Source organism: Shewanella woodyi ATCC 51908, assembly GCF_000019525.1.
Taxonomy (GTDB): Bacteria; Pseudomonadota; Gammaproteobacteria; order Enterobacterales; family Shewanellaceae; genus Shewanella; species Shewanella woodyi.
The window spans coordinates 4,498,381-4,729,066 of the sequence record NC_010506.1; the positions used below are offsets into that span (position 1 = coordinate 4,498,381).

The window sequence follows — 230,686 nt, forward strand, 5'->3', positions numbered from 1 at the left end:
AGCACACGTTCAGGGTTAACTATCTGAGCTAATGCATCCAAACGAGCATCAGGTACAGGCACAACACCAGTATTTGGTTCAATAGTACAAAACGGGAAGTTAGACGCTTCGATGCCCGCTTTAGTTAACGCATTGAATAATGTTGATTTACCTACGTTTGGCAAGCCTACAATGCCACATTTAAAACCCATATCGTTTACCTTTAATATCAATTACAAACTAACAGGGTCACTGCCAATTTGGGTATATACAAAGCCGCCATCGGCGACTTAATCAAATTCTTGCCGCCTTAATCTAATGATCAAGACGAGACTATTTTAAGCCTTATAAGCGTGCAACCGGTTCATGGCCTTGGCCATATCTTGGTTAAAGAGCACCTCAGTTGACCTAACTGCTTCATCAATCACATCTTCAATCGCAGCCTGCTCTGTCCCCGGTGCTTTACCTAAGACATAATTGCTCACTTGGCTTTTATCACCAGGGTGACCAATACCGATACGAAGGCGATAAAAGCCTTTATTGTTAGCGAGACTTGCGATGATATCTTTCAAACCATTATGGCCACCATGGCCACCACCAAGTTTAAACTTGGCAACACCTGGCTCCATATCCAGCTCATCATGAGCCACTAATATTTCATCAGCTTCAATACGAAAGAAGTTAGCCATAGCCCCTACTGACTTACCGCTAAGATTCATAAACGTACTTGGGATCAGCAAGCGCACATCTTTTCCATGTAGCGTCACTCTTGCCGTCAGACCAAAATATTTACTATCTGCCACTAAAGTTGCGCCGCATACTCTCGCTAACTCTTGTACGTACCAGGCCCCAGCATTATGTCTAGTCTGGGCGTATTTTTCACCCGGATTTGCGAGCCCAACTATTAGTTTTATATTACTCATTCAGCCTATTCTTTGGTTCGATGTGACTTAGCACTGCCAGCCTTTTTTCATTAGCGGTTCCGCCAAATAAAAGCACGATGCAGATAAAAACGCGGCATTTTAACACTCAATGACCCAGTCAACAAACTATTAGCAGTCACCGCATTATCAGCAGAGGAATTAAAAGTAAAAATGGGGAATGAATATGGGCTATAGAAAGGTTAAATCTAGCACGCGGCTTTTGCCACAGCAGACAAAAGCCAAATACTAATAAATATAAAAGCTAGCAGCGTTATTTAAGTCCCATCGCATACATAAGCACATGCTTTTTTATCGGGGAGTCGATGTTAGCAATCTTCAATGCGGCATTTCGCATCACTTTTAATGGCAGCAACTCATTACTAAAGCCTGCATAGAAAAGGTCCATTGCCGTCATCATCAACTGGTTATCCTGATAACGTAACTTCTCATAAGCCTTTAATGTCCCCTCTTCCCACCAAGCTTCGCCTTTACTCAAACTTGAGGATACCGATGAGATAATCGCCTCTACATCTTTAAAGCCAATATTGACTCCCTGACCAGCAAGCGGGTTAATGGTATGAGCCGCATCTCCCAAAATCACCACATTGTCTGAATAGTAAGTTTGCGCATGACGTCTGGTGAGTTTAAAACTTCCCTTCTGCAGGACCTCAAAATCTCTATCTAACCTTGCAGGAAAATGCCGCTTAATCTGTTCGCCTAACGCCTTTTCACTCATCAAAGACAGTTGCGCGATCCGATTTGCATCATCATACCAAACTAAAGAGGCGTGATTACCGGGCAGAGGAAGTAAAGATCTTGGACCATTGGGGGTAAACTGTTGCCAAGTAACATCTTGCTGTCCTTGCGCTGTTTTAATATTGATCAACATCGCCGATTGCGCATAATCCCAACCAGTCAATCCAATACCAGCCCACTGTCTTACTTGCGAATTAGCCCCGTCTGCGCCCACAAGCAACTTAGCCTCTATGCAAGTCGCATTATTAAGGTGCACCACAACGGCATCATCATGACGGCTAAAACGCTCAACCCTAACTGGCGACAAAAGCTCAATATTGTCATACTGCTTAAACTGCTCCCAAAGGGAAAGTTGAATAAGTCGGTTCTCTACAATATGACCAAGATGTGTCACACCAACCTGATCTGCGTGAAACTGGGTGATAAATCCCTCCAGCTCCCAAGTCTCAAGCCCTAAATAAGCAGCCCTTCGCATTTGACTTAACCCAGCAAGGGCTCCTAAGCGCTCTAATAAATTCTCAGATGCTACGCTCACTGCGGAAACACGAATATCTATCTCTTGCTTATCGTTATAGGGTTCTGGCTCAAAAGCCTCAATAACTGCGATATTAAGTCCCAGCTGCGCTAAACCAATAGCCGTTGCAGCTCCCACCATACCGCCGCCTAGAATAACAACATCTTTGCTAACTGGCTTAACTTGTGACTCACTCACGATTGAATTCCCATTCTATTATCTCTTTTGATCCAGTTAACAGTACTCAACTATGACTGGAACATTTAAAAAAGTATGTAAATGTTACTAGTACCATAAATATTCACACCCTCTTACAAACAGCCCCATCTGCACACATGAGCATGTCTTACACTCAATTCATCGAACAAATCTGACCTGATTATAAGTGAGCCAATTATGAAAATCATGACACCATTAGCCCTACTTGCAGCAAGCCTACTTCCACTGACTGCAAGCGCTGATTTAGTTAAACAACAAAACAAAGCCAAGCCAATGGAAACAATCACTGTAACCTATAGAGAACCAACAGATTATGCCCTATATCAATATACGACGGATATGTTAGTCAATTTTAGATTACAGATCCAAGCCGATATCTATCAGCAAGCCCGCACAAGTATCATGAAAATGGCCAATACAACCCCCTATATGTCAGCAATGCATCAAGCTCCTGAGCAGGAACAAAACAGCACTGAGTAGATAATTTTCAATTAAACAGTCCAAAAGCTGGTCAGTGCCCTGCTCAAGGGGTAAAATGTTGCGCTATTTTTCCCGTGGTACCAAGAGTGACATAAACTGATGAGCAAGAAACTCCATATTAAAACCTGGGGCTGTCAGATGAATGAGTATGACTCATCTAAGATGGCTGATCTAATGGATGAGTATAAAGGGTACACCTTAACAGAAGAGGCTGAAGAGGCTGATGTACTTCTGCTAAATACCTGTTCTATCCGTGAAAAAGCTCAGGAAAAGGTGTTCCATCAACTTGGGCGCTGGAAAAAACTAAAAGATAAAAACCCCAACCTTATTATTGGTGTTGGTGGCTGTGTCGCGTCACAAGAGGGCAAAGTGATTAAAGATCGCGCCCAGTGTGTCGATCTGATTTTCGGCCCTCAAACACTTCACCGCCTGCCAGAGATGATCGATCAGATCGAAGCAGGAGGTAAAGCCGTCATCGATGTGAGCTTCCCTGAAATCGAAAAGTTTGACCGTCTACCAGAACCTCGCGCTGATGGACCAAGTGCTTTTGTCTCAATTATGGAAGGTTGCAGCAAGTATTGCTCTTTCTGCGTTGTGCCTTATACACGCGGTGAAGAGGTCAGTCGCCCCCTTGATGACGTTATTCTAGAGATAGCCCAGTTAGCTGAACAGGGTGTGCGTGAAGTAAACCTTTTAGGTCAAAACGTTAACGCATATCGCGGCGCAACTCATGATGATGAGATCTGTACCTTTGCTGAGTTGCTTCGCTATGTTGCGGCAATTGATGGCATTGATAGACTGCGTTTTACCACCAGCCACCCAATTGAGTTTACTCAAGATATTATTGATGTTTACGAAGACACCCCTGAACTGGTTAGCTTCCTTCACCTGCCGGTTCAATCGGGTTCAGATAGAATTTTGACCCAGATGAAACGTGGTCATATGGCTATCGAGTACAAGTCTATTATTCGTCGTCTACGCAAGGCTCGCCCAGATATTCAGGTCAGTTCAGATTTCATCATCGGCTTCCCTGGTGAATCTAAGCAAGATTTCGAAGACACCATGAAGTTGATTGAAGATGTTCAATTTGATCATAGCTTTAGCTTTATCTACAGTGCACGCCCTGGTACCCCAGCATCGGATCTGCCCGATGATGTAACTCTTGATGAGAAGAAAGAGCGTTTAGCTATCTTACAAGACAGAATAACTCAACAAGCGATGCGCTATAGTCGTCAGATGCTTGGCACAGTTCAGCGTATTCTAGTCGAAGGTCCTTCGGTTAAAAATCCGATGGAGTTAAGAGGCCGTACAGAGACAAGTCGTGTAGTTAACTTCGAGGCCGATCCTAAGCATATTGGCAGTTTCGTCGATGTAGAGATTGTAGATGTCTATACAAACTCACTAAGAGGTAACTTTATTCGCGGCGAAGATGAGATGGATCTTAGACGTTCACTACGTCCGTCAGATATTCTTGCTAAACATAAGAAAGATGACGAACTAGGTGTAACTCAGTATATCCCTTAAAATCACACCGTAACAAAAAAGGCGGCATAGTTTATGCTGCCTTTTTCGTCTCTATTGTGCCGGTAAATACCATTAGCAATTGTCCTGTTTCGCTCGTAAACTGTGAGTATATGTCTATGCTCATCTGGAGTCATTTTTGTCTAACAAGTTAACCACGCTTAACCTATACCTTGAGCCAGCCGATACTCGCCGTTTATTGTCTCTATGCGGTCCATTTGATGACAATATTAAGCAGTTAGAGCGTCGAATTGGTGTTGAGATCAGCTACCGTGATAACCATTTTCAAATTGTAGGCCAAGCGAAGAACTGCTTAAGCGTCAATAACCTGCTTAAGTCTCTCTATGTTGAAACACAATCTGTTAAGGGCAGCACGCCTGATTTAGAGCCTGATACTGTCCACCTTGCCATTCAAGAAGCTGTGGCTCTGGAAGCTGAACTGCCAAGGGATGACAAAGAGCTCTATATAAAGACCAAACGTGGCGTGATTAAACCCCGCAATCCTAATCAAAGCGATTACGTTGCCAATATCGCGACCCATGACATCACATTTGGTATTGGTCCTGCCGGTACAGGTAAAACCTACCTTGCCGTTGCTGCCGCTGTTGATGCCTTAGAACGTCAAGAAGTTCGCCGCATATTACTGACTCGTCCAGCCGTTGAAGCGGGTGAGAAACTTGGCTTTTTGCCCGGTGACTTAAGTCAGAAGGTCGATCCATACCTTCGACCTCTTTACGATGCACTGTTTGAGATGATGGGCTTTGAAAAAGTAGAGCGTTTGATTGAACGTAATGTGATTGAGGTCGCTCCACTGGCTTATATGCGTGGACGCACCCTTAATGATGCCTTTATCATCCTCGATGAGAGCCAAAACACTACCGTTGAGCAGATGAAGATGTTTCTGACCCGTATCGGCTTTAACTCACGCGCCGTTATCACAGGGGATATTACTCAAATAGATCTGCCAAAACACCAAAAGTCTGGCTTACGCCATGCCATTGAAGTGCTCAGTGAAGTCGAAGAGATAAGCTTTAACTTTTTCCAAGCAAAAGACGTAGTTCGCCACCCCGTTGTGGCCAGAATCGTAGAAGCTTACGAAGAACACGACCAAAAAGCTCAAATTGCCAAAGCTAAACGTGAGAACCATTATAAGCTTCAGGAAGCCACAGAAAATGAGCACTAGCCACACCAAGCTTGAATTGGCACTCGATCTTCAGATAGCGACGGATAATAAACAGCTACCAACGCAACAAGATTTTGAACTTTGGGTGCGCACCGCACTCAGAAACACCATGACAGAGGCTGAATTGACGGTACGAGTTGTCGATGCAGAGGAAAGTCAGGCGCTTAATTCTACCTATAGAGGAAAAGATAAGCCCACAAATGTACTGTCATTCCCTTTTGAAGCACCCGCTGAAATTGAGCTCCCTTTGCTAGGTGATTTAATCATCTGTGCATCGGTGGTTGAACACGAAGCAATACAGCAAAACAAGCCCTTGCAAGCACATTGGGCTCACATGGTTGTACATGGTTGTCTTCATCTGCTAGGGTATGATCATATTAACGATATCGAAGCTGAAGAGATGGAGTCAATTGAGACTCAACTCATTGAAAGCTTAGGTTTTAACAATCCATACAAGGAACAATAATTGATCTGTGTTTGGCAATAGTTGCTAAATAGTTTAGATCAGGTAAACACTATGAGTGATGATATCCCACCGAGTACCAGCGCCCAAAAGAAGAGCTGGTTAGATAAAGTAAGCCAGTTGTTTCAGGGCGAGCCTCAAAGTCGCGATGATCTTGTTGAAGTAATACACGATGCCGAGCTTCGTGAAGTTATATCAGAAGATACGCGAGAGATGATTAAAGGTGTCTTAGAAGTATCCGATCTACGCGTAAGGGATATCATGATCCCAAGAGCGCAGATAGTCGCACTTCAAATAGATGATTCGGTAACAGAACTTCTCTCTACCGTCATAAGTTCTGCACATTCACGCTTTCCAGTGGTAAACGAAGATAAAGATCATATTGAAGGTATTTTGCTTGCAAAAGACCTGCTCCAATATGGATTTAAAAACAGTGATGAGCCTTTCTCTTTAAGCCAAGTTATCCGTCCAGCTGTTGTTGTTCCCGAGAGTAAACGTGTTGATGTTCTTCTCAAAGAGTTCCGCTCCCAGCGATACCATATGGCGATCGTCGTCGATGAGTATGGTGGAGTTTCAGGCTTGGTCACTATTGAAGATATTCTCGAAGAGATCGTTGGTGAAATTGAAGATGAGTTCGATCACGACTCAGCCGAAGAGACTGAGATCCGTAAAGTCAGTAAATTGGTCTATATGATCAAAGCACTGACTCCAATCGAAGACTTCAATGAAAGCTTTAATACCCAGTTCAGTGACGAAGAGTTCGACACCGTTGGAGGCTTAGTCTCTCACGCCTTTGGCCATCTGCCAGAGCGTAATGAAAAGGTCACCATCGATGGTATTGAATTTACCGTGATCAGTGCAGATACTCGCAGGTTACTACAACTTAGGGTCAAACTCCCCGACCCTAGCATCGAAGAGAAAAGCGAATAACGCCTTTTTTAACTCGATAAACTTTTCTATGATGAGGCTGGAATGCTGAATAAACTTCGGGCATCCGCCCATCATTCAAAAATACGTCTGGTGCTGGCATACTTTGCCGGTGCCAGTACCACACTCGCTTTTGCTCCCTACTCGATATGGCCAATCTACTTAGTCGCCATGGCATTTGCACTGCATTTAAGTCGCGCGCTATCCGCCAAACAGAGCTTTAACTTTTGGCTCAGCTTTGGATTTGGTTGTTTTTCAGTTGGAATAAGCTGGGTCCATGTCAGCATGGATAAATTTGGCGGCCTGCCATTGATTGCCTCTATCGGACTAATGGCACTATTAGCCCTTTATCTGGCACTCTACCCCGCTCTAAGCGGCTACCTACTGCAAAAACTGTCCCCTAAAAATCCGCTCACAAGAAATCTGCTGCTCTTCCCTATCCTATGGACACTGACCGAGTGGGCCAGAGGCTGGGTGTTAACGGGATTTCCTTGGTTATGGGCCGGATACTCCCAAACCGAAGGGCCAATAAAGGAGCTCGCCAGTGTCATTGGTGTACTGGGACTGAGCTACCTTATTGCTATGCTCGCAGGTTCCTTAGCCCTATGTCTGCAAAAACGCTGGCACAGCGCCGCAATCATCTTGCCGCTACTTATCACTGCAACTTACCTAAGCCCAATGCTCTCAAGCGTTGAAGCTAAAGGGGAGTCGGTTAAGGTGACACTGGTACAAGGTAATATTGCCCAAAGCATGAAGTGGGAGCCCGAGGCATTGTGGCCTACCATGCTAAAATACATGGATCTCTCACGACCTGAGCTTGCAGACACAGATATCTTTATCTGGCCAGAAGCTGCAATTCCAGCTCCTGAGTCCATGGTTGCTGATTTTCTGGATAACGCCAATAAGGTCGCAAATCTAAATAACAGCGCCATCATCACAGGCATCATCAGCCAGCAGCAAGATAATTTTTATAATTCACTTATCGTGCTTGGAAACCATGATAAGCCAGAGCAAGAACAAGCCGATTACACCATAGGCGGGGGCAATGAGTTTAAAAAACACCACCTTCTACCTATTGGTGAATTTGTTCCATTTGAATCGCTGCTCAGGCCGATAGCCCCATTTTTTAATCTGCCTATGTCTTCATTTTCCAGAGGCGAATATCAACAACCAAACTTAGAAGCAGTCGGCCACCAGATAGCCCCAGCCATATGTTATGAGATAGCTTTTCCTGAACTGTTAAGAGCCAACGTTAATGAAGATACTGAGTTACTGCTCACAGTGTCCAATGATGCCTGGTTTGGTAGCTCTAACGGTCCACTACAGCATATGGAGATAGCCCAGATGCGCTCCATTGAGCTTGGTCGTCCACTGGTCAGAGCCACCAACACTGGCGTCACGGCTGTCGTGGATGAATACGGCAATATTACCCATAAGTTGCCGCAATTTGAGGCTGGTGTATTAGTAGCTGATATCCCCTTAGTGAAAGGGAGCACAGCATTTTCTAAATGGGGAGAGTGGCCAATACTTCTCTGGTCATCATTGCTACTTGTACTGTTTCTATTTCGGTTTGTAAAACATCGCCTAGACTAAAATTTCAATATACTATCTCCAAAAAAATACCCGCTGATGCGGGTATTTTTTTGGATGATTCAAATCATCAAATCCATTGTTAAGGTGCGAGTGCTTCTCTAGTAAACTCACTCTCATCACATTCAGGACAATCAGGGATCACACCGGGGAATTCAATCTTCATCTCGTGGCCACAGTGAATACAAACCATGTTTCCCTGCCCGACGATTTCACCACTTTGGTAATGACCTTGATGCTTAAAGTCCTGTAACACCTCATGCCACTCAATCTGGCTTCGGTCTGTAATACCACTCAACCAATGCCAAACTGTGTTCTCCACAGTGATCATGGTAGGGCTATGACTTAAATCTGTATCATTTTTCTCCTGAAGGTAGCTTGCGATATCACGTTTTAAAAATTGTTCAACTAAAGCTAACTCATCTTCTTTAGCTTGCTCTTTAAGGGAGAGAAACTCTTTACCGTTAGTAACAACTGCAAATAACTCCTTTACAGTCATCGAGTTATCATTAAGGTAATCAGCTTTGACTTTCGCCAATAGAGCTTCATAAAGCGATAGTAACTCCGCACTTCTTGCACTCATATTCAATACTCCTTCATCCGAACCTTTTTAATGACTCACTTCTAGTTTATTCTATGCAGATCTAACTCGCGCGGAAAGTGCGCAAGATCAAATAATGGGCGGCATGGCCGGGAAATATTGATGCAAGAGCAATATCAACCTTCAGAAATTGAAGCTAAGGTGCAGCAGCACTGGCAAGACACGAAAACATTTGAAGTCACCGAAGATGAGAATAAGGAGAAGTTTTACTGCCTCTCTATGTTCCCATACCCGTCGGGCCGTCTACACATGGGTCATGTTCGTAACTACACCATAGGTGACGTTGTTGCCCGTTACCAGCGTTTGCAGGGAAAAAATGTCCTTCAGCCTATCGGTTGGGACTCTTTCGGCCTGCCAGCTGAGAATGCTGCGATTAAAAACAGCAGTGCACCGGCACCTTGGACTTATGAAAATATCGATTACATGAAAAACCAGCTAAAAATGCTGGGCTTTGGTTATGACTGGAGCCGTGAAATCGCAACTTGTACGCCAGAGTACTATCGTTGGGAACAGTGGTTCTTCACTAAGCTTTATGAGAAAGGTTTAGTTTATAAGAAAACCGCCTCTGTAAACTGGTGCCCGAACGATGAAACGGTACTTGCCAACGAACAGGTACAAGATGGCTGTTGCTGGCGTTGTGATACTGAAGTGGTCCAGAAAGAGATCCCTCAGTGGTTCATTAAAATCACCGACTACGCCGATGAGCTTCTCAGTGATATCGACCAGCTCGATGAGTGGCCAGAGCAAGTTAAGACCATGCAGCGCAACTGGATTGGCCGCAGTGAAGGCATTGAGATGACTTTCCAAGTTGCCGATAGCGATGAGTCTTTCGATATCTACACTACCCGTCCTGATACTGTAATGGGTGTGACCTATGTTGCGATAGCAGCAGGTCATCCTTTGGCAGAAAAAGCTGCGGCTAACAGCCCTGAGCTAGCTGCATTTATCGAAGAGTGCAAAAACGCCGATACCACCGAAGCTGCGATGGCAGCAATGGAGAAAAAAGGTGTCGCAACGGGTCTGTATGCCATCCACCCACTAACGGGTAAGCAAGTACCTATCTGGGCTGCAAACTTCGTGTTGATGAACTATGGCACAGGCGCTGTGATGTCAGTACCAGCTCATGATCAACGTGATTATGAGTTTGCGATTAAATATGGTTTAGCCATCGAGGGCGTCATTAAGCCTGAAGATGCTGAGCTAGACATCAGTGAGGAAGCTTACACAGAAAAAGGCGTACTATTTAACTCAGCTGAGTTTGATGGTCTGGACTTCCAAGCAGCCTTCGATGCTATCGATGCCAAGCTTACTGCTGAAGGTAAAGGTAAACGTCAGGTCAACTTCCGTCTTCGTGACTGGGGTGTCTCACGTCAACGTTACTGGGGGGCACCAATCCCTATGGTGACACTTGCCGATGGCACTGTAGTGCCTACGCCTGAAGATCAATTGCCAGTTATCTTGCCTGAAGATGTGGTGATGGATGGGATCCAAAGCCCGATCAAGGCCGACAAAGAGTGGGCAAAAACCCAGATCAATGGTGAAGACGCGCTAAGAGAAACTGATACCTTCGATACCTTTATGGAATCTTCATGGTACTACGCACGCTACTGTAGCCCGCACGCTGATGAGATGCTAGATCCAGCTAAAGCGAACTACTGGTTACCTGTTGATCAATACATAGGTGGTATCGAGCATGCTTGTATGCACTTACTTTACTTCCGCTTCTTCCACAAGTTATTGCGTGATATAGGCTTAGTTAACTCAGATGAGCCAGCCAAACGTCTACTGACTCAAGGTATGGTATTGGCAGATGCTTATTACTACACCAATGAGAAAGGTGCACGTGTATGGGTCTCGCCAGCTGATGTCACAGTGCAGGAAACTGACGATAAAGGCCGTACAGTTAAAGCAGTCGACAGTCATGGTAATGAGCTTGTCTATACCGGTATGAGTAAGATGTCTAAGTCTAAGAACAACGGCATCGATCCTCAAGAGATGGTCGACAAGTACGGCGCTGATACTGTTCGTCTGTTTATGATGTTTGCAGCACCACCAGAGTTAACACTTGAGTGGCAAGAGTCGAGCGTAGAGGGAGCACACCGCTTTATTAAACGTTTGTGGAAAGTCGCCCACGATCATGTAGCGAAAGGGACAACCGTATCATTAGACGTTAAATCTCTCGATGCTAAGCAGAAAGAGCTTCGCCGTGAGCTGCATAAGACTATCGCTAAAGTCGGTGATGATATTGAGCGTCGTCAGATGTTCAACACAGCTATCGCTTCAGTCATGGAGCTGATGAACCGTCTGCAAAAAGCACCTACTGAAACAGAGCAAGATAGAGCTCTGATGCAAGAAGCACTGTCAGCGGTTGTTCGCTTACTCTACCCTATCATTCCTCACACTAGCTTTAGTCTGTGGAAAGAACTTGGGAACGAAGAGAACATCGAAGATGTTCGTTGGCCTGAAGCCGATGAGTCAGCATTAGTTGAAGATAGCAAGCTGATCATCGTTCAAGTAAACGGTAAGCTTCGCGCTAAGATCACAGTGCCAGCTGATGCAACAAAAGAAGCTGTTGAAGCGCAAGGTTTTGCCGAGGAAGGTGTTATTAAGCACACCGAAGGTAAGACGGTACGCAAAGTGATCTATGTACCTGGTAAGCTACTTAATATCGTAGCGAACTAGTAAAACCTTGAAAGTAGATGCCAAGCCGATGCAATAAACTGCTAGGCTTGGCATTAATCAATGTGATATCAGCCAAAGGGATACCTGTCTCGCTTATGCTTATTAAACGCATATGTTTCGCCATCATGACACTGGCTATTTTGTTCAGTGCTGGTTGCGGCTTTAAACTTCAGGGAAGCTACTCCATCCCAGAACAGTTAAGAACTCTACACTTGAGCAGTCAAGATCAATACAGTGAGCTGACTCGTTTGGTGCGTGAGCGATTACGCCTACACAGCATTACACTCGCTGAGGATAGTGATAACGTTCCTACGCTACAGATATTGCATGACTCACTCGATAGATCGACTCTCTCACTATACCCAACGGGCAATGTGGCTGAGTATGAACTGACCTATCATGTCACCTTTGCAGTTGCATTCCCCGATAAAGAGTCTCAGCGATTCGATGTTGATATTCATCGTGATTATCTTGATGATCCCCGTACTGCTTTAGCAAAAAGCCGTGAGATGGAGATGCTACTCAAAGAGATGCGTATACAAGCCGCAGATCAGATGATTCAAACACTTGCTTCCATTGAGGTTAAGTAATGTTTAGGCATCACACCTCTTAATTGGCCGCTCTAGCCATCACTTTTTAAAGGTAATTTGATGCGGGTTTACCCAGATCAACTTTCACGTCAGCTCAAACCTTTACAACAATGCTATCTAGTCTTTGGCGATGACCCATGGCTATGTGAAACCAGTCGAGAGCTGATCTTTACCCAAGCAAAGAAAGAGGGGTTCGAAGAGAAGATACAGTTGACTCAAGAAGCGGGATTTAACTGGAATGATCTCGTCGATCAATGGCAGGCAATGAGCCTGTTTGCAAGTCGCCGGATCATAGAGCTCATCTTGCCACAAGCAAAGCCTGGCAGTGAAGGTGGTGCTATCTTCCAAACTCTCATGCAGATGCCAAACCCTGATGTGCTATTAATCATCTCAGGTCCTAAATTGGCTGCGGAGCAAACCAAGAGCAAGTGGTTTAAAACATTGGATGCCAAAGGCGTATATGTGCCCTGTGCCACGCCTGAAGGAAACCAGTTTCAACGCTGGCTCGATGAGCGAATAAATCATTTCAAGCTCACACTAACCCGTGATGCTAAAGAGATGCTTTTTGGTCTGTATGAAGGCAACCTACTGGCTGCTGATCAGTCACTGCAATTACTTCAGCTTTTAAGTCCCAACGAGCGAATCGATAGCAACCAGCTCAGCGCCTATTTTGAAGACCAATCTCGCTTTAGTGTTTTTCAGCTCACCGATGCCATGCTTAATAATCAGCAAGACAAAGCTCTGCATATTCTCTCCCAACTAAAAGCCGAAGGGGTGGCGATGCCGATCATCCTTTGGGGGGTATTTAAGGAGCTTGCTACTCTGCTGCAGCTCAGAACAGCACTGGATAACAATGAATCACTGCAATCTTTGTGGGGTAAATTAAGGATTTGGGATAAACGTAAGTCTCTATATCAAGCAGCCCTTAACAGACTCAGCCTAGCCCATATTGAGACCTTACTAGCAGGTGCATCAGCAATTGAGCTTAAGCTTAAGCAACAAGGCATTGAAGATTGGACAGGCATGAGCCACCTGAGTCTGCTTTTTGATCCCAAAGCACATGTACAACTTGCTCATATCCAGTTAAACGAAGAGAGATAATAGCTTATGCGTATCGGCATCCTAGGTGGCACATTCGATCCGATACACTTTGGTCATATTCGACCAGCACAGGAAGTGAAACAGACACTGAATTTAGACAAAGTCTGGTTGATGCCCAACCACATTCCTCCCCATAAAACCTCAACCTCAGTTAGCACAGAGCAGCGCTTGGAGATGACACAGTTAGTTTGCGATGAGTATTCAGAGTTTGAGCTCTGCGCTATTGAAGCGAAAAGAGAAGCCCCCTCCTATTTAGTGACCACCCTCAAGCAGATAACCAACAGCCATCCCAATGATGAGTTCTTTTTCATTATGGGAATGGACTCACTGTTATCTCTGGACACTTGGTTTGAGTGGCAATCTTTATTTGGCTTGTGCCATATCGTTGTTTGCCAACGTCCAGGCTGGAGCTTGTCTCCTGATAGCAGTATTTTTAGTCAATACCAGAGCAGAGTACGTTCACCAAACAAAATCACAGGGAAACAATCTGGGCTCATCATCCCTATTCCTGTCACGCCGCAGGCCATCTCGTCGACCCATATTCGCGAGCAACTCTCCGAAGGCATCACGCCAACTAATGCCCTTCCAGACAAGATCATCCAATATATTGAAGATAAAAACCTGTACCGAACATAGGGTTAATCGCTCACGTCGCCGCTTTAATCATCAAATTACATTTCTATACCAGCAATCACTTATGAGAATTGCCATAACCTGTTATACTACTGCGCTGTCAAAAAATTATTAAGGAATAACGCGTGGAAAGCGCCGAGTTAAAGCTGTTTGTAACCGACAAAGTCGAAGATTTAAAAGCAAAAGATATCGTAGTTTTAGATATTTCAGAACGTTCTAACCTAGCTGATTTTATGGTTGTTTGTTCAGGTACTTCAAAAACTCACGTAAAAGCGATCGCTGAAAACCTAGTGGTAGAAGCTAAGCGTGCTAACCTTCACATTAATGGTGTTGAAGGCCGTGAAAGCAGCGAGTGGGTACTCGTTGATCTTGGTGATGTGATCCTTCATGTTATGCAAGATAAGACTCGTGACTTCTACGAGCTTGAAAAGCTATGGACTGAAAAACCAGCTTAATGAAGATACAGCTAGTCGCAGTGGGCACACGTATGCCAGATTGGGTCACCACAGGTTTTAAGGAATATCAACGTCGATTTCCCAGAGACATGGCACTCGAACTGGTTGAGATCCCAGCTGGCAAAAGAGGAAAGAATGCTGATATAGCTCGAATTCTACATAAAGAAGGCGAGCAGATGTTAGCAGCAATCCCGAAAGGAAATCACATTGTCAGCTTAGATCTTCCGGGTAAAACATGGACAACCCCACAACTAGCGACTCAACTGAGCCGTTGGCAGTTGGATGGACGAGACGTCAGTTTACTCATTGGTGGTCCTGAAGGTCTAGCTCCCTCCTGTAAGCAAGCAGCAAGCCAGAGTTGGTGTTTATCCGCTTTGACCTTACCTCATCCATTAGTAAGGGTCGTTGTTGCAGAAAGTCTCTATCGAGCATGGAGCGTAAATACTAATCACCCTTACCACAGAGAGTAGTAAGGGGATTAAGTTAAGACCAGTCTCTGAATAGACACTGGCTGTATCTCGATACTTATACCAATGACATAAAATCTAGGCTGGAGAAAGTGTAAGTGGCGCCAAAAAAGCGGATAACGATGCATGACCATGCAGCAGAAGCCTCACTTTTCAAACGAAGAGCTCTATTTACTTTTGTATGCGTCGTCATTCTATTAGGGATATTGCTAAGCAACTTATACCACCTACAGATCGTCTCATACACCGATTATGAAACTCGCTCTAATGACAACCGTATTAGGGTCGTCCCTGTCCCGCCCAGTCGCGGCTTAATTTATGACAGGCACGGTAAACTGCTTGCCGAAAATCAGCCTTTCTTTGCGTTAGAGTTGATCCCAGAAAAAGTTAAAAATATTCAGGAAACATTGACTAGACTGAGTCAGATTATCCCTCTGAGCGCCGAAGAGCAGGAGAAATTTACTGAGTCACTCAAGTACCACAGACGCTTTAAACCGTTAATCCTAAAGACCTCACTCACCGAGGAGCAGGTCGCTCAGTTTAGTGTTAATCAACATGAGTTCCCAGGGATCTCAGTCGTTGCAGGCTTAAAACGTCACTATCCTCACCAAGGCTTATTAACTCATGCACTTGGGTATGTCGGACGGATTAACGACAGAGATAAACTAAGACTTCAACAAGCAGGTGAATGGAAAGATTACGCTGGTACCAAATACATTGGTAAACAGGGTATAGAGAAGTTCTATGAAACCTTACTTCACGGCAAGCCAGGTCACCTCGAAGAGGAGGTGAATAACCGTGGCAGGACTATTCGTACCCTAAAATCGGTACCGCCCGATCCGGGTCAAGATATCTACCTCACATTAGATCTTGAGTTACAGAAAAAAGCTTTTGAACTACTCGATGGACGTCGTGGCTCTGTTGTCGCTATCGATCCCCGTGACGGTGGGATCTTAGCCATGCTTTCGAGTCCAACCTACGACCCGAACCAATTTGTACACGGCATAAGCAGCAAAGCCTATGGTGAGTTACTCAATTCACGTTCGCGCCCTCTCATTAACCGTGCAACCCAAGGGCAATACGCGCCTGCATCAACCATTAAGCCACACCTTGCCCTATTGGGGTTAGATGAGAACACCATAACGGCTAAAACTCGGATCTGGGATCCTGGCTTCTGGCAGATCCCTGGTGTTGAACGAAAATACAGAGACTGGAAGCGCTGGGGACACGGTTGGGTGGACGTCAACACAGCTTTAATCGGCTCCTGTGATACCTATTTTTACGATCTGGCCTATAAAACAGGGGTCGATAAGATAGCCAGCTTTATGCAGCCATTTGGTTTTGGGGAGCGCACAGGTGTCGATATTTTCGAAGAGTCTGCTGGCATCATGCCCTCTAAAGATTGGAAACGTATGCGCTACAACCAACCTTGGTATATCGGCGATACTATCTCAGTCGGGATAGGACAAGGCTACTGGACAACCACCCCGCTCCAGTTGGCAAATGCGGCGGCAATTATGGCAAACAAGGGCAAACGATTCGTTCCGCACATGCTTAAGTCCATCAAGGATAACACCTCAAAAATTGACTCTCCGGTCGATGAGAAAGCGCCTATTGTGCTCAACGACCAGAAAAATTGGGATATTATCAATGAATCTATGATGAATACAGCCCATAAATCACGCTTTAAAGATGCGGGTTACACTGCTGCGATGAAAACCGGTACCGCCCAAGTATTCAGTGTCGCAGAAGATGAAAAGTATGATGCTGAGACCGTTGATGAATTTTTGAAAGATAACGCACTGATTATCGCTTATGCTCCCTATGAAAACCCAACAATTGTGTTAGCCGTTGTACTTGAAAATGCGGGTTGGGGCGGAGCAAATGCAGGCCCCGTGGCCAGAGCACTACTTGATGAATATATGTTACGGGACAGTCTGGAGTTTAACCAATGAGTCCGCAAAACCACCGGCCTAATATCTGGCAGCGAATGCATATCGATCTCCCTCTGCTGCTAGGAATTTTAGCGCTTATGAGCTTTGGGCTCTTTGTTATCTACTCTGCTGGCGGTGAAGATCTGGCTTTAATGGAGCGCCAACTGTTCCGCATGGGGTTATCTCTATTTATCATGTTTGTGGTGGCCCAGATAAATCCAGAGGTTCTTAGACGCTGGGCATTTCCCATCTACATCGCAGGGATTATACTGCTGCTAGGTGTGCACTTCTTTGGTGAGATCAACAAGGGCGCACAGCGCTGGCTAAACTTAGGCTTTATGGAGTTTCAACCATCAGAGCTGATAAAGTTAGCCTTCCCCATCACCATGGCTTGGTATATCAGTAAGTTTCCGCTACCGCCAAAGAAACGCTACCTCGCAGGTGCAGGTGTTATCTTACTTGTTCCAACACTCTTGATAGCAAAACAACCGGACTTAGGTACATCGATTTTGGTTGCTGCATCGGGGATCTTCGTGCTTTTCCTCTCTGGAATGAGTTGGCGGATCGTTGGCGGCTTTATCGGCAGTATCTTGGCCATGCTACCTGTACTCTGGTTTTTCCTAATGCATGACTATCAGCGTACCCGCGTTCTAACCTTACTCGATCCCGAGAAAGATCCACTCGGTGCTGGTTACCATATTATTCAATCGAAAATAGCCATCGGCTCCGGCGGTATGCTAGGCAAAGGTTGGCTCGATGGCACTCAGTCTCAACTAGAGTTCCTACCAGAGCGACATACCGACTTTATCTTTGCAGTCATAGGCGAAGAGTTCGGCCTTATAGGCAGCTTTCTGTTACTTGCCATCTACCTGTATGTCATTGGTCGCGGCTTAGTTATCGCCTCTCAGGCTCAAACCAGCTTTGCCCGCTTATTGGCTGGCAGTATTACCTTAACCTTCTTCGTCTATATTTTTGTCAACATAGGCATGGTATCGGGCCTGCTTCCTGTTGTCGGTGTTCCATTACCATTAATTAGTTATGGTGGAACATCCATGCTAACGTTGATGACTGGATTTGGTATCTTGATGAGTATCCACACTCATAGACGCTTTATCGATAGATAAGCTTCATGCCCATGAAGTGTAAAGCTTCATGGGCAATTAAGATAAGTCGGTTAGTATCGAACTTAACCTTTTGAGTCTCTTCTGGAGCGGTTTTACAGGCCGTCTACCGACTCAGTTAATTACATTTTATAGGGACCTGATAAGTGAAAATAATACCGACGCTTTTAGCAACACTCCTTATGGGCACGCTATGTGCTACAGCGCCAGTTTCTGCTCAGTCTGACGAGACGATTGAACAAGCAGCAGATCTATTAAAATCTGAATTTCATGATACCCAACGAGCTTCAGGCTTTAGCGATGCCGAGATAAACAGCTTTCTCTCTTCCGGTCAGTTTAACCAAAGCGTAATAGATGCCATGACCAAACCTTGGGAAGCTAAACCATGGCATCAGTATTACCCTATTTTCCTCACTGAAAAACGTCTTCAGGCTGGCTTAAAATTTTGGAAAGAACATGAAGCGACCGTTGAGCGAGCAGCTAAAGAGTTTGGTGTCGATCCACAAATCATCATCGCCATTATAGGTATTGAGACCTTTTATGGCGGTTATATGGGTAACTATCCAGTTGTCGATGCCCTCTATACACTAGGTTTCTACTATCCACCACGCGCTACCTTCTTCAGAAAAGAGCTGGGGAATCTACAGAGCCTAGCCAAAGAGGAGGGGTTAAATATACAAGAGCTTAAAGGCTCTTACGCTGGCGCCATGGGCTATGGCCAATTTATTCCCTCAAGTTACCGCCACTACGCCGTTGATTTTGATAATGACGGTCAGCGGGATCTGCTGAATAATCCAGTCGATGCCATCGGCAGTGTGGCAAACTATTTTCATCAGCATGGTTGGGTAGCCAAAGCACCTGTTGCCATTCCTTTAGCCGAAACAGATGGACTCCCAAAGCCGTTAAAAGTCTGGGCTGGTGAGCGCTTACATTATCAAGTCTTGGATATTCTATCTCCGTCCCTAGCCCTAGCAGAATCGATTGATCTCGATGTTTCTCAACCTGCGCTAATCATAGAGTTAGAGCAGGAAGCTAAGAGTGAGTATTGGCTCGGTCTCAAGAATTTTTACGTGATCACCCGTTATAATCGCAGCCCGCTTTATGCTATGGCCGTTTACCAATTCAGCCAGCAATTAAAGAAGGCTCACGATGCACAATAAACTCTCTAAAGCCATAACAATAGCCTCGCTCGTATTGCTCGTATCGGCTTGTTCAAGCTCAAATAACAGTCGCTATCAGATGGTCAATGACAAGGCCCCGACAAGCGCCCCCGATGTGACTAAGGTTGAAGACGCACACCCAAAATATGAGGCTTATAGTCGCGGTGGAAATAAGAAAAACTACACTGTATTAGGCAAGTCCTATCAGGTGATGGACACAGGAAAAGGTTATCGTAACAGTGGTACGGCATCTTGGTATGGAAGCAAGTTTCATGGCCATCTAACCTCAAATGGCGAGACCTATGATATGTACTCCATGTCAGCGGCCCATAAGACTCTACCACTGCCTAGCTATGTGAAGGTCACCAATCAGGCCAATAATAAACAAGTCATTGTTCGTGTTAATGACAGAGGCCCTTTTCATGAAGATAGGATAATCGATCTCTCCTACGCTGCCGCTCACAGATTAGACATGCTAAAGACTGGCACAGCAAAAGTGGATATTGAGGTTATCTACATTGAAAATCCCGAATCAATTGCACTCGCTGAGCTTAAGGAGACCAAACTGCATTATATTCAGATTTTGGCATCTTCAGACAAAACCAAGGTCGACAAGCTCGCAAAGCAACTGGAAGATAAATATCAAGTTAAAACCCGATTGCAGCAGAGTAATAATCTCTATAAATTACAGCTAGGCCCTATTGGTCGCCAACAGTTGGCAACTCAGCTTAATCTGGAATTAAAGTCCGATGGTTATCCCCAAAGCTATTTGATCTCTGAGTAGATTTGGAAAACAGCTAATAGTAAAAGATTAATGAACCTTCACTGAATAAGCTTGTCGACTAATGATATACTCTCGCAAGCTTACGATTCTGAATATAACCAAATAAGACGTGCCTTAATTGATATGAATTTTTTAAATCGACCATTAAAATCACTTATTCTTGCAACTAGCCTTGCATCCTCTTTTGTTTTCGCCGCTCCCGTTGTGACGCCAAATGCACCAACCGTGGCAGCGAAAGCCTTTGTCTTAATGGATTACAATACAGGACAGGTTATTGCAGAAGAGAACGCCTACGAAAGTTTAAATCCAGCCAGCTTGACTAAGATGATGACCAGTTATGTTATTGGTCATGAGATCAAAGTCGGCAATATCTCTCCCAATGATCAGGTGACCATCAGTAAAAAAGCATGGTCAAAGAACTTTCCAGACTCTTCTAAGATGTTTATTGAAGTCGGTAAGCAGGTCACTGTAGACGATCTTAACCACGGTATTATTATCCAGTCGGGTAACGATGCCTGTGTCGCCATGGCCGAGCATATTGCCGGCACCGAAGATGGCTTTGTTGATCTGATGAACTCATGGGCCAAGCAACTTGGAATGCAGGACAGTTACTTTGAGAACTCTCACGGACTGGATTCTGAAAACCACAAAACAACTGCTTATGATATGGCCATTTTAGGGGCTGCACTTATCCGCGACGTACCAGAAGAGTATGTTCTGTATAAGAAGAAATCGTTCACATACAACGGTATCAAGCAATATAACCGTAATGGATTGCTCTGGGATAAGAGTATGCATGTAGACGGTATTAAGACAGGTCATACTTCTGGTGCAGGCTACAACTTAGTGACCTCAGCAACCAAAGATGGCATGCGCTTAGTTGCTGTTGTGATGGGCACGAAGAGCGAAGCTGCTCGTAAAGCTGAAAGCAAAAAGATCTTAAATTATGGCTTCCGTTTCTTTGAAACCATCACGCCATACAAGGCTGGTGACAGTTTCGTTACTCAGAAAATCTGGTACGGCGACAAAGAATCTGTTGATTTAGGGGTTACCACAGATACACCTATCACAATCAATCGTGGCCAAGCTAAAAACCTAAAAGCCAACTTTGAGCTCACAAAAGAGCTTACTGCACCACTGGCAAAAGGAGAGACTGTCGGCCGTATCTACTTCCAACTAAACGGTAAAGATATCGCTCAATTCCCGCTTGTTACTTTGCAAGAGGTAAACGAAGGCAGTTGGTTCAGTAAGTTAATGGACTACTTCACCCAGATGTTCACAGGTTGGTTTAGCTAAACTTTACCTTATGTACAAAAAGCCACCTTAAGGTGGCTTTTTGCATTTTGCTCAATACACCTTGAATTAGGTATAATAGACACCATATAGGGTCAATTGGTCCCTTTGAAATAGTGAGATTGACGATGTTAGATACAAAATTTGATGAACTAATGGAGTTCCCCTGCTCTTTTCCATACAAGGTTGTTGGTGATGCAAGCGAGACACTGGCTGACAGAGTTGTTGCCGTTGTGCAAAAGCATGTACCAGGTGATTACGTACCAAGCAGTAAGGTTTCAAGCAAGGGCACTTATAACTCCATTACAATCAGAGTGACAGTGCAAAGCAAAGAGCAGGTCGAGTCTCTCTATATTGATCTTGCAGCTATCGAAGGCGTAAAGCGCGTTCTATAAGTTTATTTCTCTCCGATAACAGGTTTTAACCGCACAAGCTAACTTAATCAGTTATCTAAGCGTCATGTAAGTGTGATCTAGCTTACAATTATCAGTTAGAGGAGTATAATGCCGCCATTATTGTTTAGGGGAGAGGTTGCCCTTGTCAGAGAGCACGTTGCACGTAAGGTATCTTGGTCAACAAGATTACGAGTCTGTATGGCACGCGATGCAGGAATACACAGATAATCGAGATAGTTCCAGTCCAGATCAACTCTGGATAGTTGAACATCCTCCTGTGTTTACCCAAGGTCAGGCAGGGAAAAGTGAACATATCTTAAACCCCGGTGATATTCCTGTCATTCAGGTAGACCGAGGAGGTCAAGTCACGTATCACGGACCTGGCCAGCTTGTGGCTTACCCTCTTATCAATATTAAGCGGCTTAAAATCGGTGTTCGCCAACTGGTCACCGATATCGAAAATAGCATAGTGCAGATGCTTGAAAACTATCAAGTCAAAGCCTATGCAAAAGCTGATGCACCTGGCGTTTATGTCGATGAACGCAAAGTCGCATCATTAGGACTAAGGATCCGTAAGGGCTGCTCCTTTCATGGTTTAGCGCTTAATGTCGATATGGATATGAGCCCATTCCAGCGAATTAACCCATGTGGTTATGCTGGTTTAGAAATGGTGCAATGCAAACAATTAGGCGGACCTCAAACTGTCGAAGAGGCAGGCGAGCAGCTCGTTAAAACATTTAGCCACAACTTAGGCTATCAGAATCTAGTTCATCATCAAGGATTGTCACAGTCATATGAGTAGGCCAGAAAGATTACAACCAGGTGTCAAACTTAGAGATGCAGATAAAGTATCGCGCATCCCAGTTAAAGTCGTGCCCTCCGAACGCGAAACCATGTTACGAAAGCCTGACTGGTTAAGGGTAAAACTCCCCTCTTCAAGCCAACGTATTGATGAGATTAAGCAGGCTTTAAGAAGCAATGGCCTACATTCAGTGTGTGAAGAGGCATCATGCCCTAACCTAGCAGAATGTTTTAACCATGGCACAGCGACCTTCATGATCTTAGGTGCTATCTGTACCCGTCGCTGCCCCTTCTGCGATGTTGCCCATGGGCGACCATTAAAACCTGATGCGCAGGAGCCTAAAAAGCTAGCGCAAACAATCAAAGATATGAAGCTAAAGTATGTCGTGATCACCTCTGTCGATCGTGACGACCTTCGTGATGGTGGTGCCCAGCACTTTGCCGATTGTATTCGTGAGATCCGCTTATTAAATCCTGAAATAAAGATTGAGACCTTAGTTCCGGATTTCCGTGGTCGCATCGATGCCGCACTCGACATCTTAGCCACAGAGCCACCTGATGTCTTTAACCACAATTTAGAAACAGCGCCAATGCACTATCGTAAGGCCCGTCCTGGTGCAAATTACCAATGGTCACTGGATCTGCTTAAGAAGTTTAAAGAGCGTCACCCCGATGTACCTACTAAGTCAGGTCTGATGATGGGATTAGGTGAAACCAACGAAGAGATAGCACAGGTATTAAAAGATCTGCGCGCTCATAACGTTGAGATGCTCACTCTAGGCCAGTACCTTCAGCCTTCTAAGTTCCACCTGCCTGTTGAGCGTTATGTGCCGCCAGCAGAGTTTGATGAATTACGAGTGTTTGCAGAGGAGATTGGTTTTACCCATGCAGCATGCGGCCCTATGGTTCGCTCAAGCTACCATGCAGATCTTCAGGCTCAAGGTAAAGAAGTGAAATAACCACTTTATTTCAAATAGATTAAATGGCGTCGCTAATTTAATTAGCTGACGCCATTTTTTTACCTCTAAAAAGCTAGCTTCATCAAAATCGCATCTTCGTTGCCATCAGCTGTTTTATAATAACCTTTACGATGCCCAGTCTCCTTAAAGCCCTCTCTTTTATACAAACTTATTGCAGCAAGCCCAGACTTCCTCACTTCCAAAAAAAGTGTCTCAGCACCTTTCTCATTGGCGGATTCAATAACACTCTCTAGTAGCAGGCGTCCAAAGCCTCTCCCTTGAGATTTAGGGCTAATACAGATATCCATTAACGTCGCATCTTCAAAAACCTGATGCACTATAGCGAAGCCTTGAAGTTCATCTGCTAGGTAAATACCAAAAGATTGATACAAGTGGCCAAAGCAAGACTCGATTGTTGACAGGCTCATAGGGTGTGAGTGCGCTTGAGAGGCGATATATGCCATTTCAGGAGCGTTATCGATATTCAGAGTAACAATGTGAGGCTCAGTACTAAAACTCACTGACTCTTCTCCTGATGAGCCAAAATCATATTCCATAAATCCCGCTTACTCTCCGCCGTTTTCTCCAGCTCGCTTAAAGGCGCAGAAGTTAACACTGCATTCGATTTAGGTAGCTTCACTCTTCGCATATCCCAAACAACATTCGCTCCCTTAGCAAAAGAACTCGAAAACGTGCAGTGAGTAAAAGGGCAATCGATAAGAGATAATACCGTTGTGATAATAGGATGCTTCTCTAGCTCTGGAGATAGGCTATCCAGCAAAATAGTATACGAGTCTACCGCCCCTCCTCCTTGGCTCCACCTCGAAATTCCCATTGCGTCTAAGTATGCAGATTTTTCCACGGGGCTATCACTTAAAATAAAGAGTTCAATAGCCGCTAGGATACCAGTTTATCTAACACTAATACTAATTGCAGATTAGAGAGGTAACATTAAACTCATCTAACAAAGCGAAGCTAGAAGTCTAAGCGATATAAGCGAAAAGAAAGAGCGAATTTCAGATGCGAAAAAGCCGAGCTATTGCTCGGCTTTTTCTGTATTTGGCAGGGGTAGCAAGACTCGAACTCGCAACCATCGGTTTTGGAGACCGCTGTTCTACCAATTGGAACTATACCCCTGTTGACGAGACGCATTATGCTTAAACTCCCCTAAAAGGTAAAGTACTTTTTATCAAAAAACCGCTTAACTGCAGCATTTTCAATCAAGAAGTTCAGTTGTGATATAAAAACATACGACTTGGTTAAAAACTATCAGCGCTAGCTTAAAGCCATCAATAAAAGGTGGGCTTTGATATCACGACAGTTCCATAATCAATGGAATACTCGCGCTTCCACCTTAACGTGACTCAACCCCCATCATAAGAAAGCCTAACTCTAGGCTTTATACCGATTGGTATAAAAAGTGATTTCTTACCCATACCAAAGGTGCCTTCCAATGGTCCAACTGCGAACAAGTTCTCCGCGTTCAATAGGCGCAAAGCTACGCTTCGCCAACAACGCCTATATCACCCTACGACCCACATGGATGTGGGAAGTGTCGATTATGCACGACTGTATGGATATAAGAGGTAGAGTAACGCAGGAGCAGTTACCGAGGAGCATATAATCGCCCTCGGTTCGCGAAGCGAACAGATGGGGTGAGATTATGGCGCTATAAATACGAAGTATTTGGGCTTAATTGAACGCGGAGAATCTATGATTCGTAGCGGGAGAGCCTGCTTAGCAGTGGGCGACCGCCATGAATGGCGGAAGTGTCGATTATGCAGGATGCAATTATCGACCGACATCGGGAGTAAGCATTGCACGTACGTGCTTAAGTGGAACAGCCACCTGATATCAGCACTGGTAAATTCGAGACGTAAAGTTAATAATTTTACAAAGCCCCAAACGCAAATCCTCTCCTATGCCATCCATGGCAATCAAGGATAAATACTTCCTGTACAAAAAAGCCATCTACTCTTCTCATATACAGCGGGCTAGCTTCTTCACTTAAATAGGCGCCTGTCATGGTCAGCTTCGCGCTAACCCACATGGATGTGGGGAATGTTGAAAATTCATGGAGCTATTTTTAGCCATAAACACATCACTAGCGCGATATTCGCCCTACTCTCGACGTTCGCGAAGCGAACACATGGGGGCGGAGAAGTAGTGCCTTGAATGCGCAGCATTTAGCTACTTTGTAGCGAGAAGCGACGTAGTCGCTGAACTGGAGGCAAGGCACACGGATGTTCCGAATGTCAGAAACACATCGATGCAGTTCCTGACCAAGCTCAGCGGTGGGCGACCGCCATGGATGGCGGAAGTGTCGAAGTAGCTATTTTGTCATCTGCAACAAAGGCGCCTTTCAATGTCCAGCTACGCTAAAGCTTCGCGCTGAACCACATGGATGTGGTGAATGCAGAAAATGTCTGGAGCAGTTTTCTGCCATAAACACATCGCTAGCGCGATATTCGCCCTACTCCACATGGGTATTGAACCTCACTAAGTTCGGACTCTTCATTTCCCCATGTTCGAGTGGTCATCCTTCCAGGCTAAAAACGAAAAAAGCCCATTGCGTTAGCAATGGGCTTTATCGTTTATTAGGCGCCTGGAAATGACCTACTCTCACATGGGGAGACCCCACACTACCATCGGCGCGATTGCGTTTCACTTCTGAGTTCGAGATGGGATCAGGTGGGACCACAATGCTATTGTTTCCAGACTAATTGGGTAAATTTAGAAAGCTTAAATAATTGTCTCAAACTTAAATCAAGTTCGTATTCTTTTGTGCTTATGAAGTAATCACACTAGCTACTCATAAAACCCATCTGGGTTGTATGGTTAAGCCTCACGAGTCATTAGTATCAGTTAGCTCAACGCCTCACAACGCTTACACACCTGACCTATCAACGTCCTAGTCTCGAACGGCTCTTTAGAGGAATTTAATTCCTAGGGATGACTCATCTTAGGACTCGCTTCCCGCTTAGATGCTTTCAGCGGTTATCGATTCCGAACGTAGCTACCGGGCAATGCTATTGGCATAACAACCCGAACACCAGCGGTTCGTCCACTCCGGTCCTCTCGTACTAGGAGCAGCTTCCTTCAATCATCCAACGCCCACGGCAGATAGGGACCGAACTGTCTCACGACGTTCTGAACCCAGCTCGCGTACCACTTTAAATGGCGAACAGCCATACCCTTGGGACCGACTTCAGCCCCAGGATGTGATGAGCCGACATCGAGGTGCCAAACACCGCCGTCGATATGAACTCTTGGGCGGTATCAGCCTGTTATCCCCGGCGTACCTTTTATCCGTTGAGCGATGGCCCTTCCATTCAGAACCACCGGATCACTATGACCTACTTTCGTACCTGCTCGACGTGTATGTCTCGCAGTTAAGCTGGCTTATGCCATTGCACTAACCGTACGATGTCCGACCGTACTTAGCCAACCTTCGTGCTCCTCCGTTACTCTTTGGGAGGAGACCGCCCCAGTCAAACTACCCACCAGGCACTGTCCTCAACCCCGATTCAGGGGCCAGAGTTAGAACATCAAAGCTACAAGGGTGGTATTTCAAGGTCGACTCCACAAGAACTAGCGTTCCTGCTTCAAAGTCTCCCACCTATCCTACACATGTAGGTTCAATGTTCAGTGCCAAGCTATAGTAAAGGTGCACGGGGTCTTTCCGTCTAGCCGCGGGTATACGGCATCTTCACCGCAATTTCAACTTCACTGAGTCTCGGCTGGAGACAGCGTGGCCATCATTACGCCATTCGTGCAGGTCGGAACTTACCCGACAAGGAATTTCGCTACCTTAGGACCGTTATAGTTACGGCCGCCGTTTACCGGGGCTTCGATCATGAGCTTCTCCGAAGATAACCCAATCAATTAACCTTCCGGCACCGGGCAGGCGTCATACCGTATACTTCCTCTTGCGAGTTTGCACAGTACTGTGTTTTTGATAAACAGTTGCAGCCACCTGGTATCTGCGACTCCCAACAGCTTAGAGAGCAAGTCTCATCACCGTCGGGAGCGTACCTTCTCCCGAAGTTACGGTACCATTTTGCCTAGTTCCTTCAGCCGAGTTCTCTCAAGCGCCTTGGTATTCTCTACCCAACCACCTGTGTCGGTTTGGGGTACGATTCCTGCTAACCTGAAGCTTAGAAGATTTTCCTGGAAGCATGGCATCAACTACTTCAGTCCCTTAGGACCTCGTCATCAACTCTCAGCCTAATGTTCACCCGGATTTGCCTAAGTGAACAGCCTACAGCCTTAAACGCGGACAACCAACGCCGCGCTAGCCTAGCCTTCTCCGTCTCTCCATCGCAGTTAGCAGAAGTACGGGAATATTAACCCGTTTCCCATCGACTACGCCTTTCGGCCTCGCCTTAGGGGTCGACTCACCCTGCCCTGATTAACATTGGACAGGAACCCTTGGTCTTTCGGCGAGGGAGTTTTTCACTCCCTTTATCGTTACTCATGTCAGCATTCGCACTTCTGATACCTCCAGTGTGGGTTACCCCTTCACCTTCAACGGCTTACAGAACGCTCCTCTACCGCTTGCACCCAAAGGTGCAAACCCGTAGCTTCGGTGTATTGCTTAGCCCCGTTAAATCTTCCGCGCAGGCCGACTCGACTAGTGAGCTATTACGCTTTCTTTAAATGATGGCTGCTTCTAAGCCAACATCCTAGCTGTCTAAGCCTTCCCACATCGTTTCCCACTTAGCAATAACTTTGGGACCTTAGCTGACGGTCTGGGTTGTTTCCCTTTTCACGACGGACGTTAGCACCCGCCGTGTGTCTCCCGAGTAGTACTCATTGGTATTCGGAGTTTGCAAAGGGTTGGTAAGTCGGGATGACCCCCTAGCCTTAACAGTGCTCTACCCCCAATGGTATTCGCTCGAGGCGCTACCTAAATAGCTTTCGAGGAGAACCAGATATCTCCCGGTTTGATTGGCCTTTCACCCCCATCCACAAGTCATCCGCTCATTTTTCAACATAAGTCGGTTCGGTCCTCCAATTGATGTTACTCAATCTTCAACCTGCCCATGGATAGATCACCGGGTTTCGGGTCTACACCTTGCAACTAAACGCGCAGTTAACACTCGGTTTCCCTACGGCTCCGCTATTCGCTTAACCTCGCTACAAAATGTAAGTCGCTGACCCATTATACAAAAGGTACGCAGTCACGGTCTCAAGAACCGCTCCCACTGCTTGTACGTATACGGTTTCAGGTTCTATTTCACTCCCCTCACAGGGGTTCTTTTCGCCTTTCCCTCACGGTACTGGTTCACTATCGGTCAGTCAGGAGTATTTAGCCTTGGAGGATGGTCCCCCCATGTTCAGACAAGATGTCACGTGTCCCGTCCTACTCGTTTTCACGTAAAGTTAGTTTTCATGTACGGGGCTATCACCCTGTGCCGCTGAGCTTTCCAGCTCATTCCACTAACACCCTCTACGCTTAAGGGCTAATCCCCGTTCGCTCGCCGCTACTAGGGGAATCTCGGTTGATTTCTTTTCCTCCGGGTACTTAGATGTTTCAGTTCCCCGGGTTTGCCTCATTAACCTATGTATTCAGTTAATGATACTTACTTATGTAAGTGGGTTTCCCCATTCGGACATCGTTAGCTCAAATGCTTGTTACTAGCTCGCCAACGCTTTTCGCAAGTTACTACGTCCTTCATCGCCTCTGACTGCCAAGGCATCCACCGTATACGCTTAGTCACTTAACCATACAACCCAAATAAGTTTCACAAGGAAACAAACTCTACCAAGCGGGTAAGCTCAGTCGTTGTATCGCAACTAATGGTGTTTACTTTCGCCAAAAGAATACTCATGAACTCATTACCCTAAGGTAAATCCTTCGGCACTTGATTTAAGTGTTTGAGAACTCAATTATTTATTTCGCATTAATCGTTAAATTAATACTATCAGCTTTCCAAATTTTTAAAGAACAAGCATTACCGTTTAGGTATGCCACTCGCTCTAACAAGAACAAGTTATCTGTGTGAACACTCAGCAAACATCGAGTTAGTCGTATAGGTAAGGAGGTGATCCAGCCCCAGGTTCCCCTAGGGCTACCTTGTTACGACTTCACCCCAGTCATGAACCACACCGTGGTAAACGCCCTCCCGAAGGTTAAGCTATCTACTTCTGGTGCAGCCCACTCCCATGGTGTGACGGGCGGTGTGTACAAGGCCCGGGAACGTATTCACCGTGGCATTCTGATCCACGATTACTAGCGATTCCGACTTCATGGAGTCGAGTTGCAGACTCCAATCCGGACTACGACCGGCTTTCTGGGATTAGCTCCACCTCGCGGCTTCGCAACCCTCTGTACCGACCATTGTAGCACGTGTGTAGCCCTACTCGTAAGGGCCATGATGACTTGACGTCGTCCCCACCTTCCTCCGGTTTATCACCGGCAGTCTCCCTAAAGTTCCCGACATAACTCGCTGGCAAATAAGGATAAGGGTTGCGCTCGTTGCGGGACTTAACCCAACATTTCACAACACGAGCTGACGACAGCCATGCAGCACCTGTCTCACAGTTCCCGAAGGCACCAATCCATCTCTGGAAAGTTCTGTGGATGTCAAGAGTAGGTAAGGTTCTTCGCGTTGCATCGAATTAAACCACATGCTCCACCGCTTGTGCGGGCCCCCGTCAATTCATTTGAGTTTTAACCTTGCGGCCGTACTCCCCAGGCGGTCTACTTAATGCGTTAGCTTGGGAGCCCAGTAACTAAGTTACCAAACTCCGAGTAGACATCGTTTACGGCGTGGACTACCAGGGTATCTAATCCTGTTTGCTCCCCACGCTTTCGTACCTGAGCGTCAGTCTTTGTCCAGGGGGCCGCCTTCGCCACCGGTATTCCTTCAGATCTCTACGCATTTCACCGCTACACCTGAAATTCTACCCCCCTCTACAAGACTCTAGTTTGCCAGTTCCAAATGCAATTCCCAGGTTGAGCCCGGGGCTTTCACATCTGGCTTAACAAACCGCCTGCGTACGCTTTACGCCCAGTAATTCCGATTAACGCTTGCACCCCTCGTATTACCGCGGCTGCTGGCACGAAGTTAGCCGGTGCTTCTTCTGCGAGTAACGTCACAGCTAACGGTTATTAACCGTTAACCTTTCCTCCTCGCTGAAAGTGCTTTACAACCCGAAGGCCTTCTTCACACACGCGGCATGGCTGCATCAGGCTTTCGCCCATTGTGCAATATTCCCCACTGCTGCCTCCCGTAGGAGTCTGGGCCGTGTCTCAGTCCCAGTGTGGCTGATCATCCTCTCAGAACAGCTAGGGATCGTCGCCTAGGTGAGCCATTACCTCACCTACTAGCTAATCCCACCTAGACTCATCTAATCGCGAAAGGCCCGAAGGTCCCCTCCTTTCCCCCGTAGGGCGTATGCGGTATTAGCAGTCGTTTCCAACTGTTATCCCCCACGACTAGGCAGATATCTAGGCATTACTCACCCGTCCGCCGCTCGACAGCAAAGTAGCAAGCTACTTTCTGTTTCCGCTCGACTTGCATGTGTTAGGCCTGCCGCCAGCGTTCAATCTGAGCCATGATCAAACTCTTCAATTAAAGTTTTTTGTTCTCATCCGGTTAAGAATGAAGAACGGCTCAATGAATTATACTGTTTTATGAATCTTGCGATTCATAGTTTACATATTACTATGGTCACTCAGTGGTTCATTGAGAAAATTTTTGATTGCTTACATCCCGAAGGACAAGAAAGCAATTTCGAATAACTCAACACCTGTGAGTGTCCACACAGATTTCTTGTTTTGAATTGTTAAAGAACGTTCGCCGCTTTGGGCTAGGGATGCGTATTCTACGCTTTCCTTGCTCGACGTCAAGTGTTTATTTTAAGAAGTTTTAAACTTACTTAACTTGATGCCTTAACACGCTTTCATCTATCGCTTAGCGACGCTGTTTACCGTGTCAGTGGAGGCGCATTATAGGGAGGGAAAACATTTACGCAAGGGGTTTTCGCTAAAAAGAGTTCATTTGAGCAGTTTTAAAGCTTTACGAGCACAAAGTAGGCAAAAGTGGCTATTTACTCTTTTTTATCATTGAAAGTATTGGAGCTATGGCTAGCAATTAGCCAAGTAAAGCAATAAAGATAGAAAGGTCAGCTTAGCTGATTAAACGTTTTACTTTATACTGATGGTCCATTGTCTTTTTCATCACTTTTAGCAGTCACGCTAACGCTCCCTTTTAGTCTGCGTATACTATAGGTGGTTAAAATGGGTCCAGATAAAGCATAAAGGTAGAAGATAAGACAAAGAATAAAAGCGGGCTCAATAGAGATAAGCACAAACACACCAACCATTAGTAGTATTGTCAAAAAGTTAACCTTTCCTCGCCAGTTAACATCTTTAAATGAATAATATCGAAAGTTACTCACCATTAATAAACCTAACAAAGCAGTGATCAAAGCCACCAACCAGCTTATCTCATCTCCCTTTGTACCATTTTCACTACCAAGCCAAACGCTTCCAGCGATAACGGCAGCAGCGCCAGGGCTTGCTAGTCCTTGAAAATATTTTTTATCTTCAACACCAACTTGGGTATTGAATCTAGCCAACCTCAATGCTGCACCAGCACAAAAAATAAATGCAGCAAGCCAGCCTATTTTCCCTAACTCAAAAAGCCCCCAGTTATATGCGAGTAGAGCTGGCGCCACACCAAAAGAGACCATATCAGACATGCTGTCATACTCTGCACCGAAATCACTTTGAGTATTGGTCATTCTTGCGACCCTTCCATCAAGGCCATCCCATAACATGGCCACAAAAATGGCAATAGAAGCCTGTTCAAAGAAGCCATTCATTGAAGCTATAACAGCATAGAAGCCAGAAAATAGTCCTGCGGTGGTAAAGAGATTAGGTAAAAGGTAGATCCCTTTTTTTCTCACCACCTCTTTATTTAATTTTTGCATAAAATAAAACCACTAGTATCTTGTATGAAAAACTTACCATACATTAGTATAGATATTAGCAAGGGATCTCACTCCCTCTTTACAGGATTTGGAATTATTCTAAGCTAGCATCAAAAGTGTCACTTATATTTCGTTTGCATATCTATACTTATGGTTAACGGATTAATCTTATTACTTTTAATATAGGTTTACTGATAATGCTCATGTTCAAAAAACTCATTTTGCTCTCTTTATCATTAACACATACCTTTACTGTATCCGCGACAGTGATCCACAAATGGGTAGATAAAGATGGTGTCACTCATTACAGCCAACAACCACCTGAAAATACAGATTCTAGTAAACTCTACAGTGAAGATATAGAGCAGAAACCAATAGGCTTCATTCAGCCAAAAGTCAGAGAGAGTAATGCCGCAGTACAAACTGAAGATGAGAAAAATGCAGAGGCGATAAAGAAACAAAGCTCTGAGCAGGCAGCTGCTATTTGCGAAAATGCTAAGCAAAATTTAAACATTCTAACCTCACACTCTCGATTAAAGAACAAAGATGAAAAAACTGGAGAGATGGTTTCAATGAGAGAGGAGGATAGACAGGAGCAGATAAGCACTCAAAAAGAGCGTATAAAACTCTTTTGTAAAAAATAAGCCTTCCTCACTTAACAAAACAGGCTCCTAAGAGCCTGTTCTAATGTTCAGTGGACTAATGTTCAAAACATTAGTATTGAGAAGACTAACTTACTGCTTAAAGGAGAGTTCACCCTCTTCATTCTCAACGATAATCGGTTTACCCGGCACTAAACTACCGCTTAGTATCTTCTGAGCTAACGGGTTCTCCACCTCTTGCTGTAAAGCACGCTTTAACGGCCGCGCACCATAGACGGGGTCAAACCCAGCTCTAGCAATAAAGGAAAGCGCGTCATCACTGATATCTAGCTCGTAATCTTTTTCCGCTAGACGTCGCATCAAAGATTCAATTTGGATTGAAGCAATATGTTCAATATGCTTTTCGCCCAAAGGATGGAACACTACAGTCTCATCAACTCGGTTCAGAAACTCAGGTCTGAAACTATGAACAACAACATTCATCACCTCTGACTTCATCTCATCATAAGATAGGGTCGAAAAGCGCTCCTGAATGATATCTGAACCTAGATTCGAGGTCATGATCACAACAGTATTTCTAAAATCTACGGTTCTTCCTTGACCATCGGTTAAGCGACCATCATCAAGTACCTGCAACAAGATATTAAATACATCTGGGTGCGCCTTCTCAACTTCATCAAGTAAGATCACTGAGTAAGGTTTGCGTCTTACAGCCTCGGTTAGGTAGCCCCCCTCTTCATAGCCCACATATCCTGGAGGCGCCCCAAGCAGACGCGCAACAGAGTGTTTTTCCATAAACTCTGACATGTCGATACGCACTAATGCTGACTCAGTATCGAAGAGAAACTTAGCCAGTGACTTACATAGCTCAGTTTTCCCCACCCCTGTTGGACCTAAAAACAGAAACGAACCAATTGGACGATCGGGATCTGATAGACCAGCTCGACTACGTCTAATCGCATTCGAAACCGCATCCACAGCTTCATTCTGGCCTATCACTTGGGTATGCAGAGCATCCTCCATATGCAGAAGCTTTTCTCGCTCACCTTCAAGCATCTTAGAAACAGGAATACCAGTAGCACGAGATAGTACTTCAGCGATCTCCACATCCGTGACTTTATTTCTAAGTAAGGTCATCTCTTGCATCTCAGCTTGAGATGCTAAGTCCAGCTGTTTCTCTAGTTCAGGAATACGACCGTACTGCAGTTCAGACATACGAGTCAGATCACTAGCTCTGCGAGCAACATCGAGATCCAATCTTGCCTGCTCCAGATCCGACTTTATATGTTGGGTTCCAGCTAGTGCAGCCTTCTCTGTTCGCCACACCTCATTTAGCTCAGAGGCCTTCACTTCAACTTCTCTTAGCTCTTTTCGTATAGTCAGCAGGCGGCGAAGGCTAGCTTCATCAGCTTCTTTTGTCAGTGCTTGCTCCTCTAGCTTAAGCTGAATGGCACGGCGCTCCAATTTGTCCAGCGGCTCAGGTTTAGAGTCAATCTGGATTCGGATACTCGATGCAGCTTCATCGATAAGATCTATTGCTTTATCCGGTAGTTTCCTATCAGAAACATAACGATTTGACATGCTAGCGGCAGCAACAATCGCAGGATCAGTGATCTCAACATGATGATGAAGCTCATAACGCTCTTTTAGACCACGTAGAATAGCAACAGTATCCTCAACACTCGGCTCTTCAACCAAGACTTTTTGAAAGCGTCTTTCAAGTGCCGCATCTTTTTCAATATATTGACGATACTCATCTAAGGTCGTTGCACCCACACAGTGAAGGTCACCACGTGCTAATGCAGGTTTAAGCATATTGCCCGCATCCATAGCACCATCCCCTTTACCTGCGCCAACCATAGTATGCAGCTCATCGATAAAGAGGATCACTTGCCCCTCCTCTTGAGACAACTCATTGAGAACCGCCTTTAATCTTTCCTCAAATTCACCACGATATTTAGCCCCAGCAACTAACGAGCCCATGTCTAATGACAACACACGCTTGTTTTTTATCCCTTCGGGTACTTCACCATTAATGATCCGCTGAGCTAACCCCTCAACAATGGCGGTTTTACCCACACCTGGTTCACCAATCAATACAGGGTTGTTTTTACTTCTTCGCTGTAACACTTGAATTGTACGGCGGATCTCATCATCACGCCCAATAACAGGGTCAAGTTTCCCCTGCTCCGCACGCTCAGTCAGATCGACGGTAAACTTTTTAAGTGCTTGCCTTTGATCTTCCGCATTAGGATCGTCGATATTCTTTCCGGCGCGTACCTGTTTTATCGTTTCTTCCATCAACTCTTTCGTCGCGCCAGATTTTTTCAAGCTTTGAGCAAGCGTATCGTTTCCTTCAAGTGCTGCGAGTATAAATAACTCACTGGAGATATATTTATCTTTGCGTTTCTGAGAGAGTTTGTCACATAGGTTCAACAGACGGATCAGAGATTGTGATAGCTGAATATCTCCTCCGGTTCCCTCCACCTTTGGTAAACGCTCCAACTCTTGGCTAACCAAAGACCTCAACGAACTAACATTAATGCCAGCCTGAGTTAATAACGGGTGAATAGACCCATTATCTTGATTCAGTAAGGCCATCATAAGATGAATGGGTTCAATAAACTGATGATCACGACCTAGCGCGAGAGATTGCGCATCGGAAATTGCCGTTTGAAATTTATTGGTCATACGATCGAGTCGCATATAGCCTCCACAAACAAATGAAACATACCTGATTAACTAAAAGATGGGGGTTTTTAAGTATTTTTCAAGGTGTAGCGGATCTTTCTGTGTGGAAGTTGCTTGTACTAAGTCAGCCAGATATATGAAGCCATTCGGCCCGTGATCTGCTCTTTGCGATAGGAGAAATAGTCAGGATGATTAAAAGTGCAGATGTCAGACTGGTAGATGTCACTCACTCCTGCCAAGGTTAAACGTAACTTAGCAAGACCCTGCAGATCTGCTAAGTATTTATCCTCACTATGATGCTCTGTTTGACGCGCTGGAGTAGTGGTTGTCTTCTTAATAAAAAATGGATCTGCTTCTTTATGCTGGGAAAGAAAAAGCGCTCTCACTTCAGCCCCGACCTCAAACTGCAGTGGCCCTATAGCGGGACCAAGATAAGCGATAAGTTCATCGTTTGGACAATCAAATTTTTCCAACGCAGCTTCAATAATACCCTTACACAGACCTTTCCAACCTGCATGCACTGCAGCAACTTGAGTACCGGATTTATCACACAAGAGCACAGGTAAACAATCAGCCGTCATCACCACGCACACTTGAGAGCGAGAGCTGCTATAGCTCCCATCCGCATCTTGTACTGAACGATTGTCAGCATTAACGACATGGGTACTGTGGATTTGATTTAACCAGGCGGGTGAAACAGGAAGCTGTAAGCGCTCTTGAACGAGCGCTCGATTTGCTAACACATCCTCACTAACATCCCCCACATGCAAACCCAAATTCAAGCTTGCATAAGGAGCACGACTCACACCATTTTGGCGAGTAGTGAAGGCGATATTAACGTTAGCTGGGATATGCCAGCCTCTATCTTTCATCACATTTTTATCAATCATAAATAAGTGTTACTTATTCATAATCTTAATGAGAAATAAAATAGAGCACATTTAAACAGCCACAGGGTTTTCTTCAGTGTCTTTTCTTAACGCTCTTGTCAGGGTAACCATATCTTCAGGAACAGGTGCCTGCCAGCTCATAATCTCAAAGGTATATGGGTGCGCTAGCTCAAGTCTAATCGCGTGCAGAGCTTGACGCTTAAAGCCCATGTAAGTTTCAAAAAACTCAGGCGTCACACCTTTAGGAGGACGAGGGCGACCACCATAAACAGGATCGCCAACTAAGGTATGCCCAATATGAGACATATGCACACGAATTTGGTGAGTACGGCCAGACTCAAGACGCAGTCTTAAACGAGTATGAGCTCTGAATTTCTCAGCGACTCGGTAGTGTGTCATCGCAGGCTTGCCGTTGTGTACTACTGCCATGTGAGTACGTTTAGTTGGGTGACGATCGATTGGCTCATCGACAGTACCACCCGAGATCAACGTACCTAAAACAACCGCTTCATATTCACGAGTGATCTCACGAGCCTGCAACGCAGAAACCAGATGAGTCTGAGCTTCAACAGTTTTAGCTACAACCATCAAACCTGTCGTATCTTTATCCAAACGGTGGACAATACCCGCACGAGGCACCAGCTCTATTCCAGGACAATGATGAAGCAAAGCATTCATCAAAGTTCCATCTTGGTTACCGGCGCCAGGGTGAACAACCAGCCCAGCTTGCTTATTGATAACAATAATGTGGTCATCTTCATAAACAATGTCCAAATCTATCGCTTGCGCTTTAGCTGCGGTCTCTTCCTTGAGTGTCGCTTCAATGGCAATCTCTTGCCCTTCAAGCACTTTTTCTCTAGGTTTTGTTGAAACAACGCCATCAATGTAAACCCAACCTGCTTGGATCCACTCTTTGATGCGTGTACGGGAGTAATCAGGATACAATTCAGCCAAAGTTTGGTCTAATCTTTGGCCTGTTTGTGTTGCTGTTATCTCGCTTTTTAGATTAATCTCTAGTGTCATAGGAACCGTCCCCGCTTTTCGGGGTCATAAAAAGTGTGTAATCTGTTACAATCGAATTGTTTCTATTTTATCTTGAAATGAAAAAATTCCTAACTATAACTTTAAAAGAATCGAATTTAAGTATGCATACATTTGTTAAAGGTGCGGTAATAGGCCTGTTTTCACTGGCAATAACAGCCTGTAGTAGTAATCAAGAAGATCAGTTGAAGACTAGCAAATCCTCTCCTGATGTACTGTATTCACAAGCAAGAACCTCTATGGAGCTAGGTAACTACAGTAAAGCAGTGCGCTCATTAGAGGCATTAGACTCTCGTTATCCGTTCGGACCACATAAAACTCAAGTACAACTCGATCTTATCTACGCCTATTATAAGCTAGATGACCCTGCTTCGGGTATCGCTAATATAGATCGCTTTATTAGGCTCAATCCAACACACAAAAATATCGACTATGTCTACTATATGCGTGGCCTAGTTAATATGCAGTCAGATAACTATATGTTCCACGATATGCTTAATATTGACCGAACAGATAGAGATCCTAAAGTTGCTCAGGATGCATTTAAAGATTTTGATCGCTTGATTAAGTCATACCCAAACAGTAAATATGCGCCCGATGCAGCTAAACGCATGCAGCAGCTGAAAAACCGTTTGGCGAAATACTCAATCAACGTGGCTGAATACTACATTAAGATGAACGCTTGGAGTGCGGCAGCGACTCGAGCACAGTCGGTCATGGAAACTTTCCCAGGTACTCCGTCGACAGAACGTGCGTTAGAGATAATGTCTATCGCCTATGGTGAACTAGGACAAGCTAAGTTAAAAGAGAATGTATTGTCGGTAATGCAGGCAAACTTCCCAAATAACTCAGCACTTTCAAACTAAAATCCCATTAAGGTTGGCGACTAAGTTTAAAAGCTCCGTTTTCGGAGCTTTTTTGTTTTCGGCCTAAAACTGTATCATTTCACACCAGATAGCGCGAAAGATGCTCACTTGATAGAGAAATAACGAATTATTCAAAAAACTTGTTGACTCAAAAGCGCAAAAGCCTTTTAATGCACCCCGTTGCCCGAATAGCTCAGTCGGTAGAGCAGAGGATTGAAAATCCTCGTGTCCCTGGTTCGATTCCGGGTTCGGGCACCAATTTTCTCTTTAATCACTCCTCGATTAATACTCCGAACCAAATATCTTCTCTATTTCTACTAATCTCAAGTTTTATTTTTCACTGTCTATTTTACTAACTTTAGTTGCTGCTCTTTAGCATACTCAAGCTTAATCTGATTTCGCCCAGACATCTTTGCTTCATAAAGTTGTGCATCAGCTTGACCGACCATCATCTCCCAAGTCATATCTGAAAATGAGGGGGAATATCTTTCATATAGCGTTCCCCCAATACTTACAGTCACTCTTTTACCGTGAGAGGCTTCGGGGTGATAGAGGTTTAGCTCCCACACCTGCTTTAACATTCTTTTCGATAATAGCTCCATCTGAGCAATATTATCTCCATGGACCACCACACAAAACTCCTCTCCACCATAGCGAGTTAATAACTCACCTCTTCTTCGACACTCCAATAGAAGAGTTTGTGCAATGGTCAAAATAGCCTTATCTCCAGCTAAATGCCCTAGGGTATCGTTATAGGCTTTAAAATTATCAATATCTATCATCAAAAAACCTATCAGTCCTTTCCCTTCCGACCATTGTTCATGAGCCCTCTGAGCAAACACTTCTAAACTGCGACGATTTGCCACTCCGGTTAAAGGATCCTTATAGGATAAAGATTCAAGGTAGTTTTGATGCCGCTCTAACTTCTCAACAACTTGGTTAAATGAAAGGGAAAGCTTCACTATTTCATCAATATGCCAACCACTTTTCATTTTTATCAATTTGCCACTATCAACCATCTTCTTTAACACCTTATTCGCGGTTCGAAGTGGCTTTAAAATCATAATAGAGATAGGGATAATCGTGCCGAGTGAAACAAGCACAAGTGTAAAAAACAACACTGCTGATTCTGGGGTGAAAAGGGATGGAGACAAGCTTTTATCATGGGTAACAGAGATTTTCAGAGCGGGAATACCAAATACATCATTAAGTAACCACATATGTTTTTGGGCTAACGAGTCGATATAGGGAACAGCATCAAAGGTTTCGATACCATCATACTCTTTGGTTGGGTCAAGCATATCCAGACTAAAATTAACTAAACTTAGCTGCTGTATCTCCTCTGTTAACTCACTATTTATAGCTCGCACCATCAATAGACTTCCTACCACCTCCCCCTCTTCATCAGAGGGTAAAACAGAGGTATTACTGAAGTAGACAACACTTTGTCCAAGATTCATTAATCCATTTCGAGTTGTAGGAACTTGTTTCTCAATCTCCTTAAGATCAGGTAAAACAGAGCCTATCCAGGCTTTATTATTGTTAGGTAAGGTATCAGGAAGTAGCTTTTCACTGCTGCTGTAGTGCCATAGCAGATCTCCGTCGGTGTTAAATAAGTATGCACCATCAATATTCGCAGCTTCAAAAGCATTACTGCTCAAATTTGACCGACTAAAGGCTTCGTCCCTCACAGCAACAAAGCCAACCATCTCATCCCACACAGAATAGTCATAACACAGCACATCTAAATTGCGCTGCGCAAACTTAATTCCCATCTGTACGGCAAGTAACTCTCTGGCTTGTTGAGAGCGTACCTCAGATTCAATCGCAGGTAGATAAACAAGGTAATAGAGAACACTTGCCAGCGAAAATGACACTAACAGTAAAGCTAAGCCTAGAAAGCCTAAAAAATGGTTTAATTTCATTAATCTTACCCATTTAATTCCTCTACTAAGCTTAGTCTACTACTCAGAAATTAGACCTTAAATAGGCTTACCGCACTATGTAACAGATCTGCACGTCCCTTAACCTCTTCAGAAGCTTGTGCATTCTCGTTAGCTGTTGTTGCAGACTCTTGTGCAATATCACGAATAATCACCACGTTTTTGTTCACCTCAGAAGCGACCATACTCTGCTCCTCTATCGCAGCCGCAATCTGAGTACTCATATCCATAATATTAGTGACATCTAAGTTAATCTGCTCCAGTAAAGTGCCAGCAGAAGCGGCTTGATCAGCACTCTCGCCCCCTTGTTTCTCAGTCGCTGTCATTAACTCTACAATAGAGCGAGTTCTGGACTGTAAGGTCTCAATAATGCTTGCAATCTCCTCTGTCGACTCTTGCGTTCTCATCGCAAGACTACGTACCTCATCGGCCACAACAGCAAAACCTCTTCCCTGCTCACCAGCTCTAGCTGCTTCAATAGCCGCATTTAGTGCAAGTAGATTGGTTTGCTCGGCAATACCTCGGATAACGTCCAAAACACTGCCAATCGTTTTACTATCTTTCTCCAGTTCACCCACAACTTTCGAAGAGCTATTGAGCTGCTCTGCCAGAGATTGAATCTTCTCTATTGTTTGTTCAACTCCGCGTTGACCTTCAAGGGCATTCGTATGAGTATTTCCAGCGCGCTCTGCTGCTAACTCAGTATTCTTAGCAATCTCGTCTATCGTCGCTCCCATCTCTGTGATCGCAGTTGCTACCATGTCGGTTTCATTTAACTGCTGAGCCACCCCTTCGGAGGCTTTAACAGAGTTTAATGACAACTCAGAGCAAGAGTGAGTCATGCTCGCGACTGATTCATTCACCTCTTCAATTAAACGTTGAAAACTATCCAGCATACTATTGAAGTGCTTTGCAACTTGGCTGATTTCATCGTCGGCCGCAGCATCGCAGCGGATCGTCAAATCTTTATTTTTCTCAATATCAGAAATAGCAGTACTCAGTCGTGTTACTGGCTCCATGATGCTACGAATGACAAAAATAGTAAAAGCAATCAAAATGATAGCGATAACACAGAAAAGCACGAAGCCTAAAGTGATTGATGATTCTTCTGCGTCAGCAATGGCAGTAAGTGACTGCTCCTTTAATCTCACTAAGTTTGAGTCTGCGGCTTTAATAGCATCACGCAGCACCCCCATCTCGCCATCATTTTGGGTTAATCCCAGAGCCTGCTCTTTAGCAACCAGTAATGCAAAATCCCTTTGATAACTGGCCATCAACTCAGATACTTTCCCCTTACCAGTATTGTCGATGCTTGAATTATTAAGCTCACTTTCAAATAGCTGAATATTATTATTAAACTTGTCCACATACCCCATGCTTCTGCGAAGCATAAAATCTTTTTCATTGCGTCTTAACTGCAGCATGATCACCATCAGCTCAGCTTGTTTATACTCTTTGACTATGGTCTCAACATTGCGAACTGCTTCTCTTAATCCGCCGTATAAACCCGTTTTGGGTGTTAATCCTATCTCTTGCTGAAGTGCAACGACACTCTGAAATGAATCAAGATAAAACTCGACACTTTTTTCAAACCCATTTAACTCAGAGACGGGAATGCTATTGTCTTCGAAGATTGCTTTTAGATACTTAATGTCATTATTCATCTCGTCTGCATTAAGTTTATGTTTTTCCAAATAACTAACATCTAAACGGGCGAAAAAATCTTTCTCATCTTTACGAAGACCCAATACCTCTTTTTCTAGTTTTACCACTCCCTGAGCTGCATATGATAACTCCTGCTGAACGCCACTGGAGTACTGCTGTAATGAAAACATAGCCACCAAAGCAACAATTGAAACCACTGCGCTGAGCATTAATTTATGACGGATAAGCATATTGAGATCCCTAAAATCCAAGCACACCAACTAAAAGTTGGTGATGTAAAACAAATAAAGCCAAAAGGAAAATGTGACACATGTTAAACCCTGTGTTTATCTTGGTTATCGGCCACAAACCCAGCATCATTAACTTATTTTAATACAAAAACAACAGAAACAATCACCAACGTAGGAATAAGCTATACCTTCTACTGTTTAATTCCTTTTTAGTTGTAGCATTTATTCAAAAACACATTTGGTATACAATATCCCTCAAAAAGGAGAAGGTATGATTGTCATCAATGCAGAAGAAGTACATAACACACTTAACTTTCCAGTGCTCATTAACGAGCTTAGAGATACTTTCTCAAAGCCTGCTGGTATGCCCCAAAGACAAGTGTATTCACTAGATGAAGCCACTTCACACAACGATGCCTTCGCCTTACTCCCCTCATGGAATGAAAAAACCATTGCGGTAAAGGCTTTCACCTATTTTCCTGAAAATCCAAGAAAAAATCAGCAACTAAAAAGCCTACATTCAAAAATAATGATCTTTGACCGCAAAACCGGTGCTCCCCAAGCTTTAGTCGATGGTACTAGTGTCACCTATTGGCGCACAGCAGCGATTTCAGCATTAGGCAGTAGTTATTTATCCCGTAAGGACTCCAAAAAGTTACTCATTTTTGGTACAGGTAACCTCGCCTCATTTATGGCCCTCGCCCACGCCAGTGTACGCCCTATCACTCAAATTACGGTTTGGGGGCGAAATCAAGATAAGGCTCAGGCCACTATTGAGAAGATCCGTAATAAGCGGCCCGACATTGAAGTTATCCTCAGCAAGAGCGTAGAGCACAGTGTCCGAGAAGCAGATATCATTAGCTGTGCAACGGGCTCTCCGACCCCATTATTTGACAGTAACTGGGTAGCACCTGGCACCCACACAGATTTTGTCGGCAATCATAATCACGATAGACGTGAATGTGATAGCAAGCTTGTATTGAGATCAGCTGTATACGTTGATTCTAAAATTAATGTTTTTGCAGAAGCCGGAGAGTTACTGATCCCAGTATCAGAGGGAGAATATCAATTAGAGAGTGTAAAAGGAGAGCTTGCTCAACTCTGTAAAGATGAAATAAAGGGGCGAGAAGATGAACAACAGATAACCCTGTTCAAAACTGTGGGTACCGCTCTAGCCGATCTTGTGGGCGCACAACTGGTTTATTCACAGCTGAAACATCTCTTCTAACAACATAGTTTTTATATAATGAGGGAGTACTCCCTCATTCCCTAATAGCTCTCCCTTAATACTTTCCTACCTTACCAAGTGTAATAACATTGTAAAAAGTTTTAAACTTATTCAAACCTTTTCCCCTCTTGCCTATGTCTAATAGATATCTAAGAAAAATAAACACAAGGAATAGAGTTTGAGTGCACAGTTAGCGTTTATCAAACCTTGTGAAACCTCAGAAAAAAATCTGATTGAGCAAGCTCAACAAGGTAACAAGAAAGCATTTAAACAACTCTATGATCTACATCATAAGCGGGTATATGCACTTTGCTACAGACTGTCAGGGCAACACTATTTAGCTGAAGAAGCAACTCAAGAAACGTTTGTACGCTTATGGCAAAAGCTGCCTCAGTTTAGAGGCGACAGCCAGTTTTCAACTTGGTTGCATAGCATGACCGTTAACCAGGCGCTTAGCAGCATAAAAAAACACAAGAGTTTTTGGGCTAGATTCTCTCCAATCTATGAACAAGTAGAGCTTGGAGGCGATGAGATGGAGTACCAAGCACTGGACAAACACCTGCTTAAACTGCCTGAACGAGCCAGGATTGTTTTTGTGCTATTTGCTGTTGAGGGTTACCAGCATCATGAAATAGCACACAAGCTCAACATAGCTCAAGGCACCAGCAAGGCTCAGTATCACAGAGCAAGAAAATTACTTCAGGAGATGATCTGATGAGTAATAACCATGAACAACTTGATAATTTGGTATCAGAATTACCTAAGACTCTCTCGCCAAAAAACGACCTTTGGCCAGAGATAGAGAAGCGGTTAGATGTTCCTGTAGGCAATCATACAAATCATTGGCGTACTTTGGCTCTAGCTAGCATCATTATTATTGGCACTCTGTTAGGACTACAGCAGATAAACAAACCGTTCAATATCGACACTAATCAAGCCCTACTTGCCAGCATTGATAGCATTCAGATGCAGCACGCCACTCAAGTGGCAGAGTTACAGATGATAGGGAAAAAAGTTGATTGGCAATCTAGCCCTTTTAGCTCCCCTGTTGAAACAGGCATAAAACAATTAAGGCAAGCAGCAAAAGAGATATACGAATCACTCAAGCTTAACCCCACAGATCAACAACTATGGGAGCTGTGGTTATGGACGCAATCAAGAGAGATAGAGCTATTAACACAGGCTCAGTCTCTTCCTGTTTTACAAAATCAAAATGGAGATACCATATGATGATTAAACACCTTTCAAGATGCCTGTTACTCCCACTTGTTTTAGTAAGCCAGTTTGCACTGGCAAGCGAATCTATCGATAAACAGGTAAAGGTAGACGAGGGGCTAAACCTCAACATCAAAGTGTTAAGAGGCGATGTAACAATACAAAGCTGGGATAAGCAAGAGGTCAGCATTCAGGGCACTTTAGATGAACTCAGTGAGGGGTTTATCGTCGAACACCAAGGTAATGAGCTCACTCTTGAAGATAAGATGCCAAGACAGTTTAATGGCAAAAATAAAGAGGGATCATTGCTCACCTTTAAGGTTCCTCGCTCACTAAATCTAACAGTAAGTGGACTCTCTGCCGACTATAAAGTGACTCAAGTACAAGGAGGTATCTCTATCAACTCCATCAGCGGTAGCGTTCACCTTGATAGTTTAGATAAACAGGTATATATAAAAACGGTTTCCGGAGACATTAATGCCACAGCGCTCAAGGGAGAGATAAGTTTACAAACAGTATCTGGAGACATCATAGATAAGCAAAGTAAAGGAGAGGTTAGCTACAAGCTTGTCAGCGGAGAGCTCACCGCTGACTCCCTTGCTAAAGATGTCACAATTGAACAAGTTTCTGGTGATACCAACATTAAATTAGCAAGCCTCAACTCACTCGCAGTAAGGACAATTAGTGGGGAGGTTGAACTTACGGCTGAATCTATTTCAGATAAAGCCACCCTAAGTAGCGTCAGTGGTGACTTAGAGTTAACTTTAAATGGTGGCACTGATGCTAGGTTTAAGATAAATGGAGGTCCAGGTGGAAGAATCAATAACCAACTAACTTCAGATAAACCAAGCAAGGAGAAGTACTCCCCAACCTCATACCTTAAGTTTTCACTCGGCGATGCCCATGCCAATATTGATATATCAACGATCAGTGGTGAGATAACGCTAAAAAAACATTAAACATAAGATAAAGTGATGCCCTCTTTTGAGGGCTTCTTCAGTATTCATTAACGAACCGATTTTATCTCAGCTTCCGTTAAATAGCGCCACTCACCAGAAGCAAGAGATTCATCCAACTCTATCTCCCCTACACTTTCACGATGCAGTTGAGTAACACAGTTGCCTACAGCTGCCAGCATACGCTTAACTTGGTGGTACTTACCTTCAGTGATAGTTAGGCGTGCTTGATGAGAACCTAAAATCTCCAAAGTAGCAGGTTTAGTTAAGCCATCTTCATTATTCAATTGAAGACCTGCGGCAAACTCCTCCACCCACTCCTGTTTTAGTGGTTCAGCTGTTTCTAAAAGGTAGCGTTTACCGCACTCTTTCTTAGGAGAGGTTATCTTGTGGGACCATTGACCGTCATTGGTGATCAATACAAGCCCTGTGGTGTCCACATCCAAGCGACCTGCGATATGCAGTTCGTCAGCTTTAACCACATCGAGTAAACCTAAGACCGAAGGATACTCCTCATCTATGGTCGAGCAGATCGTATCAAGGGGTTTATTTAGCATAATAAAGCGTGGACCTATCACACTTAACGGCTCCCCCTCTAAACAGATCACCTGCTTATCGGTTACTTTAAACCCCGAATCTTTAATGACCTTACCATCACAGGTCACATCACCTCGATGTAGCGCTTTCTTCGCTAAAGAGCGGGTAAGTGAAGTCGACTCGCAGATATATTTGTCTAAACGCACAATGAATACTCAGGATAACTATCTTAATGGGCGACATTATGAAGCCCATGCTACAAAAAAGACAGAAGATCTCACGCTTATACCAATCAGCATAAGAAAATTAGCGACTTTAACAAACAAGAGTGCTGCAAAGCCAAATCCACAGCACATCTGATTAACTAATCATCTTAACCTAAGCGTCTTCTAAACACTTTAGTGGCTTGAAAAAAATTCTGCAGTGCAGGTTCAACCTCGTCCCAAGTGTGGATTTTAAGACCACAATCAGGGTTACCCCAACGCTGACGACTACATTCGCATATTGTATACTTTTAATTTAATATGAGCAAAATTCAGAGTGAACGCAACAAGTTGAACGAGTGAGATTGATGGGAATTGAGCACTAATATCAATAATTGAACGCTTGGGCGTCTGGACGTCTAGATGTATACTGTGGTAGTATAATCTGCGACAAGGGAATAGATTTCAAGCACAACATGAGTGAAACTCATGTAGGAATGAATAGAGAATATTATGATAGAGCTTAGACATTTACGTACACTTTTAGCCCTTAAAGAGAGTGGAAGCCTTGCCGGCGCGGCCAAGAAACGCTTTGTAACTCAATCCGCTCTATCTCACCAAATCAAAGAGTTGGAAACCAGAATCAACTCCTCTATTTTCATCAGAAAAAGTAAACCTCTCGCTTTTACCCAGGAGGGGGCAAGGCTGCTAAACCTGGCAGAGGAGATACTGCCTAAGGTGATAGAAACAGAATACGATCTTAAGCAGGGCTTAAATGAAGGGGGAAACCAACTTGGAGTTGGTATCGAATGTCATAGCTGCTTTCGCTGGTTAATGCCAGTCATGGAGCAATTCAGAACAACATTTCCCCAAGTCAATTTAGACCTCTCCAGCCGTCATCTGTTCGACTCACTCAATGCGCTGGAGATGGGCGAGCTGGATGTGGTATTAACTTCAGATCCCGTCCCTGGACAAGCCATTGCCTACCAACACCTATTTGACTTCGAAGTTAAACTCGTGGTTTCCAAAGACCACCCCCTTGCTAAACTTGAGTATGTCACCGCCCAGCAACTTGAAAAGCAAACAATCATCAGCTATCCAGTGCCCCTTGAGAGACTGGATCTATATCGTCACTTTATGGAACCTGCAGGAGTTGAAGCCGGAGAGCAACTACATTGTGATCTCACCATGATGTTACTACAGCGCATCGCTTGTAGAGATGGCGTTGCCGCATTGCCAACCTGGTCAATCAGTGAGTCTTATGGCCTCAATTTAACTTCAGTGAAATTAGGAGCTGAGGGGCTAAAACGCCCTCTTTTCGGCGCGTACAGAAAAGATGGACGCAATGTCAGAACAGCGCAAAATTGGCTAACACTAGTCGCAAATGAAGGTTTAGCTAAGCAGCATAAATTGAATTAAGTACAAGAGAGTCAGGAGCTCAAGATAGGGCTTGGAAAGTAGCGAGTTAAATCTTGTTGCTCGTAACTCGCGACTCGAATCTATTATACTGATTGGTATTATAACGGGTTAAGCAGCTGATTTCTCATCGATAGTACACGTCTTAACACTAATCCAGGAGAGTTAGGGTTACTGGTTTGGCGAAGGTTATGCGCAATCATAAACTCCTCTTGTAGTTCCTCATCTAACCCTAGAGAGTCGAAAGCTTCTATCGTTAAAGTTTGCTTTTGATTATCGATAAGCGACTTAATAATACTCAGAGGAAAAGACTCCTCAGACTCAGCATTAAGGTACGCAAATGCTGTCAATGCAATAATCTCACCAAACACACTAAAAAGCGCTAAGGTTTGTACCTCATCAGGATTGATCTCTACCCCTAACATCTGATGCAAACTATCGACAGCGTTACTCGCAATATTTTCAGTTAATGCCCAATACCCTTGTACCAATTTCTTATAGGGTTGTGGCAGCTCATCCAAACGCTCTTTAAGGTAAAAGGTAAACGCATAACGATAGATATTAACCTGACCTAATCTGACCAAGGCATCTTTTAATGAACGATTTTTCGAGCGATTAGCATCGGCATTCATAGCCGAGTTGCTACGCCACAACATATGTGCAGCGAGTGCAGGATCTGAGGAGACGATATCGATGACATTTCGAATATCACCATCTGCAATGATGGCTTTTTTAAGGGGGATCAAAATGCCACGACGACCAATGACTTGCTCTTCGTTGCTAATGATCGCTCGTACTTGAGTGAATACTTGATGCTCAAGATCTGTCATGGGAAATTTAACCTAATTTATTATTATACAAGTCGCTAACTCTTATCAGGGAATTTACCCATAAAAAGCCTGTCAGGGTCAAGCTCATTTCACGTAAATGGCGACTTTAGCTCTTTTTTCTACTCTTAACTGGGTCGAGTCCCAAATTAACCTGCTTTAGGGATATGCAAATAAAGTAACCGATACTATATAAGCATATACCACCAAACTCTCAATTTACACAGGTAGAGGTCTTATACCTTTCAAATTCAAGGTAAGTTATAGTGCGCCGCTCTCAATAAGTTTCAGATGAATCGCTTCAGCTAAAGCCCGATAACCTGCTTGGTTAAGATGAATAGTATCAGATTTCATCTTGGGGCTTTTGAGTAGTTCTGTCAGCTCATTGTTGAGCAAAACCAGCTTATAGGTTTCAGCAAGCTCTTCATAGATATCACTAGGAGAGAGAAAGATACTTTTCTCAGGAACAGCAATTAATAACAAAGGGATAGAGTAAGAATTTGCCAGCTCAATCATTTTTGCTAAATTCGCTTTGGCCACATCAGGTGGTGTATTACGTAAAAAATCATTTCCCCCTTCAAGCAGTATTAACAAATCAGGAGAATGCTCCATTAATTGAACACCTAACCTTATCAGCCCTTGAGCAGTTGTTTCCCCTGAAACTCCTGCATTGATCACATACCTTCCGGATAACTCAGCAAGCGCCGCTGGATAATCCTCACCACTGTTAACGCCTTTGCCGTAAGTTAGACTATCACCAAATGCTAAGATCTCAGCATCTGCAGCAAGCGGCTCAAGTTTAGGACCTGAGCAAGCTTGTAAGCATAATAGTGAAAAAATAATAGTTAACCGAGTAAATTGGCGATATATCGGTGAAGGGTGCATTTCAAAGTCTCTTTTATCTATTCCAATTAATAACGTAAAAAGCCAGATACAGGATCTGGCTTTAGTTTCAATTTCTCAACTCCAATCACACTACCTAGAACGCTTGGTAACTCACGCTAAAGAAAAACTCTCTTCCAGGGCTAAAGTAGTTTTGCGCTGAAATAATCTCTTCATCGAACAGGTTATTCGCTTTCAAGCGTAAGCTCCACGCATCATCTAGATGATAGCCAATGCTTAAATCTAGCTTATGATATGCTTCAAGATATAAATCATAACCAGCGTAACGCTTGCCTTGATAGTGATAGTTAGCAAGAAAATCGAAACTTTGCCATTGATAGCTTAAACTATAGTTCAGCTCTTCAACACTACGGCCAATTAGCATTTCACCAGTTTTCTTATTCTCTGGCTCTAAATAGGTATAGGCTAATTGATTGTCGAATCCAAATAGTCCAAATTTAGTAAATAATTCAACACCTGAAATTTCAGCTTGATTGATATTGGCAGGCTTCCAGATATCAAAACCATAGTCATCTTTTTCACCAGTAGGAACCCAGGCAATTAGGTTATCAATTGTGTTTTTGAACACACTGATGTAAGCGTGAATATCATTAGCTTGATAGTGCAAAGTTAGATCGTAACTTTTAGCTGTCTCTGAAATCAGATCTGGGTTACCAGAACCTGGCCAGTATAAGTCATTAAAGGTCGGCGCTTTAAAAGCAGTACCAGTTGATGCCGCCAAACGCCACTCTTCAGTAAGCTGGTAAGCGAGGCTGGCGTTGTAAGACACTTCACTGTCAATGTTTTCTACATCATCATAACGCACTGCAACTTCGGCAAGTAATTGGCTCCACTGCTTCTGCGCAAGTATATAGGCTCCAAAAATATCGCGTTCATCTTGAGCATAATCACCTTTAACCGCTTCATTTGACCAATCAATACCACCGATGAAGGTTAAATCATTAGCCGCTAGATATTGGTTACTCCAGTTAATTTGATCGCGCTTGGTTTCAAATACTGAAACCGGCACCGTGATATCGTCGCCACGGAAGTTTTCGTTCGCATCACTAGACTGGCTTAATGCCAGCTTACTGGTAAATTGCTCATTGCTATACTGCGCAGCAAGGTTCCAAAGGTAGTTATCAAAGTCTGACTCATCGGCAGAGCCAAATGCATAGATATCATCGTATTGAGTATTGCCTTTATCATACTGGCCATTCCAAAGTGCTTGCCAGTTTTGATTAATTTGCTGAGAACCTTTTAACGATAAAGAGGTGCGGTTATAACCGTCATCGTCATTTTCAACCGGTGCACCATTGTAGACATCGTATCCATCAGACTGTTCATGGTTAACAGCAAGCGTTGTGCTGCCCTTACCATGACTCATACCTGTGCCAAACGAGCCGCGAATGTAATCGTTGCTGCCGTATTCTGCACCAGCAAACCACTCACCATCTTTTAACTGACGAGTAAAAATTTGGATCACGCCGCCAATCGCGTCGCTGCCCCAAACTGATGCACGAGGTCCTTTTAACACTTCGATACGCTCAATATTTTCAGGTGAAAGCGTATTAAAGCTAACAGTGCCGAGTGTTGCCGAACCAACTTTTACGCCATCAATTAGCACTAATACATGATTTGAATTGCTGCCGCGAACACTAACAGATGTCGCCTGGCCCGCACCACCGTTACGTGAAATGCTAACTCCTGGTAATGTCTCTAGTACATCGGCAACAGACTTAGGATTGAGACGTGCTATCTCTTCACGTTCAATAGTATTGATAACAGTAAGCTGCTGATCGGCGGTTCTGTCAAAACGTGAACCCGTTACAGTGATCTTTTCATCAACGTCGACCGCATTGGCAGTAACGTCCTCAGCCATAGCCGAATATGAAGATAAGCTGATGATACTGCTCACTAACAGTGCAACTTGTGATAGTTTGATAGAGCCTTTATTAGACTCTTTAATAGATAGTGTACCCATTTTTCCTTTAACTCCTGAAGGGAAAACGGGGCAAAGATGTCACGAATAGAATTGATTGAGCCCAAATGATTAAAGCTTTCTACCGCATCTTGAGATCTGCCCGCCGAAATCTCAAAATCATCAAATGGGCCGGTCTCCGGACTTAGGTATTGCTGCATTTCCTAAAGAAAAACAGCACAAGTTTAGACTTTTTTAACACCCATTATCTTGTTGATAAAATAAGCGCGCCTAACTCTTACCATTCACCGTTGCGGGGGCAGTGCCAGATTTCCACAGGCTTCCCGATTATCCTTCCCTCTCCCATTAAAATCCGACTTAATAAAGCCTTAGGATAAGCTCAGGCACCACAAAAGATTGACTAAAACTTGTATAGAATATCACCAGCGCTAATACAGCGTAAAGTGAGCGCGGCATTATAGACGGCTACACGGATAAAAGTCTAACTTTTGATTGACAAGATCGTAACCTTATACCAATCAGTATAAGAAGTTGCTCTACTCAGAGTATCTTTTGGCAAACTAATTCAAGGCGAATGGATGATAGAATGGTTGCTCCCTTGTGAGTTCATTCAACGAAGAAGTAGGCAGCCAAAAGCATGCCTTTTATATCACTATCGACTGAGGCCATAGGGAGCGATTGTAGCCATAAACTCTCGGTAGTTAGCTGGCTCTAAAGGTGGTGTTTCTGCATTAAACACCTCTCCTCGCATAGATTGATGTAACAGATACATATCTTGCTCACCAGATATTGCCGTGTAATGCCCTATTTCACCTTTAGGATCGGATGAATATGATTTTGCATTAAACTGAGTTGCTTTATGAGTATTTGGCATATGAGAGCAACCGATAATGGCAGTAAACCCTGAATACCCATCGATATCACTTTCACCTAATTTTTGATAGGTGATCTCGCCCGTACAACTTTCCTCATAGGTAGCAGCAATCGAATCTAAAAAAGTTTCAGGCGAAAAACTATCAGCTAATCCCTTAAAACCTTGTACACAAAACAGCGATGACCAATCTCTCAGTTCATCAGAAACTGGCGTAAACTCAGCAGAAAACATGGTGTTTTGCTTCTCTGAAAAAGCTAATTTCCAATCTTCGGGAAGCGTAAAACTCAATTTTTGATCAAAGATTGAGAGTTTATGGTTGTGAGCTATGGAGCCTGTCAAACCAGCACTACTTCCACCTAATGCAGACGGAGTCACCATAGCGCTTATCAAAACAACAACAGCTAATAGCTCAATGCCCCCTTTGTTGCCGCTCTTCTTTGGCGGTTTATAGCAAAACATATAATACCTATCATCCTTGTTTAGGTGTGTTTAAGCATTATTTTACCCTGAGCTTAAAGTCGAGATAAAGCCTTCGGTTACAATTTATCGATATATGTTAAATAAAACACTTGACCATTATGATTACCAATGTAATCTTAATAGTCATGGATTACGCTTGTAATTATAAATAGAGATTCAACTTGTTTCAGGAGATGGCCATGAAAGAGATCAGTAATTCCGAACTAGCAGTGCTCAATCTACTCTGGCATTCATCCCCTATGAGTTCGTCGGAGGTCGTAGCTCAACTTAATAAGAGCAAGCAGTGGCATGAAAAAACGGTCAAAACCTTGCTCAATCGACTCGTAAAAAAAGAGGCAGTGGGGTTTGAAAAGCAGGGACGTTCATATCTCTATCATCCACTTATAGATCAAGGCGAGTTTCAGCTTAAAGAGAGTCAATCTTTTATAGAGAGAGTCTTTTCAGGCAAGTTAACCCCCTTGGTTGCTGGTTTCGCTAAGGAGAATAAGCTGAGTTCAGATGATATTGCTGAGCTAAAGCAACTTATCGATAACTGGGAAGAGGAGAAGTGATAATGCTTAATTGGTTAATGGAGCAAACCATACTCATCAGCTTAATCTGTGCCATTTTATTAGTCGGTCACAAACAGATTTTGAAACTCTTCGGTGCCCACCACACCTATGCACTCTGGCTAGCCATTCCAATGCTGCTACTTGGCTCTGCCATCATACATCTAGTGCCAAACTTGCTATCTAACTCTCGCATCACACAACTTGAACACTATCGGGTACTAGCAGATAGAACATTAGCCGACAGTGAACTGTTTTTATCCACTCCCACTCTATTAGCAATCTGGACTCTTGGGTTCGCTTTCATGTTAATGACCATTGCCGTTCATGCTGTCAGGCTAAAACAGCTAATCAACCATTGCTCTGCGTTTACTAGCATAGAGACTCATCTGACCGTTATTCAACATCAGAATATTCACTCCCCTATGCTAGTGGGACTACGTAAACCAAAAATCATCGTTCCCTATGGATTTGAACAACTCAGTATCGCCCAACAAACCGCCGTGATTGAACATGAACTGTATCACCATCGCCGAGGGGATATCGGTATGAATCTTATCGCCTTCTCTCTGCTCAGTATTTTCTGGTTTAACCCTATCTGTTGGCTCGCATACCGACGTTTTCGCGATGATCAAGAGTTAGCTTGTGATGCTCAAATAACCACATCTATGAATACAGATGAAAAGATTGCCTATAGCCGAGCCTTGCTCACATACTCCCAGCAAGCTCACATCGGCATGTTACACACCCACTATGGAAATAAAAATATACTAAAAGAGAGGATATTACAGATGAAAAAACAACATGAAAAAAGCACACTCGCAATTATTGGGCTTACACTAGGTTTAGGCTTTAGCGGCTTAATGCTGAATCAACAAGTCCAAGCTGGTGATAATCATGACTCTACTCATGCTGCAAAAAAACAGCAAATCTATCCATTAACACGTGTAGAACCTAAATACCCAAAGGCCGCGATTGAAGCAAAACAAAATGGCTTTGTGCAGCTTGAGTTTGATATCAAAAAATCTGGTGCTGTAGCAAATGTCTCTGTGATCAAATCCTCACCTAAAGACGTATTCGACAAGCAGGCGGTTAAAGCGCTTAAGCAGTGGACCTACAAAAAGTCTAAGCAAGGTGCTAAAGGTGTTCAGGTGCAGTTAGATTTTGTTATTGATGAACCCGCAGCAGATGTTGAACGTATAAAAGTGACCGCAAAATAAGTTCGGCTATATTACAGTCAGGTTTGGCTGGCATATAAAGTTGAAAAGGGGCCGCGATGCTCTTTTTCTGTATCAGTTGATAACCAAACACAGAACCATAAATCAATTGGACAATAAAAAGGAGGCCTAAGCCCCCTCTTAACGTATCACACTATTTTACGCTTCCACGCCCTTCGGGTTTGCACCGTATTCATTCTCACCAATACTGTCTTGTACGTAAAAGACAATTAGAACGATAGCCCCAATTAGCGGAATAAGGCCCAGTAACTGCCACCAGCCAGAACGACCCGTATCATGTAAGCGACGAGCTGCAATTGCGATTGTAGGTAAAAGTAGTCCTAAGCTCAAAATGGCAGTAAATATCATAGTCCCTAAGAGAGAATCGACAAAAGCAGCCAAAACATAAAAGATCAAATAAAACAGCGTATACATCCAAAACTCTTTACGGCGAGCTCGACCTGTAAAATCAGCATACTTTTTTAACCCGCCTACAAAATATTCCATATTATTCCCTTGTTATTACATCCAATGTTACTCATTGCATTTGCGTGAGCAGTTTTGAGACGTTGATCTTAATTGTTTTCTGCCGGAGTGAAAACCTTCTAAGGCAATATTTACTGGATCTATTGTAAATTCCCCCATAACTAAGATAGCAGCATCAAATCATCAACTTACAATTGTAAATTTTCAATAGATCAATAACCTCCACAAAAGAACGTAACCAACTGATAATATGAATATAAATATAGTCACCACTTTCCATGATCACTGCTTTATTGGTTAATCCACCACCTACAACATATGATAACAATTCTCATTAAGATTTAATTTAATTATGATATCGCCGTGTTTAACACACTTAATATAATCAAAAAGGATTTCAAAATGAAAATCTCAATCAATCGTCTAAAGACGATAAGCGCAGTGGGTTTACTCGGTTTTAGTGCACTTTGTTCTTTATCGTTCAGTGCAGCAGCCAACGCGAGTGAATGTGAATTAGCAATCAGCGCCAATGACGCGATGCAATTTAACACCAAAGAGCTAAGTGTTCCGGCAAGCTGTAAAGAGGTCACCTTAACCTTAACGCACGCAGGACAACTGCCTGCTACAGCTATGGGCCATAACTGGGTGCTAACTAAGGTTGCCGATATGTCAGCCGTAGCCAATGAAGGGATGGGAGCAGGTGCCGCCCTTAGCTATGTAAAAGACGGAGATAAGCGTGTTATTGCCCATACCGATATTGTCGGTGGTGGTGCTTCAACCAGCATTACGTTCAGCACAGAGGGTATGTCTCCTTCAGAGTCATATAAGTTCTTCTGCTCTTTCCCTGGGCACTGGGCAATCATGCAGGGTGACTTTATCATCAAAGCATAAGGTATAGACTATAAGCTGTAAGTACCATTTAGCTTATAACTTACAGCTTATTACCATTTCATAAGTAAACTTATAGCTCTACTTATTCTTATACACTTTACCGCCTTTCATCACAAAGTCGACATCCAATAGAGCCTCAATATCCTCAAGAGGGCTCGTATCGGTTGCAATGATATCAGCAAACTTGCCAACCTCCAGAGTCCCTAGTTCATCCGACATATCGATAAGATCGGCGCCATTGACTGTCGCTGACTTTAAGATGTCTGAACTCGACATCCCAGCTTGATGCATCAACACCGCTTCGCGAGCATTGGTACCATGTTGGGACACCCCGCTATCAGTTCCATAGGCTATCTTCACACCTGCCTGATGCACGGCGATAAAGTTTGCCGTCATATCAGCACCAACTCGTTCCGCTTTAGCCTTAATGTCCTCAGACATAAAATCGGATGTCTTAGCCATCCCGACCACAGTATCGCCCGCAAGCAGCGTCGGAACCAGATACGCCCCATTTTTCTTCAGCAGTTTAATACTCTCCTTGTCCGCATAACTGCCGTGCTCGATACTATCAACACCTGCGCGCAGAGCGGCATTAATCCCCTGAGTCGCATGGGCATGGCTCGCGACCTTACGCCCAAGCCCATGAGCAGTATCAACAATCTCTTTAAGCTCATCATCGGCCATCTGCTGACCTGTGCCTGTATTGGTATCAGACAGCACACCTCCCGTAGAGGTTATCTTAATCACATCGGCGCCAAACTTAATTGCACGTCTTGTAGCACTTCGACAATCATAAGGTCCGTCACAAATCGTTTTAGAGGTGTACTTCTCAAGTAGGTCTGGACTCATACCATCCACATCTCCATGCCCTCCAGTCACTGAAACGCCACCAGAGGCGATAATACGAGGCCCATCAACCCAGCCCCTCTCAATTCCATCTCTTAGAGCATAAATCTGTTCCGGCTTAGCCCCTAAATCGCGAACCGTAGTGAAACCCGCTATTAAGGTTTTTTTAGCAAAATAGGCGCTGCGAATCGCCACTTCAGCATCTGACATGCGTAGCTTCTCACTATCATTCTTAGGACTAAGCTCCCCTTGAAGATGAACATGCATGTCCATCAATCCAGGCATAACAAAATGCTCCTTAAGATCGATAACCTGAACATTATCACTAAAAGTTTTAGCAGCTAAATATCCCGGCTTAACATCCTTAATTGTCCCGTTTTCAATAACTAATGTCTGCTGCTTAAGCGGTTTATTACCTGGAGTCACTAGTAGTTCACCAGCATGTATCACAGTGATATTTGCTGCCATCGCGGGGGTAGCTAAAGCCAGTGTCGTTAATCCTGCTAACAGTAAAGAAGTTCTGCTCAATGGGGTAAGTTTTGCGGCTCTATTGTTATTGTTTTTCATAATCTATCCCGAAGTGGTCACGCCTTATGTTTTGTGAAGGTTGTGAAAGCAATTAGGCTTAAACTGCCAAAGCTAAGGTTAAATAACAAGCTTTAACCGTTTCAATGATTTGAGTTAAGAGATTTAACCCTAGAGCTAAAAGCTAAGTATTCACAATAGAACTGATAAGGAAAAGATTAAGCGTTAACGTCAAGCTGTTTGATGCGACGATAGAGAGTATGACGAGAGATCCCCAATTGCAATGCCGCTTTATTCCGATTGCCTTGATGTGCTAGCAAGACAGAACGAATATGCTCCGCCTCAGCCCTCTCAAGATGCTCTTTTAGTGATGAACCACTACCACTGGGCGTGCTGAACTGAATGTCCTTGGCATAGATAATATCTCCATCGACTAAGATAGCGGCTTGGGTGATCACATTGTGCAGCTCGCGGACATTTCCAGGCCAATAATGCAGACAAAGTTGTCGCTCAGCATCGGATGAGAGGCGCTTAGCAACATGATGATTTGATTCAAACTCCAGTAAAAAACGGCGAGCAAGTGGCAAAATATCATCTTGCCTCGCAGCCAACGGTGGTACCTCCAACGTAATAACATTGAGCCGATAGTAGAGATCTAACCTAAAGTGCCCCTCCTGCACAAGTTCAAACAGGTTTCTATGGCTAGCAGCTAAGATACGGGTATCAATGGGACGCAGTACACTGCTGCCTACTCGTTTTATATGCCGAGTTTCAAGGACCTGTAAGAAGTTACCCTGTAACTCCATTGGTAGATCGCCTATCTCATCAAGTAATAGCGTTCCCCCATTAGCCTGTTCAAAGGCACCAATATGTTGCTGATCCGCACCAGTAAACGCCCCTTTTTCATGACCAAAAAGCTCATCTTGAGCTAATGTCGCTTGTATTCCGGCACAATTTAAGCTGACAAAAGGTCCTGTATGACGAGCAGAGTTCTTGTGAATATAGCGCGCTAAGTACTCTTTGCCACTGCCGGACGGCCCCTGGAGCAGTAAAGTCACATCGGTTTTGGCCACTTTACAGGCCAGTTCATATAATAGATTAAGGGATTTCGTTGGCCCCTCAGTATGCACCTCAGGCTCAGATGTATTGAGCTGCTGCATACCGATGCAGTGGCCTATCATGGCGGAAAGAATATCGATATCCACGGGTCTGTGGTGATAGTCATAAACATTGCTCAAAGAGAGACGCTTAGCTATCTGCTTTAGCTCCTCCTGGGCTGTAATAACTATCCATTGGCAATGTTTCTCCTTCTCCAGTACAGCCCTAGATCGTTCCAAGGAGGCGAGATCAATAAAAGCCAATCCGACCGAAGCCGCACTGCTTTTCTTAAAAATGCTGGTCTGAAACTGCCAACCGATACTCGCTAAGCCCTCAATAAGCTGCTTATCTATATCGGTTTGTAACGACTCAGGCCACAGCATCACTGAACGATTTACAAGAGGAGTCGTCATGGCTGCTACCTTTTTTACTAATTAGTGTAGCAGCCGTGAAACAGTCTTGCTTTTTTAGCCAAGCTTTAATCGAATCATTAAAGACTCAAAAATTAAGTAATAAAAGAAGCCATCACTAGATTGTTGATAGCCTTAATTTTTTAAATGAATGTGCTATGTTATTAACCAATATCGACTCACCTAACTTACTTTTATCTGGAAGGGCTTACCATGCACAGCTTGTGGCAAAATGAGATAGCAGAACAACTCAATACCCCGTTAGCACTTAGGGTTTATACCTCTCGCCTTCTCGGACAAGAACCCGCACTTGTACTTCACGGTGGTGGTAATACTTCGGTCAAAACTCAAATCACTAACCTTTTCGGTGAAACAGAGGAGATTCTCTACGTTAAAGGCAGTGGTTGGGATCTCGAAACCATTGAAGCTGAAGGGTTTGCTCCAGTAAAAATGGATGTGCTACTTAAAATGGCTGGGCTAAATGATCTCAGTGATAGCGATATGGTGAAATACCAACGCGCAGCGATGACAGATCCCAGTGCACCTAACCCCTCTGTTGAAGCAATTCTTCACGCCATCATCCCCTTTGCTTATGTTGATCATACCCATGCCGATGCCATAGTGACTTTAACAAATACGCCAGACGGTGAAGGAATGATCCAAGAACTCTTTGGCAAACGGGTATTTGTTATCCCTTACGTCATGCCTGGATTTGCACTAGCCAAACTCGTACATGAGATGACACAAGAGCTTAAGTGGCAATCAATAGAGGGGTTAGTGCTGATGAACCATGGCCTATTTACCTTCAGTGATGATGCTAAGGTCGCTTACGAGAAAACCATCGACTTGGTCACAGAGGCAGAGCAGTTTATTGAAGCTAAGCTTTGTCTAAAATCGGAAGCTATTGAGGAAACCACTGGCCATGACCCCAGTGGATATCCTGAGCAGGAGATCAGTATCGATTTAATCGAACTAGCTCAGATCCGCAAATTGGTTTCAGCACAAAAGGGAGCACCACAAGTTGCCCTACTCAATAGCTCCCTGCCCTCTTGCCATATAGCCAGTCACCCAAAGCTTAGAGATATTGCCACACGTGGGCCTTTAACTCCGGATCACGTTATCCGTACTAAGCGGATACCTGTGATATTAGGTGAAGATTTTGAAACAGATTTAAGCGAATACGCCAGTCAATATATTGAGTATTTCGAGTCTTACCAACAGGGTCAAACCATGCTCAACTACGCCCCTAACTTTGCGATTTGGCGCGATAAGGCAGCAATCTCCTTCGGAAAAACAGTGAAAGAGGCACTCATCATAGAGGATATTACCAATCACACTTTTGATGCGATCCTGACGGCCCAGCAGATAAGTCGCTATCAGGCTCTCAGTGCACAGGAGATATTTGACGTTGAGTATTGGGAGCTTGAGCAAGCCAAGCTAAAAAAATCCACCAGCAATAACACACCTCTACTTGGTAAGGTCATCATGGTGGCCTCAGGCAGTGATGATGTGAGAGAAGCCCTAGCCGCTGAGCTCACCTCACAGGGAGCCAACGTCATCGAGCTTAATCATGAGCAAGATTTCGATACCCTAGATAAATGCCAGGAAGCCGCTGAAACAGCGGTTATTGACTTTGGTGGTTTAGATAACTTGATCTGTCTAGATGACAACTCGGCCAACCAACTATTAATCAATACCTGTGAAGCATTTTTAGAGCATGGCCTCTCCCCAACAGTCCTTTGTGTCAACCATAACACTCTACCAGTAATGAGCAGCGACACAATAAAAGTACTTGCCCTTAACTGCCAGTTATCGAATAAAAATGGGCAAAATAACAATCAAAAATCAGCAATATTTAATCTAACGAGCGCCATCAAGATGATGTTGTCTAAAGAGTACCTCCCAAGCGAGGAGGGAGTCACGGTTTAACCCTGAATCAAAGGAGAGGTTAGCAAGTATTCGTCTTTGCTACTTCAAAATAATAAGGAGATATCATGCAACTTTTTATAGGTCTCGTACTTTGTATTATAGGAATATTTTCCCTGATCAAACTTCATATTTTCGTAGGGATTATATTTCTTTTTCTTGGAGCAGGCGTACTGCAAGGGTTGAGAAGTGGCAAGAGTTTTGACCTCACCACTCGCACTGCTCATAAAAGAGGTGGAACAAGCTATGGTGACAGTGGTTTAGGAGGTGGCGATGGAGGCTTCGGAGGAGGAAGCGGTGATGGCGGTGGTAGTTGTGGTGGTGGAGGCGGTGATTAAGCCACAAAGCCATCTACCAAGTCAGCTAAATAGACTAACTTGATGTTTAAATAAAACCTAGATGTGAGAACAATGCTTTCTCCGCCCCTAAAATAGCGGAGAAAGCCCATACAAAGCAGCATAAGGAGATGAATATGGATAAATATCTGTTAGCCATCGATGCCGGAACAGGAAGCGGCAGAGCAGTGCTGTTTGACCTTAAAGGCCAGCAAATTTCGGTCGGTCAAGAGGAGTGGTCACACCTAGAAGAGGAAGGCGTTGAGCACTCTATGGGCTTCGATTGCCAGCAAAACTGGGCCCTCCTTTGTCGCTGTATTCAACATGTAATAGCAGATGCCAACATCACTCCCGAGCAGATAGTATCCATTTCAGCCACCAGCATGCGAGAAGGCATAGTACTCTTTGACAAAGAGGCTAACGAGATCTGGGCTGTAGCCAATGTCGATGCTAGAGCGGCTCAGCAGGTAAAAGCGCTAAAAAGCGCCATCTCAGATATTGAGATAGAGTATTACCGGCAATCAGGACAAACCTTTGCCCTAGGTGCATTACCAAGAATTTTATGGCTTAAGGAGCATCACCCAGAGATCTACGAGCAAATGCACACTGTGGCCATGCTCAGTGACTGGATCTTGGCAAAACTTAGTGGCGTTATCGCAACCGAGCCCTCAAATGCTGGCACAACGGGGATCTTCTCGCTATCAAAGCGCCAATGGCAACCTCAAATGGCCTTAGAGGTTGGCGTCATCGATACCATTTTCCCCACCGTACATGAAACAGGCACTCGAATTGGAGAGGTCACTCAATGCGCTGCTGAGCAAACAGGGCTCGCAGCAGGAACGGCAGTGGTAATGGGCGGCGGTGATGTACAACTCGGTGCGGCAGGTCTTGGAGTGGTCAATCTAGGCGATATGGCTGTGCTAGGCGGCAGCTTTTGGCAGCAGGTCGTCAATATTCCTGCCACCACAACGCCACCTAAGGATATGTCAATTCGCGTTAACCCTCATGTTATTCCTGGTTTGTCTCAAGCAGAGGGGATCACCTTCTTTAGCGGCCTAGTGATGCGCTGGTTTAGGGATACCTTTTGTAAACTTGAGCAGTTAGAAGCGCAGCGTCGTGGTATCGACACCTACGAGCTTCTTGAGGAGATGGCCCGCGACGTCCCTGTCGGCTCCCACGATATCATCCCAGTATTTTCCGATGCCATGAACTACGGCAACTGGTATCACGCGGCTCCCTCATTTATCAACCTCTCTCTGGATCCTGAAAAGAGCGGCCCCGCCTGCCTATTTCGAAGTCTTGAGGAGAACGCCTGTATCGTATCAGCCATCAACTTAGAGAAGATACATAACTTCACCGCCAATGAAATTAGTTCAAATAATGATACATTAGTGTTTGCTGGCGGCGCGAGTAAAGGCACACTCTGGCCACAGATTTTGGCAGATGTGACAGGAAAAAAGGTCAAAATCCCTAAAGTGAAAGAAGCTACCGCACTGGGAGCCGCTATGGCCGCAGGTGTGGGAATTGGTATCTACAAAGATATGAAGTCGGCGGCAAATGAGTTAGTGGCGTGGGAGAAAGAGTATCAACCCAATAGAGATAACTTCCAACAATACCAAGAGCTGAAACAGCGCTGGCTGGAAGTTTATCAACAGGAGTTAGGTTTAGTCGATAAAGGACTAACCACCTCCATGTGGCAAGCACCAGGATTGTAATACCAGCGAGTATAAGAAAGTTATCAACACAATATAAAACTTAACGTGAGTAGGAACAGCTATGTATTTAACGAATGAATCTGAGCACGACTATCGATTTGGCGAATATGGCCCTAAATATGTCACCAATGGTCCAAGAGTCGATTTCGGTATTGTGGTGATCACGCCAGGCGAAGCTCACCCTTGTCACAAACATGTCAAACAGGAGGAGTCTTTCTTGGTCCTCGAAGGCGAATGTGCCGTCTATGTTGATGGTGTTCGAGTCTTGATAAAAGAGGGAGATTACCTACGTTGTGAGCCAGGAGAGTCACACCTGTTCCGTAATGAAAGCGATAAAAACTTCAAATCTGTCTTCGTTAAAGCGCCTTACATGGAGGAGAAAGACAGCGTCTATATCGACTGGCAACCAGGACAAGAGTTTATTAAAGAGGATTAACCATCAAGCCCGTGATCAATCGCGTAACGCACTAGGCCCGCACTGGTTTTAATGGCTAACTTGTCTTTAATATTTCGCCTATGTGTCTCTATGGTGCGAACACTAATATCGAGCTCTCGAGCGAGCTCCTTATTATTCAATCCAGAAGCCAGCAAACGAAGCACAGTCTGCTCTCTGGTGGTTAATACCGTATTTTTATCCGGTTCCTGACTACTCTGGACTAAGAGATCTGAAATAGCTCGACTGTAATAGATACCACCATTATGAATAACCCGTAAGGCATAGAACATCTCAGCGGCACTGATATCTTTAAGGGCATAGCCTCTCACTCCACGATTAAGTACGCTCAACACATACTCCTTATCATCATGCATACTCAGGATTAATATTTTAATCTCGGGAAACTTATCTTTAAAAATCTCCGCAGCATCCATGCCATTCATCTCAGGCATACTGATGTCCATCAACACAATATCGGGCATTAGATTAGGCATCTTCTCAAGGGCTTCTTTACCATTTGCAGCTTGGCCAACAATGACAAAGTCATCATCCATAGATAAGCGGGCAATTAACCCCTCTCTAAAGATCGGATGATCGTCCACAATAAAAATTCGCATCGGCTACCTCTTCTCTGAATTACTGTATTTGAGTAGTTTTTTGGGTAGTTTGGCCACGACTTTAGTCCCCGATGACGCGCTGTAAATATCGAGCCTGCCATTAAAGTAGCTAATACGCTCCGCCATATTTCTCAGTCCAATTCCAACAAATGGAGATTTATTCCGGCTTAACTTCTGCGTATCAAAACCAGCTCCATTGTCAGAGATTGAGAGAATAAACCAGACGTCATTAACCTTAACTTTTACTGTGACTTTTGTAGCATGAGCATGGCGCTCAATATTAGTCAGTGCCTCTTGTGCAATACGGTACAGGGTCGTTCTTGCATCGCTGGGAAGTAATTTATTAATGGCAAGAGGCTCAAAAGCGATATCAATATTGAGTCTATTTCGATAGTCTTCAATTAACGCCGAGAGCGCAGCAGATAAACCATGATCCTCTAGTAAGTTTGGATGCAGATCCCTAGATATTCGACGCACATCATTAATCGTCGCATCTAAATACTGCTCACATTGGGTCAACTCCTTAGTGGCTACCTCCCCTTTATCCAATCTAAAAATAGCATTTTCAACCACGTACTTTGTCGAGACCAACATCTGAATAATGCCGTCATGTAGCTCTCTAGAGACCCGTTGACGCTCAACCTCCTGGGTATCGACAATACGGTTAGTCAGGGCTTTAAGCTTTACATCAGCCAATTTCCTCTCGCTTGCCTGCAGAAAAAGACCGGAAAAAAACACCACCACAACACCGGCAACCGTTAACACAAAAATAACTACAAATGTCTGATTAATATATCCATTAATCTCATTTTGTAGCGTCACGACATCTCGGTCTATATCATCAATATAGATCCCAGTTCCTACCATCCAACGCCATTTATCCAACATGACAGAGTAAGCAAGCTTCTTAGCCAGTAACCCCGTTGAAGGCTTCTCCCACAGATATTCATGAAACCGCCCCCTTGCTGCGCATTGGAGATCAAGATCTGAATTAAGGGATTACCGGACACATCAACCCAATCCCATAGATCTTTGCCGACACGATAAGGCTGACGAGGATGAACAATATTGACGCCTCTGTCGCTATAAACGAAAAAGTAGCCATCATCGCCGTGTTGCAAGGTATTAAGGATCTCAGCAACCTGCTTCTGGGCAAGCAAGTCCTCCTCACTGGCAGCCTGATAAATATGGCTAATCGCTCCCATCGCTAGCTCGATATTTGATTGCAGCTGCTGCTTTCTTAACTCAAGGATCTTCTCTCGATAAGATGCCCCACTCTGCTCCGATAAGAGTTCAGATTGATAATGTAACGCCAAAACAATAATCAGCATTGAGAGCACTAGCGGAAGAATACTGAGTGCAATAATCTTCTGTTTGAAGTCCAAAACTGGGTCCCATTGAAATATTTTTATTTTGTTATTGTCTTAATATTAGTGCACTAGCCAGAGTAAATTTCAACCTAACCCGATTTTACAGAGTGATATTTCAGCACTAACAAATACCGCAGAGCAATGTTACAGAAAGGTAAATTATTGTTTTAAAAAATGATAAGCCAGTTGAGTTTTATCTATAAAAAATTTGTCTTTTCTCTGCTCAATCCGATTAAAGAGGCTTAGACAGAGGGAACATTACGAGAAAAACTAAGAACAACTACGTAAAAACCCTTAGATGGCTCAGTAGTAAAACGAATATCTAGCCTTTAAAAAAATAACTAACTTGGCAGTTCACTAATTTGATTATGGGACACCAAGATGTTCAAACACCTATCTACGACACTCATTATCTCAACGCTACTTTTAGCATCTAGCAGCTCAATCGCTGATGAAAAGAAAACCTATCGCTGGCGATTAGCTGAAACCTGGCCAAAGGATTTTCCAGTATTTGGCGACACAGTGAAAAGCATGGCACAGCGGGTTAAAGAGATGTCTAACGGCCGCCTAATTATCTCTATTGATTCCAAAAATAAACACAAAGCCCCTCTAGGCATCTTCGATATGGTTCGAGCAGGGCAATATCAGATGGGCCACTCAGCTTCCTATTATTGGAAGGGGAAAGATCTCAAAACCATGTTCTTTACAACCAGACCCTTTGGCATGACCGCAACCGAACAGTACGCTTGGTTTTACTATGGCGGCGGCATGGAGCTAATGCAGGAGGTCTACGGGCCCTATGGACTCCTCTCCTTCCCGGGTGGCAATACTGGTAATCAAATGGGTGGCTGGTTTCGTAAAGAGATCAAGTCGGTAGATGATCTGCAAGGCCTTAAGATGCGGATCCCAGGTTTTGCCGGAGAGGTGATATCTAAACTAGGTGCAAGCCCAGTCAATATCCCAGCAGGCGAGCTATATACTGCACTTGAGCGAAATACTATCGATGCTTTGGAGTGGGTAGGACCATCACTGGACTTACGCATGGGCTTTCAAAAGGTTGCTCCCTTTTATTACACAGGCTGGCATGAACCCGCGACTGAGCTGCAGTTTCTAGTGAATGAGAAAGCCTTTAATACGCTGCCAAACGATTTGCAAGCTATCTTAACTATCGCCATGCGAGCTTCTGCCTATGACATGTATGCTCAATCGATGCATGAAAACGCCATCAACCTTGAAAAAATAGCGAAAGAGCACCCAGAGATCCAGATAAAGACCTTCCCAGCAAGCATCATGCTCAAGCTGCAACAAGCCAATAACGATTTAATAGAGCAGTTCAAACAGCAAGACCCACTTACAAAAGCGATCATCGAGTCACAGGAACGTTATCAAGAGATAACACGTCCATGGACACAAATATCTGATCAAACCTATCTGGAAATTAGCCAGTAACGACTGAAGGGCTTGATGCGTTTCAAGCCCATTTACTAAAGAGCTCTGACTTTACCTTAGCTCGGCATTCAGTGCCTACTCGGCCATAAATATAAGAAAAGTCGTATGAAAAAAACACATACTCTACTCGGTAAACTACTGGATAGCTTAGGTTATCTCTGCGCCATTTTAATGATTTTGATGTTATTTAATGTCTTTTATGACGTTGTGATGCGCTACCTATTCAATAACATCTCCATTGCGATGCAAGAGCTGGAGTGGCACCTATTCTCCGCCATGTTTATGTTCGGAATAGGTTACACACTGAAGGAGGATGGGCATGTAAGGGTAGATATCTTCTACGACAACCTAAGCCGAAAAACTCAAGCTATGATCAACATCTTAGGGGTACTCATCACGGTATTTCCCTTTAGCCTACTTATCATCTATTTCGGTGCCGCTTTTGTTGAGGATGCCTATCAACTCGGCGAGAAAAGCCCAGATCCCGGCGGACTCAGTTACTTCTGGATCATAAAGTCAGTCATTCCACTCTCCTTTGTCTTCGTGATCATCGCAGGGATATACCGATTAATCGGTGAAGTATCAGTCCTGCTTGGCTCACCAGTGGAGGCAAAATAATGACTGGTTTAGCGCTCTTTATTATCGCGATGATCGCCATCTTCTTTGGCTTCCCCATTGCATTTACCTTTGCTGGCGTCTCTATGGCTATCGGGATCTTAGTGCTCGGCATCGATCTATTCGCATTTATGCCATTTAGAATTATGAGCACGATGCAAAACACCATTTTGATGGCAGTTCCCCTGTTTATCTTTATGGGGATCGTATTGCAGAAGACTAATTTGGCTGAAGAGCTGCTTGAGTCCATGGGGAAACTTTTTGGAGGACTTAAAGGCGGTTTGGCAATATCGACCATCATTGTCGGCCTATTTTTAGCGGCATCTACGGGAGTGGTTGGCGCCAGTGTGGTTGCCATGGGGGTAATATCCCTGCCAGTGATGCTCAAGCATAGATATGATCCGAAATTAGCCACAGGCATTATTTGTGCAGCAGGCACTTTAGGTCAAATCGTTCCCCCTTCGATTATCTTAATCATCCTCGGAGATGTAATGGGACTGCCTGTTGGCGATCTGTTCACCGCAGCACTTCTGCCCTCCTTGATACTGGTGAGTGCTTATCTCATCTATATCTTAGCCATAGTCAACATCAAACCCAGTATTGCACCGCCCATAAAAAATGAGCTTGATGAGCCTAACCTGACCATGGTTATCAAGTGCTTGAAACTGATTATTCCACCGCTATTTCTCATCGTTGCGGTTTTGGGCTCTATCTATTCAGGACTGGCAACTCCCACAGAGTCTTCCGCTCTGGGTGGCGTTGGCGCCCTATTGCTGGCACTCATCTATAGCAAGTTCAAGTTCAAACTCCTTTTTGACAGCGCACTAGAAACCGTCAAGGTCTCCTCTATGGTGTTTGCCGTGCTTATCGGCGCCACAGCATTTTCTATGGTGTTTAGCTATAGCGGAGGAGAGTCCATCGTTGAGGAGTTTTTTGTCTCGTTGCCAAACGCCCAATGGACATTTGTACTTATCGCCATGCTCACCATTTTTATCTTAGGTTTCTTCATCGATTTCATTGAGATCGCCTTCATCATAGTGCCAATTTTGACCCCGATAGCCCTCTCGTTGGGACTCAATATGAACTGGCTCGCCATTCTTATCGCCATGAACCTACAAACCTCATTTTTAACGCCCCCCTTTGGCTTCAGTCTGTTTTACCTCAAGGGAGTCGCGCCACCACAAATTAAGACATTAGCGATCTACAAAGGGGTGCTGCCCTTTATCGCCATACAGATGTTAATTCTGGCTCTTCTCGTTTTCTTCCCAGAACTATTTGGCCTTAGTCGATTGAGTTAAAAAGCGAAACTAAAAATAAAATAAGGAGATAGATATGAAAACTTCAACATTAGCCCTCATCACATTAGGACTCTTTAGCAGTTCGAGTTACGCAGCTTTCGAGTTTGATCTCGGTGAAGACAATAAGCTCAAATTCGGAGGGTATCTTAAAGCTGATGTCCGCCACGTATCCGGCGAAGTGCCTTATCGCCCATTTTGGATAGCAACGGGCGCTACAGGTGAAGACTCATCACAAACTAACTTCACCATGCGAGAGTCAAGATTTAACGCCAGCTACACCCATGGCAAGGTGATGGGATTTGTGGAGATGGATTTTTACGGCTCCGATGGCAGCGAGGCGGTCGTCAATAACTACGACCCAAGATTACGTCACGCCTTTATCAAATATGACAACTGGCTTGTAGGTCAAACATGGTCAACCTTCATGCCACTGACAGCGATTCCTGAGACCTTAGATTTTGGTGGCCCCCATGTCGGTGAAGCCTTTATTCGTCAAACTCAGATCCGCTACACCTATGGTGGCTTTCAGTTCGCATTGGAAAATCCAGAAACCACTGGCGCCGACAACAAGAATGATGCTATTCCCGATATTGTTGGACGCTACATACATAAAGCCGATTGGGGAGAGCTTGGGGTTGCCGCATTAGTCCGTCAACTTGACAGCGATGGCATAGATAAAACCACTGCCGCATTTAACCTTTACGGTAAGTTGTTAATTGGAGAAAGGGATGATTTTCGTTTTCAGGTCAATGTTGGAGAGTCAGGCAGGTATGTGGCACCGGGGCTGACCACAGATATCATTCCTGATGGTGACAATAGCGTACCGGAAGAGACCACTGCCTATTACGCCGCCTACCGTCATTTCTGGAGTGAGAGTTATCGCAGCACCCTCTTTTACGGTCATGCAGAAACCGACATTCAAAATAGAGAGAGACAGATGTGGGGAGTAAACCTGATTAAACAGCTCACGCCACACCTGTGGACAGGGATAGAGATCGGTAATTATGAGGTCAGTGATGCCGATGCAGACTCAACTTACCTGCAGTTCTCAGTGAAATATGCTTTATAAATCTAGGCTTTACCCATTTGAAATGGGCTAGAGATTCCATCCAAGGTCTCCCAACCTTGCTTTTAACATGAAACTTCATGTTACCGCTTAGTTAACGCCTAAGCGGTTTTTTTCAACTTGATATGTAAATATTAAAGCTTATTCACCGCTTCATACAAAGCTTGCTTTAACTCTTCATTACGCAGTTTACCGGCTTCCATATCAAAGTTATCAAAGAAACTCGGGATAGATAAACTCGCTTTAACATCCCCAGCAAAGTGTGGCGCAGAACCTTTTGCAGCCGTTAATACGGTATTGGCGCCACCGGGTCCTGGGGAGGTCGAAAGTAGTACCATAGGTTTGTTTTGAAATACTTTTTGATCGATACGAGAGGTCCAATCGAACAGGTTCTTGTAAGCCGCCGTGTACGAGCCATTGTGCTCAGCAAATGAGATGATAATGCCATCAACTTCGCCTATTTTTGCAAAAAAACGCTGTGCCAACTCAGGGTGACCTAACTCATCTTCCCTATCTTGACTGAAAAGTGGCATCTCATAATCATTAATATCGAGTATCTCTACGTCGGCTCCTTCAACGAGTGAAGCTGCGTAGGTGGCAAGTTGCTTATTGATAGATTTTGAGCTGCTGCTGGCAGCAAGGGCTAATAGTTTCATGGGCTTCTCTCTTAATTAGTCATCATTCATTAAAAAGGCGAGCTGCTGTCACTGAACGACAACTAACAACTCAATGAGAAGCAGTGTATATTAACATTCAATTAAGATTAATAACCTCAATTTATAAAGACTATTTCCATATGACTATGAATAAGCTGTTTGATGGCGTAGTGATCTTCACCCAAGTGGTCAAAAGTGGTGGCTTTTCTGCGGCGGCTGAAGCCTTAGGCCATTCCACCTCTTACGTCAGCAAAGAGGTGAACAAGCTTGAAAGTCGCCTAGGGGTAAGACTGCTTAACCGAACAACACGCTCTATTGGATTAACCCCAGAGGGACAAGCCTACCATCAGCAATGCCTTCAACTTGTTCAGGACGCAGAACAAGCGGTTCAACTCATCACTCAACATGATGTCAGCCCAAAGGGGCACTTAAAAATCAGCAGTCCAGTGGGGTTTGCCAATAACTATCTGCGGCCTATATTGAGCCAATATATGCTGAATTATCCTAATGTAAATTTAGAGTTAGATCTTAATGATCGCCGTGTCGATGTGATAAGCGAAGGCTATGACTTAGTGATTCGAGCATCACAGAACTTAGATGAATCTAGCTTAATCTGCCGTAAAATATACTCTTGCAAAGCCTACACAGTAGCAACGCCAGAATACCTTTCCAAACATGGACGCCCCTATCACCCTCAGGAGTTAGCTAAACATAACTGCCTTTGTTACTCCAACCTAAAACTACCCACGCGTTGGCACTATAGCGACAAGCAAGGTAAGAGCTTTTTCGTCGATGTTAGACAAAAAGTTCTTTGTAATAGCGGTGAGATGGAGTTTGCAATGACCTTAGATGGTTTAGGGATCTGCCGCTTACCTGAGTTCTATCTGCAAGATACCCTAGAGACAGGCAAGCTTGAGATCCTCTTTCCCCAGTATCCAACGACAGACATAGATGTGTTTGTGGTTTACCCAAGTCGTAAGCACCTATCACCTAAGGTCAGGGCCTTTATCGATTTGGTCGTCGAGCGACTTCCAAACCGATGATATAGGTCAACCTCTTGCAGGAACGGTAACAAGTGGATCTTCTGAGTGAAGAAGCGCTACTTACTAGAATACAGTAACTCATCAAGTGTTGTTTCTGTTAACTCATAGACTCCATGAAGAAGTCCACTGAATTGCTGACTTTCGCTCTTACAGATAGAGAATACAACTTGAGAGTGTTTATCTGAATAGATTGTATATTCTCCTCCTATAATCTCAACGCCGGCTAGGTCGAGTCGACTACCTGATAATGAGATCGCTTTATCCCCCTTAATGACCCCATTAGTAATACGAATTACGGATTCATCTGCCTTCAGTGCAATACGATGACTCACCAATAAAAGGTTCTCAACTTCAACTAAGGAGTCATTCGCCTCTAGACTAGTTGCAGTCACCTCTTTCAACTTGATATTGGTACATTGATTTAAAATAATTGCATCAAAATTACCGCTATAGGTCATATTAGCTTTATTATCACAAACAAGATCTCCTTGGCTCTTATCTGTTTTACCTTTCTCCACAATTGACTCTTTAACAGTTTTTGAGGCAAGCGCGTGTTGCAATTCAACCATAAACTCTTGGGGATGACTTTTCATTGGTACATGAGAGGCATTTTCGATGATTACTAAGCGTGCACTTTCAATATTGGCAGACAGAACTTTTGCCGTTCTTATAGGCGCAACAGTATCCTTCGCTCCCCAGATAATCGATGTATCGACAGTTAAATTTCTTACTGCCGAGTTAAAATCCTCTTCAACCAAACTCAGTGCAGCATTGATATTAGGTGAGTTCGACAACAATGCATTCCAAGTCACATCATTACCGTGTAAGAAATCGGATGCAGGATCATGCAAGGTGCCTAACTCAACCAGAGATGAGCCAAAGTCATTAACCTGCGCTATGGTTTTTTTAAGCATATTCGGAACCAATGACTCATCAAAAGGAAGCTCGCTAATATGTTTAACAAAGGCCGTTTTTTCAAGCACTCCTGCAACGTCGATTAACACAAGCTTATCCACACTGTTTGGATACATGGATGCAAACCTGAGGCTTATCGCGCCTCCCATCGAATGGCCAACGAGAGTGATAGGCGAGTCTACATATTGGTTCAGAACAGCATTAAGCACTTTTGCATAATTTGTTGGCGTGTAACGCCCTTGGGGAACACCTGATAAACCAAAGCCTGGCAGATCAACTGCAATAACATGATATTGCTCAGCTAATTTAGGAATTAGATTAAACCAATCTTTCATTCCTAGCTCACCAAGGCCATGAACCAAAACTATGGTCTTTCTGTGTTGAACACCATCTTCTAAAATGACCATTTGGCTATTAAAAATTGGCTCATTGAAATAGGAGTAATGCCAGTTGGCAGGTACATCCAAAGGCAGAGGCTTAGCGAGTGCCAGCTCTTCCGTTTTGTCATCTAAAGAGAACTCAGTGGTGATTTTATTTTCGACCTCCTTATAACCTGATTTCACTTTATCCAGCCAAGAATCAGCAGAGAGAGTTTCTGTACTGGCAACAACCAGTAACATCAATAACATGTAACGATAAATAGTATCTATCCGCACTTCTTTTCCCTAAAGAGCAAACCAACAAAAACAATACAGAGTAATAATAAAAAAATAAACATACCCCTTTATCAGACAACTCATCTATCAGCACCTTTTTACAGCCCAATAAATAGACACGTAGCTTATCTAAACTAAAAAATACTCTACAAACACATGGTAGAATGTTGAATAGTTTGAGATCTCTTTGTTACTGTTTTCTTAAACTCGCGATTACGCAATTCCAAAATATGAGTGTTTCAGACAATTTTCTTTAGGACGTCTTAAAGTGATAAAAAAACTCTTTACCATGACTAGCTCATCTCAGATGTTAGTCGCCATGTTTATCGGTTTCGGCGTCGGGATCTTTTTCGGTGAATCTGTTGGTTGGTTAAGCACCGTAGGTAATGCCGTTATTTTATTGATGCAGATGACAGTACTTCCCTATATTTTAGTCTCACTCATCGGCGGCATAGGTAAGCTGAAAAAGAGTACCGCGACCCTTATTTTTAGTCGTGCCGGCCTTATTATGCTTCTGCTCTGGCTTTTGGCTTTAGTGACCATTGCACTGATGCCGCTCTCCTTTCCCTTTGTTGAATCCGCCTCATTCTTCAGTACCAGCAGCATAGAGCCTGCTACGGCCATAGACTACTTTAAGCTCTATATTCCCTCTAACCCGTTCGAGTCGATGGCAGCAGGATATGTCCCCGCTATGGTGGTGTTTAGCATCGCCATGGGCTTAGCGTTAATTGGCATGGAGGGGGAGCATAAACAGCAGATATTAACCTTTATGCACACCAGCGGTGAGATATTTTCCCGCATCACTAGAGGTTTGGTAAAGGTACTCCCTATCGGTATTTTTGCTATGTCAGCATCGGCAGCCGGTACCATGGGGGTGGATGAATTTGCCAGTATGCAGGTCTACCTTATCAGTTACTTCGTACTCTGTTTACTACTGACATTCTGGATCTTGCCTTGGATAGTTTCCTCCCTAACTCCCATCACCTTTCATCAAGCCCTTAGCATAGCGAAAGCAGGGATAGTAACAGCGTTCGCCACAGGTAATATCTTTATCGTTATCCCAGTGATTATAGAAGAGTGTAAGCAGATAATGGCGGAGCATAATCAGCTTACTGAAGATGGTGCGACTTTGATTGAAATCTTAGTACCTATCGCTTTCACTTTCCCCAATATAGGTAAGTTGACGGTTATCCTATTTGTATTTTTCGCAGGGTGGTTTAACGGAACTCCAATAGATATCACGGCTATTCCTTCGCTCTCTATCAGTGGGCTATTGTCGCTGTTTGGCAGTGTTTATGTGGCGATCCCATTTATGCTTGATCTGGTTCACCTTCCCTCAGATCTCTTCCAGTTATTTGTGATGTCAGGCTTTATTACCGGGAAGTTTAACTCTATTGCCGCAGTAATGAACCTGTTTACTCTAACACTACTGACAGCTGCGTTATTTCACGGTTGCCTCAAGCTATCTCCTCCTAGACTTATAAAAATGGGCCTAGGTATCGCGGCCGGCACCGCTATCACTATCGTGCTATTACGTGTTGGTATGGGGATGTTTATCCATAGTCCAGAGATCACCAGCGGCGTTATTGCCAATATGCAAGTTGCCGATAAAGTACCAACTACCGTTGAGAGGCAGTTCCCACAATTAGGTAAGACTCCCACCCACCCCATTGCCGATCTGCAGACTATCCGTGCAAGAGGCACTTTGAGAGTCGGCTATATTCCTAGTAACGTTCCCTTTAGCTACTACAACAACGCAGGGCAGTTAGTAGGCTTTGACAGTGCAATGGCAAGTAAACTCGCCGAAGATTTAGATCTAAAAATAGAATTTATCCCTTTTCAGAAAGATAAGCTGGCTGAATCACTTAAAGCGGGCTTTTTCGATATCGCCATGTCCGGTTTAGCTATGGATATCGAGCAGATGGATAAACTTAGCTATGCTGAGCCAGTACTTGAGCTAAACCTAGCCATCGCCACCCGCGATCATATGGTTAACCGCTTTAAAAGCACCGAGCGCATCTTGTCTTTAGAGGAGATGACCATAGCTTATGTTGAGCACAGCGATATTATTGAGGAGGCAAAGAGAAAGTACACTAACCTTAACTTTGTTAAAATTCCTGGTTATAAGAACTTTTTTAGACAGAAAAGTGATAAATATGATGCCGTAGTCATCAGTGCTCAAGCAGGCTCAGCCTGGACTCTCTTCTTTCCGGGCTATGGTATAGCAATACTTGAGAACAGTGTCCGCTACCCTGTTGCCTACGCCGTGGCTCAGAACAATCAATCCCTGCTTAACTATGTTAATAATTGGCAAAAACTACGTAAGGTCGATGGCCACCAAGATGCGATCTATAACTATTGGATGTTAGGACAAGGGGCTATTGAGGAGAAACCACGTTGGTCAGTGATACGTGATGTGCTGCACTGGGTGGATTAAACTCGTGATCCATCCATGGCGAGCAGCATAAGTGTTCTGACCTACAAGGTCTTAAGCGTTCCATACGCTAAAAAGACATTCCCCATATCCATATGGGTCAACGTAGGAAATGCCGATAAATGTCAGTAACTTACAAGGATGTAGAAAATGCCGATAAATGCCAGGAGCATTTACGGCCAGACACAAAAAAACGAGCTATTAAGCTCGCTTTTTTGGCACTAGCAACGGATATTACATTCCGTGACAGTCTGCACACTCAGCCATGGTCAATGTCGCTTCATGAAGCTCCATATCCATTTCGTGAGCATCAGAAAATCCATGACAATCATTACACGTACCAAGTGTTGCTTCAGCTTCAACGTGTGTTGCCTGATCGATAGGCTCATGACAATCAGTACAGTCAACTGCCGCAGCAGAACCAGCAAAAACAAGAGCAGCAGCAAGCAGAGTTAGATATTTCATAGTCGTTCCTCAAAGATGGGGTATATAACCCAGGCTACAGGGCTTTTGATACCTAACTTAGGTAAATAACCCCTAGCATTTTGGCAGCATAGAGTAAGTTTGCTCACAACTCCTGCTCCCCGTTTAGTATTAGTTTTATCCATAATACTTAATTAAATCTTAATAAAAATGGGAGGGGCTCATTATTGCCAACTAGATCATCACCTATAGTGCAAAGCTGTGAACTTCATCAAGAAATAAGGCTATTTTTCACGCTCAATGGCTTCCCCTAAAGGCTCAAAATAGCCGATAAGAGCAGCAAAAATCTGTTTTCTATGTTGAAGATCTGGATAACCACCAGCAGTCGCGAGTGAAGAGGTCAAGGTCTCATTGACTAAATAGGGATTACTAATATCAGGATATGATTCAATACACGCTTCAAATGCTCTTGCCATTAACTCTGTAGGCTTAGAAAAATATTGCCCTCCATATTGTTTATCGAGCGCTAGACCACGGGTGACAAAATCATTAGCGTCACCACCATCATCTGTCAGTAATGCAGTGGTAAATACCTGCTCTAGTCGCTGGTTTAACGGATGCGCTATTGGCCTAACATCCGCGAGCCAACAATGACTGGCAAAAGATATCCCTACTGGAGATATATGGTAAGACTTAGACGAGATGTAGTGATCAAACGCGTGCCAAAACTCATGAGCTAAAGCTCCTGCCCCAGCATTTTTTGCCAAAGCAAGTTCACGGTGCGCCGGAATATAATGGGCTTGTACCCCTTTTTGCCCCCCACTACCAAATGCTAAGTTAAGTGTCTGCCTTAAGCCTAATGCATGGGGAGGAAGTTTAAGAATAAAGGCAAGATCGGCTAAGGAGTCGAAAATAAGATTAGCCGCTTTATGCTTCTCATCCTCTTCGACCCAGCTACCAATACGGATATGGTTTAGATTAAAGGTTTGCTTTATATCGTTAAAGCTTACCTGCTCACCAAAGCGATAATCGGGCCCTTCCCTTCGATACTCTTTATGCTTTAACACTATCGCTCTGCTTATCTCTTGTTACTTTTAGATGGAAAAATAGTATATCTGTTATATGACAAGGATTTAATCACGTGCCCTAAAGTAATAATTCTTAACCACACAATCTAACAGTGGCTCACTCTTTACATAGCTAAATTTCAAAGGTTCAAGCAGATCACCAAACAGGGGCGAGCCACCGCCTAACAACACCGGGATCGTGGTGATGATCATCTCATCAATAAGGTCTGCTTTAAGGAAGTTTTGTATCGTAACTCCGCCGTCAATATAGAGATTGTTATATCCTAGAGCGTTAATCTTCGACATCACCTCTTTGGGAGTGCCATTAAGTAAAAAGGCCTTATCTTCGACCCCTTCAGGCAGTTGAGTTAACCTATTACTCAACACGAATACGGGTTTATTATAGGGCCAGTCGACACCAAAACTAAGTACCATCTCAAAGGTATTTCGTCCCATCACTAACCCATCAACACGCTCCATTAGTTCACCAAAGCCCATATCTGAACCTTCAGGGTTTGGCAGCTCATGCAGCCAATCTACACTGCCATTTTTATCGGCAATATATCCATCTAAGCTGGCTGCGATATACACGATATTACTCATAAATAGCTCTCCCACTGTTAGGCTCAAAAATTCAGGTATTAAACACCTCGCTCATTGGTTTAGGAGAGGCTGTCCTGTGCAGGTTGGGATTGTAGCAAAACAATAAACTCAGCTATCAAGAAAATTCAATTTCTGGCATAATATCGCGCACAAAATAGCTAGTTATGTCTTGCCGTAAACCCATAGGAACTATAGATGACGCAGATCACCCTACTTACTCCCGATGATTGGCACCTTCACTTCCGTGATGGTGATATGTTACAAGAAACCGTTCCGGCCACAGCTCGACTGTTTCAGCGTGCTATTGTTATGCCAAACCTACTGCCTCCTGTCACAGATGCTAAACTTGCATCAGCCTATCGTGAGCGTATTCTGGCGGCACGTCCTGAAGGCTCAAGCTTCGAACCTCTGATGACTATTTTCCTTACCAACGACACCAGTAAGCAAGATATTATCGATGCTAAAGCGGCTGGTGTTGTTGCTGCTAAACTCTATCCAGCAGGTGCAACCACCAACTCAGATGCGGCAGTAAAAGGCCTCGATGCTCTATTTCCTATATTTGAAACCATGGCAGAGATTGGCATGCTTCTCTTAGTACATGGTGAAGTGACTGAATCACATATCGATATTTTCGATCGTGAAGCGCTATTTATCGAGCGTAACTTGTCACGAATAGTTGATGCTTTCCCACAACTTAAAGTGGTTTTTGAGCATATCACCACCAAGGAAGCAGCTGAGTTCGTGACCTCTGCATCTGACAATGTAGCAGCGACTATCACTCCACAGCACCTATTACTAAACCGTAATGATTTACTAGTCGGCGGTGTTCGTCCACACAACTTCTGCCTACCAGTACTCAAACGCAATATACATCAAGAAGCCCTAAGAGCCGCAGTTGCAACTGGTTCAAGTAAATTCTTTCTAGGCACAGATTCAGCGCCTCACGAGAAACACCGTAAAGAGTCAGCTTGTGGCTGTGCAGGCTGTTACAGCGCATGGAGTGCACTGGAACTCTACGCTCAGGTATTTGATGATTTAGGTGTGATAGAGAAGCTTGAGGGCTTTGCTAGTACTCATGGTCCAGATTTTTATGGTTTACCAAGAAACACAGGTACGGTCACGCTAGTGAAAGAGAGCTGGACGGTTCCAAGTGAGATCATTTTGCCAAATGGCAATCCAATCGTGCCTTTCTTCGCCGGCGAAGAGGTCAATTGGAAAGTAAAAAGCTAGTATATATACTCAAACAACTTCAAGATGCAGTATTCAGCATGTCGAGAAGTGACAGAGTTCAAGGCATGAAATAGTAGCTACATTAGCCATGATGAATTAAAAAAGCCTGCAACTGCAGGCTTTTTTGACTTTAACTTTTACAGTGTTTTTACTGTTACTAATAAACAAAAAACCAGTAGCTTTTTGGGCTACTGGTTTTAAAAGTGTCAACGTCTAATCAGACATAGATAGAGGTATAAGCGCTAGCTTTATGCCTCTTCTAAGTTACCGCAGAAACGGTAACCTTCACCGTGAATAGTTGCGATAATTTCTGGCGTATCAGGCAAGCTTTCGAAGTGCTTACGGATACGACGGATTGTCACATCGACAGTACGGTCATGGGGCTTAAGCTCACGACCAGTCATCTTCATTAGCAGATCAGCACGGCTTAAGATCTTACCTGGGTTCTCAACAAAATGCAGCATAGCGCGGAATTCACTACGTGGCAGCTTGTATGATTCGCCTTGTGGGCTAACCAATGAACGGCTGTTGATCTCTAAGCTCCAACCGTTGAAACGGTAGAACTCGACAGCGCTTTTCTCTTCAGACTCAGCACCTGTGCTATTAACACGAGTTAATAGGTTACGGGCACGAATCGTCAATTCACGTGGGTTGAATGGCTTAGTGATATAATCATCAGCACCAATTTCAAGACCTAAGATCTTATCAACTTCGTTATCACGGCCTGTTAGGAAGATTAGACCGATGTTGTTGATTTCACGAAGTTCACGTGCTAACAAAAGACCATTTTTACCAGGAAGATTAATGTCCATAACAACTAAGTTAATCTTGTTTTCCTGCATGGCTTTATGCATCTCAGCGCCATCATTAGCTTCAGTTACCACATATCCTTCGGCCTCGAAAATACTTCTTAGCGTGTTCCGGGTAACGGCTTCATCTTCTACGATTAGAATGTGCGGGTTTTGCATATTAATTTACCTAATTTTGTTCAATTCTGTTCTAACCATGAGCGCACTAAATGCGTAACGCTCGAACTCGTCTTGATGACAATTTACCGATCTAGTAAGTGCTTTCAAATCTGGACTGAAACAGCAACACACTTCCATGATGGTAAAGTATGCGTATCTCATTTAATAGAAACGCGAACTGTATTCACTTCGATTAACAATAGGGGAGTTAAGTTCCCTATAAAATTAAATAAAATGAAGTAAAAATGTGAAATGCAGCCTAGCTCACATTTTGTACAGGAATTTGGCTAACTCTTGCTTCGATATTAAGTACCAATCTAACAAAATGCTTTCCATTTTTTATCAATGGTCATCGAACCAAGTGAAGCTATTGTACTCGTTTTAGGCATTTGTTAACAAATGAAATGTTAACAAATTTACTTGCGGATATGAGCTTGATCACACTTTAAAAACTAAGTAACTGATTTTATTGGAAGTGGCAAAAAAGAATTGTGTGACCTGCATCACGCCACTAGGAAGATTATTTCAATTAGGTATAATCTTTTGGATCTAATTGGAAGGTATGATGCAAATGAATCAGTCGAATAATCAGCTTTGGCAATGTTATCAAAATGCACGATTTCTATTTACTCAGCCCCTCTCTTGTGAAGTTTCCTTTGCCATCATTACCGCACATAATCCTAAAGGCGAGATCCTCTCTGCCTGCCAAAATCGACTTCTAGATAGACAACTGCAACATGAGATAGAGCAACTCAGACAACCATACCGTGCCATGGTCGGAACTTCAGTTGATCACAGTCATATGGAGAAAAGCTGGGCTGTTTCGACCACTAAAGATTCAGCCTTACATCTAGGCCGCATGTTTAATCAAAATGCTATCTACTATGTGGAACATGACAAATTGCAGCTTGTTCCCTGTCTTCTATCCCCTCTTCACCATAAAGAACAACTCATCGGCCACTTCTCATCCAGAGTTAGCTTAGTTAATGAGCTCCCCGATTATCTCTGACAAATTCTCACTATAAACCACTAAAATAAATACTTTCTAGGTGTTAAACGCTGTTTTTAACGGTTATTGGTTAATATCTGTTTTAGCCATTGACTTAATTGCTTAAAATTTGATAGTTTTTGCTTTCCTTACTCTACAGTTCACAATCGGTAGAAGCGAGGTACAGAAGAGGTGCGTTAACTAGGTAGTAAGTCTGAGAAGTCCAAACTTTGATGATGGCTTATGAGGGAGATTAACGCCGAGGTGTTGCAGTGTTTGGAATCACTCAATATCGGTCGAATGGGCTGAATCCCATAGATTGTCACCTTTTATTGGTGGAGAGCTTCTGGTGGTGATATCTGTTTCCCTTCTAAAGGGTGCGTAATCTTTGCACCAGGCTCTTCGAACGAAGTTAGTTCGGAGCGTGATCATGTTATTTTTCCAAAGTTGTTTTTCTTGCCTGTTTTCCTGTTCAGCGGGGGCAGCATAATGTCATTAATTGTAGCTAAATTTGGTGGGACCTCTGTTGCAGATTACTCAGCGATGAGTCGCTGTGCTGACATTATTATTGCCAACCCTAATACTCGAGTCGTCGTTGTCAGCGCTTCAAGCGGGGTAACTAACCTCTTAGTTGAATTAACTCAAGAGCAGACAACAGATGAGCGCAGAAAACAGCTCATTAAACAGATAGCACATATTCAATATCAAATTTTAGATGATCTTGGCAGACCTCAAGAGGTTGCCGCCCGTCTCGACAGTGTGCTGAGCCGTATTGCTGTACTCAGTGAGTCCCTAAGCAGTAATAGATGCAAAGCAACAATGGATGAACTATTAGCACAAGGGGAGCAGTGCTCATCAGCGCTCTTTGCGGCAGTGCTAAGAGAGAAAGGTGAAACCGCTAGCGCCTTTGATGTTAGACAAGTGATGCGTACCGATAGTCACTTTGGACGAGCAGAGCCTCAGATTGAGACCATTGCCAAACTTGCAAATGAGCAACTCTTCCCCTTATTAAGCTCACAACGAATTGTGACCCAAGGCTTTATTGGCGCCGATGAAGCAGGCTCTACTACCACCCTTGGCCGTGGTGGCAGCGACTATTCAGCAGCCCTGTTAGCGGAAGCCTTAAAGGCCTCAGCAGTTGAGATTTGGACTGATGTTGCAGGTATCTATACTACCGACCCTCGCCTTGCCCCTAACGCCTCTCCTATTGCAGAGATCAGCTTTAATGAAGCGGCAGAGATGGCTACTTTTGGTGCGAAGGTACTGCATCCAGCCACAATTTTACCCGCCGTTAGACAGAAAATTCAGGTGTTTGTAGGCTCCAGCCGTGAGCCAGAACGTGGTGGTACTTGGATCCGTCATCAGGTAGAAGAGGCGCCAGTATATCGCGCTGTTGCGGTGCGCCGCGATCAAACCTTACTCAACCTACACAGTTTGCAGATGCTCCATGCTCAAGGCTTCCTTGCCGAAACCTTTGCCACTCTTGCTAGGCACAAGATAAGTGTTGATTTGATCACCACCTCTGAGGTTAATGTCTCTTTAACCTTAGATAAAACAGGCTCGGATTCTGCTGGAAATGGTCTACTGAGTGAAGCCTTACTACAAGAGTTATCTCAACATTGCCGAGTTAGAGTCGAGGACAGCTTAGCGTTAGTTGCCATTGTGGGAAATAAAATCGCCTCGACGCCAGGTGTTTGCCGCCGGGTATTTGAAGTATTAGAACCCCATAACGTCAGGATGATCTGCCAAGGTGCCAGCCCCCATAATTTGTGTGTACTCGTAGCTGAATCTGAAGCGGCTCAAGTGGTCAGTGCATTGCACGAAAATCTATTCGAAGCTTAATGCTTTCTTTCTAGATTTTAGGTGCTAAGTTCCAGGTTTTAGGTTTTAGGTTTTAGGTTTTAGGTTTTAGGTAAAAAGGATAGATAATGCGTGTTTCCCAAACCTCATTAAAAGTTGGTGAGCTTGCCACAGGTCAGGACCTCACCATCCCCATATTCAGCCTTAAGGCTGAAAATGGCAGTGCACCGAATGTCTATATTCAGGCTAACGTGCATGGTGCTGAAGTTCAGGGCAACGCGGTTATCTATCAACTTATGCAGTTACTAGAGAGTTATACCCTGCGTGGCGATATCACACTGGTGCCTCTGGCAAACCCTTTAGGCATAAATCAAAAAAGCGGTGAGTTTACCCTAGGACGATTTGATCCCATAACAGGGGTGAACTGGAATAGAGAATACCTTGATCACAAATTAGATATTGCAGCTTGGTACAGTGAAAACCAAAGCCTCTCTAATGATGAGATAATCCATGCTTTTAGAGGTAACTTGCTTGAGTCTTGTCAAGCGCGACTAAATAGTGAATGGGGAGTCACAACAGGCCACCAGCAAGCAGTACTTTTACAATCAATGGCGCATAAGGCTGATATTGTACTCGACCTTCATACTGGGCCTAAGTCCTGTAAGCACCTCTACTGCCCTGAATATGACGCAAAAGCAGCGGCCTTTTTCTCTATCCCCTACACCTTAATGATCCCCAATGATTTCGGCGGTGCCATGGACGAGTCTGTTTTTTGTCCTTGGTGGCAACTGATTGAGTTTATGGGCACTAAAGGAAGAGAGATGGAGATCCCTGTATCAGCTTTTACACTGGAGCTAGGCTCTCAAGAAAATATTAACCTTGACGATGCACTCATCGATGCCAAGGGCATACTCGCTTATTTAAGCCACAGAGGGGTAATCACTGAAAAAGTAGAGCCTGCAATGATGGCACGCCATGCTTGCTACCTAAGAGATTACAAAAAATATCACTCCCCCCTAGGTGGCATAGTGGAGTACCAAGCTGAAGTTGGAAAACCACTAAAAGCTGGAGAGCCATTAGCCAATATACTTAGGTTAGATCTTTACGGCAGCGACAAGGTCCTCACCCCACTCAAGCTAGAGCAAGACTGCGTCCCAATACTCCACTTTGCCTCAGCATCGGTTTATCAAGGAACAGAGCTCTATAAAGTGATGACAAATCTGTTTGAGATTTAGCTGGGTCATTTAGCAACAAGACATTGGCTAGCTCCAGATGTTACGATTATGTTTACTGCAAAATATAAATATATCGGCCAACATAGGGATTATTATGAAAAAAGCCATGTTGAGTACCCTGTTAGTACTTTCTACTGCATGTTCAACGGATAAAATCGACAAAACTGAAACACCAAGTGCAATGCCAGTAGAAACGAGCACGTCAACAGTCATAACAAAAGATGAAACTGTTAATAAAAAGAAGCTACTTATCACTGAACAAGATAAGAAGACACAGGACAAAACGTATAGTTATCGATTAAATGACCAAAAATTCACTTCTAACGCTAAAGTTTTAGTGAAAGGAAGCTCTGTATCAAGCCCTATCATGTCAGAGTCAGGGGTTTTAAAAGGAAGCTTTGTCGTTATCACAACAGCCAAAACAGAAAGTTTATCTACCCATTACAAAGTGAATAAAATAGCTAAAAACACCTACCGATTAATTCCAATAAAAAATCAAACAGATCTATATAATCTTTATTCTAATTTACTCAAAAACAGTGAACTCTCTCGAGTCGAAATAGAGGTTGATTACAGTCGAGCCTCAACGGCACAAAGTTACTGATTTTTTTGACTGTTGATCATAAATTTTGACATAAAAAAGAGCCATAACCTATAGGTTATGGCTCTTTTATTTAAGTCTTAAATATTACTTACGACGAAGAAGCGCCAACGGTAGTAATAACAGAGTAAGTAGACCTGTAGAACCACCTGAACCTTTAGCTAAAGGCTCTTTTGGTGGTACAACCTCTGGTATATCCTTCACCTGAACGCTGACTGTAGAGACAACATCTCCAGTTCCATCATTTACGGTTACAGAAAACTCTAGAGTTTCATCACCACTGACGTCAGGAGCCGTAAAGCTCACCTGACTTGTATCGGCACCAGTTAATGTGGCAGAAGTTCCTGATGTCTGTGTCCATGCATATGTGTGGGTATCATTAGCATTTGGATCGACTGTCACAGAAGTTAATGTTACAGCTTGACCTTCGTTTACACTTTCAGCACTGGCACTTGTAGTCACACTAGGTAAGCGGTTATCACATGCAAAGGTGTCACCAGCAACAACATCAGAAAATAAGCTTGTCTGTGTATTGGTGAAGGTAATGTCATCAATATACCAACCTGAAGCAAAACCAGACACTGGATCAGGTACTACTGCTGAATCTGTCGCAATACGGAAACGGAATTGAACCTGATTACCATTTAAACTCTCACCAAAATTAATGGTTTCAGCACCGTAATTGAACCCTGAGAATGTAGAGCGACCAGCAATAGCCGCTTCCGTGTTATCAAGGCCAGTGTCAGTATAACCATCACCTGCAAAAGTCGCCCCCATGTCGGTAACATCAACCCAGTCACCACCATTCACACTAACCTCAACAACTGCTCCATCATAACCCGTTTCTAGATTATATAGATGCCAGAAGCTAACTGTAAACTCTCCATCGAAGCCAACAGATGTTGGGCGTGTTTCGTACCCGACATCTGATGTAAAGCTATTACCAGTTCCAGAGATCAACCCATCAGTGTCATCCCATTGATCTAGACCAAATGTTCCCTTGGCCATTTCACCGCCAACAATAACTGTTTCTGTGAAGTCATTCAGTCTAGAGAGCGTATTTAAATCCTCATACTGAGTGCTTCCAACTAACTCACGAGTTTCAAAGTCCACATTAACTATTGTAGAAAGCATATATTCATCGGCTTCCATACCTTCAGCAAGTTCTGGCACAAATTTAAGTACTAATTCATCACCAGTAGCAGCTTCATTAAGTGTAAATTCAATTGGGGAGCTAGTCGTTGAACCAAACAGAGCAACATCATCGAATGTAACCATACCGTCATTGGCAAAAGTAACATCATGATCGCTTTCCACAACAATTTCGCCAGTTAGGCCGGTTAACGCTTGATTACCACCATTTTGAATGGTGAAGCTAACAGTACCTGTTTCGCCTTTATCTAGAATGTTATCACTTGAGCAGTAACCAACTGTCATACCTTCATAATTAGTATCTAACTCATGCTCTGCCACCGTATAAGTCGCTAAATCAGTTTTATATGACTCAACAACATCTGCATGATCTGTTGAGAAGCGACTCGGTGATTTTGCACCTAGCCCCATACCACGACGTGCAAATGCGCCAAGAATAACTTTATAATCATCTTCATCATTTGCGTACGCTGCCGCTAATAACGCATCTCGACCTTCAGTAAAAGTTGGAGCCATAGGCATCATCTTATAACCAGCAACAAGATAATCTTTCATTAAGTCTTTAGCTTCATCAAACGTATGACGTTCATCATTAACTAAGCCAATAAACGCATCCCATAGCATAACTCCGTAAACCGAACCAGAGGCATGTACTTGAGGGTTACTTTCAACATAAGCAAATGTCGACGGATTAATATCCATATTAGTAGAGTATGGGAATTGGCGAATACCATTAACAAAACTAGCAACATAGGTGGTATCACCATAGCTTCCAGCATAGTTTTCATTACCAGTAACTAAATTATCCGCCTCTTCAGAACCAAAGAGTAAAGCATGGAAGTCACCAAAGCCTTCACCCATTGAACGAGCCTGGTTACTACTAAGCCCTGAACCATTACCTACTAAACGGTTACTGATGTAGTGGCCCCACTCATGAGCAACAATGGCGTTATCCCATGAACTATCTTTAAATACTCTCGATAAATCATTTTTGAACATATCTACAGTGACAGTTTCATCCGCATCTAAGAGTGCATAAATTGCAGCACCTTCATTTTGAGAAACCATCATGCTTGGGATAGTGATAGTGTCATCACTTCCCCCCATGGTTATTGTTGCATCACCATCCCTATTATTAGCAATAATCACTGCAATAGAGCCTGCATCTTGGGCATTCTTAACCTTTTGAGTAAAGTTACAAGCACCTCGGTCAATGATTGCAATCTTACCAGCAAGTTCAGCAGCATTTGTCGCAGCCTCACACCCATCGTTAACAGGGTCGGTAGCATCTACAAGTCGAACTAAATCACCAGAAACCTCAAATACATCAGGCCCGAAGCCTGCAAAACCTAAATCTTCTAACATACCAATTGATGCATGAGATGTCGCAGTTACGCCAAAATCAACACCATTTACCGCTTGAGTCGTTTCCCATAAATACATCTGCATACGTGGTGAGCCACCGTCGGCCGGTGTACTCATGTTCGCATTGTTAAAGCCTGAGTTATCTTGAACTTCAACATTAAGGGCATCGCCTTCTACACCACCACGATCATAGTTTAGTGTTTGCGCATTACCGGCAGCTTCATCGAAACCATGATCATAATAATCATCATGCAGATAGTTATTCATCAGGAACAAGTTAACAATCGCAGCCTTACGATTATTTACAGAGTACTCAGCCTCACTATCATCATATTTGTAATCAAAAGTATTACTGCTGGTTGTTTCAGCTAGATAATCACCATTAGTTAATCCCTGTGGTGCAATAGCGTCAACATATGCTGTCACATTATTACCCATAGTCGAAGTTGCATCATCAGCTAACCAAGGATCCATGGTACTAATTGGCCCATGAGTTAACGCTACCATAGGTGCATCTAAGTAAGGGGCAGTTAAGTAAGCATCAACATCACTTCCTTCGGGGGCTGGCATAACATTACCGTGAGGGCTATCCCATGGTTTACCATCTTCATCAGCATATATACGATAATTAAAATCAGCTGCGTGACTTGTTAGATTCTTCTTAAATAAAATTTCACCAGTTTTTGCAGAGATAACGTAGCTGAAATATTCCGATTCACGGCTATCACTGGCACCCGTTTCAATTTCAACATAATGCGCTGCAACCAGTTTATTTTTATGCTCGAAGAAAACTTTTTTAGCTCTAGGCTCACCGACCAGGATTTTATCCGTAGCCATATTTGTAACAGCAAACTTTTCATACTTACCGTTTAAAGGCTTGGCACTGAGTGTTACAGAGTTCTTATCTCCCCCCATAGCACCAAATGCTGCACTTATCGACTCAGATGCATCTCCAAATGCACCTTCGATATCTTTAATTGCTGAAGTAACAGTTGTAGCCGCTCTTTGGGAAGCAAAATAACCAGATGACGCAACCAGATTAAACTCCCTGTCCATCATGATATTAAACTCACGATTAAAGACTTCTACACCAGATACTTCTTGCTTGTATTTCGCAATAATTGAGCCACGGCCTAAATCATGAGTATTAACCAAAACAGATTGAGCAACACCGCCTTTAGATGATGAGAATCCTGTTAATTTTCCTAGATAATAATCTGCAGCATGGGAAACTTTATTCTCTAACGAGACAGCCCCTAAGCTTGGAACAGACTGGCTTTTACCCGCCCATCTAAAAGTCGTTTTACCTAATTGAGCATCATATTGATTACTCATTCCACTCGCTGTAGCTACATTGATTTGTTGGTTTTGTTTTTTTATAACTTGAGCATTATCAAATGATTTATAATTTGGAGCTGCTTTTAAATCACCACTTGTCGCACTTAATGTGACGCCTGCTAGCGCAGTGCCAATAACGGTGGCTATCACTGTTTTATTAAAGTTCATGTTTAGTCCTTATGTCCTCTATTTATTATTTTCACCTCTATTTATCCAAGAGGCGTGAACAACTTGTACCACAAAGTGAATGCAATGTTAAACAAGCAGAGCAAGTAACACAAAAAGACAACAAACCTTGGAGAGGTCCGAACTTTAGAAATGAAAAAATGTCAAGAAAAATATAAGGTGTTGGTTTAAAAAGGAGGGGATTAATACACGTATTCACTAGACACCAGAGACAAGAGACAAGAGACAAGTAAGATCTAAATAAAAATTTGAAATTCATTACTTAGCATCTGGCACTTCAAGTTTACAATATCTTTAAGTAGTGATTAATTTAAAGAGACTAAAAATACAAAATTGGCACATTACAGCTAACATAACGCAAAGAATATGAATGAAAAAGGCTAACATTCGTTAGCCTTTTATTAGATTACTTCATATTATCAACCATGAAACTTCCGTCTCATCCAAACAAGCGGAAGTAACAAGGTTGCAATCCACCCCATAGACCCGCCACCAAAATCAGGCGTTTCTCTTACAGTAACAGTCGTCATTGAGGTATCAGAATTTCCATTACCATCAGAAACGGTTAACTCAAATGATAAAACTGTACTTTGACCATTCACCTCAGGAGCATTAAAAGTGACACTCTGGCTATTGGCTCCTAGATCAACGTATGCACCACCAGTTTGTTTCCACTGATAGGTCAACTCATCATCATTCCCGTCATAAGATGCACTCCCGTCTAGCGTTATCATTGCGCTATCCGTAACACTAGTAGGGGCGTCAATCATGGCAACAGGTGCAACTTCCATCACACCAAACTTAATGGTCTCTTCAACAAGATCCGAGCCAAGTTCATTGGTTAACTTCAGTGCGTATGCATCACCTGCTTTCGTTGGAATTAAGTCAAAACCAACAGAAAGGCTTTCGCCAGAGGCAGCTGCTTGAGTCACACTCCAAGTGATGGTATTTCCTTCATGAGAACCCTCATTAGAGATATTATCAACCTTATGACCTGCTGACATCTGAGCTGTAAATGTATACTCCCTATCTTCATCTGAGAAGTTAGGCTCAACATCAAAACTAACTCGGCTCGCCTCACCTGCAGTCATAGCATCAGACAAATTAGTGATATGAGTGACATCATTCTTACGAACTAGACTATAAGGAACTTGCAACATAGCACTCTTATCGCCAGACTCAAGAATAAGAATACCTGAAGAACTCTTATCAGTATCCCAATCAAAAGTGAGGCTAAACTCTCCTTCATCTTCAGAGACTTTAACAGATACATCATCACTCAATGATGCTTCATCGGCCACGACAGAGGTTACTCGTACAGTTACAGCATCTGATCCACCAGGTGTTGAAGCTTTATAACCATCAACGACTATGTAGTATGTACCTGCTGGTAGATTAGTAAATGAAACTGACTCATCAGAATCAGGTCCACCACTGCTACCTATTTTAGCGAAAGAGCCATTAAGAATACGCAGATCTACATCTGGAGCTGTCTCAGAAGAGGTTGAAAATATGACATTAGGAACAACTTCATCAAACTCTACAACAACATAATCAAGGCTATCTTCTGGCACAGTAAGAGCAGCAGGTTCAATCAGATCCGTTGCTTTATCATAAACACCAGCAGTGATAGCCGATAGCTCACTTGCAACAAAGCCCGTATAAGTCATGCTGCCTTCAGTTCGACCAGCAGTAATGGACACACTCGCTGGTAAATTATTACCATTGCTCATTACAGCTACAGGTAACTTAACTTCTGGCATGCCAGAAGCTGCAAGCTTAATGTTAGCAAAATTCCAACCTGCGCTTGCTGCGGACACATCAGCTGTGATTGTTAGCTCTTGTGTTTCGCCTACTTCTAACTCAAAACTAGCAGGAAAGACACTAAGTGCTAAGCCATCGGTGACACCCAGAGTACTAGCGCTCCATGTTCCAGCTTTAGTAGCCTTAACAGTACGAGTCCAAGTACATTCACCCACACACTTAGCATTAGCCATAGTTGGTAAATTGATCTGTGAAGGTTGACCATTTAACCCTGGATCTGCTTTCACATAATTGACATAGGTCTCATCCATGACTAAACCAGATTTAGCCGCAGCCTCTATATCTGCATAACCTGCCCCCATATCAAAGAAATCAGATGGAGTTTCGCCATCTTCTTTAAATGTAGTTTGGTTTGCTGTCATCATTAACGCAGATTGAACTTCAGCAGGAGTCCATTCTGGATGAATACCTGCTAGCAAAGTTAACGCACCAGCAATATGTGGACTTGCCATTGAAGTTCCACTTAAGAAGCCATAATCATTCGGATCAGGAAACTGTTTGAAAGCATCTGACTGATCGTCAGCATAAGCGGCAAAAATACTAACACCTGGAGCTGCAATTGATGGTGCAATCACATCTGGTACTGACTTATTTGGACCACGAGAAGTAAAATCTGCTGCGATACGAGCAAGCTCTTCCTCATGAATGACTTCTGTACCTGTTATACTAGCTTGATGTCCAGTACCACTTGCTAACCAAGTGCGTAGCATATCACCGTCATCAGCATCAATATGAATGGCGGGTAATACATGAGCATCAGCAACAACGTTTGTAGCCTCATCTTCTCCATGTATGTTAGCCAAAACCAAGCCTGCAGCACCGCCCGCCTTCACATGACGGCCCTTATCAACACGAGCAATTTCACCACGATCACAGACAACTATAGTGTCGGCAGCAAATGTGTTTTCAGGAAATGGCTCCAAACACTGGGCAGGATCGTTATCAGGATCATTTGCATTATCAAAGTTTCCAGCATAGACGATTGAGCCAGTAACAGCTCCAGTCATCGCCTTACCAGTCAGCTCTTTAGGCGCCTCTGTATCACCACCAGTAAAGCTACCAACGGTTTTGTCAGAAAAATCTCTATCATGGGTATAAGCAGCAACGGTGGTCAACCAAGGTGCATCACCTGGCGAGCCTACAGTTTCTGGTCCTGGACCTGAGTTACCAGCAGAAGTGGCTACATGTATACCTGCTTTACGGGCAGATAAGAAAGCTAATGCATCAGCATCATTCCACGGGTTACTTGAACCACCACCAATAGAGTAGTTAAGTGCATCGACACCGTTTTCAATTGCATGCTCAACCGCAAGAACGGTTAATGAAGGTAAACAACCCGCAAATCCAATATCATCATCTTCACCAGGAAGACATACCTGATAGGAGACAATGTTTGCGTGCGGCGCAACACCTGACATAGATTCAAATACAACACCAGTCTCCCCACCATCAACATCTGGCACATTAACATCTTTAAGTACGTTACCAGCTGTTGTACCAGCGGTATGTGAGCCATGACCATTATGATCTTCACCATTTGGTGGAACATCCAGATCATAGTCTAAATACTCATCTGTTACGGCAGGCCAGCTATGTACACCAATCAACTTATCATTACAAAGCTCAGGGAAGTCTCCAGCACAGTCACCAGAGTAAGTACCTTGACCCCATGGGTTCGTGTGATCGTAATCATCACCACCAACATCAGCAAAAGATGGGTGATCTGCATTGATACCTGTATCTATGATACCAACAATCATCCCCTCACCTTGACTCGCAGTTCCCGTTGCTTCACCACTCCATACTGCAGGCGCTTTAATTATCGCAGGACCTGAATCTGTCATGGTTTTGCGCAGAACTTCTCTCTGAATATTCGCAATACCAGCAACTTTAGATAACTTAGCCGCTTGAGCTTGGGTCATCTCAACGACCATACCGTTATAAGCAAGTGTTGTTCTTTGCTTGATGTTCAGCTCACCTAGTAAAGAGGTTGCTCTAGCAATAACACTGTCTTGACGAGAGTTTAGAAAAGAGCGGTATGATTTAACACTTTTACTGTTTACATCTAGTTTTCTACTCTTACCTTTAACAACATCTGACGAGGTTGCTTCATATCCATCAACTCCTCCCTGATAGAGAGCAACTGGATTTTCAATTAAACGTACGAAGTATCTATGAGTACCTGAACCTAAGTTGGCCTCTGGAGTAAACACAGCATGGTTACGTACCACTTGATTCTGCGTCTCTGACTTAGAGTCTACAGTTGGGATCTGTGCTCTAACTTCAGCTGATTTAGATAACACAGCATTGATCTCACTGCCTGCATGTCCTGCAGCATTGACAGACATAGAGAGTAGCGCAGAAGATACTGCAATTGCGATTTGAGTTTTCACTTGTCAATTCCTTAACACTTTATAGTGTCTTGTTATATTCCATACTTACTACTACCAACTCAGCTCTCCTCTTATCCCGAAGAGATACTAAGCTAAAGGAAAATCCTTAGTAGAACACACCAAGGAACCAACGTTTTTAGCACAAAAAAAGGCAGGCAAACAAACAAAGATGAAACATTTACATTCCACTAGAACAACAAAAAAGCAAACAGTGTAAACTTTGGATTACTAATTATCAGTGGAGTCAGGTATTACAACCTTTAGGAAATAACGGAAGAAAAAAGTATTAGTTAGATGAATTAATTACTGGCATTGAGCTTTTTCTTAATTACACGCTAAAACGTCTTCCCCTCTGCAGACCTATTGTTTAAGCGATCTAAACCATGGATAACTCGCAACTACTTTACCTAAATGACGCAGATAGCACAGACTGTGCTGGACACCATTTAAGGAGTACAACTCATTACAACTCTTGAAGAGGTAACTCCAAGCACTCTGATACTTGGAGTTACCTATAAACTAAGAGGAGTCTAGCTAAGACTTTCAAACTAGCCTTTACTTCAACTCTCGCTCTAAAAAGTCGGCCAGTGAACGGTATAGGTGAGTTCTTACCTTCTCACCACGCATCGAGTGCTTGGAGCCTGGGTAATCGATCATCTGGAACAATTTGCCCTCATCCTGCAAGGCTTTATAGACCTTAGTACTGTTCTCAAACAGCACATTGTCATCGGCCATACCATGGTACATCAATAGGCCTGACTGATAGTTTTTCACATAGGGAAATACACTACTGGCTTCATAACCTTTGGCATTCTGTTCAGGATGCCCCAAGTAACGCTCAGTATAATGAGTGTCATACAAGGCCCAATCGGTGACTGGCGCGCCGGAGATCGCGGCTTTGAAATAATCAGGAGCTTTAAACAATCCCATCAGGGCCATATAACCACCGTAGCTGTGACCATAAAGTGCAATATTGTCACCATCGACATAAGGCAGCGTTCTTAGATAATCGACACCGGCTTTTTGGTCATTCACTTCCGCTTCACCAAGGTGCTGATAGATCACATGCTCAAATTGAGTGCCACGATGAGCCGAGCCGCGGTTATCCAGTTGGAACACCATAAAGCCCTGTTGCAGTAGGTATTGAGTAAAGTAGTCATGCTCACTCCAGCTATTCACCACGAGCTGAGCATGAGGGCCACCGTAAACTCGCACCACAACGGGGTACTTTTTATCTTTGTTAAAATCTGTTGGCTTAAATAACCGATATTGCAGATCTTGGCCATCTTCCGCCTTAATCAAGCCAAACTCCGGCACCTGCCACAAGCCTAAATACTCATTAAGCGGATGGTATTTATCTATTTTGTTCTGCTCCACCCAAGCCAGATGCTGACCTTTATCACCGTGCAGGCTCACCTGTGGCGGCTGAACTAAACTATTGAAGTAATCTAGATACACGGCCTGATTATCGGCAAAAACCACAGAGTGCATACCGCGGCGCTGACTCACACCTTCAACCTCACCTCCCGCTAATGGCACACGATAAAGGTGCTGTTCTACCGCCGTATCTTTACGGCCGGTAAAATAGATCCAGCCCGACTTCTCATCGACAAACTCTACCCCATCAACCACCCAATGGCCTGATGTCAGTTGTGTTTTTATCTTGCCATCTAAACCAAACAGATAGAGGTGATTAAAGCCGTCACGCTCAGAAGCCCAGATAAAGCTATCTTGCTCTTTTAAAAAGTGCAGGTCATCATTGAGGTTAATCCATGCTTCACTGCGCTCCTCGACCAAATTTTTAGCCCTGTCTCCCTTGTCGATATCGACAACTCTCAGCTCTAATGTCTGCTGATCTCGGCTCTGCCACTGGTAAGATAACCGCTTGCTATCGGGCAACCACTTAACTCGTGGAAGGTAGATATCTTGCTCTTTACCTAAGTCAACCCAAGTCACTTTTTGACTGCTTAGTTTGATCACACCTAAGGCAACCTTGACGTTATTTTTGCCCGCATAGGGATAACGCTGCTCGGTCAGCTTAATACCATCGGCATAGATCTCATTACGAGTAACCAACTCAACATCTGACTCATCGATACGGGTATAAGCAATCGCCGTTTCATCAGGAGACCACCAGTAACCGGTCATGCGACCCATCTCCTCTTGGGCGACAAACTCAGCCATGGCATTCTTAATCGCCCCGCCACCATCTGTGGTCAACGCCGTTACCTTCATATCGCTTAGGCTTAACACAAACAGGTTTTGATCTCGCACAAAAGAGACATAGTGACCTTTTGGTGAAAGGCGTGCATCGGTCGCAAAGCCCTCACCTGTGGGTAGCAGTGTCACCTTGTTATCGCTTAAAGAGTAATAATAGAGCACACCAGATGCAGGGATAAGCAAGGCCTTACTATCATCAGACCAGAAATACTCCATGATCCCTTGCCCATAGATACGTTGACGCTCACGCCTCGCCTTCTCCTCATCAGAGAGCTCGCCTATGGTCAGCTTATCGGCATTAAGCAAAATAGACTGCTTACCCGAAGCCACATCCATCTGCCACAGATCATAAAAGTGTTGATTGTCTTTACGCCCTGCCAGATAGGTCACACGCTTGCCATCTGGTGAGAGTTTCAAACCACGAGGACTCGTCCCCGCCAACGCAGGAGAGGCGTACATCCGCTCTATTGAGAGCGGTTTATTCCCTGCTGCCGATAACAAAGCTTGGGTATCACTGTCCACAATGCCTTGATTGACCTGAGCTTGGCTCAATTGATTATGGTGTGTTTGAGATGCGGATATGGGAGTTGAAAGTAGCATAGGTACCGCCATAAGGGCTGAGGTGATCCATCTTGTCGTCATTATTACTTCCTAACGCTGAATGTTTTAATTGTTATTATTTTTAATAGTTATCGTTCTAGCCAATCATCAATAACTCACTGAAAGAGTGTGACAACTGAACTGATACTCAAGTATAAGTAGCGAAGCTCATTGTGCCCTAGAGCGTGATAAAATAAAAACTAGTCCTAATAGCACTAAAATCAAGATCATCGACGCTGAAAAAAGGTTCAATCTCAGGTATGATGCGCGAAATAAAAATTTATACCCGACCTCACATATTGATAATGTCATAGGAAATAACATGCAAACCTTGGCTCAAAATCTGACATCACAAGGGGTAGACGCCTCTCTGACTCAGCTTATCCATACTTTAGCGAACACCTCAAAAGAGATAAGCCATGCCGTACGTCATGGTGCACTTGCCGGCGTACTTGGTGCAACTGAGCAGGAAAACGTTCAAGGTGAGACCCAGAAAAAGCTCGATGTTATCACCAACGACATGCTCAAAGACGCCTTAAAGGCTGACAATACCGTTCGCGGATTAGCATCGGAAGAGGAAGATTATATTGTTGAAGTTGGCGATAAAGGTGAGTACCTAGTCTGCTTCGACCCTCTTGATGGCTCATCAAATATCGACATCAACTCATTAGTGGGCACCATCTTCTCAGTACTTCCCGCTCCAACTGGCGAGCTAACCGAGTCAAGCTTCTTACAAGCAGGTCGCAAGCAAGTTGCAGCTGGTTATGTACTATACGGTCCATCGACTATGCTGGCACTGACCACAGGTAAAGGGGTACAGCTATTCACCCTTAATCCTGAAACCAATGAGTACCTGCTGACCACCGAAGCGATGAGCATCAGCAAAGACACTGGTGAGTTTGCCATCAATATGTCTAACCAGCGTTTCTGGGAAGCCCCGATGCAGACCTACATCAGCGATCTGCTCCTAGGCACTATTGGCCCACGTGAAAAAGCCTTCAACATGCGCTGGATTGCCGCCATGGTCGGTGATGTTCACCGCGTACTGTCTCGCGGCGGGATCTTTACTTACCCAACGGACAATAAAAACCCACAGAAGCCATACAAGTTAAGACTCATGTATGAAGCAAATCCAATGTCATTTTTGGTTGAGCAAGCAGGTGGTATCGCCTCTACCGGTTATGAGGCCATCATGGATATCGAGCCAAGCGAGATCCACCAGCGCGTAGCCGTGATCTTAGGCTCAGCCAACGAAGTTAAAGCTTGTCTTGAGTACCACAGTTTGGATTACAGCGAAGAACCAGCTTTATAAGCTTCAATCGCTAAGCTGCTAATCTCTTATTTTTAAGAAAGCGCAATCCTAGTCATTAGGATTGCGCTTTTTGTTTCTTTTTCGCAGGTTTTGCTGACTTGCCAGATAGCAAGTTTCAAATATCTTTTTCAATTAGGTTCATTGGGCGGAATTGGTATTTGATGGTTTTAGGTAAACATAGCTTTATTGTTATCTATAGCCTGCGGCGGTGCTGTATATGGATATACGAATGTCGTGATCACATGGATGTGAATGAACGACCTGAATGTGTAAACACTTCTGCGACACGCTGTAAATATGTCCCTATACGCTCTGCGACATCATCCTTGATATCGAAGGTCACAGCCGCGTTCACACTCGATTATTTATCTCTTCGAATTAAAATTTACTTGTAACTCGATTTTGGACAAAAGCTTGTTAAAGCTCTTGAAGTGATGAGTCTCATTAGGGAAAGTATGGCAATTGGGTATACGGTAACGCCTTGCTCTGCGGGAGGAGCTAAGCGACGATCCGCAGCAGAATTAAGTATGCCTGTCCACATTTATCTTTAAATTCGATGCTAAGAGATGGTGTGATGTGGGAAGCGCCAAAAGCTCAAATTTAGCTATTGACGCCATAGTCTCTTGTTATGAGTTGCTATCACTGCCGCTATTAAGGCCAAACTTAACTCCATTTATGCTCTCAAGCATACATTTATTCTCTGGTACAGGAACGGGGCTGGCTTCTGCCAGGACTTCAGGAATAGCAGAAGGCTTATCGCATGTAACGATTTCGTGGGCGACAATATTGCCAGCTTCGTCAATATTGATACGGACTGTGCATTCATGAGGAGAATCATCTCCTTCAACTTGCTCCCATCCATCGCCAAGTTTTGAGCCAACATCAGCAAGGGCTTTAGTGAAGCCTTCTAAGTCACCGCAAAAGAAAAGTTTCTCGAATTGCTCTGCTTCGGTTCCATCGGCGACAATAACTGGCGTCTGGCGCTGATTACCTGAACAGGCAACCAATAAGACTACTAGGATTAAAACTCCAAACTTCATTATTACTCCTGATTTACTCATAACGCCGGCCACTGCGGCTGGCAAAGCTGGTGTTTTTTTGTGCGAATGCACAAAAACTGACAGTTTTGACAGTCCGTTGCTGGCCCTTGTTAGGCGCGCTACCAAACATATTTACCGCTCTCATCTATATTTTTACTCTCAGCCATATTTTCGAGTATCTTCGATTGCTGAGAAGTTACCTTTAGTGGCGCAAAACTAAACTCGGCATTATTACCATCTCCATCAGAGAAATATCCGGTGTAAAACCATACTTCAGGAAACGCCAGTGAAGCACAGTATGCGTTTAACTCTTCTGCAGCCAAATAGAAATCATTGACTTCAAATAGGTAAGCTCGATTATCTATAATTAGGGTGGTTTGTTCCTTCTCTGAATGTTTCTTATTAGCTTTTTTATCAATAGCTTCTTTCAATATCTCAGATAGTGACACTTCGCTTTCAGGCATATTGCCAACAAACATGGTCATAGATTCACCATACATTGGGTTTTCGACCATATCCGTATTTTTGAAACCGTTCTTTTCAAGAGATTCAACTTCACGCAACAAAGAAGAACTTGAAAAAAGGCGGCTGAGCTTCTTCAGCTCATGGAAAGGTATCATCTTTTCATTTTTCCACTTCGTGTACCTTTCTTCGCTTTTGTGCGTCTTGAAATTCTGTGTCACATCTGTAATTGATGTAATTTCAATATTTGCCTGTTCTCCCGTGCTTAATTCCAAGCCAAAATCCCAAGGGGCGTCTCTTGAAGTTATATTAATCCCAACATCTTCAGCATAAAAATTTCTAACCACATGCCTCATATAGTGAAGACATATAATCAGTTCTCTTCTAGATGGATCAATAATGTCTAAAAAAACCTTATCGACTATCGATCCGTCCTTTTCAAGGATGAAATATTCTTTATAGTTTCTCTTGTTTTCCAAGGAACCAACAGGGTAAAAACTACTTTTTCTTCTTTTAATCATGTTCATTTGTGGGCTTTGCACCTAATGCCTCAAAAAAATATATCGAGCCAGCCATTATTAATCAATAACATAGAGGTTCTACTGTAGATGTCAATGTTCTAGCGACCATGAAAACTTGTCATATCTTCTGAAGCAGGCTTTGAGGCTGATATATAATTGAAAGTAGCGACTTTCAGTGGTGAAATGATGAAATTTGAATGTGAAGAACTACCCCACGCTATTTGTCATGGGTTATTTAATGGGTGAGGTTATTTTTAAGCGTTAGTCAGCTTGAAAGTGCAGACAACTTTTTGAGAAATGCCGTCGACGTTTTTGAAGATGCTCACAATAGCGAGTTAACGATTGTGTTTCCCCTACAGGGCCGTGAAACAATTCGCCAAACTCTGAGGTCAGTTTTATCCAGTTGTCTGATGAAATATTTAATCTCGTCAGTATCTTTGTGCAATTTCCAGCTATTGAGCCGCGCTTATCATCACGGATAACTCTGCCCGTTTCATCAACTAATTCAAGGTAATCCTTCAGAGCGAAGTTTATTCCCTTGGGCTGATTGAGCAGCTCATCTCCAATAAAAGGAAGTAACTTAGTGGGTTGCTCACCTTTCAACGCGGCACTCACTCTAAGCTGTATACTCGTGTGGTCTGAATTCTCAAGTGTATCAACCATTTTGGCTCTAATCGGATTGAGTTCGACATAAGCCATGCAAGCTAATACAGCGGCCTCATCAAGCAGGGCTTGGCTTTTAAAGCGCCCTTCCCAGAAATGGCCTGTGCAATTATCTTCAATATTGGCTTTTCTTGCTATCGGCTCATTAAGACATCGCATAAACCAACTAATATCACACAATCTTGAGCGGTAAATGGCAACAAGGTGTTTTAATTTAGCCACTTGATACTCTTCTATCACTTCACCCTTAGCAAACTTTTGTGTGATTTCAGTACCACTAAACAGCTTATGCCATTGCTCAACTACCGTTCTATCTGACCATCTATTCACTGTTTCTATGTCAATATACAGCACGACATGTAGATGATTGCTCATCACGGCATACGCAGCAACATCGATTGCAAACACCCCCGCTAATTTCAGTAACTGGGATTCGACCCAATCACGCCTGTGGTCATAGTTTTTACCTGTGAATTTATCATCCCCTAGCAGCATGGCACGTCTAGTCACTCTGGAGCAGCAATGGTACCAAGGCGTGTCTTCAATACTTATCTGGGTTCTTCTGGGACGAGGCATGGTTAACTCCTACTGACTACCGATAACTAAAGCTTAGTAGGAGGTGTGGAATTTACGCAATTAACTATGCCTGTCCATAATTAGTTCTTTTGCCTGTCCATAATTAGTTCTTTAACTATGCCTGTCCATAATTAGTTCTTTTTTTGCATAGTTGTCGCTATGCATCGAGCTTTAATCAGGCTACGCCTGATCTTATAGTTAGACTTCGGCAACTACGATGGGGAATTTGTGTATTCTGTAGGCTAGGTCGGAGTCATTATCTAAGTGATTTAATGTTTGCTATAAATCGGCATATCTCTCAGCCCCTATCTATCCAAGAAGCAGCATTTTATTTTGTGAAATGATTGATTTATAACGCTTGTATACATTTTATTGCAGAGGCATAAATCAACAGTTTAAAACTCTAACAAAACCTTATATTGTAAAAAAACAATCAAGGAGGAATGTTAATGTATAAGTTGTTAGTTTTAGTTTTATCTCTGTCAATATCGCATAATGTTTGTGCAGAACAGTATATTAAAAGCTTAAATGCCAAAGCGAAACATAAAACAGATGTCATGGTTTTGGGGAGCACACACCTCAATACAATTAAGGTGGAGCTAAACAAGGATGATTTTACTCCCGTCATCCAAATGCTAGAAACATTTAACCCTACCGCTGTCGCTATCGAATCACTAAGGGCGGAAGACATACTCACCATGCTCAATGGATCAGAAGAGCATCAAGCAGTTTTATCACAATTTGTCGGTGATACACTTTTGTCATTAGCTGAAAAAGAGCAGAAAGCTTTAGGCGTTTCAGCTAATGACGCGATTAACAAAATGAATAAATTGCTGGCTAAAAACCAGTTTAGCCAGCAGAAAAGAATAGAGCTTATCAAGCTAGCTATAGCAGGCTACAACCGTGATACAGCTGCACTGCACTGGAGCCTACTAGATGCTAGTATCCCTAATGATAGTCTTTCAAAAGAACTGCAAGCATTTCTTCATAAGCAAACAAATCGTAACAACGAAATAAATGTCATTGCAGTCGAATTAGCTGAAAGACTTGATCTAAATCGTTTATATCCTATTGACGATCATTTAGATAAAGACATGTTCGGTAACATTGCTAGCGAGTTAATGCCATCTTACCAAAAATCAACTTTTTGGGCTGAATTCCACTCAAGCGAATATATAACCAAACCTGAGAAATTAAAATCTCAAGCACTGGAGACAGGAGATTGGCTTCCTCTGTTTTACTGGTTCAATAGCGAAGAGTATCAATCTGACGTAATCAATAAGGAATGGTTAGGTTTTGTAGATAAAGATTTGGATCCTAAATCTGCACTGGCGAGGGTCGCCCTATGGGAGATACGGAACCTCAATATGGCTTCAAATATAATGCGGGTAGTCGCTGATCACATTGACGGTAGAGTTGTTATTATAATAGGAGCCAATCACAAGGTTTTCTTAGAGCAATACTTATCAAATATGGTCGGAGTCAATATCGTACAATTTGAAGATTACGCACCGATGAGTCATTAGGTTAGGCTCAATTAATATATCGTAATATATCGAGCCAGCCATTATTAATCAATAACATAGGTGGTGCACTTCTAGGTTGAACGTGGCCCTTTCTATAGCCAAAGCTTTACGTGTTAGCGATTTACCCAGATAAGCCAAATCAAAGGGATACTCTTGCCTTTAGAACAGTAGGTGTAGATGCAGCTGCGAGTTTTGGCAGCATGGAAGCTGCCGTAAAGCCCACAGGGCAGAAAATGTTCCAGACATTTTTCTGCATTTCCTACTATCCGTGTAGGTCAGACGTGCTAGTGGCACCTCGTAGAAGTATCTGCACATAAGGTCGTTCTTTCACATCCATGTGATCACGACATTGGTGCATCCATGCACGGCACCTGCGGCAGGCAATTGAGATAATGAAGGTACGACCTTCAATAACTCAGCCCAATACCAAAGCAGTCAAATAAACCAGATCAGAAAGTGTAATCAGCCTTCATTCGAAGGCTATCTAACTTTGGGGTAGAAGTGATTTACAAAGCCTTACCTAATACAGCTAAATCGAAGAGAAAAATAACCAAGTGCAGATGCGGCTGTGACCGTCCGTGACATGGACGTCACGGCCGAGACTATAGGGATATACTTGTGTCGTGTCACAGAAGTAACTGCACATTCCCCGCTGGGAAGCGATAGGTAACAATGGAGTTCAGACTTTCAACTACTCACCCAATACCAAAAATTCAAATGAACTAGATCAGAAAATGTATTCAGTCTTCATTCGAAGACTATTTCAACTTCGAGTGAGGAAACATTTATGAAAAAACCACACAAGTAAAGAATCCACCTTCTGAAGAAGGTGGCTTTGTATTAGCCCCCTAAAAGGGGGCGTTATCTACTTCAAATCTAATTGCGGCTGCTCCTGTTTTTCAACCTTTTCTTGATGCCTTACATATCTTCGAATCACTTCCTCATTAATCCCCACTGTGTCAACAAAGTAACCTCTTTGCCAAAAGTGATTTCCCCATAGCTTATTTTTCCGAAGATACGGATACTTGCTAAACATTTTCAAAGCAATTTTACCTTTTAAAGCACCCATCAACTTTGAAATCGATAGCTTCGGAGGAACTTTGATAACCAGATGTACATGGTCTATTTGTACATTCAACTCTACAACCACACACCCTAACTGCTCACTATAGACATGAATACATCGGTAAACATCTTTTCCTAACTTATTCTTTAAAATCCTAAACCTATACTTAGGTGTCCAAACTATGTGATATTGACATCGCCAATACACATGCGATGCTTTCTCATATCTACTCATGTTTTTTATCCTCTATTACTTCGCTAAAAGTTAGAGTTCAATTAACATGAGTAGATATTCAGGCAAAGCCTAATTGATGATAACCACCTACTGAAGTAGGTGGTTTAGGGCTGAAAACAAAAAAGCCTTCATCCGAAGATGAAGGCTTTCAATTTAAAGGTTAACTTATAAGATGAACTTAACACCTAACCCTTAGCAAACTAACACTCTAAGATTAGTGTTTCTTAGACTAATTCTTCTTAGAATAAGTCGCTGCTTCTTCACCTGCCACTCGACCGAAGGTGATGATATCAGAGATAGCATTACCACCCAGACGATTGGCACCGTGAACACCGCCAGTCACTTCACCCGCGCCATAAAGACCTGGGATCACTTGCTGCTTGGCATTCATGATCTCAGCTTTAGAGTCAATCTTAACGCCGCCCATGGTGTGATGAACACCAGGTGTCACTTCAATGGCGTAGTAGTTACCTTCATTAAGTGCACGAGGCAAGTTAGGACGTCCAAAGTCAGTATCTTTACCACTGGTCACTAAGGTGTTGTAACGAGCAACGGTTTCGGTCAAAGCTTTACCATCGATGTTCTCAAGTTTACCTAAGTTCACTAATGTGTCAGCCGTTGGTACTACACCAAGACCGATATACTTATCAATTTTCTTCAGTGATTTACGCACTGAGTCATCGAAAATCAGGTAAGCAGACTTACCAGTTTGCTCAAGAATCGCGGCAGAAGCTTTATCACGCGTGGTGATCTCATTAACGAATCGCTTACCTTCACGGTTTACCAAGATAGCGCCATTCCCACGTACCGCTTCAGTGACCATCACACCACCTTTAACTGATAGCGTTGGGTGAGCTTGAATATATTGAAGGTCTTGCATCGCGGCGCCAGCATTAGCTGCCACATCGATACCATCACCTGTTGCACCTGGTTGGTTCGTTGAGATAAAGCCTTTAAGCTTAGGATCTAACTTAGAGACGCGGTCATTATTCTTCGCAAAGCCACCGGTTGCCAAAATCACTGCATCGGCCTTAATCCAGTAATAGCCCTTGTACATACCTTTAACGAGTAGGCCTTTAACCTTACCTGAGTCATCTTTAAGGATCTCAATGCCGCGGGTATTCATGCGCATATCGATATCACGCTTAATCGCGTTATCGTAAAGCACCTGAATCACATGAGCACCAACACCTGCGCCCCCCGTTGGACGGTGAGAGCGGTTAGCAGATGCGCCGCCCATACGGCCAACATCATTAAGATCGGCACCCATGGCGGTCATCCAATCCACAGAGCCTTTAGAGTGAGTCACTAACACATCAACTAAAGCAGGATCGTTAAGCTCGCGGCCCCCTTTCATGGTGTCTTTTCTCATCGAATCAACACTGTCTTCAATGCCCTTGGCTTTTTGTTGATCCGTCCAAGCGGCGTTCATGCCACCAGCAGCTAACTTAGCGTTACCACCGATAACAGGCTCCTTCTCAATAAGGATGACAGACGCGCCCTTATCGTGAGCGGCAACAGATGCAGAGAAGCCAGCTCCGCCAGAGCCAACAACGACCACATCAACAGTATCTCGCGGCGCGGCGGCTAATGCTGCTTCACGCTCTGATTTATCTTTTGCAAGTTCAGCGATACTTGGCTCATGACGTTCCCACTTGCCCACATAAGGCATATCGAAATCAAAGCTGTGGCAAGAGTCACAGTAGACCATAGATTTTTCATGAGCACTGTGACAAGAGGTACAAGCAACTTCGCCAGGGAAGTGAGAATCATGAGCATTGTAATGTTCATGTTTGGTCTCTTGTGCTACCTCCGCCATGGAGCCGTGACAGGAAACACACTGGGCATTTTCATAGCTAAGGTTATCGTTAGATAACTCACCATCAGCTGTATGACAAGAATCACACTCTTGGTTTTCAGCATGGAAGTCAGCAAGGTTGTCTGCCGCAGTTGCGTTTGCAACTAGACCAGCAGTTCCCAATAGCGTTGCCAAGTAGATGGCACTTTTTAGCTTTTTCATCACGTCTCCTAGTGCTCGTTAAAACAGATTCTTTGCTTTAATCGAGCCGTCATCTCTATTATTTTTGCTAGAGTCTCGCCGTATCATGGGTTGATATCGTCGCTCCTCTATTTCACACCAATTTTCAATGTTCCAGCCTCCTCTCTCAAGTTGGAACAGCAAACATCACCCTAAAATCAAGCAGGTCTCACAGCTCACTTTTTTCATCATGCAAAGGTGCATAGTTAAATTGGAGAGTATGCATTTTTGCATACCCTCTAAAGAGGTAGATCACAAAAAGTGCAGCAGCGCGCCAAGTGGTCATTAAGCCTGTCTTGTTAAAGATTAGTGGGCAGCATAGATAGGGAGATAATTGAGAAAATAATAGTGAAAAAATCTAAATTCGAGCCTGATGCCACATTTACTCAGCACGTGCTTTGATAAAATGAACGCCATGAAATATTTACTGTTTTTACTCTCTTTTACGCTTTTTACTCCGCTGTTTTCCTATGCAGATACTCAGCCAAAGCAGAGCATAGTGTTCGGTGTTCACTCCAAGACAGCTCCGCTTGAGTGGCGAAATAACGGCGTTGATCAAGGCTTTAATATCGAGCTAATGAATCGTATTGGCCAAATGTGTAACGCAAGAATTCTGACAAGGCGTAAAACCTTCCAGCAACTGCTGAGCGATGTTCACTCACCCGAGAGTGATATCGATGTCATCGCCATTGTCAGCCCTGTCACTATCGACAGAGACCTGAGTCAATCCGATCCCATCTATGCTACCCATGCCAAAGCCTATACTCTGCAGGGGAAAGCGTTTATTAATGGCTGGCATGATCTGGTTGGTAAACGTGTTGCTATCAAAAAAGGCGCATTTGTCGACGTTTATCTCTCAGGTCAAGAACAAGAGTTTGAGCGCATAGATGTCGATCTTTATGAAACAGGCTTCCAACTGCTTATAAAAGGTCAAGTCGATGTCGTTCTTGCTGAAAACTTTGTCGCCAGACGACTCCTGCCCTTCTACCCCTCGATCAGAAGCTCCAGTGATCCACTGATATATGGTGCTTTTAATTTTGTCACCAACGGTAAAAATGCGCCTTTAATGGCAAAAATTAATGAAGCCCTAAGGCAGCTCAAGCTGTCTGGTGAATATGACAAACTCGTCAATAAGTGGTTCGGTACAGGCCGAGAAAAAGTTGATCTGACGACAACTCAACAGAAGATGTTATGGCTGGCAATCTTAGTTAGCATTATCTCAGCGTTTGGCATGATACTCACCGCCTACATCAGTGCAAGTCTGCGCAAACGGACCCTATCTCTAAAATCAGAGCTGGTGCAGCGCCGTAAAGCTGAGCAGCAGATATTAAGTCTGTCTCAGCAGTTTCAATCCGTTCTTAATGGTATTCCACATGGGGTCACCATATTTAATCGTAGATGCGAATGTCTATGGAGTAATGACAAAAATAACCTGCTGCTAAAAAGCCCAGAGTTCCACTTTACCCAAGGTCAGGTATTTCAGCTCGATGACTCGTTAATCGAAGTGTTAAATGAGCAAAAATCCCTCACGGCTGATATGAGTTATCATGCTCAATATTGGCAACTGCAGATCCACCCTATTGCCGAAGATCAAGCCGTGATCCTGCTTGAGGAGACCACAGAGCAGCAAGCCCTGAGGCAAGCTAATAATGAAGCAAGTAGGTTAGCCTCTTTAGGTGAGCTCTCAGCAGGTGTTGCCCATGAGATAAACAACCCTACTGGGCTTATCATTCACTCTATCGCCTTTTTAAACCACGCACTTTGCGATCTAAAACCCGCAGCCCACCACTATACTCAGCAAAATCCATTTTGGTCTGTTGCGGGATTAGATCCTAATCAAGCCATCGAAGAGTTGGAGATAAGCTGTGCAACGATAGATGAGGGAGCAAACCGGATAAGTAGAATTGTGAGCGATCTAAAGTGTTATGCAAGACCCAATATCGCCAACAAACATAGGCCAATGAAACTGAATGAGGTGGTCACAGTATCGCTACGTCTCACTGCAAATCAGATCAAGTTATTTAATCTAACGACTCATCTTCAGCTGCCCGAGCCAGAGTTGATGGGGGATGCCCAGCAGCTACAGCAGGTATTGATTAATCTGATACAAAACGCGTGTCATGCCTCAAAACCTATATCAGACAGTATACCTAGCCTTATCACTATCGAAACCTATACCCGAGATAGCGATCACTATTTAACGATAACTGACACAGGTGCGGGAATGGATGACGCCACACTAAAGCGGATCACTGAGCCTTTCTTTACCACCAGACGTTCCAGTGGCGGTACAGGCTTAGGCCTGTCTGTTTGTAGCCGAATAATTAAAGAGCATAACGCACAGATGCAGATAAATTCACGCCTAGGAAAAGGCACAAAAATTAGCATTCGATTCCCCTTGATCACAGCAATAACAAAGCAAATGCCAGAGCAACAATCAGAGCAAGAGAGAACAGTAAGTTTGGAGACAGAGAGATGAAGTTAGCCAGAAACATTTTACTAGTCGACGATGAAGCTTCATGGTTAAGAACCCTTGCTCTAACATTAAACCGCCTCGTGCCGGAAGCACAGGTCGATACCTGTATCGATAGCAGACAAGTTATTGACCGTTTATCGGTAGAGGAGTACGCCTTAGTCTTGCTCGATCTAACCATGCCGTTCCACTCTGGAGAGACACTGCTGGAGATGATCCGCACTAGCTTTCCTAAGACAAGAGTCATTATCGTCACTGGCGTAAATGAGGTCGATACCGCGGTTCGCTGCATCAAAAATGGCGCCTATGATTACTTTATCAAAACTGACAAAGTGGAAGACTTAGCAAGAACCGTGCGTCGTGCACTTGAGGTTGTTGGATTAGAGCGGAACTACCTACGTATTAAGGAGCGCTTTTTAAGCCGGACTCTTGCCCAGCCCGAAGCCTTCAATAATATCTTAACCTGTGAACCAGTCCTACTCGATCAGTTTCGCTACCTTGAGGCAGTCGCCCAGAGCCCAGAACCCATCCTTATTCAGGGTGAAAGTGGAACCGGTAAAGATGAATTTGCACAGTCTTGCCACCAACTCTGCTGCAGTAAGGCGCCCTTTATCAATATCAACTTGGCAGGTCTCAGCACTCAAGCATTTGAGCTGCAGCTATTTGGTCAGATACACACTCAAGAGGATGGCCAGATCTCAGCACAAGCTGGCGTTCTACATCAAGTGGGAGAAGGGATGCTCTACTTAAATGAGATAGCAGAACTCCCCCTTGAAGCCCAAGCAAAATTGGTCGATGTAATTGAGCATAAACAATACTACCCTATTGGCAGTGATCGCTCCTATCCAGTAAAGTGCAAAATCATCACCTCGACTCAAAATGATCTGATTGCTCTTAACAAGTTAGGGAAGTTTCGCAGTGATCTACTCTACCGACTCTGCTCACACAAGATTAAACTTCCTCCACTAAGGGAGCGCAAACTCGATCACTCTATGCTAATCAACCACTTTATTGATAGGGCAGCGAAAGAGATGGGGTTAGAGAGCCCACTTCAGCCCACGAATCTAGCACGACAGCTAGCAGACTATGACTTTCCTGGAAACCTACATGAATTAAAAGGCATGGTGTTCGACAGTGTCAGTCGCAGTGATGGTGTTCAGCTCAACATCACCCCCTTTATGGAAGCGATTAATGAACAAAGAGGAGGGGTGGGCACATCCGAGAGCAAAATAGTCTTTCCAAAAACACTGCCTACACTGGCCGAGATCAGTAACACGTTAATCCAAGAAGCGATGAGCCGCACAGCAAACAACCAAACAGCCGCAGCTCAGATGCTGGGAATAAGCCAAAGTGCATTAAGTCGAAGGCTTACCAAGGAGAATTAAGCAGTGAGTACAGATTAAGATTGCTCTTCAGTATCTATGGGGAAGGTGATGATAAATTCAGTACCTTGCCCTGGGATTGAGCTGACCTGAATATCACCACGAAGCTTATGTGTCACTATGTTATAAACAATACTCAAACCAAGTCCACTGCCTCCAGAGCCTCGACGAGTTGTAAAGAATGGTTCAAAAAGACAGGAAAGATGATCTTGCGAAACGCCTTTACCATTGTCAGCCACTGTAAGCACTAAGTTATATTGGCACTGGGAGGCACAGATGGTTAACCTCCCCTCCTTCATACCATCAAATGCATGGATCATCGCATTCAACACTAGATTAGTTAACAACTGATAAAAATCGCCCGCATAGGAGTTGATGATGATCTCACTAGGGATCTCATTGATTATCTCAACCGGATATTTTTTTGTCTCGGGAGTTAAGCTCTTTAACAGTGAATCCACTAAGTCACGGAGATCAAATTTCTCCTTATGCAGGTTTGTTTGCTCTACGGCCACCAATTTAAAATTACTCACAAGAGACGCCGTGCGCTTTAAATTCTTATCCAGCAGAAAACAGGTATCTTTGATTTCACTGAGGTACTGATCAAAAACGACTTCAGTTAATGTACTGTTTTTATAGCACTCCTCTAAGATAATTAACTCTCTAAGAAACAGCGAAGAAGCGGTAATAGCAACCCCAATGGGCGTATTAAGCTCATGAGCAAAACCTGCCACTAGCCCACCTAGTGAAGCCATCTTTTCGGTCTCAACCAACTGAGATTGCATAGACTGCAATCGCTCCATTGACTCATTGAGCTCCTTATAACTCTCAGTGAGCGCTCGCTCTTTACTCTCCCTCAAACTAATCTCATGCGTTAAATCCCGAGTCCGCTCCTCGACTTGCTGCTCTAACGTCTCCCTTGCCAACGCGAGAGAATGAGTCATCTGATTAAAACTTAACGCCAGAGCATAACTCTCCTTTGTTCCTTGAGGAAAAATAGTACTTTTCGTGGTACCTGAAGCGATCGCCTGTGTCATCTCTATCATGGACTCAAAAGGTTTAGCCAACCAGCGACCTAAAAATCCCGACAGTAACAAGACACAGAAGATCACGACCAGAAACATAAATATACTCAGCCTTAATAACTCATGATATGCCGACATCACATCATCGAGATCTTCCTTTAGCACTAACCCCCATTGAACAGATGGGATATAGCGGGTTGCCGCGATCACTTGCTCCCCTCTGTAATCCTCTGCAAATACAACCCCTCTGAGACCAGATATCGCATTAGAGAGCGGTTTAGGTAACTTAAATACAGGTTGTAAGCCACCAATTTTAACTTCAGAATCATACTTAAGCTGAGCTTGATAACTGAAGTAACTGCCTCGTTTTGCAGCCACGACCACCTCCCGACTAGAGAGGTTTCCACTCACATCTAAAGTCACTCTCTGAATAATTTGGCTATCGACTTGAAGCACTATCACCCCAAGCAATTTTCCATCTAGCAATATTGGTGCTCCGATATAAGCGGTAGCTTGCTTTAACAAAGGTGAGTATTCAAAGCTGGAGGAGGATGACTCAAGAAAATATTTCGCTTTCTGTATTACCCCATGCAGGCCATGGGAGAAAGCCTCGCCTGGAAGCTGTTCTTTATCAAACTTATGTTTATCCGTTAAGGAAAAAATCACCTCCTCTGATGGAGTTATAAAAAGGAGATCTAGATAGCCATAATCTGTGTATTGCTGATAAACCTCCTGATAATCTTGTAATATCTCTAAATAGTCACGCCCCTCTCTGTCAACCTGGTAATGGGTCAATAACAGACTAAATAACTCTATTACTTCCGCTGACTGGGATAACGTGAAAGCATCGGCTATCCGCTCACTGATATAATCCTCCACCTCCTTCACTTTTTTATCAGCAAATTGTGATAGATGCTCCTGCTCCTGCTCTAATAACGTCTCTTTAAAAGAGGAAAGATAGAGAGCAGAGAGTAGAAACGTCGGTACCATAACACTGATAAGTAACCAGAAGAAAAGGACACTTGATAAACCAAATCGATTCATTTCAGCTCTAACTCCCTAAGTCTTTTTAGCCACTCCTGCTTCTTATGATAGGTAGGAAAAGGGCTCGGCCTAATGGGAGAGTCACTGGACCATACAATATCAAACTGACCATCATCACGAACTTGCCCTATTCGAACCGTTTTCCATAGATGTTGAGATAGCGCCTCAACCGATACCACCCCATGAGGAGCATTCAAACTCTGATGAGCTAAAGTGCTTCGTATTCTTAACGGCTCGAAACTAGCGGCAGACTTGACAGCTTGGGCCCATAACTTAACCCCAATATAGGTGGCCTCCATGGGGTCGTTTACCACTCTTTCAGCTCCAAACTCCCTCTTGAAAGCATCAATAAAGCGTTTGTTTTCATCACTTTCAATGCTTTGAAAATAGTTCCAGGCGGCAAAATGCCCCACCATTAACTCCTCTCCTATCGCCCTCACTTCTGGCTCTCCGATGCTATAGGAGAGCACTTTAACTTTACTTAGTGTGCTGATCCCTCTAAAGAACGCGATATTGCTGTCACCATTGATTGTATTCACCACAACATCAGGCTTAAGCTCCCCAATCTCCCTTAACGCTTCTGTAAGGTCGTTCGAGCCTAAGGGAATATAGGTCTCACCGAGAGGGGTAATACCACGACTTTTTAGTTGATCTTTAATGATCATATTCGCAGCCCGAGGGAAGATATAATCAGAACCAATCAGATAAACACGCTCACCAATGTTCTCCAGCGCCCAATGAACACTGGGAATTATCTGCTGATTAGGGGTCGCTCCTGTATAGATGATATTAGGTGATAGCTCCAATCCCTCATATTGCAAAGGATAAAACATCAAGTGATGATGCTCCTCAATCACAGGCTTAACCGACTTGCGGCAACTCGATGTCCAGCAGCCAAAAATGACCGCGACCTTATCAGTGGTGATTAACTTCTCTGCCTTAGCTGCAAATATATTCCAATCCGAGGCACCGTCGGCTAAAACAGGTTCAATCTTTTTACCCAACAAGCCCCCATCTCGATTAATCTCCTTTACTGCCAATGAGATAACATCAACAAGATCCCGTTCACTAAAAGACATAGTGCCCGTAATTGAGTGTAAGACGCCAATTTTTACTTTGGTGTTTTGTTCCCTATTACATGCCTGTAATGCAACCAATAACCCGATAATAAATAAGCATATATAGAAAGATAAGCGGATTTTTTTTAACACACTGTCTCCAAAATACTTAAAAGCGATTAATCTGTTTTACTCGCTTATTAATTTTGGCAGATAAGTGGAATTTAGCCATTTTACAAATGTTTAAATATGGGGAAACGAAGAGGGTAAGCTAATTAAAATCCAAAGTAATAGGCAATAAAAAAGCCCGTAGAAGAGCTCTACGGGCTAATACTAATCAATATAAATCATCGCGGTTTAGGCTTTAGCTGAAACCCTAGCTCCTTCTGCCGCAGCCTCATCATGCTCTTTCTCAGTTGAATCAACGATAGTTAACACCGCAGTATCCCCAACAACATTGCATGAGGTTAACACCATGTCGATCAAGCGATCGAGTGCAGCAACGATAGCAAACGCTTCAACAGGTAATCCCATCTGATGAATAAGAACACCTATCATCACCATACCGCCGCCAGGTACACCACCGGCGCCAACAGAGAGTAGGAAAATACTAAAGAGCAGCGCAGGCAGTTGCTCCATCGCAATAGGTGCCCCAAATGCATTCGCCACAAAGAAGATGGCGATAGTAATATAGATAGAAACACCACCCATATTCATGGTTGCCCCTAGCGGAACACCAAAACCAGCAACAGCACGCTTCACACCTAACTTGTCAGTCAAGGTACGCATGGTCACTGGAATCGTGGCATTTGAGCTGGCAGTAGAGAGAGAAAACAAGATCTGTTCACGGGTCTTAGCGCGGAACTCTTTGGCCGACACAGAGGTAAAAGCGCCAACAGCGATAGGGTAAACAATAAAGATCCAAGCCAATAAGAGACCAAGAATCACAAACAGGTACTCAAGCACACTAACAAAAATCTCAGCTTCTAGGGTCGCACCTAACTTAAGCATAAGAGCAAAAACACCGAAAGGTGCCAGCTGCATCACTACAGTGATCAGCTTCATCATTAACTTATTGCCCTCCTGAAAACCCTGCACCAGCAAAGGGACCGCACCACCAAGAGACTTTATCACTCCCCCAACTAGCAAGGCCATAAAGATAACCTGCAGCATATTACCCGAAGTAAACGCTGACACAGGATTGTTAGGCACAATATTTACGATCAGCTGAACAAGGTTGGGTAACTCGGTAGCTGTGATCACCGCTCCCGTACCGCCAGACATATCAACACCGCGACCGGGCTCTAACAGCAGTGCCACTGCGAGTGCTGCAAAGATGGCAACTAAGGTATTTATAATATAAAAACCGAATGTTTTTCCGCCCAAGCGGCCAAAACTCTTCAAATCTTTAAGCTCTAACACTCCACACACAATACTGACAAATACCAAAGGGACGACTAACATCATGATCATATTAACGAACATGGTGCCGACACCAGATGAAATCTCGACAATTGTACCGGAGAAGAATCCAATATCACCAAGTAGATATTGAATGATGGAACCGAAAATTAATCCGGAAAACAGACCAATAAAGATCCGTGTTGAGAGTGACTTAATCATTTACCTGCCTTCAAATTAGCATGTCTTGTTGCACGCCTTAAAATTTGCATGTCTATTTTGCATGCTTGAATTGAACATCAAATTACAGATGTTTTTTTAGTGGGTTAACCCAACTTTGGCAACGATAGTGAATCATGCTGGAGAGAATTTCAATGGCAATTGCCCCTTGCGATAAAAATACAAAAGCGCAACATATTCAAAGATCCTGATATAACATGAGATTGAGGAGATTATAAAATTAAATCAAAAGCCTACTTTTTACATTTCAGCTACAAATACAACAAATGATGGCTATACAAGCACCAAAATCCAGATTATAAAACCTTAAAGGAAAATATTAACAAGTAAAAACACCAAGCAATAAGCTGGCAGCAGTTCAACACACTGGTCAGCTAGGTGATAATAGCAGCTATGTAGCTTTTTTTGGCGATAAAAAAACCGATACAGGGATCACCAATATCGGTTTTAAACAAACTGCTCTCTATCCATAACAGGCTTAACAAACAGGGCCTATTACGCACTCGTCATTAAGCGAAGCCTAACTCAACATCGCGGATGATAAAGTTACCTGTATAAACGGGATCCGACTCACCGATAGGTTCCAGCTCAAAATAGTCTTTGTGCTCTTGCGGTAAGCCTTCATAACCGCAAATAACCTGATAAAGCCAACTCTCTCTATCCCAAGGAAGTTCATTACTCTGCAGATACTCCAATGCCGACTGGCTTCGCCCTGAGTCAATCACAGAGCAGAAATAACCATCTACCGCTAACTTAAGCGGATTATCTGGAATAGCAAAATCTTCGCTCTGACTGAGTGAAACAGACACATCATGCTCACGAACGACTGGCTCATGTGAGGTGCGACTAATCGCTTTAATCCGTGACACAATATCCAGCAGTTCAGGCTCATAACTTGTGTTATGCACATCCACTGCTGCTGGCGCTAAAATGGCTTCGGCACGATTAAACAGAGTGGGCAGCTGTTTATGGCTGACATGATCTGCCGGCTTATAGTCAGGATGTAGATCGGTATAAAGCAACCACCCTTTCAACAGACGAGTTCGACCTCTTATTTGACGGAAACGCCCAAGCAACTCAAGTAAACGCCCCTGAACCACGCTCAGCTCCTGAGTACAATCGCTCAAGGTCTCCTGTAGTGTTGTGACTAAAAGCTTACGCAGCTCTCTAATATCACCTGCGATTTCGCCAAGCTCACTAAACTGGAACATCTCAAGACCGTTGAGTAGCTCTGTTACCTGACTCTGCGCGAGCTCATTTTCACGTATTTTGGCGTTAATGGTGCCGACATAACCAAACTCATTATTGATCCGGCTCCAAAGTACGCGAATTGAATACCTTAACCCTTCGGTAAAGCTGTAAACATGCTCATTGAGATCCGCAAGATAAGCTTCTGACGCACCAAAATCGACATTGTGACGCGCCTCTTTATAGTGATCCGCTAAGGTCTTAATACTTGCTAAGGATGAGCCAACATTGGAGTCAATTTGACGATTACGCTCATCACTGAGGGCCTCTTCGAGAAGCGCTCTCACTGAGCGTTTAAGGCGTAACTCTTGCTCAGGCTCAGGTCGCCAGAGGATCTCAGCCTTACGCAGCTTCTCTATCGCAGCCCCATTCTCGCCATCTTCAGAGACAGAGCCCGAGAGATACACATCCATAATAAGATCAGCGTGTCGGCCTAGCTGCTTTAACAGCTTAACCCCAGCCTGATGTAGGTTAGTGCTCATCTTAAACCAGATCCCTTTGGGTCGCAGTTTCAGCTTGAGCTTCCAAACTCAAACCCTCAGTCTCATCGATAAACCGGATCACCTCATAGAGATAATCTAATTTACCCGTTGCGATAAAGATCTGCTTCTCAGCATTGGGTCTGGCCAGATAGCCAAGCTCCACCAAACGCTTAAACACCAACTTAATCTGGGCATCGACATTCGTACTGGTCGAGCCAAATAGCCGATAGTGACTTATTTTAGCCAGTTGTTCGCGAAACGCTGGCGTGTCTTCAATCCGTGTTTGCAGCTCAGTTAAGCGCACCGCTGCACCTTCAGAAAGTGGCGCATCTTGCCCGCTGGCTTCCTGAACTAGGACCAGCCACTCCACTAACGGGATAAGCGCATTACAGATATCTTTAAACTGAGAGGAGATCACTTTACGTTCACTGTCGCCCAACTGCTGATAACCACAGAAAAAAACCTCCCCCTCGCCCGCGGAACCGATAGTACGATTAATCTGATTTAGGTAGGTCTCGACCCGCTCACGAGTACTGGGATTTTTTAACGCACGCCAGCTCTCTTCATCGGTAGTACGGCAGATAAACTCGCCTTTTAGCAACCGTTCAATAATCGCACCCGTACCCACAACAATCGTCTCATTAACCTCTGACATTACACCGCCTCCCTTGCATTACGCTGGCTGAGTTTGGCAGCGATTGGATTAATTTGTGGCTTCACCACTTGAAGTTTCTTGGTCTGTTTGTTGATGATGTAACGGTTAGCAAACAGATTAAGCACTTCAGACTCTGGGTTAGGGAAGGCACCTAAAACAGAGATATTGTTATTTTCACAGGCATCAAAAATCTTCTTCACGTTACCGTGGTGTAAGGTGCCAAGCTCATCGATAGGCCAATGAATAGTCACATCGGCGCGGCCGCGCAGCAGGCGAGTAAAGGCCAGCAGGAACTTACATAGGATCAGATAAGCCATACCATGACTCGAAGACTCATTAAGTTGCCTATCGGTACGAATGACCAAGTCACTGTTCCCCTCTTTAAGCCTTAACTCAATCTCAAGTAGCTTAGCGATACCGCCTGACAGGGCAGCACGGCCAATAATATCTAGCGCACGACGCATACTGTTGGTGTAGTTCTCATCGGGAAGCTCACTAAAGCCATCAGCTTTCCACTGATGGAAGGCCTTAACAAACGCCTCTAGTTCAGGCCAGAACTCTAGCTCGCTGATCCGTGAACGGATCTTAACCGCAGACTCAGAGACGCCATCAAGGAACAACTCCTCACCCACTTCACGGGTAATACGGGCACTTTGAGAGGCGATACGACGATCAATATCCACCAAGACATCATAAAAAGCGGTCAAATCGACACCAAAGATACGTCCCTGCTCGCGAAGTGCGGTCATCGACTGCGGTACCATCACATTGAGTAACTGCTCAAGTTGAGGCACTAGCTTGCGGTAATCGAGAATACGGATCCCTTTATCATTTAGGAAGCTCGACTCTTCACGGGCTCGCTCCCACGTCTCAGAGAGACTCGATCCTGACTTACTAGCAATCACAGAATCAAAATGTTCAACGTACTGCTTCACAGAGCTCAATAAGCTATCACGCTTAAGCAGCTGGTCCTCACCTTGACGCAGACGCTCACTCAAGCCGCCTTGGGCATCATCTTTGCTGTTTGGCAGTTTAAGCTCGCTTAACTTACGCATCACACTGCGTAGTTTAGTCAGGTTCTCCGACGCCTCGACCTGAATCCCATCGGACTGTTTACGTTGGCTATCCAGTACCTGGCGCTGAGATTTCACCTCATTAGCCTTAGACTTAAGCTGCTGATCTATTTCTGAAGTGGCAACCTTAACCTTGCCAAGCTCGGTCTGCAGCTTAGGCTTACGATTAAGCCAGGTATGCTGATACCAATCATCATAGCGCAGCACTTCACTGCGACGCTGCTCAGCCTTGCTGATACTCGTTTCCAGATCTCGTATCTCTTGTTTGAGGGCAACAATCTTATCTTCATCGATGCCACGAGATTTAAGCTCACTCTTATACCACTGTTCACAGGCTTTCTGCTCGCTCTTAGCGTGAGCACGTCTCTGTTCGATATTGGACTTGATCTGATTGAGCTGATTATCCAGTGCCCCAACCACCTCTTGCCAGTAGGCATTCTTCTCCATTCTAGCTTCAAGGGCCTGCTCTTTTTGCTCCTCAAGCCACTCTTGATGCTGCTGTTTTAGCTGCTTTAGGTCGCTGTCTAAACGACTCAAGCTCTTCTGAGCATCGGCTTTGCGCAAGCTCAATGACTGATTTATCTTCTCCTGCTCACTGCGCTTGTCATCAAACAGTCGGCGCAGATCATCACGGCTATTCTTATAAGCCGTACGAGCAAAGGTCAGTTCACGGGTCAAGCCATCGAGCTCAGCGTTAATGGCCACTAACTGATCTTCAGCCTCAACTTGTAGCTCCTTAGCACTCTGCAACAACTCTTCAGCCTTGGCATGACGAATACGCAACTCCTGCTCGGATGCGGCATATTCAGGGGCATCAATCGCCTTAAGATCCAGTGCGATACCATAAAGGGCATCCACCTTTTCAGAAAGTGCTGAGGGGTGAAGGTCACTGCGATGCAGCAACTCAGGGTTAATCACCTTACCTAATGTCTCCTCCCAGTTTTGGGTCTCTTTACGCAAAAACTCAAGCAAAGTATGGGATTGTGGGAAGAGAATATGGTGTATCTCATCGAGTTCACTCTGACGCTCTGTGACTCGAATACCAGAAACACGCAGGGCTTCGTTGGCTTGATCTCGTTTGGCTCTGAGCTTACGCTCCTCTATTGTCAGTCTGTCGACCTTAGCGTTGCAGCTCTCCTGCTCCTCATCGGCATGGGTTATCCGCTCATCAAAGATAGCTAACGCCAACTTTTCCTCTTCGGTGTAGGTAACGCTGTCGACACGTACCTTAAGCTCAGCGGCAGAAAGCTTAAGTTGATACTCATCCTCATGGAATTTAGTGCGGCCTGTTTCCATCTGCTCGCGCCACTGACCATCTAATGCCTCAAGCTCACCACGTCCAAGTTCTCTTTGCTTATCACGGCTCTCACGGTGGCTATCTTGCTCTTTATGCAGATTTTCCAGTTCGCGGTTGAGCCCTTCACCAATCTTACTGCGGCGAGCATTGTAAGCCGCCTCAACATCTTGATGTTTCTCAGTTTGAAGCTTATGACGCTCAGTTAAGTTCTCTAAACTGCCACGCCAGTTAGGTAACTGCTCCAGATCCATCTTGGCCTGTTCAATATCAGCATCCAAGAAGTTTGCATGCTGCTCTTCGATAGCATCGAGCTCATATTCATATTTGGCCACGTCACCTTTGGCGGCAGAGAGATCTAGGTTAAGCTCATCGCGCTGCTCCTTCCACTCCTCATCAAGTGCCCTAAGCTGCGCATTTAATGCCTTTGAAAGATCCTGATGATGCTCCTGACGCTCAACCTCAGCGGTTTCATCTTGGCTGTAGCCACGTTTTAGACTGGCAAGACGCTGCTCAGCACTCAATAACTGATTGAACTCCTGCTCTAGTTTTTCAAATTCGGGACGGATCTGCTCAAAACCTTGGATAAGTTGACTGTCTCTAATCCATGCTTCAACCCTTTGCGGGTTCAGGCGAGAGCTAGGCGGGTTAACTCCATCCTCCTCTAATATGGCAGCGATCATCGACTTGATCGTCTCCATCTTGCCCTCTTTCGAGTGCACCGCTTTTGCAAGTTTTTCGATGTGGCGTAGCGAGTGTTCTGACTCACATAACGAGAACTGACGAGCATAATTACGCAGTTCAGTGCGGTTGCTACCAGTGCTTAACAGTGCGCGATCGTTTTGAATAATGGCTCTGAATTCACGGGTATTAAGCAGGTTAGTCACTGCAACTCCCGCACGCTTCATCTCACGACCCAGCTCAGCCATAGTGTGACACTGAACCATGTCGCCTAGATTCGACTTTATATAATCTTCAAGCTCAAACCCTTTGCCAATAAAGCGGTAGTTCACCCCTTTACCATCTCCAGCCGATGCCAGAACAGCTTGGTTTAGCAGACCATCGCTTCGCTTGTATTCATAGATAATAAAGCTCGTATCATGGGGCAGATACCAACGCTCGAAACTGTCACGGGTCGAGGGAACCACACGGCTCGGGTATTCGCCATAAAAGACAGGCACCAAACGCTGTAACGTGGTTTTCCCTGAGGCGTTAGTACCACAAATATTGGTATGTCCATCTAGGGCGAGTTCCACAACGCCGGGGAGGTGCGTATCGATAAGCACTATTCGATTCAAGCTTGGCATTTCTTTCCTTATCCAAACATTGCCTCATTGGAGGCGATATAACATCAAACTCTGGAGATGAGTGAGTTTCATTATAATTTCGTGTGTCTAAAATAGATCAAAGCGACACACTTAGCAATCGAGGGGTCTGTGCAATCAGCACAGGACTTCAAAAGCGAGATCATACGCTATTTCACGACAGAGCGTCGCACAAGGAAAGAGCAGTTAAACTCGGTGTATAAAGTGGGATTGCCGAGAGCAGGGCAAAATTCTAACTCTCGAGTTAATACCAATCAGTATAAAGATTTGATCAATGTCTTATACTGATTGGTACATCATTTAACTCGGTAACACGTCAGAGGGAGTACCCTCTAAATCCTTTTTATCAAACCTAGTGAAATAGCTTAATGTTTCCAAATAGATAATATGACGCAAGCCGATAATCGCGATCAAATTAGGAATCGCCATTAAACCATTCACGGTATCGGCTAGCAGCCAGATCATATCCAGATGAATAAAGGAGCCAAGGGCAATTAAGCCAAGAAATACTCCCTGATAAGCACGCAATCCACGCTCTCCCATCAAGTAATACCAGCACCGCTCACCGTAATAATGCCAGCCTAAAATCGTGGTAAAGGCAAAACAAACGAGTGCCACAGTCACAAAATATTGACCTACAAGCACAGAGCCACCGCTAGCAAATGCTGCGCTGGTCATCGCCGCCCCTGCAGTATCGCCACTCCACACACCAGTGATAATTAACACCAACCCAGTCATGGTGCAGATGATAATAGTATCGAAGAAGGTGCCGGTCATGCTCACAAGACCTTGCTCCACAGGCTCGTTAGTCTTAGCTGCAGCAGCGGCAATAGGTGCACTACCAAGGCCTGACTCATTGGAGAATACACCGCGAGCGATACCAATTTGTAGCGCTTGAGCAACAGTAGCGCCAAGGAAACCACCAGCAGCCGAAATGGGAGTAAAGGCTGAATGAATCACCAACTCAAACGCTGGAAGGATCTGTTCTGAAAAAGTAATCAGCACCCAGAGACAAGCTAGTACATATCCCAGTGCCATAGTGGGTACTAACTTTTGCGCCACGTTAGCGATACGTTTTACCCCACCTAAGGTGACTGCGGCAACCAAGATGGTCAGTACCAATGAGGTAGCCCAAGCGGGCACATGAAAAGCGATGGTTAACGCATCGCTGATCGCATTAACTTGGGCAAAAGTGCCTATCCCAAAAAAGGCGACCCCAACGCCAAAAATAGCAAACAGCTTAGCTAGCCAAGATAATCCCAAACCGCGCTCAATATAGTACATGGGGCCACCGGCTATCTGTCCCCGAGCATCTGTGGTGCGATACTTAACTGCGAGCATACATTCTGCATACTTAGTTGCCATACCGAAAAAGGCTGCTAACCACATCCAAAATAGTGCCCCTGGGCCGCCAATTTTAATTGCAGTGGCCACACCAACAATATTGCCGGTACCGATTGTGGCTGACAGTGCAGTACACAGTGCAGCAAAAGAGGATAAGTCCCCCTTACCATTAGCTGGTTTAAACAGTAAGCCCAGTGCCATAGGCAGCTTAAAGACTTGGATAAGTTTCAGTCTAAGGGTGAGGTAAAGGCCGGTTCCAACCAATAAGCACAGGGTAACTGGTCCCCAGACAATGGCGTTGATATCGGCTAAAAGCGCGTGAAAATTCATGGTATTCCTCGAGTATTAAACAACAAGTCTCTTTTAATAAGAGTCATTAATAATCGGAGGAGGAAAAGAAATGGCTGTTGCTGACACTAGCCGGTTGCAACGAGCGATTAAGTCGACCTAACAATGAATGAGGTCAAAAAGACGCAGCGACAAACGACAGTGACTTTATGTAGTTATAACAATAACTAACACAGTCATCCTCTCCTCTGTCCTTTTGCCTGAGCGTTTCGCGTTTGCCATTTGGGCTAACACTTTCGCCTTCGGCGCTGTGTGACAGTTAAGTTGACGAACACTTAGCTGCTCACAGTCTCTCCAGAGGCTCGTCCAGTAACAGTCCACGCCAATCACAATTGGCACCTGAAAGAGTATTTAGACCAAATCAAACAGATCTAAAGTTGCCTCGTCGGTGTGGGGGCAATTCCCCACTCTCCTGCTACCTTCATCCGAACGGATCTCCCTATTCAATCAATAAGATTAAAATCGGGAAGGCGCACAGAATGCAGTAATAAGCTAGCTTGCTCAAGCCACTTAGATCACACTTTTGGTTTAAGGGAGCACGGATGCACTTTTTTTAAACAAAACAAGGTTGTTGAGGGGGTTGCAAGGTTAAAGTCTGGATGGAAAGACGTTGAAAGGTGTCACCCCGAGATAAGCTCAGAGTGACAAAGTATGAATATCAATCAGTAAAAAGCGGTGAATCAAAAGCTCGTTCTGCGCCCTTCATAGGTATCGCACATCTCTTGCACTTTATCCGCTTCATAGGGACGAAGTCCGCTCATAACTAATGTTTTCACACCTGTTCCCACTAAAGTATCGCCACTGTGCAGTTCAAACTTCAGGGTCACATTGCCGCGCTTACCCTCGACCACTAACTCCTGTTCAACCAAAGATAGCGTCACTTGAGTGAAATCGAGTGTCGTCAGATCGAAAGACATACTTTCATAGATAACCAAAGGACGAGCAGGGTTAATCATCACCTGATGTTGCTTCATCATAGGCACGAGCACATGGATAAAGTTCAATCCTGAAAAGGCCACATAACTACGGATAAACGACTCTATTTGGGTTCCACAGTTTCTGTTCTCACCCTGTCGCTCAACATTCAAATAAAGCTTATCTTTATCGTCATGGATATCAAATGCATCGCCAATCGAACCAGGAAACTGCAATTTCACACCATCACCAACCATACCTTGGAAGGTAAAGCTCATCTTTTGGCTTAGGCCATACTCACCTAAAACCAAAGAAAATAGCAGGTCGCCGGGTACACAAAAGCGCTTTGCGCCCACGTCATGAATTGGGTTGAAATCCTGAGCCACAACCTTTGCAAAATCGCTTGCCTGAGAAGGAGTTACTGTGACTGTTTGATTTTCTTTTTTAAAGTAAGGCGTTAGAAACATATTCACTCGATATAATTATAAATATTCCCAAGCTTATCCAAGACAAAAAATAGAGATTGCTTAGGTAGAGATAAAATAGTGGCACAGTGTATAGCAAAAGATTGAAAACACTCACCCGATGACTTACTCCTTAAAAAAATATCACCAACAATACCGACGTTAACAAATGTAAAGAATAACGCCGTTAAGTTAATTTTAATGAAGTGGGAATAGGATGTGCACACAAATGATAATCAATCCCATTAACATTAAGTGGGATGGTTCGACGTTCATACCTAATACGGAGCACCTAATGTCACACCGTACGACGCTATCTTTAAGTCTAATTTCAACGGCACTCTTTACAGCACTTTCACCTCAGGTCATAGCGCAAGAGATAGACTCTCAAGCGACCATTGAACAGATAAGTATCTTCGGTGAACGTAACCCACTTAATACCGTTCCTGGCAGTGCACATCAAATTGGCCAAGCCGAGTTAGATACCTTCAAATACACAGATATCATGCGCACCCTATCCAGCGTACCTGGTGTCTATATTCAAGAGGAAGATGGTTACGGTTTAAGACCCAATATAGGTATGCGTGGTACTGGCCAAAACCGTTCAGAAAAGATCACCATCATGGAAGATGGCGTACTGGCAGCACCAGCACCCTACGCCTCACCTGCCGCCTATTACTTTCCAACTCCAGGCAGAATGCAGTCTATTGAGATCCTAAAAGGTAGCTCTACCGTCAAATATGGTCCAAGAACCACAGGCGGTGTACTCAACATGATCTCTCGTCAGATCCCTGAAGAGGAGTTAGCTGGCCAGCTAGATATTGCGGCAGGTCAAGATGGCTTTGGCAAAATACACGCTTATGCTGGTGGTCAAGGTGAGCGTGTCGGCGCCGTAGTGGATCTCTACCGCTATCAAGCCGATGGGTTTAAAGATATCAATGGCGTTGGTGGTGACACAGGCTTTGAGAAAAATGATGCGCTGGCAAAAGTGAGCATTCGCTCAGCTGAGGGCGCTCAATATGAGCAGATAGTCGAGTTTAAACTTAAATATTCAGATGAAGTATCCAACGAAACCTACATGGGGCTAACCGATGCTGACTTTGATGCAACCCCCTATGCACGTTACTCTGCTTCGCAAAAAGATGTAATGAATACCGAGCATAAACAGCTGCAGATCAATCATATCATCGATTTCAGCGATAACCTCACCTTAGGCACAACCGCCTATTACAATGACTTTGCCCGTAACTGGTATAAAGCCGATAAAGTAGACGGCTTAAAACTGAGCAAAGGTGGTGTTGAGGCTGCATCAGCGTTTGATAAAAATCCAGCATCTGCTCCAATGGATGTGCGTGTTAAAGCAAACAACAGAAGCTACATCTCACAAGGTATTCAAACAGAGCTTAACTGGTACCTAGATAATCACGACCTTGCCTTTGGTGCACGTTACCATGAAGATGAGATGGACAGATTCCAGTGGGCCGATCATTATGCATTAGATGCTAATCAGGTAATGACTCGAACCGAAAGTGGCCTTCCAGGTAGCGACTCGAACCGCATCGACAGCGCAGAAGCTATTGCGCTCTACGTTCAAGATAAGATCCAGCTAGGCGATTTTAATATTACCGCAGGACTTCGCTATGAAGATGTGAAGACCAACCGTACCGACTGGGGTAAAGAGAACAGCGGACGTGATGGTGAGCCAAAGAAAGATATTGATAACAGTTTTTCAGCAACCTTGCCTTCACTTTCGGTAACCTACCAGATAAACAGCGATCTGCTGGTATTAGCTGGTGTTCAAAAGGGCTTTGCTCCGGCATCTCCAGGCAATGCTGATAAAGTAGAAGAGAAGAGCTGGAACTATGAAGCTGGTGCCCGCTATAACAGTGGCGAATTTAGTTCAGAGGCGATCTTTTTCTACAGTGACTACAGCAATATGCACGGCGAATGTACCGCTTCTAAAGGCTGTGATGATGAAAATATCGGTGACCAATACAATGGCGGTGAAGTCGATGTTAAAGGGTTGGAGCTAAGTCTTGGCTATAGCTTTAACACACAAAACGATATCAGCTTCCCAGTAAAACTTGCCTATACCTATACTGACGCTGAGTTTGCCAACAGCTTCGATTCAGATTTCGATCCTTGGGGCAACGTTGAGGAGGGTTATAAACTTCCCTATATAGCAGAAAACATGCTTTTTGCATCAGCTGGAGTTAAATCTGATAACTGGGAACTAACGTTAGCCGCACGTTACACCGATGATATTCGTACTAAAGCTGGCGAAGGTGAGATTGCTCAAGAGAACCTAATCGAAGCTAAAACTATCGTCGACCTATCGGGCCGTTACTTTATCAGTGAAGCACAGGAGCTTTACCTCACAGCTGAGAACCTTTTCGATAAAAAATATGTCACTTCGAGAGTATACGGTTCCAACTTTGTAGGTAAGCCTATGACAGTCTCTGTCGGCTATACGTATAAATTTTAATCAAAATTAACTGAGCATGAAGTAAATCTTAAAATTATATTAAATTTTTTTATTCCCTTAAAAAGGTGAGCATTATGCTCACCTTTTTCATTTCAAAAAGAATATCCCTCTACAAAACATAATCTTACTCGAACTAGCATCATCCACCTTTCCCCACAAACTGATTTACACTTGATTTACATTTGTTGATCTTAATCAAAAACTGAATGATAACAATTTGCATTATCGAATCCAGTTGTTAGAATTCAGCCAAATTTAATAACCCTTACATAACAACAGGGAAAAGAATGATGATGAAAAAAACATTACTTGCAACAGCCTTAGTTGGTCTTTTTGCCAGCCAAAGTGCTGTAGCCTCTGATGAAACAAAAGAGCTACGTAAAATTATTGAGCAGCAGCAGAAAGTACTTCAAGACCTAGAGCGTCGACTTGAAGCAACTGAAAATCGTGTCGAGAAAACTGCTGATGTAGTTGAAGAGGTTGCCGAGTCAAAAAGTGCAACAACTATTGGTGGTTACGGTGAGCTTCACTATAACAACATCACTAATAACGACTCAGGTGAAGATAATAAAGCTATCGATTTTCACCGTTTCGTACTTTTCTTTGGTCATGAGTTCACTGAAAGCACACGCTTCTTCTCAGAGCTTGAAGTTGAACACGCCCTTTCAGGCGATGGTAAGCCAGGTGAAGTCGAACTTGAGCAGGCTTATATCGAGCATGACTTCAACGAAATGTTCACTGGTAAAGCCGGTCTATTCTTAGTTCCAGTTGGTATCATCAACGAAACTCACGAGCCACCAACTTTCTATGGTGTTGAGCGTAACCCTGTTGAGAAAAATATCCTACCTGCAACTTGGTGGGAAGCCGGTGCAGCACTTAATGTTAAAGCTGCTCCTGGCCTAGCATTTGACGGTGCCGTCACCAGTGGTCTTGAAGTGGCTACTGAAGGCAGTAAAGCTTATAACATTCGTAGCGGTCGTCAGAAAGTTGCAAAAGCCAATGCTTCTGACCTTGCATACACAGCGCGTGTAAAATACACAGCAGTGCCGGGACTTGAGCTTGCAGCAACGGCGCAATATCAATCAGATATCACTCAAGGTGCAGCTGGTGTTGATACCGCTTCTGCAACCATGTTAACGGCACATGCTATCTACAGCATTAAAGGTTTTACCGTTAAAGCCCTTTATGCACAGTGGGATATCGATGGCGTTGAAGCTGAAGCACTAGGTCGTGATGATCAAAGCGGTTGGTACATAGAACCATCATACCGTTTCAACGACAGCTTCGGTCTATTTGCTCGTTATAACCGTTACGACAATGAAGCTGGAAGTGCTGAAGATACAGAGATCACTCAAACTAATCTGGGTGTGAACTACTGGTTACATGAAAATGTGGTATTTAAAGCTGACTATGAAAAAGTGGGTGGCGCTAAAGATGCCGACGGTTTCAACCTAGGTGTAGGTTACCAGTTCTAATCTGCTAAACGAGTTCCTAGGACCTAGGTTTAGGTTCTAGGTTCTAGGTCCTTTTCCCCAAACTCAAAGGCCTAGGAGCTAAACGTTTTTATTACTGAGCATGAGCATATGATGAAACCTCTCCAAACACTGATCTTCATTGCTGCGTCAATACTGAGTATTGCTGTTCTGGCTAAGAGCCAATACCAAGCCCCTCAAGACTTTATCAGCCAAGCCTTTAACGCTCCTGCTCCTAAAGCGAAAGTTTTCTGGCTCGATGATGAAGCCCAAAAGGTGATTGAAGAGATCTTATCTCACAAATTTAGAAAGATGCGGATCCGCTACTGGCAACAGGAAGGAGAAACAGTCTGGATACTAAATGAGATAGGTAAAGAAGCGCCAATCACAGTGGGGATTCATATCAAAGACCAACAGATAGCCCAGACAAAAGTGCTGATTTATCGAGAAAGTCGCGGTGACGAAGTGCGCCATGATTTCTTTACCGATCAATTTAAAGCCGCCAAGCTCAATGAAGATCTCAAGCTAGACAGGCATATCGATGGGATCACCGGAGCCACTTTATCTGTCAGAGCCTTAACTAAGCTTTCCCGCATTGCCCTTTGGCTAGACTCACGGATAAGAAGAGAGATCACCTGAGCAGAACTGATGCATTAAAGCATCCTTAGTAAAGAGGGGGATTAATAAAGAGTGGTTTCGTTAACTGCACATGCTTGTTATGATCTGTGCCAGACAGAGTTAAAACAAGAACAATAATGACCCGTAAGCATCATCTATCCGGTAGAAATAGCACAAGCTTAATGCTCAAAAGACAAGTCCGTCCCTGGCACAGATGGCTAGGAATATTCAGTGCGGTTTTTGTCTTACTGATCGCTATATCTGGCGTATTAATCAACCACAGTAACCAGCTATCTATCGACAGCGCCCATGTAAAACAGGCATGGTTACTGGACTATTACGGCATCAAGACACCATCTAATATCCACATTTACCAAACAAGTCCACTGCTTGCCAACTCGGACAATCTAGTATGGGTAGATAAACACCTTGCATTGGAAGCAGACTCCGCCATTCGTGGCATCGTTCCCTTCGACGACATGCTCATCGCTATCGACAATAGCAATCTATACCTTATCTCCAATGAAGGAGTGCTGCTTGAGAAACAAGATATCACCACAGGACTCCCCTCAGGACTTACCGCTATCGCCAATGATGGACAGATATGGTTAAACACTAACAGTGGTAGCTATATGGCTGATAGCGATCTTATTGAGTGGACTGCAGCTAAGCCATTCGCTCCACTCCCTTGGTCTACGCCATTAACTGAAGTTGGCAATGATTCTGTCAAATCAAGCGCTCAAATAGTCTCGCTTCAAGCCCGCTCCCATCACCTCACTTGGGAGCGGGTTTTACTCGATATCCACAGTGGCCGCTTCTTCGGTGCTCTAGGTCCCTGGTTTATGGATCTCGTCGCACTGGCCTTGATCATCATGTCCATCTCTGGAGTCTATTTATGGATACAGCACAAACCAAAGCGGGTTAAATCAAGGTAATACCTATTCATTATAAAAAGGTGACTGCTCTATTAATCGTTTAACGCTTTATACCGATTAGTATAAGAGCATCACCTTAAGCCTGTTTATTTAAGCGCAATACACTCAACTACCAACCTTCCCTTGTAAAAGTTTTACCTAGATCACAAATCGAACATTTTCCCCTCTCCCCCCTCGCATTGCTCATTATTTGAGCCTAGACTTGCCGCCCTTTTAATCTTGGACGTACGATTTAATGAAACAGCGCCTAATCGCCTGGGCACCTGTATTTTTACTGGCACTCACCGCTTTTGTTTTTGTCTCCACAGAGTTTGTTCCTGTGGGGCTTCTGGCCGCTCTTGGCCAGAGTTTTGGTATGAGCGCGATTGAAGTTGGCCCTATGCTAACGGCCTATGCCAGCGTTGTCGCACTTGCATCTTTACCTGCTGTACTGCTGTTTGCGCGATTTGAACGTAAAAAGTTACTACTTGGGTTAATGTCAGTCTTTATCGTCAGTCACGGCATCTGTGTCTGGGCCCCAAGTTATGAGATCCTTCTATCAGGTCGTGTCGGCATCGCTTTCACTCATGCACTGTTCTGGGCAATAGCCCCTGCCCTCGTCGTGCGACTCGCCCCTAATGGACAAGGTCCACAAGCCCTGAGCATCTTCGCAACAGGCTGTGTTTTGGCGCTTGTACTTGGTATTCCCCTAGGACGAGTGATTGGACAGTTAGTTGGATGGCGCACTATTTTTGCTTTAATCGGCTTACTCACATTAATCATGATGTTACTGCTTTGGCGCGGGCTGCCAACACTGCCTGCAACCCATGGCGGTAGCTGGCGTAGTCTGCCCGCTTTAGTACGTAATAAGGCACTGCTCTGGCTATACTTACTCACCATAGTGTTAGTAACAGCCCACTACAGTGTTTATACCTACTTAGAGCCTTTACTGCAGGAACACTTTGGGTATTCAGCGAATATCACTACCATGATTTTGCTTATCTTTGGTGCTGCAGGATTAATTGGTAGTGCGCTTTTTAGTCGCTACCAAGCACGTCATGCTCAACAGCTATTAACCCTAGCTATCCTCTCTTTAGGTAGCTGCATGGCAATCTTGCCATTTATTGCAAACCAGATCTGGTTACTGCTGCCTTTGTCTATTTTATGGGGAGCAGGCATGATGCTGATGTGCCTGTCACTGCAATCAAAAGCACTGAAGCTGGCGCCTAATGCTACCGATGTCGCCATGGCGATCTACTCAGGCTTATTTAATGTAGGAATTGGCGGTGGTGCGCTATTGGGCAGTATCATAGCAGCAAGATATGGCGTCGTAGAAAATGGTAACTGGGCAAGTATCTTAGTTCTCCTTGCTAGTGTGCCTCTGTTTTACCTGCTTAAAGCACGGCGACAAGAGATGGCTCATTAAACAATACGCCATATCAGTAAAATACTGCCGTTATTTATAGCTCTGAATTTATAGTTCTGAATTTATAGTCCTGAGACGAAAAGGGCTTGTTATCCAACAAGCCCTCCTAATACCAATCGGTATATGATTAACCTCCAGTCAACTTCTGCCACCAAGACAAAGGTTCACCGCAGTTTCTAGCGGGATGATAACTGGCTTCCAATGCAGGCAGTGCGATAGAGTTTTCACAGCCCGCCTCTTTAGCAACACCGGTTGTTTTGTCAAAGTGGCCATTGACCACCCCACTGATTAAAGGGCGTCTTAGACTGATTGGTGGTCGAGTACCGAGAAAGTCTTGATAGACAGCCATGGCGCCACTACTGCCATAAAGACCTGTTTTACCGTTGTCATCACGTCCAACCCAGATGGCAGCGACATTACGCTCATCAAATCCAGCAAACCAGGAGTCGCGGGAGTCATTACTGGTCCCAGTTTTACCTGCCAAGGTCACATAGGGGAAGGCCTTTCCAAGCCTGCTTGCCGTACCGGATTTAACCACTTGGGTCATGGCATATTGCACCAGATAGGTGGAGCTTGGATTCAATGCTTGATCCTGCTCAACACGCGCCACAGGCAGAGGGTTATTCTCCATATCCAGCACAGCCGTCACCGATGATAAACGGCGATAACGCCCGTTGTCCGCTATGGTTTGATAGACCTGAGCGACCATCAGCGGTGAGCCATTAACAGCACCTAACAGCATAGAGGGATATTCACTTATTTTATCTCTCCAGCCAGATTTATCGAGCGTGGTCGCCACACTGCTGACCCCCATCTCCATACCTAAATTGACCGTAGGTACGTTAATTGACCTCTTAAAGGCGGTCAATAGTGGTACTTCACCTCTAAACTTCTTATCCACATTCTTAGGTGACCAGGTCTTACCATGGCCGTTGTTCAGGGTAATAGGTTGATCCTTAAGTGGCGTCGCTAAAGTATATTTAGCAGGTTGATTCAACGCGGTCGCATAGACAAAAGGTTTGACTAGTGAGCCGATTGGACGCCTGATCTCTACAGCGCGGTTATAGCCTTTATAACTCGGCACTTTATCCCCCACCATGGCTGCTATACCTGCCGAATATTTATCGGTAACCACCATACCCACTTGCAATATCTTGTCATTTTTTCCTAGACGGGCCATGGTCTTTTTCACCGCTTTTTCAGCCGCTTCCTGCGCCATAGGATCCAGCGTTGTATAGACCTTAATACCCGACTGTTTTAACAAAGAGTCGCCAAAGCGTCTGTTAAGCTCATGCTGAACCACGGCGAAAAATGCAGGCAGCTTTTGATGGACAGGTTTGTCGGCACTTCGAAGACCTAAAGGCGACTCAACGGCAGCAGTATACTGCTGCACATTAAGCTTACCGTCCTCCATCAAGAGGCGTAGCACTAGATCGCGGCGGCTTGCAGCCCGCTCAGGATAGCGCCAAGGGTTGTAGTAAGAGGGGCCCTTTATCACAGCGACCAAGAATGCTTGCTGCGGCAAAGTTAACTCAGCAATGGGACGACCGAAATAGAACTGAGAGGCCAGTCCCATACCATGTACTCCACGGGCTTTATCTTGTCCCATGTACACTTCATTAAGATAAGCCTCTAATATTTCGTCCTTTTCATAGCGAAAATCGATGATTATCGCCATCAAGGCTTCCCGAATTTTCCGCACTAACGAGCGCTCACTGGAGAGGAAGAAGTTTTTCGCCAGCTGTTGCGTTAACGTTGAGCCCCCCTGCACTGTGCGCCCCGCACTGATATTCACCAGTGCGGCACGAATAATGGCAAACGGATTTACGCCATGATGTTCATAGAAGCTGCGATCTTCCACCAAGATCAGTGAGTCGATAATAGACTGAGGCATCTTAGTGGTCGGGACAAACAGACGATCTTCTCCATCGCCAGTAATAATACGGTCAAGCAGCACAGGTTCGAGATGAAAAACCGCTAACTGACGATTATCTGTGTTCCTTGCTACCGAACTTACCCCTTGTTGATCAAAAGTGATCATAACCCTCTGCTCAGCTTGGGCTCCTTGAGGATGCAGGAAGGGACGACGCCACAAATCTACCCGAGTTTTAGATGCAGAGAACTCACCCACTTGCCTTGGGTTAGCCACTTTGCGATAACCCAGCAATTTTAATTCAGCAATTAACTGACCGTGACTCACAGCTGCGCCAGGATAAAGGGCCATTGAGCGGCTAAACACTTGAGCAGGTAGGTGCCATTTCTGCCCCTCAAATTTTCGAGCTATTACTTGATCTAGGTAGATGCCGTAGCTCAACACGCCTACAAATAAGATCAGGCCTAGCTTCCAGCTGATAGACCAGATCCGTCTGCCTATACTTGGTGAGCCTTTACTGGCACTCTTTGCTTTGGCTGCACGCTTTTTGGCTGCTGGCTTTTTCGCTCCAGATTTAGGAGCCGCTTTTTTACGCGCAGGTTTCTTTGAAGTCTCTTTATCTGTCATCTTTATTCCGAAAATAGATCTTGTCGCTAAGGCTATTGGTGACAAACGGCCTTAAAAAATAATGCATAGTGCGTCCTTAAGTTATTTCAAAGAGCACTTATCAAACCTGAAAACGAATCACTTATCGCTTACCTTAAACACTACTCACAACTTGTTCTATCCCTTTACAAATTCTGATTTAAGGTCTTCTTTTTAGTAAAGCGCGTCGGCGTAGTATTAGCTGGGTCATCAGGCCAAAGGTGTTTCGGGTATCGCCCCTTCATCTCCTTTTTCACTTCAACATAGGGACCTTGCCAAAAACTGGCCAGATCCGCCGTCAAAGCAAGGGGTCTATGAGCAGGAGAAAGCAACTCCATGGTGACTGTTAGCTTACCATTGGCTAATACAGGGCTTTGAGCCATCCCTAATGCTTCCTGAAGACGCACACTGAGCAAGGCCCTTCCTGCATCATCATAGGTGATCCCTGCTCGAGTTCCTGTCGCCATAGGCCAGTGAGTAGGAAAAAGAGTCTCTAGCCGCTGTTGAGCACTCCACTCAAGCTGATTAAGCAGCAGAGTATAACAGTCAAGAGACCTCAATTGTGACAAGCTTTTGACATCATTGAGATAGGGGCCAAGCCAATCCGCTAATGTATCGATAAGCTGGCCATGACTGATATCTGGCCAAGCCTGGTCTGGGTCGAGTGTCGCCGCTAGCATCAACCTGTTCTGCAGCTGCAACGCCTTGTCATTCATATTCAGCAAACCTAAGCCTTTATTGCGAAGCTGCTCAAAAATAGCCAACTTTATCTGCTCAGGATCTGGCTTAGTTAATGCCGACTTACTCAACACTATCTGGCCAATACGCTGTTGAGATTCGGCATAAAAACGCCCTTTAACCTCATCCCAACCACAATATTCCTGCTTCTCAACTAGAAATTTAAGCCGACTTTTAAAGGAATCGACATCGATTTGAGCCGCTAAGTAGACCCGACCACTCGTGCGCCCCTCACTCTCTTGAAAGTCTGCCACCACCAACCAATCAGCCGAAGTAAGTGCATCATGCTCAGGCAAAGTAACACCGGTACCATTGGCCAATAGGTAACCGGAGACGCCGCGGCTTTTTGCCACTCGGTCAGGAAACGCCAAGGCAAGCAGGAAAGCGATATCTTCATTACAGGCATGGGTGATACAAGCTAGGAGATCTGTATTAACATTTAATCTCCTCATCCATTGGCGTATTTGCTTCCCAGACTCTCCTTGAACTGCCTCTCTTAGATAGCCACTAATATCTATACCGTGTCGACCACGGGTGCGGGACTCCAACACCCCAGCAAGAATACAGGCTAGCCCCACAAGCTCTAGATGCGTCCCCTTGGTCAGTGATTTAGCTTTAAGCAACATATGAGCTAATCTAGGGTGGCAACCCAGCTCATAGGCTTGCTGGCCATGGGGTGTTATTTTTCGCTGTTTATCTACGACATCAAGCTGTTCCAACAACTGCCAAGCCGCATTTTCATTTGGTTGGGAGGCGGTAGTTAGCATAGGTAACTCATCGAGTGCTTTGACTCCCCAGCAAGCGCCATCGAGCACCATAGGGATAAGATCTGAGTGTAAGATCTCAGGTTCATCAGCCTTAAGTAATCTTCCTTGCTCCTCTTGACTCCACAGACGCAAACAGTAACCGGGGGCCAAACGCCCCGCACGTCCCGCCCGCTGGGCAGCCGATGCCTGACTTATTCGCTTAAGAGATAAACGAGTGACCCCTGTTCTGGCATTAAAACTTGCCTGACGCTTATAACCTGAATCAACCACCATAGTGATCCCTTGGATGGTCAAACTCGACTCAGCAACGTTAGTTGAGAGCACCACTTTACGTTTGCCATCACTAGGCTCAGCAATCGCTTTATCCTGCACTTTAGGTGGCAAGCTGCCATAGAGGGGACAGATAGAGAACAGGTTAAGATCCAAGCGGCTAACCAGAAACTCTTGCAATTTAACAATCTCACCCTGTCCAGGAAGAAACGCCAACAAAGAGCCATGGGAATATATCCCCTTCTCATCTCCCAGTGTGAGTAGCTCAACAATCACTCTGCCCATATGCTCAATCCAATGATGGGTAGAGCGGCCTTGTTGGGACGAAGTGCTTGCACGGTAAGCCAGTTCTACGGGAAAGCTTCTCCCCTCACTTTTAAGTGAAATAGCGTTAGGCATAAGTTCAGTTAAAGGTAGGCCAGATAGCGTGGCTGACATCGCTAAGATCTTCAAATCTTCACGAAATGAGCCCTGTATCTCCAAGGCTAAGGCTAGGCCGAGGTCTGTGGTCAAGTGGCGCTCATGGATCTCATCGAAGATAATCATATCGATCCCATTTAATTCGGGATCTTGCTGGATCATACGGGTTAACACCCCCTCAGTGACGATCTCTAAACGGGTCGATGCTTGACTGCGAGACTCGCCACGAACCCGATATCCCACATCTTCTCCCACCTGACAGCCACGCTGTGAGGCGATAAAGTGAGCCACACTTCTTGCAGCCACACGTCTGGGTTCAAGCATAAGGATTTTCCCCTTCAGCTCATCCCAATCGAGCATGGCCAAAGGTAAGGCTGTGGACTTTCCTGCACCGGTAGGCGCCTCTAATATGACTTGGTGATGTTGGCTAAATGCCTCTCTCAACGGAGTAAGCAGGCTTAGAACGGGTAACTGATCCAATCGGGGGCGTATCTCAAAAACACTTTGCCCCAGTGTACTAACGATCGCCAGATAAGTGAATGAACATCTGCATAAGTTCACTTATCTGAAAATGATGTTATAACTGAAGAATTAGAACGATAAGTGCCCTGAATTATGAAACGATTATTTCTCGGTATTGCACCGACTCAAACTCAAAACAGACAGCTGTCGGCCCTACAGGCTGGGCTATCACTTGATGGTAAAAGCATCTCGCCGAAAAACTTTCATATGACTTTGGCCTTTCTTGGACAACTTGATATACACCAACAGTTCAAATTGCAGCATAAACTCGACATTCTCCATGCTTCAAAAGCGTTAAGCTGGCCAAGATTTACGGTCACCTTAGACACATTAACCCTTTGGCGAAAACCTCAGATACTCTGTCTATCTGGAAAAATACTCGATCCCAATCTGCAATATATCTTAGATGAGTGCCACTCACTTCTGCAGCAGGTAGGTATTAAGCTCCCTCATCATCAGCATATAAAAGCTACACAAAACTCCCTGCCACAAGAAGTTAATTTTGTTCCCCATATCAGCCTATTTAGGAAAGCAAAGCAGTTACCAATTATGCGTGAAGCTATCGCCCTTACTCTTTGCCCAAAGAAGATCCATCTCTATGTTTCCGTCAGTAAGCCCACAGGTGTCGAATATCAGATCTTACAATCTTGGCCATTCGCAGAGATAACAGGCAAAAAAAATGCTGCCGATTAGGGCAGCAAATTGAAGAATTTCTACTTGGTATTGAAACTCTCTGCTTACATGGGAACAAAATAGAGAACCAGTCACGGAACCAGCACTATCTCAACCCGCAGTGATTTTCAATATGCTATTGATATCATGAGATTAAATATATTGGCATAGCTAAACCTTGAAAGATGTTGAAAAGCTTTGAATTCGGCATAAAATCACATAAAAATAAGCATTTATTGATTTTTTATTTCACTCTCAAGCGTTTTAAAGTGGGGCATCACTAAATTAAATAGGCTCTCGGCATCAACAGCTACTCCCTGACCGCCACTTTTACTGACGGCTTCATGTAGCTGGGGTGTATCATTAAGGGTATAAATAATATAGGGGATCTCTGTACCACTCTCCCGCAGCACTCTTAACAGTTTCAGCCCAGCAAGAGGTTCTTCCCTCCTTCCCACATCAGAGATCACCATCTCATAGCCATAAATAGAGAGAAGCAGTAAAGCCTCATCGGTACTCGTTGTGCTATAGACACCGATATTTTGCTGACGAAATACCTCCCTCTCCTCAACATTATTATCGGGATGATCATCGACCCATAAAATACGTCCTATGGCATCGGGAGATTGGCTGTACACCACTTCTTGAGGATTGTTTTTTAACACGGGAGTTTGAGCTGATGTAAGCACAGAGGGGATTAGGTAGTGGTTGAGTGTAAAAGCCATAAAAATCAACAATAAAAAACCGACTATCAGATTGCCTTTTTGAGCGAGGGTTTTCTCAGTGAAAGATAATGACTCCTCTTGAGCTGGTATTTTAGCGCTCGGTTCCCTCCCAACTTGTTCAAAGCCACTAGGCAGCAGTTGAGATTCAGAACCCACGAGAGTATCCACACTGGAAAGCTGCTGGCCTAACTCTTTAGATAAACGGTATCCACGGCCATGGACCGTTTCAATAATAGGTGCTTGGCAACCAGCCTTTTTAAACAACTTGCGCGTATCTGAAACGAGTTTAGCCAGTGACATATCTGAAACGACGGTATTAGGCCAGATACGGTCCAAGCACCTCTGTTTACTACAGTGGGCGGGGTAATCTTCAATGAGTAACTTGAATAGTTGAAACACACGTTCATCGAGTTGAACAAGCTCTTTGGCGATCACCAACTCAAATGTCTCAGTGTTAATACTAAACTCTTCAAAATGGGTATACATAACCAGTCTCATTCCTTTGAGCTTGTGATGAAACGCAGCCAACAAGCAATATTTAAAAAACTGACCAACAAGCTGCGTTAACAATTATGCAACAAGACGCACGTTCGAACTATCAACAAAAAGTCTGATAGTCGCAGGCTTAACTATGAGCTCAAAGCATTAATTAGGGCCTAAATAGACCTTAAAATAGTACCTTTGAGCTAATTTTGGGTGAAAACTAAGGTTTTGAAGAAAATCGACTTGATCTATTTTTGGCGTTATTGATTTTGCCAAGGGAATAGCCATTACCTACAATCAATGCAATCACCATGGGTGGTGTGAATGTCTGTTATGCAGGAACATATTACTGACCTTGGCTAAAGTACATTAAATTCCCACTGAATCCTGCATTTCCAAGTAGCTTGGGTATATATAAATGAAGAAGCGAGCCTAAGGCTCGCTCTTTATGACAGGTAAACCAAATCAGTATAAGTAAAACCTTAGTCTTGCAGCAGAGCCGTTATGGTCAACATGCCATGACTTGTGCCGCCAGCCGCCCAAAGTGAATTTGGTGAATCAGCAAAAGCCGATGCCAGATCCATATGTAGCCAGTTCACCTCTGGCGACACAAAACGCCATAGGAAACCTGCAGCATTCGAGGCACCACCAGCTCCTCCGCCCTTCATTGGACGACTATTGGCCGTATCAGCATAGGGGGATGGACACATATCACGGTGCCATGGGTCTAACGGCAGTGGCCAAACTCGCTCACCAACCTCTGACGCCTTAGCCTGAGCCATTGCCAATACTTCGCTCTTAGGTGAGAAGATAGCGTTGTAGTTAGTACCAACAGCCATGACAGCAGCCCCTGTCAAGGTCGCAGCATCAATCACAAGAGGCGCCCCAGTTTCACAGGCAGCCTGCAGCCCATCAGCTAGCACTAAGCGCCCCTCAGCATCGGTATTGACTACCTCAACTGAAACCCCATTTTTATAGGTGATCACATCGCCCAACTTATAAGCGTGCCCACTAATAAGGTTTTCAGCACAGCAGAGGAACAACTTAACGCGTTTATTTAACCCCTGCTTCATAGCAAGACCTAAAGATGCAGTTACAGTCGCAGCCCCGCCCATATCGCACTTCATGCCTAACATGCCCTCAGAAGCCTTGATACTGTAACCGCCAGAATCGAAAGTGATCCCTTTTCCTACCAGCGCCACAGACACAGGAGCATCCTCACCTAGTGGATTATAATCAAGCTCCAACATAGCAGGTGGTCGCTCACTACCGCGGCCAACAGCATGGATCCCAACCCACTTCTCCTCTAACAGTTCAGCGCCTTCAATAACACGGTAACTGACCTTGTCACCACCGATCTCAGATAGCCAATGAGCGGCTAAAATTGCCAGCTTAACAGGTGCGAGATTTTCTGGTGTTTCATTGATCAGGTGACGCGCAAAGCTAGCACTTGTTAGGCGGTCTGTTAGTGCCTGTTGAGTATTCTCATCACCAGTCCAGCTAATTTCTGGCACTGACTTAGCGGTAGCGAAACCTTGAGCTAAGGCCCATTGAGTATGTAGATCCCATAGCTCTCCCTCTAATGCGAGTTTGGTGATCCCTTGGTTTCTTAGCTTACGAGCAGCCTGCTGGATTTGACGCAGTTCATCACCGCCCTGAAGATGTATAACTGACTGATTATTTTCAAAAGTCACATCTGCATTCCCCCAATGGGCTGCTGGTGCATCTTTCGTTAGGGTCACTGTCATTACGTCTGTCATACTGATTCCTTGTTCGAATTATTTTTATCAAAACTTAAACAGAAGTGTACTTGAACGGAACTAATATCTAAAGCTAGGTGGCCGAAGAGTCCTGCTATTTACATAGCAGGACACCAAGTAAAAGAGGATAAAACAAACCGTTTTAGATAGATGTCTTACCTGCTACTCTAGCCCTATTATTTTAACTCTTGGGTTTACCATGGAATTTACTCCCTCCTTTGAACAAGGCACTTTGATCAAACGCTACAAACGTTTTCTGACGGATATCCGCTTAGAGGATGGCAGCGAAGTGACTATACATTGTCCTAACACAGGCTCTATGCGTAACTGCCTTTTTGAAGGCAAGAAGGTGTGGTTTTCAATATCAGACAACCCTAAACGCAAATACTCAAGAACCTGGGAGCAGGCAGAATCTGACTGTGGAGATATTATTGGTATCAATACAGGACGTGCAAACCAGCTAGCCGAAGATGCCATCAAATCTGGTGTGATAACAGAGCTTCAGGATTACGACTTACTTAAGCGTGAGGTCAAATATGGCAGTGAGAATAGTCGCATAGATATACTACTAACAGACAATGACTCCCATAATGAGCCTAAACCTCACTGCTATATTGAGGTAAAAAGCTGCACCTTACTTGAAGATGGCCAAGGTTATTTTCCTGATGCCGTGACAACTCGAGGACAAAAACATCTACGAGAGTTGATGGAGATGGTCTCTATGGGTCACCGAGCAGTACTTCTTTTTGTCGTTCAACATACAGGTATAGAGTCGGTAATGGCGGCTAAACATATCGATCCTGACTACGCAGAACTGCTCAGCCAAGCTCATCAAGCTGGTGTCGAAATATTGGCCTATAATACTGAAATGTCCCCAAATCAGGCTTCCTTGCTTAAATCCTGCCCTGTCAAACTATAATTCGCCCCTAAAAGTTGAATTAATTGAGAATAGGGAACATAGTCAAGGAATATGGTTAAACGGAAACAAAAAGTTTGCTTGGTTTATCTCTTTCTGATATAGATATCGGCCTTAAAATACAAGCGCCCAAAAAAGCAAACGATTAACAGGAGATGGGTTATGCCAGAAGGCACTAAAAAACTTGGCGTGCTCGCTATCGCAGGTGTAGAACCTTATCAGGAAAAACCTGGTGAGGAGTATATGAACGCAGATCAGCTGGGCCATTTCAGAACGATTCTGGATGCTTGGCGTAATCAGTTGCGTGAAGAGGTCGACCGTACTCTTAATCATATGCAAGATGAAGCAGCAAACTTTCCAGACCCTGTGGACCGTGCCGCTCAAGAGGAGGAGTTCAGTCTAGAACTTCGTGCTCGTGATAGAGAGCGTAAGCTAATTAAGAAGATCGAAAAAACACTTCAGAAAATTGAAGAGGATGATTTCGGCTTCTGTGACTCATGCGGCATCGAAATTGGTATTCGTCGTCTCGAAGCTCGTCCAACAGCCGATCAATGTATCGATTGTAAGACGCTTGCAGAGATCAAAGAAAAGCAGATGGCTGGCTAATCTGACTTTTGTGTGATGCTACAGGTAAGCGGAGCTATCCAGCTCCGCTTTACTGACTCTGACGTTTACACTTCCCCTCTATTTTTACTCTCTTTTTCCATCTTCAATAACGTCTTCATCAGCATCAACCTAACTTGCTCTCACTTTATAGAAAGTACTATCATTCCCGCTAACTTCTGTCACAGGCACAGCCACTTTGAACCAAGACTCAGCCATTACGCCAACGAGAACTCAATCTGACTATATTGGCCGCTTCGCTCCCTCTCCATCAGGACCTTTACACTTTGGTTCTCTCGTTGCGGCACTGGGAAGTTATCTAAGGGCACGTTCATTGGGAGGAAAATGGCTAGTTCGTATCGAAGATATCGACCCACCACGAGAAGTGGCTGGCGCTGCAGACATGATATTGCAAACATTATCCGCCTATGGATTAAATTGGGATGGCGACATCTTGTATCAGAGTCAACGTCTCGATACCTATCAAGCAAAAATAGATAAGCTTCTATCACAAAATCAGGCCTACTACTGCCAGTGCACCCGTAAACAGATCCAAGCGATGGGTGGAAGTTATGACGGCCGCTGCGGACAACTCGAAATCCCCCATACCCATGGCGCTATCAGGATCCGCAATACTGCTGGCGTGAAACGTTTTCAGGATCTGCATATGGGTGATGTATGTTTAGATAGCGATTTTGCAACCGAGGACTTTATCATTAAGCGAAGCGATGGCCTTTACGCATATCAACTCGCTGTCGTGATGGATGATGCTTATCAAGGAGTCACTGAGGTCGTTCGTGGTTGCGATCTGCTTACCCCAACCTGCAGACAGATCAGTTTAAACCAGCAGTTTAGTTATCAAAGTCCACTCTGGCTCCACTTACCTCTGGTTTGTGATGCTCCAGGAATGAAACTCTCTAAGCAAAACCACGCTCAAGCGATCGACACAGACAAACCTCAAGCGAGCTTGAATGCCGCACTCACTTTCCTAGGACAGCAAGCTGTAACACCACAAAATGATATTCGTGCAATGCTTGCAGAAGCGGTAGCTCAATTTGATCTCAGTGAGATCCCAAAACAGGCTGAGATTGTCCTTTAAGTAGTATAAAAAACGGTAGAAAAAAGCACTCACAAGTCCAATATCTGCAACTGAGCAGGTGCATCTATATACTCATTACGTCGTATTTGAGTTATCATAGCCGCCTTATTGCAACCCATAACTAAGTTTTATGTTCGAGGTGTCCCATTTTTCGCCGTATAACCAAATTCTGTAAGCAGTTATTTGATAATAACCAAGCAACTGAAGAGACCACACAAACAGGCCTAAGCCTGTCGGTTGTCCCGAGACAAGATCACTCTATATCTCGTAGTCAGATGAGCGAAAATGCCATAAAGGTACTCTACCGACTGCATAAGTCAGGCTTTAAAGCTTATCTTGTGGGTGGCGGTGTGCGCGACATCTTACTTGGCTTGCAACCTAAAGATTTCGATGTAGTCACCAATGCCACACCTGAAGAGATTAAGCGTCTGTTCCGTAACTGTCGCTTAGTCGGTAGACGCTTTCGATTAGCTCATATTGTCTTTGGCCGTGATGTCATCGAAGTTGCCACTCTACGTGGACACCATGTCGATAACGAAGAGAAGATATCAAAGACCAATGCCGAAGGCAGACTGTTACGTGATAACGTCTACGGCACCATAGATGAAGATGCAGAGCGCCGTGACTTTACCGTTAACGCCCTCTATTACGACATCAGTGATTTCTCTATCCACAGCTATGGCGGTGGTTTAGAGGATCTGCACTCTCGAACTATCAGAATGATTGGCGATCCTAATACTCGCTACCGTGAAGATCCTGTTCGTATGTTAAGGGCTGTTCGCTTTGCAACTAAGCTTGGAATGACAGTGGATGAAGAGACGGCAGCACCTATCTATGAGTTAGCTCCCCTGCTAAAAGATATTCCTGCAGCTCGTATGTATGAAGAGGTACTTAAGCTTTTCTTCAACGGACAGGCGGAAAACAACTTTGCCATGATGCGTGACTTTGGCTTGTTTGCACCACTTTTCCCACTTGTAGAGACTTTACTCACCGAAGACGCTAAAGGACCTGCAACTAAGATGCTGCAGGTGATCATGAAGAACACCGATGCGCGGGTTCAAGCTGAAAAGACAGTCACGCCGGCCTTCTTCTATGCCGCTATCCTTTGGTACCCTCTGGCTCAAAAAGCCGATGATATCGCGCTGGAAAGTGGTTTAAGCCTCTACGATGCTTACTATGCTGCCATGGGTGATATTATGGAGCAGCAGTGCCGTACTATCAGTATTCCACGCCGCTTCAGTACACCAGCAAAAGATATCTGGCAATTGCAACTACGCTTCGATCGTAATCAAGGCACTCGCGCCTTTAAATTTATCGAGCATCCTAAGTTCCGTGCCGCCTATGATCTACTTCTACTTCGCGCTGACGCAGAGGGAGGCTCAGTGGCTAAATCTGCCGCTTGGTGGAAGAGCTTTGTTGAAGCGGGTGAAGAGCAGCGTAGTGTGATCGCTCGCTCAACCAATAAAGGTAGTCGTAACAGAAACTCAAATCAGCGTAAACGGCGTAAGCCTGCAAACAAAACGGCAAAACCTACAGAGTAATGGCCAAGGTTTTTGTGGCGCTAGGCGCCAACCTAACAGATCCTGTCGCTCAGCTAGATAGTGCCTCTATGGCACTATCTGAGTTAGCTGAAGTTAACCCTACAAACGGGTTAACTTCACTAACACTCTCCCCTTATTACCGCTCAGCACCTATGGGTGAAGTAGAACAACCAGACTATGTGAACGCCGTTGCATGTTTCGACACAAGCCTCTCCCCTATTGACCTACTCGATGCACTGCAAAAGATAGAGAATGAACAGGAGCGGGTAAGGTTAGAGCGGTGGGGACCACGCACCTTAGATCTCGATATCTTACTTTATGACGATCAGATCATAGACTCTCCTAGGTTAACAATCCCTCACTATGGCATGAAACAGCGTAGCTTTGTGTTAATCCCCTTAGAAGATATAGCACCGAACACAATACTTCCCTGTGGAACAGAGCTCAAAGGGCTTATAGATGCTAAATTACGCGCACAATTAGAACAAATAGTCAGATAAGATTGAACTCAGCCCTAAGTTAGCATATAAAAGCACACTACTAAGAGTAAAGACGATACCCAAACAGGCTCACCATGCAGGATTCAGTATTGTGACCGTGTTTCGGTATAATTTTTACGTTAATAAACTCGATTTAAGAAAGTCACTATGTCTAAGATAACTAGCTCTACCCTGCTAAAATTTAAGCAGGAAGGTAAAAAGTTCACCGCACTCACCGCCTATGACGCCAGCTTTGCCAGCGCTTTCGACAGTGAAGGAGTCGATGTACTGCTCGTCGGTGACTCTATGGGAATGGTGCTTCAAGGACATGATGATACTCTGCCTGTTTCCGTAGAGGATATCGCCTACCACACCCGCTGTGTTCGCCGCGGTATCAAGCGCTCATTGCTGATCTCTGATATGCCATTTATGAGTTACGCCACTCCAGAGCAAGCCATGAGAAATGCCACAGCTCTTATGCAAGCTGGTGCCAATATGGTTAAGGTAGAGGGAGGACATTGGCTACTCGAAACCGTGACTATGTTAACCGAGCGTGGTATTCCAGTCTGTGCTCACTTGGGGCTCACCCCTCAATCAGTTCACGTATTTGGTGGCTTTAAGGTCCAAGGTCGTGATGCTGATAATGCTCAGCGCATTCTCGATGAAGCCAAAGCATTAGAAGCCGCAGGTGCTCAACTGCTGGTTGTCGAGTGTATTCCAGCCGCTTTAGCTCAAACCATTAGTGAAGCATTGACGATTCCCGTTATCGGCATAGGCGCGGGTGCAGGTACTGATGGTCAGATTTTAGTGATGCACGATGTCCTTGGGATCTCCAGTGGCTATATTCCACGCTTCTCAAAAAACTACCTTAAGCAAACTGGCGAGATCCGTGAAGCTATCCGTGCTTATATCGATGAAGTCGAGAAGGGAGTCTTCCCAGGTAGCGACCATACATTTAGCTAAAACTAAGCCCTCAGCCACCAATTAAAAGGGCCGTTAAATCAGTTTTGCTCACTATGTTACAAAAATAGTGAGCAGCGATTAAGGTATTGCAGTAGTAAAATGATCACCACACAAGAGATCCAACAGATACGTGAACAGATCCGTACTTGGCGTACAAAAGGCGAAACCATCGCCTTTGTCCCTACTATGGGTAATCTACATTTAGGTCATATCACCTTGATTAAAGAGGCTGCAAAACGTGCTGATCACGTTGTTGCTTCAATTTTTGTCAACCCCATGCAGTTTGGTGCCAATGAAGATCTCGATGCCTACCCTAGAACGCTAGAGGCGGACAAGCTCGCCTTAAGTGATGCAGGCGCCGAGTTACTATTCACGCCTACACCTGACATTATCTACCCTAAAGGCATGGAGCAACAAACCTATGTGGAAGTGCCTAAAATAGGCGATCAGCTCTGTGGTGCGAGTCGTCCCGGTCATTTTCGTGGCGTCGCGACGGTAGTATGTAAGCTGTTTAATATTGTTCAGCCCGATATCGCCCTATTTGGTCGTAAAGATTTTCAGCAACTGATGATCATCAAGACCATGGTTGAGGATCTTTCACTCCCCATTGAAATAGTAGGCATCGACACCATACGTGAAACATCTGGACTGGCCATGAGCTCACGTAACGGTTACCTCAGCACAGCGCAAAAGAGCCAAGCGGCAGTGTTAAAACAGACCATGGATCAGATCTCAAGTGCTGTAAAACAGGGAGCTTCACTAGACCTTGCCATCGAAAATGGTAAACAAGCACTAATCGACTCAGGTTTTACGCCTGACTACTTAGAGCTGCGTAACGCAAAAGACCTCTCCTTAGTTACCGATGGACAAGATGAGCTAGTCATACTCGCTGCAGCCTATATGGGTAATACCCGCCTTATCGACAACCTCTGCTTTACCCGATAGCCTTTTCTTTACCCAATAACAGTTAAGGGGCATTAACGCCCCTCTCCTGTTACTCTCAGCTGACCACACAATTTATTGTTACTTTTCAATGATGCTTTTGTTAGCGTAAGGTTTCAAAAAACTGGTTTTATCGCCTAAGTTACGCCATAGTATTTAGAATTAACCTGTTTAATAACCCTTAGGCACTGACAATAATGCCTCCCTTAGGTATCTCTTACATACCTAAATAACGATTTAAAGAGCAATAGATAGGATGTGCGGCCAAATGGCAAAACCGAGTGTGATAGTCACCATCATCAGCCTTTTTATAGTGTATTCAGCACAAGCAAATGTGATCTATAAATGCATTAAAGGCGAGAAAATTGTATTCAGCCAAACTGTCTGTCCAAAAGAGTTCAACCAGCGAAAAATTGAATTTCAATTAGGGATCACTACCGAAACCGATTCTGATAAACGTGAAAAGATAGTCGATCCAATACATCAGCTCCTCACCGAAGACACTATGCCTAAGAAGCAACAACTTAAGCAGCTCAAGGCTGAGATCTATCGGCTAAATCAAGAAAATAGTTATTTTGAAATTTTAAGAGCCAATGCATTACAGAAAATAAAACGCAAAAACTATTGGCAAAAGAAAGATACTAAAGATCCCGAATATGTAGCAGAAACGGCAGAGGTAAACAGCTATTTTAACGATATGGTGGCAGATAATAATAAGATTATCTCTCTGCTCAACACCCGTAAAGATCAGATAATCATGGAGCAAGAAAACAAAGAAGCGCAATAATACCAAGCAGTATTAATTACGCTACTCTTCACTTTAACTATTGTTCACTTCATATTAACCACAATCATTACGTGGTGGTATTTCACAAAACTGATGACCAATACAGATCCCATCATCGGCCACACTACCGCCTGATACCGACTCCAATAATGCATCTTCAATAATAGTGACTCTATTATCTTGAGCTTTGTCAGATTTGGCAGAAGTTTGGCTTACTGTGCTTTCACTATTTATTACTGTTTTCATTTTTCTATCCTTAAATAATATCACTGCCCATTAGCAGTATTTTTTCCCTATAACACCCGGTTGATTGCTACCCATCACACTCTCAATGTGTTAACAATAGGTTAACCGCATACCGTTCGAGTCACCAATCTGATACATTTTGACATTATAAGTAAGGACGATTTGAGGGCTTTGTAAGGTTGATTATCTTAAAAAAATGGGGGTTGTTAGTAAAATAAACTATTAAAAAACAAGATAAAAAAATCAAAAGCAACCCATAAGAAAATGGAGAAAACTCAGTCAAAATTGTCCCTAAATAAAGCCTAAGATTGAACAAAAGTTCAACATGAGCCCTGATGACAGATGAAAAATTAACAAGGATAAGTCGGTATGTTCAAACATCTTCACTATAGCTTGGTCAGCTATTTAGTGTTTACGCTTGGTCTTCTCTTTAACTCGGAGGTCTATGGTGAAACCTGTCTAGCCAGTAATAATGAGATTAAAGATACCAGTCAAAAAATCTTAATTTGCCAACAGCAACTCAATGACATTGCCCATGATTCTGATGACTACTACACCCTCTCACTTTCCCTTGCAAAGCTATACCAACAAACTGGGGATCTCAACTCGGCTAGAAATATGCTCAGCCAAGTACTCAGTGAATATAGTAAAATTAGTGAAATCGAACAGATCAAAGTAAATAGACAGATGGGAGTTATCTATTTTCATCAGCGGGTATATGAGCAGGCCTTTAATGCTTTTGAGCAAGCACTCAGTTTATCGATAAAACTAAAGAACAGCTCATTTATTGCACTTGGCTATAATGATCTGGCCAATATTTACCATATCTATGGCGATCTTGAAACCAGCACCAGCTTGCTCTTAAAAAGCTATGACATCCATACAGCTGAAAATAATGAACTGGGCCAAGCCAGCGTTCTCAATAATTTAGGCTCTGTCTATAAAGATAAAGGCGATTACAATGAAGCTATCGTCTCCTACCGAAATGCTTATACCATCTACACTCGATTAGGCCGTGAGGTGCAAGCCGCCCTTACTCTTTCCAATTTAGGTGAAACCTTTCAGTTAAACGGTGATCCAGACAAAGCCATCGAACTGTTAACTCAATCCGTTGATAGCCTGAAACAGCTCAACTCTTTTAGGTTTTTAGCTGAGATCTATATTTTACTCGCTGAGATATCAGTCAACAGTGTGTCAACTGAGCAAGCACAATATTGGTTAAACCAATCCAGACTCACAACCAATTTGATTCAATCCTCAGAGAAGAACCCCAAGTACTGGTTCGTTCAAGGCCTAATATGGGAGAAGAGAGATCAACTCGATAAAGCCGCCGAAAACTATGAAAAGGCTTTCGAACAGGTCAATCAACACAAGGAATATCCATTTCAGAAGCAACTTTACACGGCGATGGCCGAGCTTAGTGAACAAGTTGAAGATTATGAAGCATCGAGTAAGTACTGGCGTATCTATGCCGATACTCTCAACTCACAACTGACATTGAAGAACACCATACATTCGAAGAATATCCGCAGCACCTTTACCTTTGAAGCTGGTGACTCATCGAACTTAGAAGTCGGTAAAATCTCTACTCTTATCTTAGTGACACTAATTATTTCAATCTCTTGCTATATCTTCATTATCAGACGAAATAGGGGCATTCACAGAGCAAGCAAAGAGAACATTGAGCAATCGGAGATAACATCCACAGTACCAGAGCTGGAGACTCCTGCCACTGAGTCAGTAACAAAGCAAAGATCACCAAGCTCTCCTCCTTCAACATCTAGCTTAAGTGAGAGTGAACAGGCGGAACAGATCAGACTTCAACTAGTAGAGTTAATGCACTTAGCCCTACAGATGTGGGAGGAGTCAACTCAAACAGGTAAGCTAGAACTCGCCCAACAGAGTAAAATTTGGAGTGTCGGTATTGATGATGGCCGTATAAGAGCTAGAGCCATGGAGCGTTATTTTGGCCTCAATACCCTACCACAAAAACCCAGATGGCGCTCAGTAGTGCGCACCTGTAACTACGTATTGCAAAAGTGCGAAGGGAAAAGTCTCTACCGAGAGGAGTTAGAGACTAATTTAAAAACCTTTCAGAATAATATTAAAAGAAAGGCGATCATTGACAGCAAAAACCCGAGCAGTGACGAAGATAGTTGTACAGAGCATTAACAGGTAGCCATGCTACCTGTTAATGCCGTACAGAGTATCGAACTAAAGCTTACCTTGCACTAGAGGCTACTGGCATCGTATGAGTGGGAAGGTTATCGACTCTTCTGGCTTTGCCATAATCCTCTTTGTTCACCTCGATACACTCACCTTTAACAAACTTAATAATGCGATCAGCTGACATGATTGTTTGCGGTCTGTGGGCAATCATCACCCGAGTGATATTCAGCTTACGTATCGAGTTATTCACGTGTTGCTCAGCATGAAGATCCAAACTCGATGTCGCTTCATCTAAAAAGAGGATCTTAGGACGTTTATAGAGCGCTCTAGCCAAGAGTAAGCGCTGAACTTGTCCTCCAGAAAGTGATGACCCCATATCGCCAATCAGTGAGCGGTAACCCATAGGTAGCATCAAAATATCTTTATGGATCCCAGCTAACTGCGCACACTCCTCCGCCCAACTTTTATCAGGGTCTTGACTGAAGAAGCTAATATTCTCCATGATAGTCCCCGATAAGAGCTGGTCATTTTGTAGCACGCTGGCAATCTGATTTCTGAAATTTAGCAAACCTGTCTTTCTGATATCTTGACCATCAACCATCACAGCACCTGAGGTAGGCTTCAGTAGTCCTAGCATCACTTTCATCAGGGTACTCTTGCCACAACCCGATGGCCCGACAATCGCCACGGACTCTCCTGGGCTAACAGTGAGATTAATCTCACTGAGTACATCGGGGTCTTCATCTGAGTAGCTAAAGCAGATCTTATTCATCTTCAAAGAGCCTGTTACTTCAAACTCCTCATCCAACTCACCTAGATCAGCCTCCTCTTTGGTCAAGGTAATATCACCAAGACGCTCCAGATGAAGAGAGCACATCTTAAATTCGATATACTTATCGATAAGGTTACTTATCTTCTGTTCAAACTGAGTCTTGTAGGAAACGAAGGCGAGTAACATACCTACCGTGAGCAGGTTCTCCATCACCATGGATGCACCAAAGTAGATAACCAGAATATTCTCCAAACCGAAGATCAGCATACTTGTCCAGCTAAAGAGCACTCGCAGACGCTCCACCTTTATCGAGGTATTGGCGGTGTCCACGTTATAGTTATCAAATAGATTGAGTCTATCGCTCTCCTTAGTAAACAGCTTAATACTCTGGATCCCTCTGACCGATTCCATAAAGTTACTGTCTTTCTTCGCAGTACAAACAATATTCTCTCGGCTAACGCTTCTGAGCTTCTTATAGGAGATAGAGCGAACAATCAGATATAGCGCAGAGGCCGATAGCACCAACAACATCAGATCGACACTGTAGATATACATCATCACCAAAAGTCCGATAACGATTAGCCCGTCGACTAGACTCTCAATTAATGTGGTCGTTAACAGATTTTTTAGGGAGTCTAAAGATCGAAAACGTGAAACAACATCCCCTATATGACGCTTCTCAAAAAAGTCCATTGGCAACTTAAACAGATGCCGCACTAAATTAGAGTTCATCTGCAGGGAGAGTTGATTACCTAATAGCATGATAACCAAAGAGCGCAACGCAGTAGAGAGGGCTTGCAACAGGAGTACGCCACCAAAACCGAAAGCTAAAATATTCATCAAACTGTAGTCGTTGGAGATAAGCACATCATCCACAGTTAGCTGCATATAGATGGGCGTAACTAAGATAAACGCCTGCAACAACATAGAAAATAGAAAAACAGTTAATAGGGAGCGCTTCCAACCCACAAGATTAGACCAGAAAGATGAGAGAGTGGCTTTAGGTGGCTCCTCCTGAGCCGTAAAGCTTCCCGAAGGGGTAAACTCCATCGCAACACCCGTAAAGCTCGATGAGAGCTCCTCTTTAGTGCAAATTCGCTCTCCCAAAGCAGGGTCATGAAGATGATAACGGTTACCCGACACCTTCTTTAACACAACGAAATGATCCATGTTCCAATGCAAAATACAGGGTGTTTTGAGCTGGTGAACGGAATCGATATCACACTTAAGCGCCCTGTGGGTTAAGCCAACTTTGGATGCAATCTCTGTCATCCCCTTTAGTGTCGAGCCCTTCATCGACACCCTATGAAGCTGGCGCAACTGAAACATGTCGGTATTGTGGCCATAGTAACTGGCAATCATCGCCATACAGGCCAAGCCACACTCTGCCGATTCAGTCTGCTGAATAACCGGTAATTGATTCCCGCCTGAAAAATTTATTCTATCGATAAGAGATGGCATCTATCTGTTCCTCAAGCTATAAATTGGTTCTAAGATCCATTGAACTAAGCTACGATTTTCCAGTTTCACACTGGCTTCAAGCTCCATACCGACGCCTAAAGTTAGCTCCTCACCTTGCGCGCTCACCGATTGTGAATCTAACCCTACGATCACCTTATAAACCGCCCCTGTTAGCTCAACACTGGTCTCTAACTCCTCTGGAAGGGAGATCACTTTAGAGACACTCAGCACTCTGCCGCTATGTAGACCAAAGTGCTGGTAGGGGAAAGCGCTATAGCGCATCGAAACCTCCTGTTCAGGCTTAATAAAACCTATCGAGGTTGCGGGTACATACAACTCAGCTTGTAGCTTAGAGCCCTCAGGGATCAGGCTTACCATAGTGTTTCCTGGACGCACAAATTCACCAACATGAGTCAGTTGGCTGCCTATCACCCCAGTTAATGGCGCATAGATCCGGTAATCGATATTGGATGAGACCTCTGTGATCCTCTGTTTATTTTCAATCAAATTACGTTTGAGGCGATTATGCTTCTCTTTGAATATTCCAGGCTTAAGCTCTAACTCGTTTGATAACTCTGCTAACAGAGATTGTGTTGAATTAAGCTTCATTAACAGATCATTACGCTTAGACTGAAGTGCTAGATGATCCTCAATCACTTTATCTAGCTGAGCCTGATTTGTATGACCTGCTTTTAACAGCTTTTCATTACGAGCCAAACCCGCCCCAGAAAGCTCCACCCTTTGATCGTATATCGCTAACTGCGCATTTATCTGCTCAATCTCTGTGGTTTTCGATAAGATTTTGCTTTTAATAAGCGCCAACTCAAGACCCGACGCCTCCTCAGCAATCTTAAGATCTCGTTCTAAAGAGGACTGAAGCTCCATCTGCTGAATCAAGATCGTTTGGTCTAAATTCTGATCAAATGAGCTGTGCCTATCAGTGGAGATAACATAAAGAAGGTCGCCTTTAGTGACGGAATCCCCCTGCTTTACCATCTGCTCAATAATCTGTCCTTCCCGTCTTGCACTTACCTTGACTAGCCCCTTGTCGACGGTGATCACACCAAATACATCTGCGTACTTGGTATAAGTTCCAACAAAGAGAAAAACCAATAAACCAGAGACAACCAAAAACATTAATATGGCTATCCATTGATATTCTTTAGGCTGTCTTAGAAAAACGGTCCCTAGAGAGTTGCTATCACCTCTCTCTAAAACCTCTTTTCTAAATAGCTGTTTAGATGGACTTGGCTCTTCCATGACAGGCCTCCTTTAATCCTATGTATAAATTAAGCCGCATCAGAGAGCTCGGCGCTGCGGCGAGCCAACTCCAGCTGTAATGACTCACTTCGTTTAAGCTCAGTATTTAATGCCATCTCACATAAGCTCTTAGAGGTATAAAGCTGCGGGTACTGCTTATACCAACGCATAAATACCTGCTCGCCTAACTGGTCGTAGATAAACTCATACTGCCAACGCTTCTTCTCCATCAATGCAGTTTTACGCTCAGCGACAGAGAGCCCTTTAAGTTCGCTCTCAGCCATGGCAATCTCATCAGCGGTCATTGGTGAATGATGGATATAGCCACCAAAATACTCCTTACAGAACTGACCATAGTCACGGGTAAACAGCATAAAGTTATGCCACATCTCATCGAGCACCACGAGTGCACTGTCTATCACAACGGCCTTATTCACTGACTTTTGAGTTTCTGACGCCATCCAAAGCCAACGCTTAACATCTTCAAATATCTCAACCGCTTCTGATTCTTTAACACCATATAGCTTGATAAATCTATCGGTCACATCAGTATTCTGATAAGCGAGTACCGCTTCTAAACTTGAATTATTCATATTGCCTCCAAATGAGTGAAATAGGATGAATTACACCGAAATACACAGATCTAATTCGGGATAACAAAAACCTGGTAAACAGGGTTCAGAGCAAAAAGAGGCGGAGCGACCACCAGCAACATTTATCAGTAGCTGCTCCTCAATTAATTCAAACTTTTCATCGTTTGCTTGCTGGTGATCTATCTTATTTTTGTCCATGATAATCTCCTTAATTGGAACAATGACTAACAGCCTTAAACCTAAACACCTTTCTGAGTGAATTGAGCCAGTTCAGGAATCAATACCACCTCTTTATTCACTAGTTTTTGATGCTCCAAAGCTAAATTTAATAGAGTATTCGGGGTATATTTCTTGGGGTACTCCTTATACCAGAGCAGAAACTCCTCTTTTCCTAACTGGTCATACACAAACTCATATTGCCAACGCTTCTTGGCCAACATCTCCTGAGCAAAGACTTGAGGCTCTTTCCCTTGCATAGAGTCTTTTAACTCTTTTTCCATCGCCTTTGTGGTTGGCATATGGTGAATATAGTGACCAAAAAATCGTTTACAAAAACTTAGATAGTCATTAGAGAAAAGAATAAAGTTGTGCCACATCTCATCGATCACTAAAAGAGGAGTGTCAATAGACAGCTTGACATCAAGCCCCAATTGGCGCCTTTGATAGCAGAGCCAAAGCCATTTCTTAGCACTATTAAAAATCACGCTTGTGGCCGCTTCATCAGTGCCATAGATATTCATAAAGCGTTTTTCAACCGCTGGATTACTGTAGGCAAGTACCTCACTTAGCGTTGTTTTATCCATGGTATATCTCCTTATCAGACTGGATGCCCGGAACAACAAACACTCCGGGCATTAGCCTTGGACTTTATTTAGTCATCGAAACAAATTGATAGACAAAACTCAAAGCAAAGCTCAACGCAAAATGCTTGCTCGCGTCCACCAGATACATTTTCTAACAGTGCTTCTTCAATTAGTTCAACTTTGTTATTTGTGTTCATGGATAAATCCTTTTTAAATTATTGTTTAAATGTGTTATTCGATTAAAAGCTAAGTTTTATTTAGTCGTCAAAACAGATAGACAGACAAAACTCAAAACAAAGCTCGAAACAAAATGCTTCTTCACGGCCACCAGATACGTTCTCTAACAGTGCTTCTTCAATTAGTTCAATCTTGTTATTTGTATTCATGGGTAAATCCTTTTTAATTTATTGATTAATTCAATTTATAACTTGGTATAAACTTAAGTGCTATTTAGTCGTCAAAACAGATAGATAAGCAAAACTCAAGACAAAGCTCGATACAAAAAGCCTCTTCACGACCACCAGATACGTTTTCTAACAGTGCTTCTTCAATTAGTTCAATCTTGTTATTTGTGTTCATGGTTAAATCCTCATTTCAATTTATATATGTTTAGTTTTTTAGTTATGCCGTAAAGTCACTCTCACTTTGTATTTTTAGATTGAACAACTTCGGGGCTGACTTCATTAAGCGACATTAGAACCATGATGGGTAGGAGCGTTAGGGGCTATTAAGAGGAATGAACAGGGATGTAACACTGGGAAGGTTAAACATAGAAAGCATTAATATATAAGAATATTTATATAAATCATTCCCATAACGTCCCACTTAAAATATCTCTTTTTTGCGCTGTTACTAACTCCATAAAAAGACTGTTTATTGATTTAATAAGTGAAAAAAGAAAATAATACGCCCTCAAAGGGAGAGATCTGAGTGATACTAAGCAGTATTAACCAATGCGGTGGCTAAATTTTAATGAAGAAAAGAAAAAATAGTGCCGAAATCAACTGGCCGGCAATCTTAATTCAACCTCAACAGAAGGAGTTAATCTATCTGGAGTCGAAATCGGCTTGGTTGATTGAGTCTCAACACACTATCGACATTGAAGCTCAACTGATAGATAGCCTAGGGAAAAGTTATCAGCTACGCGAAGATGCTGGAAGAGGCCCTGTGTGGAGTGAGGGTTCTCAAAACATCAGGTTAGAGAAGTTAATTGAGATGATAAAGGTACACGCTAGCCTGACAGGGCATTGCTGCAGTGCAAAGCTGGGGGCTAAAGACTTCCCCCAAGCTTTTGAGATAATCCATTATTTAGAAAATGAGCATTAAAACATCGCAAGTGCGAGTTACACTTCTTAAGCAGAAACTCGACACTCGCAACTTTCCTCCTTTAACTCCTCAACCCAATCCCACGGCTGATTAGGTAATAGGCCACGGCCCACAAACTAACGCAAAACCCCACCATCACGGCGATAGAGAGAGGTATGCTCATATCTGCATATCCTAAGAAGCCATAACGGAATACATTGATCATATAAACCACAGGATTGAGTTGTGACACCCCTTGCCAGAAATCAGGTAGCAGAGAGAGCGAATAAAATACGCCCCCCAAGTAGGTTAAAGGGGTCAACACAAAGGTGGGTACGATACTGATATCATCATAACTCTTGGCAAAAATTGCATTGATCAAGCCCCCCAGCGCAAACAAAATGGCAGTTAGCAGCACTGTGATCGCCACCAGCCCCACGTGCTGTATGCTGATATCCACAAAACACAGCGCCACTAAGGTCACTATGGTACCAACACATAATCCGCGAGCCACGCCACCACCTACGTAACCAGCAATAATCACATAATGGGGCACAGGAGCCACGATAAGTTCCTCTAGATTACGCTGGAACTTAGCACTAAAAAATGAGGAGGCCACATTAGAGTAAGATGCTGTGATCACCGACATCATAATAAGACCCGGCGCGATAAACTCCATATAGGATACTCCGCCCATCTCACCAATCCTCTTACCCACTAAGTTACCGAAGATAAGAAAATAAAGAGTCATACTGATTGCTGGCGGCACTAGTGTTTGCACCCAGATCCGAGTAAAACGGTTGATCTCTTTCGTTAAGATACTCTTAAATGCCGTGGCATAGAGGGCTTTCATATTCATGCGCTAGCCCCCTGGGTCGATATTGCTTTACTCTTTGTGCTCTCAGCTCCAAGTGAGCCGCGTTCTACCAGCTCCACAAACAGCTCCTCTAGGCGGTTTGCTTTATTTCGCATAGACAAAACCTCAATCCCCTGCTCACTTAACTGGGAAAATACACTATTAATACTCTGCTCTTTAGCCACATCAACCTCTAGAGTATGTTCATCGGTTAAGCGACTATTAAAGCCTTCAAATTTAGGCTCTTGAGTCAGGTCTGTGCCTAAATCTAAAATAAAGGTCTCCAGATTTAAACGGCTTAATAGAGATTTCATACTGGTACACTCAACCAATACTCCCTTATCTATGATACCGATGTTGCGACACAGCATCTCAGCTTCCTCAAGATAGTGAGTCGTCAAAATAATCGTCACACCTTGTTTATTAAGCTCAGTCAAAAAGGTCCACATTGAACGTCTCAGCTCAATATCGACACCAGCGGTTGGCTCATCCAAAATGAGTAACTTAGGCTCATGCATCAGAGCTCGAGCAATCATAAGGCGCCTTTTCATACCACCGGAAAGCTCACGGGCTGGAGTGTTACGCTTTTCCCACAGATCTAACTGTGTCAGATATTTCTCAGCACGCTCCATCGCAACAGAACGTGATACACCGTAATAGCCCGCTTGGTTAACCACTATCTGGAGCACTTTCTCAAACTGATTAAAGTTAAACTCTTGGGGCACTAATCCAATGCAGAGCTTAGCCAACTCAAGCTCACTATCGATATCATGCTCAAACACACAAACCTTACCCGATGTTTTCTGCACTAGGGAGCTAATGACACCAATTGTTGTGGACTTCCCAGCTCCATTTGGGCCTAAAAGAGCAAAAAAATCTCCCCTATTGACCTTTAAACTCACCCCTTTGACAGCCTCGACTCCACCCTTATAGGTTTTCTTAAGGGAGTCGATAACTAAGGCATACTCTCTGTTCGACATTATCTATCCTAATTCCAGCTTCAACTGATTTTTCTAATATATTGGGGCATTCGAATAAAAAAAAACCCGCATAAAGCGGGATTTTTAATAAATAATAAGTGACTTACTCTAATGGGATCACTTTAGCGATATAGGGCAAGTTACGGTACTGCTCAGCGTAATCGATACCATATCCAACGATAAACTCATCAGGAATAGTAAAACCGATAAAATCGACTGGCACATCGATTTCACGACGCTCAGGCTTATCAAGCAGAGTACACAATGCCAAACTCTTAGGTTCACGCAGAGTCAACATTTCACGGATCTTATTCAATGTGTTACCTGAATCGATAAGATCTTCAACGATTAAAACGTCACGCCCCTTGATATCAGATTGCACGTCTTTGAGAATTTTTACTTCACGAGTACTCGTCATAGCGTTGCCGTAGCTAGAAACAGACATAAAGTCGATCTCTACATGGCCTTTAATACGACGACAAAGATCCGCCATAAATACCACAGAACCCTTAAGCAGACCCACCATAAGAAGGCGTTCGCTATCGGCATAATGTGCATTGATCTGCTCAGCTAGCAGATCCAGTTTCTGGTCAATCTCTTCAACAGAGATCATCTCTTCAATCGTGTGTTTCATAGTGCTCTCAGCATAGCCTTATAAGATATCTTACTTGGTGCGATCACTGGAGGAGTTTTGCTCATAACCCCAGCGATTTGTTAATTCATGTTCCACGCCCAGATGGTCAAGGATCCGAGCGACCATGAAGTTTACCAGATCTTGAATCGATTTGGGATCATGATAAAAGCCAGGAGAAGCAGGCATGATAGTGACGCCTAAGCGAGACAGTGACAACATATGCTCTAAATGTATAGAACTAAAGGGAGTTTCTCTCGGAACAAGCAATAATTGTCCCCGCTCTTTTATCACTACATCAGCCGCACGTTCAAGCAAACTATTGCTCATTCCCGTAGCAACTGAGGCTAATGTTCCCGTACTACATGGACAAATCACCATCTGCTTTGGAGCGGCAGAGCCAGAAGCCGGAGGCGAAAACCACTCATCTTTACCAAGCAGATGAAGTTCACCAGTAAACTCCACACCAAGATTGGCAAAATAGCTCAAGATCTGCTCTTTCGCTTTGTCACTATTTGCGCTGAGCTTTACTCCCTGCTCAGTAGCAAGCACCACACGTGCGGCGCTGGAGATCATCAAGAACACCTGATAATCGGCCACTAACAAACATTCCAGTAGCTTGAGCCCATAAGGGGCACCAGAAGCACCAGTCCATGCCAAACTAATAGATTTGGTTTTTCTTGGGTAGTTCATAAAATCTCAATCTATCGTTATAAGTTCAAGGTAAAGCAAAAAGCGGCGAAACACGAGTTAAAGGCATGGCTAAGAAAGTGGCGAGCTAAAGCGAAGACAAGCGCTCAAGACTCCACAACTTTGGCTTAAACAGTTCATAACTCGTCACTGCTTTTACTGCTTAGCGTTTAACTTCTTCAATAACTTCTGATGCAGGCCACCAAAGCCACCGTTACTCATCACTACAATGGTATCCCCAGACTCTGCTTTCTCAGCTACAGTTTCAACTATCTCATCTATCTCATATAGCACTTTCACTGGTAGCTCGGCTTTGTTCATCGCCGAAGCTAAATCCCAGTCGATATTATCAGCTTGGTAAAGATATGCTTCATTAGCCAGTGCCATTGAACCTGCTAAGGTATCCTTGTGAACACCGCTCTTCATGGTGTTTGATCTAGGCTCTAAAATAATGGTGATCTTGCCTTCGCCCACTTTAGCACGGGTGCCCTGTAGGGTTGTCGCAATCGCAGTAGGGTGATGAGCAAAATCATCATAAACCTCTATGCCATTCACTGTACCAATCAGCTCCATTCGGCGTTTTGGTGGTTGAAACTTAACAAGTGCTTCTATAGCCGCTTGAGGTTTTACCCCAACATGGCGTGCAGCGGCTACTGCCATAGTGGCATTTTCAACATTGTGTTGACCAATAAGCTGCCAATCTAAGGTTCCTTGAGACACTCCATCAAAGAATAACTCAAACTGATGGCCATCATCGGCAATCAACTTTGTCGACCAACCCGCTTGGCCAGTATCTGCTGAGCTTGAATAGAACTCCTGTTCACTCCAGCAGCCCATCTTAATCACCTCAGTAACCGCTTGGCTCTCCTTCGGCCAAATGATCTTTCCTTCACCGGGAACCGTACGTATGACATGATTAAACTGGCGTTGAATTGCTTTGAGATCATCGAAAATATCTGCATGATCAAACTCAAGATTATTGATCACTAAGGTACGCGGCTGATAATGGACAAACTTAGATCGCTTATCAAAAAAGGCACTGTCATATTCATCGGCTTCCACCACAAAAAAGGGCGAATTTCCCGTACGTGCTGATACACCAAAGTTTTGTGGAACACCGCCAATTAAGAATCCAGGTTCGTAGCCACAATATTCTAATATCCAAGCCAACATGCTTGACGTCGAGGTCTTTCCATGTGTACCCGATACAGCTAACACCCAGCGGTTTTTCAAAATATGCTCAGCTAAAAACTGTGGTCCTGAGGTGTAACTAATACCACGGTTCAGTACCGCTTCCACACAGGTATTGCCGCGACTCATGGCATTGCCTATCACCACTAAATCAGGAGCATCATCTTCACTCTCCCCAAGTTGAGACGGGTCGAATCCTTGAATCAACTCGATACCTTGCTCCTCGAGTTGAGTGCTCATCGGTGGATAAACATTGGTATCGCTACCGGTAACCTTGTGCCCTTCAGCTCGTGCTAATAACGCGAGTCCGCCCATAAAGGTGCCACAGATCCCAAGAATATGTACATGCATCGGGTAAGTGCTCTGATGAAAAATAGTTTGATTGGTATTCTAACGGGAAGGAGCACCATTGTCAGTTAACTATGGTTTAAATAACTTTGCTGTGGGCCACTTGCATTATCAGAGGGTTATCATTGAAGCCTAAGTCGAATGTAAATGTATCAGTGTTATCTATTACCTGCGGTAAGCTTTATGCCCAATACTTCTGCGAGACGTCGCAAGCACAGTCCCTGTGGACTCTACGACAACGTCCCTGTTGTCGAAGCTCTCAGCCGTATCAGGCTTGGAATAAATACTTAGTAGTTCTAACTGGAGCTCTAAATAACTTTGCTGTGGGCCACTTGCATTATCAGAGGGTTATCATTGGAGTCTAAGTCGAATATCGACAGAGCAGTGTTATCGATTACCTGCGGTAAGCTTTATGCCCAATACTTCTGCGAGACATCGCAAGCACAGTCCCTGTGGACTCTACGACAACATCCCTGTTGTCGAAGCTCTCTGCCGTATCAGGCTTGGAATAAGTACTTAGTAGTTCTAACTGGAACTCTAAATAACTTTTGCTGTGGGCCACCTGCATTATCAGAGGGTTATCATTGGAGTCTAAGTCGAATATCTATGTAGCAATGTTATCGATTACCTGCGGTAAGCTCGCAGTGACTTAGCAGCCATCGGTGTCTATGGTAAAACTTTGAGTGGTGGCAGTGTGATTATAGCTGGCATAGCATTTATCAGCGATGAGAGTTCCTGTGCCATAACCTATTCGTGAATTACCATTATCTTCATAGACGCTCAAATCACCGTAGGAAACAATACGTCTAGTATTGGTTTTATCTTCTGAAATGGCCCCTGTTAGACCAAAGAAAGCTTCGAGAAAATAGAGGTTAGGGTTAGTGGCTTCACTTTTATTTTCTGGATATCCGCGCCAAAACTCATAAACACCATAGTCAGTCTCTACCCTATCCTGATCTCCAAGCTTACCTTGTATCTGAGCTTTCGCATGCAGTAGCTTAATCATTGACTTCATGTCGCCTAAAAAACTCTCAACGCTACTCACTTTTGCATCTCGGCTCAAATTAATAAACTTGGGAGCAGCCACAACAGATAAAACCCCTAAGATAATAATAACAACCACCAACTCTATTAGAGTAAAACCACTGCTTTTTCGCAGAAAATCAGACATATCAGCAACTCTTTTTTATTTTTTTGTTATTTTATACTATTAAAACGACATTACAGCTTAAAGTCAATGCCATCAAACGGCACAGAAAAACAATAAGCAGCTGATAATAAATAGAATTTAAATCATATAAAAGGGATTGAATGTAAAGTTATGAAACTAGGATAAAACAGCGTTATACAAAAGAGAGGGAGTGACTCACAGCACTAACAATCTTCTGTGACGAACTCATAGGTGACACTACCGCCAGCAGTATCTGGATAATAGACTGATAGAAAACATTGAGTCACTGCAGAAGCAGGATTATCGGTAAAGGAGATAAGGAAATAAGGGAGAGTAGGACCTGAGCCACCATAATGCTTGCTAATTGTTAAGTCCTCATCTAAACCAGCGTACTCTTTAGCTGAGATAACAAACTTAATTAAGCCATAATAACCAATTAAATCCGCAGTCCCATCACTGTCCATATCGATATTTGCTGAGCTAGCATCCACCAACTCTTGACCTTGCAATGCAGCCTTAGAGTAACTAAAGCTATTCGCAGTCGACAGCGCTCCTCTGGCTCCCTCAAGAACAGCCACTTTGGCATCTTTATTTAAAGAGATAAATTTAGGCGCAGCAATAACACTTAAAACCCCTAATATGATGATAACTACCACAAGCTCGATTAAGGTAAACCCATTGTCATGCCGTAACAAACTGCAACTCCCTTATCTGTTTTGTTTATAACAATAACTTGTGAGCAACGATCAATCAAATATCAATCACCTCTTAATCAGCTATCAATGGAATGTCACTTTAAATTAGTCATCTTTATACTCCTCCTGAATCGCCTTAATTTCAGGAATACTACCCACAAAAAGTTCTACCAATTGAGGGTCAAAATGGCTACCTGCCTGCTCTTTTAAATAATTAATAGACTCATCAAAACTCCAAGCTGGCTTATAGGGTCGCTTAGTGGTTAGCGCATCAAAAACATCCGCAATACATACAATTCTCCCCTCTATCGGGATAGATTGCCCTGTAAGCCCCTTGCTATAGCCTGAACCATCCCACTTTTCATGATGGTGTATGGCAATAGATTGGGCCATCTGGATCATCATAGAGGGGTGGTCATCAAACAGTACATTAACCTTATCGACATGTTGCTGCATGTGCAGAAACTCTTCATTACTGAGCTTATCGGGTTTAACCAGAACCTCATGTGAGATCATCAGCTTACCTATGTCATGCATAGGAGCTGCCTTCTCAATCATATAAACAATCTGTTCGTTTAAGCCTAATTTTCGCGCTAACAGGCCAGAATACTTACCCACCCTAATAATATGCTTACCAGTGGTTTCATCATGCAGCTCAGCAACGATAGCTAATTTGTTGATAAGAAACTCTGTGGCCTGATCAAGCTCAAAAGTGCGTTGCAGAACTCTGCTTTCAAGCTCTTGATTCAAATGAGTCTGTAACCGTAAAGTTTGTATGATATTAAGCTGATTCATCACACGCAGTTTAAGCTCATACTCATTAAAAGGTTTACAAACAAAATCATTTGCTCCCCCTTTTAACGCCTTAATATGAGATTTTTGATCACTAAGGCCACTCACCACGATAACAGGCAGCTCCTCTGAGTTATAGCGTGCACGGATCTGCTCCAATACCTGATAGCCGCTAAGATGAGGCATCTCCAAGTCAAGGATCACTAACATCACATCAAACTCGAGTTCAGCCATCACCTTACGAGGGTCGGTAATACTGGTGATGCTTAAGTTCATATCGATTGTCTTAAGCATCTCATTCATTACAAGCACATTAGTTATCGAATCATCACAGATGACGACATTAACCTTACCTAAAGCACCGCCACTAAAAGCCATTAATATATCCCTACAAGCTACACACTTTCACACTCAAAGTGCCTGACACGTTAAATAAACATAGTTTTAACATTAGATAACTACAAACTTTCAAAACACTTTATTGTGTATCAATGTTTGTATACTTGGCTAAAAAGGATACAATATGCGCAGTTTGTTATGACTCAATTAGGCAATGAGCCTTAGATATACTCTTTGACTTTCCTACCAGCTCCACAAGGCAAAATAATGCGTCTCTTGCTCCTAATATTATTTCTCTTCAGTACCTTTGGTCTCGCCGCACAACCTAACTCTACTTTTTCACGAAACTTAAATAGCATAGAAGAGCAACTCTACTCTCTACCTTTTAGGGCTCAAGCCCGCTTGATAGAGATGGAAGAGGTTGACTTAAAAGAGAAGCAACCTATACCACTACTTGTTCGCTACTTTACTCTCAGGGCCAGTGCCGCCCTACAGCTCAATGAAGCTGAGCAGGCTATCAAGGCCGCAGAAAAAGGACTTAAGTATGTAAAAGGTAAGCCTGAATTTAAAGCGGAACAATTTCAGCTCCAACTCAGATTCATTCAAGCTCTGTTGATGCAAGGTAAAAACCAATTGGTTTTGTCACAACTGAACAGCCTGCTTGAAGCTACCGAGTCTTTTAACGATCCGGCCACCACAGCTGAGATCCTATTAGTAAAAGCTCAGGCATATAGAGATAACGGGGAGTATGACATCTCCATGGCTGCCATGATGAGTTCATTAGAAACGGCAAAGCAAGCCGATGATCAGGTATTACTTAAGCGTATCTCATCAAATTTAGGTGCAGTCTTACTGAGTCTCAATGGCTTCGATAAAGCAGAATTACTACTGGAGCAGTCTTATCTCTTTTTCAAGCAACGAAAAATGTCCTTTAACCAGTTACTGGTAAAAATGGATATCGCAGAGCTAGCCAAGAAGCGGGGACAAGATAAAAAAGCGATACATGAGTACCTTAAAGCACTGAATTTAGCTCAGGTATTAGGGGATGGTTTTCACCGCTTTCGCATCAATCTATTAATAGCAGAACTCCTGTTCGACAGGGGAGAAACTGAGCGAATGAAACAATACTTACAGGCTAGTGAAGTCTTAAGTGAGCGAGAAAACACCCGCTACTTCATCAGCAAATTCAACCTACTTAAGGTTAACGAAAAACTTATAAATAACAACTACCAAGAGGCATTAGATCTCCTCTCTACACTGCTTCCCAAACTCAATAAATATAGCTCCCTCTATCGTTCAGAGCTGCAACTGCATTTGGCGGCCTCCAAAACGTATTATGGCTTAGGGGACTTTGAAAATGCTTACCTTACCCTACTCAATTACCAAGAAAGCTTTAATCAATTTAGTGCTGATGAGCAGCTTGAAAATCTAGAAAGACAGAAACTACTCTATAAATTGGAGCGACTAAAAGCTGAAAATCAGCAACTGAGCTGGAACAATGTGCTGCACACTTTAGAGCTGGAAAACAGTGAAGATGAGATTGAATACCTCAATATACTAATATTCTTTGCTATTGTTTCCGTAAGCTTAACCTCATTAGCGGCACTCTGGATCAATCGTCGCCGGATCCGCTGGGGCAAAATAGCCAATACAGACAGTCTTACCAACCTCTACAACCGACGCTATCTATCCCATAAATTACTGAGTCTTAATAAGCCAGATAACGACGCCCCTCTATCATGCATATTGTTAGATATTGACCTTTTTAAAGTGGTTAATGATTCATATGGCCACATAGTCGGTGACGAAGTACTGGTTAAAGTCGCTACGCTATTTATCAATAATGTCAGAGAGAAAGATATCTGTGCCCGAATTGGCGGTGAAGAGTTTATGATCTTACTCCCCAATACAAACTTACAGCAAGCATCAGATATCGCAGAAGATCTTCGGCTAAAGATAGAAAGCTTACACTTTGCCTCTCTCAAAGGTGAGCCTTTCACTATCACATCTAGCTTTGGAGTCGTTGAGGCAGGTAAAGAGCAAAGTTTCTCCGAACTATCCAATGCGGTGGATCTGTTACTTTATACCGCTAAACAAAATGGTCGCAATCGTGTCGAAACAGGAACGCCTAAATTTACAAACTCCCAGGAGATGGAACAGGGACATAGTAAAATGGCACAACAACTTGCGAACTTAAAACGTAAAGCGCAACGACTACTCTTTATGCTAACTCAACTTATCAAGTAACATTTAGCTTAAATGAGCTGACTCTGCTTCTTACTTTGATGCATTTTTAGCTCAACGGTTTCAATCAGCTTTTCGGCATCGGTTTCAGAGATCATGCCGTCATGGGTCAAGGTTTGGATCATTTTACGCTCAGTGTTGAGCAATATTCTTAATGCAAGATAGGACTCGACACGCTCCACTAAATGGGGAGATTGTTCTCGAAAATCAGCTAAGGTAGTTTTAGCGAAATGATTGACCTGCTCAACCTGCTCCAGTGCCAATTTAAGCTGCTCTGGCGCTAATGACAGACTAGGAGCCAAATCTTTAATATATTCACTGGCTTCAAACAGTCCCCGTGCACTCTCAAATATAATCATGTGTTGCTTATAGTTAGCGGCGCGGGCATAAGCACCAATAACAGGGAAAGTACGGCACCGAGTTGACCACTTTGGGATCTTCCAATGCCTTACGATTGAGGTTCTTGGCCACACTTGAGGCGTTCCATCCAAAGCTTTCTCGATGGCATCGACCAATATATGCGTAGCATCTTTACTCAACAACCCTTTCGCAAATTGATTCCAATAAAACTGCCGCTCAGATTCCAGAAGCTTTCGCAAATACTCAACTTGAGTGTCTATCTTCTCCTCTTCATATCCCTCTCCTACTGACACAATATTTTGGTCAACAAGCGACCAGTTGACGGACTTAAGATACTCATCACTCTGAAGCTTGCTCCTCATCGAAACCATCTCATTAGAGATCTTATGCTGTACCTTAGCAAAGGTTTGCTGCTTGGCTTTAGGCAGTTTATCTAGACCCAGTTTCGCCATCACAAACCGCATACTCGAGCCGTTCACCACTATGGTTAATACCACTATTCCAGCGGTTAAAAAAAGTACCTGATCCCTAAGTTGAATATCTAAAGATTCATTAGTTGCCACAATTAAGGCCAGAGCCAGCGACACCGCTCCCCTTAATCCGCCCCAGATCAATACAACTGACTTCTCCTTAGTAAGCCCAATCCCTATGCGGGCTAAAATAGGCATTAGGCCTAAAATAACGCCCCCTCTGATAACCAATATGCCTAAGAAGATAACAGCCAAATACTCCCAGTTTGCCAGATCCGCTAAACCTAACCGCGTCGACACGACTAAGCCAACTAAGATGAATATTAGGGTATTAAACAGAAAAGAGAGGGTATGCCAGAAGTGATGTAGATGCTCCATCACTTCTGGTGAAAATCGTGTCCTTCCGGGACCTGCGTAGATCAATGCCAAGGTAACCACACTCACCACACCTGATGCATGAAAAATGTGTTCAGAAACGTAGAAAACCAGATAGGGTAAAACCAGTGTCAGTGCGATCTCAATTAAGCTGTCGTTAAATAGAGAGCCGATAAACATCAAACTTATCACCGCAACCACAGTCCCAATAACCACACCTATCGAGACGACACGAACAAACTCAATAATCACCTCGCTGGCTTCAAACTCGGGCTGTATCTGGGTAGCAAGGGAGAGAAACAGTGTAAAGAGTACAATAGCTGTGCCGTCATTGAGTAGAGACTCCCCCTCAATAAGGGTTTGCAATCGAGCTCGTGAACACATCTCTTTCAGCAAAGAGACCACAGCTACGGGGTCGGTCGCACTCACTATCGCACCGAACATCAGGGCCGCACCAATAGACCAGTTCCAGGGTAATACTGTCAAACACAAAAGGGCGGTGATTAAGGTACAGATCACCATACCAGGAATAGCCAACACAGCAATTTGTGAAAACATACGTTTAAAGAGGTGAACCTCAAGAGAGAAGGCAGACTCAAACACTAAAGCAGGTAAAAAGATAAACATAATCAGGTTGGCATCTAACTGACTAGCAAGCACAAATGATGCTTTTAGCTCATTAACCACAGGCAGCTGAGTTTCAAAACTTAAACTCCCTCCTATCAGCATCCCCAAAGTTAGCAGCGCAACCGAATAGGGAATGGCGGTATTTTTTAAAAGTTTACGCAGCATAATTCCGAGCAATATCGCAACAACAAAAAACACCAATAATAGTAAAGTTGTCTGCATATCTGCTCCTTAAGGTTCCCCTACTCTATTAAAAATAGCCCTTAGTCCACATTTATCCAATGACACCTAAATAGAAAGCCAACCACTCGACTTAAATAAAAAATAAAAGATTAACCCTTTCTCTATCTTTCACCGTTTATACCTTCAACAAACGGCCAGAATAAGCTCTACAACTGAAGCTGATGCAAGCAAAAGCCGTTAAACACATGATTAAATATGATTATTTTGGAGTTCCTATGAAGCGTTCACTTTTATCAAATCTACTGACAAGTACATTTCTCAGCGCAAGCATCTTGGCCGCTCCACTGCTGCAGGCCAGTGAAATTAGCTTTCCCCATCTTGAAACTGTCGGAGTCAGCAAGCTGGCTGTTGAAGCTGATATGGCCGAAATTAATGTTCAGGTAGCCATTAAAGATAAAACAGCCAAGGGAGCCAAGACGCTTTCTGATACCGCTGTAGCTAAATTTATCGAGCGTTTAAAAGCGACAGGAGTCGAACGAGCAGATATCCAAAGTGCAAATCTGAATCTTCAGCCTCAATACCACTACCAAAAAGATAAGCCTGCCGAACTGGTTGGCTACAACGCAAGCAGGCAGATAACAGTCAAGGTCAGGGAGTTAGCTCGTCTAAACAATATCTTAGACTCAGCCCTTGAGGAGGGAATAAATCGCATTAACAATATCGCCCTTAAAACCAGTAAAGAGGCTGATTATGTTGAAAAGGCTCGTCAAGCTGCGATTGTTGATGCCAAAAATAAGGCGAGATCCTTAGCTAAAGGCTTTGGTGAAAAGCTAGATGGTGTATGGGAGATCCGTTATTTCGAGCAACACCCGGTTCAGCCAGTCATGCTAAGAATGAATGCAGCTAGTCCTAAGTTCGATGCCGCTGAGAGTTATCAGCAGGGACAAGTTACGATCACTGACAGAGTTGAGGTGGTATTCAAGCTAAAATAACTCTTAACTCTATGTCCCATCCTGAAATAGGTTGACGGTTTTAATTAGACCAGTTGCTCTTGCTGCTGGTCTTTTTTATGCACTTGATTTGGTGTTCTCATACCTAAACTCAAGTGCGGCCTCATTTCATTGTATATAAAAACTGACTCTTCAACGAGTCGCTTTAACTCATCAAGATTGCTGCACGGATATAACAAAAACTCTTGCTTCAAAATACCATTTACTCGCTCCGCTAATGCGTTTTGATAGCAATCATACCCATCCGTCATTGATGCTCGGATACCATTTTTCTGTAATGCTGACTGATAGACTGCTGAACAATACTGTAACCCTCTGTCTGAATGATGAACTGCATGGCCTTGATATTGGCGATTATTCACTGTCATTTTTAAGGCTTTAACTACATCAGTTGCTTTCATCTCATCACTAAGTTCATAACCCATAATCTTACGACTAAACGCATCCGTCACCAGTGACAAGTAGTGAACACCTTGCTCTGATTGAACATAAGTTATGTCACTCACAAAGACCTCTTCAGGCGATAAAGGCGTAAACTCTTTGAGTAAATTCGGGTGTTTCTTCATCCAGTGTTTACTGTGGGTTGTCTTGGTATAGTTATGCTTAGGTTTTACCAATAACCCTTCACGTTTCAAGTAACTAAAGAAGTTATCTCGCCCAAGTTTAATTCCTTTCTCGATGAACTTGGGTTTCAGTAAAAAGTAGAGTTTCCTGCCACCCACACGTGGCATAAAGCGACGGATATCAAGCACCATTGCTTTTACTGGGGCCAGTTCTATAGCTCGGCAGAGTTCTCTCGTTTCTCTTTGGTAGATAGCTTGTCTTGTTATGCCAAGAAGCTCGCAAGCACGATTTAAGCTTGTTACTTTCTGTTTTTGAAGACTTCTCGCTCCCTGGCTAAGTACTTTTTTCTTAGGCCTGCGCCATACTCAGCATCAATGATATCAACGGCTTCATTGAGTAATAGATTACGTAAATGTTCATCCTCAAGCTCTTTTTCAAGGCGCTTTATTTTTTGAGCTGGCGTTTCTTTAGCTTTGGTGGTCTTAGGCATGGTTATTCTCACTGGTTGAGTCCAATCCATCTTACCGTGCTTTCTGAGCCAAGTAAGTACGGTTGAACGACCTTGGATACCATAAATGCTTTGAGCTTGCTTATAAGTCATGTCGCCTTTTTCAACGGCTGCTACAACTTGTAATTTAAAGCCTAACGAATAATCTCGTTGTGTTCGCTTAACGTGGGTGGGGATTTGAGTTGTCATAATAAAGTCCTAAATGTGTAAACACATTTCAGGACAAGACACTATCCAATAAAAAGCCCTTGGTAATCACTACCAAGGGCTTTTTCGAAAGTCACACAAGTACTAATATCAATCAGTACAATTAATTTTCCATCTAGTAAGAGCTTAATCGATCACATTATTTAAAGAAGCTTACTGAGTTTTGCCCTTGCGCTCCATTAAGCACAGCAAACTCGCCGTTCACTAAAGCCAAACCTTGAGGATTACTCACGCCATCGAAGCTGTACGCAGCATCAATACTATTGGTTGCCATCGTCATCTCTAAAACTTGTTTAGCGCTATGATTTAACAGGTAAGCCTTATCTTGCTCGATAGCTAAACCAGTCACCATAGGGAAGGTCTCTGCAGGGTTGATAATTTTAGCTTCACTGTTGAGCTCAAAATCTTGGTTGCTGAAACGAGAGATCACAAAGTTATTACGCACTTTAGCTGGAAGAGTCACAGTAACGTACTCTTGAGTCGCCGCATCCCAGCCTAAACTACCGATATAGTTGTATTTAGCACGAACAGTGGAGAAACGACTACGTTTCAACTCCTTCACGCCATCTGTGCCATCCATAAACAAGTAGTAACTGTCGGAAATTTTTGCTAATGGATCGTATTCAAGACGCACATAGCTCTTATGATCTGCGGTCACTAACACACTATTATCGCCATCAAAGGCAACACCTGTAAGGTTAGATATCTCAACAGAGAAAGCACCATCGATCATCACAGAAGCCAACACTTTATCCAATTTACCGTTGAGAAAGTGTACCCAGTTATCACTGGTCACCACGGCATAGATATCACTGTTAGCGCTGTAACTTATTCCAGTCGCCACGCCAGTGATCTCAGTTGGTAGCTTCTGTGTTCTCAAAGCGTTCAAGCTCGGCTGATTACTCACCTCACTTCCCTCAACCTCTGCCATATTGGCAAAATCTGGACGCTCAATGGCGTAGCTGCCACGCGCAGATAGGGAGGAGAGTTTAGGCCAATTAGCCGTAGACCAAACAATCTTGTCACTGTCGAAAGTCATACGATATGGATCGCTCTGACCGATAAATGGAAAAGGCCCCGTTTGGCTAAACGCCTGCACGATATTGAAACCAATCACCACAAGGAACACCATCACAGTCGACCTGTTTAACAAAGTCCAGCTGTTCTTATCCTCTTTCTCACTTAGCTTATCGCCCTGTAACATCAGCAATACCGCAGCAAACAGCAGGATAACGAGGAACACAACCATCACCCACACATAGGTGTGCACGCCAAAAATAGCTGGGCCAAAGCCTTGGCCAATATCTTTCAAGATGTGGTTCGAACTATGACGATAACCAGCCCACAGACCGTAAACTGAGGCCAAAATCAGTGCACCAAGGTATTTTGGCTTTAATCCATAACGAGTAATGAAGATAGCAATCAGAGCTACCAACACCATCGCAGTACGCTCTTGCCAACATAAAATACAGGGAGTATCACCCAATCCATAACCTAAAATGATGCAGGCGATCCCCACTGGCAATGCAATCAGTGCCATAGCAGCAAGGGAAACGATTTGGTTTACAGTTGATTCTTTCATTTTCATATTCTTATAGGTTCCCTGCCGGTACTAACATGCCCCAGGTAGCAATCACCCAGATAAGAATGCTCATGCCAATGCTGGCACACAGACAGATATCAGCCATGCGCTGCTTATGTGGCTTAAAAGCCACCAAATAAGCGGTAAAGAAGATGAGACAGAAGAGTAAAAATTCCATAGTTTAATCCAGTTATAATAATAAACGGCCGTCGAAATCAAACACCCAATCTAAAGTGAGTCTCGCTCAAAAAAGCCTCCACTCACCCTGTTCCCCAACGAAGATCGTTAACGGTATTTGATCAAACGAACTCACAATGAAAACCTGCTCGATAACTCAAGTTCACCGATAGTTTTCGCTGGACAAAGTAACAATTCAGACAGGAAATTGATGAGAGGTAACTCATAGGAAACCCCAATAAAATCAATCCTAATTTTAATTTTGAGCGTGAGGTTTCACTGTATAACAATCTGTGATCACACCTATTTTTAGGTATCTACTTAGTGTGAACTGAATTTGATTGCTAACAGCTCATTTCATTCTCAACATCAGAGCAACAGACTGCTGAATTAGGCGACAAAAAAGTGACAAAACACGCTTTTGGCTCCTCCTAGTTGATAGCTTGAAAATCGATTTGAACCTATTTGAGATAGATCAAACAACTAGATTGTTAACTCAAAAATATGGCGACAGAGATAGCGATTTACTATATAAGCTGGCTGTCATGATTTAACCAGCATTAAAAACTTATTTAGGTGAGCAAGACTTACCAAGTATATAGAGAAGTAAGCATGAAAAAATCCGTCTCTTTCAGAACCTTTATCACAGGGATCTCCACCTCGATAATCCTACTATTGAGTGTTGTTCTGATTAAGGTGAGCATCGAACATTCACGAGAGGTCACCACTAGCCTTTCGAGAGATATCATCGATAGTCATGCACAAGTGCTTAAAGCTAAAATAGAGCTCTTAGAAACGCCGTTAACCACCATTCTTGATACATTGGCGTTCACGGATTTCGTCAATGCCAAACTGGAGATTAACAATCCAGAGTGGTTAGGTACCTTGGCAAAAATTTTGGCCAATAGTCCACATCTATCAACCCTCTATTTTGGTCATAAAAATGGCAACTCGTTTGTGGTTAGGCCTATCTATGACCGCAGCGACAGCATTAAACTCAACGCCCCAGACAACACCGCCATCATGGTGGACTTAAATCAATTCAATGGTCTGCAAAAACGCATATTCTTCAACAAAGAGATGCAAGTTATCAGCGCATTTCCTTATGACAATCAAAATTATGATCCCCGAGTCAGACCTTGGTTTATCGAAACCAAAAATGGCGGTGAAATCAATGTCACCGAGCCTTACTATTTCTATTTTTTCAAGCATTTTGGCATCACATTTTCACGGCGTACCTTAGATAACAGCAGTGTGATCGCCGCAGACTTCACCTTAGACTCACTCAATGAAGCCCTGCGAGATCTCACCTACTCAACCAACTCACAAACCTTTCTCTTTACTGAGAAGGAGGGGTTACTCGCCAGCAATCAAACAATTAAAGTTGATGACCCAACCAAAAAGGTTACCTTAAAAGATCTAGAGATCAGCCAATTTGTCCCAGCGCTAAAAAGCGTCAATATTAAAGGGGAAAGCCACAGCATTGAGTGGCAAGGCCATCCTTGGCAACTGATTATCACCCCTATGGTGATTGGTAAAAATGAGACCCTCTACCTTGTGAACCTGATCTCGTTAAACGATCTTCTTGCCAACTCTAATGAGTTTCGCACCGAGCTCATCATGTTATCTATAGTGATCGTGACCTTGTCACTGCTCATCGTTTTTGCAGCCACCAGCCGCGTAGTCAGGCCGCTCACCTTTCTGGTCGAGTCACTGGATAACATTCAACACTTTGTCTTCAAGCATCGCCCCTATCGTAGTTCAGGTATTACTGAGATAGATAAAGTGAATGAGAACATGCTGATAATGGAAAAGGTGCTGCGCGACTTTATCAGTAACTTAAAAAGTGTAGCCCGCTCAACAGAGCCTAAAGAGGTCTCCCGCTCTTTGGTATCTCAAGTACAAGAGATTTTAAATTCCGACACTTGCTTACTCTTTATCAATTCACGTCAATCCCGTGCTGAACTTTCGCTGTCAGCAGGAATAGGTAATAAACAAAACATTGAGCTGCAGGCACTATTCGATATCAACCCAGCAGCTTTCAAACAGCCAATTTATGAGTTAACCAAAGAGGAATCTGAACTCATCGCAGAGAAACATCACACCTGTTTCTTGATGTCCTTAATGAATCGAAATAACCAAAATACCGGTGCACTGCTTATCTGCTTCGAATATAAAATAACAGCCGATATCCGCAGTAGACTCGAATTTATTCAGGAGTTTATTGGTTTTAATGAGCTAGTGTTAGAGCACCTAGAAGCGATGGAGGAGCAGACAAATCTATTCCATGCTTTTGTAATGATGACCGCCAGTGCCGTCGATGTGAAGTCGGCTTACACAGGTGAACACTGTAAGCGCGTTCCAGAGCTAACTAAGATGTTAGTCGAAAAGGTCGTGCTAGATAGCGAGCATTTCGTCAATTTTCACATGGACAATAAACAGTGGGAGGAGCTATGGCTCGCCGCTTGGTTACATGACTGCGGAAAGGTCTCCACCCCAGATTTCATCATGGATAAATCTACAAAATTAGAAACAGTGTATGACCGAATTCATGAAATAAGAATGCGTTATGAAGTACTAAAACGTGATGCAGATATCGACTACTTGCAGGCCCTTATCGCAGGCCAAGATGAGCAACAGGCCAAGAGCCATTGTGAACAACAAAAACAGACTCTGGAAGAAGAGTTTGCCTTTATTGCCGAATGCAATTTAGGGACTGAGTTTATGGAGGAGGATAAGCTTAACCGCTTAGAGAACATAGCCAAAAGACACTGGCTCAGAACCTTGCCTGATAATATCGGCATCTCTCACCAAGAGCAGGTAAGAAAAACCTCACAAACACTCCCCATTAGCGAGCCTGTACTGGCGGATAAAGCTGAGCACCTTTACTGCTGGGATGATAAAAAAAGGCTGCCTACTAACGGACTACGCGACTTCAAGATAAAGCAGCCTGAGTATCAATACAACCGAGGAGAGTTGTACAATTTAGGCGTAAAAGCTGGCACGTTAACTGTGGAAGATCGCTACAATATCAATGAACATATTGTGCAAACCTATCTAATGTTAGATCAGCTGCCCTACCCTGAGCACCTAAAGAATGTACCACTTATTGCTGGCAGCCATCACGAGCGTATCGACGGTAAGGGCTACCCTCTACAGCTAGCAGGCGAGGAGATCCCATTGCAAGGTCGCATCTTGGCCATTGCCGATGTATTTGAAGCATTAACGGCATCTGACAGACCCTACAAAATTGCTAAACCGATCAGCCAAGCCTTAACCATCATGGCTAATATGGTCAAAGACCAACATCTAGATAGGGAACTATTTGATCTCTTCATCCAAACCGATGTTTACAACAAGTACGCAAGCCAATACCTGACAGAGCAACAGACTGATAGCATAGATATCGACAAAATCCGCAGTATATACCTCTAGCTTACTCATCCATTAAAGTAAGCAGGCAAGCTTGCAGCTGCCGTTAACACTAAGATAACGGCAGATAAAACCCTTATAATCTAGATACTTTTTGCATAGCATCGCTATAGAAAAATGCCGAAAGCTTATCTGGATCCACCTCAACAAAGTCCTCAGGTACCAACTCTAAGTTAAACTGAAGCCTTAATGCCTGATAAACCTGACTCGCTCTTTCATGTAGCCCGAGATCAATCAGATTATTTAAGTAGATAGCGTAGGCTATCGCATCATTAGGTTGAGCCTTGATATAGTGGCTAAACTGCTCAAAAGCATAATCATAATCCTGTTGCTGCAATGAGTACAAAACGCCAACTAACGCATAGTTAGTCTGTATATAACCTAAGTTTGCCATCGCCATACTACGCACATATTTAAACTGTTCTAAATCATCTTGTAGCATATAGAGGTATCCCCAAAACGCGCTATTTTCAGGGGTCAAACTAGGTACATATGGATAAGTTTGTCTAAAGAACTCAGCAGATGGGTTAGGGACAACTTCAAGACTCGCCCAGAGAAAATCATTTAACAAGGTGGGATCTTTCTTAAGTGCTTCTGGCAAGCTATCAAACAGCTCGCTCACCTCTCTCTCCGTTTTTTTAATCCCATTCACAGCAGACTGAATCAGATCAAAATACCCACTCTGGTTCAATACCTCTGAGTTATGCAGGTATGAAGAGTAAGCATCTAATCCCGAAGTTAGGTGATGCAGCATTCTCCAATTTACAACGACTAACTCCCTCTGGCCAATATTTTGAAGATATTTATACTCAATGAGCACAGTGATAGGCAGCTCAGTGAGGTAGGCACTAAACACTAAGTTATCTCCCTGTACCCCCTCAAAGCGCCACATCTCGGTACCATTAATCTGATTGCTAAATTTAGTACGAACAGTCCGGTAAAAAGACTCCTCTTCGGAAAGCGTGAGCTCAGGATATCTATCATGGGCATAGCTCAATAAGTGTTCGCGATCCCACCAGTCATAAAAAGCATTCTCTTTATCCTGATTAAAGGTTTCTGCCATCAAGGCACCTTGCCGATGGATAAATGAGAGCGAAGAGAGTCGGCCACTGTCAGCTCTATTGTCAGCTTGATAGAGATTATTAGAAACATTTGAGTTCTGAGTAGACTGACATCCACTAAGTGCAAAAACCATCAAAAACAATGCTGTGATAGTGTAATTCATGGCTACTTCTCCTTCACAGAAATGGACTGCTGTAGAATAAACTCGACTCCAGGGTTAACCGGAGCTGAAAAGTCGCCGTTGATAGAACCTGTATAATAAAGCTGTTTATCAACCTCTCTTAAGGCGTTGATATAATCGAGACTCTCATCTGTATTCAACACTCTCCTATCGATCTCAAACTGGTGACGCTGAACAAACTGCCCATTATAATAAGCTTCAGAAACATGGTATTTAACGCCATTACTAGTGATATTTTTATCCGTATCTCTGACTTGATAATCAACGCCATCGGGCATAATAAGCTTCAGCGTCTGATTAATTGACACAATACTCGGCAGTGATAACGGCTGGGTCCGATTAATCACTTTAGGCAACTCTACATAGTTTTTGATATAACTAGCGAATAGCCCAAAATCCATAGCATTGCTATTGTTTAGCCAAAAATCACCAATACGATAATGCTCCGTTATCAATATCTCATTACCGCCCTCAGTTGTGTCGATCAATAAAGCGGGTGACTCAAGCTTAATATCTCGATAAAACTTAGCGTAATAGTTTAAATAGTGCTGCTCAATTTCAGACAGCGAAACACTGGATAACCGGTAACGCATATAATCAGCTTCATGACCTAAATATCGAGTCGTAATATAAAGATCGACAGGCTCTGTATAACTGGATGAAACATAAAGTTGCTCTACTGAAACTCTGTCTAGCCCAGTATTCCCCGAAGGCATGGCAACCAATGAATCTGTTCCTTTATCTAGCACCAACCCATAACCAAAGTCTGGCTGAGTAATGAAATCAAGGCCTTTAGCCTGATAGTTATTGGTCGCATCAATAAAGTATCGCTTCCCATCAAAGTTAACCTCATTAATCACATGATTAAATAAGATGGCAGAGGGAGCACGATCATTGAGAGTTAACCCAATCCCAGTGTTCACTAAAACCGGCGAGCTAGGTACATCAATTGCTCCTAACAGGGCAATAAGCAGACTGGCTTTATCTTTACAGTCACCATAACGACGTTCAAAAACAGTATTGGGGCTGTGGGGGATATGACTATTCTGACCAATCTCAATACCAAAATAACGTATATCTTGTTGGACAAAACGAATCATCTCAGCCACTTGCTCCTCTTTGCTCAAGTAGTTTGTGGTGACCTCTTTAATATACTCATTCAATGACCGAGAGGGAGACTCATCAAATTGATAGTGAGAAATGGCCCAATTGCTGACTTCTGACCATGAAGGAGTGCTACTAACAAAAACGGTCGGAGACCATAAATAGCCAGCAGGAACCCCCTCTTCGAAGTTATATTTAGCCACATTAGCAAGTTGCCATTCATACTCTTTGCCAAATCGACTCTGCGTAATTGTCGCAGGAGGATTATCATTACTTTGAATATTGAGTGGCTGACCGCTTGCGTTAATAAACCTGACATGAACTTTATCTATCGCAACTTCCCAGCCCATTGCATAGCTACTACCGAACTCTTTACCATAAACGGGATTGCGGCCCTTAATACTGTACTGATAGCGGATCGTGTCCCCTACCCTGACATCTTTTAAAACAATAACAGCGGTCGCTAGGCCATTAAATAGGTCATTACTTAGCTCCTGCTCTTGATTAATAACATTAATTCTGGCGGTTTTTAACCTGTCGGACCAAATATCCCTGCGCTCGATCTCTACAGTGTGCAAAGTAAGCTTTTCAAATTCAGGATTAAAGGTTAGCTCAATTTTAGAGAGCTCTTTTACCCCTTCCTGATTCAGTGCTGTGGCAGCAAAATCTTGGTAATACTCATTACTCTTATCAGTAAACCTGTCTTGTCGACCTACAAGTCTGTAATGAACAGGAGCTTTCTCTTTATTGATTTTTTGCGGTGATAAAGCTTGAGTGACAACCCAATCACTGGGCTCTCCTAGGGTGATTTCATACTCCCCAGACTTAATCTGCTTTGCTTGAATCACAGACGAGAATAGTACAAAAAATATAACGCTTAATCTTATTATAGTTTTCACAGGTAGTGCTCCTCCCTTAGACAAGTTCAGAGTATCACAACCCATTAACATAGGTAGCAAATAATATCCGCACTGTAATTTCTAAACCTGATCAAGAGCTAACCACCGCTTCTCTTTCCTTTTTATACTCTTCATAACTTGGTTTATTTGCAGACTTACAGTCATTGATCTGAGACTCCGACACAGCCTCACTTATACATTGACTCTCTTGCTGCTCTTGACCAAATTGATATAGCTCTTTGTTAGTGCAACCTGTTATCGCTACTGTTAATGCCAGTGGCAGTGCCATCCCTAATAATGTTCTCATCACGGCCTCTCCTTTCATCATCACCTTGGCTAATACCTGTTCATCCTAAACAAAAAACGGTGGTGTCACCATGGTTAATTAACGACCAACCTCTCGGCTTGCTTCACACCATGGCGGCAAGAACTCCCACCATTAAGCAGGCCAAAGCCATGCGGCACCTCGGACACCCGATGAGCCACCAAAGCGGTTCTTCACCACAGGGGTCATACACTCACCGCCAAGCACATATTGAGATAACAGCCGAGGTAATCTAGGGTAGATGGCATCGACATTAGACATGCCGCCACCCAATACGATGATATCGGGGTCGACTGCATTGATGATATGAGCTAACGCGCGCGCTAACCTATCCATATAGCGCTCAAAAGCCTGTGTAGCAACACTATCTCCCGCTTTCACCAAGGCCATAATCTGGCAACCAGAGCTAACAGGTTCGCCGCCTCCTTGTTGATAGTCTCGTATAAAACCTGTGCCAGAGATAAAAGTCTCGATGCAATCATGTTGGCCACAAAAGCACTGGGTACTCCTATGTTCATCAGCCATCATCCAAGGAAGTGGATTATGGCCCCACTCACCACTTAGCCCATTGCCACCTTCATGGACTCGGCCCACCACAGCTAAACCGCCACCACAGCCAGTTCCGATAATTACGCCAAACACTAAAGCCTTGCCCTCTCCTGCACCGTCTACAGCTTCTGATACTGCAAAACAGTTTGCATCATTGGCCACTTTAACCTCTCGCCCTAACCGTGCTCCTAAATCCTTATCTAACTGATGGCCATTAATCCAAGTGGCATTGGCATTTTTAACTAGCCCAGTTTTAGGTGAGATAATTCCTGGGATCCCAACACCTACTGTGGCTCGCTTGCCTAACTGCACCTCCACCTCCTCCACTAAACTGACGATGGCATCCAGAGTTAACTCGTACTCTCTGGGAGTCGCGATCCGCTTTTTAAATAACTCGTTGCCCAACTCATCTAAACAAACAGCTTCAATCTTAGTACCACCCAAATCAACGCCAATCCGTAACATCTATCTAGTCCCGTTAATCAATCAAACATGGATCTGAAGAGCGCCCTCTAGGCACCTGATAGGCATAAAACCCATAGGAGTAGCAAAATTAAAGTGCGGCCAGAGTACGTTCGATTATTTTATGAAAGAGGAGGTTTCTATCACGCAAACCTCCTCTCATTGAATAGCTGTAAAGCCCATCTGTAGGGGATTAACCATCATAGTTAAGCTTGATATTATTGCGGCTCAACTTTTCATGGCTAACATTAAAGTTTTGATCCAGGATATTAAGCAGCCCATTCACGTCACCCGTCTTAAACATACCGGCCACTTTAATCTTTTTAAGGTTTTCATCATCGGCAAGTTCAAAATGAATGTCGGTATATCGACTAATTTCAGCCATGGCCTCTTCGAGAGACTCACCTCTGAAGATCAAATTTCCAGTGCGCCATGAGAGTTTAGTGGCTATCTCACCTGGGGCCACTTTAGAAGCAACGCTTGGCAGAGGCTCCCTATTATTGAGCATCACTCGCTCATCTTTGGCCACCGCCAGTGCTGTGCCCATCAACTTAGGTTGATCGGCATGACTCTCTTTTAAAAATGCCTCGGCACTCTTTTTAACCACCAGCACCTTACCGTCAGTCACAATCAGCTCAACACCGCTTGGACGCACATCGACATTAAATGCAGTTCCTACCGCTCGGATAACCTTGCCACCCGCAAGCACGCTTAACGGACGAGATTTATCGTGGGCAACTTCAATATTTATCTCACCACGTTGCAGCTCAATAATTCGTTCATTTGCCGTGTACTTCACCTGAACAAAACTGTTGGTATTCAAAACCAAAATGCTGTCATCGGGTAGATTAATGGTATTACTCTCCCCAACCGCCGTTTGATAACTGCTTTGCATCGCAATGACGCCTGTGACTTGGGCGTTAGGCTCAACATCTTGAGCAAATTGGTACAGACCAATACTCAAAAAAAGCAGTATGGAAGCTGCAATTCCCCCCATCCATACCGGTGTTTTTTTACGAGTAGGCTTAGCTTTAGGAAAGATATCGGAGAGCCTTCCCAGCTCATCCATTTTGTCCCACATCTGGGCGATTTCGAGCAGAACATGGAGATTTTCAACATCACAGTGCAGCCACTGGGCTAATGCTTCACGCTCCTCAGCGGTCAGCTCCCTATCCATCTTGGCGATCCAATCACTGGCGATATCCAAACGCTGCTCATCATCGATGGCACCGGGATGTAGTTGATGAACATTACTCATGAGCACCTCCACGTTTGCCTGATGTTGTCGCACTCACCTGAGTCTTGCCCTTTTGTGCTTGTCGCATAAAAACTGTACACCGTTTAATCCCCTGAGAGATATGCTTCTCAACTGTACTCTCACTCAATTCGAGCTCCTCGGCAATCTCTCGCTGAGAGTAGCCATACACCTTTTTTAGCACAAATACTTTACGACACTGCAGCGGTAACAATCGCACCGCTTCACAGAAGTTATCGAACTCAAGGCTGGTAATTGCCTTGTCATACACTTCATCATGTCGGTCACACAGCGCCTTCTCAAACTCATGCCAATCATCAACGCTGTCCACTAATCTCACATTTGCCCGCTTTTGATGATCAAGAGCCAAGTTTCTCGCCATCTTATACATAAATGACTTGGCAGAATTAATGCTTTCTTTATTCTCTACCTGACATAAACGTACATAGGTCTCCTGCACAATATCCTCAATCTCATGGGGAGGAACAATGCGGGAAACCACCCGAGCAATTCCCTCTCTTGAGGCTAGGTAGGTCTTGTATATCAAGGTCTCTTTTAACATATCGTCTTATCTATACCAGCCAAAAACATCATCAATCCTATTAAGACGAATCAGCAGTAAAAATCCGCCATAGGGTCAATTTCATTGTCAGTAAAAAGCGACTAAGAACCCCACTCTGCAGTAGCTTAAACTAGAATAAGGCTTTTACACCAAGCATACAACTGGATAACCTAGCAAGAACAGTGGAATTAAAAACAAACAAAACAACAATTTCAAACCACTGTTTTATAAAAAGTTATTCTAGAAAAAAAGAGTAGAACAATAAGACTGCAATGAGTGCATAAACACACAACAGGCAGCTAAAAGTGAGTGGGTGGCTAGATAAATGTTTCACAAAAAAATAAAAATAATAAATTTTTTATGGAGGAAAAATTTCTATCAATCGTCTTCCTTTGGTGCGTGGCAAAAAACCATGCATTTGCGGGATCGAAAACTGATCAGTCAGCTTTTTTTCTTATGTTTAGTCTCAAGTTTTACACCTGGGCTAATCGCTAAAGAGGCCGTCGACAGTGTTGCTTTCAATATCCCTCAACAAAGGGCCTATTTGTCACTCATCTATCTGGCTGAGCAGGCGGATATTACCCTGCTCTTTTCATTCGAAAAGGTGGAGGGGATAGACGTAAATGCGGTACATGGCGAATACAACACCATGGATGCGCTGAAGTTAATGCTCGAAAATACCGGGCTTGTTGCACAGATGAACGACAGTGGGCAGATCTCAATCTTATATAATAAAAATCATAAGAGACAAGACGATATGACCACCTACAACAAGAATCAAGTAGCAAGTGCAGTGTTAGCTGCAATGGGAACTTTAGCCTCACCGCAGCTATTGGCCGCAGAGGCAGATACCAGTGCCGATACCAAAATGGAAGTGATTGAGGTCAGTGGGATCAGAGGCTCTCTAAGCCGCTCCATGGATGTAAAACGCAGTGCTGAAGGGGTTGTTGACTCAATCTCCTCTGAAGATATAGGTAAGTTTCCCGACACCAACCTCGCCGAGTCTCTGCAACGAATTACTGGTGTTTCCATCGACCGCTCGGGGGGAGAGGGGCAGTCGATCACCGTCAGAGGATTTGGCCCTCAATTCAATACCGTACTGGTCAATGGCCGCCAGATAGCCAGTGAAAGTGATACCCGCGGCTTTAGTTTCGACACCATTGCCGCAGAGCTGGTCAGCAGCTTAGATGTCCATAAAACCTCATCGGCCACCATGCAATCGGGTGGGATCGGTTCGACCGTGAACATCAATACAGCAAAGCCTTTCGCCATCAATGGCTTTAAAGCCGCTGGTAGTATCAAGGGGATCTACGATGAGAATAGCGAAGAGACCACGCCTCAGATCTCAGGTTTAATCAGTAACACCTTTTTAGATGACAGCTTTGGTGTGCTGCTCGGAGTCTCACATCAGGAGCGAAAAACACGCCTAAATCAGGCTCAAATTGATGGTTGGTTAGAGAATGTCGGGATCCCAGATCCTAAAACAGCCTCAGGAGAAGCCTACACAGGCAATATCTTCTCCGCTCGTAACTATGATCACAAGGTCACCTTTGAAGATCGCACCAGAACCAATGCCAACTTAGTGCTGCAATACGCACCAACCGATAACTTAGTGCTCACCGCCGATGCACTCTACTCAGATTTTGATGTGGAAACCAATGCCACCTCATACGGTCACTGGTTCACAGCGCCTAACGTCACAGGTGTCGATGGCGGTAGTCCCATTGTCGACGCGAATGGTACTGTCGTCGACATGTATCAAGAGGTTGGTTTAGCAACGGATTTTCACGCCAAGAAATTTGATCGTATTACAGATTCAAAATCCTTCGGCCTGAGTGCCGATTGGGACGTGAATGATAACCTCAATATGAGTTTCGACTACAGTCACTCAGAGGCCAGTCGTGAAGCCAATAATGGTCGTGGTAATCAGTTATCACTTATCGGTTACGCCAATCGCGTCCGCTTTCAAGTCAATGACGATATCCTCCCCAACGCCTCAATGTTTGAATCAGCCAACCCAAACATCTATAGCGGTCAACAGGAGCTCGACGGCACAGCTTACGATCCCTCAGTCACACCAGCAGGTGTACAAGACTACCTGAGTACAGATAATAGCCGAGCCCATGTGATGCTACGTCGAGGCTGGGAAGTTCAAGATGAGCTAGACCAATTTAGATGGGACAACACTTGGCTTGCCGACGGCGACACAGGCTTTAGCGCGGCTCGATTTGGTATGATGTACTCAACCGAGACTAAAAGCCTCAACCGATGGGATAACGAGGGAGAGGGGCTTCACTGTGCATACTGTGGCTATCCCGACAGTCCCACAATCAGTCCTGATGCGCAGTATATCTTCGATGCTGGCAGTGACTTCCTCAGTGGTGTTAGTGGTAGCGGCCAGATGCCTACCTCTTGGCTCGCCCATGACGGTGAAGCCAACTTTGCCTTTCTTGAGCAGTATTACGCCAGTACAAACAGTGACACTATCAGTTTCGATGCAGTGCTCAGAGATAAGTCATACAGTGTGCAAGAGGATATCTTTGCCGCCTACTTCGAGGTCGATTTTGTCGGCGAGATCGCAGGCATGCTCATTTCAAGCACCGCAGGTGTGAGATATGAAACCACAGACACAGATGTTAAAGGTCGTGATAAGCCAATAGCTCAGCTCAACATCTTAGATAAAACAGAGATGTTACCCGCCTATGGCAGTGTTGAAGCGATCAGCCAAGCCAATAGCTATGATGCTATCTTGCCAAGCTTTAGCGTTAAATTAGAGATAACCGACGACTTAGTGGCACGACTGGCAGCATCGAAAACCATGACCCGTCCAACACTCAACAGCATGTCGCCAATCACGGTGATCAACACCACCCGTCCCGGTGGCGATCTCACCTCCAGCCAAGGTAACCCTAAGCTCAAGCCATTTAGCTCTGAGAACTTAGATCTCTCCCTTGAGTGGTATTACGATGAGGTCAGCTACGTCTCAGCGGGTTACTTTAGAAAGAACGTTGAAAACTTCATCGTTAATACCCAAGAGGATCTCACTTTCACCTTAAGTGATGGCAGCTTACTGACCGATCCCTCGACCGGTGATGACACAGATAACCCCGACAGCAATGACGGCGTCGCACACTTCACCAATACTCGTCCCAATAACGGAGAGTCGGCCATAGTCGACGGTTGGGAACTTGCCGTGCAGCACAGCTTTGGCGAGTCAGGCTTTGGCGTAATGGCTAATGCAACACTTGTCAGCAGCAACGCCGAACTCGACGCCGCTGATATCACTCAAGTGTTTGCGCTTACAGGCTTAAGTGACTCAGTGAACCTGGTTGCCTTCTATGAAAGTGGTCCTATCCAGACACGTCTTGCCTGGAACTGGCGTGACTCATTTGTGCAGTCTCTGACACAAACCAATGGCGATGGTCCCACAATCGTTGAGAGTTACGCACAACTCGATTTAAGCGGTAGCTATGATCTCACCGAGAACCTAGCAGTCTTCTTTGAAGGGGTGAACTTAACTGAAGAGTACGTCCATAAACGCGGACGCTTCGAAAACCAACTACTCTCAGTTGAAGACAGTGGCCGTCGATTCGCGTTAGGTATACGCGGCTCATTCTAAGCCACTGACATCTGGTTGTTTAGCCTACATCACCTTAGATGTAGGCTAATTTCTGTCTTTAATTGTGAGTAGCATTATGGATAAACCAACACAAAAAATCGTGATTGTCGGCGGTGGAACCGCAGGCTGGATCACAGCAGGTTGGCTAGCGGCCCATCACAAAGTCACCTCGGGTAGCCCCGTTGAGGTGATCTTGGTTGAATCACCTGATACTCCCTCCATTGGCGTAGGGGAAGGCACTTGGCCTACCATGCGCAATAGCTTGATAAAAATGGGCATTAGTGAAACAGACTTTATTCGCGAGTGTGACGCCACTTTCAAGCAAGGAGCCAAATTTGCCAAGTGGGTCGATGGCTCAGATGATGATTTCTACTACCACCCTCTCGTGCTCCCCCAAGGCTTTACTCAGCACGACCTCGCCCCCTACTGGGCATCGCTACACGCAGAATCAAATGAGGAAAGTAAACACTCTTTCTCCAACGCAGTTTGCTTTCAAGAGAGCGTCTGTGAGCAGGGCTTAGCCCCTAAAACCATACGCACCGCTGAATACTCAGATGTAGCCAACTACGCTTATCATCTCGATGCAGGTAAATTCTCTCAATTTCTCCAGCGTCACTGCACCGAAAAGTTGGGTGTCACCTATCTCAGCGCTCATGTCACTGCCATCAATGAACACTCTAACGGTGACATCGCCTCATTAACCACGCAAACAACGGACAAACTTGAAAAAGAGATAGAGGGCGATCTGTTTGTCGATTGCTCAGGCTTCAAATCCCTACTCTTAGGTCAGCACTACCAAATACCCTTTATCGATTGTAGCAACGTGCTCTTTATCGACACAGCCTTAGCGGTGCACGTGCCCTATGACGAAGAGAATAGCCCCATCGCCTCCCATACCATCTCCACTGCACAAGAGGCGGGTTGGATCTGGGATATCGGCTTGCAGCATCGACGAGGCGTCGGTCATGTCTACTCCAGTAGATACACAGATGAGGCTACAGCCATGCAGGCATTGGCCGATTATATCGGTCCCAAATTTGACTCACTCACAGTGCGAAAAATCCCCATTAAGAGTGGCCACCGTAAGACTTTCTGGCACAAAAACTGTGTCGCCGTGGGTCTATCAGCAGGTTTTCTTGAACCGCTAGAAGCCTCGGCGATTGTCCTTGTTGAACTTTCAGCACAGATGATTAGCGAACAGCTACCCGCCAACCGTGAGGTGATGGATATCGTCGCAAAACGTTTTAATCAAACCTTCAACTACCGATGGGAGCGCATCATCGACTTTCTCAAGCTGCACTACATTCTAAGTCGACGCTGTGACAGCGACTTTTGGAAAGATAACCGCGACCCTAAAACGATCCCTGATAGCCTACAAGATCTGATGAAAGTATGGCAGCACAGAGCACCGGCGGACATGGACTTCACCAGTAATAATGAAGTTTTCCCGGCTGCAAGCTACCAATATGTACTCTATGGAATGGGTTTTGATACCGATTATTCAGTCACGCCTCATCTACTCAATGACTGGCAATATGCTCATCGACAGTTCGCTAAAAATCAGTATTTGATTGAGCGGGCTACCGTACAATTACCGAGCAATAGAGAGCTTATCAATAAGATAAAACAATATGGCTTTAGCCAAATTTAACGCTGCTGCGTTAACGAATAAAAAGAGAGCCTTAACATGAGCAATTTAGTCCAGCTAACTGCCTGCGAGCACCAATCTTTACATCTAGATCCACATAAGTGTGGCCAGCACGGCTCTAAACTCAATATGATCCCTGTGGTGCTGTCTGAGTTTCGCCAACTGATCACCCAGTATCCTATTGTGCTGACTAAAAATGGCGACACTGGTGCATTTACCTTTGTCGCCCTACTGGGTTTTGGCGAAGGGGAAAACCTTTTCTGGCACGATGATGAATGGCGCAGCATCTATCTACCACTGCAGATCCGCAGACAGCCTTTCTTCGTCGGCCCTAAAGAGAGTCAAACCGGTGAGCACCCACTGTGTATCGATATCGATAGCCCAACATTAAGCAAAGAGCCAAAAGGGATCCCACTTTACGGGAAGCAAGGAGAGGAGTCCGAGCATCTACAGGAGGCCAAGCAACACTTAGCTCAACTACTGCGAGGAGAGGCAGATAACCAAGCTTTTCTGCAACTACTTCAAGAGCTAAAGCTGCTGCAACCTCTGTCAGTTGAGATCGCCTTTGAACATGCCAACCCCACCCGCCTCAATGGACTCTACACAATAGATGAGAAACAGTTTAACAACCTCAGCGATGCACAACTGCTAAGGCTACATCGTACCCAGTTTTTCGAGCCAATCTACATGATGATCGCCTCATTAGGTCAGATCTACAGTCTGATAGAGATGAAGAACAGGCGCGATAGCCCTGATCAGAATAGCTAATATGGAGATGAGCATGGCAGCAGATCTACTCAGCGATCGCTCGGTGATATTCAATCCTGACGCTAAGCCAGTCTTGCATACGGTGGGAGAGGAGAGAACCCCGTTGTTGATCATCGACGACCTGCTGTTAAATCCAGATGCGATGGTAAAACAGGCCTGTCGGCCACCTGAATTTAGCACCAACAATCAAGATTTCTATCCAGGTAAGCGTAAAGCAGCACCTTTAGACTATGACGAACAACTTATACAAAGATATAGCGCGCTTATCCGTTCAAGTTATGGCATTGGCCAAAGCAAACAGCCTAATACCTTACTGTCAGCCTTCTCATTGACCATGACAAAAGCTAAAGCGCTGCGGCCTATTCAGATGTTGCCCCATTTTGACAGCCCCTCAAGTGATCAGTTTGCTGTGGTGCACTACCTGTTTAGCGCTCCTCTAGGTGGCACCTCTCTGTATCGCCACAGAGAGAGTCGATTCGAGTCCATCACCCATGAGCGGCTCCCACTATATGGAAAAAGATTGAAACAGCAAGCTTACGGCATGCAGCTCCATCAAAACCCCGCTTACACCAACGGCAGTAGCCCGCTATTTGAGCAGGTACACTCGGTAGACCCAAAGTTCAACAGAGCCATTATCTACCCCAGTAACTGCTTGCATTCAGCGGATATCAGAGCCGATAGCAAGCTCACAGATAACCCAGCAACAGGACGGCTCACCCTCAACAGTTTCATCCTGTTTAAGTAATAGATAAGACCTTATAACTACATAATAAAGAGAACACTATGCAGCAACTTTCAACATTGGATGTCGGTATTTTTATCGTCTACGTACTTGGGCTCATTGCCATCGCCTACTTTGTGTCACGGGAAAAAATGGGCCACAAAAAAGATGCCAGTGATTACTTCCTTGCGGGCAATAGCCTACCTTGGTGGGCTATCGGAGCCTCGCTTATCGCAGCGAATATCTCAGCCGAACAGATAATCGGGATGTCAGGCTCAGGTTATGCCATGGGATTAGCGATCGCCTCCTATGAGTGGATGGCGGCAATCACCTTGATCATAGTCGGTAAATACTTCCTGCCTATCTTCTTAAAAAACAAGATATTCACTATGCCTCAGTTCCTTGAGCAGAGATTCAATCACAATGTTCGTATGGTGATGGCGTTTTTCTGGCTTGGGGTCTACATCTTAGTTAACCTCACCGCCATCCTTTGGCTTGGCGCACTGGCCATCAACACAGTCACTGGCGTGGATATCACAGTGGCCATGGCATTCCTTGGTCTCTTCTCCCTCGCCTACTCTCTCTATGGTGGCCTAAAAGCGGTCGCCTACACCGACATTATTCAGGTGGTACTCTTGGTGTTTGGTGGACTCTTCCTCAGCTACACCACCCTCAATATGATCAGTAATGACAACGGAGTGTTCCAAGGTTTTGCGCTTCTTCTTGAACAGGCACCACAGAAGTTCGACATGATCTTAAGCCCAGAGCATGAGCACTATATGAGCCTACCTGGACTCTCAGTTCTGCTTGGCGGCATGTGGATCATGAATATCTCCTACTGGGGCTTTAACCAATACATTATTCAGCGGGCACTGGCCGCAAAGAGTTTAGGAGAGGCGCAAAAAGGGATCGTATTTGCTGCATTTTTAAAGGTCTTAATGCCGGTTATCGTGGTACTGCCAGGCATAGCCGCTTACCTGTTGATGCCAGACTTAGAACCAGCAGATAAAGCCTACCCTATGCTAATGAGCTTGATGCCATCGGGCATTAAAGGTCTGGTCTTTGCTGCACTGGTGGCTGCCATTGTCTCCTCACTGGGTTCGATGACCAACAGTATCTCCACCATCTTCACCATGGATATCTACAGCCACTATCGCAAAGAGAGATCCCAGCAGCACTACGTGAAAGTGGGCCGCTTCGTCAGCTTAGGCGCCATGATCATCGCCCTATTGACCACCCGCCCTCTATTAGGCGAGTTAGATCAAGCCTTCCAATACATTCAAGAGTTTACCGGCTTCTTCACACCGGGGATCGTGGTGATCTTCGTGATGGGCATGTTCTGGAAGCGCACCACCTCTAAAGGAGCACTCACCGCCGCCTTAGGTTCAGCCGTGCTCTCACTCACCTTCAAACTCGCGTTGCCAGACCTGCCTTTCATGGACAGAGTCGGCCTAGTCTTCGTGGCTTGTTTGCTACTAGCAGCTGTGGTGTCTCATTTTGATAAAGGAGCTGCGCAAGAGCAGAATCAGTCAGTGGATATCGACAGCGTAGAGTTTGCCACAAGCCGCTCCTATAACGTCTCAGCCATGGCAGTTATTTTGATTGTCGGCGCGTTTTATGTGTGTTGGTGGTAGATTTGGCGCTATGGGGATGACCATAGCGGGAGTCATTTTTTAGGTTAGTTTGCCAACTGGGTTAGGTTGTTCCTAAGTCCTCTTGAGTAACTGAACACTGTTATAAACTGATGCCTGCGAGCGAATATCTTCATGATACTTGTTGGCATCAGGTGTTTTTTGTATCTATTGCCTGCCGCAGTCTTATGCACTGTTACCTCAATAGAACGCCGCCTTTTGATTTAACAAGAGTCATCCGTGATGGGCTCGACGATGACATCTGATGTGAACGGATTCACAAATGCCGTGTTGACATGGATGTAATTGAACGGCCATGCCATCAACGCTTACAGTTGCAACAGTGCTCGATATTTACCAAGCCTCATTGACTTAAAGATATTGTAATTATCTCTGAGAACCATCTTCTACTTTAAGGAAGGGAGATAACTCAAAAGATATGGCTATCAAGTCTTATCTTTTGGTTAAAGGGGAAGTTAAGCGATAGGAAAAGTATTGATAGCTCACTGTTGAATCATTATGTTATTGATTAATAGCTCATTTAATATTTTTCAGTCTAAACTGGTTCAAGTTCAGTCACAAGAATTAATAAATAATAGGTAATTCAATGAAATACTTTTTCTTCTTATTTTTAATTGTAGCTTTTGATGTGCTGGCAATATCTGATTACTGTAAGGCTATATCTAATAGTTATTGTAATGTATCTTTAGTTGCTATGGTCTCCTCACCAGATGATTATAATGAAAGAAAAATCATTGTTAGTGGTACATTTAAACAAAATGGTGATAAATACTATTTATTTATAGACTCAGAAAAAGCAAAAAATAATTTGTTCGTGGATTCAATTCGCATTGATATAAGTGAAGGGCTCGCAGGAGAAATTCTGAAGAGTTCTGCAGAAGTGAACTTTGTAACTTTTAAAGGAACTTTTTATACAAATAATTTTGATGGAAGCTTCGGCACATTAAAAAACGTTGTGATGTGGTTTGATGGTTCAAGATAGCTCAAAAAACAAAAGATATACCTGTCCTGTCTTTTTTCTTTATATGTCACTCAGCTCACCATGCCTTAAGAAGAGTAGATGCTCCCCTGAGCCTATTCTCCAATGAATACTACTATTACGTTCAATTGATTCTTCAAGTTGAATATTGCTTGGACAGTCAGCTAGGAGTTCAGTTAAAACAACGCTAGCACACTCAAGATGCTCATCAGTAGCATCATCAGTAAATACGGCGCGATAGTGTAATGTACCAGAAGAAATATGAGCATAGAGAAACCTGAGTGTTGCAGGGACCTCACCGAGTAATGCTTTCTGTACGCTTTGTGGAATATTCACGATTTCCATAATTCCCCCTAACGGCTGAATAGAATCTCAAATGGGATAGTATTTTCCCATCACTTGTCCGCTTTTTCCACAACGTAAGATTATGGGAACCATAGAGCCAAGTAAAATATAGAGCTTTTACTATCACAAAAGACAAAACAGCCACTACTTTTACACCATCAAACTCCTTTGATTTTCTCCAGCTCTTCTCCGTGAACTCTGTGCAGCGTAGCGCTCTGTGGTGAGGTGGCTCTTTTGCCTAAGGCTTTCACTCGTAGCTCGCCTCTGTCTAGAAGAGCGCAAGATAAAAGCTACTCACCACGGAGGACACGAAGAACGCGGAGAGAAGCGACAAGCTAAGAGCAGATATTTCACTGTAAGCGAAGCGCTCCTGTAGCCAAAGGCTATTCCGTAAGCAACGCGTTCCGTACTCAAGTAAGATTTTATCTCAGCATTTTCTCGCAGCGCAGCGTTCTAGCAGTGAGCTTGCGAACGACCTCGTAGGCACGCAGTGCCGTCCTAGCAGGGCAAAGCCCGTCCTTCTCAGCTTTACTAACCACCCTTCTCAGTTTCAAAAGAATTTGGACAACAAGGAGAGGAACACCTGCATATGGGGTGCGTAGTGATAAATATCAAAAGAATACAGATTGATTCATCGCCCCAAATACAAGTGTCCGCCGAAGACCATGAAGGTATTGGGGCTCATCCTTGTTGGCCATGAATATAACGGCATGTATACAATATGTCTATCAGTAATTTTACTGATTAGCTCCACACGACCAATTAAATTAATACATAAATTACAACTACTTAAGAGAGTGCTAAACTAATGATTCCTTCGAAGAATAGCGGGTAAACAGAGCTTCATACCTTAAAGCAGGTTTTTATAAAGGAATTAACCAACATCCCCAAATAAAACAGTGTTATAGATTACGTCTATTTCTATAATGTCTGCTTTATTACTCACAGAATAAAGCTCTCCGTTCCAGCTTAGAGATCACGAGAGAAACGACCCATCACTGAGTCTATTTTCCTCACTATCCCATAGGACAGTTGTTCAGCAATCACTTATTTAGCATTCTGGAAGAGTAGTAAGTATCCCTTAACACTTACTGTTATGCGTAAAAGCGAGTCCTTGCCGCTAGGTTTACTATCCCAACTTAGCGGCTTTTTTTCTTTGGAGGCCAAGAAAAGCAATTCACCACAGCGAATATGGCAAAGCCATGTGCTAATGAGCGAGAGGCAGGAGCTGAACTAGCCGTTAAACAGGGACGTTGTTGGACACGAAGACCACGGAGAGAAGCGACAAGCTAAGAGTAAATATTTCACTCGAAGCGAAGCGTCCTAGCAGTGAGTTTGCGAACGACCTCGAAGCAAAGCGTCCTAGCAGTGAGCTTGCGAACGTCCTCGAAGCAAAGCGCCCTAGGAGTGAGCTTGCGAACGCCCTCGAAGCAAAGCGCCCTAGCAGTGAGCTTGCGAACGCCCTTGAAGCAAAGCGCCCTAGCAGTGAGCTTGCGAACTTCCTCGAAGCAAAGCGCCCTAGGAGTGAGCTTGCGAACGCCCTCGAAGCGAAGCGCCCTAGCAGGGCGAAGCCCGCCCTTCTCAGCCCTCACTCTTATTGGCCAATAGTGGCGCTAGCTTGACGAGTTCAGCTAAGTTACTAACACCCAGTTTTGTCATCAGTTTCGCCCTGTGTACCTCGATAGTACGAATGGCGACACAGAGCTCATTTGCCAACGGCTCCTTAGACCAGTTGTTGAAACTGAGCTAATTTCGCATTCTAGCCAGGAAACAAACATCTTCTTATGCTTGCTTTACTCCAAGTTAATCGTGGTATTTTTTGCCGCTAGGTAGCCAAGATACTTATGTCACTTAATATGGCCAGTTTTGAGCACGCAAGCCATCAGTGATCAACTCAAAGTGCCTGTTACTTTTCATCACTTTACTCATCAATAACCCCCCTTCTAAACTAGCAATGATAAAATTTGCATGGGCTTTAGCTTGAGGATGTTCAGGAAATAGTGCCGTTGCCAACCACTCAATATTTACGTCAAAAAAGTGCTTAGCTTCCAGCTGCAACTCTTCGGGTAATACATCACTTTCACTCGCTAATACCCCACATAAACACATTTTTTTATCCACTTTTAAAGCATGACTAAAGAGTGCGATATAAGGGTCAAGTCGCTCTAGTGGTTCTGTAGTGCTCGCTATGATGTTTGCCAAATGCTCCTCAAACCTTGCGGTATAGCGATTCGCAATTGCCACCCCAAGATCCGCCTTGGTCGGAAAATGATAGTGAATGCTGGCACTTTTAATGCCTATCTCCTTAGATATCTCTCTAAAGCTAAAGGAGTTGTATCCTCCTGCCCGCACTTGTGATTCCGCTATATCAATAATTTTATCTACGGTGGAAATTGTCATATCTGCTCTCGTGATCCCCTGCTTCTTGATGAGTGAGTATAACATTTATTTCTACCTACCTGAAGATAGGTATTGACAAATAAAATAGAGATCTTTAATGTACACAATATCAACCTACCTACTGATAGGTAAAATTGATAACTGAATGGATAATCATATAAACAAGACAACAATATTGAGGAATATCTAATGAAAAACACAGTTGCGTTAATCGTAGGCGGTTCAAGCGGAATGGGGAAAGAGATTGCAGAGCGTTTACTACGTCAAGGCCACTCGGTGATGATATTGTCCCATGACCCTATCGGTCTAGCGGAAGCTAAAGCTGATTTAGAAAAGAAAACAGGTGGTAAAGTCGATACAGCCGAAGTGGATTTGTACAACTCAGAAGCCGTTGCGCAATTTATCGCTCGAATAAAAAAAGAGCCTCGCCACATTAATTACTTAGTCAACGCAGCTGGTTTCTTCAAGCCTGTGACTTTTTTAGAGCACTCTGAAAAAGATTACGATTTACAGTTAGATATCAATAAATCTTTCTTCTTTATAACCCAAGCCGTTGCTAAAAACATGCAGCAACATGAAGGTGGCTCTATCGTCAATATTGGCTCTATGTGGGCTCATCAAGCGGTTAAGGCTACTCCCTCATCAGCCTATTCAATGCAAAAAGCCGGATTACACGCATTGACCAGAAACCTAGCCATGGAGTTGGCGGATTACGGTGTGCGCGTTAATGCCGTCGCCCCGTCAGTGGTTTTGTCGACCATTTACAAATCGTTCATTGCTGAAGATGAGATTAAAGAAACACTGCAAGGTTTCAACGATTTTCACCCAATCGGCCGTATTGGTACCACGACAGATATTGCTGATGCGATTGAGTTTTTACTATCAGATAAAGCCAGCTGGATCACTGGCACTGTGATGAATATTGATGGTGGCGTCATGGCTGGACGCAACTAATTTTTTGGTAAATATGAGCCATATTTCATGGCGTTAAATTAACGATAATATCGGAGTATTAACATGAAAAATCTATTTAAAACTATTTCTGTCTTGCTATTTGTAGCATCCAGCCTCTTTGGCGCCTCTTCTGTATATGCGGAAGGTCCAAAACGTGTACTCATAGTCATGTCATCAGAGAGCGCAATGGGTATAAGCGGTAAACTCACAGGAACTTGGTTTGAAGAGGTAGCGACACCTTATTACACATTACGTAAAGAGGGCTATGAGGTCGTTATGGCATCTCTTGAAGGAGGTGATGCTCCAATAGATCTATTGTCTATGCAAGCACCATTCACTACCCCTAATACAGATAAATTCTTAAATGACATTGTTGCAATGCATGCCCTGGAGAACACCAATAAGTTGAGTGAAATCAATCCTGATGACTTTGATGCTCTATTTTTCCCTGGTGGCTACGGCTTACTTTGGGATTTAGCAAGCGACTCAATGACAATCAAAATGATTGAAGATTTCTACGCTGCAAATAAGCCAATTGCAATGGTATGTCATGCGCCTGCAATTCTTAGAGATGCCAAAAAAGCCAATGGTGAGCCCTTAGTAAAAGGTTTAACTGTGACTGGCTTTATGAATGCTGAAGATGATGAGCTGGACCTTTCTCGCCACCTATTATTCTCTCTTGAGGATATGCTGAAAGCAAACGGCGGAAACTATAAGAAAACAAAGAAAAACTGGGTTGCTCACATAGAAATTGATGGACCTCTAATGACTGGACAAAACCCAGCTAGTGCTCCTGTATTAGCAAAAGCCCTTGCAAAACGCTTGAAATAAACAAATAGAAAGCTCCTGTTACGTTCAGGAGCTAAACTCTAACTCTTAAAGTAAGGTGAAATGATGAATAACTTACCTCTAAACGGAATCAAACTCGATGATCTGGCAGCCTACACGCAAGTGATCACAGATAATCCAGCCGAAGCGATCTCTGAATACGGTATTGTAGCGCAATGGAAAGGCGGCGTTCATAGCGAAATTCGCACTTTAAATCAGAAAGTGGGCGGTAAAGAGATCGTCAAAGATTTTCGTTTTCAAGTTGGTGAGCCTGAAGAGCTTCTTGGCAATAATGCTTACCCTACTCCGCAAGACTATCTGCTAGGTGGTATGGCTGGCTGCATGATGGTGGGATTTGTCGCTGGCGCCAGTGCCCGTGGCATTAAACTCGACGAAGTGAGCTTGACCATTAAAGGTGCACTCAATCTACGCGGTTTCTTAAATGTCGATCCCGATGCGCCAGTGGGCTTTGCCGAGGTTAAATTTCACTTTGAAGTGAAAGGCGACTCAACTCAAGCTGTATATGATGAAGTGATTGCTGGTGTGCAACAGTTCTCACCCAATTACCGCACCATTAGTGACGCCGTTAAAGTGTCAGCGACAGCTGTGTAACCAAACACCTCTCATGTTCGGCTTTAATAAAGGTGACTGGTACTAAGTGCCAGCCACCATATACTGTAAAAAATTAACATAAAAGACAAATGACGGGAGAGCACGAATTATGAGACTGTGTAAGGAACAATTAAAAAACTCGAAGTAAGTCACTTACCTATACAGATATTAAAAACAATGAGTTAAACAATTATCTCTCCTTTGCCAACTGCTCCTTAGACCAGTTGTAGAAACTGAGCTAATTTCGCATTCTAGCCGGGAAGCAAACATCTTCTTATGCTTGCTTTACTCCAAGTTAATCGTGGTATTTTTTGCCGCTAGGTAGCCAACCTACTTAGCGGCTTTTTTTGTCATTCAAGATTTATAAAGTAAAAATTATTTACTTTATGAGTAAATTACACCAATAAAAAACCGCCCTGTAGGTGGGCGGTTGGTAACTAAAGCTGAAGCTATAGGATAATGCCACTGCTTTTTTTCACAACAGGCGCCTCGGCAGCTTTTGGCTTAGCTTTGACACTAGCCTTACTCTTAGCCATTTTACGCACAATAGGCAGTTCATAGAGCGCATCTCGGCTGCCCTCAACCAATTCAACATAAGCCATTTTTGGTAATACCTTAATGACCTTGATGATACCTATCTTACTTTCGGTAAATCCTAAGCTCTCTTTGGTAATAGGGTCGATGATCTTCTCACCAGCGGCAAACACCTCAAAACGCTCTCCCAGCTCAACAGTGCTGCCACCTGAATTTAGCACCAAAGAGCCATCCTCAGCAGCGATCAACAGCATAGGGTAGATATTCTCCTTCAACTGTTCAAACACCTTACGAGAGGAGAGTTCTAACAGATAGGATAGATTATTCCGTCCCGAGGTCGTAGGTACCTTAGCACTCCATTTTATCTGGTTATTAACCAGATCAATCAACTGGTACTCAACCACAACTTTGCTGTCATAAAACACCTGAACATCGTCAATATGTTCGCCAGTAAGCTCGACAGTACGGGAGTTGTCTACGACTCTTTTTGTTGTCCTAGCCTCTACCACTCGTCCTTTGAGTACGTAGTCGACACCAGGTTGCTTGCGATCTGAGATAACCCTGAACTTCCTGTCCTGCACCAAACGCGCCTCAATGGCACGAGAGAACTCTTTCGAGTGCGCGCCGACAAACGGTTCAACCGCTATGGTTCGACGGTTTTTGTTCATCCCTTTGAGCTTCTTTTGGCGCTCTAGGTCATCGTTGGTTTCGATATTGGCCAACAGACGCACTTTACACTTTTCACCCCCACAGTTTTCAGACAAGATACGGTAAGTCGCACGACCTGCGGTACCAAAATTCATCTCACCTGTACGTTGGCGTAAAAAGCTCGTTCCTTCACCCGATTTTCTCGAGGAGCTATCCAATGACTGACGTTGACTGCTTACAGTCACCCCTGAGACCTGCTCAACAGCGCTGACAAGTGCAGCATCGATAGCTAAAGGCAATGTTTTACCTGTACCAGTCACTTCAATAGATTCGATCCCAGCCAAAGCGGAGGATGATGCAAACAGGGCGACCAGCAAAACTGAAAATTTCCCCATATCAGAAGTCCTCGGGATCGAATCTATCTACTGATTTTCGTCCCTGAACCTTACCACCGTTTTGCGGGGAATTTGGCTCGTTGGGCGCCATGATAGCTTCTATCTCAGCAGCGCTTTTACCACTTTGCATCAGCTCTGCGTTTTGTACCGTAACTGGGTGCCATACCACCACAACACCTGACATCTCCTTGCCCGTAATAGGGTGCTTCTTACGCCACTTGTGATGTACGCTAACACCGGTTAACCCCTGAATCGATGCCGTCATCGATGACAGGGCTTCTGACTCACGCATAATCGCTTTTCTTACCGCACCACTATTTTTGCGCACAGAGCCATCTTTAATCAGATCAAAGGTCTCACTCTTAGTTTTGCTCGACTTTTGAATGGATTCACGAACATGATCACCATTCATGTTATAGGTCGCTGCCAGTGCACCATAGGCATTATCGATTGCAAATTGGTGGGCATCTTCACGCTCAAGATCTCGCTCATCTGGATCTCTGGTGTAACGCACTCCCGACTGACCAAATGAGACGAGCATCGGATAGCCTTTGTCGTCATAAAAGACTTTAGTACCAAACTCGAGGTAGATCTCAGGAATGGCTGCCAGTCCAGCACTCACATTAGCAAACTCAGGGTTAGCTCTGGCTGGGATTGGCTCAACTCTGCCATCAGACTCAACTAAGGCGCGAATATGCTCACGCTTTTTAGCGGATAGCGCCATCACAACACCAATATGACCTGTACCATCTTCACGAATAAACTCGTAAACCTGCTGCACTGTCATACCCGATAGATCGCCATAAGCTTTGCTTAACGTCTTAGTTCCTATGGCATCCCTAAACAGATCTCGCTTGATCTGAGGTGTCGCTTTCTTAAACGTCGCAGGTTCGATCCCCTGCTCTACCAGCTCTTTATCCAGCATGGTTTCAGCCAGTAAAATGGCTTTATCCAATAGAGAGGTTACCCCAGCTTCACTCTGAAAATCTGACGCAGTTGGCTCAGGCTTACCTTTACTGGAGAAAAACTCCCGGAACTGTTCCTGCACGACATCACGATTTAGCGTTGTCAGATAGCTCTCTCTCGCCTTAATCACGGCCTCTTGAATCGCTTGCTCTCGGAAGATCGCCCAGTCGGGATCATTTCTATTGATATTTAAGCTAGCTTGACCACTAAAAAACTGTATTGAATGTGATTTTCCTGCTTTAGCCACTCGAGCCTGCACATCTGACATATAGTCATTAATCGCATTTTCAGTGAGATCTGCCGGATCGCTTTGTGCCTGCTGGACATTATCAGCAGATTGAGAGGGAAGTACCACCTCAGCCTCAGCAGCATTTGCTACTGGTACAGCCTGATCCGCATAGGAGTTAAAACTGAAGACAATTGCCAACGCCAACATATGATATTTCATATCGCTTCTCTGTTCTTTGAACTCAAAAAGTGGGGGAAGAGGGTGCTAGCTGAATAACTAGCACCATTTTAAGATCGAGCTATTACCAAGAAACGCTGTCACCGTCGGCAACTTTACCGACCACACGTTCACCTTCCCAATAGGCTAAACCATTTTCGATATTGGTCATTGAGAGTTGGAAGTAGTACTCAATTCTGGTATCGCCGCTGTCTAGCGATGCATTTCGTTGCATGATCTTTCCAGAAAGGCTGAAATCAGGGGCATAAACCTGACCGTCACCCTTAACGCTTGCTTGATTGACCATTTTAGAGTCTTTCAACTTACGCATTTCACGGGTAGAGGAGTCCTCTCCATTAAATGCTGTAGTGACCAGAAACTTGCCCGAATTAAGCATTTTCACACGCATAGACTTCACCAGCTGATCGGTGTCAATTCGCTGCATGGTGTCGTTAGTCACATCACTGATATGGATGATGTATCTTCCCCTAGGTTCAGGGTGCACCATCAAAGGACTGGCTATTAACTCAGTGGCCATAGAGTCCGCAGCTTCTTTAAAGTCGGCATAAGATAATGCCGCAACAACATTCGTTGCTTTATCCTGTGCATCGATATAGCTGGTTGTAGTTTGACAAGCTGTAAGCGGCAATAATGCCAAGGCAACGACAAGTGACTTTTTAAACATGGTGTAATCCTTAAATATTGATCACGCGAACAGTAGGAGCGACTAGCGGAGAGATAGCTTTAACGTAAACAATATGACGCTTTGCATTAGTATCTAGCTCAACCAAAATCTCATGTGTTCCCGCCTTCAACTTCACACTGTTACCGCTTTTTTTAAGTCTGGTAGTTTGGAACTCTTTAGGCAGAGAGCTAAAACTACGGGTGTCGGCATTGGTCGTAGCCACTTGAGCAACGGCTAACAGGTTGCCAAGGATCTCGTTGGAATCCATAGCCTGCTTCTGAGCGACCGTTTTCAACACAGTACGTGTAATTTCACGAGTCAGGATCATCGGATACTGCTTTTCAAATTCAGCCCCAATAATTTTATCCATATCTGCGATAGTTTCAGTCTTCACACCATCAATCTGAATGTGCTTGTGTGCTAACTCACGCTCTTTCAGTCTTGGCAAAGCGATACCTGTATAAGAGACATCGTCACTTAACAGGAACACAGGCAGGTCTATGCGAAACTCCTCTTTGACAACTGACTGGCCGTTTTCGAAAATCACCCAAACCATGCCATCAGCCGCATTTTTCTTACCTTGGCGAAGTGAGGTAGCAAGTTTAATATCTTCAGCGACCGACTTAGACTGACTCAAACCATAAACACGTTTAAATGCGTCTTCAGCTTTCTGGAAATCAGACTTAGACTTACCGTTAACCAATAGGTTTAAACCGTAACTATAAGTAGTATAAGGATTTACATAACCTTTATAGGGCTGCCACTGTTCCAAGGTCACACCATTTTTGGCCAGAAGCTTTTTGGTCTCTTCACTCTGTACTGACTTAGCAACATACTCAGAGGTCTCTTCACCTTCCTCTGCATCTTTTTGCTCTTTAATCTGCTTAGCGAAGTACTCAGCAGCACGTCTTTGGCGCTCTTCGGCTCGGTTCCACTCAACTCTGGCATCACCATGCTCATTATTAAATGCAAAGCTCCAAGCCTTAATGCTATTGGCCATCACGCCATCATACTGGGTTTGCTCATAAGCCATCATGGCATCGTTACCTAACATGGATAGGCCAACTTCTGAGGCATCATTAACTAAGCTTTCCTGATCTTCTTTCTTCATCATGCTTTCTGAAGCATCTAGTAAGCTAATAGATTTTTCAAACTGACCTGCATAACTCAAAGTTGCACCTGCTTCGATAGCCCACAGCAGATCATCTACTGTCTTCTCTTCCGGGTTATAACCCGACTTTTCTAAAGCAAATTGAGAGGCACCAGCAAAGTCACCAGCTGACATATAGGTATTAAATTTTTCAGTATCTTGACCATGCATTAAACCAGCACAGCCTGATAGCATAGTTACAGCAATAACAATAGAAAGAGAACGTAATTTCACTTATTAACCCCTTAAACAATAATTTTAACTTCTACTAAATTAAAAAGCATAAAAGTTAAAATTAAGAACACATGACAAAAATAGGATGTATATTCCGACAAAACACCAAAAGTTAGATAAAAATAGTATTAACCAGCTATAAAGTTGACTTTTATCGACTAATGATTAATTAACTTCAAGATTTAAACAAAGCTCCGCCACTGTTATGAATTAGCAATAAAAACATTTAAAACGCCAGAAAACAGACAGTTAAACAAAAACCTTCAATAACAAATGAAGGAGCCAGCAGAAAGTAGAACCATCAGAACACATAATAACAAGGGGATTATACAGGAGTACACAAAGGTTATTTGTCACATAAACATCAATATTACAAATTGATACAAGATGTATTAATATAGTAGACATATATATATAAGTCGTGACTACTATATATTTATACTTATTTACACAAAAGACATTTAATTAATACAAAACAACAAACAAAGTAATTACAATCAAGACTACACAGATGAATATCCAGCTGTGAAAATGTAATTTTACTTATAAGTAGAACTTAAATGACGAGGAACAGGTAACTATTTCTGCTCATCCTATAAGACTAGAAGCTCATTCACTCTATTGTAATCCAATGGGCTAGGCTCTATACCAGACTTTGAGCTAAGTCCTGAATAGGCATTGAGAAAGCTTGCTGGCCCCACGCTGAAACGAGTTATCCCAGATTTAAACAGTGTATCAACAGTGGAAAGGTTGGCATCGACCATCAAATTCAGTGGCATTTGGATTTCGTTGGCAAGTTCGCTAGCCACTTGCTCACAACTAAGTCCAGGAATAAAGCCACAATTAACCCCCGCATTTTGATAACTAAGTAAGCGCCTTCTAGTCATCTCAACGGCGGCTCTATCTGATGCAAGCGCCCTTAAATACACATCAGTTCGGGCATTAATAAACAGAGTACGGCAACTCTTTGTGGCACGAATAGCCTCAATTTTAGCAACTAAAAGCTCAGGCTCTTGTGCCCCATCCTCTAAATTGACGCCAACCACACCTAAGTTAACAAGCTTAGCGACCAAAGAGGCGACCTCAGAGGGGTCATCACTGTAGCCCGCTTCAATATCCACGCTAAGAGGAAGCTCACTGACACGTATAATTCGAGCGACAGCATCGAGTAACTCCTGCTGGGGGAGCGCTTCGCCATCTGGATAACCCAAAGACCAAGCCAATGATGCACTACTTGTAGCTAATGCTTTGGCCCCCGATGCTTGAACGACTGCAGCACTGGCCGCGTCCCAAATATTAATAAAGACTAACGGCGCTGAAACTTGGGTCGCAGTATTAGGCTTGGCTATTTTAGTATGTAACTCTGTGAAGGCTTGTAAACGGGATTCAAACATAATTGCTCCATAGTGAATTGAATACTCATGCGCTATGCATGCGATTGGTATTCCCCACTGTAGCAATCGAGTTCCATTTAACCTCGCGCTAAACGGAACTCAATGTTAAAAACCTATTTAGGAACTAGCTTTGCTTAAATAATTGTTTTTCGAGTTCTCAATAGAAGGTTACTGTCCTGGCTATAACGCTCTTTGACCTCTTTTAACCCCTCATAACTACAGCTAAAGTAATCGGCAGTTGTAACCGATGCGTCCTTAAAACTAATAAAGGCACCACTCGTATGAGGGATATCATAGTTACGGCACCGCTCAATCCAATCTTCAGTCCGGTTAATATATTGCCGATTTTCAATACCGTGGACCACGGCCTCGCTGGGATGTAACGTCATCAAGCCATCAACATCTAAAAACTCATCCCACCAAGCCTGGTATTGCAGGGTAAATAAGCGATCTTTATAGGGAAATGAACTACCGATATCATCTTTACCCTCCCGATAGTTCCGATAAAAATCACCAGTGATGGCTCCAATAGTGATGTAAGCATGGATACCATATCGGTTATCACACTTACATACGAGGGGATCGAGTAGTGGTGATTGCAATGAGCAGATAAGCGCTTCTCTGCTCTGTTTATTCCAACCACAGTCAGCTAAACGCGAAGTTATCTTGTGGGGCGCAGGTCCATCGGCGTCTAATGTAAGATCATGAAAGGTTCTGTCCCAGCCCTCAAAGCGCCATCCTTTGTGGTTAACATCGATATTAAGCTTATCAGTACTGCTTTTAAGCCACTTTTTAACTGAAGCTGTCTTACCAACAGCTTTCTTTATCTGCTTAAGATCAGACTTTGAATGGGGTTTTGCGCCAATTATGGTTTCCAACATCTTTATCCAATCTAAAACCATCTCTAGAAAATCTTCAGGTTCACCTGCTATATAACCATTGATTAAGCAACTTAACTTCGCATTAGGATCTGGCGCAACTCCAGCCTCAAGCGACACGGCATTGATCTTTAAGTTAGTTCCGATGAGTACTTGAGTGTGCTCAGATTTAACCAACTCCTCCCATAGTGTTAGGATATGCAAAGTGGTTATTTTGGGAAAATAGTTCTCTAAAAAGTCTAAGCTCAAACTAAAGCTATAAGTAATTGCTGGGAGATTAAATGCCTTAAAGCGAAACTCTGTGACGATACCATAACTCAGACCTCCTCCCCCTCTAAGAGCCCACAATAACTGACCACCCGCAGAGTCTTTTTCATCGTCAATACTCACCTCGATAATATCGCCGTTCCCTAAGACGACCGTCGCCCCAACTAAGCTTTCACAGGCCATACCATATTGACGAGTCCAAGGTCCCCAACCGCCACCTAAGGTAAAGCCAGCTATCCCCACCGTTTTACAGGTACCGTGAGGGATCCCTAAATTATGGGCATCAAGAACGCTCTTGATATGCTTGAACCTTGCTCCAGGCTCAATACCGATAAAAAGCTTGTCCTCTTCACCTGCACATTTATCAGGCTTAGGAACCTGCTGTACCCTTTTCATTTTCGAGAGATCAATTAATAGGGTATCTGTCCCATTACTTTCAGCCTCATGGTCATGTCCGCCTGAACGAACCCGCAGTACAACGCTCTCCTTATGAAGATTGGCAAACTTAACGATAGCACTAACCTGCTCACTATTTTCGACATAGATAATCGCCTTAGGACGAAAATCAAATTTTCGGTTAAATGACTTCCTTGCTTCTTGATAAGCCTCATTCTGAACATCGTTGCAGTTGCAGTCCGTCAGCACCATGGGAAACTCGTTGCTTGCCCCGAGTAAGCTGACTAATTGCTGAATGATATCTTGAGATATTGTCATTATTGCTCCGTTGTAATTTTTACATCCCTGTCGCTAAATCAACATTGAGATACAGACAAAATGAGAGTCGTATCAATGACTCCTACTGATATTATCTATACGGATAAAGAGCTAGTTGATTTAGCAGGACAATAGTTGGAAGTCACGCCACCACAGAGGATGGCGTGATAACATAAACCTTACTGGCGAATATCGCGTTATTCGCCATTAGTTTCTTAAATGCGATGCCTACAAAATAGATTAAATCTCTTTTAGGCACTCGCTTATTCCCTCTTTTATATCCCCCTCTAAATTACCGAGGAAGTCACCTATTTTGCTCTTCTCTAGCTCTTTAATTAGATCAAAATCGGGTTTAAACGGGGTACCATCAAAATACCTAGCTTGGGTTCCTGGCCCATCAGGAGATCCATGATCTGCGTCGATAGACTCACGCCACCTTTGAGCGTGAGTGCGCCACTCTTCTGTGTCTACAAGTTCAGGCTCGGTAAACCAAACATTCCAAGTCAGCACATTGCCCACTTGCAGCATATTGCCTGAGCCTAAATTAAACACATCCATAATCAACTTATTAAACGCATCAACCACTGGGTATCCAGTCTTTAAGGGCGCACCGATCTCAACACCTAAATTTCCCACGCTCCACGCTTGTGGATGCTTAGCAAACTCAGGAATATCGAATCCGGTACTTTCACCGCTTAACAGAGGGAATATTGGCTGTTCAGCTTGACCAACTTTATGGGTGTATACAACAATCGCCTTAGACTTTTCAGAAGGGAAAGGTTGTTTACTCTTTTCAAAGTGGGACCATAACAACTTAACAATAGGCTTTTGTACTGCACTTGGGCTGAACCAAATTTTGCCGACCACACTCATATCTGCTGCGATCTCACGATCTGTTTCATCAACCCAGCCTCGCTGGCCAGTCACTGTCACCTCAACATTCAGGGTGCCCAATGATGGCGAACTAATCCCCTGCTGTGGACAGATAATGGAATAAACTCTGCCTGTGTCAGTGTATCCAAGTCTAGATATATCCGGGGCAAACATCTGATAACAGCGTTTAGGGTTTGAATTGCCTTTCTCTGTCTCCCAACTGAACTCAGGCCACTTCACCGCTTGCTGACGCTGGAGCAGATCAATATTAGCCATGTTGTCCAACATAGGTAATGAAGTAAGGTTTGGATTCGGATAAGCAAAATCAGGGTTTGACTGCTCAAAGCCTCCCTGCCAACCAGATACAACACCTGTGTATTTTTTAATGTCCATAAATCAATATCTTCCTTTTCAGTTAACTCAGCGTTAGCTTTAACAACCTAGAGACGCTTTGGCCTTAGTCGATAAAATGAAGCTAACAGATTAATTAACAGGAAAATATTACACTCAATTACAATCACCAGGAACACGATAAAAAGCGGACACTTAGGAGTTACCGCTTAGCGACTATAGCCCTTAACTTATTAAGCGCTTCAACCGAAAAACCATCATCGTAGAAGTAGAGCACGGTGCCACTTTCGTCCAATAACACCACTCTGGCATTGTTTGGATCTTCATTGCCTGTATATGACTGCACCTTGTCACCATCTTGGTAAACAGTCACAACACCTTTCCAAAGGGGCTTAGGAATACCTGCGCGCATCCCATTATTTATCATGGTGCTAAACATTCTAGGAAACAGTCCCTGAATCGTCGGCACCTCATACACATCGATACGAGTCTGTGTCATATCTAGGCCAATTAGCCATCTATCGATATCAAACTGAGAGTCTTGCTTGTAGCCAATTAATAGCAGTGCAGGCTGACCATTAAGATCATCAGGAAGGGTTAATGGCTCCCCCTCTAATGTCTCGCCACTCGCCTTAGGAAATTGAGTGCCTGTAACGGACTGATTAGGGTAGGTTGTGCTACATCCACAGATAAATAAAGCCAATAAACCTAAAACAATAGCACGCATTAAATTCACCTATTAATCTCAACATTGATATTGAGTTTTATACGTATGGCTGCGCGCTTTAGATCATAACATTAAGGTTTTTTAGCTGCTTGAACCTCTATCTCAACTTTCCATTCAGGAGAAAAAAGCCCCGCGACAAAGAGCAAAGTAACCGGTAAAACTTGTGACGGCTTATTGAATAACCGCTGCATTGCAGCTCGATACCCAGGGAGAGCATCCCTATCAACAAGATAAACTCGTACACTAACAATATCTTCGCGCTCCATCTGATTGGCCAGCAGCAAACCATCTATATTCTGCCAAGCAAATAGAACCTGTTCCTCAACTCCGCTTCCCAGTTTGCCTTCGAGATCGAAACCTAACTGACCTGCAATATGTAACCAATCACTGTTCGCTGGAACATAAGCACAGTGATGGTAGCGCGCTGCAGGTGGCGCTATATTTTCCGGACTCCAAATCTTGTTCATAGGTTACTTTTTCCTAAGAGGTTTAATCATTTCTAAAAGCAGTACACCCTAAAACGGCTTCTTGATATATCCAGTTTTGATGAACTGAATGTTCAGGTAAGTTGAATTATGATGTGGAGATCCCATCACGATAAGCTATCGGGCAAGCTAAAAAGAGAAGAGAGAAGAAACAAGAGAAGTAAAATGTAAGTCGGGTTTCGCTGCCGACAGATACCCAATTAATGGGTATCGCCGACAACAGACAGCTTAAAATATAACGCTTTAGACTAGGGCTCTTTATACAAGGAGCTTTAAATTAGGCTTTTGCTTTCTGCCCCATCAAATAGGGGCGAGCCAGCAAAAATATACCGACCAGAAGGAAAGGAATACTGAGCATCTGGCCCGCGTTCAATACAAAACCATCGGCGTAAGCTGCTTGAGTCACCTTGATAAATTCAATCGCGAACCTTGCACTAAATACTAGGCAGAGGAACAAACCAAATATCGCGCCCTCTTTCTGCTTCATCTGGGTGTACTTATAGACAAGACACAAGGTGACAAAGATAGTCAGGTAAGCAAAGGCTTCATAGAGCTGGGCTGGATGACGCGGCAGCATATCGATACGCTCAAACACGATTGCCCAAGGCACACTGCTCGGCACACCTAAGATCTCCGAGTTCATAAAGTTAGCCATACGCACGAAGAATCCAAATATCGCCGTTGCAATCGCCAACCTATCCAGTAGAAATAGGAAAGGCATCTTGGTCTTCTTGTGGTAGTAGAACAGGGCTAAAATCGCACCGAGACCACCACCATGGCTGGCAAGTCCCCCCTCCCAGATGGCAAAAATCTTGAGGGGATGGCTAAAGTAGTAAGCGGGATCGTAAAACAGACAGTGGGCGAGGCGAGCACCGACGATAATTCCCACCACACAGTAGATAAGTAAGTTATCCAATGACGCGACATCATGGCCCTCTTTGATGTAGATACGTTTCATCACCTGAAAACCACATGCAATTGCAGTGGCAAAAAGGGCACCATACCAGTGTACTGTCAGCCCCATAAACGAGAATAATACAGGGTCGATATTCCAAATAAAGTGGTCCAAAATAAGCCTTCCAAAATCTGATGGGACAAAAATTATCGAATTAATTTTTCAATTGACTCGGAGTTTTACCCTGATGTGGATGAATAGGCAAGGGATTACCCGATTCTTATGTAAGAATTCATCAAGAGTTATCACATCTAACACAGCTTTTAGCGAACCTAGCTTAAGGCTTCGCTTACATTGTCATTCAACCTTGTCTCTATAGTCCGACCTTGTCACTTCTACGCTCCATCAAGACGACATCACGCCATACCCCATTCATCTGGCCTAGCCTTTCTCTAACGCCTAAAATCTTAAAACCACACTTTTGGTGTAGATTGATACTCGCTTGGTTCTCAGGAAAAATAGCCGACTGAAGCGTCCAACAGCCCGCCTCTTCCGATTGTTTAATCAGCTCTGTCAGCAAGGCGTAACCAGCACCATTTCCTTTCGCATTGTCACTAATGTAGATACTCACCTCCACCACTCCTGCGTATGCCTCACGGGTGGAGGTCGGCAATAAACCTGCCCAACCGACAAGCTGGCTATCAATCTCAATCACCAACCGACATGGCGCCAACATGGCTCTGTCCCACTCCGGCCAAGCTTTGGGTTGCTTCTCAAATGTGGCATTGCCACCGTCTATCCCCTCTTGGTAGATATCGGTGACCGCTTTGAAATCAGCAAACTCAAACTCTCTTATCTTCATATATAGAACTCCAAAATCTCATCAAACTAACTGCTTATAGAAGACACAAGTGGCTTCAAGCTCACCCTCAGTGCTGAGTGCAAAATCGGGGATCTCACCCACTCTCAGAAAACCCAACTTGAGATACAGATTAGCAGCCAATGAGTCCGTAAGTGTGTCCAAAATCAGCAGTGTGCGCCCCCTGCTTTTCGCCAATGCCTCAATTTGGTGCATAAGCTTGCCAGCTATGCCCAATCCTCGTGCATCAGGATGAACCATTAACTTCTCAACCTCCGCCCTATGTCGCCCATTTTTCTTATCACAAAATGATAGCTGAACCGTCCCGAGCACCTGCTGATTTTCAGTCGCAAGCAGAAGTATTCGACCACCTTGATTGAGATCGGTTTCGACGCTATCCCAGTAATAGCGAGACTCTCGCTCACTGAAGGGAGTAATAAAACCTATGGATGCCCCCAAGTCCACGCAGCGCTTTAGCTGTAAAGCTAAGCCATTTTTCAAGGAGGGGTCTGAGGAGGATAAATCTGTTAGTTCAATTATCTGCATTGCTGTTCCGGTAATGAAAACTAATTCCGAAGCCAACTATGCAGATAATATTCCTAGTTTTATTAATCTTAAGGAAGAGACTGTGCAAGCGATGAACTCACCATTAGATCAACGCTTATACCCAAGCTACTTGGAAATGCAGGATTCAGTGGGAATTTAATGCATTTTAGGCAAGGCATTGTTTGTAGTTAATGGTTGTTCCCTTAGCAAAATCAATAACGCAGAATAAAATGCATTAAAACCCATCAACGAAGGCTTTGTGCAAGCCCACTTCGTTGTTGCATTGGCTTAAAAGGGAGTCACCATTTTTATGCCAATGCGTCTAGAATTGATCTCGCACAATGCCTCTGAAACGAGCATTCTCAGGTAGTTTGGGTATACAACTCGTAACTCAGCAGTTTGCAGCCTCACCAAATAGGCGCACAAACTGATCTAAGCCTTCATTGATAAGCTCATCACTGATGGTGAGAGCTGGCAGAAAGCGGATCACATTGCCATAGAAACCACAGGCCAGCAGTATCAATCCATATTTCGCCGCCTTCGCAATAATGGCTTGAGTTAACGCGGTATTAGCTTGCTCACAGTCACCATTACTGACTAACTCCATGGCGATCATGGCACCTTGGTTACGTACCTCACCAATCAGTTGCGGATACTCAGCTTGCAAAGCCGTTAAGCGCTCATTGAAAATTGCGCCAATCTGAGCTGCGCGCTCAACTAAGCCCTCCTCTTTGATCACATCAAGCACGGTCAGGGCTGCGACACAGGCAACAGGCGAGCCACCATAGGTTCCACCTAGTCCTCCTGGTAACGGCGCATCCATGATCTCGCTCTTACCAACAACCGCAGCAATAGGAAATCCACCCGCAATTCCCTTAGCCATAGTGATGAGGTCAGGTTCAACACCCGCATGCTCAAAGCTAAACATCTTACCGGTTCGGCCAAAGCCTGTTTGGATCTCATCAGCAATTAAGACGATACCATGGTCATCACACAAGCTACGTAACGCCTGTAAAAACTCGGCAGGCGCGGCATAAAAACCACCTTCACCTTGTACTGGCTCAACGATAATGGCCGCCACATCACAGGGAGCAATATCCACCTTAAAGAGGTTGTTTAATGCATCAAGGGAGTGTTTAACCGAAATATTGTGATAATCAATTGGAAAAGGAGCATGAAAAACATCGCCAGCAAAAGGGCCAAACTGATGTTTATAGGGTGTGATCTTCCCAGTTAATGCCATGGTCAAGTTAGTGCGACCATGGAAACCACCATTAAAGGCGATAACTCCGCGACGCCCCGTATGAGCCCGAGCAATTTTGACGCAGTTCTCCACCGCTTCGGCGCCAGTCGTGACAAAAATCGCCTTTTTATCACTCTCACCTGGTGCTATCTCCGTTAGCTTTTCCGCAAGCTCGACAGCCGATTCATAGGGGTTAACCATGACACAGGTATGGCTGAAGTTATCTAGTTGCGCTTTTACCGCAGCAACAATTTTAGGATGGCTGTGCCCTGTATTACATACGGCAATACCTGTCCCAAAGTCGATGTAACGTTTCCCCTCAACATCCCAGAGCTCCGCATTCTTAGCCCGCTCAACATAAACCGGATACGCATTACCTTGGCCTCGAGCTATGGCCTTAACTTTTCTCGCTTGTAAGCTGCTGTTTGTCATGATTCTGGTCCTATAAAAAACGGTGCTAGGTGTTAGCAGACTGAATTAACGGTCGATGCCGCCCATGCACAAATACTTAATCTCTAGGTAATCATCTAAACCATATTTAGAGCCTTCACGGCCATTACCAGACTGTTTAACACCACCAAAAGGAGCGGCAGCATTGGAGATGATTCCTTCATTCACTCCCACCATGCCATATTCGAGCCCTTCGCCCACGCGCCAAACTCGGCCAATATCTCGCGAATAAAAATAAGCCGCTAACCCATATTCAGTATCATTGGCTATCTCAATCGCCTCAGCTTCGGTATCGAAGGTAATAATCGGCGTCACAGGACCAAAAATCTCATTGCTTGCCAGCGCCATATCATTGGTCACATTAGCCACGATAGTTGGCTCATAAAAGCTGCCAGCATCACTGCTTTGTTTGCCACCTTTAATGACGACGCCACCCTGCTCCACTGTTTTATCAACCAATGCCTGCACTCCCGCTACGGCCTCAGATGAGATCATCGGGCCCACATTTACGCCAGCTTCCAAGCCATCTCCCATCTTAAGAGCTTCGACCGCTGTAACAAACTTGTCGGTAAAGGCTTTAGCCACCCCTTTTTGCACTAAAATTCGGTTAGTACAAACACAGGTTTGACCCGCATTACGGTACTTAGAGATCAAAGCTCCCTGAACCGCGGCATCTAGATCGGCATCGTCGAACACGATAAATGGCGCATTGCCACCCAGCTCCATGGAGACTTTCTTCACCGTTGTCGCCGTTTGCGTCATCAAAATCTTGCCCACAGCTGTTGAACCAGTGAAGGTAAACTTAGCCACATCAGGATGTTGAGTTAACACCTTGCCCATACCAACAGAGTCTTCACCTACAACCACATTAAATACGCCAGCAGGCACACCCGCACGCTCAGCAAGCTCAGCCATTGCCAGTGCCGAAAGCGGCGTTGAAGGAGAGGGACGAACTACAAAAGTGCAGCCAGCTGCCAGCGCAGCCGCAGCTTTTCGGGCGATCATCGCATTGGGGAAGTTCCAAGGCGTAATAGAGGCGACCACACCAACAGGCTGCTTGATAACAACAATGCGCTTATCACCCGAGGGCGCAGGAATAGTATCGCCATAAACTCGCTTGCCCTCTTCGGCAAACCATTCGATAAATGCAGCGCCATAGGCTATCTCACCTTTCGCTTCTGCAAGCGGCTTGCCCTGTTCTAACGTTAAGATACGACCAAGATCATCTTGCGCTGCCATCATCAAATTAAACCAGGTTCTCAAAATAGCAGAGCGCTCATTAGCTGACTTTTTCGACCAAGTTGGCAATGCTCGTTTAGCCGCAATAACCGCTAACTCAGTTTCATCCACGCCAGCATTGTGCACCTGAGCAATCACCTTACCATTGGCAGGGTTGGTCACATCAAACTTCTGCTCACCATCACTCCAGCTCCCATCGATATAGGAACTGAGCTTCACTAATCCTGTGTCGTTAACTGCTTGCATCTTCACTCCTAATCGCTGTGTTCCTAAAATCTTAAATAACTGAGTCACGGCTACACAAAAAATCTATTAATAACACTATTGAATAGCAAAACTATCTCAGGTTAAATACAAAACATTAAACCTTAAGTTTTATTGAGGTAAAACTTTGAAAAAACACTCCATCATCCCTAAAGCGATCACTGAGTACGATCTACGTCTACTACGTATCTTTCGTACTGTGGTTGAGAACGGTGGCTTCGCTGCATCTGAAACAGAGCTTGGTGTCACTCGCTCCACTATTAGCGTGCATATGTCCAACCTTGAGAGCCGGATGAAACTCAAACTTTGTAGCCGAGGACGTGGAGGCTTTGCACTAACCGAAGATGGCCAGGCGGTTTATCACGCCTGTATTGAGCTATTTGACTCACTAAATGACTTTTCCATGTTGGTGAGCAGTTTAGGAGAGGAGTTAAGTGGTGAGTTAACGCTACTTTGCGCCGATCAACTCGATAATACCATGCAGAAAAAACTGGCCGAAGTGATCCGCTATTTGCATCAAAAAGAGCCTCAACTGCACCTGATATTAGATGGGGATTCCATTCATAATATTGAACGTGCACTGTTGCAGGATAAAGCACACCTTGGGCTCCTCCCCAGTTACCACCAGATTGAAGGACTTAATTACCACACCATCTACAGCGAGCCTATCTATCTCTGTTGCAGTGAGCACCACCCCTACTTTGAGTTGGAAGACGGTGAGATCACCCCAGAGATGTTAGCTCAATCCCCCTCTATTCACCCCGGTATCGACATAGATAGCGACGGTCGTGAGCAGCTTAAAAAACTCAACTTATCTGCCAAGGCATACCAGTTTGATACTAGAAAAACCTTAATTCTATCGGGCTGCTACATAGGTTATCTGCCCGAGAGCTACATCCAAAACGAGCTAACAACGAAGCAGATGCGGATAATCCACAGTGATAGTGCGCGCTACCAATTTAACCTCTCCATGGTATTTAAGAAAAACCCAAGAGAGACTCACAAGGTAGAGCTGTTAAAAACCGCTTTCCATAAAGTGTTTGGTTAGAGCTCATAACATGAAGGTGAAGCAATTAGTTTTGTTCACTCAATGCCAGCTTGATACCAAAGCAGATAAACAGGGCGCCAGCACACTGATTCATTAACTGATTAACTCTTCGACTCTGCTTCACTCTGCGCCCTACCGATGCCGATGACCAAGCAAGTAGGTGGCACCAGATCATGCCATTTATGTTGAAAATCAACCCTAAGATAAGAAAAGACAACACCTTATTGGGCGCATCATAAGCAATAAACTGAGGTACAAATGCGAGAAAAAACAGAGCCACTTTAGGGTTGAGGACATTGGTCAGAAAACCCTGAGAGAATATTTTCTTCTGTGATGTAGGCCTATGTACCACCGACTCTTCAGCAGAGTCTTTACGGCTCAATATCATTGAAAGCCCCATATAGACCAGATAACAGCAACCCAAAATCTTAATCACAGTAAACGCAGTTGCCGATGTCGCTAATATGGCCGACAAGCCAAATGCCGCTGCAAAAATATGCACTAACGTTCCACTAGCAATACCAAATGAAGCTGTTGAACCAGCTCTAAATCCTTGAGCACCACTTCGGCCTATAACATAGAGCGAATCAGGCCCTGGCATAATATTCAACGCAATCCCTGAGATCACAAACAACCAAAGGTCTGTAATTCCAAACATGACAACTCTCCCTGTTAATAAAAGAACCATTATCTTTACTTAGACTCATATTAGCCATCAAAAACACAAGAAAATACCCCCTAGTAGTTTAGAAACTTGCCTAGTAGACTAGGTTTAGGGATTCAAGCTATTGATTTGGAATTAGGTAATGCAGTTAAAGGATGAGCTACTAGAGCTAAGGGCGGAGTTAGATAAGCTACGATGCGAGCAAACAGAGCAGCAACAAGGCCTAACCAGCCAGTTAGATCGATTGAGCAGTAAACTCGATAGCCTTCAACTTAAGGTCAATACTCAAGCCCTCGATACCAGTGATAACGACTTAGCTGTTAGCATGGAGGAACAATCGAGTCAGACAACAAGGGCTATTGAAACAGTAACGCCAACAAAACAAGCTGACGCTTATCAGCAGGTGACGATTGACCCTTGGAGTGAGACAGAGTTAACACCGCCCTCTCAACATCAGACCCGCAAAGCTAAATCAGGTGCAAGCACTGAACTAGCCGCTCAGCTAAGTCAGTCGGCAGCCCAACTTAGTGACAGTTTAATCAGCCTACTTGGCCCATTATCCGGAATTTTTAACCAGATAAAATCTTTCTATCAACACTATCAGGGTAGAGGGCAAGGGCCAGTATTCCTGATGACAGTCGCTGGGATCATCACCCTAACCTTAGGTTTTGGCTACCTATTACAATACTCAATCAACAACTGGTTTTCTGAACTTGGTAAAGCACTATTTGGCTTTGCTTCGGCAAATGCTTTTATCGCTATCGGTGCATTTATCCATAAAAAACGCCCCGGTATGCAGGACTTCGCCTCGAGTCTGGTTGGCTTAGGACTCATTCTCAACTTCTTAAGCGCCTACTTTATCGGGCCTTATTTTGGCCTTATTCCCACAAGTATCAGCTTTATCCTATTATTTTTAATCACATTAGCTGGCTTTGGGATCTCGATGAGGCTGGAGACTAAAGTGGTGTCTGTTATCAGTTTAGTCGGGGGCTCACTCGCTCCCATGATGCTGATAACAGCTAGCCAATCTCCCCTGCTTTATCTTCCTTATCTGCTTATTATTGGCGGCTGCGCACTTATACAAAGTCGCAAGTTAAACTGGCCTCCTCTAATGGAGGTCACCAGCTTATTGCATATCGCCTGTATCGAAGTCTTTATGCTCTACTTAGGGCAAGCCTTCCCCTATTTAGACTGGGAGATCGCGCTAGGGATAATCTCTATCTCAGGCATTTTCTATCTTTATGGCTTTACTGGAATCTACTGGCTCCTTAAGTCTCGCTCAGACGATAACCCTAACACCTCGCCATTAACGTCACGTATCCTAGCATTACCATTTGCGCTGATCGCATTGGTGTTAGTCGCTAGTAGTCAACTAACCCTGTTTGATGGAGAGGTTTTTCTAATAAACAGTGGAATATGTATAGGTTTGTTTTTTATATTTCGTAACAGCTTACAGATAAAAAACATATCATTAGTATTCGCTGGCAGTTTTGCAGGTTTTGCAGCACTAAACCTTGTTAGTCATGAATACTTGGGACTGGTTCTTCTATTGGAGGGCCTTTTACTACTCTGGCTTGGTGCAAAAGAGAGATTAACTTCAGTGCGTGCTGAAGCCTATGTGTTACTTGCCTTAGGTCTACTTCTTAATATTTCAGGCATACTCAACTCGATAGATCTAAGCCCGTTTGGCTTTTCTAATTTCGACATCTATGGCTTTACACTTATCTTGCTACTGCTGACAACAGCTACAATCTACTCAATCGGTCAACTTTTACAAAGGTACCAAGGTGACGAGAAGAAACCTTACTTACTCCCCTATGAAAGACAGATTTCATTACTCGTAAAAGAGCTTGTCAGTGTCGGCTATACAGCATCCTTGCTCTTTATTGCAGCATTAACCAGCTATGATTTTTCACTCAATTTTATCCCCTTGATCAGTTTGCTTCTTCTCTACTTAGCAGCAAGAGATAAGCTTAAATTCACGGAGTTATTCGCTTGGCTACTTCTAGTGCCTCTGCTTCTTCAGATTAGCTTCGGCATCCTTGAGTCGGGCAGCTTCAGCTTTCGCCATCAAGCACTCTATGCACAGATTGCCAGAGTTGAGCTGTTTGCAAGCTTAATCTTGGCTTACTACTGGTACAAGCGTCACTTTAGTGATTCCAAATTGGTTCAATTTGCTGGAGTGGTTCAGCTTGTTTGTTTTATCTGTTTACCCTTACTCTTTATTCCTAAAGTCATCAGGGAGTATGGAGAGTACATCAGTTTAGCGCTCTGGTTAAGCTGCTTTATCAGTCTAATTCTCGCACGTGTTATAAGACACAGAGCCTTAATATTTGAAGCTAAGATCCTTACACTTATCGCCATTTCAAGCACTGCATTAAGCTGCCTCGAACATGAATGGCAAGGGCTAATAGCGTTAACTATTGGCGCTATAATGATGAGCTTACTGCTTGTGCGCTACCAGCAGTTAGACAGACTTTCACAGCGTATACTCACTTTTCAGTGGCAGTTAAGTCCCTTCTATTTTGGGTTGGTAACAGCTGTATTAGTTCAAAGCCTTGTCGGTATCTGGCTAAGCCATTGGGGAGTCGTGGCAGCAGTATTGTCTGGGTACTTTGCTTGGCTTATCAGTTTAAAACCGATCCCAGCCGTATTGAAGCCCGGCGTGAGTGTCGCGTATGGTTTAACCTTGGTTTTCGCCATCGCTCCTCTGCTTATCCATAAAGAAACCTACATCGCTTCCGGTGTTGAAAACTTGCTATTTTGCCTCTCTGAAGCAACAACTCTGGGGGTATTAGCTTGGCTTGTTTTAAACAATGGATCAGTCATAAGAGCCCATAAAGCACAGCTTCCTTTAGTCATTTTACACTGGGGATGGCATCTGCTATTAGGGATAAATTACATGATGTGGAGCTACCAACTTCCCCATGAATTTGCTGCCCCTATTAGTGCTATTTTACTCGTGATTCATGGCTGTGCATTGATGTTTATTAGCCTTAATCCTAAACAGGCACAGATAATAAAACTAGCAGGTCTTTTATTTGCTTTGGCATGTTTTAAAGTCATCTTTGTCGATATGGCCAACTTCGAAATAATTCAAAAAGTGGTCGCCTTTATGATCATCGGAGCCATATTGCTTTCTGTTTCCTATTTCTATCAAAGGGCCAGAAACCAACAAAACTAAACTTAAGGAAGCCAAGGCAAACCTTAGCTTCCGTTTTATGCAGTAGCTTATCGGCTCGATTAATCTTTTGATGCCCGCACGGACTCCTCAACAAACTTACTAGCGTATCATTCTTCATATTTAACTCATTTCAGTTTGCCTAATTCAGCTTGAAAGTTTTACCAGTTAAAACCTGTCATTAAAATAAGAAGTAAAGCTAATTCAACTTTGACCGATAACATAACTAATGATCAAAAAAGCCATTAGTTAAAAAGTAGAAGAGGATGATTTTTTCGAAGAAGAGTGAATATCACAGGACGATAAATGGCGAGAATCTATATGCACATTATTAGCTGATTAATGATCAAAGCTAAGCATAAGTTCGCCCAAGGAACTGTAAAGCAAGGAGTATTTTATGCTAATAAATTCAAATGTAGTACCCCCTTGCTACCATGTTAATCATTAAGTGCCTTACATTATCCCTTTTCGACATAGAAAGTAAGTTGTAATGATGGGCGAACATATGATCTATTTATTGGCTCGCTTTAAAGCCCAGAGCGGTAAAGAAGAGGCGCTTTTAGAACTTTTAAAAAGCGTTGTTCTACCGACAAGAAGCGAGCTAGGTTGTGTTAGATATGAACTCCACGAAGAGAGTAAAGAAAAGGGACATTTCGTTTTTATAAAAGCATTTGTCGATATTTCAGCATACGAAAAACATAAGAACACCAGACACTATAAAATTATGATGAAGGAGGTTCCTGGGCTCATCACCCAAAAGCCCGAAATAATCATGCTGTCTAAGCACCTATAACTCTTTGCATAAAAGTAAAGACTTGTTCTGATGAAGTACTAATAGGCTAGTTACATTACGCTAATTCCAAAAAGATTAGACACAACTAAAAGATAACATCTTGGAATTATAACCGTTAAACCTATTCAGGTATAAAAATCAAAGTTATGAGTAATCTGTTTTTCGACAACCCGACGAGTCACTATTTGCCCATTCAGAAATCGATTCGAATTCAGGGTCACGTGACGAGCATCTCTCTGGAAAAGCTCTTCTGGGATCTTTTAGATCAGATAGCTGAAAGCCAAGGAATGAAGCGGAATCAGTTCATTGCTAGCCTCTATATTGAAGCGCTTGACCACCATGGAGACGTGAAGAATTTTACTTCACTGCTTAGATCTGCCTGTGTTCAACATATCCTCTCCGATAAGAGCGAGGAAAAATGACGACTGAGCTAAACCGCTCCCCACTTTATCCTCCATGCTTAACAGTATTTTTAATTAAATCCCTCTAGCATCTCAGGCTTAAACGCATCTGGCGATACTGTCAGCTTATGTTCGGTAATCATCTCCTCTAACTCAGAGATATCCTTCTCCACCTTGCTCATCGTCAAGGTCATTGGTTGATATCCAAGAAATAGACCTACTTTTAGTTAAAGGCCTCGAGCATCTTCTCATCAAACTGATCTAAGGACACCGTCTGCTTAGACTCACAGATACGTCGCTCAAGTTCAGAGATATCCTTCTCCACCTTGCTCATCGTCAAGGTATTGTTGTCCAAAAAATAGACCTGTTTTAAACCTGCATAGTAGAAACTCAGGATAACTAACGCATTCACCTCGTGATTGTTAGCGGCCGCTTTAATCGATTTCAGTCGACGATAGATACGGTTATGCAGCGCTTTGAGTCGCCACACATAATAGACCTCATGCATAAAAGCGCTATCTTTTACTCGGATCATCACACTCAAACAGACCACAACCGCAAAGATCACTCCCAAAAGGTTAAGGTGAAAGTTTCCAGTTGACTCTCCAGAGGCGATATTTTCACTGGCTTGAGTCCCAAATGCAGCGATCAAGAGCGCACCAAACACTAGAGATAAAATCGTTAACCCAGCCACTAGAGCAATACTCACTAGGTTGAGGTTCTTCCTGTATCTGCTCTTATCGATATCAATTAGCTTCACTGTATAGCATCTCTTTAAATCTGCTCATTAATAATGAGCCGTATCATAACCTAACAACTTGCCTCAATCTCGAGAGGATTAACAAATTAAGAAAAAAACCAAATAGAAGTAAAAACATCTAGACGTCTAAATTGACAGGACATAACAAATCTCATATCCTCTCTGTGAGATGTACCATACTGCTTGTTTTAGAGAAATATCGCAGCGTGTTCCAGCTAGGAGGCAATGGAAACTTATGGTTCGATATATACCTAAATCGCTTAGGTATAAAATAAACTGAGAAAGAGAGAACACATTGACGACTTCAAAACAAACTTCACCAAGCCATGACGTGAGCCCCCAAAATACGGCGCCCACGGCCTCCTTTTTGGCTTTGGTTCCACTATTCCTATTTTTAGCTCTATTTATCGGTGCAGGCCTCTACTTTCAGAGCCAAGGCGTAGACTTTGCCTTCTACCAACTGCCAAGTGTGGTCGCCATCTTACCTGCGATCATCTTTGCCCTTATCATCTCTAAGCAGAAGTTAAACCAGAGCATAGAGACCTTTATCGCTGGAATAGGTCATGCGAACATCATCGCAATGTGTCTTATCTATCTGTTAGCTGGTGCTTTTGCTGCTGTCGCTAAGGCGACTGGTGGTGTGGATGCCACTGTGGCACTGGGTCTCTCATTAGTGCCATCTAACCTGCTACTTCCAGGCTTCTTTGTCATCGCAGCATTTATTGCCACCGCCATGGGAACCTCAATGGGTACCATAGCCGCTGTCGCTCCTATTGCGCTGGGTATCGCTAATGAAGCCCAGATAGAGCTAGCTCTGATGGCTGGTGCTGTTATATCCGGAGCGCTATTTGGTGATAACCTCTCTATCATTTCAGATACCACAATTGCAGCAACGCGTACTCAAGGCTGTGAGATGAAAGATAAGTTCAAAGAGAACCTCATCTTCGCGATTCCAGCCTCTATCATCACACTCGTTCTCTTTACCTTAGCGGGACAGGGGCAAGCTGACGTTGCCGCTCAAGAGATCGATTTTATCAAAGTGATCCCCTACCTAACCATTTTGCTGCTAGCAGTTTCAGGCTTAAACGTATTTGTCGTACTGACTATCGGGATCTTACTGGCGGGTATCACTGGGCTTTTGACCATGGATTACGGCGTGATCCAGTTTGGCCAAGATATCTATGCGGGCTTTGGTAATATGCAGGAGATCTTTATCCTCTCTATGTTAGTGGGAGGACTGGCAGCACTGATGCAGCAGCAAGGTGGATTGGCCTTCGTTAGCAAGCAGATAGAGAAGCTTATCGCTAAGTTCTCTAAAGCTAAGGGCGGCGCATCGACTCGCGCATCAGAACTCGGCATGGCGGGCATAGTGGCACTAACAAACACCTGTGTGGCTAACAACACAGTCTCTATTGTCGTTACTGGTGATATTGCAAAAGAGTTGGCTCTGAAGCATCAGGTCACACCTAAACGTGCTGCCAGCATCTTAGATATCTTCTCCTGTATCATACAGGGACTTATCCCCTACGGTGCTCAGGCTCTACTTATCGCTTCAGTTTTCAGTATCTCGCCGATAGAAGCGGTCACCCACGCTTGGTACTGCATGATCTTAGCTGTAGTCGCTGTTTCTATTGTGATTTTACGTAAACGAGTCGCTTAATCGTTATCGAAGTAGCATATAAAAAATAAGTAAGTCATAAGTACTATAAAGGAGGGCGAACAATAGCCCTCCTTTTTTATTTCTAACGCTTTTCTCCTCAGCGACTACTATTACTTTGTGCTCGATACCACTATCGTCCTATTGTAGTACTAAAGTATTTAGGGCATCTTGGTGCATCACAGTGATAGGGATATCTCATTGGAGGCAACAACCTCAATAAATAAAGGTGCAGTTACTGCACGCTTTTTAATCCCTAACAAAGTGAACTCGATGGCTCAAGAACTCGATACTCATTCGCCCCGTTATGATCTTCACAGACTCGTTGTCTTGATGATTTTAGCTGGCGCTTTTACCTCCGCCATCGGGATCTCAATCTCAGTGTGGGCGGAGTATCAGCATATCGGCACTGAGGTATTTTTCAGACGAGCTGATTATTTAGGCGATTATATCCACTCTCCTCTCGCCTATATCTACAACCTCTCACTGGTCATCGCCGGCTCCTGTATCTTGCTCTCCATGTATGGCCTATTTCGGCTCAAACTTGGCTACTACAGTCACTACATCGCTATCGCAGGCTTCTGGGTTGGTATGTCGATAATACTTATCGGTGTGTTTCCAATTAACTACCTCGATGAACATCGCCTCGTCTCTACCAGCTTTCTTATGGGCACCTTTGTACTGTATCTGCTCACCATCAGCCTGCGTTTCAATCACAAGGGACTATGCTCAACGCCCCTGTTTCTCATCAGCGTATTCGGACTTATTAGTGCAACTGGACTCATCTATCAGCTAGATTGGCAGACCTTAGACTTTATCCCCTGCCTACACGACCAAGGCGAGTTTTGTTGGGTTTCACTAAACATGTGGTTTCAGACCAGTATCACCATGATCTGGTGCGTTGTCTTAGCATTTACGGTCCGAAAGCTCTCTAATGAGAACTACACTCCTGACATGTAGCCTTGTTACACTTATAGCTGTAAGCACATAAAGCAGTAAGCACGTAAGGCTCATTGAAAAAAGTGGTAAACTAGTGGCAAGCTTTCTAATAACATCGACATAGATGGAACACAATCCCACCCAAATGCGTCTAGCAAAATACTTAGCCCAAACCGGACTGTGCTCCCGTAGAGCCGCAACTCGCTATATACGCGACGGCTTAATCACCATAGAGGGGCGCATAGCAAACCATATCGACACAGTGACGCTAATTGAAACGCCCCAGGGGATAGAGAGTAGCGAACAGTTAACCTTCGATGGCGCACCTATCTCTGCAGTAGAAGAGAAAGAGTATTGGGCATTTCACAAGGCGGTAGGCACCGACTCTCGTCTGTTAATTGATGATTCTAGCAGTCTATTGCATCTGCTGCCTGCAACACCAAGGCTCTACCCCGTAGGCCGTTTAGACAAAGATTCCCGCGGCCTTCTGCTGCTGACCAATGATGGCGAACTGACTCAAACTCTGATGCATCCAGATTTTGGCCACAGCAAAATTTACCATGTCAGGGTCGACAGAGATTTTGACGATAACTTCCTCCAAGCAATGGCTCAAGGGGTCAGCTACCGAGATGTCACCACTCTACCCTGCACACTAACACGGTTAGCCAAAGACCAATTTGAGATAACCCTGACACAAGGGCTAAACCGGCAGATCCGCCGTATGTCACAAGCATTAGGATTTAAGGTTATCGATCTTAAGCGGGTTAAGATCCAAAGTTTAGCCCTTGGCGATCTCAAGGAGGGAGAGATGAGGCAACTGACATCTTCAGAACTCATCAATCTTAAATCAGCCTTGGAATGAAGGCTGAATACATTTTCTTATTTAGCTTCTGGCTGGTTTGATAATTGGTGTTGTGTTTGAAGGTTGTACCTTCATTGTTATCTATCGCTTGCAGCGTGCTTATGTGTAAGTAATCTCTCGGTACGCTGTAAACCCATCCTTGGGCGCTCTGCGATTTCATCCTTGAAATCGAAGTCCTCGATCTCACTTACACCTGATCATTTATCTCTTCGATTTGTCGTTACTTGGTTGGGATTTGAAACTGATTTTTGCCCCAAAGTTGTCTAGTCTTCGAATGAAGGCTGAATACATTTTCTGAGCTGGTTTATTTGACTGCTTTGGTATTGGGCTGAGTTATTGAAGGTCGTATCTTCATAGTTATCTATCGCTGGCAGCGTGCTTATGTGCAGATACTTCTACGAGACGCCACTAGCACGTCTGACCTACACGGATAGTAGGAAATGCAGAAAAATGTCTGGAACATTTTCTGCCCTGTGGGCTTTACGGCAGCTTCTGACCCACAAGGATGTGGGAAATGCCGGAAAATGTAGGGAACATTTCTGGCCATGCTGCCAAAACTCGTAGCCGCACCTACACCTACTGTTCTAAAAGCAAGAGTATCTCTTCCATTTGGCTTATCTGGGTAAATCGCTAATACGTAAAACTTTGGCTATAGAAAGGCTTTTGCATCGTCTATAAGTTATGCCTGTCCTATCTTTTGATTGCTATCTTTTGATTTGTACTATGTAGCACTGACCTCTTTGTAATACTTTTCTCATCAGTCGGAAAGGTATGGGTTCCATTTAGCGAAAACCTCTAAGTTCATCAGTGTTTGCACTTATATACAGTAGTATCGGTTTTGTGCGGTAAATCTCTAAATTTTGTGCAATCAGTTCACGGTTTGTTATTGAGTGGAAATAGATGTAAATTCAAGTAACTAAAAACGCGCTTGCTCGGTTTGCAGGAGATACGAGGCAAACAAAGTGTGCATTCTCGTTTTTCCAGAAGGTGTGTTTAGGCTAATCGTTGTAAATAATTATAAATCAGACGATTAAGCACATACACTTTAACTGGTCTAACTTGATAAACGCGCAAGGCGTGTATACAAATGTTATGAGAGCTAATATGGACAGAGTCATTGGCGGTGATGTAATCAACATCGAAGCTCCACAAGATAGGCAATATCTGAAATTCGTTGTTCGTGTTTCTTCTTGCGATTTTGACTCAATTAATGTTCGATTTTACAACTCGGACGGTTCAGCCATTAAGATCGACTTTTCTGAATTAAGGATTGGATTGGTTTGGAACTCTGAAACTGATGTGACGACTTTGGGTGAGTTAGAAGAAGTAAATAAATTTGAAGAAGGTTTTGTAATATTGGGCGATTTTGGCACTGTCTATGTGTACTGTGATCAATGCTCGCCCAGTTTGAAAACTTTCATAACAAGCTGCTGAATTCAGATTCACCAAGGCTGTCATGCCATTTGCTGAGCAAATCGCCTGCTAGCACATGGTTCACTTATTAGCAGGGCGTTAGGCATACAGGGAAGCATGGAACCTTTAATCAATATATTAAATCGAGCTAGAGTCGGGCTTGAAGAAGGCTGGCTATATCTTCCTGAAAATTCCGATTGGACAGTAAATACGCTTGGAATAATTATCGATGCCGACTCTCTTGAGCAGCATGAAGTGGATGAGGAAGATGAACCTATATTTGCCAAAGAAAGGAGGCTAATACCCACTATTGATTCCGCCACCATTGAGAGTGTTGCGGCCTGTGCTGAAAATCTTGATGACGATTTTAGTGAGGAATTACTTCTAGAGTCATTTGTCTACTATGTAGAATACGATGCCTTCTTACCTTATTCAGGGTTTAAGCCATTACCACCAGAGGGGCATCGAAATAAGCTTGATCGAGATTTCTATGATAGCTTGGGCGAAGAAAGACCTAATACGCCCTGCAAAAGAGAAGATTGTTCTCGTGGGGCAGTTAAATATAGTGTTCTATGTAGAGTTCATCACTTCGAAATGATTCACAAAAGACCATGCCCATTTTCAGATTGAGCGCTGCCTAACAATCGCATTAAAGCCACCCAATAAGCGCCTGCTGGGTCGGCACAAGGCCTCAAAGGCTAGCAGGCGCTTATTGGGCGCGAATAGATAAAATTGGAGATTTAACATGGATCGAAGTTTTCCTGAAATACTAAAAAAATTGCATGAAATTGAAATCGATTATGCTGATGGAGAAGGGATTGATTTTGAACCATTCGATGAGTTTTATTCCGAGGAAGAAACTTCAGATTGGATTAAAGCATGGACAGGAAACGATACTCTAGACGGTAACGAATATCTGATCTATGGCCAAGATGGCACGGGTGGTTACGTTGCATTCTGGTGTGTAAGAAAGAATGCTGATTTGCTAGAGCAACCTATAGTATTCTTCGGGTCCGAAGGTGAGGTTGGTGTGGTTGCCCAGAGTTTTAGTGACTATGTTTGGTTATTTGCTAATGGTATAGGTCCATATGAAGCAGTTGCTTACCCAGATCTTGAGCGACCTAAAAGTCAAGATTTTATTCGTTTCGCAACTGAGTACGCCCCTTCAAGTAAAAGTACAGCTAGTCAGATAGTCGAAAAAGCAAAAGCCGAATTCCCAGATTTCGAAGGTATAATTGATAGATTATGTCAGTAATATCAGCAGCGCCTAACAAGCGGATAAAGGAGTCGGAGCGAATTAGTCCCTTAAAACAACTTAAGATACTTTTTCTAATCAATGACCTGTTAATTAAATCCATTGCTCTAACGCATTTCTGTCCAAAAATATCAAATCGAAGAGATAAACAACTGGTGTGAACGCGGCTGTGACCTTCGACATCAAGGATGATGTCGCAGAGCGTATAGGGACATATTCATAGCGTGTCGCAGAAGTGTTTACACGTTCAGCGAGCCGCAGGCTATAGATAACAATGAAGTTATGATTTCCAACAAGCTAGTCAAATACAAACCCTACCCTATGAACCCAGCTTAAAAAGATATTTGAAACTTGCTATCTGGCAAGTCAGCAAGTTTTTGTCCAAAATCGAGTTACAAGTAAATTTAATTCGAAGAGATTAACAACTGGTGTGAACACGGCTGTGACCTTCGACATCAAGGATGATGTCGCAGAGCGTATAGGGACATATTCATAGCGTGTCACTGAAGTGTTTACACTTAAGCCTGCTGCAAGCAACCAACACCAATGAAGCTTTGGTGCTCAGCAAATAAGCTAAGTACGAAACTAGCCCAATGAACCCAACTTAAAAAGATACTTGAAACTTGTTATCCGACAAGTATCTAGAATTGGTTTAAGCAAAGTAAAAAAGGCGCTAAGTTTTCACTTAAGCGCCCTTCTAGACTTGTATCTCGTCGCTAGCAGTTCCTAGCTCGAAACTAACTTCTCGTGGTTCGAAGCCCGCGACTCTAACCTAAGGCTAGTGAACGATCTCCATTTCGGCTAACAAGTTATCTGCATTGTCCAGATACTTCATTACCCAAAGCATGTAGCGGCTATCGACTTGGATAGAGCGATTAGTCTCAGGATCGTAACCCCAATCTCCGATAATGCTCTCATAGACGCCATCGAACAGTAGGCCAACCAGTTCAGCGCGGCCGTTTAGGGTCGGTGAGCCTGAGTTACCACCTGTGGTATCTAGAGTCGACAGGAAGTTAACAGGCACAGAATCGATAGACTTCATGTAGAAATCGCCATACTGCTTCTGTTTAATTAGCTCAAGCTGCTTAGCAGGTGCATCAAATGGAGAAACACCAGTGTCTTTAGCTAAGATACCTTCAAGACGGGTGAAAGGTAGCGCGCGCAGACCATCTTCAGGTGAGTAGCCTTTCACATGACCCACGGTGACGCGAAGGCTTGAGTTAGCATCGGCATAAACAGGCTTACCTTGCTCAGTATTAAAGGCGATAATCGCATCCATATATTGAGGACGCACCTTCATCAACTTACCCGCTAACTCTTTCTCTTTCTTCTCTGCTTTCATATCGGTGTCATACATGGCAACCGCAAACTGAATGAAAGGATCATTTGATGCTTTAAAGTCAGCTACTGACTTATCCATCCACGCTAGGCGAGTCTCCATGTCACCCAACTGAGTGTTAGCGTACATGGTATCTAACGTTTTAGAGAGCTGCTTAGCATCTAACATCTTGCCGATGCCAAACACCTTATCAAGTGCAGGAATACGCTCGCTTGCTGGCAGTACCGCATAACGCTTAAGCATATCTAACAGAACTGCTTTATCGACACTGGCGGCATAGCGACGATCGATACGCTCCATACGCGATTTGAAGCTTATCATGTCACGCTCCTGATAACCTGGCTCACGAGCCATATCATCAAGTTGCTTCTCATTGGCTAAACGGTAGAGTTTACGCGCTGTTGGCACCATAGTGGTGTAACGGATATAGCCTAAGATGGTGTCACGAGCTTGATTTTCCTGCCCTTCGGCAATCAACTTATCTAGCTCAGCTAAGGTTTTACCATACTGCTGTTGGCGCTTCTTATCTTGCTTGATCCAAGTGGCTAGGTCTGTCTCACGCCCTTTACGGTCATCGAGCATGGTCGACTTACCGTAGAACTCAATCATAGAGGTGAAGTTCTTAGCATAGTTAGCTAAGCCAGCAATTAAGCTCTCATACTTAATGCGCTCGTCGCTCCCCTCAGGCGCAGTCTCTTTGATGATCTCAATAAAGCGCTCACGAAGCATTTTGCCTTCAGGGTAGGCCCACTCAAACGTGTTCTCCACCTCATTGGCAGTACGGTAACGGTTAGTGCGGCCAGGGTAACCTGCCACCATCACAAAATCACCGTCGCTCACGCCTTTGGCTGAAACCTTAAGGAAACTCTTAGGCTCATAGGGCACATTGTCTTTGCTAAAATCGGCAGGCTTGCCATCTTTAGAGACGTAACCACGGTAGAAGGAGAAATCACCCGTGTGACGTGGCCACATCCAGTTATCGATATCGCCGCCGTACTTACCTACGCTTGCCGCTGGGTTATACACCAGACGCACATCGCGGATCTCTAACTGCTTCACTAGGTAATACTCAAGGCCACCATGAAAACTATAAACCTTACAGCGGTAGCCATCTTCGGCTTCACACTCGGCTACTAACGCCTTCTCTTTCTGCTCGATACCTAAGTAGTAATCATTACCTACCTTGCTATCTAACCCCTTTTTAACCTTGTCAGTCACATTGGTCACCGCTTCGGTCACATAGATACGTGAACCCGGTGTCGCCTGTAACTCTTCACCATAGGACTTAGCTAAAAAACCATCTTTAAGCAGGTTTTTTTCTGGCGTTGAATTATATTGAATTGAGCCATAAGCACAGTGATGGTTAGTCACAGCAAGGCCTTTAGGAGAGACAAATGATGCTGTACAGCCACCAAGGCTGATCACCGCATTCATCGGGAACTCAGTTAACTTAGAGATAGACTTTGCATCTATCTCCAACCCTTTCGCTTTAAGTTCGTCAGCCATTGCTGGCAGCTGGTAGGGTTGCCACATACCTTCGTCAGCCTGTGCGCCAAATGAGGCAGCAACAGCGACGGTGAGAAGCCATTTCTTCATTTTGTTAAATCCATTTTTTAATTATTAGTGGGGTAAAACTTACTTAAGTCTTTTTAAAATAACTACTTTCAAGTACTGCATCTTGCTGTAATACCAATCGGTATAAAAGGCATAAAAAAAGTCGAGCTCGATATTTGCATATTCGAGCTCGACTTTATCATAGGCAAAGTGGGTTACAACCCCTTTGACTTAATCCCTTACAAAGCGAAATAAAAACCAGAGTAAAGGAGCTTGTACAACCCCTTAAAGCGCCACCATCAGTTGGGCTGCAATAATCACCGCCCCTAACAAGCCCACTAGCGTTAACGCTGGCTTACCGCCGCAGACTTGATAACCTTCAGTCACCTCTTTGCGCTGTTTCAAGACCATTACAATCGGCAAGAAGATGATGATAAATACCAAAGGCACAGCCGCAAAACCGAGTACTGCAACAAAGCCTTCAGGAATATAAAGCGCACATAACACAGGTGGAACGAAGGTGATTAACCAAGTTTGAACTCGGCCCATAATGGTACTCTTCGCTCGTGTCAGCTCACTGATAAAATCGTACAAACTTAAGGTCACACCGATAAAGGAGGTCACTAAAGCAAAGTCAGCAAACAGCGAAATACACTTACTTACCCAAGGTTGTGAGGCGATATCCTGCAGCGATGTAATAAGTGCAGGCAGTGAGCCACCAAAGCTATGGATCTGCTCTCCCCCCACTGTTCCTAACGTCACTAACAACCAGAGCACATAACACAGCAGCGGTAACGTTGAGCCAATCAAAAGTACTTTGCGCAGCGTTAATGCATCACCCTCTAAGTAACGCACTAAGGTTGCGATACACACATGGAAACCAAAAGAGGTGAAAACAACAGGGATGGCTGCCATCCAAAGATCAACCTTACCCTCTTCAATTGCCGCAATCGCCATCTGTGAAGGGCTAATTTCAGGTAAGAGGAAACCCACAGTGATCACTAGCAAGGCGATCATCAGTGAAAACAGAATACGAGAAACCTTGTCGACCCAAGCTACACCGAATGCGGCTAGCAGGCCTAAAGTCAGGGTAAATATCACCACCGCAAGCTGATTATCCAAAGCAATGCCAAACATCGCCTCAGCTTTTAATACCAGCAAGGAGGAGCCACCTGTCAGATAGGCTGCCGTAAGGGCAAACAGCAAACTTAAGAAGGACGCACCCTGTATTAGCTGTCCCCGCTTGCCTAAAATCTTACCTGTAATGGCATGGAGATTGTCACCTACACCAGTACGTAGGTTTACCTCAAGCATCAACAAAGAGGTGTAAGCTGAAACTCCCCAGATAACGACCAATAGCAGAATAGCTGGGATGATCCCCAGTGCAGCGGTCGCCAGAGGCAGTGCTAACATTCCTGCGCCAATCGCAGTTCCGGCGACGATGGCAATTGAGCCAAGCATTTTTAAATTCACAAATTTGTCCTGTTAGATATATTTTTATTCTAGATTTTTGGTAGGTCTGATTTAGAACGACTTGGAAGGAGTGGTATTAGCAAGATATTTCATCATTATTAACAGCCCCCAATCGAATCAGGTCTACTGACCTTAGTGATCGCAATTGGCCTCAATGACTAGTTAATAGTTGTTTTACCCTATCGACAACGCCATTGAGGCTGAATAAATCGAGGAAAAAACAGATATACAGATTGCATTACATCTCAACTCTCTAAAAATGACTGAGAGGGACAGTAACAGAGCCAAACCCAGTCGGCAAGCCACTTATGAACAAACAGAGTTGACGCTCAAAATTACAACGATTTATAAACAGAAAGTTAAATAACGCCTCTTGAACTAAACATAAATTACAGGTCATTAGAGATGACCTGTAATTACATATCTAACTAAAAACTAACCCAGAGCTAAAGCTCAATCCAAGCTAGCCCCCAATCTGAGCCGACACCTGGCTCAAAACCCGTAGCAGTTTCTGACCATTGAATACAGTAGCCACTGTATGGGAAAGGCTTACATTGGTAAGTCTTGCCATTTTTAGGTTGAAACACTGTGGTGCCAGCCTGATAATCCGCAATGCCTTGAGGAAACACATAATCGGCATCACCTGGAGCTGCCGCTTCAGTCAGGAAAAGATCATGATTTTGCACTATCACCTCCCCTTGAGTGGGCTCAGCCTTGAGCAACATATGGTAATGACCCGCCGCAGGCTCAATCACATCTATCTCAAATGATGCAGTGGTGGAGTTTACCTGCTGACTCTGAAAACCTGATGCCTGACCATTATGGCTACTAAGCTGCACGCTAACCTGCATATCGGTATTGGTGGTGATATCGAAACTCACCAAGGCTTTCCCCTCATTTATCTCATAGCTATCTGCTAATGAGCTCACCTCCACGCTGTTTCCTGGTTCAGGCGCAATATCAAAGCCCACTTCAACTCGGTTGATGCCACTGCCGTCTTTAGCAAAAATTTCATTCTTACCATAGACAGGGACTATCTCACCGGCAGCACTTTTCTGACCAGCCTTCATCTTAGTTTGCTCGCGGTTCACCGCGGTTGCTAACAGATGGGGCCAGTTATTTTTCAGCCCTTGCTGGGTATTTTCTATGGTGATGCTGGTTTGCATTGAAACCTGCTCCCCCTCAGCGGTGAATACCCGAGTCATAGCGCTGTCACCCACTTTAAGATCGAGCGCAGGGTTAATATTGCCCACATCACTCCATGTATCAGGCGTGGTGCTGCCATCATTAAAGTTCACATCAATAACGTTATAGAAGCTGTTAGCGGTATCGCCTACCTCCCACAGCGCCAGAATAACCTGATAGCCACTGGCTCTGGCCGGCACGTTACACTCATGGGTGACAAATTTAGGCGGCTGGACCATATCTCCCTCAATCACACAAAAAGGAGTCAGATCGAAACTGCTGCGACTCAGTGGTTTATTAGGATCCCAATTTTGTTCAGTCAGATAATAACGCCAGTTACGGGTCACATGGTTAGCGGTAAACTGCCAGCTAAACTCATTCCAGCCAGCACTAATGTCCGATCGACTCCATCGGGTCGAACTCTGCTCATCCAACGGAGCAAACGCCCCTTGTCCGGCACTGGCCAGCTTGCCGTCAACGGGCCCAAGCTCAGGAAACCCCGACGGTCCCTCAACACTTTGTGGCTCCCACTGCACCGCGCCGCAGTTAACATTTCCCCCTTGGTTACAAGCGTAAGCTCTAGACTCAGGGCTCTTTACATAGCCATGAGCCAAGGCTGCAGAACTCATTAACAGACCTGCACTCGCAACAAGAGAGAGGCTAATAGATTGATTAATCGATTTTTGATGTCTCATTGAACACACTCCACTCAATACCTTGTCCCCCATAAAAAAAGGCAAGGTAAAAACAAACGTGGTATTTGGACTGAACGGATCACAATAGGTATAGCTAAGATAGGTTCTCAGCCAGATATATCTATCGTGGCAACCCCGCTATCTTAATGAGCACTCAGTGAGTCCTGCACCTTAGACCGGAAGCTTTGCGTCCTAACTTTTCAGCTAGTTTGCCAAATACATGGATATCGGCAGATAAGGGCAGACTAATTTACCTTCTGCTTATCGTCACCGACAGGCATAAAATACGTAACAATGATAACGCTGTCAATTTTAATCACCATTTAAAATCAAACACTTAATCAAATTCATGAAAACCATATATTTAACAAGTGTATCCAAGAAATTAAACTATTCTATCCCCCCTAATAAAGCTGATTGCAC

Annotated in this window: 187 protein-coding genes, 2 tRNA genes, 3 rRNA genes, 2 pseudogenes and 4 riboswitches (1 of these 198 cut by a window edge); of the genes and pseudogenes, 90 read left to right on the top strand and 104 right to left on the bottom strand. The window is 43.9% G+C overall.

What is annotated here, in order from left to right:
* The 3 genes from ychF to SWOO_RS19020 form a co-directional block, all read right to left on the bottom strand.
* Positions 1 to 191, bottom strand: the 5' portion of a protein-coding gene (gene ychF / locus SWOO_RS19010) for a redox-regulated ATPase YchF (protein WP_012326284.1). 901 nt of this gene lie to the left of the window's left edge; 191 of the gene's 1,092 nt are visible here — the first part of the coding sequence; it begins with the start codon at positions 189 to 191; its stop codon lies off the left edge, out of view.
* A 126-nt stretch (positions 192 to 317) separates the two neighbouring features.
* A complete protein-coding gene (pth, locus tag SWOO_RS19015; protein WP_012326285.1) occupies positions 318 to 902 on the bottom strand; it encodes an aminoacyl-tRNA hydrolase in 585 nt (194 codons plus the stop codon).
* A gap of 271 nt (positions 903 to 1,173) precedes the next feature.
* On the bottom strand, positions 1,174 to 2,313 hold the full coding sequence (locus SWOO_RS19020; protein WP_229377431.1) for an FAD-dependent monooxygenase: 1,140 nt from the start codon (positions 2,311 to 2,313) through the stop codon (positions 1,174 to 1,176).
* A gap of 255 nt (positions 2,314 to 2,568) precedes the next feature.
* Here SWOO_RS19020 and SWOO_RS19025 point away from each other — a divergent pair, with 255 nt between their 5' ends.
* The 6 genes from SWOO_RS19025 (at position 2,569) to lnt (ending at position 8,558) form a co-directional block, all read left to right on the top strand.
* A complete protein-coding gene (locus SWOO_RS19025; protein ID WP_012326287.1) occupies positions 2,569 to 2,871 on the top strand; it encodes a hypothetical protein in 303 nt (100 codons plus the stop codon).
* A 99-nt stretch (positions 2,872 to 2,970) separates the two neighbouring features.
* Complete coding sequence (gene miaB, locus SWOO_RS19030) at positions 2,971 to 4,395, top strand: tRNA (N6-isopentenyl adenosine(37)-C2)-methylthiotransferase MiaB (RefSeq protein ID WP_012326288.1); 1,425 nt, start codon at positions 2,971 to 2,973, stop codon at positions 4,393 to 4,395.
* Positions 4,396 to 4,531: 136 nt separating this feature from the next.
* Positions 4,532 to 5,575 (top strand): PhoH family protein, encoded by a 1,044-nt coding sequence (locus SWOO_RS19035; protein ID WP_012326289.1) that lies wholly within the window; start codon positions 4,532 to 4,534, stop codon positions 5,573 to 5,575.
* Positions 5,565 to 6,041, top strand: a complete 477-nt coding sequence (ybeY, locus tag SWOO_RS19040; RefSeq protein ID WP_012326290.1) for an rRNA maturation RNase YbeY — start codon at positions 5,565 to 5,567, stop codon at positions 6,039 to 6,041. The genes SWOO_RS19035 and ybeY overlap by 11 nt, the downstream gene beginning before the upstream one ends.
* A 51-nt stretch (positions 6,042 to 6,092) precedes the next feature.
* A complete protein-coding gene (gene corC / locus SWOO_RS19045) occupies positions 6,093 to 6,968 on the top strand; it encodes a CNNM family magnesium/cobalt transport protein CorC (RefSeq protein WP_012326291.1) in 876 nt (291 codons plus the stop codon).
* A 42-nt stretch (positions 6,969 to 7,010) separates the two neighbouring features.
* A complete protein-coding gene (gene lnt, locus SWOO_RS19050; protein ID WP_012326292.1) occupies positions 7,011 to 8,558 on the top strand; it encodes an apolipoprotein N-acyltransferase in 1,548 nt (515 codons plus the stop codon).
* A gap of 79 nt (positions 8,559 to 8,637) precedes the next feature.
* On the opposite strand, the gene SWOO_RS19055 is transcribed toward lnt, so the two are convergent.
* A complete protein-coding gene (locus tag SWOO_RS19055; RefSeq protein ID WP_012326293.1) occupies positions 8,638 to 9,138 on the bottom strand; it encodes a zinc ribbon-containing protein in 501 nt (166 codons plus the stop codon).
* Positions 9,139 to 9,258: 120 nt separating this feature from the next.
* On the opposite strand from SWOO_RS19055, the gene leuS reads away from it, so the two are divergent.
* From leuS to lipA, 14 genes are all read left to right on the top strand, one after another.
* Positions 9,259 to 11,838 carry a leucine--tRNA ligase gene (leuS, locus tag SWOO_RS19060; RefSeq protein WP_012326294.1) on the top strand — a complete coding sequence of 860 codons (2,580 nt, stop codon included), beginning with the start codon at positions 9,259 to 9,261 and terminating at the stop codon, positions 11,836 to 11,838.
* A 95-nt stretch (positions 11,839 to 11,933) separates the two neighbouring features.
* Positions 11,934 to 12,428 carry an LPS-assembly lipoprotein LptE gene (locus SWOO_RS19065; RefSeq protein ID WP_012326295.1) on the top strand — a complete coding sequence of 165 codons (495 nt, stop codon included), beginning with the start codon at positions 11,934 to 11,936 and terminating at the stop codon, positions 12,426 to 12,428.
* 60 nt (positions 12,429 to 12,488) lie between these two features.
* Entirely contained in the window at positions 12,489 to 13,529 is a 1,041-nt protein-coding gene (gene holA, locus SWOO_RS19070; protein WP_012326296.1) for a DNA polymerase III subunit delta, read from the top strand.
* 6 nt (positions 13,530 to 13,535) lie between these two features.
* Positions 13,536 to 14,165, top strand: coding sequence for a nicotinate-nucleotide adenylyltransferase (gene nadD, locus SWOO_RS19075; RefSeq protein WP_012326297.1), 630 nt, complete (start codon positions 13,536 to 13,538; stop codon positions 14,163 to 14,165).
* 122 nt (positions 14,166 to 14,287) lie between these two features.
* Positions 14,288 to 14,617 (top strand): ribosome silencing factor, encoded by a 330-nt coding sequence (gene rsfS, locus SWOO_RS19080; protein WP_012326298.1) that lies wholly within the window; start codon positions 14,288 to 14,290, stop codon positions 14,615 to 14,617.
* A complete protein-coding gene (rlmH, locus tag SWOO_RS19085; RefSeq protein WP_012326299.1) occupies positions 14,617 to 15,087 on the top strand; it encodes a 23S rRNA (pseudouridine(1915)-N(3))-methyltransferase RlmH in 471 nt (156 codons plus the stop codon). Before rsfS ends, rlmH begins: the two co-directional genes overlap by 1 nt.
* Positions 15,088 to 15,182: 95 nt before the next feature.
* On the top strand, positions 15,183 to 17,039 hold the full coding sequence (gene mrdA / locus SWOO_RS19090) for a penicillin-binding protein 2 (protein WP_195742815.1): 1,857 nt from the start codon (positions 15,183 to 15,185) through the stop codon (positions 17,037 to 17,039).
* A complete protein-coding gene (rodA, locus tag SWOO_RS19095) occupies positions 17,036 to 18,142 on the top strand; it encodes a rod shape-determining protein RodA (protein WP_012326301.1) in 1,107 nt (368 codons plus the stop codon). The genes mrdA and rodA overlap by 4 nt, the downstream gene beginning before the upstream one ends.
* A 179-nt stretch (positions 18,143 to 18,321) precedes the next feature.
* The gene (gene mltB, locus SWOO_RS19100; protein WP_195742988.1) at positions 18,322 to 19,299 is read left to right on the top strand and encodes a lytic murein transglycosylase B; all 978 of its coding nucleotides are present in this window, start codon (positions 18,322 to 18,324) and stop codon (positions 19,297 to 19,299) included.
* Positions 19,289 to 20,083, top strand: coding sequence for a septal ring lytic transglycosylase RlpA family protein (locus SWOO_RS19105; RefSeq protein ID WP_012326303.1), 795 nt, complete (start codon positions 19,289 to 19,291; stop codon positions 20,081 to 20,083). The genes mltB and SWOO_RS19105 overlap by 11 nt, the downstream gene beginning before the upstream one ends.
* Positions 20,084 to 20,206: 123 nt before the next feature.
* Positions 20,207 to 21,379: a serine hydrolase gene (locus SWOO_RS19110; protein WP_012326304.1), complete on the top strand. Its 1,173-nt coding sequence runs from the start codon at positions 20,207 to 20,209 to the stop codon at positions 21,377 to 21,379.
* Positions 21,380 to 21,504: 125 nt separating this feature from the next.
* Positions 21,505 to 21,771, top strand: a complete 267-nt coding sequence (gene ybeD / locus SWOO_RS19115; protein ID WP_012326305.1) for a DUF493 family protein YbeD — start codon at positions 21,505 to 21,507, stop codon at positions 21,769 to 21,771.
* A gap of 142 nt (positions 21,772 to 21,913) precedes the next feature.
* Entirely contained in the window at positions 21,914 to 22,573 is a 660-nt protein-coding gene (lipB, locus tag SWOO_RS19120) for a lipoyl(octanoyl) transferase LipB (protein ID WP_012326306.1), read from the top strand.
* Complete coding sequence (gene lipA / locus SWOO_RS19125; protein ID WP_012326307.1) at positions 22,566 to 23,531, top strand: lipoyl synthase; 966 nt, start codon at positions 22,566 to 22,568, stop codon at positions 23,529 to 23,531. Before lipB ends, lipA begins: the two co-directional genes overlap by 8 nt.
* Positions 23,532 to 23,596: 65 nt before the next feature.
* Here the strand turns inward: lipA and rimI are convergent, their stop codons facing one another.
* The 7 genes from rimI to pssA all read right to left on the bottom strand — a co-directional run bounded on the left by rimI (position 23,597) and on the right by pssA (position 32,474).
* Positions 23,597 to 24,088 (bottom strand): ribosomal protein S18-alanine N-acetyltransferase, encoded by a 492-nt coding sequence (gene rimI, locus SWOO_RS19130; RefSeq protein ID WP_407636063.1) that lies wholly within the window; start codon positions 24,086 to 24,088, stop codon positions 23,597 to 23,599.
* On the bottom strand, positions 24,049 to 24,393 hold the full coding sequence (locus tag SWOO_RS25605) for a hypothetical protein (protein WP_049774380.1): 345 nt from the start codon (positions 24,391 to 24,393) through the stop codon (positions 24,049 to 24,051). Before SWOO_RS25605 ends, rimI begins: the two co-directional genes overlap by 40 nt.
* A gap of 198 nt (positions 24,394 to 24,591) precedes the next feature.
* Positions 24,592 to 24,668 (bottom strand) — tRNA-Trp (locus SWOO_RS19135).
* A gap of 1,466 nt (positions 24,669 to 26,134) precedes the next feature.
* Positions 26,135 to 26,250: ribosomal RNA gene (gene rrf, locus SWOO_RS19140) — 5S ribosomal RNA — on the bottom strand.
* Positions 26,251 to 26,365: 115 nt separating this feature from the next.
* A 23S ribosomal RNA gene (locus tag SWOO_RS19145) occupies positions 26,366 to 29,260 on the bottom strand.
* A gap of 311 nt (positions 29,261 to 29,571) precedes the next feature.
* Positions 29,572 to 31,114: ribosomal RNA gene (locus tag SWOO_RS19150) — 16S ribosomal RNA — on the bottom strand.
* Together the 16S, 23S and 5S rRNA genes form the textbook arrangement of a ribosomal RNA operon.
* A gap of 577 nt (positions 31,115 to 31,691) precedes the next feature.
* Entirely contained in the window at positions 31,692 to 32,474 is a 783-nt protein-coding gene (gene pssA, locus SWOO_RS19155; protein ID WP_012326310.1) for a CDP-diacylglycerol--serine O-phosphatidyltransferase, read from the bottom strand.
* A gap of 197 nt (positions 32,475 to 32,671) precedes the next feature.
* Here pssA and SWOO_RS19160 point away from each other — a divergent pair, with 197 nt between their 5' ends.
* Positions 32,672 to 33,118, top strand: a complete 447-nt coding sequence (locus tag SWOO_RS19160; protein WP_012326311.1) for a DUF4124 domain-containing protein — start codon at positions 32,672 to 32,674, stop codon at positions 33,116 to 33,118.
* 90 nt (positions 33,119 to 33,208) lie between these two features.
* Here SWOO_RS19160 and clpB read toward each other — a convergent pair whose 3' ends face one another.
* From clpB to rluD, 3 genes are all read right to left on the bottom strand, one after another.
* Positions 33,209 to 35,782 carry an ATP-dependent chaperone ClpB gene (gene clpB / locus SWOO_RS19165; RefSeq protein ID WP_012326312.1) on the bottom strand — a complete coding sequence of 858 codons (2,574 nt, stop codon included), beginning with the start codon at positions 35,780 to 35,782 and terminating at the stop codon, positions 33,209 to 33,211.
* Between the two features lie 104 nt (positions 35,783 to 35,886).
* Positions 35,887 to 36,639: a peptidoglycan editing factor PgeF gene (pgeF, locus tag SWOO_RS19170; RefSeq protein WP_041418276.1), complete on the bottom strand. Its 753-nt coding sequence runs from the start codon at positions 36,637 to 36,639 to the stop codon at positions 35,887 to 35,889.
* 69 nt (positions 36,640 to 36,708) lie between these two features.
* Positions 36,709 to 37,680 carry a 23S rRNA pseudouridine(1911/1915/1917) synthase RluD gene (gene rluD, locus SWOO_RS19175; protein ID WP_012326314.1) on the bottom strand — a complete coding sequence of 324 codons (972 nt, stop codon included), beginning with the start codon at positions 37,678 to 37,680 and terminating at the stop codon, positions 36,709 to 36,711.
* A gap of 122 nt (positions 37,681 to 37,802) precedes the next feature.
* On the opposite strand from rluD, the gene SWOO_RS19180 reads away from it, so the two are divergent.
* Both SWOO_RS19180 and SWOO_RS19185 read left to right on the top strand, forming a co-directional pair.
* The gene (locus SWOO_RS19180) at positions 37,803 to 38,564 is read left to right on the top strand and encodes an outer membrane protein assembly factor BamD (protein ID WP_041417798.1); all 762 of its coding nucleotides are present in this window, start codon (positions 37,803 to 37,805) and stop codon (positions 38,562 to 38,564) included.
* 182 nt (positions 38,565 to 38,746) lie between these two features.
* Positions 38,747 to 38,822 (top strand) — tRNA-Phe (locus SWOO_RS19185).
* An 86-nt stretch (positions 38,823 to 38,908) separates the two neighbouring features.
* Here the strand turns inward: SWOO_RS19185 and SWOO_RS19190 are convergent.
* Together SWOO_RS19190 and SWOO_RS19195 are read right to left on the bottom strand one after the other, a co-directional pair.
* Positions 38,909 to 40,489: a sensor domain-containing diguanylate cyclase gene (locus SWOO_RS19190; RefSeq protein ID WP_012326316.1), complete on the bottom strand. Its 1,581-nt coding sequence runs from the start codon at positions 40,487 to 40,489 to the stop codon at positions 38,909 to 38,911.
* 50 nt (positions 40,490 to 40,539) lie between these two features.
* Positions 40,540 to 42,402, bottom strand: a complete 1,863-nt coding sequence (locus tag SWOO_RS19195; RefSeq protein WP_012326317.1) for a methyl-accepting chemotaxis protein — start codon at positions 42,400 to 42,402, stop codon at positions 40,540 to 40,542.
* A gap of 271 nt (positions 42,403 to 42,673) precedes the next feature.
* On the opposite strand from SWOO_RS19195, the gene lhpI reads away from it, so the two are divergent.
* The 4 genes from lhpI to SWOO_RS19215 all read left to right on the top strand — a co-directional run bounded on the left by lhpI (position 42,674) and on the right by SWOO_RS19215 (position 45,804).
* The gene (gene lhpI, locus SWOO_RS19200; protein WP_012326318.1) at positions 42,674 to 43,630 is read left to right on the top strand and encodes a bifunctional Delta(1)-pyrroline-2-carboxylate/Delta(1)-piperideine-2-carboxylate reductase; all 957 of its coding nucleotides are present in this window, start codon (positions 42,674 to 42,676) and stop codon (positions 43,628 to 43,630) included.
* A gap of 178 nt (positions 43,631 to 43,808) precedes the next feature.
* Positions 43,809 to 44,345, top strand: coding sequence for an RNA polymerase sigma factor (locus SWOO_RS19205; RefSeq protein WP_012326319.1), 537 nt, complete (start codon positions 43,809 to 43,811; stop codon positions 44,343 to 44,345).
* Entirely contained in the window at positions 44,345 to 44,860 is a 516-nt protein-coding gene (locus SWOO_RS19210; protein ID WP_012326320.1) for a hypothetical protein, read from the top strand. Before SWOO_RS19205 ends, SWOO_RS19210 begins: the two co-directional genes overlap by 1 nt.
* Positions 44,857 to 45,804 (top strand): DUF4097 family beta strand repeat-containing protein, encoded by a 948-nt coding sequence (locus SWOO_RS19215; RefSeq protein WP_012326321.1) that lies wholly within the window; start codon positions 44,857 to 44,859, stop codon positions 45,802 to 45,804. Before SWOO_RS19210 ends, SWOO_RS19215 begins: the two co-directional genes overlap by 4 nt.
* 47 nt (positions 45,805 to 45,851) lie before the next feature.
* Here the strand turns inward: SWOO_RS19215 and rsuA are convergent, their stop codons facing one another.
* Positions 45,852 to 46,544: a 16S rRNA pseudouridine(516) synthase RsuA gene (gene rsuA / locus SWOO_RS19220; RefSeq protein ID WP_012326322.1), complete on the bottom strand. Its 693-nt coding sequence runs from the start codon at positions 46,542 to 46,544 to the stop codon at positions 45,852 to 45,854.
* Positions 46,545 to 46,711: 167 nt separating this feature from the next.
* Positions 46,712 to 46,828 (bottom strand): annotated as a pseudogene (locus SWOO_RS26470) (hypothetical protein); the annotation flags it as partial.
* A gap of 226 nt (positions 46,829 to 47,054) precedes the next feature.
* Here SWOO_RS26470 and SWOO_RS19225 point away from each other — a divergent pair.
* Positions 47,055 to 47,960, top strand: a complete 906-nt coding sequence (locus tag SWOO_RS19225) for a LysR family transcriptional regulator (protein WP_012326323.1) — start codon at positions 47,055 to 47,057, stop codon at positions 47,958 to 47,960.
* Positions 47,961 to 48,058: 98 nt separating this feature from the next.
* On the opposite strand, the gene SWOO_RS19230 is transcribed toward SWOO_RS19225, so the two are convergent.
* From SWOO_RS19230 to SWOO_RS19245, 4 genes are all read right to left on the bottom strand, one after another.
* Entirely contained in the window at positions 48,059 to 48,787 is a 729-nt protein-coding gene (locus SWOO_RS19230; RefSeq protein WP_012326324.1) for an HDOD domain-containing protein, read from the bottom strand.
* A 258-nt stretch (positions 48,788 to 49,045) separates the two neighbouring features.
* A complete protein-coding gene (locus SWOO_RS19235; RefSeq protein ID WP_012326325.1) occupies positions 49,046 to 49,669 on the bottom strand; it encodes a GDSL-type esterase/lipase family protein in 624 nt (207 codons plus the stop codon).
* 94 nt (positions 49,670 to 49,763) lie between these two features.
* Entirely contained in the window at positions 49,764 to 51,650 is a 1,887-nt protein-coding gene (locus SWOO_RS19240) for a TonB-dependent receptor domain-containing protein (protein ID WP_012326326.1), read from the bottom strand.
* A 110-nt stretch (positions 51,651 to 51,760) separates the two neighbouring features.
* Positions 51,761 to 51,980, bottom strand: a riboswitch (cobalamin riboswitch).
* A 280-nt stretch (positions 51,981 to 52,260) separates the two neighbouring features.
* Positions 52,261 to 52,941, bottom strand: coding sequence for a hypothetical protein (locus SWOO_RS19245; RefSeq protein WP_012326327.1), 681 nt, complete (start codon positions 52,939 to 52,941; stop codon positions 52,261 to 52,263).
* Between the two features lie 200 nt (positions 52,942 to 53,141).
* On the opposite strand from SWOO_RS19245, the gene SWOO_RS19250 reads away from it, so the two are divergent.
* Positions 53,142 to 53,513: a BlaI/MecI/CopY family transcriptional regulator gene (locus tag SWOO_RS19250; protein ID WP_012326328.1), complete on the top strand. Its 372-nt coding sequence runs from the start codon at positions 53,142 to 53,144 to the stop codon at positions 53,511 to 53,513.
* 2 nt (positions 53,514 to 53,515) lie between these two features.
* Positions 53,516 to 54,730, top strand: coding sequence for a M56 family metallopeptidase (locus SWOO_RS19255; protein WP_012326329.1), 1,215 nt, complete (start codon positions 53,516 to 53,518; stop codon positions 54,728 to 54,730).
* 156 nt (positions 54,731 to 54,886) lie between these two features.
* Here the strand turns inward: SWOO_RS19255 and SWOO_RS19260 are convergent, their stop codons facing one another.
* Entirely contained in the window at positions 54,887 to 55,234 is a 348-nt protein-coding gene (locus SWOO_RS19260) for a DUF805 domain-containing protein (RefSeq protein WP_012326330.1), read from the bottom strand.
* A gap of 381 nt (positions 55,235 to 55,615) precedes the next feature.
* Here SWOO_RS19260 and azu point away from each other — a divergent pair, with 381 nt between their 5' ends.
* The gene (azu, locus tag SWOO_RS19265) at positions 55,616 to 56,104 is read left to right on the top strand and encodes an azurin (protein ID WP_012326331.1); all 489 of its coding nucleotides are present in this window, start codon (positions 55,616 to 55,618) and stop codon (positions 56,102 to 56,104) included.
* Positions 56,105 to 56,182: 78 nt separating this feature from the next.
* On the opposite strand, the gene SWOO_RS19270 is transcribed toward azu, so the two are convergent.
* Both SWOO_RS19270 and SWOO_RS19275 read right to left on the bottom strand, forming a co-directional pair.
* Positions 56,183 to 57,418, bottom strand: a complete 1,236-nt coding sequence (locus tag SWOO_RS19270) for a metal-dependent hydrolase family protein (protein ID WP_195742991.1) — start codon at positions 57,416 to 57,418, stop codon at positions 56,183 to 56,185.
* A 275-nt stretch (positions 57,419 to 57,693) separates the two neighbouring features.
* Positions 57,694 to 58,986, bottom strand: coding sequence for a sigma-54-dependent transcriptional regulator (locus tag SWOO_RS19275; RefSeq protein ID WP_012326333.1), 1,293 nt, complete (start codon positions 58,984 to 58,986; stop codon positions 57,694 to 57,696).
* Positions 58,987 to 59,196: 210 nt separating this feature from the next.
* Here SWOO_RS19275 and SWOO_RS19280 point away from each other — a divergent pair, with 210 nt between their 5' ends.
* The 4 genes from SWOO_RS19280 to SWOO_RS19295 all read left to right on the top strand — a co-directional run bounded on the left by SWOO_RS19280 (position 59,197) and on the right by SWOO_RS19295 (position 63,395).
* Positions 59,197 to 60,912, top strand: coding sequence for a bifunctional aldolase/short-chain dehydrogenase (locus SWOO_RS19280; protein ID WP_012326334.1), 1,716 nt, complete (start codon positions 59,197 to 59,199; stop codon positions 60,910 to 60,912).
* A 65-nt stretch (positions 60,913 to 60,977) separates the two neighbouring features.
* Positions 60,978 to 61,247, top strand: a complete 270-nt coding sequence (locus tag SWOO_RS19285) for a hypothetical protein (protein WP_012326335.1) — start codon at positions 60,978 to 60,980, stop codon at positions 61,245 to 61,247.
* Positions 61,248 to 61,381: 134 nt separating this feature from the next.
* Positions 61,382 to 62,959, top strand: coding sequence for an autoinducer-2 kinase (lsrK, locus tag SWOO_RS19290; protein ID WP_012326336.1), 1,578 nt, complete (start codon positions 61,382 to 61,384; stop codon positions 62,957 to 62,959).
* Between the two features lie 61 nt (positions 62,960 to 63,020).
* Entirely contained in the window at positions 63,021 to 63,395 is a 375-nt protein-coding gene (locus SWOO_RS19295) for a cupin domain-containing protein (RefSeq protein WP_012326337.1), read from the top strand.
* On the opposite strand, the gene SWOO_RS19300 is transcribed toward SWOO_RS19295, so the two are convergent.
* The 3 genes and pseudogenes from SWOO_RS19300 to SWOO_RS25615 form a co-directional block, all read right to left on the bottom strand.
* Positions 63,392 to 64,012, bottom strand: coding sequence for a response regulator (locus tag SWOO_RS19300; RefSeq protein ID WP_012326338.1), 621 nt, complete (start codon positions 64,010 to 64,012; stop codon positions 63,392 to 63,394). The genes SWOO_RS19295 and SWOO_RS19300 overlap by 4 nt on opposite strands.
* Positions 64,013 to 64,015: 3 nt before the next feature.
* A complete protein-coding gene (locus tag SWOO_RS25610; protein WP_012326339.1) occupies positions 64,016 to 64,879 on the bottom strand; it encodes a sensor histidine kinase in 864 nt (287 codons plus the stop codon).
* Between the two features lie 12 nt (positions 64,880 to 64,891).
* Positions 64,892 to 65,343: pseudogene (locus SWOO_RS25615) on the bottom strand (cache domain-containing protein); the annotation flags it as partial.
* A gap of 420 nt (positions 65,344 to 65,763) precedes the next feature.
* Here SWOO_RS25615 and SWOO_RS19310 point away from each other — a divergent pair.
* The 4 genes from SWOO_RS19310 (at position 65,764) to SWOO_RS19325 (ending at position 69,813) form a co-directional block, all read left to right on the top strand.
* The gene (locus SWOO_RS19310; RefSeq protein WP_012326341.1) at positions 65,764 to 66,831 is read left to right on the top strand and encodes a TRAP transporter substrate-binding protein; all 1,068 of its coding nucleotides are present in this window, start codon (positions 65,764 to 65,766) and stop codon (positions 66,829 to 66,831) included.
* A 105-nt stretch (positions 66,832 to 66,936) separates the two neighbouring features.
* Positions 66,937 to 67,449 carry a TRAP transporter small permease subunit gene (locus SWOO_RS19315; protein ID WP_012326342.1) on the top strand — a complete coding sequence of 171 codons (513 nt, stop codon included), beginning with the start codon at positions 66,937 to 66,939 and terminating at the stop codon, positions 67,447 to 67,449.
* Complete coding sequence (locus tag SWOO_RS19320; protein WP_012326343.1) at positions 67,449 to 68,744, top strand: TRAP transporter large permease; 1,296 nt, start codon at positions 67,449 to 67,451, stop codon at positions 68,742 to 68,744. Before SWOO_RS19315 ends, SWOO_RS19320 begins: the two co-directional genes overlap by 1 nt.
* 34 nt (positions 68,745 to 68,778) lie before the next feature.
* Positions 68,779 to 69,813 carry a DcaP family trimeric outer membrane transporter gene (locus tag SWOO_RS19325; protein WP_012326344.1) on the top strand — a complete coding sequence of 345 codons (1,035 nt, stop codon included), beginning with the start codon at positions 68,779 to 68,781 and terminating at the stop codon, positions 69,811 to 69,813.
* A 131-nt stretch (positions 69,814 to 69,944) separates the two neighbouring features.
* Here the strand turns inward: SWOO_RS19325 and SWOO_RS19330 are convergent, their stop codons facing one another.
* Complete coding sequence (locus SWOO_RS19330; protein ID WP_012326345.1) at positions 69,945 to 70,466, bottom strand: NADPH-dependent FMN reductase; 522 nt, start codon at positions 70,464 to 70,466, stop codon at positions 69,945 to 69,947.
* A 140-nt stretch (positions 70,467 to 70,606) separates the two neighbouring features.
* On the opposite strand from SWOO_RS19330, the gene SWOO_RS19335 reads away from it, so the two are divergent.
* A complete protein-coding gene (locus tag SWOO_RS19335) occupies positions 70,607 to 71,509 on the top strand; it encodes a LysR family transcriptional regulator (protein WP_041417799.1) in 903 nt (300 codons plus the stop codon).
* A gap of 56 nt (positions 71,510 to 71,565) precedes the next feature.
* Here the strand turns inward: SWOO_RS19335 and SWOO_RS25620 are convergent, their stop codons facing one another.
* Positions 71,566 to 73,080 (bottom strand): alpha/beta fold hydrolase, encoded by a 1,515-nt coding sequence (locus SWOO_RS25620; RefSeq protein WP_012326347.1) that lies wholly within the window; start codon positions 73,078 to 73,080, stop codon positions 71,566 to 71,568.
* 268 nt (positions 73,081 to 73,348) lie between these two features.
* Between SWOO_RS25620 and SWOO_RS19345 the strand changes: the two genes are divergently transcribed.
* Positions 73,349 to 75,517 carry a cation:dicarboxylate symporter family transporter gene (locus SWOO_RS19345; RefSeq protein ID WP_012326348.1) on the top strand — a complete coding sequence of 723 codons (2,169 nt, stop codon included), beginning with the start codon at positions 73,349 to 73,351 and terminating at the stop codon, positions 75,515 to 75,517.
* Positions 75,518 to 75,748: 231 nt separating this feature from the next.
* Here the strand turns inward: SWOO_RS19345 and SWOO_RS19350 are convergent, their stop codons facing one another.
* The 3 genes from SWOO_RS19350 to SWOO_RS19360 form a co-directional block, all read right to left on the bottom strand.
* Complete coding sequence (locus SWOO_RS19350) at positions 75,749 to 75,979, bottom strand: hypothetical protein (RefSeq protein WP_012326349.1); 231 nt, start codon at positions 75,977 to 75,979, stop codon at positions 75,749 to 75,751.
* A 242-nt stretch (positions 75,980 to 76,221) separates the two neighbouring features.
* Complete coding sequence (locus SWOO_RS19355; protein WP_012326350.1) at positions 76,222 to 77,004, bottom strand: CLCA_X family protein; 783 nt, start codon at positions 77,002 to 77,004, stop codon at positions 76,222 to 76,224.
* 66 nt (positions 77,005 to 77,070) lie between these two features.
* Positions 77,071 to 77,607, bottom strand: coding sequence for a dihydrofolate reductase family protein (locus tag SWOO_RS19360; RefSeq protein WP_012326351.1), 537 nt, complete (start codon positions 77,605 to 77,607; stop codon positions 77,071 to 77,073).
* A 195-nt stretch (positions 77,608 to 77,802) separates the two neighbouring features.
* On the opposite strand from SWOO_RS19360, the gene pyrC reads away from it, so the two are divergent.
* Positions 77,803 to 78,837, top strand: coding sequence for a dihydroorotase (gene pyrC, locus SWOO_RS19365; protein WP_012326352.1), 1,035 nt, complete (start codon positions 77,803 to 77,805; stop codon positions 78,835 to 78,837).
* A 248-nt stretch (positions 78,838 to 79,085) separates the two neighbouring features.
* Here the strand turns inward: pyrC and arcA are convergent, their stop codons facing one another.
* Positions 79,086 to 79,805, bottom strand: coding sequence for a two-component system response regulator ArcA (gene arcA / locus SWOO_RS19370; protein WP_012326353.1), 720 nt, complete (start codon positions 79,803 to 79,805; stop codon positions 79,086 to 79,088).
* Between the two features lie 571 nt (positions 79,806 to 80,376).
* On the opposite strand from arcA, the gene SWOO_RS19375 reads away from it, so the two are divergent.
* The 4 genes from SWOO_RS19375 to SWOO_RS19390 all read left to right on the top strand — a co-directional run bounded on the left by SWOO_RS19375 (position 80,377) and on the right by SWOO_RS19390 (position 84,432).
* Positions 80,377 to 80,814, top strand: coding sequence for a DUF3293 domain-containing protein (locus SWOO_RS19375; RefSeq protein ID WP_012326354.1), 438 nt, complete (start codon positions 80,377 to 80,379; stop codon positions 80,812 to 80,814).
* 158 nt (positions 80,815 to 80,972) lie between these two features.
* Positions 80,973 to 81,147: riboswitch (Lysine riboswitch) on the top strand.
* 135 nt (positions 81,148 to 81,282) lie between these two features.
* Positions 81,283 to 82,635 (top strand): lysine-sensitive aspartokinase 3, encoded by a 1,353-nt coding sequence (gene lysC / locus SWOO_RS19380; RefSeq protein ID WP_012326355.1) that lies wholly within the window; start codon positions 81,283 to 81,285, stop codon positions 82,633 to 82,635.
* Between the two features lie 86 nt (positions 82,636 to 82,721).
* Positions 82,722 to 83,828, top strand: coding sequence for a succinylglutamate desuccinylase/aspartoacylase family protein (locus tag SWOO_RS19385; RefSeq protein ID WP_012326356.1), 1,107 nt, complete (start codon positions 82,722 to 82,724; stop codon positions 83,826 to 83,828).
* A 94-nt stretch (positions 83,829 to 83,922) separates the two neighbouring features.
* Entirely contained in the window at positions 83,923 to 84,432 is a 510-nt protein-coding gene (locus SWOO_RS19390; protein ID WP_012326357.1) for a hypothetical protein, read from the top strand.
* 84 nt (positions 84,433 to 84,516) lie between these two features.
* Here SWOO_RS19390 and SWOO_RS19395 read toward each other — a convergent pair whose 3' ends face one another.
* The 3 genes from SWOO_RS19395 to SWOO_RS19405 form a co-directional block, all read right to left on the bottom strand.
* Positions 84,517 to 88,452, bottom strand: a complete 3,936-nt coding sequence (locus tag SWOO_RS19395) for a rhombosortase-dependent M36 family metallopeptidase (protein WP_012326358.1) — start codon at positions 88,450 to 88,452, stop codon at positions 84,517 to 84,519.
* Between the two features lie 437 nt (positions 88,453 to 88,889).
* Positions 88,890 to 92,687: a S8 family serine peptidase gene (locus SWOO_RS19400; protein WP_012326359.1), complete on the bottom strand. Its 3,798-nt coding sequence runs from the start codon at positions 92,685 to 92,687 to the stop codon at positions 88,890 to 88,892.
* Between the two features lie 555 nt (positions 92,688 to 93,242).
* A complete protein-coding gene (locus SWOO_RS19405; RefSeq protein WP_012326360.1) occupies positions 93,243 to 95,549 on the bottom strand; it encodes a S9 family peptidase in 2,307 nt (768 codons plus the stop codon).
* 280 nt (positions 95,550 to 95,829) lie between these two features.
* Here SWOO_RS19405 and SWOO_RS19410 point away from each other — a divergent pair, with 280 nt between their 5' ends.
* A complete protein-coding gene (locus SWOO_RS19410; protein WP_012326361.1) occupies positions 95,830 to 96,819 on the top strand; it encodes a class 1 fructose-bisphosphatase in 990 nt (329 codons plus the stop codon).
* Positions 96,820 to 97,445: 626 nt separating this feature from the next.
* On the opposite strand, the gene SWOO_RS19415 is transcribed toward SWOO_RS19410, so the two are convergent.
* The 3 genes from SWOO_RS19415 to SWOO_RS19425 form a co-directional block, all read right to left on the bottom strand.
* Positions 97,446 to 97,859, bottom strand: coding sequence for a hypothetical protein (locus SWOO_RS19415; RefSeq protein ID WP_012326362.1), 414 nt, complete (start codon positions 97,857 to 97,859; stop codon positions 97,446 to 97,448).
* Between the two features lie 119 nt (positions 97,860 to 97,978).
* The gene (locus tag SWOO_RS19420) at positions 97,979 to 98,863 is read right to left on the bottom strand and encodes a hypothetical protein (protein ID WP_195742816.1); all 885 of its coding nucleotides are present in this window, start codon (positions 98,861 to 98,863) and stop codon (positions 97,979 to 97,981) included.
* 240 nt (positions 98,864 to 99,103) lie between these two features.
* A complete protein-coding gene (locus SWOO_RS19425) occupies positions 99,104 to 100,081 on the bottom strand; it encodes a hypothetical protein (protein WP_012326364.1) in 978 nt (325 codons plus the stop codon).
* Between the two features lie 449 nt (positions 100,082 to 100,530).
* Here SWOO_RS19425 and SWOO_RS19430 point away from each other — a divergent pair, with 449 nt between their 5' ends.
* Positions 100,531 to 101,607 carry a DUF5694 domain-containing protein gene (locus tag SWOO_RS19430; RefSeq protein WP_012326365.1) on the top strand — a complete coding sequence of 359 codons (1,077 nt, stop codon included), beginning with the start codon at positions 100,531 to 100,533 and terminating at the stop codon, positions 101,605 to 101,607.
* A gap of 865 nt (positions 101,608 to 102,472) precedes the next feature.
* Here the strand turns inward: SWOO_RS19430 and tnpA are convergent.
* Entirely contained in the window at positions 102,473 to 102,907 is a 435-nt protein-coding gene (gene tnpA / locus SWOO_RS19435; protein WP_012323117.1) for an IS200/IS605-like element ISShwo2 family transposase, read from the bottom strand.
* A gap of 229 nt (positions 102,908 to 103,136) precedes the next feature.
* The gene (locus SWOO_RS19440; RefSeq protein ID WP_012326366.1) at positions 103,137 to 104,927 is read right to left on the bottom strand and encodes a flavocytochrome c; all 1,791 of its coding nucleotides are present in this window, start codon (positions 104,925 to 104,927) and stop codon (positions 103,137 to 103,139) included.
* A 433-nt stretch (positions 104,928 to 105,360) separates the two neighbouring features.
* Between SWOO_RS19440 and SWOO_RS19445 the strand changes: the two genes are divergently transcribed.
* Positions 105,361 to 107,424, top strand: coding sequence for an ATP-binding protein (locus SWOO_RS19445; RefSeq protein ID WP_195742817.1), 2,064 nt, complete (start codon positions 105,361 to 105,363; stop codon positions 107,422 to 107,424).
* Positions 107,421 to 108,803 (top strand): sigma-54-dependent transcriptional regulator, encoded by a 1,383-nt coding sequence (locus SWOO_RS19450; RefSeq protein ID WP_012326368.1) that lies wholly within the window; start codon positions 107,421 to 107,423, stop codon positions 108,801 to 108,803. Before SWOO_RS19445 ends, SWOO_RS19450 begins: the two co-directional genes overlap by 4 nt.
* 14 nt (positions 108,804 to 108,817) lie before the next feature.
* Here the strand turns inward: SWOO_RS19450 and SWOO_RS19455 are convergent, their stop codons facing one another.
* The 8 genes from SWOO_RS19455 to SWOO_RS19490 form a co-directional block, all read right to left on the bottom strand.
* Positions 108,818 to 110,869, bottom strand: coding sequence for a sensor histidine kinase (locus tag SWOO_RS19455; protein WP_012326369.1), 2,052 nt, complete (start codon positions 110,867 to 110,869; stop codon positions 108,818 to 108,820).
* Entirely contained in the window at positions 110,866 to 112,080 is a 1,215-nt protein-coding gene (locus SWOO_RS19460) for an urea ABC transporter substrate-binding protein (protein WP_012326370.1), read from the bottom strand. Before SWOO_RS19460 ends, SWOO_RS19455 begins: the two co-directional genes overlap by 4 nt.
* A 204-nt stretch (positions 112,081 to 112,284) precedes the next feature.
* Positions 112,285 to 113,550, bottom strand: a complete 1,266-nt coding sequence (locus SWOO_RS19465; protein WP_012326371.1) for a dicarboxylate/amino acid:cation symporter — start codon at positions 113,548 to 113,550, stop codon at positions 112,285 to 112,287.
* 527 nt (positions 113,551 to 114,077) lie between these two features.
* Entirely contained in the window at positions 114,078 to 115,298 is a 1,221-nt protein-coding gene (locus tag SWOO_RS19470; protein WP_012326372.1) for a hypothetical protein, read from the bottom strand.
* Between the two features lies 1 nt (position 115,299).
* Positions 115,300 to 115,953, bottom strand: coding sequence for a condensin complex protein MksE (locus SWOO_RS19475; RefSeq protein WP_012326373.1), 654 nt, complete (start codon positions 115,951 to 115,953; stop codon positions 115,300 to 115,302).
* Positions 115,953 to 119,627 (bottom strand): ATP-binding protein, encoded by a 3,675-nt coding sequence (locus SWOO_RS19480; RefSeq protein WP_012326374.1) that lies wholly within the window; start codon positions 119,625 to 119,627, stop codon positions 115,953 to 115,955. Before SWOO_RS19480 ends, SWOO_RS19475 begins: the two co-directional genes overlap by 1 nt.
* A gap of 318 nt (positions 119,628 to 119,945) precedes the next feature.
* The gene (locus tag SWOO_RS19485; protein WP_012326375.1) at positions 119,946 to 121,319 is read right to left on the bottom strand and encodes an alanine/glycine:cation symporter family protein; all 1,374 of its coding nucleotides are present in this window, start codon (positions 121,317 to 121,319) and stop codon (positions 119,946 to 119,948) included.
* A 196-nt stretch (positions 121,320 to 121,515) separates the two neighbouring features.
* Positions 121,516 to 121,645: riboswitch (glycine riboswitch) on the bottom strand.
* A gap of 372 nt (positions 121,646 to 122,017) precedes the next feature.
* Complete coding sequence (locus SWOO_RS19490; RefSeq protein ID WP_012326376.1) at positions 122,018 to 122,719, bottom strand: DUF3581 domain-containing protein; 702 nt, start codon at positions 122,717 to 122,719, stop codon at positions 122,018 to 122,020.
* A gap of 292 nt (positions 122,720 to 123,011) precedes the next feature.
* On the opposite strand from SWOO_RS19490, the gene SWOO_RS19495 reads away from it, so the two are divergent.
* The 5 genes from SWOO_RS19495 to SWOO_RS19515 all read left to right on the top strand — a co-directional run bounded on the left by SWOO_RS19495 (position 123,012) and on the right by SWOO_RS19515 (position 129,631).
* Entirely contained in the window at positions 123,012 to 125,201 is a 2,190-nt protein-coding gene (locus SWOO_RS19495; RefSeq protein ID WP_041417800.1) for a TonB-dependent receptor family protein, read from the top strand.
* Positions 125,202 to 125,488: 287 nt separating this feature from the next.
* On the top strand, positions 125,489 to 126,676 hold the full coding sequence (locus tag SWOO_RS19500; RefSeq protein WP_012326378.1) for a porin: 1,188 nt from the start codon (positions 125,489 to 125,491) through the stop codon (positions 126,674 to 126,676).
* 108 nt (positions 126,677 to 126,784) lie between these two features.
* Positions 126,785 to 127,312 carry an FMN-binding protein gene (locus SWOO_RS19505; RefSeq protein ID WP_012326379.1) on the top strand — a complete coding sequence of 176 codons (528 nt, stop codon included), beginning with the start codon at positions 126,785 to 126,787 and terminating at the stop codon, positions 127,310 to 127,312.
* A 116-nt stretch (positions 127,313 to 127,428) separates the two neighbouring features.
* Positions 127,429 to 128,226 carry a PepSY-associated TM helix domain-containing protein gene (locus SWOO_RS19510; protein ID WP_012326380.1) on the top strand — a complete coding sequence of 266 codons (798 nt, stop codon included), beginning with the start codon at positions 127,429 to 127,431 and terminating at the stop codon, positions 128,224 to 128,226.
* 235 nt (positions 128,227 to 128,461) lie between these two features.
* Entirely contained in the window at positions 128,462 to 129,631 is a 1,170-nt protein-coding gene (locus SWOO_RS19515) for a sugar transporter (protein ID WP_012326381.1), read from the top strand.
* A gap of 127 nt (positions 129,632 to 129,758) precedes the next feature.
* On the opposite strand, the gene mrcB is transcribed toward SWOO_RS19515, so the two are convergent.
* Positions 129,759 to 132,131: a penicillin-binding protein 1B gene (gene mrcB, locus SWOO_RS19520; RefSeq protein ID WP_012326382.1), complete on the bottom strand. Its 2,373-nt coding sequence runs from the start codon at positions 132,129 to 132,131 to the stop codon at positions 129,759 to 129,761.
* A gap of 164 nt (positions 132,132 to 132,295) precedes the next feature.
* Positions 132,296 to 134,824, bottom strand: a complete 2,529-nt coding sequence (gene hrpB, locus SWOO_RS19525) for an ATP-dependent helicase HrpB (protein WP_012326383.1) — start codon at positions 134,822 to 134,824, stop codon at positions 132,296 to 132,298.
* 135 nt (positions 134,825 to 134,959) lie between these two features.
* Here hrpB and SWOO_RS19530 point away from each other — a divergent pair, with 135 nt between their 5' ends.
* Positions 134,960 to 135,559 (top strand): 2'-5' RNA ligase family protein, encoded by a 600-nt coding sequence (locus SWOO_RS19530; protein ID WP_012326384.1) that lies wholly within the window; start codon positions 134,960 to 134,962, stop codon positions 135,557 to 135,559.
* A 212-nt stretch (positions 135,560 to 135,771) separates the two neighbouring features.
* Here SWOO_RS19530 and SWOO_RS19535 read toward each other — a convergent pair whose 3' ends face one another.
* Positions 135,772 to 136,749: a winged helix-turn-helix domain-containing protein gene (locus SWOO_RS19535; RefSeq protein WP_012326385.1), complete on the bottom strand. Its 978-nt coding sequence runs from the start codon at positions 136,747 to 136,749 to the stop codon at positions 135,772 to 135,774.
* A gap of 479 nt (positions 136,750 to 137,228) precedes the next feature.
* Complete coding sequence (pepB, locus tag SWOO_RS19540; RefSeq protein ID WP_012326386.1) at positions 137,229 to 138,506, bottom strand: aminopeptidase PepB; 1,278 nt, start codon at positions 138,504 to 138,506, stop codon at positions 137,229 to 137,231.
* Between the two features lie 199 nt (positions 138,507 to 138,705).
* Here pepB and sfsA point away from each other — a divergent pair, with 199 nt between their 5' ends.
* From sfsA to SWOO_RS19580, 8 genes are all read left to right on the top strand, one after another.
* Entirely contained in the window at positions 138,706 to 139,425 is a 720-nt protein-coding gene (gene sfsA / locus SWOO_RS19545) for a DNA/RNA nuclease SfsA (protein ID WP_012326387.1), read from the top strand.
* Positions 139,426 to 139,584: 159 nt separating this feature from the next.
* A complete protein-coding gene (dksA, locus tag SWOO_RS19550; RefSeq protein WP_012326388.1) occupies positions 139,585 to 140,028 on the top strand; it encodes an RNA polymerase-binding protein DksA in 444 nt (147 codons plus the stop codon).
* A gap of 196 nt (positions 140,029 to 140,224) precedes the next feature.
* The gene (gene gluQRS, locus SWOO_RS19555; protein WP_012326389.1) at positions 140,225 to 141,124 is read left to right on the top strand and encodes a tRNA glutamyl-Q(34) synthetase GluQRS; all 900 of its coding nucleotides are present in this window, start codon (positions 140,225 to 140,227) and stop codon (positions 141,122 to 141,124) included.
* Between the two features lie 146 nt (positions 141,125 to 141,270).
* Positions 141,271 to 142,665, top strand: coding sequence for a polynucleotide adenylyltransferase PcnB (gene pcnB / locus SWOO_RS19560; RefSeq protein ID WP_195742993.1), 1,395 nt, complete (start codon positions 141,271 to 141,273; stop codon positions 142,663 to 142,665).
* Positions 142,665 to 143,165, top strand: coding sequence for a 2-amino-4-hydroxy-6-hydroxymethyldihydropteridine diphosphokinase (folK, locus tag SWOO_RS19565; protein WP_012326391.1), 501 nt, complete (start codon positions 142,665 to 142,667; stop codon positions 143,163 to 143,165). The genes pcnB and folK overlap by 1 nt, the downstream gene beginning before the upstream one ends.
* Positions 143,166 to 143,312: 147 nt before the next feature.
* Positions 143,313 to 144,107: a 3-methyl-2-oxobutanoate hydroxymethyltransferase gene (panB, locus tag SWOO_RS19570; protein ID WP_012326392.1), complete on the top strand. Its 795-nt coding sequence runs from the start codon at positions 143,313 to 143,315 to the stop codon at positions 144,105 to 144,107.
* A 99-nt stretch (positions 144,108 to 144,206) separates the two neighbouring features.
* Entirely contained in the window at positions 144,207 to 145,052 is an 846-nt protein-coding gene (gene panC / locus SWOO_RS19575) for a pantoate--beta-alanine ligase (protein ID WP_012326393.1), read from the top strand.
* A gap of 265 nt (positions 145,053 to 145,317) precedes the next feature.
* On the top strand, positions 145,318 to 145,836 hold the full coding sequence (locus tag SWOO_RS19580) for a hypothetical protein (protein ID WP_012326394.1): 519 nt from the start codon (positions 145,318 to 145,320) through the stop codon (positions 145,834 to 145,836).
* 54 nt (positions 145,837 to 145,890) lie between these two features.
* Here SWOO_RS19580 and SWOO_RS19585 read toward each other — a convergent pair whose 3' ends face one another.
* Positions 145,891 to 146,082 carry a hypothetical protein gene (locus SWOO_RS19585; RefSeq protein ID WP_012326395.1) on the bottom strand — a complete coding sequence of 64 codons (192 nt, stop codon included), beginning with the start codon at positions 146,080 to 146,082 and terminating at the stop codon, positions 145,891 to 145,893.
* A 369-nt stretch (positions 146,083 to 146,451) separates the two neighbouring features.
* Here SWOO_RS19585 and SWOO_RS19590 point away from each other — a divergent pair, with 369 nt between their 5' ends.
* Complete coding sequence (locus SWOO_RS19590; protein WP_012326396.1) at positions 146,452 to 148,254, top strand: tetratricopeptide repeat protein; 1,803 nt, start codon at positions 146,452 to 146,454, stop codon at positions 148,252 to 148,254.
* Positions 148,255 to 148,303: 49 nt separating this feature from the next.
* Here the strand turns inward: SWOO_RS19590 and SWOO_RS19595 are convergent, their stop codons facing one another.
* The 8 genes from SWOO_RS19595 to SWOO_RS26400 all read right to left on the bottom strand — a co-directional run bounded on the left by SWOO_RS19595 (position 148,304) and on the right by SWOO_RS26400 (position 153,719).
* Positions 148,304 to 150,484: a peptidase domain-containing ABC transporter gene (locus SWOO_RS19595; RefSeq protein ID WP_012326397.1), complete on the bottom strand. Its 2,181-nt coding sequence runs from the start codon at positions 150,482 to 150,484 to the stop codon at positions 148,304 to 148,306.
* Positions 150,485 to 151,744 carry an HlyD family secretion protein gene (locus tag SWOO_RS19600; RefSeq protein ID WP_012326398.1) on the bottom strand — a complete coding sequence of 420 codons (1,260 nt, stop codon included), beginning with the start codon at positions 151,742 to 151,744 and terminating at the stop codon, positions 150,485 to 150,487.
* A 29-nt stretch (positions 151,745 to 151,773) separates the two neighbouring features.
* Entirely contained in the window at positions 151,774 to 152,337 is a 564-nt protein-coding gene (locus SWOO_RS19605; protein WP_012326399.1) for a glycine-rich domain-containing protein, read from the bottom strand.
* Between the two features lie 30 nt (positions 152,338 to 152,367).
* Positions 152,368 to 152,535, bottom strand: a complete 168-nt coding sequence (locus SWOO_RS26095; RefSeq protein ID WP_012326400.1) for a hypothetical protein — start codon at positions 152,533 to 152,535, stop codon at positions 152,368 to 152,370.
* A gap of 41 nt (positions 152,536 to 152,576) precedes the next feature.
* Complete coding sequence (locus tag SWOO_RS19610) at positions 152,577 to 153,140, bottom strand: glycine-rich domain-containing protein (protein WP_012326401.1); 564 nt, start codon at positions 153,138 to 153,140, stop codon at positions 152,577 to 152,579.
* A gap of 68 nt (positions 153,141 to 153,208) precedes the next feature.
* Positions 153,209 to 153,337, bottom strand: a complete 129-nt coding sequence (locus tag SWOO_RS26390; protein ID WP_012326402.1) for a hypothetical protein — start codon at positions 153,335 to 153,337, stop codon at positions 153,209 to 153,211.
* Positions 153,338 to 153,397: 60 nt separating this feature from the next.
* Complete coding sequence (locus SWOO_RS26395) at positions 153,398 to 153,526, bottom strand: hypothetical protein (protein WP_012326403.1); 129 nt, start codon at positions 153,524 to 153,526, stop codon at positions 153,398 to 153,400.
* 64 nt (positions 153,527 to 153,590) lie between these two features.
* Positions 153,591 to 153,719 carry a hypothetical protein gene (locus SWOO_RS26400; RefSeq protein WP_012326404.1) on the bottom strand — a complete coding sequence of 43 codons (129 nt, stop codon included), beginning with the start codon at positions 153,717 to 153,719 and terminating at the stop codon, positions 153,591 to 153,593.
* Between the two features lie 393 nt (positions 153,720 to 154,112).
* Here SWOO_RS26400 and SWOO_RS19615 point away from each other — a divergent pair, with 393 nt between their 5' ends.
* Positions 154,113 to 154,466, top strand: coding sequence for a DUF4144 family protein (locus SWOO_RS19615; protein ID WP_012326405.1), 354 nt, complete (start codon positions 154,113 to 154,115; stop codon positions 154,464 to 154,466).
* A gap of 61 nt (positions 154,467 to 154,527) precedes the next feature.
* Here SWOO_RS19615 and SWOO_RS19620 read toward each other — a convergent pair whose 3' ends face one another.
* The 8 genes from SWOO_RS19620 to SWOO_RS19655 form a co-directional block, all read right to left on the bottom strand.
* Complete coding sequence (locus SWOO_RS19620) at positions 154,528 to 155,298, bottom strand: ABC transporter permease (protein WP_229377436.1); 771 nt, start codon at positions 155,296 to 155,298, stop codon at positions 154,528 to 154,530.
* A 2-nt stretch (positions 155,299 to 155,300) separates the two neighbouring features.
* Positions 155,301 to 156,281: an ABC transporter ATP-binding protein gene (locus SWOO_RS19625; protein WP_012326407.1), complete on the bottom strand. Its 981-nt coding sequence runs from the start codon at positions 156,279 to 156,281 to the stop codon at positions 155,301 to 155,303.
* 103 nt (positions 156,282 to 156,384) lie between these two features.
* Positions 156,385 to 156,915: a hypoxanthine phosphoribosyltransferase gene (hpt, locus tag SWOO_RS19630; protein WP_012326408.1), complete on the bottom strand. Its 531-nt coding sequence runs from the start codon at positions 156,913 to 156,915 to the stop codon at positions 156,385 to 156,387.
* A 30-nt stretch (positions 156,916 to 156,945) separates the two neighbouring features.
* Positions 156,946 to 157,605 (bottom strand): flavin prenyltransferase UbiX, encoded by a 660-nt coding sequence (locus tag SWOO_RS19635; protein WP_012326409.1) that lies wholly within the window; start codon positions 157,603 to 157,605, stop codon positions 156,946 to 156,948.
* 153 nt (positions 157,606 to 157,758) lie between these two features.
* A complete protein-coding gene (gene mpl, locus SWOO_RS19640) occupies positions 157,759 to 159,144 on the bottom strand; it encodes a UDP-N-acetylmuramate:L-alanyl-gamma-D-glutamyl-meso-diaminopimelate ligase (protein WP_012326410.1) in 1,386 nt (461 codons plus the stop codon).
* A 646-nt stretch (positions 159,145 to 159,790) separates the two neighbouring features.
* Positions 159,791 to 160,312: a type II secretion system protein gene (locus SWOO_RS19645; RefSeq protein WP_012326411.1), complete on the bottom strand. Its 522-nt coding sequence runs from the start codon at positions 160,310 to 160,312 to the stop codon at positions 159,791 to 159,793.
* A gap of 203 nt (positions 160,313 to 160,515) precedes the next feature.
* On the bottom strand, positions 160,516 to 161,007 hold the full coding sequence (locus SWOO_RS26475; RefSeq protein WP_012326412.1) for a type II secretion system protein: 492 nt from the start codon (positions 161,005 to 161,007) through the stop codon (positions 160,516 to 160,518).
* A gap of 105 nt (positions 161,008 to 161,112) precedes the next feature.
* Positions 161,113 to 162,177, bottom strand: a complete 1,065-nt coding sequence (locus tag SWOO_RS19655) for an HD-GYP domain-containing protein (protein ID WP_012326413.1) — start codon at positions 162,175 to 162,177, stop codon at positions 161,113 to 161,115.
* 228 nt (positions 162,178 to 162,405) lie between these two features.
* Between SWOO_RS19655 and SWOO_RS19660 the strand changes: the two genes are divergently transcribed.
* A complete protein-coding gene (locus SWOO_RS19660; RefSeq protein WP_012326414.1) occupies positions 162,406 to 164,385 on the top strand; it encodes a GGDEF domain-containing protein in 1,980 nt (659 codons plus the stop codon).
* Between the two features lie 8 nt (positions 164,386 to 164,393).
* On the opposite strand, the gene SWOO_RS19665 is transcribed toward SWOO_RS19660, so the two are convergent.
* Complete coding sequence (locus SWOO_RS19665) at positions 164,394 to 166,436, bottom strand: cation:proton antiporter (RefSeq protein ID WP_012326415.1); 2,043 nt, start codon at positions 166,434 to 166,436, stop codon at positions 164,394 to 164,396.
* 236 nt (positions 166,437 to 166,672) lie between these two features.
* Between SWOO_RS19665 and SWOO_RS19670 the strand changes: the two genes are divergently transcribed.
* A complete protein-coding gene (locus tag SWOO_RS19670; protein ID WP_041417803.1) occupies positions 166,673 to 167,389 on the top strand; it encodes an oxidative stress defense protein in 717 nt (238 codons plus the stop codon).
* A gap of 44 nt (positions 167,390 to 167,433) precedes the next feature.
* Here the strand turns inward: SWOO_RS19670 and SWOO_RS19675 are convergent.
* The 3 genes from SWOO_RS19675 to SWOO_RS26100 form a co-directional block, all read right to left on the bottom strand.
* A protein-coding gene (locus SWOO_RS19675) for an IS3-like element ISShwo1 family transposase (RefSeq protein ID WP_195742808.1) occupies positions 167,434 to 168,668 on the bottom strand; the annotation gives its coding sequence in 2 pieces (ribosomal slippage) (positions 167,434 to 168,311 and positions 168,311 to 168,668; 1,236 coding nt in all).
* 157 nt (positions 168,669 to 168,825) lie between these two features.
* Positions 168,826 to 170,268 carry a disulfide bond formation protein B gene (locus SWOO_RS19685; protein WP_195742818.1) on the bottom strand — a complete coding sequence of 481 codons (1,443 nt, stop codon included), beginning with the start codon at positions 170,266 to 170,268 and terminating at the stop codon, positions 168,826 to 168,828.
* Positions 170,269 to 170,278: 10 nt separating this feature from the next.
* Positions 170,279 to 170,446, bottom strand: coding sequence for a hypothetical protein (locus tag SWOO_RS26100; protein ID WP_181950469.1), 168 nt, complete (start codon positions 170,444 to 170,446; stop codon positions 170,279 to 170,281).
* A gap of 611 nt (positions 170,447 to 171,057) precedes the next feature.
* On the opposite strand from SWOO_RS26100, the gene SWOO_RS26480 reads away from it, so the two are divergent.
* Positions 171,058 to 173,880, top strand: a complete 2,823-nt coding sequence (locus SWOO_RS26480) for an HD domain-containing phosphohydrolase (protein ID WP_012326418.1) — start codon at positions 171,058 to 171,060, stop codon at positions 173,878 to 173,880.
* Between the two features lie 73 nt (positions 173,881 to 173,953).
* Here SWOO_RS26480 and SWOO_RS19695 read toward each other — a convergent pair whose 3' ends face one another.
* From SWOO_RS19695 to SWOO_RS19720, 6 genes are all read right to left on the bottom strand, one after another.
* Complete coding sequence (locus SWOO_RS19695; protein WP_012326419.1) at positions 173,954 to 175,102, bottom strand: hypothetical protein; 1,149 nt, start codon at positions 175,100 to 175,102, stop codon at positions 173,954 to 173,956.
* 2 nt (positions 175,103 to 175,104) lie between these two features.
* The gene (locus SWOO_RS19700; protein WP_012326420.1) at positions 175,105 to 177,123 is read right to left on the bottom strand and encodes a DUF3857 domain-containing transglutaminase family protein; all 2,019 of its coding nucleotides are present in this window, start codon (positions 177,121 to 177,123) and stop codon (positions 175,105 to 175,107) included.
* Positions 177,124 to 177,214: 91 nt separating this feature from the next.
* Positions 177,215 to 177,430 carry a hypothetical protein gene (locus tag SWOO_RS19705; RefSeq protein ID WP_012326421.1) on the bottom strand — a complete coding sequence of 72 codons (216 nt, stop codon included), beginning with the start codon at positions 177,428 to 177,430 and terminating at the stop codon, positions 177,215 to 177,217.
* A 132-nt stretch (positions 177,431 to 177,562) separates the two neighbouring features.
* On the bottom strand, positions 177,563 to 178,462 hold the full coding sequence (mak, locus tag SWOO_RS19710; protein WP_012326422.1) for a fructokinase: 900 nt from the start codon (positions 178,460 to 178,462) through the stop codon (positions 177,563 to 177,565).
* Between the two features lie 190 nt (positions 178,463 to 178,652).
* A complete protein-coding gene (locus SWOO_RS19715; protein ID WP_012326423.1) occupies positions 178,653 to 179,717 on the bottom strand; it encodes a FecR family protein in 1,065 nt (354 codons plus the stop codon).
* Complete coding sequence (locus tag SWOO_RS19720; protein WP_012326424.1) at positions 179,710 to 180,276, bottom strand: RNA polymerase sigma factor; 567 nt, start codon at positions 180,274 to 180,276, stop codon at positions 179,710 to 179,712. The genes SWOO_RS19715 and SWOO_RS19720 overlap by 8 nt, the downstream gene beginning before the upstream one ends.
* 757 nt (positions 180,277 to 181,033) lie before the next feature.
* Here SWOO_RS19720 and SWOO_RS19725 point away from each other — a divergent pair.
* The 6 genes from SWOO_RS19725 to SWOO_RS19750 all read left to right on the top strand — a co-directional run bounded on the left by SWOO_RS19725 (position 181,034) and on the right by SWOO_RS19750 (position 189,666).
* Entirely contained in the window at positions 181,034 to 183,895 is a 2,862-nt protein-coding gene (locus SWOO_RS19725) for a TonB-dependent receptor (protein WP_041418291.1), read from the top strand.
* Positions 183,896 to 183,971: 76 nt separating this feature from the next.
* A complete protein-coding gene (locus SWOO_RS19730; protein ID WP_012326426.1) occupies positions 183,972 to 185,546 on the top strand; it encodes a tryptophan halogenase family protein in 1,575 nt (524 codons plus the stop codon).
* Between the two features lie 36 nt (positions 185,547 to 185,582).
* Positions 185,583 to 186,311, top strand: a complete 729-nt coding sequence (locus tag SWOO_RS19735; protein WP_012326427.1) for a SapC family protein — start codon at positions 185,583 to 185,585, stop codon at positions 186,309 to 186,311.
* A 13-nt stretch (positions 186,312 to 186,324) separates the two neighbouring features.
* Positions 186,325 to 187,056 (top strand): DUF6445 family protein, encoded by a 732-nt coding sequence (locus SWOO_RS19740; RefSeq protein WP_012326428.1) that lies wholly within the window; start codon positions 186,325 to 186,327, stop codon positions 187,054 to 187,056.
* A gap of 38 nt (positions 187,057 to 187,094) precedes the next feature.
* Positions 187,095 to 188,666 carry a sodium/sugar symporter gene (locus SWOO_RS19745; protein ID WP_012326429.1) on the top strand — a complete coding sequence of 524 codons (1,572 nt, stop codon included), beginning with the start codon at positions 187,095 to 187,097 and terminating at the stop codon, positions 188,664 to 188,666.
* A 604-nt stretch (positions 188,667 to 189,270) separates the two neighbouring features.
* Positions 189,271 to 189,666, top strand: coding sequence for a hypothetical protein (locus SWOO_RS19750; protein ID WP_012326430.1), 396 nt, complete (start codon positions 189,271 to 189,273; stop codon positions 189,664 to 189,666).
* Between the two features lie 39 nt (positions 189,667 to 189,705).
* Here SWOO_RS19750 and SWOO_RS19755 read toward each other — a convergent pair whose 3' ends face one another.
* Positions 189,706 to 190,008, bottom strand: coding sequence for a hypothetical protein (locus tag SWOO_RS19755; protein ID WP_012326431.1), 303 nt, complete (start codon positions 190,006 to 190,008; stop codon positions 189,706 to 189,708).
* Positions 190,009 to 191,264: 1,256 nt separating this feature from the next.
* On the opposite strand from SWOO_RS19755, the gene SWOO_RS19760 reads away from it, so the two are divergent.
* Complete coding sequence (locus tag SWOO_RS19760) at positions 191,265 to 191,630, top strand: hypothetical protein (RefSeq protein WP_012326432.1); 366 nt, start codon at positions 191,265 to 191,267, stop codon at positions 191,628 to 191,630.
* Here SWOO_RS19760 and SWOO_RS26525 read toward each other — a convergent pair.
* Together SWOO_RS26525 and SWOO_RS19765 are read right to left on the bottom strand one after the other, a co-directional pair.
* A complete protein-coding gene (locus SWOO_RS26525) occupies positions 191,590 to 191,724 on the bottom strand; it encodes a LuxR C-terminal-related transcriptional regulator (protein ID WP_407636064.1) in 135 nt (44 codons plus the stop codon). The genes SWOO_RS19760 and SWOO_RS26525 overlap by 41 nt on opposite strands.
* Positions 191,725 to 191,859: 135 nt before the next feature.
* Positions 191,860 to 192,453, bottom strand: coding sequence for a TetR/AcrR family transcriptional regulator (locus SWOO_RS19765; RefSeq protein ID WP_012326433.1), 594 nt, complete (start codon positions 192,451 to 192,453; stop codon positions 191,860 to 191,862).
* A gap of 144 nt (positions 192,454 to 192,597) precedes the next feature.
* On the opposite strand from SWOO_RS19765, the gene SWOO_RS19770 reads away from it, so the two are divergent.
* The 3 genes from SWOO_RS19770 to SWOO_RS19780 all read left to right on the top strand — a co-directional run bounded on the left by SWOO_RS19770 (position 192,598) and on the right by SWOO_RS19780 (position 194,802).
* On the top strand, positions 192,598 to 193,362 hold the full coding sequence (locus tag SWOO_RS19770; protein ID WP_012326434.1) for an SDR family NAD(P)-dependent oxidoreductase: 765 nt from the start codon (positions 192,598 to 192,600) through the stop codon (positions 193,360 to 193,362).
* A 63-nt stretch (positions 193,363 to 193,425) separates the two neighbouring features.
* The gene (locus tag SWOO_RS19775; protein WP_012326435.1) at positions 193,426 to 194,193 is read left to right on the top strand and encodes a type 1 glutamine amidotransferase domain-containing protein; all 768 of its coding nucleotides are present in this window, start codon (positions 193,426 to 193,428) and stop codon (positions 194,191 to 194,193) included.
* A 60-nt stretch (positions 194,194 to 194,253) separates the two neighbouring features.
* The gene (locus SWOO_RS19780; RefSeq protein WP_229377254.1) at positions 194,254 to 194,802 is read left to right on the top strand and encodes an OsmC family protein; all 549 of its coding nucleotides are present in this window, start codon (positions 194,254 to 194,256) and stop codon (positions 194,800 to 194,802) included.
* 449 nt (positions 194,803 to 195,251) lie between these two features.
* Here SWOO_RS19780 and SWOO_RS19785 read toward each other — a convergent pair whose 3' ends face one another.
* The 12 genes from SWOO_RS19785 to SWOO_RS19840 form a co-directional block, all read right to left on the bottom strand.
* Positions 195,252 to 196,379: a hypothetical protein gene (locus SWOO_RS19785; RefSeq protein ID WP_012326437.1), complete on the bottom strand. Its 1,128-nt coding sequence runs from the start codon at positions 196,377 to 196,379 to the stop codon at positions 195,252 to 195,254.
* Position 196,380: 1 nt separating this feature from the next.
* Complete coding sequence (locus tag SWOO_RS19790) at positions 196,381 to 197,793, bottom strand: DUF6844 domain-containing protein (RefSeq protein ID WP_012326438.1); 1,413 nt, start codon at positions 197,791 to 197,793, stop codon at positions 196,381 to 196,383.
* Between the two features lie 82 nt (positions 197,794 to 197,875).
* A complete protein-coding gene (gene lpoB / locus SWOO_RS19795) occupies positions 197,876 to 198,475 on the bottom strand; it encodes a penicillin-binding protein activator LpoB (RefSeq protein WP_012326439.1) in 600 nt (199 codons plus the stop codon).
* Between the two features lie 10 nt (positions 198,476 to 198,485).
* Positions 198,486 to 199,859, bottom strand: coding sequence for a COG3014 family protein (locus SWOO_RS19800; protein ID WP_012326440.1), 1,374 nt, complete (start codon positions 199,857 to 199,859; stop codon positions 198,486 to 198,488).
* Positions 199,860 to 200,452: 593 nt separating this feature from the next.
* Entirely contained in the window at positions 200,453 to 201,253 is an 801-nt protein-coding gene (locus SWOO_RS19805) for an isocitrate lyase/PEP mutase family protein (protein ID WP_012326441.1), read from the bottom strand.
* 134 nt (positions 201,254 to 201,387) lie between these two features.
* On the bottom strand, positions 201,388 to 203,112 hold the full coding sequence (locus SWOO_RS19810; RefSeq protein ID WP_012326442.1) for an FAD-binding oxidoreductase: 1,725 nt from the start codon (positions 203,110 to 203,112) through the stop codon (positions 201,388 to 201,390).
* Positions 203,113 to 203,352: 240 nt separating this feature from the next.
* A complete protein-coding gene (locus SWOO_RS19815; protein WP_012326444.1) occupies positions 203,353 to 204,378 on the bottom strand; it encodes a hypothetical protein in 1,026 nt (341 codons plus the stop codon).
* 160 nt (positions 204,379 to 204,538) lie between these two features.
* Positions 204,539 to 205,063, bottom strand: coding sequence for a hypothetical protein (locus SWOO_RS19820; protein ID WP_012326445.1), 525 nt, complete (start codon positions 205,061 to 205,063; stop codon positions 204,539 to 204,541).
* Between the two features lie 71 nt (positions 205,064 to 205,134).
* Positions 205,135 to 205,530, bottom strand: coding sequence for a RidA family protein (locus tag SWOO_RS19825; protein WP_012326446.1), 396 nt, complete (start codon positions 205,528 to 205,530; stop codon positions 205,135 to 205,137).
* A 295-nt stretch (positions 205,531 to 205,825) separates the two neighbouring features.
* A complete protein-coding gene (lgt, locus tag SWOO_RS19830) occupies positions 205,826 to 206,617 on the bottom strand; it encodes a prolipoprotein diacylglyceryl transferase (RefSeq protein WP_012326447.1) in 792 nt (263 codons plus the stop codon).
* A gap of 199 nt (positions 206,618 to 206,816) precedes the next feature.
* Positions 206,817 to 207,305 (bottom strand): GNAT family N-acetyltransferase, encoded by a 489-nt coding sequence (locus tag SWOO_RS19835; protein WP_012326448.1) that lies wholly within the window; start codon positions 207,303 to 207,305, stop codon positions 206,817 to 206,819.
* A gap of 21 nt (positions 207,306 to 207,326) precedes the next feature.
* Entirely contained in the window at positions 207,327 to 207,848 is a 522-nt protein-coding gene (locus SWOO_RS19840; protein WP_012326449.1) for a GNAT family N-acetyltransferase, read from the bottom strand.
* Positions 207,849 to 207,861: 13 nt separating this feature from the next.
* Between SWOO_RS19840 and SWOO_RS26110 the strand changes: the two genes are divergently transcribed.
* Positions 207,862 to 208,008 (top strand): hypothetical protein, encoded by a 147-nt coding sequence (locus tag SWOO_RS26110; RefSeq protein WP_195743015.1) that lies wholly within the window; start codon positions 207,862 to 207,864, stop codon positions 208,006 to 208,008.
* 231 nt (positions 208,009 to 208,239) lie between these two features.
* On the opposite strand, the gene gabT is transcribed toward SWOO_RS26110, so the two are convergent.
* Entirely contained in the window at positions 208,240 to 209,523 is a 1,284-nt protein-coding gene (gene gabT / locus SWOO_RS19845) for a 4-aminobutyrate--2-oxoglutarate transaminase (RefSeq protein ID WP_012326450.1), read from the bottom strand.
* A gap of 45 nt (positions 209,524 to 209,568) precedes the next feature.
* Positions 209,569 to 211,026 carry an NAD-dependent succinate-semialdehyde dehydrogenase gene (locus tag SWOO_RS19850; protein WP_012326451.1) on the bottom strand — a complete coding sequence of 486 codons (1,458 nt, stop codon included), beginning with the start codon at positions 211,024 to 211,026 and terminating at the stop codon, positions 209,569 to 209,571.
* A gap of 145 nt (positions 211,027 to 211,171) precedes the next feature.
* Between SWOO_RS19850 and SWOO_RS19855 the strand changes: the two genes are divergently transcribed.
* Positions 211,172 to 212,092: a LysR family transcriptional regulator gene (locus SWOO_RS19855; protein WP_012326452.1), complete on the top strand. Its 921-nt coding sequence runs from the start codon at positions 211,172 to 211,174 to the stop codon at positions 212,090 to 212,092.
* Between the two features lie 25 nt (positions 212,093 to 212,117).
* Here the strand turns inward: SWOO_RS19855 and SWOO_RS19860 are convergent, their stop codons facing one another.
* Positions 212,118 to 212,750: a LysE family translocator gene (locus SWOO_RS19860; protein WP_012326453.1), complete on the bottom strand. Its 633-nt coding sequence runs from the start codon at positions 212,748 to 212,750 to the stop codon at positions 212,118 to 212,120.
* A 148-nt stretch (positions 212,751 to 212,898) separates the two neighbouring features.
* Here SWOO_RS19860 and SWOO_RS19865 point away from each other — a divergent pair, with 148 nt between their 5' ends.
* From SWOO_RS19865 to SWOO_RS19875, 3 genes are all read left to right on the top strand, one after another.
* Positions 212,899 to 215,940 carry a DUF2339 domain-containing protein gene (locus tag SWOO_RS19865; RefSeq protein WP_012326454.1) on the top strand — a complete coding sequence of 1,014 codons (3,042 nt, stop codon included), beginning with the start codon at positions 212,899 to 212,901 and terminating at the stop codon, positions 215,938 to 215,940.
* A 502-nt stretch (positions 215,941 to 216,442) separates the two neighbouring features.
* Positions 216,443 to 216,730, top strand: a complete 288-nt coding sequence (locus SWOO_RS19870; protein WP_012326455.1) for a putative quinol monooxygenase — start codon at positions 216,443 to 216,445, stop codon at positions 216,728 to 216,730.
* A 146-nt stretch (positions 216,731 to 216,876) separates the two neighbouring features.
* Positions 216,877 to 217,152 carry a ribbon-helix-helix domain-containing protein gene (locus SWOO_RS19875; RefSeq protein ID WP_012326456.1) on the top strand — a complete coding sequence of 92 codons (276 nt, stop codon included), beginning with the start codon at positions 216,877 to 216,879 and terminating at the stop codon, positions 217,150 to 217,152.
* A gap of 50 nt (positions 217,153 to 217,202) precedes the next feature.
* Here SWOO_RS19875 and SWOO_RS26405 read toward each other — a convergent pair whose 3' ends face one another.
* Both SWOO_RS26405 and SWOO_RS19880 read right to left on the bottom strand, forming a co-directional pair.
* Entirely contained in the window at positions 217,203 to 217,325 is a 123-nt protein-coding gene (locus SWOO_RS26405) for a hypothetical protein (RefSeq protein ID WP_012326457.1), read from the bottom strand.
* Positions 217,326 to 217,354: 29 nt separating this feature from the next.
* Positions 217,355 to 217,891 carry a DUF3087 domain-containing protein gene (locus SWOO_RS19880; RefSeq protein ID WP_012326458.1) on the bottom strand — a complete coding sequence of 179 codons (537 nt, stop codon included), beginning with the start codon at positions 217,889 to 217,891 and terminating at the stop codon, positions 217,355 to 217,357.
* Positions 217,892 to 218,186: 295 nt separating this feature from the next.
* Here SWOO_RS19880 and SWOO_RS19885 point away from each other — a divergent pair, with 295 nt between their 5' ends.
* From SWOO_RS19885 to SWOO_RS19910, 6 genes are all read left to right on the top strand, one after another.
* Positions 218,187 to 219,551 carry a Na+/H+ antiporter NhaC family protein gene (locus SWOO_RS19885; protein ID WP_012326459.1) on the top strand — a complete coding sequence of 455 codons (1,365 nt, stop codon included), beginning with the start codon at positions 218,187 to 218,189 and terminating at the stop codon, positions 219,549 to 219,551.
* A gap of 270 nt (positions 219,552 to 219,821) precedes the next feature.
* The gene (locus tag SWOO_RS19890) at positions 219,822 to 220,508 is read left to right on the top strand and encodes a DUF998 domain-containing protein (protein WP_041418298.1); all 687 of its coding nucleotides are present in this window, start codon (positions 219,822 to 219,824) and stop codon (positions 220,506 to 220,508) included.
* A gap of 124 nt (positions 220,509 to 220,632) precedes the next feature.
* Positions 220,633 to 221,349: a pseudouridine synthase gene (locus tag SWOO_RS19895; RefSeq protein ID WP_157582397.1), complete on the top strand. Its 717-nt coding sequence runs from the start codon at positions 220,633 to 220,635 to the stop codon at positions 221,347 to 221,349.
* 1,104 nt (positions 221,350 to 222,453) lie between these two features.
* Entirely contained in the window at positions 222,454 to 222,783 is a 330-nt protein-coding gene (locus tag SWOO_RS19900; RefSeq protein WP_041417804.1) for a hypothetical protein, read from the top strand.
* A gap of 96 nt (positions 222,784 to 222,879) precedes the next feature.
* Positions 222,880 to 223,392, top strand: a complete 513-nt coding sequence (locus SWOO_RS19905; RefSeq protein WP_012326463.1) for a DUF7716 domain-containing protein — start codon at positions 222,880 to 222,882, stop codon at positions 223,390 to 223,392.
* Positions 223,393 to 223,507: 115 nt separating this feature from the next.
* On the top strand, positions 223,508 to 224,017 hold the full coding sequence (locus tag SWOO_RS19910; RefSeq protein ID WP_012326464.1) for an SMI1/KNR4 family protein: 510 nt from the start codon (positions 223,508 to 223,510) through the stop codon (positions 224,015 to 224,017).
* Positions 224,018 to 224,795: 778 nt separating this feature from the next.
* On the opposite strand, the gene SWOO_RS19915 is transcribed toward SWOO_RS19910, so the two are convergent.
* From SWOO_RS19915 to gbpA, 3 genes are all read right to left on the bottom strand, one after another.
* A complete protein-coding gene (locus tag SWOO_RS19915) occupies positions 224,796 to 226,952 on the bottom strand; it encodes a S46 family peptidase (RefSeq protein WP_012326465.1) in 2,157 nt (718 codons plus the stop codon).
* 243 nt (positions 226,953 to 227,195) lie between these two features.
* On the bottom strand, positions 227,196 to 228,371 hold the full coding sequence (locus SWOO_RS19920) for an aromatic amino acid transport family protein (protein ID WP_012326466.1): 1,176 nt from the start codon (positions 228,369 to 228,371) through the stop codon (positions 227,196 to 227,198).
* 458 nt (positions 228,372 to 228,829) lie between these two features.
* A complete protein-coding gene (gene gbpA, locus SWOO_RS19925) occupies positions 228,830 to 230,263 on the bottom strand; it encodes an N-acetylglucosamine-binding protein GbpA (protein ID WP_012326467.1) in 1,434 nt (477 codons plus the stop codon).
* A 125-nt stretch (positions 230,264 to 230,388) separates the two neighbouring features.
* Positions 230,389 to 230,487: riboswitch (cyclic di-GMP riboswitch) on the bottom strand.
* Between the last annotated feature and the right edge of the window lie 199 nt (positions 230,488 to 230,686).

What these genes read in the sequence shown, in the direction of transcription:
- pth (WP_012326285.1), bottom strand. Translation starts at nt 902, where the DNA reads ATGAGTAATATAAAACTAATAGTTGGGCTCGCAAATCCGGGTGAAAAA.
- SWOO_RS19020 (WP_229377431.1), bottom strand. Translation starts at nt 2,313, where the DNA reads ATGGTGGGAGCTGCAACGGCTATTGGTTTAGCGCAGCTGGGACTTAAT.
- SWOO_RS19025 (WP_012326287.1), top strand. Translation starts at nt 2,569, where the DNA reads ATGAAAATCATGACACCATTAGCCCTACTTGCAGCAAGCCTACTTCCA.
- miaB (WP_012326288.1), top strand. Translation starts at nt 2,971, where the DNA reads ATGAGCAAGAAACTCCATATTAAAACCTGGGGCTGTCAGATGAATGAG.
- ybeY (WP_012326290.1), top strand. Translation starts at nt 5,565, where the DNA reads ATGAGCACTAGCCACACCAAGCTTGAATTGGCACTCGATCTTCAGATA.
- corC (WP_012326291.1), top strand. Translation starts at nt 6,093, where the DNA reads ATGAGTGATGATATCCCACCGAGTACCAGCGCCCAAAAGAAGAGCTGG.
- lnt (WP_012326292.1), top strand. Translation starts at nt 7,011, where the DNA reads ATGCTGAATAAACTTCGGGCATCCGCCCATCATTCAAAAATACGTCTG.
- SWOO_RS19055 (WP_012326293.1), bottom strand. Translation starts at nt 9,138, where the DNA reads ATGAGTGCAAGAAGTGCGGAGTTACTATCGCTTTATGAAGCTCTATTG.
- leuS (WP_012326294.1), top strand. Translation starts at nt 9,259, where the DNA reads ATGCAAGAGCAATATCAACCTTCAGAAATTGAAGCTAAGGTGCAGCAG.
- SWOO_RS19065 (WP_012326295.1), top strand. Translation starts at nt 11,934, where the DNA reads ATGCTTATTAAACGCATATGTTTCGCCATCATGACACTGGCTATTTTG.
- holA (WP_012326296.1), top strand. Translation starts at nt 12,489, where the DNA reads ATGCGGGTTTACCCAGATCAACTTTCACGTCAGCTCAAACCTTTACAA.
- nadD (WP_012326297.1), top strand. Translation starts at nt 13,536, where the DNA reads ATGCGTATCGGCATCCTAGGTGGCACATTCGATCCGATACACTTTGGT.
- rlmH (WP_012326299.1), top strand. Translation starts at nt 14,617, where the DNA reads ATGAAGATACAGCTAGTCGCAGTGGGCACACGTATGCCAGATTGGGTC.
- rodA (WP_012326301.1), top strand. Translation starts at nt 17,036, where the DNA reads ATGAGTCCGCAAAACCACCGGCCTAATATCTGGCAGCGAATGCATATC.
- mltB (WP_195742988.1), top strand. Translation starts at nt 18,322, where the DNA reads ATGGGCACGCTATGTGCTACAGCGCCAGTTTCTGCTCAGTCTGACGAG.
- SWOO_RS19105 (WP_012326303.1), top strand. Translation starts at nt 19,289, where the DNA reads ATGCACAATAAACTCTCTAAAGCCATAACAATAGCCTCGCTCGTATTG.
- SWOO_RS19110 (WP_012326304.1), top strand. Translation starts at nt 20,207, where the DNA reads ATGAATTTTTTAAATCGACCATTAAAATCACTTATTCTTGCAACTAGC.
- ybeD (WP_012326305.1), top strand. Translation starts at nt 21,505, where the DNA reads ATGTTAGATACAAAATTTGATGAACTAATGGAGTTCCCCTGCTCTTTT.
- lipA (WP_012326307.1), top strand. Translation starts at nt 22,566, where the DNA reads ATGAGTAGGCCAGAAAGATTACAACCAGGTGTCAAACTTAGAGATGCA.
- rimI (WP_407636063.1), bottom strand. Translation starts at nt 24,088, where the DNA reads ATGGAATATGATTTTGGCTCATCAGGAGAAGAGTCAGTGAGTTTTAGT.
- pssA (WP_012326310.1), bottom strand. Translation starts at nt 32,474, where the DNA reads ATGCAAAAATTAAATAAAGAGGTGGTGAGAAAAAAAGGGATCTACCTT.
- SWOO_RS19160 (WP_012326311.1), top strand. Translation starts at nt 32,672, where the DNA reads ATGCTCATGTTCAAAAAACTCATTTTGCTCTCTTTATCATTAACACAT.
- clpB (WP_012326312.1), bottom strand. Translation starts at nt 35,782, where the DNA reads ATGCGACTCGATCGTATGACCAATAAATTTCAAACGGCAATTTCCGAT.
- pgeF (WP_041418276.1), bottom strand. Translation starts at nt 36,639, where the DNA reads ATGAAAGATAGAGGCTGGCATATCCCAGCTAACGTTAATATCGCCTTC.
- rluD (WP_012326314.1), bottom strand. Translation starts at nt 37,680, where the DNA reads ATGACACTAGAGATTAATCTAAAAAGCGAGATAACAGCAACACAAACA.
- SWOO_RS19180 (WP_041417798.1), top strand. Translation starts at nt 37,803, where the DNA reads ATGCATACATTTGTTAAAGGTGCGGTAATAGGCCTGTTTTCACTGGCA.
- SWOO_RS19190 (WP_012326316.1), bottom strand. Translation starts at nt 40,489, where the DNA reads ATGAAATTAAACCATTTTTTAGGCTTTCTAGGCTTAGCTTTACTGTTA.
- SWOO_RS19195 (WP_012326317.1), bottom strand. Translation starts at nt 42,402, where the DNA reads ATGCTTATCCGTCATAAATTAATGCTCAGCGCAGTGGTTTCAATTGTT.
- lhpI (WP_012326318.1), top strand. Translation starts at nt 42,674, where the DNA reads ATGATTGTCATCAATGCAGAAGAAGTACATAACACACTTAACTTTCCA.
- SWOO_RS19210 (WP_012326320.1), top strand. Translation starts at nt 44,345, where the DNA reads ATGAGTAATAACCATGAACAACTTGATAATTTGGTATCAGAATTACCT.
- SWOO_RS19215 (WP_012326321.1), top strand. Translation starts at nt 44,857, where the DNA reads ATGATGATTAAACACCTTTCAAGATGCCTGTTACTCCCACTTGTTTTA.
- SWOO_RS19225 (WP_012326323.1), top strand. Translation starts at nt 47,055, where the DNA reads ATGATAGAGCTTAGACATTTACGTACACTTTTAGCCCTTAAAGAGAGT.
- SWOO_RS19230 (WP_012326324.1), bottom strand. Translation starts at nt 48,787, where the DNA reads ATGACAGATCTTGAGCATCAAGTATTCACTCAAGTACGAGCGATCATT.
- SWOO_RS19235 (WP_012326325.1), bottom strand. Translation starts at nt 49,669, where the DNA reads ATGCACCCTTCACCGATATATCGCCAATTTACTCGGTTAACTATTATT.
- SWOO_RS19240 (WP_012326326.1), bottom strand. Translation starts at nt 51,650, where the DNA reads ATGGGTACACTATCTATTAAAGAGTCTAATAAAGGCTCTATCAAACTA.
- SWOO_RS19245 (WP_012326327.1), bottom strand. Translation starts at nt 52,941, where the DNA reads ATGTTTTGCTATAAACCGCCAAAGAAGAGCGGCAACAAAGGGGGCATT.
- SWOO_RS19250 (WP_012326328.1), top strand. Translation starts at nt 53,142, where the DNA reads ATGAAAGAGATCAGTAATTCCGAACTAGCAGTGCTCAATCTACTCTGG.
- SWOO_RS19255 (WP_012326329.1), top strand. Translation starts at nt 53,516, where the DNA reads ATGCTTAATTGGTTAATGGAGCAAACCATACTCATCAGCTTAATCTGT.
- SWOO_RS19260 (WP_012326330.1), bottom strand. Translation starts at nt 55,234, where the DNA reads ATGGAATATTTTGTAGGCGGGTTAAAAAAGTATGCTGATTTTACAGGT.
- azu (WP_012326331.1), top strand. Translation starts at nt 55,616, where the DNA reads ATGAAAATCTCAATCAATCGTCTAAAGACGATAAGCGCAGTGGGTTTA.
- SWOO_RS19270 (WP_195742991.1), bottom strand. Translation starts at nt 57,418, where the DNA reads ATGGCAGCAAATATCACTGTGATACATGCTGGTGAACTACTAGTGACT.
- SWOO_RS19275 (WP_012326333.1), bottom strand. Translation starts at nt 58,986, where the DNA reads ATGACGACTCCTCTTGTAAATCGTTCAGTGATGCTGTGGCCTGAGTCG.
- SWOO_RS19280 (WP_012326334.1), top strand. Translation starts at nt 59,197, where the DNA reads ATGCACAGCTTGTGGCAAAATGAGATAGCAGAACAACTCAATACCCCG.
- SWOO_RS19285 (WP_012326335.1), top strand. Translation starts at nt 60,978, where the DNA reads ATGCAACTTTTTATAGGTCTCGTACTTTGTATTATAGGAATATTTTCC.
- lsrK (WP_012326336.1), top strand. Translation starts at nt 61,382, where the DNA reads ATGGATAAATATCTGTTAGCCATCGATGCCGGAACAGGAAGCGGCAGA.
- SWOO_RS19295 (WP_012326337.1), top strand. Translation starts at nt 63,021, where the DNA reads ATGTATTTAACGAATGAATCTGAGCACGACTATCGATTTGGCGAATAT.
- SWOO_RS19300 (WP_012326338.1), bottom strand. Translation starts at nt 64,012, where the DNA reads ATGCGAATTTTTATTGTGGACGATCATCCGATCTTTAGAGAGGGGTTA.
- SWOO_RS25610 (WP_012326339.1), bottom strand. Translation starts at nt 64,879, where the DNA reads ATGGTAGGAACTGGGATCTATATTGATGATATAGACCGAGATGTCGTG.
- SWOO_RS19310 (WP_012326341.1), top strand. Translation starts at nt 65,764, where the DNA reads ATGTTCAAACACCTATCTACGACACTCATTATCTCAACGCTACTTTTA.
- SWOO_RS19315 (WP_012326342.1), top strand. Translation starts at nt 66,937, where the DNA reads ATGAAAAAAACACATACTCTACTCGGTAAACTACTGGATAGCTTAGGT.
- SWOO_RS19320 (WP_012326343.1), top strand. Translation starts at nt 67,449, where the DNA reads ATGACTGGTTTAGCGCTCTTTATTATCGCGATGATCGCCATCTTCTTT.
- SWOO_RS19325 (WP_012326344.1), top strand. Translation starts at nt 68,779, where the DNA reads ATGAAAACTTCAACATTAGCCCTCATCACATTAGGACTCTTTAGCAGT.
- SWOO_RS19330 (WP_012326345.1), bottom strand. Translation starts at nt 70,466, where the DNA reads ATGAAACTATTAGCCCTTGCTGCCAGCAGCAGCTCAAAATCTATCAAT.
- SWOO_RS19335 (WP_041417799.1), top strand. Translation starts at nt 70,607, where the DNA reads ATGACTATGAATAAGCTGTTTGATGGCGTAGTGATCTTCACCCAAGTG.
- SWOO_RS19350 (WP_012326349.1), bottom strand. Translation starts at nt 75,979, where the DNA reads ATGAAATATCTAACTCTGCTTGCTGCTGCTCTTGTTTTTGCTGGTTCT.
- SWOO_RS19360 (WP_012326351.1), bottom strand. Translation starts at nt 77,607, where the DNA reads ATGAGTAATATCGTGTATATCGCAGCCAGCTTAGATGGATATATTGCC.
- pyrC (WP_012326352.1), top strand. Translation starts at nt 77,803, where the DNA reads ATGACGCAGATCACCCTACTTACTCCCGATGATTGGCACCTTCACTTC.
- arcA (WP_012326353.1), bottom strand. Translation starts at nt 79,805, where the DNA reads ATGCAAAACCCGCACATTCTAATCGTAGAAGATGAAGCCGTTACCCGG.
- SWOO_RS19375 (WP_012326354.1), top strand. Translation starts at nt 80,377, where the DNA reads ATGAATCAGTCGAATAATCAGCTTTGGCAATGTTATCAAAATGCACGA.
- lysC (WP_012326355.1), top strand. Translation starts at nt 81,283, where the DNA reads ATGTCATTAATTGTAGCTAAATTTGGTGGGACCTCTGTTGCAGATTAC.
- SWOO_RS19385 (WP_012326356.1), top strand. Translation starts at nt 82,722, where the DNA reads ATGCGTGTTTCCCAAACCTCATTAAAAGTTGGTGAGCTTGCCACAGGT.
- SWOO_RS19390 (WP_012326357.1), top strand. Translation starts at nt 83,923, where the DNA reads ATGAAAAAAGCCATGTTGAGTACCCTGTTAGTACTTTCTACTGCATGT.
- SWOO_RS19395 (WP_012326358.1), bottom strand. Translation starts at nt 88,452, where the DNA reads ATGAACTTTAATAAAACAGTGATAGCCACCGTTATTGGCACTGCGCTA.
- SWOO_RS19405 (WP_012326360.1), bottom strand. Translation starts at nt 95,549, where the DNA reads ATGACGACAAGATGGATCACCTCAGCCCTTATGGCGGTACCTATGCTA.
- SWOO_RS19410 (WP_012326361.1), top strand. Translation starts at nt 95,830, where the DNA reads ATGCAAACCTTGGCTCAAAATCTGACATCACAAGGGGTAGACGCCTCT.
- SWOO_RS19415 (WP_012326362.1), bottom strand. Translation starts at nt 97,859, where the DNA reads ATGAAGTTTGGAGTTTTAATCCTAGTAGTCTTATTGGTTGCCTGTTCA.
- SWOO_RS19425 (WP_012326364.1), bottom strand. Translation starts at nt 100,081, where the DNA reads ATGCCTCGTCCCAGAAGAACCCAGATAAGTATTGAAGACACGCCTTGG.
- SWOO_RS19430 (WP_012326365.1), top strand. Translation starts at nt 100,531, where the DNA reads ATGTATAAGTTGTTAGTTTTAGTTTTATCTCTGTCAATATCGCATAAT.
- tnpA (WP_012323117.1), bottom strand. Translation starts at nt 102,907, where the DNA reads ATGAGTAGATATGAGAAAGCATCGCATGTGTATTGGCGATGTCAATAT.
- SWOO_RS19440 (WP_012326366.1), bottom strand. Translation starts at nt 104,927, where the DNA reads ATGAAAAAGCTAAAAAGTGCCATCTACTTGGCAACGCTATTGGGAACT.
- SWOO_RS19445 (WP_195742817.1), top strand. Translation starts at nt 105,361, where the DNA reads ATGAAATATTTACTGTTTTTACTCTCTTTTACGCTTTTTACTCCGCTG.
- SWOO_RS19450 (WP_012326368.1), top strand. Translation starts at nt 107,421, where the DNA reads ATGAAGTTAGCCAGAAACATTTTACTAGTCGACGATGAAGCTTCATGG.
- SWOO_RS19455 (WP_012326369.1), bottom strand. Translation starts at nt 110,869, where the DNA reads ATGAATCGATTTGGTTTATCAAGTGTCCTTTTCTTCTGGTTACTTATC.
- SWOO_RS19465 (WP_012326371.1), bottom strand. Translation starts at nt 113,550, where the DNA reads ATGATTAAGTCACTCTCAACACGGATCTTTATTGGTCTGTTTTCCGGA.
- SWOO_RS19470 (WP_012326372.1), bottom strand. Translation starts at nt 115,298, where the DNA reads ATGAGCACTAACCTACATCAGGCTGGGGTTAAGCTGTTAAAGCAGCTA.
- SWOO_RS19475 (WP_012326373.1), bottom strand. Translation starts at nt 115,953, where the DNA reads ATGTCAGAGGTTAATGAGACGATTGTTGTGGGTACGGGTGCGATTATT.
- SWOO_RS19480 (WP_012326374.1), bottom strand. Translation starts at nt 119,627, where the DNA reads ATGCCAAGCTTGAATCGAATAGTGCTTATCGATACGCACCTCCCCGGC.
- SWOO_RS19485 (WP_012326375.1), bottom strand. Translation starts at nt 121,319, where the DNA reads ATGAATTTTCACGCGCTTTTAGCCGATATCAACGCCATTGTCTGGGGA.
- SWOO_RS19490 (WP_012326376.1), bottom strand. Translation starts at nt 122,719, where the DNA reads ATGTTTCTAACGCCTTACTTTAAAAAAGAAAATCAAACAGTCACAGTA.
- SWOO_RS19495 (WP_041417800.1), top strand. Translation starts at nt 123,012, where the DNA reads ATGTCACACCGTACGACGCTATCTTTAAGTCTAATTTCAACGGCACTC.
- SWOO_RS19500 (WP_012326378.1), top strand. Translation starts at nt 125,489, where the DNA reads ATGATGATGAAAAAAACATTACTTGCAACAGCCTTAGTTGGTCTTTTT.
- SWOO_RS19505 (WP_012326379.1), top strand. Translation starts at nt 126,785, where the DNA reads ATGATGAAACCTCTCCAAACACTGATCTTCATTGCTGCGTCAATACTG.
- SWOO_RS19510 (WP_012326380.1), top strand. Translation starts at nt 127,429, where the DNA reads ATGACCCGTAAGCATCATCTATCCGGTAGAAATAGCACAAGCTTAATG.
- SWOO_RS19515 (WP_012326381.1), top strand. Translation starts at nt 128,462, where the DNA reads ATGAAACAGCGCCTAATCGCCTGGGCACCTGTATTTTTACTGGCACTC.
- mrcB (WP_012326382.1), bottom strand. Translation starts at nt 132,131, where the DNA reads ATGACAGATAAAGAGACTTCAAAGAAACCTGCGCGTAAAAAAGCGGCT.
- SWOO_RS19530 (WP_012326384.1), top strand. Translation starts at nt 134,960, where the DNA reads ATGAAACGATTATTTCTCGGTATTGCACCGACTCAAACTCAAAACAGA.
- SWOO_RS19535 (WP_012326385.1), bottom strand. Translation starts at nt 136,749, where the DNA reads ATGTATACCCATTTTGAAGAGTTTAGTATTAACACTGAGACATTTGAG.
- pepB (WP_012326386.1), bottom strand. Translation starts at nt 138,506, where the DNA reads ATGACAGACGTAATGACAGTGACCCTAACGAAAGATGCACCAGCAGCC.
- sfsA (WP_012326387.1), top strand. Translation starts at nt 138,706, where the DNA reads ATGGAATTTACTCCCTCCTTTGAACAAGGCACTTTGATCAAACGCTAC.
- dksA (WP_012326388.1), top strand. Translation starts at nt 139,585, where the DNA reads ATGCCAGAAGGCACTAAAAAACTTGGCGTGCTCGCTATCGCAGGTGTA.
- folK (WP_012326391.1), top strand. Translation starts at nt 142,665, where the DNA reads ATGGCCAAGGTTTTTGTGGCGCTAGGCGCCAACCTAACAGATCCTGTC.
- panB (WP_012326392.1), top strand. Translation starts at nt 143,313, where the DNA reads ATGTCTAAGATAACTAGCTCTACCCTGCTAAAATTTAAGCAGGAAGGT.
- panC (WP_012326393.1), top strand. Translation starts at nt 144,207, where the DNA reads ATGATCACCACACAAGAGATCCAACAGATACGTGAACAGATCCGTACT.
- SWOO_RS19580 (WP_012326394.1), top strand. Translation starts at nt 145,318, where the DNA reads ATGGCAAAACCGAGTGTGATAGTCACCATCATCAGCCTTTTTATAGTG.
- SWOO_RS19585 (WP_012326395.1), bottom strand. Translation starts at nt 146,082, where the DNA reads ATGAAAACAGTAATAAATAGTGAAAGCACAGTAAGCCAAACTTCTGCC.
- SWOO_RS19590 (WP_012326396.1), top strand. Translation starts at nt 146,452, where the DNA reads ATGTTCAAACATCTTCACTATAGCTTGGTCAGCTATTTAGTGTTTACG.
- SWOO_RS19595 (WP_012326397.1), bottom strand. Translation starts at nt 150,484, where the DNA reads ATGCCATCTCTTATCGATAGAATAAATTTTTCAGGCGGGAATCAATTA.
- SWOO_RS19600 (WP_012326398.1), bottom strand. Translation starts at nt 151,744, where the DNA reads ATGGAAGAGCCAAGTCCATCTAAACAGCTATTTAGAAAAGAGGTTTTA.
- SWOO_RS19605 (WP_012326399.1), bottom strand. Translation starts at nt 152,337, where the DNA reads ATGAATAATTCAAGTTTAGAAGCGGTACTCGCTTATCAGAATACTGAT.
- SWOO_RS26095 (WP_012326400.1), bottom strand. Translation starts at nt 152,535, where the DNA reads ATGGACAAAAATAAGATAGATCACCAGCAAGCAAACGATGAAAAGTTT.
- SWOO_RS19610 (WP_012326401.1), bottom strand. Translation starts at nt 153,140, where the DNA reads ATGGATAAAACAACGCTAAGTGAGGTACTTGCCTACAGTAATCCAGCG.
- SWOO_RS26390 (WP_012326402.1), bottom strand. Translation starts at nt 153,337, where the DNA reads ATGAACACAAATAACAAAGTTGAACTAATTGAAGAAGCACTGTTAGAA.
- SWOO_RS26395 (WP_012326403.1), bottom strand. Translation starts at nt 153,526, where the DNA reads ATGAATACAAATAACAAGATTGAACTAATTGAAGAAGCACTGTTAGAG.
- SWOO_RS26400 (WP_012326404.1), bottom strand. Translation starts at nt 153,719, where the DNA reads ATGAACACAAATAACAAGATTGAACTAATTGAAGAAGCACTGTTAGAA.
- SWOO_RS19615 (WP_012326405.1), top strand. Translation starts at nt 154,113, where the DNA reads ATGAAGAAAAGAAAAAATAGTGCCGAAATCAACTGGCCGGCAATCTTA.
- SWOO_RS19620 (WP_229377436.1), bottom strand. Translation starts at nt 155,298, where the DNA reads ATGAAAGCCCTCTATGCCACGGCATTTAAGAGTATCTTAACGAAAGAG.
- SWOO_RS19625 (WP_012326407.1), bottom strand. Translation starts at nt 156,281, where the DNA reads ATGTCGAACAGAGAGTATGCCTTAGTTATCGACTCCCTTAAGAAAACC.
- hpt (WP_012326408.1), bottom strand. Translation starts at nt 156,915, where the DNA reads ATGAAACACACGATTGAAGAGATGATCTCTGTTGAAGAGATTGACCAG.
- SWOO_RS19635 (WP_012326409.1), bottom strand. Translation starts at nt 157,605, where the DNA reads ATGAACTACCCAAGAAAAACCAAATCTATTAGTTTGGCATGGACTGGT.
- mpl (WP_012326410.1), bottom strand. Translation starts at nt 159,144, where the DNA reads ATGCATGTACATATTCTTGGGATCTGTGGCACCTTTATGGGCGGACTC.
- SWOO_RS19645 (WP_012326411.1), bottom strand. Translation starts at nt 160,312, where the DNA reads ATGTCTGATTTTCTGCGAAAAAGCAGTGGTTTTACTCTAATAGAGTTG.
- SWOO_RS19655 (WP_012326413.1), bottom strand. Translation starts at nt 162,177, where the DNA reads ATGGCTTTTAGTGGCGGTGCTTTAGGTAAGGTTAATGTCGTCATCTGT.
- SWOO_RS19660 (WP_012326414.1), top strand. Translation starts at nt 162,406, where the DNA reads ATGCGTCTCTTGCTCCTAATATTATTTCTCTTCAGTACCTTTGGTCTC.
- SWOO_RS19665 (WP_012326415.1), bottom strand. Translation starts at nt 166,436, where the DNA reads ATGCAGACAACTTTACTATTATTGGTGTTTTTTGTTGTTGCGATATTG.
- SWOO_RS19670 (WP_041417803.1), top strand. Translation starts at nt 166,673, where the DNA reads ATGAAGCGTTCACTTTTATCAAATCTACTGACAAGTACATTTCTCAGC.
- SWOO_RS19685 (WP_195742818.1), bottom strand. Translation starts at nt 170,268, where the DNA reads ATGAAAGAATCAACTGTAAACCAAATCGTTTCCCTTGCTGCTATGGCA.
- SWOO_RS26100 (WP_181950469.1), bottom strand. Translation starts at nt 170,446, where the DNA reads ATGGAATTTTTACTCTTCTGTCTCATCTTCTTTACCGCTTATTTGGTG.
- SWOO_RS26480 (WP_012326418.1), top strand. Translation starts at nt 171,058, where the DNA reads ATGAAAAAATCCGTCTCTTTCAGAACCTTTATCACAGGGATCTCCACC.
- SWOO_RS19695 (WP_012326419.1), bottom strand. Translation starts at nt 175,102, where the DNA reads ATGAATTACACTATCACAGCATTGTTTTTGATGGTTTTTGCACTTAGT.
- SWOO_RS19705 (WP_012326421.1), bottom strand. Translation starts at nt 177,430, where the DNA reads ATGAGAACATTATTAGGGATGGCACTGCCACTGGCATTAACAGTAGCG.
- mak (WP_012326422.1), bottom strand. Translation starts at nt 178,462, where the DNA reads ATGTTACGGATTGGCGTTGATTTGGGTGGTACTAAGATTGAAGCTGTT.
- SWOO_RS19715 (WP_012326423.1), bottom strand. Translation starts at nt 179,717, where the DNA reads ATGAGTAATGTTCATCAACTACATCCCGGTGCCATCGATGATGAGCAG.
- SWOO_RS19720 (WP_012326424.1), bottom strand. Translation starts at nt 180,276, where the DNA reads ATGTTAAAAGAGACCTTGATATACAAGACCTACCTAGCCTCAAGAGAG.
- SWOO_RS19725 (WP_041418291.1), top strand. Translation starts at nt 181,034, where the DNA reads ATGACCACCTACAACAAGAATCAAGTAGCAAGTGCAGTGTTAGCTGCA.
- SWOO_RS19730 (WP_012326426.1), top strand. Translation starts at nt 183,972, where the DNA reads ATGGATAAACCAACACAAAAAATCGTGATTGTCGGCGGTGGAACCGCA.
- SWOO_RS19735 (WP_012326427.1), top strand. Translation starts at nt 185,583, where the DNA reads ATGAGCAATTTAGTCCAGCTAACTGCCTGCGAGCACCAATCTTTACAT.
- SWOO_RS19740 (WP_012326428.1), top strand. Translation starts at nt 186,325, where the DNA reads ATGGCAGCAGATCTACTCAGCGATCGCTCGGTGATATTCAATCCTGAC.
- SWOO_RS19745 (WP_012326429.1), top strand. Translation starts at nt 187,095, where the DNA reads ATGCAGCAACTTTCAACATTGGATGTCGGTATTTTTATCGTCTACGTA.
- SWOO_RS19750 (WP_012326430.1), top strand. Translation starts at nt 189,271, where the DNA reads ATGAAATACTTTTTCTTCTTATTTTTAATTGTAGCTTTTGATGTGCTG.
- SWOO_RS19755 (WP_012326431.1), bottom strand. Translation starts at nt 190,008, where the DNA reads ATGGAAATCGTGAATATTCCACAAAGCGTACAGAAAGCATTACTCGGT.
- SWOO_RS19765 (WP_012326433.1), bottom strand. Translation starts at nt 192,453, where the DNA reads ATGTTATACTCACTCATCAAGAAGCAGGGGATCACGAGAGCAGATATG.
- SWOO_RS19770 (WP_012326434.1), top strand. Translation starts at nt 192,598, where the DNA reads ATGAAAAACACAGTTGCGTTAATCGTAGGCGGTTCAAGCGGAATGGGG.
- SWOO_RS19775 (WP_012326435.1), top strand. Translation starts at nt 193,426, where the DNA reads ATGAAAAATCTATTTAAAACTATTTCTGTCTTGCTATTTGTAGCATCC.
- SWOO_RS19780 (WP_229377254.1), top strand. Translation starts at nt 194,254, where the DNA reads ATGATGAATAACTTACCTCTAAACGGAATCAAACTCGATGATCTGGCA.
- SWOO_RS19785 (WP_012326437.1), bottom strand. Translation starts at nt 196,379, where the DNA reads ATGGGGAAATTTTCAGTTTTGCTGGTCGCCCTGTTTGCATCATCCTCC.
- SWOO_RS19790 (WP_012326438.1), bottom strand. Translation starts at nt 197,793, where the DNA reads ATGAAATATCATATGTTGGCGTTGGCAATTGTCTTCAGTTTTAACTCC.
- lpoB (WP_012326439.1), bottom strand. Translation starts at nt 198,475, where the DNA reads ATGTTTAAAAAGTCACTTGTCGTTGCCTTGGCATTATTGCCGCTTACA.
- SWOO_RS19805 (WP_012326441.1), bottom strand. Translation starts at nt 201,253, where the DNA reads ATGTTTGAATCCCGTTTACAAGCCTTCACAGAGTTACATACTAAAATA.
- SWOO_RS19810 (WP_012326442.1), bottom strand. Translation starts at nt 203,112, where the DNA reads ATGACAATATCTCAAGATATCATTCAGCAATTAGTCAGCTTACTCGGG.
- SWOO_RS19815 (WP_012326444.1), bottom strand. Translation starts at nt 204,378, where the DNA reads ATGGACATTAAAAAATACACAGGTGTTGTATCTGGTTGGCAGGGAGGC.
- SWOO_RS19820 (WP_012326445.1), bottom strand. Translation starts at nt 205,063, where the DNA reads ATGCGTGCTATTGTTTTAGGTTTATTGGCTTTATTTATCTGTGGATGT.
- SWOO_RS19825 (WP_012326446.1), bottom strand. Translation starts at nt 205,530, where the DNA reads ATGAACAAGATTTGGAGTCCGGAAAATATAGCGCCACCTGCAGCGCGC.
- SWOO_RS19835 (WP_012326448.1), bottom strand. Translation starts at nt 207,305, where the DNA reads ATGAAGATAAGAGAGTTTGAGTTTGCTGATTTCAAAGCGGTCACCGAT.
- SWOO_RS19840 (WP_012326449.1), bottom strand. Translation starts at nt 207,848, where the DNA reads ATGCAGATAATTGAACTAACAGATTTATCCTCCTCAGACCCCTCCTTG.
- SWOO_RS26110 (WP_195743015.1), top strand. Translation starts at nt 207,862, where the DNA reads ATGAAAACTAATTCCGAAGCCAACTATGCAGATAATATTCCTAGTTTT.
- gabT (WP_012326450.1), bottom strand. Translation starts at nt 209,523, where the DNA reads ATGACAAACAGCAGCTTACAAGCGAGAAAAGTTAAGGCCATAGCTCGA.
- SWOO_RS19850 (WP_012326451.1), bottom strand. Translation starts at nt 211,026, where the DNA reads ATGCAAGCAGTTAACGACACAGGATTAGTGAAGCTCAGTTCCTATATC.
- SWOO_RS19860 (WP_012326453.1), bottom strand. Translation starts at nt 212,750, where the DNA reads ATGTTTGGAATTACAGACCTTTGGTTGTTTGTGATCTCAGGGATTGCG.
- SWOO_RS19865 (WP_012326454.1), top strand. Translation starts at nt 212,899, where the DNA reads ATGCAGTTAAAGGATGAGCTACTAGAGCTAAGGGCGGAGTTAGATAAG.
- SWOO_RS19870 (WP_012326455.1), top strand. Translation starts at nt 216,443, where the DNA reads ATGATCTATTTATTGGCTCGCTTTAAAGCCCAGAGCGGTAAAGAAGAG.
- SWOO_RS19875 (WP_012326456.1), top strand. Translation starts at nt 216,877, where the DNA reads ATGAGTAATCTGTTTTTCGACAACCCGACGAGTCACTATTTGCCCATT.
- SWOO_RS26405 (WP_012326457.1), bottom strand. Translation starts at nt 217,325, where the DNA reads ATGACCTTGACGATGAGCAAGGTGGAGAAGGATATCTCTGAGTTAGAG.
- SWOO_RS19890 (WP_041418298.1), top strand. Translation starts at nt 219,822, where the DNA reads ATGGCTCAAGAACTCGATACTCATTCGCCCCGTTATGATCTTCACAGA.
- SWOO_RS19895 (WP_157582397.1), top strand. Translation starts at nt 220,633, where the DNA reads ATGCGTCTAGCAAAATACTTAGCCCAAACCGGACTGTGCTCCCGTAGA.
- SWOO_RS19900 (WP_041417804.1), top strand. Translation starts at nt 222,454, where the DNA reads ATGGACAGAGTCATTGGCGGTGATGTAATCAACATCGAAGCTCCACAA.
- SWOO_RS19905 (WP_012326463.1), top strand. Translation starts at nt 222,880, where the DNA reads ATGGAACCTTTAATCAATATATTAAATCGAGCTAGAGTCGGGCTTGAA.
- SWOO_RS19910 (WP_012326464.1), top strand. Translation starts at nt 223,508, where the DNA reads ATGGATCGAAGTTTTCCTGAAATACTAAAAAAATTGCATGAAATTGAA.
- SWOO_RS19915 (WP_012326465.1), bottom strand. Translation starts at nt 226,952, where the DNA reads ATGAAGAAATGGCTTCTCACCGTCGCTGTTGCTGCCTCATTTGGCGCA.
- SWOO_RS19920 (WP_012326466.1), bottom strand. Translation starts at nt 228,371, where the DNA reads ATGCTTGGCTCAATTGCCATCGTCGCCGGAACTGCGATTGGCGCAGGA.
- gbpA (WP_012326467.1), bottom strand. Translation starts at nt 230,263, where the DNA reads ATGAGACATCAAAAATCGATTAATCAATCTATTAGCCTCTCTCTTGTT.